The 225,168-nt window shown below is 70.7% G+C and carries 213 protein-coding genes, 2 tRNA genes and 9 pseudogenes (1 of these 224 cut by a window edge); 116 read left to right on the forward strand and 108 right to left on the reverse strand.

Annotation, left to right across the window (positions count from 1 at the left end; translation table 11 throughout):
- Positions 1-323: 323 nt before the first annotated feature.
- Positions 324-1,448 (reverse strand): alpha/beta hydrolase, encoded by a 1,125-nt coding sequence (locus tag ACIPFH_RS20240; protein ID WP_401828147.1) that lies wholly within the window; start codon positions 1,446-1,448, stop codon positions 324-326.
- A 236-nt stretch (positions 1,449-1,684) separates the two neighbouring features.
- On the opposite strand from ACIPFH_RS20240, the gene ACIPFH_RS20245 reads away from it, so the two are divergent.
- The 6 genes from ACIPFH_RS20245 to ACIPFH_RS20270 all read left to right on the forward strand — a co-directional run bounded on the left by ACIPFH_RS20245 (position 1,685) and on the right by ACIPFH_RS20270 (position 6,961).
- A complete protein-coding gene (locus ACIPFH_RS20245; RefSeq protein ID WP_401828149.1) occupies positions 1,685-3,496 on the forward strand; it encodes a phosphatidylglycerol lysyltransferase domain-containing protein in 1,812 nt (603 codons plus the stop codon).
- Positions 3,497-3,636: 140 nt separating this feature from the next.
- A complete protein-coding gene (gene folP, locus ACIPFH_RS20250) occupies positions 3,637-4,617 on the forward strand; it encodes a dihydropteroate synthase (protein ID WP_401828151.1) in 981 nt (326 codons plus the stop codon).
- A complete protein-coding gene (locus ACIPFH_RS20255) occupies positions 4,614-5,144 on the forward strand; it encodes a nuclear transport factor 2 family protein (protein ID WP_401828152.1) in 531 nt (176 codons plus the stop codon). The genes folP and ACIPFH_RS20255 overlap by 4 nt, the downstream gene beginning before the upstream one ends.
- A gap of 291 nt (positions 5,145-5,435) precedes the next feature.
- Positions 5,436-5,795 carry a dihydroneopterin aldolase gene (folB, locus tag ACIPFH_RS20260; RefSeq protein WP_327316963.1) on the forward strand — a complete coding sequence of 120 codons (360 nt, stop codon included), beginning with the start codon at positions 5,436-5,438 and terminating at the stop codon, positions 5,793-5,795.
- Positions 5,792-6,403, forward strand: a complete 612-nt coding sequence (gene folK, locus ACIPFH_RS20265; RefSeq protein WP_356255758.1) for a 2-amino-4-hydroxy-6-hydroxymethyldihydropteridine diphosphokinase — start codon at positions 5,792-5,794, stop codon at positions 6,401-6,403. The genes folB and folK overlap by 4 nt, the downstream gene beginning before the upstream one ends.
- Positions 6,404-6,475: 72 nt before the next feature.
- On the forward strand, positions 6,476-6,961 hold the full coding sequence (locus ACIPFH_RS20270; RefSeq protein WP_356255761.1) for a DUF3180 domain-containing protein: 486 nt from the start codon (positions 6,476-6,478) through the stop codon (positions 6,959-6,961).
- Between the two features lie 26 nt (positions 6,962-6,987).
- Here ACIPFH_RS20270 and folE read toward each other — a convergent pair whose 3' ends face one another.
- The 6 genes from folE to dacB all read right to left on the reverse strand — a co-directional run bounded on the left by folE (position 6,988) and on the right by dacB (position 14,749).
- Positions 6,988-7,593 (reverse strand): GTP cyclohydrolase I FolE, encoded by a 606-nt coding sequence (gene folE, locus ACIPFH_RS20275; RefSeq protein WP_401828154.1) that lies wholly within the window; start codon positions 7,591-7,593, stop codon positions 6,988-6,990.
- Positions 7,594-7,744: 151 nt separating this feature from the next.
- Positions 7,745-9,784 (reverse strand): ATP-dependent zinc metalloprotease FtsH, encoded by a 2,040-nt coding sequence (gene ftsH / locus ACIPFH_RS20280; RefSeq protein WP_356255767.1) that lies wholly within the window; start codon positions 9,782-9,784, stop codon positions 7,745-7,747.
- Between the two features lie 185 nt (positions 9,785-9,969).
- Positions 9,970-10,530: a hypoxanthine phosphoribosyltransferase gene (gene hpt / locus ACIPFH_RS20285; protein WP_328480497.1), complete on the reverse strand. Its 561-nt coding sequence runs from the start codon at positions 10,528-10,530 to the stop codon at positions 9,970-9,972.
- Positions 10,531-10,602: 72 nt separating this feature from the next.
- A complete protein-coding gene (tilS, locus tag ACIPFH_RS20290) occupies positions 10,603-11,634 on the reverse strand; it encodes a tRNA lysidine(34) synthetase TilS (RefSeq protein WP_401828156.1) in 1,032 nt (343 codons plus the stop codon).
- Between the two features lie 193 nt (positions 11,635-11,827).
- Positions 11,828-12,961 carry a zinc-dependent metalloprotease gene (locus tag ACIPFH_RS20295; protein WP_401828158.1) on the reverse strand — a complete coding sequence of 378 codons (1,134 nt, stop codon included), beginning with the start codon at positions 12,959-12,961 and terminating at the stop codon, positions 11,828-11,830.
- Between the two features lie 108 nt (positions 12,962-13,069).
- Positions 13,070-14,749, reverse strand: coding sequence for a D-alanyl-D-alanine carboxypeptidase/D-alanyl-D-alanine-endopeptidase (gene dacB / locus ACIPFH_RS20300; RefSeq protein ID WP_401828160.1), 1,680 nt, complete (start codon positions 14,747-14,749; stop codon positions 13,070-13,072).
- A gap of 79 nt (positions 14,750-14,828) precedes the next feature.
- Between dacB and ACIPFH_RS20305 the strand changes: the two genes are divergently transcribed.
- Positions 14,829-15,320 carry an inorganic diphosphatase gene (locus ACIPFH_RS20305; RefSeq protein WP_356248082.1) on the forward strand — a complete coding sequence of 164 codons (492 nt, stop codon included), beginning with the start codon at positions 14,829-14,831 and terminating at the stop codon, positions 15,318-15,320.
- A gap of 317 nt (positions 15,321-15,637) precedes the next feature.
- Entirely contained in the window at positions 15,638-17,299 is a 1,662-nt protein-coding gene (locus ACIPFH_RS20310; RefSeq protein WP_401828161.1) for a threonine/serine exporter ThrE family protein, read from the forward strand.
- Positions 17,300-17,332: 33 nt separating this feature from the next.
- On the opposite strand, the gene ACIPFH_RS20315 is transcribed toward ACIPFH_RS20310, so the two are convergent.
- A complete protein-coding gene (locus ACIPFH_RS20315) occupies positions 17,333-18,319 on the reverse strand; it encodes a DedA family protein (RefSeq protein WP_401828163.1) in 987 nt (328 codons plus the stop codon).
- Between the two features lie 141 nt (positions 18,320-18,460).
- Between ACIPFH_RS20315 and ACIPFH_RS20320 the strand changes: the two genes are divergently transcribed.
- The gene (locus ACIPFH_RS20320; RefSeq protein WP_401828165.1) at positions 18,461-18,826 is read left to right on the forward strand and encodes a YbjQ family protein; all 366 of its coding nucleotides are present in this window, start codon (positions 18,461-18,463) and stop codon (positions 18,824-18,826) included.
- A gap of 141 nt (positions 18,827-18,967) precedes the next feature.
- On the opposite strand, the gene ACIPFH_RS20325 is transcribed toward ACIPFH_RS20320, so the two are convergent.
- The gene (locus ACIPFH_RS20325) at positions 18,968-19,729 is read right to left on the reverse strand and encodes a MerR family transcriptional regulator (RefSeq protein ID WP_356248090.1); all 762 of its coding nucleotides are present in this window, start codon (positions 19,727-19,729) and stop codon (positions 18,968-18,970) included.
- Between the two features lie 127 nt (positions 19,730-19,856).
- On the opposite strand from ACIPFH_RS20325, the gene ACIPFH_RS20330 reads away from it, so the two are divergent.
- Together ACIPFH_RS20330 and ACIPFH_RS20335 are read left to right on the forward strand one after the other, a co-directional pair.
- On the forward strand, positions 19,857-21,140 hold the full coding sequence (locus tag ACIPFH_RS20330) for an ion channel protein (RefSeq protein WP_401828167.1): 1,284 nt from the start codon (positions 19,857-19,859) through the stop codon (positions 21,138-21,140).
- A gap of 30 nt (positions 21,141-21,170) precedes the next feature.
- On the forward strand, positions 21,171-22,577 hold the full coding sequence (locus ACIPFH_RS20335; protein ID WP_401828169.1) for a glutamate decarboxylase: 1,407 nt from the start codon (positions 21,171-21,173) through the stop codon (positions 22,575-22,577).
- Positions 22,578-22,676: 99 nt separating this feature from the next.
- Here the strand turns inward: ACIPFH_RS20335 and ACIPFH_RS20340 are convergent, their stop codons facing one another.
- From ACIPFH_RS20340 to ACIPFH_RS20360, 5 genes are all read right to left on the reverse strand, one after another.
- Positions 22,677-23,438 (reverse strand): ABC transporter permease, encoded by a 762-nt coding sequence (locus ACIPFH_RS20340; protein WP_401828170.1) that lies wholly within the window; start codon positions 23,436-23,438, stop codon positions 22,677-22,679.
- A complete protein-coding gene (locus ACIPFH_RS20345) occupies positions 23,435-24,406 on the reverse strand; it encodes an ATP-binding cassette domain-containing protein (RefSeq protein ID WP_401828172.1) in 972 nt (323 codons plus the stop codon). The genes ACIPFH_RS20340 and ACIPFH_RS20345 overlap by 4 nt, the downstream gene beginning before the upstream one ends.
- Before the next feature lie 80 nt (positions 24,407-24,486).
- Entirely contained in the window at positions 24,487-25,128 is a 642-nt protein-coding gene (locus ACIPFH_RS20350; protein WP_401828173.1) for a PadR family transcriptional regulator, read from the reverse strand.
- Between the two features lie 136 nt (positions 25,129-25,264).
- Entirely contained in the window at positions 25,265-26,725 is a 1,461-nt protein-coding gene (locus tag ACIPFH_RS20355) for an aldehyde dehydrogenase family protein (RefSeq protein WP_356248100.1), read from the reverse strand.
- A gap of 123 nt (positions 26,726-26,848) precedes the next feature.
- Complete coding sequence (locus ACIPFH_RS20360) at positions 26,849-27,673, reverse strand: helix-turn-helix domain-containing protein (protein WP_401829208.1); 825 nt, start codon at positions 27,671-27,673, stop codon at positions 26,849-26,851.
- 374 nt (positions 27,674-28,047) lie between these two features.
- Here ACIPFH_RS20360 and ACIPFH_RS20365 point away from each other — a divergent pair, with 374 nt between their 5' ends.
- Positions 28,048-28,533, forward strand: coding sequence for an ATP-binding protein (locus ACIPFH_RS20365; protein ID WP_356248102.1), 486 nt, complete (start codon positions 28,048-28,050; stop codon positions 28,531-28,533).
- Between the two features lie 129 nt (positions 28,534-28,662).
- Here the strand turns inward: ACIPFH_RS20365 and ACIPFH_RS20370 are convergent, their stop codons facing one another.
- The 5 genes from ACIPFH_RS20370 to rpmG form a co-directional block, all read right to left on the reverse strand.
- Positions 28,663-28,881 carry a DUF397 domain-containing protein gene (locus ACIPFH_RS20370; protein ID WP_052183895.1) on the reverse strand — a complete coding sequence of 73 codons (219 nt, stop codon included), beginning with the start codon at positions 28,879-28,881 and terminating at the stop codon, positions 28,663-28,665.
- A 1,312-nt stretch (positions 28,882-30,193) separates the two neighbouring features.
- The gene (gene rpsR / locus ACIPFH_RS20375; protein WP_401828175.1) at positions 30,194-30,430 is read right to left on the reverse strand and encodes a 30S ribosomal protein S18; all 237 of its coding nucleotides are present in this window, start codon (positions 30,428-30,430) and stop codon (positions 30,194-30,196) included.
- A gap of 2 nt (positions 30,431-30,432) precedes the next feature.
- Positions 30,433-31,581 carry a CobW family GTP-binding protein gene (locus tag ACIPFH_RS20380; RefSeq protein WP_401828177.1) on the reverse strand — a complete coding sequence of 383 codons (1,149 nt, stop codon included), beginning with the start codon at positions 31,579-31,581 and terminating at the stop codon, positions 30,433-30,435.
- The gene (locus tag ACIPFH_RS20385) at positions 31,578-31,841 is read right to left on the reverse strand and encodes a type B 50S ribosomal protein L31 (RefSeq protein WP_401828179.1); all 264 of its coding nucleotides are present in this window, start codon (positions 31,839-31,841) and stop codon (positions 31,578-31,580) included. The genes ACIPFH_RS20380 and ACIPFH_RS20385 overlap by 4 nt, the downstream gene beginning before the upstream one ends.
- An 8-nt stretch (positions 31,842-31,849) precedes the next feature.
- The gene (gene rpmG, locus ACIPFH_RS20390; protein WP_189926964.1) at positions 31,850-32,014 is read right to left on the reverse strand and encodes a 50S ribosomal protein L33; all 165 of its coding nucleotides are present in this window, start codon (positions 32,012-32,014) and stop codon (positions 31,850-31,852) included.
- Positions 32,015-32,088: 74 nt separating this feature from the next.
- Between rpmG and rpmB the strand changes: the two genes are divergently transcribed.
- From rpmB to ACIPFH_RS20410, 4 genes are all read left to right on the forward strand, one after another.
- Positions 32,089-32,325 carry a 50S ribosomal protein L28 gene (gene rpmB, locus ACIPFH_RS20395; RefSeq protein ID WP_401828181.1) on the forward strand — a complete coding sequence of 79 codons (237 nt, stop codon included), beginning with the start codon at positions 32,089-32,091 and terminating at the stop codon, positions 32,323-32,325.
- On the forward strand, positions 32,325-32,630 hold the full coding sequence (gene rpsN, locus ACIPFH_RS20400) for a 30S ribosomal protein S14 (protein WP_401828182.1): 306 nt from the start codon (positions 32,325-32,327) through the stop codon (positions 32,628-32,630). The genes rpmB and rpsN overlap by 1 nt, the downstream gene beginning before the upstream one ends.
- Before the next feature lie 225 nt (positions 32,631-32,855).
- Positions 32,856-33,395 (forward strand): hypothetical protein, encoded by a 540-nt coding sequence (locus ACIPFH_RS20405; RefSeq protein ID WP_401828183.1) that lies wholly within the window; start codon positions 32,856-32,858, stop codon positions 33,393-33,395.
- Positions 33,396-33,710: 315 nt separating this feature from the next.
- Positions 33,711-34,256: a DUF4232 domain-containing protein gene (locus ACIPFH_RS20410; protein WP_401828185.1), complete on the forward strand. Its 546-nt coding sequence runs from the start codon at positions 33,711-33,713 to the stop codon at positions 34,254-34,256.
- Between the two features lie 90 nt (positions 34,257-34,346).
- Here ACIPFH_RS20410 and ACIPFH_RS20415 read toward each other — a convergent pair whose 3' ends face one another.
- Positions 34,347-35,546, reverse strand: a complete 1,200-nt coding sequence (locus ACIPFH_RS20415) for a DUF2786 domain-containing protein (RefSeq protein ID WP_401828186.1) — start codon at positions 35,544-35,546, stop codon at positions 34,347-34,349.
- Between the two features lie 131 nt (positions 35,547-35,677).
- Here ACIPFH_RS20415 and ACIPFH_RS20420 point away from each other — a divergent pair, with 131 nt between their 5' ends.
- Complete coding sequence (locus ACIPFH_RS20420) at positions 35,678-36,484, forward strand: Clp protease N-terminal domain-containing protein (protein ID WP_401828188.1); 807 nt, start codon at positions 35,678-35,680, stop codon at positions 36,482-36,484.
- Positions 36,485-36,676: 192 nt separating this feature from the next.
- Positions 36,677-38,425, forward strand: coding sequence for a bifunctional 3'-5' exonuclease/DNA polymerase (locus ACIPFH_RS20425; RefSeq protein ID WP_401828190.1), 1,749 nt, complete (start codon positions 36,677-36,679; stop codon positions 38,423-38,425).
- 181 nt (positions 38,426-38,606) lie between these two features.
- Here the strand turns inward: ACIPFH_RS20425 and ACIPFH_RS20430 are convergent, their stop codons facing one another.
- Together ACIPFH_RS20430 and ACIPFH_RS20435 are read right to left on the reverse strand one after the other, a co-directional pair.
- Positions 38,607-39,500, reverse strand: coding sequence for a glycosyltransferase family 2 protein (locus ACIPFH_RS20430; protein ID WP_401829210.1), 894 nt, complete (start codon positions 39,498-39,500; stop codon positions 38,607-38,609).
- A gap of 124 nt (positions 39,501-39,624) precedes the next feature.
- On the reverse strand, positions 39,625-40,104 hold the full coding sequence (locus ACIPFH_RS20435; RefSeq protein ID WP_401828192.1) for a DUF3052 domain-containing protein: 480 nt from the start codon (positions 40,102-40,104) through the stop codon (positions 39,625-39,627).
- A 65-nt stretch (positions 40,105-40,169) separates the two neighbouring features.
- Between ACIPFH_RS20435 and ACIPFH_RS20440 the strand changes: the two genes are divergently transcribed.
- Positions 40,170-41,135 carry a D-2-hydroxyacid dehydrogenase family protein gene (locus ACIPFH_RS20440; RefSeq protein ID WP_401828193.1) on the forward strand — a complete coding sequence of 322 codons (966 nt, stop codon included), beginning with the start codon at positions 40,170-40,172 and terminating at the stop codon, positions 41,133-41,135.
- Between the two features lie 58 nt (positions 41,136-41,193).
- Here ACIPFH_RS20440 and ACIPFH_RS20445 read toward each other — a convergent pair whose 3' ends face one another.
- Entirely contained in the window at positions 41,194-41,622 is a 429-nt protein-coding gene (locus tag ACIPFH_RS20445; RefSeq protein ID WP_401828195.1) for an ATP-binding protein, read from the reverse strand.
- Positions 41,623-41,802: 180 nt separating this feature from the next.
- Here ACIPFH_RS20445 and ACIPFH_RS20450 point away from each other — a divergent pair, with 180 nt between their 5' ends.
- Positions 41,803-42,648 carry a helix-turn-helix domain-containing protein gene (locus ACIPFH_RS20450; protein ID WP_401828197.1) on the forward strand — a complete coding sequence of 282 codons (846 nt, stop codon included), beginning with the start codon at positions 41,803-41,805 and terminating at the stop codon, positions 42,646-42,648.
- An 8-nt stretch (positions 42,649-42,656) separates the two neighbouring features.
- Positions 42,657-42,818 (forward strand): annotated as a pseudogene (locus tag ACIPFH_RS20455) (DUF397 domain-containing protein); the annotation flags it as partial.
- A 33-nt stretch (positions 42,819-42,851) separates the two neighbouring features.
- Here the strand turns inward: ACIPFH_RS20455 and ACIPFH_RS20460 are convergent.
- The 19 genes from ACIPFH_RS20460 to bldG form a co-directional block, all read right to left on the reverse strand.
- On the reverse strand, positions 42,852-44,135 hold the full coding sequence (locus tag ACIPFH_RS20460; protein ID WP_401828199.1) for an FG-GAP-like repeat-containing protein: 1,284 nt from the start codon (positions 44,133-44,135) through the stop codon (positions 42,852-42,854).
- A gap of 137 nt (positions 44,136-44,272) precedes the next feature.
- Positions 44,273-45,424 carry an FG-GAP-like repeat-containing protein gene (locus ACIPFH_RS20465; protein WP_401828200.1) on the reverse strand — a complete coding sequence of 384 codons (1,152 nt, stop codon included), beginning with the start codon at positions 45,422-45,424 and terminating at the stop codon, positions 44,273-44,275.
- 656 nt (positions 45,425-46,080) lie between these two features.
- Positions 46,081-47,457, reverse strand: coding sequence for a UDP-glucose dehydrogenase family protein (locus ACIPFH_RS20470; protein WP_401828202.1), 1,377 nt, complete (start codon positions 47,455-47,457; stop codon positions 46,081-46,083).
- Between the two features lie 124 nt (positions 47,458-47,581).
- Positions 47,582-48,793, reverse strand: a complete 1,212-nt coding sequence (locus ACIPFH_RS20475) for a nitrous oxide reductase family maturation protein NosD (RefSeq protein ID WP_401828204.1) — start codon at positions 48,791-48,793, stop codon at positions 47,582-47,584.
- 131 nt (positions 48,794-48,924) lie between these two features.
- Entirely contained in the window at positions 48,925-50,853 is a 1,929-nt protein-coding gene (locus tag ACIPFH_RS20480; RefSeq protein ID WP_401828206.1) for a right-handed parallel beta-helix repeat-containing protein, read from the reverse strand.
- Positions 50,850-52,100: a glycosyltransferase family 2 protein gene (locus ACIPFH_RS20485; RefSeq protein WP_401828207.1), complete on the reverse strand. Its 1,251-nt coding sequence runs from the start codon at positions 52,098-52,100 to the stop codon at positions 50,850-50,852. The genes ACIPFH_RS20480 and ACIPFH_RS20485 overlap by 4 nt, the downstream gene beginning before the upstream one ends.
- 862 nt (positions 52,101-52,962) lie before the next feature.
- Positions 52,963-53,484: a hypothetical protein gene (locus tag ACIPFH_RS20490; RefSeq protein ID WP_401828209.1), complete on the reverse strand. Its 522-nt coding sequence runs from the start codon at positions 53,482-53,484 to the stop codon at positions 52,963-52,965.
- 274 nt (positions 53,485-53,758) lie between these two features.
- Complete coding sequence (locus tag ACIPFH_RS20495; RefSeq protein WP_401828211.1) at positions 53,759-54,877, reverse strand: acyltransferase family protein; 1,119 nt, start codon at positions 54,875-54,877, stop codon at positions 53,759-53,761.
- Between the two features lie 770 nt (positions 54,878-55,647).
- A tRNA-Thr gene (locus ACIPFH_RS20500) sits at positions 55,648-55,721 on the reverse strand.
- Positions 55,722-55,829: 108 nt separating this feature from the next.
- Positions 55,830-57,407, reverse strand: coding sequence for an alpha/beta hydrolase (locus ACIPFH_RS20505; RefSeq protein WP_401828212.1), 1,578 nt, complete (start codon positions 57,405-57,407; stop codon positions 55,830-55,832).
- A 165-nt stretch (positions 57,408-57,572) separates the two neighbouring features.
- Entirely contained in the window at positions 57,573-58,778 is a 1,206-nt protein-coding gene (locus ACIPFH_RS20510) for a DNA polymerase III subunit delta' (RefSeq protein ID WP_401828213.1), read from the reverse strand.
- A 137-nt stretch (positions 58,779-58,915) separates the two neighbouring features.
- Positions 58,916-62,149 (reverse strand): dTMP kinase, encoded by a 3,234-nt coding sequence (gene tmk, locus ACIPFH_RS20515; protein ID WP_401828215.1) that lies wholly within the window; start codon positions 62,147-62,149, stop codon positions 58,916-58,918.
- 133 nt (positions 62,150-62,282) lie between these two features.
- Entirely contained in the window at positions 62,283-65,108 is a 2,826-nt protein-coding gene (topA, locus tag ACIPFH_RS20520) for a type I DNA topoisomerase (protein ID WP_401828216.1), read from the reverse strand.
- 326 nt (positions 65,109-65,434) lie between these two features.
- Positions 65,435-65,632: a hypothetical protein gene (locus ACIPFH_RS20525; RefSeq protein WP_401828218.1), complete on the reverse strand. Its 198-nt coding sequence runs from the start codon at positions 65,630-65,632 to the stop codon at positions 65,435-65,437.
- 350 nt (positions 65,633-65,982) lie between these two features.
- Positions 65,983-67,524 (reverse strand): methyltransferase, encoded by a 1,542-nt coding sequence (locus ACIPFH_RS20530; RefSeq protein ID WP_401828220.1) that lies wholly within the window; start codon positions 67,522-67,524, stop codon positions 65,983-65,985.
- 57 nt (positions 67,525-67,581) lie between these two features.
- The gene (locus ACIPFH_RS20535) at positions 67,582-68,181 is read right to left on the reverse strand and encodes a small secreted protein (RefSeq protein WP_401828222.1); all 600 of its coding nucleotides are present in this window, start codon (positions 68,179-68,181) and stop codon (positions 67,582-67,584) included.
- Between the two features lie 194 nt (positions 68,182-68,375).
- Positions 68,376-70,781, reverse strand: coding sequence for a sodium-translocating pyrophosphatase (locus ACIPFH_RS20540; protein ID WP_401828224.1), 2,406 nt, complete (start codon positions 70,779-70,781; stop codon positions 68,376-68,378).
- Positions 70,782-71,170: 389 nt separating this feature from the next.
- Positions 71,171-71,605: an ATP-binding protein gene (locus ACIPFH_RS20545; RefSeq protein WP_401828226.1), complete on the reverse strand. Its 435-nt coding sequence runs from the start codon at positions 71,603-71,605 to the stop codon at positions 71,171-71,173.
- 110 nt (positions 71,606-71,715) lie between these two features.
- A complete protein-coding gene (gene bldG, locus ACIPFH_RS20550) occupies positions 71,716-72,057 on the reverse strand; it encodes an anti-sigma factor antagonist BldG (protein WP_009189842.1) in 342 nt (113 codons plus the stop codon).
- An 81-nt stretch (positions 72,058-72,138) separates the two neighbouring features.
- Here bldG and ACIPFH_RS20555 point away from each other — a divergent pair, with 81 nt between their 5' ends.
- Complete coding sequence (locus tag ACIPFH_RS20555; protein WP_401828228.1) at positions 72,139-74,820, forward strand: DEAD/DEAH box helicase; 2,682 nt, start codon at positions 72,139-72,141, stop codon at positions 74,818-74,820.
- Here ACIPFH_RS20555 and ACIPFH_RS20560 read toward each other — a convergent pair.
- The 6 genes and pseudogenes from ACIPFH_RS20560 to ACIPFH_RS20585 form a co-directional block, all read right to left on the reverse strand.
- Positions 74,768-75,121 (reverse strand): annotated as a pseudogene (locus tag ACIPFH_RS20560) (Rv3654c family TadE-like protein); the annotation flags it as partial. The gene ACIPFH_RS20555 and the pseudogene ACIPFH_RS20560 sit on opposite strands and share 53 nt — an antisense overlap.
- A 312-nt stretch (positions 75,122-75,433) precedes the next feature.
- Positions 75,434-75,832: pseudogene (locus ACIPFH_RS20565) on the reverse strand (TadE family type IV pilus minor pilin); the annotation flags it as partial.
- On the reverse strand, positions 75,819-76,028 hold the full coding sequence (locus tag ACIPFH_RS20570; protein ID WP_401829211.1) for a DUF4244 domain-containing protein: 210 nt from the start codon (positions 76,026-76,028) through the stop codon (positions 75,819-75,821). The gene ACIPFH_RS20570 and the pseudogene ACIPFH_RS20565, both read right to left, overlap by 14 nt.
- Before the next feature lie 282 nt (positions 76,029-76,310).
- Positions 76,311-77,096 (reverse strand): type II secretion system F family protein, encoded by a 786-nt coding sequence (locus ACIPFH_RS20575; protein WP_401828230.1) that lies wholly within the window; start codon positions 77,094-77,096, stop codon positions 76,311-76,313.
- A gap of 47 nt (positions 77,097-77,143) precedes the next feature.
- Positions 77,144-78,004, reverse strand: coding sequence for a type II secretion system F family protein (locus ACIPFH_RS20580; RefSeq protein ID WP_401828232.1), 861 nt, complete (start codon positions 78,002-78,004; stop codon positions 77,144-77,146).
- A pseudogene (locus tag ACIPFH_RS20585) lies at positions 77,997-78,629 on the reverse strand (CpaF family protein); the annotation flags it as partial. The pseudogene ACIPFH_RS20585 and the gene ACIPFH_RS20580, both read right to left, overlap by 8 nt.
- A gap of 36 nt (positions 78,630-78,665) precedes the next feature.
- On the opposite strand from ACIPFH_RS20585, the gene ACIPFH_RS20590 reads away from it, so the two are divergent.
- Positions 78,666-80,156: a recombinase family protein gene (locus ACIPFH_RS20590; RefSeq protein WP_401828234.1), complete on the forward strand. Its 1,491-nt coding sequence runs from the start codon at positions 78,666-78,668 to the stop codon at positions 80,154-80,156.
- 3 nt (positions 80,157-80,159) lie between these two features.
- Here ACIPFH_RS20590 and ACIPFH_RS20595 read toward each other — a convergent pair whose 3' ends face one another.
- Positions 80,160-81,041, reverse strand: coding sequence for a helix-turn-helix domain-containing protein (locus ACIPFH_RS20595; protein WP_401828236.1), 882 nt, complete (start codon positions 81,039-81,041; stop codon positions 80,160-80,162).
- A gap of 90 nt (positions 81,042-81,131) precedes the next feature.
- On the opposite strand from ACIPFH_RS20595, the gene ACIPFH_RS20600 reads away from it, so the two are divergent.
- The 49 genes from ACIPFH_RS20600 (at position 81,132) to ACIPFH_RS20840 (ending at position 112,267) form a co-directional block, all read left to right on the forward strand.
- Positions 81,132-81,368, forward strand: a complete 237-nt coding sequence (locus tag ACIPFH_RS20600; RefSeq protein ID WP_401828238.1) for a helix-turn-helix transcriptional regulator — start codon at positions 81,132-81,134, stop codon at positions 81,366-81,368.
- Positions 81,369-81,500: 132 nt separating this feature from the next.
- Positions 81,501-81,827 carry a hypothetical protein gene (locus ACIPFH_RS20605; RefSeq protein ID WP_401828240.1) on the forward strand — a complete coding sequence of 109 codons (327 nt, stop codon included), beginning with the start codon at positions 81,501-81,503 and terminating at the stop codon, positions 81,825-81,827.
- Positions 81,824-82,057: a hypothetical protein gene (locus ACIPFH_RS20610; RefSeq protein ID WP_401828242.1), complete on the forward strand. Its 234-nt coding sequence runs from the start codon at positions 81,824-81,826 to the stop codon at positions 82,055-82,057. Before ACIPFH_RS20605 ends, ACIPFH_RS20610 begins: the two co-directional genes overlap by 4 nt.
- The gene (locus ACIPFH_RS20615; protein WP_401828244.1) at positions 82,054-82,377 is read left to right on the forward strand and encodes a hypothetical protein; all 324 of its coding nucleotides are present in this window, start codon (positions 82,054-82,056) and stop codon (positions 82,375-82,377) included. The genes ACIPFH_RS20610 and ACIPFH_RS20615 overlap by 4 nt, the downstream gene beginning before the upstream one ends.
- Positions 82,374-82,658 carry a hypothetical protein gene (locus ACIPFH_RS20620; RefSeq protein WP_401828246.1) on the forward strand — a complete coding sequence of 95 codons (285 nt, stop codon included), beginning with the start codon at positions 82,374-82,376 and terminating at the stop codon, positions 82,656-82,658. The genes ACIPFH_RS20615 and ACIPFH_RS20620 overlap by 4 nt, the downstream gene beginning before the upstream one ends.
- A gap of 84 nt (positions 82,659-82,742) precedes the next feature.
- On the forward strand, positions 82,743-83,654 hold the full coding sequence (locus ACIPFH_RS20625; RefSeq protein WP_401828248.1) for a bifunctional DNA primase/polymerase: 912 nt from the start codon (positions 82,743-82,745) through the stop codon (positions 83,652-83,654).
- On the forward strand, positions 83,651-84,724 hold the full coding sequence (locus ACIPFH_RS20630) for a helicase RepA family protein (protein ID WP_401828250.1): 1,074 nt from the start codon (positions 83,651-83,653) through the stop codon (positions 84,722-84,724). The genes ACIPFH_RS20625 and ACIPFH_RS20630 overlap by 4 nt, the downstream gene beginning before the upstream one ends.
- 231 nt (positions 84,725-84,955) lie before the next feature.
- A complete protein-coding gene (locus ACIPFH_RS20635; protein WP_401828252.1) occupies positions 84,956-85,348 on the forward strand; it encodes a hypothetical protein in 393 nt (130 codons plus the stop codon).
- A complete protein-coding gene (locus tag ACIPFH_RS20640) occupies positions 85,345-85,548 on the forward strand; it encodes a hypothetical protein (protein WP_401828254.1) in 204 nt (67 codons plus the stop codon). The genes ACIPFH_RS20635 and ACIPFH_RS20640 overlap by 4 nt, the downstream gene beginning before the upstream one ends.
- Positions 85,541-86,008, forward strand: coding sequence for a hypothetical protein (locus ACIPFH_RS20645; protein WP_401828255.1), 468 nt, complete (start codon positions 85,541-85,543; stop codon positions 86,006-86,008). The genes ACIPFH_RS20640 and ACIPFH_RS20645 overlap by 8 nt, the downstream gene beginning before the upstream one ends.
- Before the next feature lie 30 nt (positions 86,009-86,038).
- Positions 86,039-86,533, forward strand: coding sequence for a single-stranded DNA-binding protein (locus ACIPFH_RS20650; RefSeq protein ID WP_401828257.1), 495 nt, complete (start codon positions 86,039-86,041; stop codon positions 86,531-86,533).
- Positions 86,534-86,541: 8 nt separating this feature from the next.
- A complete protein-coding gene (locus ACIPFH_RS20655) occupies positions 86,542-86,742 on the forward strand; it encodes a hypothetical protein (protein ID WP_401828258.1) in 201 nt (66 codons plus the stop codon).
- Positions 86,739-87,368 (forward strand): hypothetical protein, encoded by a 630-nt coding sequence (locus tag ACIPFH_RS20660; protein WP_401828260.1) that lies wholly within the window; start codon positions 86,739-86,741, stop codon positions 87,366-87,368. Before ACIPFH_RS20655 ends, ACIPFH_RS20660 begins: the two co-directional genes overlap by 4 nt.
- Positions 87,365-87,538: a hypothetical protein gene (locus tag ACIPFH_RS20665; RefSeq protein ID WP_401828262.1), complete on the forward strand. Its 174-nt coding sequence runs from the start codon at positions 87,365-87,367 to the stop codon at positions 87,536-87,538. The genes ACIPFH_RS20660 and ACIPFH_RS20665 overlap by 4 nt, the downstream gene beginning before the upstream one ends.
- A gap of 41 nt (positions 87,539-87,579) precedes the next feature.
- A complete protein-coding gene (locus ACIPFH_RS20670; RefSeq protein WP_401828263.1) occupies positions 87,580-87,825 on the forward strand; it encodes a hypothetical protein in 246 nt (81 codons plus the stop codon).
- A 100-nt stretch (positions 87,826-87,925) separates the two neighbouring features.
- On the forward strand, positions 87,926-88,294 hold the full coding sequence (locus ACIPFH_RS20675; protein WP_401828265.1) for a hypothetical protein: 369 nt from the start codon (positions 87,926-87,928) through the stop codon (positions 88,292-88,294).
- Positions 88,291-88,665 carry a DUF6907 domain-containing protein gene (locus tag ACIPFH_RS20680; protein WP_401828267.1) on the forward strand — a complete coding sequence of 125 codons (375 nt, stop codon included), beginning with the start codon at positions 88,291-88,293 and terminating at the stop codon, positions 88,663-88,665. Before ACIPFH_RS20675 ends, ACIPFH_RS20680 begins: the two co-directional genes overlap by 4 nt.
- Complete coding sequence (locus tag ACIPFH_RS20685) at positions 88,662-88,916, forward strand: hypothetical protein (protein WP_401828268.1); 255 nt, start codon at positions 88,662-88,664, stop codon at positions 88,914-88,916. The genes ACIPFH_RS20680 and ACIPFH_RS20685 overlap by 4 nt, the downstream gene beginning before the upstream one ends.
- Positions 88,913-89,758 carry a DUF2637 domain-containing protein gene (locus ACIPFH_RS20690; RefSeq protein ID WP_401828269.1) on the forward strand — a complete coding sequence of 282 codons (846 nt, stop codon included), beginning with the start codon at positions 88,913-88,915 and terminating at the stop codon, positions 89,756-89,758. The genes ACIPFH_RS20685 and ACIPFH_RS20690 overlap by 4 nt, the downstream gene beginning before the upstream one ends.
- A complete protein-coding gene (locus ACIPFH_RS20695) occupies positions 89,755-90,066 on the forward strand; it encodes a hypothetical protein (protein WP_401828271.1) in 312 nt (103 codons plus the stop codon). Before ACIPFH_RS20690 ends, ACIPFH_RS20695 begins: the two co-directional genes overlap by 4 nt.
- Positions 90,067-90,068: 2 nt before the next feature.
- Positions 90,069-90,254, forward strand: a complete 186-nt coding sequence (locus ACIPFH_RS20700) for a DUF6257 family protein (protein ID WP_401828272.1) — start codon at positions 90,069-90,071, stop codon at positions 90,252-90,254.
- Between the two features lie 86 nt (positions 90,255-90,340).
- Positions 90,341-92,473 (forward strand): FtsK/SpoIIIE domain-containing protein, encoded by a 2,133-nt coding sequence (locus ACIPFH_RS20705; RefSeq protein WP_401828273.1) that lies wholly within the window; start codon positions 90,341-90,343, stop codon positions 92,471-92,473.
- Between the two features lie 177 nt (positions 92,474-92,650).
- Positions 92,651-92,851 carry a hypothetical protein gene (locus tag ACIPFH_RS20710; RefSeq protein ID WP_401828275.1) on the forward strand — a complete coding sequence of 67 codons (201 nt, stop codon included), beginning with the start codon at positions 92,651-92,653 and terminating at the stop codon, positions 92,849-92,851.
- A 206-nt stretch (positions 92,852-93,057) separates the two neighbouring features.
- A complete protein-coding gene (locus ACIPFH_RS20715) occupies positions 93,058-93,558 on the forward strand; it encodes a hypothetical protein (protein WP_401828276.1) in 501 nt (166 codons plus the stop codon).
- A 15-nt stretch (positions 93,559-93,573) separates the two neighbouring features.
- Positions 93,574-93,858, forward strand: coding sequence for an HNH endonuclease (locus tag ACIPFH_RS20720; RefSeq protein ID WP_401828277.1), 285 nt, complete (start codon positions 93,574-93,576; stop codon positions 93,856-93,858).
- A 2-nt stretch (positions 93,859-93,860) separates the two neighbouring features.
- On the forward strand, positions 93,861-94,070 hold the full coding sequence (locus ACIPFH_RS20725; protein ID WP_401828278.1) for a hypothetical protein: 210 nt from the start codon (positions 93,861-93,863) through the stop codon (positions 94,068-94,070).
- 4 nt (positions 94,071-94,074) lie between these two features.
- On the forward strand, positions 94,075-94,512 hold the full coding sequence (locus ACIPFH_RS20730) for an AAA family ATPase (RefSeq protein ID WP_401828279.1): 438 nt from the start codon (positions 94,075-94,077) through the stop codon (positions 94,510-94,512).
- 295 nt (positions 94,513-94,807) lie between these two features.
- Positions 94,808-95,083: a hypothetical protein gene (locus ACIPFH_RS20735; protein WP_401828280.1), complete on the forward strand. Its 276-nt coding sequence runs from the start codon at positions 94,808-94,810 to the stop codon at positions 95,081-95,083.
- The gene (locus ACIPFH_RS20740) at positions 95,076-96,542 is read left to right on the forward strand and encodes a terminase (protein WP_401828281.1); all 1,467 of its coding nucleotides are present in this window, start codon (positions 95,076-95,078) and stop codon (positions 96,540-96,542) included. The genes ACIPFH_RS20735 and ACIPFH_RS20740 overlap by 8 nt, the downstream gene beginning before the upstream one ends.
- Positions 96,543-96,711: 169 nt before the next feature.
- Positions 96,712-98,046, forward strand: coding sequence for a phage portal protein (locus ACIPFH_RS20745; RefSeq protein ID WP_401828282.1), 1,335 nt, complete (start codon positions 96,712-96,714; stop codon positions 98,044-98,046).
- Positions 98,030-98,785 (forward strand): HK97 family phage prohead protease, encoded by a 756-nt coding sequence (locus tag ACIPFH_RS20750; RefSeq protein ID WP_401828283.1) that lies wholly within the window; start codon positions 98,030-98,032, stop codon positions 98,783-98,785. Before ACIPFH_RS20745 ends, ACIPFH_RS20750 begins: the two co-directional genes overlap by 17 nt.
- A 66-nt stretch (positions 98,786-98,851) precedes the next feature.
- The gene (locus tag ACIPFH_RS20755) at positions 98,852-100,102 is read left to right on the forward strand and encodes a phage major capsid protein (RefSeq protein WP_401828285.1); all 1,251 of its coding nucleotides are present in this window, start codon (positions 98,852-98,854) and stop codon (positions 100,100-100,102) included.
- A gap of 46 nt (positions 100,103-100,148) precedes the next feature.
- Positions 100,149-100,538, forward strand: a complete 390-nt coding sequence (locus ACIPFH_RS20760) for a hypothetical protein (RefSeq protein ID WP_401828286.1) — start codon at positions 100,149-100,151, stop codon at positions 100,536-100,538.
- A 15-nt stretch (positions 100,539-100,553) separates the two neighbouring features.
- Complete coding sequence (locus tag ACIPFH_RS20765) at positions 100,554-100,766, forward strand: hypothetical protein (RefSeq protein ID WP_401828287.1); 213 nt, start codon at positions 100,554-100,556, stop codon at positions 100,764-100,766.
- Between the two features lie 14 nt (positions 100,767-100,780).
- Positions 100,781-101,332, forward strand: coding sequence for a head-tail connector protein (locus tag ACIPFH_RS20770; RefSeq protein ID WP_401828289.1), 552 nt, complete (start codon positions 100,781-100,783; stop codon positions 101,330-101,332).
- Positions 101,333-101,797 (forward strand): hypothetical protein, encoded by a 465-nt coding sequence (locus ACIPFH_RS20775; RefSeq protein WP_401828290.1) that lies wholly within the window; start codon positions 101,333-101,335, stop codon positions 101,795-101,797.
- A 26-nt stretch (positions 101,798-101,823) separates the two neighbouring features.
- Positions 101,824-102,048: a hypothetical protein gene (locus tag ACIPFH_RS20780; RefSeq protein WP_401828292.1), complete on the forward strand. Its 225-nt coding sequence runs from the start codon at positions 101,824-101,826 to the stop codon at positions 102,046-102,048.
- 3 nt (positions 102,049-102,051) lie between these two features.
- Complete coding sequence (locus ACIPFH_RS20785; RefSeq protein ID WP_401828294.1) at positions 102,052-103,038, forward strand: phage tail tube protein; 987 nt, start codon at positions 102,052-102,054, stop codon at positions 103,036-103,038.
- Between the two features lie 7 nt (positions 103,039-103,045).
- Positions 103,046-103,552, forward strand: a complete 507-nt coding sequence (locus ACIPFH_RS20790; protein ID WP_401828295.1) for a hypothetical protein — start codon at positions 103,046-103,048, stop codon at positions 103,550-103,552.
- Between the two features lie 8 nt (positions 103,553-103,560).
- On the forward strand, positions 103,561-104,025 hold the full coding sequence (locus tag ACIPFH_RS20795; protein WP_401828297.1) for a hypothetical protein: 465 nt from the start codon (positions 103,561-103,563) through the stop codon (positions 104,023-104,025).
- Positions 104,026-104,158: 133 nt separating this feature from the next.
- Entirely contained in the window at positions 104,159-106,357 is a 2,199-nt protein-coding gene (locus ACIPFH_RS20800; RefSeq protein WP_401828299.1) for a hypothetical protein, read from the forward strand.
- Positions 106,358-106,372: 15 nt separating this feature from the next.
- Positions 106,373-108,838, forward strand: coding sequence for a LamG-like jellyroll fold domain-containing protein (locus tag ACIPFH_RS20805; protein ID WP_401828300.1), 2,466 nt, complete (start codon positions 106,373-106,375; stop codon positions 108,836-108,838).
- Between the two features lie 10 nt (positions 108,839-108,848).
- Positions 108,849-109,286 (forward strand): hypothetical protein, encoded by a 438-nt coding sequence (locus tag ACIPFH_RS20810; RefSeq protein ID WP_401828302.1) that lies wholly within the window; start codon positions 108,849-108,851, stop codon positions 109,284-109,286.
- The gene (locus ACIPFH_RS20815; protein WP_401828303.1) at positions 109,283-109,777 is read left to right on the forward strand and encodes a hypothetical protein; all 495 of its coding nucleotides are present in this window, start codon (positions 109,283-109,285) and stop codon (positions 109,775-109,777) included. Before ACIPFH_RS20810 ends, ACIPFH_RS20815 begins: the two co-directional genes overlap by 4 nt.
- A gap of 32 nt (positions 109,778-109,809) precedes the next feature.
- On the forward strand, positions 109,810-110,184 hold the full coding sequence (locus ACIPFH_RS20820; protein WP_401828305.1) for a hypothetical protein: 375 nt from the start codon (positions 109,810-109,812) through the stop codon (positions 110,182-110,184).
- Between the two features lie 65 nt (positions 110,185-110,249).
- Entirely contained in the window at positions 110,250-111,191 is a 942-nt protein-coding gene (locus ACIPFH_RS20825; protein WP_401828306.1) for a hypothetical protein, read from the forward strand.
- Positions 111,192-111,214: 23 nt separating this feature from the next.
- Positions 111,215-111,481: a hypothetical protein gene (locus ACIPFH_RS20830; RefSeq protein WP_401828308.1), complete on the forward strand. Its 267-nt coding sequence runs from the start codon at positions 111,215-111,217 to the stop codon at positions 111,479-111,481.
- The gene (locus ACIPFH_RS20835) at positions 111,481-111,909 is read left to right on the forward strand and encodes a hypothetical protein (RefSeq protein WP_401828309.1); all 429 of its coding nucleotides are present in this window, start codon (positions 111,481-111,483) and stop codon (positions 111,907-111,909) included. Before ACIPFH_RS20830 ends, ACIPFH_RS20835 begins: the two co-directional genes overlap by 1 nt.
- On the forward strand, positions 111,899-112,267 hold the full coding sequence (locus tag ACIPFH_RS20840; protein ID WP_401828310.1) for a hypothetical protein: 369 nt from the start codon (positions 111,899-111,901) through the stop codon (positions 112,265-112,267). Before ACIPFH_RS20835 ends, ACIPFH_RS20840 begins: the two co-directional genes overlap by 11 nt.
- 50 nt (positions 112,268-112,317) lie before the next feature.
- Here ACIPFH_RS20840 and ACIPFH_RS20845 read toward each other — a convergent pair whose 3' ends face one another.
- A complete protein-coding gene (locus ACIPFH_RS20845) occupies positions 112,318-112,551 on the reverse strand; it encodes a GntR family transcriptional regulator (RefSeq protein WP_401828311.1) in 234 nt (77 codons plus the stop codon).
- Between the two features lie 164 nt (positions 112,552-112,715).
- Here ACIPFH_RS20845 and ACIPFH_RS20850 point away from each other — a divergent pair, with 164 nt between their 5' ends.
- Positions 112,716-112,913 carry a hypothetical protein gene (locus ACIPFH_RS20850; protein WP_401828312.1) on the forward strand — a complete coding sequence of 66 codons (198 nt, stop codon included), beginning with the start codon at positions 112,716-112,718 and terminating at the stop codon, positions 112,911-112,913.
- Positions 112,910-113,227 carry a hypothetical protein gene (locus ACIPFH_RS20855; protein WP_401828314.1) on the forward strand — a complete coding sequence of 106 codons (318 nt, stop codon included), beginning with the start codon at positions 112,910-112,912 and terminating at the stop codon, positions 113,225-113,227. The genes ACIPFH_RS20850 and ACIPFH_RS20855 overlap by 4 nt, the downstream gene beginning before the upstream one ends.
- A gap of 220 nt (positions 113,228-113,447) precedes the next feature.
- Here the strand turns inward: ACIPFH_RS20855 and ACIPFH_RS20860 are convergent.
- Together ACIPFH_RS20860 and ssd are read right to left on the reverse strand one after the other, a co-directional pair.
- Positions 113,448-114,071, reverse strand: a pseudogene (locus ACIPFH_RS20860) (ATPase, T2SS/T4P/T4SS family); the annotation flags it as partial.
- On the reverse strand, positions 114,068-115,180 hold the full coding sequence (gene ssd / locus ACIPFH_RS20865; protein WP_401828315.1) for a septum site-determining protein Ssd: 1,113 nt from the start codon (positions 115,178-115,180) through the stop codon (positions 114,068-114,070). The gene ssd and the pseudogene ACIPFH_RS20860, both read right to left, overlap by 4 nt.
- A gap of 575 nt (positions 115,181-115,755) precedes the next feature.
- On the opposite strand from ssd, the gene ACIPFH_RS20870 reads away from it, so the two are divergent.
- On the forward strand, positions 115,756-116,589 hold the full coding sequence (locus ACIPFH_RS20870; RefSeq protein WP_401828317.1) for an HAD family hydrolase: 834 nt from the start codon (positions 115,756-115,758) through the stop codon (positions 116,587-116,589).
- A gap of 409 nt (positions 116,590-116,998) precedes the next feature.
- Here ACIPFH_RS20870 and ACIPFH_RS20875 read toward each other — a convergent pair whose 3' ends face one another.
- On the reverse strand, positions 116,999-117,823 hold the full coding sequence (locus tag ACIPFH_RS20875; RefSeq protein ID WP_401828318.1) for an oxidoreductase: 825 nt from the start codon (positions 117,821-117,823) through the stop codon (positions 116,999-117,001).
- 101 nt (positions 117,824-117,924) lie between these two features.
- Here ACIPFH_RS20875 and ACIPFH_RS20880 point away from each other — a divergent pair, with 101 nt between their 5' ends.
- The gene (locus tag ACIPFH_RS20880; RefSeq protein WP_401828319.1) at positions 117,925-118,905 is read left to right on the forward strand and encodes an ATP-binding protein; all 981 of its coding nucleotides are present in this window, start codon (positions 117,925-117,927) and stop codon (positions 118,903-118,905) included.
- A 65-nt stretch (positions 118,906-118,970) separates the two neighbouring features.
- Here ACIPFH_RS20880 and ACIPFH_RS20885 read toward each other — a convergent pair whose 3' ends face one another.
- Positions 118,971-120,254, reverse strand: a complete 1,284-nt coding sequence (locus ACIPFH_RS20885) for a hypothetical protein (RefSeq protein ID WP_401828321.1) — start codon at positions 120,252-120,254, stop codon at positions 118,971-118,973.
- A gap of 334 nt (positions 120,255-120,588) precedes the next feature.
- On the opposite strand from ACIPFH_RS20885, the gene ACIPFH_RS20890 reads away from it, so the two are divergent.
- The 6 genes from ACIPFH_RS20890 (at position 120,589) to ACIPFH_RS20915 (ending at position 129,356) form a co-directional block, all read left to right on the forward strand.
- Positions 120,589-123,312 carry a bifunctional SulP family inorganic anion transporter/carbonic anhydrase gene (locus tag ACIPFH_RS20890; protein ID WP_401828322.1) on the forward strand — a complete coding sequence of 908 codons (2,724 nt, stop codon included), beginning with the start codon at positions 120,589-120,591 and terminating at the stop codon, positions 123,310-123,312.
- 485 nt (positions 123,313-123,797) lie between these two features.
- Positions 123,798-125,756: an acetate--CoA ligase gene (gene acs, locus ACIPFH_RS20895; protein ID WP_401828323.1), complete on the forward strand. Its 1,959-nt coding sequence runs from the start codon at positions 123,798-123,800 to the stop codon at positions 125,754-125,756.
- A gap of 211 nt (positions 125,757-125,967) precedes the next feature.
- Positions 125,968-127,464 (forward strand): Na+/H+ antiporter NhaA, encoded by a 1,497-nt coding sequence (nhaA, locus tag ACIPFH_RS20900; RefSeq protein WP_401828324.1) that lies wholly within the window; start codon positions 125,968-125,970, stop codon positions 127,462-127,464.
- Between the two features lie 146 nt (positions 127,465-127,610).
- Entirely contained in the window at positions 127,611-128,099 is a 489-nt protein-coding gene (locus ACIPFH_RS20905) for a phage holin family protein (RefSeq protein WP_401828326.1), read from the forward strand.
- A complete protein-coding gene (locus tag ACIPFH_RS20910) occupies positions 128,096-129,046 on the forward strand; it encodes an alpha/beta fold hydrolase (RefSeq protein ID WP_401828328.1) in 951 nt (316 codons plus the stop codon). Before ACIPFH_RS20905 ends, ACIPFH_RS20910 begins: the two co-directional genes overlap by 4 nt.
- Positions 129,047-129,173: 127 nt before the next feature.
- On the forward strand, positions 129,174-129,356 hold the full coding sequence (locus ACIPFH_RS20915) for a hypothetical protein (RefSeq protein WP_356253398.1): 183 nt from the start codon (positions 129,174-129,176) through the stop codon (positions 129,354-129,356).
- Between the two features lie 93 nt (positions 129,357-129,449).
- Here ACIPFH_RS20915 and ACIPFH_RS20920 read toward each other — a convergent pair whose 3' ends face one another.
- The 3 genes from ACIPFH_RS20920 to nth form a co-directional block, all read right to left on the reverse strand.
- Positions 129,450-130,649 (reverse strand): MarP family serine protease, encoded by a 1,200-nt coding sequence (locus tag ACIPFH_RS20920; protein ID WP_401828330.1) that lies wholly within the window; start codon positions 130,647-130,649, stop codon positions 129,450-129,452.
- A gap of 120 nt (positions 130,650-130,769) precedes the next feature.
- Positions 130,770-131,465 carry an NUDIX hydrolase gene (locus ACIPFH_RS20925; protein WP_401828331.1) on the reverse strand — a complete coding sequence of 232 codons (696 nt, stop codon included), beginning with the start codon at positions 131,463-131,465 and terminating at the stop codon, positions 130,770-130,772.
- 388 nt (positions 131,466-131,853) lie between these two features.
- A complete protein-coding gene (gene nth, locus ACIPFH_RS20930; RefSeq protein WP_401828332.1) occupies positions 131,854-132,783 on the reverse strand; it encodes an endonuclease III in 930 nt (309 codons plus the stop codon).
- A gap of 329 nt (positions 132,784-133,112) precedes the next feature.
- Here nth and ACIPFH_RS20935 point away from each other — a divergent pair, with 329 nt between their 5' ends.
- Both ACIPFH_RS20935 and ACIPFH_RS20940 read left to right on the forward strand, forming a co-directional pair.
- Positions 133,113-133,787, forward strand: a complete 675-nt coding sequence (locus ACIPFH_RS20935; RefSeq protein ID WP_020129286.1) for a Crp/Fnr family transcriptional regulator — start codon at positions 133,113-133,115, stop codon at positions 133,785-133,787.
- Positions 133,788-133,919: 132 nt separating this feature from the next.
- Complete coding sequence (locus ACIPFH_RS20940; protein WP_401828334.1) at positions 133,920-134,747, forward strand: nucleotidyltransferase domain-containing protein; 828 nt, start codon at positions 133,920-133,922, stop codon at positions 134,745-134,747.
- A gap of 59 nt (positions 134,748-134,806) precedes the next feature.
- On the opposite strand, the pseudogene ACIPFH_RS20945 reads toward ACIPFH_RS20940, so the two are convergent.
- The 5 genes and pseudogenes from ACIPFH_RS20945 to ACIPFH_RS20965 all read right to left on the reverse strand — a co-directional run.
- Positions 134,807-134,926 (reverse strand): annotated as a pseudogene (locus ACIPFH_RS20945) (MBL fold metallo-hydrolase); the annotation flags it as partial.
- A 93-nt stretch (positions 134,927-135,019) separates the two neighbouring features.
- Positions 135,020-135,619, reverse strand: a pseudogene (locus ACIPFH_RS20950) (MBL fold metallo-hydrolase); the annotation flags it as partial.
- A gap of 274 nt (positions 135,620-135,893) precedes the next feature.
- Entirely contained in the window at positions 135,894-136,817 is a 924-nt protein-coding gene (locus ACIPFH_RS20955; protein ID WP_401828335.1) for an NUDIX hydrolase, read from the reverse strand.
- A gap of 150 nt (positions 136,818-136,967) precedes the next feature.
- Complete coding sequence (locus ACIPFH_RS20960) at positions 136,968-137,432, reverse strand: RidA family protein (RefSeq protein ID WP_401828337.1); 465 nt, start codon at positions 137,430-137,432, stop codon at positions 136,968-136,970.
- Positions 137,429-137,587, reverse strand: a complete 159-nt coding sequence (locus ACIPFH_RS20965; protein WP_353692860.1) for a DUF4177 domain-containing protein — start codon at positions 137,585-137,587, stop codon at positions 137,429-137,431. The genes ACIPFH_RS20960 and ACIPFH_RS20965 overlap by 4 nt, the downstream gene beginning before the upstream one ends.
- A 120-nt stretch (positions 137,588-137,707) precedes the next feature.
- Here ACIPFH_RS20965 and ACIPFH_RS20970 point away from each other — a divergent pair, with 120 nt between their 5' ends.
- On the forward strand, positions 137,708-138,685 hold the full coding sequence (locus ACIPFH_RS20970; protein WP_401828338.1) for an ArsA-related P-loop ATPase: 978 nt from the start codon (positions 137,708-137,710) through the stop codon (positions 138,683-138,685).
- The gene (locus ACIPFH_RS20975) at positions 138,682-140,100 is read left to right on the forward strand and encodes an ArsA family ATPase (protein ID WP_401828339.1); all 1,419 of its coding nucleotides are present in this window, start codon (positions 138,682-138,684) and stop codon (positions 140,098-140,100) included. The genes ACIPFH_RS20970 and ACIPFH_RS20975 overlap by 4 nt, the downstream gene beginning before the upstream one ends.
- 14 nt (positions 140,101-140,114) lie before the next feature.
- On the opposite strand, the gene wblA is transcribed toward ACIPFH_RS20975, so the two are convergent.
- Positions 140,115-140,453: a transcriptional regulator WblA gene (wblA, locus tag ACIPFH_RS20980; RefSeq protein ID WP_189927108.1), complete on the reverse strand. Its 339-nt coding sequence runs from the start codon at positions 140,451-140,453 to the stop codon at positions 140,115-140,117.
- A 406-nt stretch (positions 140,454-140,859) separates the two neighbouring features.
- On the opposite strand from wblA, the gene ACIPFH_RS20985 reads away from it, so the two are divergent.
- Positions 140,860-143,142: a transglycosylase domain-containing protein gene (locus tag ACIPFH_RS20985; RefSeq protein WP_401828340.1), complete on the forward strand. Its 2,283-nt coding sequence runs from the start codon at positions 140,860-140,862 to the stop codon at positions 143,140-143,142.
- 560 nt (positions 143,143-143,702) lie between these two features.
- Here ACIPFH_RS20985 and ACIPFH_RS20990 read toward each other — a convergent pair.
- Positions 143,703-144,167 (reverse strand): GatB/YqeY domain-containing protein, encoded by a 465-nt coding sequence (locus ACIPFH_RS20990; RefSeq protein WP_356253366.1) that lies wholly within the window; start codon positions 144,165-144,167, stop codon positions 143,703-143,705.
- A gap of 93 nt (positions 144,168-144,260) precedes the next feature.
- Between ACIPFH_RS20990 and ACIPFH_RS20995 the strand changes: the two genes are divergently transcribed.
- From ACIPFH_RS20995 to ACIPFH_RS21005, 3 genes are all read left to right on the forward strand, one after another.
- Positions 144,261-145,187 (forward strand): metallophosphoesterase, encoded by a 927-nt coding sequence (locus ACIPFH_RS20995; protein ID WP_356253363.1) that lies wholly within the window; start codon positions 144,261-144,263, stop codon positions 145,185-145,187.
- 100 nt (positions 145,188-145,287) lie between these two features.
- Positions 145,288-146,073, forward strand: a complete 786-nt coding sequence (locus ACIPFH_RS21000; protein WP_401828341.1) for a Pr6Pr family membrane protein — start codon at positions 145,288-145,290, stop codon at positions 146,071-146,073.
- 42 nt (positions 146,074-146,115) lie between these two features.
- Positions 146,116-146,189: transfer RNA gene (locus ACIPFH_RS21005), tRNA-Pro, on the forward strand.
- Positions 146,190-146,305: 116 nt separating this feature from the next.
- On the opposite strand, the pseudogene xerC reads toward ACIPFH_RS21005, so the two are convergent.
- From xerC to ACIPFH_RS21040, 7 genes and pseudogenes are all read right to left on the reverse strand, one after another.
- Positions 146,306-147,184, reverse strand: a pseudogene (gene xerC, locus ACIPFH_RS21010) (tyrosine recombinase XerC); the annotation flags it as partial.
- Positions 147,181-147,339 carry a helix-turn-helix domain-containing protein gene (locus ACIPFH_RS21015; protein ID WP_401828343.1) on the reverse strand — a complete coding sequence of 53 codons (159 nt, stop codon included), beginning with the start codon at positions 147,337-147,339 and terminating at the stop codon, positions 147,181-147,183. The pseudogene xerC and the gene ACIPFH_RS21015, both read right to left, overlap by 4 nt.
- Before the next feature lie 78 nt (positions 147,340-147,417).
- On the reverse strand, positions 147,418-147,921 hold the full coding sequence (locus ACIPFH_RS21020) for a hypothetical protein (RefSeq protein WP_401828344.1): 504 nt from the start codon (positions 147,919-147,921) through the stop codon (positions 147,418-147,420).
- Positions 147,922-148,353: 432 nt separating this feature from the next.
- A complete protein-coding gene (locus ACIPFH_RS21025) occupies positions 148,354-149,067 on the reverse strand; it encodes an AAA family ATPase (RefSeq protein WP_401828346.1) in 714 nt (237 codons plus the stop codon).
- Between the two features lie 531 nt (positions 149,068-149,598).
- Positions 149,599-149,967: a YbjQ family protein gene (locus ACIPFH_RS21030; protein ID WP_401828347.1), complete on the reverse strand. Its 369-nt coding sequence runs from the start codon at positions 149,965-149,967 to the stop codon at positions 149,599-149,601.
- Between the two features lie 309 nt (positions 149,968-150,276).
- Positions 150,277-151,128 (reverse strand): SGNH/GDSL hydrolase family protein, encoded by an 852-nt coding sequence (locus ACIPFH_RS21035; RefSeq protein WP_401828348.1) that lies wholly within the window; start codon positions 151,126-151,128, stop codon positions 150,277-150,279.
- Positions 151,129-151,684: 556 nt separating this feature from the next.
- Positions 151,685-152,833 (reverse strand): serine hydrolase domain-containing protein, encoded by a 1,149-nt coding sequence (locus ACIPFH_RS21040; RefSeq protein ID WP_401828350.1) that lies wholly within the window; start codon positions 152,831-152,833, stop codon positions 151,685-151,687.
- 842 nt (positions 152,834-153,675) lie between these two features.
- Between ACIPFH_RS21040 and ACIPFH_RS21045 the strand changes: the two genes are divergently transcribed.
- On the forward strand, positions 153,676-156,897 hold the full coding sequence (locus tag ACIPFH_RS21045) for an AfsR/SARP family transcriptional regulator (protein WP_401828351.1): 3,222 nt from the start codon (positions 153,676-153,678) through the stop codon (positions 156,895-156,897).
- 206 nt (positions 156,898-157,103) lie between these two features.
- On the opposite strand, the gene ACIPFH_RS21050 is transcribed toward ACIPFH_RS21045, so the two are convergent.
- The 4 genes from ACIPFH_RS21050 to ACIPFH_RS21065 form a co-directional block, all read right to left on the reverse strand.
- On the reverse strand, positions 157,104-157,937 hold the full coding sequence (locus ACIPFH_RS21050; RefSeq protein WP_401828353.1) for an alpha/beta fold hydrolase: 834 nt from the start codon (positions 157,935-157,937) through the stop codon (positions 157,104-157,106).
- 136 nt (positions 157,938-158,073) lie between these two features.
- Positions 158,074-158,913, reverse strand: a complete 840-nt coding sequence (locus ACIPFH_RS21055; RefSeq protein WP_401828354.1) for an alpha/beta fold hydrolase — start codon at positions 158,911-158,913, stop codon at positions 158,074-158,076.
- A 688-nt stretch (positions 158,914-159,601) separates the two neighbouring features.
- Positions 159,602-160,183, reverse strand: coding sequence for a sigma-70 family RNA polymerase sigma factor (locus ACIPFH_RS21060; RefSeq protein WP_401828355.1), 582 nt, complete (start codon positions 160,181-160,183; stop codon positions 159,602-159,604).
- Between the two features lie 284 nt (positions 160,184-160,467).
- Positions 160,468-161,355: a LacI family DNA-binding transcriptional regulator gene (locus ACIPFH_RS21065; RefSeq protein WP_401828356.1), complete on the reverse strand. Its 888-nt coding sequence runs from the start codon at positions 161,353-161,355 to the stop codon at positions 160,468-160,470.
- On the opposite strand from ACIPFH_RS21065, the gene ACIPFH_RS21070 reads away from it, so the two are divergent.
- Complete coding sequence (locus ACIPFH_RS21070; RefSeq protein WP_401828357.1) at positions 161,335-161,511, forward strand: hypothetical protein; 177 nt, start codon at positions 161,335-161,337, stop codon at positions 161,509-161,511. The two genes, ACIPFH_RS21065 and ACIPFH_RS21070, sit on opposite strands and share 21 nt — an antisense overlap.
- A gap of 163 nt (positions 161,512-161,674) precedes the next feature.
- Positions 161,675-162,118, forward strand: coding sequence for a hypothetical protein (locus tag ACIPFH_RS21075; RefSeq protein ID WP_401828359.1), 444 nt, complete (start codon positions 161,675-161,677; stop codon positions 162,116-162,118).
- Between the two features lie 266 nt (positions 162,119-162,384).
- Here ACIPFH_RS21075 and ACIPFH_RS21080 read toward each other — a convergent pair whose 3' ends face one another.
- The 5 genes from ACIPFH_RS21080 to ACIPFH_RS21100 all read right to left on the reverse strand — a co-directional run bounded on the left by ACIPFH_RS21080 (position 162,385) and on the right by ACIPFH_RS21100 (position 167,354).
- Positions 162,385-162,528, reverse strand: coding sequence for a hypothetical protein (locus ACIPFH_RS21080; protein ID WP_401829257.1), 144 nt, complete (start codon positions 162,526-162,528; stop codon positions 162,385-162,387).
- A gap of 206 nt (positions 162,529-162,734) precedes the next feature.
- Positions 162,735-164,783, reverse strand: a complete 2,049-nt coding sequence (locus ACIPFH_RS21085; protein ID WP_401828361.1) for a TerD family protein — start codon at positions 164,781-164,783, stop codon at positions 162,735-162,737.
- Between the two features lie 618 nt (positions 164,784-165,401).
- The gene (locus ACIPFH_RS21090) at positions 165,402-165,638 is read right to left on the reverse strand and encodes a hypothetical protein (protein WP_401828362.1); all 237 of its coding nucleotides are present in this window, start codon (positions 165,636-165,638) and stop codon (positions 165,402-165,404) included.
- A 392-nt stretch (positions 165,639-166,030) separates the two neighbouring features.
- The gene (locus ACIPFH_RS21095) at positions 166,031-166,828 is read right to left on the reverse strand and encodes a hypothetical protein (RefSeq protein WP_401828363.1); all 798 of its coding nucleotides are present in this window, start codon (positions 166,826-166,828) and stop codon (positions 166,031-166,033) included.
- Positions 166,818-167,354 carry a SigE family RNA polymerase sigma factor gene (locus ACIPFH_RS21100; RefSeq protein WP_401828364.1) on the reverse strand — a complete coding sequence of 179 codons (537 nt, stop codon included), beginning with the start codon at positions 167,352-167,354 and terminating at the stop codon, positions 166,818-166,820. The genes ACIPFH_RS21095 and ACIPFH_RS21100 overlap by 11 nt, the downstream gene beginning before the upstream one ends.
- A gap of 263 nt (positions 167,355-167,617) precedes the next feature.
- On the opposite strand from ACIPFH_RS21100, the gene ACIPFH_RS21105 reads away from it, so the two are divergent.
- The 4 genes from ACIPFH_RS21105 to ACIPFH_RS21120 all read left to right on the forward strand — a co-directional run bounded on the left by ACIPFH_RS21105 (position 167,618) and on the right by ACIPFH_RS21120 (position 171,625).
- Entirely contained in the window at positions 167,618-168,706 is a 1,089-nt protein-coding gene (locus ACIPFH_RS21105; RefSeq protein ID WP_401828366.1) for a sigma factor-like helix-turn-helix DNA-binding protein, read from the forward strand.
- Positions 168,703-170,547 carry a transglycosylase domain-containing protein gene (locus tag ACIPFH_RS21110; protein WP_401828367.1) on the forward strand — a complete coding sequence of 615 codons (1,845 nt, stop codon included), beginning with the start codon at positions 168,703-168,705 and terminating at the stop codon, positions 170,545-170,547. The genes ACIPFH_RS21105 and ACIPFH_RS21110 overlap by 4 nt, the downstream gene beginning before the upstream one ends.
- Positions 170,548-170,750: 203 nt before the next feature.
- Positions 170,751-171,344 (forward strand): DUF5994 family protein, encoded by a 594-nt coding sequence (locus ACIPFH_RS21115; RefSeq protein WP_401828368.1) that lies wholly within the window; start codon positions 170,751-170,753, stop codon positions 171,342-171,344.
- A gap of 5 nt (positions 171,345-171,349) precedes the next feature.
- Positions 171,350-171,625: a hypothetical protein gene (locus ACIPFH_RS21120; RefSeq protein ID WP_401828369.1), complete on the forward strand. Its 276-nt coding sequence runs from the start codon at positions 171,350-171,352 to the stop codon at positions 171,623-171,625.
- 68 nt (positions 171,626-171,693) lie between these two features.
- Here the strand turns inward: ACIPFH_RS21120 and ACIPFH_RS21125 are convergent, their stop codons facing one another.
- Together ACIPFH_RS21125 and ACIPFH_RS21130 are read right to left on the reverse strand one after the other, a co-directional pair.
- Entirely contained in the window at positions 171,694-173,133 is a 1,440-nt protein-coding gene (locus ACIPFH_RS21125; protein ID WP_401828371.1) for a sensor histidine kinase, read from the reverse strand.
- A complete protein-coding gene (locus ACIPFH_RS21130; protein WP_401828373.1) occupies positions 173,130-173,861 on the reverse strand; it encodes a response regulator transcription factor in 732 nt (243 codons plus the stop codon). Before ACIPFH_RS21130 ends, ACIPFH_RS21125 begins: the two co-directional genes overlap by 4 nt.
- A 124-nt stretch (positions 173,862-173,985) precedes the next feature.
- Between ACIPFH_RS21130 and ACIPFH_RS21135 the strand changes: the two genes are divergently transcribed.
- The gene (locus ACIPFH_RS21135) at positions 173,986-175,203 is read left to right on the forward strand and encodes a DUF3500 domain-containing protein (protein ID WP_401828374.1); all 1,218 of its coding nucleotides are present in this window, start codon (positions 173,986-173,988) and stop codon (positions 175,201-175,203) included.
- Between the two features lie 5 nt (positions 175,204-175,208).
- The gene (locus ACIPFH_RS21140) at positions 175,209-176,483 is read left to right on the forward strand and encodes a HupE/UreJ family protein (RefSeq protein WP_401828376.1); all 1,275 of its coding nucleotides are present in this window, start codon (positions 175,209-175,211) and stop codon (positions 176,481-176,483) included.
- A 42-nt stretch (positions 176,484-176,525) separates the two neighbouring features.
- Here the strand turns inward: ACIPFH_RS21140 and ACIPFH_RS21145 are convergent, their stop codons facing one another.
- A complete protein-coding gene (locus ACIPFH_RS21145) occupies positions 176,526-177,950 on the reverse strand; it encodes a DUF2252 domain-containing protein (RefSeq protein ID WP_401828377.1) in 1,425 nt (474 codons plus the stop codon).
- Positions 177,951-178,320: 370 nt separating this feature from the next.
- Between ACIPFH_RS21145 and ACIPFH_RS21150 the strand changes: the two genes are divergently transcribed.
- From ACIPFH_RS21150 to ACIPFH_RS21165, 4 genes and pseudogenes are all read left to right on the forward strand, one after another.
- The gene (locus ACIPFH_RS21150) at positions 178,321-178,731 is read left to right on the forward strand and encodes a hypothetical protein (protein ID WP_356248620.1); all 411 of its coding nucleotides are present in this window, start codon (positions 178,321-178,323) and stop codon (positions 178,729-178,731) included.
- Positions 178,732-178,931: 200 nt separating this feature from the next.
- On the forward strand, positions 178,932-180,548 hold the full coding sequence (locus ACIPFH_RS21155) for an MFS transporter (RefSeq protein ID WP_401828378.1): 1,617 nt from the start codon (positions 178,932-178,934) through the stop codon (positions 180,546-180,548).
- 409 nt (positions 180,549-180,957) lie between these two features.
- Positions 180,958-185,238 (forward strand): AAA family ATPase, encoded by a 4,281-nt coding sequence (locus ACIPFH_RS21160; protein ID WP_401828380.1) that lies wholly within the window; start codon positions 180,958-180,960, stop codon positions 185,236-185,238.
- 214 nt (positions 185,239-185,452) lie between these two features.
- A pseudogene (locus ACIPFH_RS21165) lies at positions 185,453-186,209 on the forward strand (glycosyltransferase family 2 protein).
- A gap of 82 nt (positions 186,210-186,291) precedes the next feature.
- Here the strand turns inward: ACIPFH_RS21165 and ACIPFH_RS21170 are convergent.
- The 5 genes from ACIPFH_RS21170 to ACIPFH_RS21190 all read right to left on the reverse strand — a co-directional run bounded on the left by ACIPFH_RS21170 (position 186,292) and on the right by ACIPFH_RS21190 (position 189,498).
- Entirely contained in the window at positions 186,292-186,477 is a 186-nt protein-coding gene (locus ACIPFH_RS21170) for a ferredoxin (protein WP_401828381.1), read from the reverse strand.
- Positions 186,478-186,502: 25 nt separating this feature from the next.
- Positions 186,503-187,066 carry a hypothetical protein gene (locus ACIPFH_RS21175; RefSeq protein WP_401828383.1) on the reverse strand — a complete coding sequence of 188 codons (564 nt, stop codon included), beginning with the start codon at positions 187,064-187,066 and terminating at the stop codon, positions 186,503-186,505.
- A gap of 166 nt (positions 187,067-187,232) precedes the next feature.
- On the reverse strand, positions 187,233-187,628 hold the full coding sequence (locus ACIPFH_RS21180) for a luciferase family protein (RefSeq protein WP_401828385.1): 396 nt from the start codon (positions 187,626-187,628) through the stop codon (positions 187,233-187,235).
- A gap of 125 nt (positions 187,629-187,753) precedes the next feature.
- The gene (locus ACIPFH_RS21185) at positions 187,754-188,470 is read right to left on the reverse strand and encodes a TIGR03943 family putative permease subunit (protein ID WP_401828386.1); all 717 of its coding nucleotides are present in this window, start codon (positions 188,468-188,470) and stop codon (positions 187,754-187,756) included.
- Positions 188,467-189,498: a permease gene (locus tag ACIPFH_RS21190; protein ID WP_401828388.1), complete on the reverse strand. Its 1,032-nt coding sequence runs from the start codon at positions 189,496-189,498 to the stop codon at positions 188,467-188,469. Before ACIPFH_RS21190 ends, ACIPFH_RS21185 begins: the two co-directional genes overlap by 4 nt.
- A gap of 188 nt (positions 189,499-189,686) precedes the next feature.
- On the opposite strand from ACIPFH_RS21190, the gene ACIPFH_RS21195 reads away from it, so the two are divergent.
- Positions 189,687-191,579, forward strand: coding sequence for an NAD-binding protein (locus ACIPFH_RS21195; RefSeq protein ID WP_401829214.1), 1,893 nt, complete (start codon positions 189,687-189,689; stop codon positions 191,577-191,579).
- A 297-nt stretch (positions 191,580-191,876) separates the two neighbouring features.
- Here ACIPFH_RS21195 and ACIPFH_RS21200 read toward each other — a convergent pair whose 3' ends face one another.
- Positions 191,877-193,691 carry a prolyl oligopeptidase family serine peptidase gene (locus ACIPFH_RS21200; RefSeq protein WP_401828390.1) on the reverse strand — a complete coding sequence of 605 codons (1,815 nt, stop codon included), beginning with the start codon at positions 193,689-193,691 and terminating at the stop codon, positions 191,877-191,879.
- 201 nt (positions 193,692-193,892) lie between these two features.
- Here ACIPFH_RS21200 and ACIPFH_RS21205 point away from each other — a divergent pair, with 201 nt between their 5' ends.
- Positions 193,893-194,864: an SURF1 family protein gene (locus ACIPFH_RS21205; protein ID WP_401828392.1), complete on the forward strand. Its 972-nt coding sequence runs from the start codon at positions 193,893-193,895 to the stop codon at positions 194,862-194,864.
- On the opposite strand, the gene ACIPFH_RS21210 is transcribed toward ACIPFH_RS21205, so the two are convergent.
- The 4 genes from ACIPFH_RS21210 to ACIPFH_RS21225 all read right to left on the reverse strand — a co-directional run bounded on the left by ACIPFH_RS21210 (position 194,834) and on the right by ACIPFH_RS21225 (position 199,462).
- Entirely contained in the window at positions 194,834-195,865 is a 1,032-nt protein-coding gene (locus tag ACIPFH_RS21210) for a hypothetical protein (protein WP_401828394.1), read from the reverse strand. The two genes, ACIPFH_RS21205 and ACIPFH_RS21210, sit on opposite strands and share 31 nt — an antisense overlap.
- Positions 195,866-195,999: 134 nt before the next feature.
- The gene (locus ACIPFH_RS21215; protein ID WP_401828396.1) at positions 196,000-196,701 is read right to left on the reverse strand and encodes a SigE family RNA polymerase sigma factor; all 702 of its coding nucleotides are present in this window, start codon (positions 196,699-196,701) and stop codon (positions 196,000-196,002) included.
- A 410-nt stretch (positions 196,702-197,111) separates the two neighbouring features.
- Complete coding sequence (locus ACIPFH_RS21220; RefSeq protein WP_356248594.1) at positions 197,112-198,170, reverse strand: aspartate-semialdehyde dehydrogenase; 1,059 nt, start codon at positions 198,168-198,170, stop codon at positions 197,112-197,114.
- On the reverse strand, positions 198,170-199,462 hold the full coding sequence (locus tag ACIPFH_RS21225) for an aspartate kinase (RefSeq protein WP_356248592.1): 1,293 nt from the start codon (positions 199,460-199,462) through the stop codon (positions 198,170-198,172). The genes ACIPFH_RS21220 and ACIPFH_RS21225 overlap by 1 nt, the downstream gene beginning before the upstream one ends.
- A gap of 228 nt (positions 199,463-199,690) precedes the next feature.
- Between ACIPFH_RS21225 and ACIPFH_RS21230 the strand changes: the two genes are divergently transcribed.
- Together ACIPFH_RS21230 and ACIPFH_RS21235 are read left to right on the forward strand one after the other, a co-directional pair.
- Positions 199,691-200,404 (forward strand): response regulator transcription factor, encoded by a 714-nt coding sequence (locus tag ACIPFH_RS21230; RefSeq protein WP_401828398.1) that lies wholly within the window; start codon positions 199,691-199,693, stop codon positions 200,402-200,404.
- Positions 200,401-201,771 carry an ATP-binding protein gene (locus tag ACIPFH_RS21235; RefSeq protein WP_401828400.1) on the forward strand — a complete coding sequence of 457 codons (1,371 nt, stop codon included), beginning with the start codon at positions 200,401-200,403 and terminating at the stop codon, positions 201,769-201,771. Before ACIPFH_RS21230 ends, ACIPFH_RS21235 begins: the two co-directional genes overlap by 4 nt.
- On the opposite strand, the gene ACIPFH_RS21240 is transcribed toward ACIPFH_RS21235, so the two are convergent.
- Both ACIPFH_RS21240 and ACIPFH_RS21245 read right to left on the reverse strand, forming a co-directional pair.
- Entirely contained in the window at positions 201,772-202,269 is a 498-nt protein-coding gene (locus ACIPFH_RS21240; RefSeq protein ID WP_401828402.1) for an SgcJ/EcaC family oxidoreductase, read from the reverse strand.
- A 124-nt stretch (positions 202,270-202,393) separates the two neighbouring features.
- Positions 202,394-202,582 carry a hypothetical protein gene (locus ACIPFH_RS21245; RefSeq protein WP_401828403.1) on the reverse strand — a complete coding sequence of 63 codons (189 nt, stop codon included), beginning with the start codon at positions 202,580-202,582 and terminating at the stop codon, positions 202,394-202,396.
- A 139-nt stretch (positions 202,583-202,721) separates the two neighbouring features.
- Between ACIPFH_RS21245 and ACIPFH_RS21250 the strand changes: the two genes are divergently transcribed.
- Positions 202,722-203,564 carry a PhzF family phenazine biosynthesis protein gene (locus tag ACIPFH_RS21250; protein WP_401828404.1) on the forward strand — a complete coding sequence of 281 codons (843 nt, stop codon included), beginning with the start codon at positions 202,722-202,724 and terminating at the stop codon, positions 203,562-203,564.
- Between the two features lie 90 nt (positions 203,565-203,654).
- Here the strand turns inward: ACIPFH_RS21250 and ACIPFH_RS21255 are convergent, their stop codons facing one another.
- The 3 genes from ACIPFH_RS21255 to ACIPFH_RS21265 form a co-directional block, all read right to left on the reverse strand.
- Positions 203,655-204,317, reverse strand: a complete 663-nt coding sequence (locus ACIPFH_RS21255) for a DUF5063 domain-containing protein (RefSeq protein ID WP_401828406.1) — start codon at positions 204,315-204,317, stop codon at positions 203,655-203,657.
- Positions 204,310-204,909 (reverse strand): recombination mediator RecR, encoded by a 600-nt coding sequence (gene recR / locus ACIPFH_RS21260; protein ID WP_356248583.1) that lies wholly within the window; start codon positions 204,907-204,909, stop codon positions 204,310-204,312. The genes ACIPFH_RS21255 and recR overlap by 8 nt, the downstream gene beginning before the upstream one ends.
- Before the next feature lie 80 nt (positions 204,910-204,989).
- A complete protein-coding gene (locus tag ACIPFH_RS21265) occupies positions 204,990-205,334 on the reverse strand; it encodes a YbaB/EbfC family nucleoid-associated protein (protein ID WP_356248582.1) in 345 nt (114 codons plus the stop codon).
- A 345-nt stretch (positions 205,335-205,679) separates the two neighbouring features.
- On the opposite strand from ACIPFH_RS21265, the gene ACIPFH_RS21270 reads away from it, so the two are divergent.
- A complete protein-coding gene (locus ACIPFH_RS21270) occupies positions 205,680-206,414 on the forward strand; it encodes an SLATT domain-containing protein (protein ID WP_401829216.1) in 735 nt (244 codons plus the stop codon).
- A 28-nt stretch (positions 206,415-206,442) separates the two neighbouring features.
- Here the strand turns inward: ACIPFH_RS21270 and ACIPFH_RS21275 are convergent, their stop codons facing one another.
- Entirely contained in the window at positions 206,443-208,335 is a 1,893-nt protein-coding gene (locus ACIPFH_RS21275; protein WP_401828408.1) for a protein kinase, read from the reverse strand.
- A 289-nt stretch (positions 208,336-208,624) separates the two neighbouring features.
- Between ACIPFH_RS21275 and ACIPFH_RS21280 the strand changes: the two genes are divergently transcribed.
- The 4 genes from ACIPFH_RS21280 to ACIPFH_RS21295 all read left to right on the forward strand — a co-directional run bounded on the left by ACIPFH_RS21280 (position 208,625) and on the right by ACIPFH_RS21295 (position 213,996).
- On the forward strand, positions 208,625-209,983 hold the full coding sequence (locus ACIPFH_RS21280) for an aspartate aminotransferase family protein (RefSeq protein ID WP_401828410.1): 1,359 nt from the start codon (positions 208,625-208,627) through the stop codon (positions 209,981-209,983).
- Positions 209,984-210,113: 130 nt separating this feature from the next.
- A complete protein-coding gene (locus ACIPFH_RS21285; RefSeq protein WP_401828411.1) occupies positions 210,114-210,815 on the forward strand; it encodes a GntR family transcriptional regulator in 702 nt (233 codons plus the stop codon).
- Positions 210,812-213,286: a glycosyltransferase gene (locus ACIPFH_RS21290; protein WP_401828413.1), complete on the forward strand. Its 2,475-nt coding sequence runs from the start codon at positions 210,812-210,814 to the stop codon at positions 213,284-213,286. Before ACIPFH_RS21285 ends, ACIPFH_RS21290 begins: the two co-directional genes overlap by 4 nt.
- 59 nt (positions 213,287-213,345) lie before the next feature.
- Positions 213,346-213,996 (forward strand): hypothetical protein, encoded by a 651-nt coding sequence (locus tag ACIPFH_RS21295; RefSeq protein ID WP_359120119.1) that lies wholly within the window; start codon positions 213,346-213,348, stop codon positions 213,994-213,996.
- Between the two features lie 62 nt (positions 213,997-214,058).
- On the opposite strand, the gene ACIPFH_RS21300 is transcribed toward ACIPFH_RS21295, so the two are convergent.
- The 6 genes from ACIPFH_RS21300 to ACIPFH_RS21325 all read right to left on the reverse strand — a co-directional run bounded on the left by ACIPFH_RS21300 (position 214,059) and on the right by ACIPFH_RS21325 (position 218,718).
- Entirely contained in the window at positions 214,059-214,352 is a 294-nt protein-coding gene (locus tag ACIPFH_RS21300) for a hypothetical protein (RefSeq protein WP_356248640.1), read from the reverse strand.
- Between the two features lie 138 nt (positions 214,353-214,490).
- Positions 214,491-214,904, reverse strand: a complete 414-nt coding sequence (locus tag ACIPFH_RS21305; protein WP_401828416.1) for a hypothetical protein — start codon at positions 214,902-214,904, stop codon at positions 214,491-214,493.
- Entirely contained in the window at positions 214,901-215,176 is a 276-nt protein-coding gene (locus ACIPFH_RS21310; RefSeq protein ID WP_401828418.1) for a hypothetical protein, read from the reverse strand. Before ACIPFH_RS21310 ends, ACIPFH_RS21305 begins: the two co-directional genes overlap by 4 nt.
- Positions 215,157-215,324 (reverse strand): hypothetical protein, encoded by a 168-nt coding sequence (locus ACIPFH_RS21315; protein ID WP_401828420.1) that lies wholly within the window; start codon positions 215,322-215,324, stop codon positions 215,157-215,159. The genes ACIPFH_RS21310 and ACIPFH_RS21315 overlap by 20 nt, the downstream gene beginning before the upstream one ends.
- 111 nt (positions 215,325-215,435) lie before the next feature.
- The gene (locus tag ACIPFH_RS21320) at positions 215,436-217,265 is read right to left on the reverse strand and encodes a bifunctional metallophosphatase/5'-nucleotidase (RefSeq protein WP_401828422.1); all 1,830 of its coding nucleotides are present in this window, start codon (positions 217,263-217,265) and stop codon (positions 215,436-215,438) included.
- A 169-nt stretch (positions 217,266-217,434) separates the two neighbouring features.
- Entirely contained in the window at positions 217,435-218,718 is a 1,284-nt protein-coding gene (locus ACIPFH_RS21325; protein ID WP_401828424.1) for an adenylosuccinate synthase, read from the reverse strand.
- A 206-nt stretch (positions 218,719-218,924) separates the two neighbouring features.
- Here ACIPFH_RS21325 and ACIPFH_RS21330 point away from each other — a divergent pair, with 206 nt between their 5' ends.
- Positions 218,925-219,797 carry a diacylglycerol kinase gene (locus ACIPFH_RS21330; RefSeq protein WP_401828426.1) on the forward strand — a complete coding sequence of 291 codons (873 nt, stop codon included), beginning with the start codon at positions 218,925-218,927 and terminating at the stop codon, positions 219,795-219,797.
- Positions 219,798-219,940: 143 nt separating this feature from the next.
- Here the strand turns inward: ACIPFH_RS21330 and eutC are convergent, their stop codons facing one another.
- Both eutC and ACIPFH_RS21340 read right to left on the reverse strand, forming a co-directional pair.
- Positions 219,941-220,708, reverse strand: a complete 768-nt coding sequence (gene eutC, locus ACIPFH_RS21335; protein WP_401828428.1) for an ethanolamine ammonia-lyase subunit EutC — start codon at positions 220,706-220,708, stop codon at positions 219,941-219,943.
- The gene (locus tag ACIPFH_RS21340) at positions 220,705-222,159 is read right to left on the reverse strand and encodes an ethanolamine ammonia-lyase subunit EutB (RefSeq protein WP_401828430.1); all 1,455 of its coding nucleotides are present in this window, start codon (positions 222,157-222,159) and stop codon (positions 220,705-220,707) included. Before ACIPFH_RS21340 ends, eutC begins: the two co-directional genes overlap by 4 nt.
- Before the next feature lie 150 nt (positions 222,160-222,309).
- On the opposite strand from ACIPFH_RS21340, the gene ACIPFH_RS21345 reads away from it, so the two are divergent.
- Positions 222,310-223,830, forward strand: a complete 1,521-nt coding sequence (locus ACIPFH_RS21345; RefSeq protein WP_401828432.1) for an APC family permease — start codon at positions 222,310-222,312, stop codon at positions 223,828-223,830.
- Positions 223,831-223,842: 12 nt separating this feature from the next.
- On the opposite strand, the gene ACIPFH_RS21350 is transcribed toward ACIPFH_RS21345, so the two are convergent.
- A complete protein-coding gene (locus tag ACIPFH_RS21350; RefSeq protein WP_401828434.1) occupies positions 223,843-224,346 on the reverse strand; it encodes a GbsR/MarR family transcriptional regulator in 504 nt (167 codons plus the stop codon).
- 73 nt (positions 224,347-224,419) lie between these two features.
- Here ACIPFH_RS21350 and ACIPFH_RS21355 point away from each other — a divergent pair, with 73 nt between their 5' ends.
- Positions 224,420-225,168 carry the 5' portion of an ATP-binding cassette domain-containing protein gene (locus ACIPFH_RS21355; RefSeq protein WP_401828436.1) on the forward strand. The gene runs 142 nt beyond the window's last position, so only the first 749 of its 891 coding nucleotides appear in the window; the start codon lies at positions 224,420-224,422; its stop codon lies off the right edge, out of view.

Here is a 225,168-nt window from a genome sequence, read left to right on the forward strand (position 1 = left end):
CGGTCACGGAATTCGACAAGAAGCAAGATCATTTCCCGTCGGGGCGCACCGCCGGACCCTCCCGGGCCCTACGAACCCGCCGTCGGCCCTCCACCGGTTTGGCCGCCGATGACCGCCCTCGACAGCCGCCGGACCCGCCCTCGACACCCACTTACCGCCCCCGCTGCCCCTCCCCCCACCACCGCCCATCAGCCTCCCGTCAGCCGCCGATCAGCCGCCAAAGCCCACCAGTACCCACCACCCTCGACGCCCACCGGCTCCGCCGCCCACACCCTCCGCTCCCGCCCCGCCCCGAAAACCCGACGCCCGCCGTCGGTCGCCGCTCACCGGTCGCTCAACCGCCCGCTGATCCACTGGAGCGCCGGCGGGATCTCCCGTCGCCAGGTGTTGAAGTTGTGCCCGCCGCTTTCCAGGATGATCGACGAGATCCTGGTCGTGTTCGTGGCCTTCGCAAGGTCTATGAACTTCCGCGTGGCCTTGTAGTTGGATTCGCCGGCCATGCTGCTGGTGACGAGCAGCGAGGTGTCGGGAGCGGAACGATTCTTCATGAACCAGAGCAGATCCGCCTCGTTGCGCAGGGTCGCGTTCCCGTGGAAGAGGTCGCCGGTGGTCGGATCCGTCGGCGCCTTGTAGTACGCCGACAGGCCCGCGCCCGCCGCGTAGACCTCCGGGTGGTGCATCGCGAGCTTCAGCGCGCAGTAGCCGCCCGTGGAGTCCCCGATGATGCCCCAGCTGCCGGGCTTCCTACCCACCCTGTAGTGGGCCGTCACGGCGTCCGGCAGGTCCTTGGCGAAGAACGACTCGCTCTGCGGACCCCCCGGGACGTCCACGCACTCGGTGTCCCGCGGCGGCGCCACCGTAGGCCGCATCATCACCAGGATCATCGGCTGCATGCTCCCGTCCTTGGCGAGCTGCCGCGCGGTGCGCGGGTAGTGCAGTTTGTCCACCAGCGCCTCCGCCGTACCGGGGTAGCCCGTGAGGACGACGGCCGCGGGGAACGTACGCGTGCGGTACTGCGGGTCGAAGTACTCCGGCGGCAGGTACACGTACGCCGGCGTGGCTATGTGAGTCGTACGTCCGTCGACGACGACCTTCTGGATCTGTCCGGCGAACTGCGGACGCCCGCCCCCGCCGTCCACGCGCCGGGTGTCGACCACCCGCAGCGGTCCGGCCGGGGCCCCGCCCGCCGCGTGGTCGACGACCACGCCCTGGTCGGTCTCCCGGCCGAACAGGTCCGCCCAGCTGGCGTAGAACCCGAACGCCTGGTTGGCGGTGAGCCCCACCGACACGAACAGTGCCAACTGGGTGGCCAGCAGCAGGCCGACCCGCCCGCTGACGGCCCGCCAGCCGCTCCGGGCCAGCCGTGGCCACAGCCACACCGTGCCGACGAACAGCAGTAACGCGAACAGCACTGACAACAGCAGCATTTTGTCGCTCGTGAGACCCATGCGGTGATTTCCTACCTGCTCTCTGTCCGGGATCCCGCCCGCTCCCCCCGACTCCTTCGCGAGGGCTTGTCCCGGACTTTCCCTGGCCTTTTCAGTGGCTTTGAGGAAACGAGTGAACCTCTCTCCCCAAGACACCGTCCTAGAGGGCGCAATGTCGCCGGATGCCCGAATCGGGCCCGGGTCCAAGGTCTCTCGCGGAACTACGGGATGCGATGTCTGTCACTCAAGATGGGGAAATGTCGGGCGGGGTTCCGCACCGATCAAGCCGGGTGCGGCAGATAGTGCGAGGTCCGCGCCCCGAGTCCGTTCCTGGCCTGGTCGCCCGCGCCTGTGCCCTGGTGGGCCTGCTGGATGTGGCCGGCGGCGTCTTCCCCCGGTTCAGGCACAGCCGTATGCACACCTTCGCCGAGGTGCTGCCCGGCTCGTTCGGGCCGTTCGCGGCGGCGTTGTCCCTCAGCGCCGGCGTCCTGTTGCTGCTGCTCGCCCACGGCCTCAGGCGCGGCAAGCGGCGCGCCTGGCGTGCGGCGGTGGTGCTGCTCCCGGCGGGCGCGGTGGCCCAGTTCGCGTACCGGCACTCGATCGTGGGCGCGCTCATCTCGGTCGCGCTCCTGGCTCCGCTGCTGCTGCACCGCGACCAGTTCGCGGCACTGCCCGACCCGCGCAGTCGCTGGCGCGCGCTCGCCAACTTCGTCCTCATGGGCGCCGGTTCCCTCGGTCTCGGTCTGATCATCGTCAGCGTCCACCCGCGGCGCATGATCGGCGACCCGAGCCTGGCCGATCGCATTACGCACGTCCTGTACGGCCTCTTCGGCTTCGAGGGCCCGGTCGACTACCAGGGCAACACGTCCTGGACCGTCGCCTTCTCCCTCGGCGCCCTCGGCTGGATCACCGCGGTCACCACGATCTACCTGGCCTTCCGGCCCGAGCACCCGGCCGCCCGCCTCACCGAGGACGACGAGGTGCGCCTGCGCGCCCTGCTGGACAAGCACGGCCGTCGCGACTCCCTGGGCCACTTCGCGCTGCGCCGCGACAAGGCCGTGGTCTTCTCCCCCAGCGGCAAGGCGGCCGTCACCTACCGCGTCGTGTCCGGGGTGATGCTCGCCAGCGGCGACCCCATCGGCGACGTCGAGGCCTGGCCCGGCGCCATCGAACGCTTCATGGACGAGGCCAAGGCCCACTCCTGGACACCCGCCGTCATGGGCTGCTCCGAGACCGGCGGCGAGGTCTGGACCCGGGAAACCGGCCTGGACGCCCTCGAACTGGGCGACGAGGCGGTGGTGGACGTAGCGGATTTCTCCCTGGCCGGCCGCGCGATGCGCAACGTGCGCCAGATGGTCAAGCGCATCGAACGCGCCGGTTACGAGACCCGGGTACGGCGCGTACGTGACCTCGGCGAGGCCGAGCTGGAGCGCATCCGGCGGGCCTCCGAGGACTGGCGCGGCACGGACACCGAGCGCGGCTTCTCCATGGCCCTGGGCCGCGTCGGAGACCCCTCCGACGGGGACTGCCTCATCGCCACCGCCCACAAGGCCGACGAGGTCCCGGGCGAGTACGGCGATCTGAAGGCGATCCTGCACTTCGTGCCCTGGGGCCCCGACGGCGCCTCCCTGGACCTGATGCGCCGCGACCGCTCCGCCGACCCGGGCATGAACGAACTCCTGATCGTCGCCGCTCTCCAGGCCGCCCCGAAGTTCGGCATCGCGCGCGTGTCGCTGAACTTCGCCATGTTCCGCTCGGCGCTGGCCCGCGGCGAGAAGATCGGCGCCGGCCCCGTGCTGCGCGCCTGGCGCGGACTGCTGGTCTTCCTCTCACGCTGGTTCCAGATCGAGTCGCTGTACAAGTTCAACGCCAAGTTCCAGCCCCGCTGGGAGCCCCGCTTCGTCGTCTACCGCGCCTCCGGCGACCTGCCCCGCATCGGCTTCGCCGCCATGCAGGCCGAGGGCTTCGTCAACCTCGCCCTCCCCCTGCCCCGCTTCCTGCGCCGCCGCTCGACAACGGCACGCGTGTGTGCGCACTCGGTGGCGGAGAGGGACGTACGGGCGGCGTAGCCGCCGCGATGCCGACCCGGCGGCACACCGGCCCGCCCCACCCGGACCGGCCCGGGTGGCGGCCCCGTTCCCTCCCGGCCCGGGGGCTCCCACCCGGGCCGCACCACGGCTCGGTTCCCTCCTGGGCCTACGCTGAACGCATGAGCAAGCAGAGCGGACGCGGGCGCGTCGTCGGCCTTCCGGAATGGGACCGCTGCGCGGTCATGGGAGTCGTCAACGTGACCCCCGACTCCTTCTCGGACGGCGGCCGCTGGTTCGACACCACGTCCGCCGTCAAGCACGGCCTCCAGCTCGTCGCCGAGGGCGCGGATCTCGTGGACGTCGGCGGCGAGTCCACCCGCCCGGGCGCCAGCCGGGTCGACGAGACCGAGGAGCTCCGCCGGGTCATCCCCGTGGTCCGCGGCCTCGCCTCCGAGGGCGTCGTCGTCTCCGTCGACACGATGCGCGCCTCCGTCGCCGCCCGGGCCCTCGCGGCCGGCGCGGCCCTCGTCAACGACGTCAGCGGCGGCCTCGCCGACCCGGCGATGATTCCGGCCGTCGCGGACGCGGGCGCCCCCTTCGTCGTCATGCACTGGCGCGGCTTCCTGGCGGGGGGCAACGTCAGAGGCGTCTACGCCGATGTCGTCGCCGAGGTCGTGGACGAACTGCACGCGCGTGTGGACGCCGTCCTGGCGGGCGGCGTCTCCCCCGACCGCGTCGTCGTCGACCCGGGGCTCGGCTTCTCCAAGGAGGCCGATCACGATCTCTCCCTGCTGGCTCACCTCGACCGGCTGCACGCCCTCGGTCACCCGTTGCTCGTCGCCGCCTCCCGCAAGCGGTTCCTCGGCCGTGTCCTGGCCGGCTCGCAGGGCGCGCCGCCGCCCGCGCGCGAGCGCGACGCCGCCACCGCCGCCGTCTCCGCCCTCGCGGCGGAAGCCGGAGCCTGGGCGGTCCGCGTGCACGAGGTGCGCGCGACAGCGGACGCGGTCCGGGTCGCCCGCGCCGTGGAGGGGGCGCGCGAGCGAAGCGACACGCCCGGCGCGGGCACACCGCACCAGGCGCACACCACCACGGACGAACCCGCTGTGCGAGACCCGCGCCCCGGCGGACGCGGCCCGAGCGGCGCAGAAGGAGCCCGGTGAGCGCCCCCCACACGGACGTCGAGCAGGTCGAGGCAGCCAACACCGCCTTCTACGAGGCACTGGAACAGGGCGACTTCGACGGGGTGTCCTCGTTCTGGCTCACCCCGGCTGACCTGGGGGTGGACGAGACGTACCACGATCCGGCGGACATGGGCGTGGTCTCCTGCGTGCACCCCGGCTGGCCGGTGCTCACCGGCCGGGGCGAGGTGCTGCGGTCGTACGCGCTGATCATGGCGAACACCGACTACATCCAGTTCTTCCTCACCGATGTGCATGTCTCCGTCACCGGCGACACCGCGCTGGTGAACTGCACCGAGAACATCCTCAGCGGCGGCCCCGCACCGGAGGACGGCGAGGAGCTCGGGCCGCTCGTCGGCCAGCTGGTGGTCGCCACGAACGTGTTCCGTCGCACGTCCGACGGCTGGAAGCTGTGGTCGCACCACGCCTCCCCGGTACTGACGCAGGACGACGAAGCGGACGGCCCCGAGGATTCCGGCGACTCCGAGAGCGACGACACCCCCTCCTGAGCGGGTTTGCGGCGGGTAGGCGGACCGCAGGACGGGAGCGGGAAGCCCCGAGATGACCCATAGGGACGAAGGAGTGGTTGGAATCACGAACCCGTGGGTAGGGGCGGCTACCAACCCGTGAGCCGCCGGGTTCCCCCAGGGAAACGCCCGGTGAAAAGTCCGGGTCCGGCCCGGGCCACCGCGTCCGGAGCCAGGGTCTGTCGGTGCTCGCGGGTAGATTCGTTCGAGGCCGGGGTGCCGCCCGCACTCGGTACGCACCGGCCGAAACCGACGATTGCAGGAGTGATTCGCGTGGATCGTGTCGCGCTGCGCGGCCTGAAGGCCCGCGGGTACCACGGCGTGTTCCCCAAGGAACGCGAGGAGGGCCAGACCTTCATCGTGGACCTCGTCCTGGGCCTGGACACCCGACCGGCCGCGGCCGACGACGACCTGGCGAAGACGGTGCACTACGGCATCGTGGCGGAGGAGGTCGTGGCCGTCGTCCAGGGTGACCCCGTCGACCTCATCGAGACCCTCGCCGAGCGCATCGCCCAGGCCTGTCTGAAGCACGAAGGGGTCCAGGAGGTCGAGGTCTGCGTCCACAAACCGGACGCGCCGATCACGGTCCCCTTCGACGACGTGACCGTCACCATCACCCGGAGCCGAGTATGACCGCGTTCTTCACCGGAGGTCAGAGCGACCCGACCGTACAGCCGGTACCCGCCTCCGTCGTCGAGCAGGTCGACGCCGCGGACACCACCCTGCACAACCCCAAACGGGCCGTGATCTCCCTCGGCTCCAACCTCGGCAACCGCCTGGAGACCCTCCAGGGCGCCATCGACGCCCTCGAGGACACCCCCGGCGTCCGCATCAAGGCCGTGTCCCCGGTGTACGAGACGGAGCCGTGGGGCGTCGAGCCCGGCAGCCAGCCTTCGTACTTCAACGCGGTGGTCCTGCTGAAGACGACCCTCCCGCCGTCCTCCCTCCTGGAGCGGGCGCACGCGGTCGAGGAGGCCTTCCACCGGGTACGGGACGAGCGCTGGGGCGCGCGCACACTCGACGTCGACATCGTCGCGTACGCCGACGTCGTCGACGACGACCCGCACCTCACGCTCCCCCACCCCCGCGCCCACGAACGCGCCTTCGTCCTCGCCCCCTGGCACGACGTGGAGCCCGAGGCCCAACTGCCCGGCCGCGGTACGGTCGCCGGCCTGCTCGACACCGTCACCCGCGAGGGCATCTCGGCACGCAAGGACCTGGAACTCCACCTGCCCGAGTAGTCGTTAAGGTCAACAGGACCACTGCCCGCGGGATGTCCATGCCCGCGGGCTCGGGGGAGTTGAAGGGACACCGTGAGAGAGCTGCGCATCAGGGTGCTGGCCGGCGTGTTCGGCGTGGCCGCGATCCTGTCCTGGGCCGGCGCCCGTCTGTGGAACGCGGTCGGGACCCTCCCCAGCGTCCCGCTGGCCGCGCCCATCGTCCTCGCTCTGATCGCCGTGGTCCTGACGGCCACCGCGCTGTCCCTGCGCGCCCGTCTCAAGGCCCAGCGGGAGCGCCGCCCAGAGGCCAAGGGCGTCGACCCGCTGATGGCGGCCCGCGCTGTCGTGTTCGGTCAGTCCAGCGCCCTGGTGGCCGCCCTCGTCTCCGGTATGTACGGAGGTGCGGGCGTCTTCCTCCTGGAGTCCCTCGACATCCCCGCCCGCCGCGACCAGGCCATCTACGCCGGTTTCTCGGTCCTGGCGGGCATCGCGGTGATAGCGGCGGCCATCTTCCTGGAACGCGTGTGCAAGCTGCCGGAGGACGACGATCACGACAAGGGAGCGGCGTCAGCCGCGTGACGTCTCCCGGGTGAGCGGGAGCCGCGTCAGCGCGCCATGATCAGGCTCATCGCCTCGTTGCGCGTCGCCGCGTCCCGCAGCTGCCCCCGCACCGCCGAGGTGATGGTCTTGGCGCCGGGCTTGCGGATGCCCCGCATGGACATGCACATGTGCTCGCACTCGATGACGACGATCACCCCGCGCGGCTCGAGGATCTCCATCAGCGAGTCGGCGATCTGCGTGGTAAGACGTTCCTGCACCTGCGGGCGGCGGGCGTAGACGTCCACGAGACGGGCCAGCTTGGACAGGCCGGTGATCTTCCCGGTGGTGGACGGGATGTAGCCGACGTGGGCGACGCCCCGGAACGGCACGAGATGGTGTTCACAGGTGCTGAACACCTCGATGTCCTTCACGAGCACCATCTCGTCGTGCCCCAGGTCGAAGGTGGTCGTCAGCACGTCCTCGGGCTGCTGCCACAGCCCCGCGAATATCTCCCGGTACGCCCGCGCCACCCGCGCCGGCGTCTCCCGGAGGCCCTCGCGGTCCGGGTCCTCGCCGACCGCGATCAGCAACTCGCGTACGGCGTTCTCGGCGCGCTTCTCGTCGAACTCGCCGATCGAGCCCTCGCTGTCCAGCGTCACGGGGTCGGTCATGTGGTGCCTCGTTCCTGTGCGGGTCGCGCGTGTGGGTCACGCGCCTCATCTGCGGGCATAGAAGAAAGTCAAATGAAAATGCCGCGCCCCCCAGGCTAGAACCTGGGGGGCGCGGCATCCATTCCGGGCCTGATGGGGCTCCGGGAGCGGGTCAGCTCTCGGGGCGGTCCTCCGGGGCCGGCTCGGTCACCGGGGTGGACTCCACCACGGTGGACTTCGCCGTGGAGATCGCCGGCGTCGCACCGTTGGCGCCGTTCGTCAGTGCGAGTTCCCTGGGGGAGAGCACCGGCGGACGGGTGGACGGCGTACGCCGCGAAGAGCCGGTCCAGGCGGGCCGGGGCGGACGCTTGACGATCGGAGCGAAGACCTCGGCGATCTGCTCCTTGTTCAGCGTCTCCTTCTCCAGCAGCTGAAGCACCAGCTGATCGAGGACGTCGCGGTTCTCGACCAGGATCTCCCAGGCCTCGTTGTGCGCCGTCTCGATGAGCTTCTTGACCTCTTCGTCGACCAGCGCGGCGACCTCTTCCGAGTAGTCACGCGGGTGCGACATCTCGCGGCCCAGGAACGGCTCGGTGTTGTCGCCGCCGAACTTGATGGCGCCGAGACGCTCGGTCATGCCGTACTGCGTGACCATCGCACGGGCCGTCGCGGTGGCCTTCTCGATGTCGTTCGCAGCGCCCGTCGTCGGGTCGTGGAAGACCAGTTCCTCGGCCGCGCGGCCACCCAGCATGTAAGCGAGCTGGTCGAGCATCTCGTTGCGCGTGGTCGAGTACTTGTCCTCGTCCGGCAGGACCATCGTGTAGCCGAGGGCCCGTCCGCGCGACAGGATCGTGATCTTGTGGACCGGATCGGAGTTCGGCGAGGCCGCCGCGACCAGGGCGTGGCCGCCCTCGTGGTACGCGGTGATCTTCTTTTCCTTGTCCGACATGATCCGGGTCCGCTTCTGCGGGCCCGCCACGACGCGGTCGATGGCCTCGTCCAGCGAGTGGTTGTCGATGAGCTTCTTGTCGCTGCGCGCCGTGAGGAGCGCCGCTTCGTTCAGCACGTTCGACAGGTCCGCGCCGGTGAAGCCCGGGGTACGGCGGGCGACGGCCGACAGGTCGACGTCCGGGGCGACCGGCTTGCCCTTCTGGTGAACCTTGAGGATCTCCAGACGGCCCTGCATGTCCGGGCGGTCGACCGCGATCTGGCGGTCGAAGCGGCCGGGACGCAGCAGCGCGGGGTCGAGGATGTCGGGGCGGTTCGTGGCGGCGATGAGGATCACGCCGCCCTTCACGTCGAAGCCGTCCATCTCGACGAGCAGCTGGTTCAGCGTCTGCTCGCGCTCGTCGTGACCACCGCCGAGGCCGGCGCCGCGGTGGCGGCCGACCGCGTCGATCTCGTCGACGAATACGATCGCCGGGGCGTTCGCCTTGGCCTGCTCGAAGAGGTCACGGACCCGGGAGGCACCGACACCGACGAACATCTCGACGAAGTCGGAACCGGAGATCGAGTAGAAGGGGACGCCCGCCTCGCCAGCGACGGCGCGCGCGAGGAGCGTCTTGCCGGTACCGGGCGGGCCGTACAGGAGTACGCCCTTGGGGATCTTGGCGCCGACGGCCTGGAACTTCGCCGGTTCCTGGAGGAACTCCTTGATCTCGTGGAGTTCCTCGACGGCCTCGTCGGAGCCCGCGACGTCGGCGAACGTCGTCTTCGGAGTGTCCTTGGTGATGAGCTTGGCCTTGGACTTCCCGAAGTTCATGACTCGGGAGCCGCCGCCCTGCATCTGGTTCATCAGGAACAGGAAGACGACCACGATGAGGACGAAGGGGAGCAGGGACAGCAGGATCCCGACGAAGGCGTTCTGCTTCGTCGGCGAAACTGTGTATCCGTCCGGGATCTGCTTGTCCTGGTACTTGGTCTGCAGCGTGTTGGCAATGGTCACGCCCTGGTCGCCGATATAGCTCGCCTGGATCTTCGAGCTGTCCTTGACCTTTTCGCCGTCCTTGAGCGTGACCTTGATGGTCTGCTCGTCACCGGTGGTGAGCTTGGCCGACTCGACCTTGTTGTCGTTGATCGCTGCAATGACCTGGCCGGTGTCCACCGTCTTGTAGCCGCCGGACGAGCCGACGACCTGCATCAACACGACCACGGCAAGGACGGCCAGCACGATCCACATGACCGGCCCACGGAAGTATCGCTTCACGTCCATCCATACGGAGCGGTGTCGCCCCGTCCCTCCTGCCATAGTGAGTTTGATAAGACAGTTCTTCTGACGGTACCCCAGCTTCGTCACGCAAAGCCGCACGGGACGGCTGGCGCACCCGTCTGCATGCCTTAACGGCGAGAGGCCCGCCGGGGTTCCCGATCTTCGTACGGGGCTTGGACCCTTCGGGTTCAGCCGCCGTAGACGTGGGGCGCGAGCGTACCCACGAACGGGAGGTTCCGGTACTTCTCGGCGTAGTCGAGGCCGTAGCCGACGACGAACTCGTTGGGAATGTCGAAGCCGACCCACTCCACGTCGATGGCGACCTTCGCGGCCTCGGGCTTGCGCAGCAGTGTGCACACCTTGAGGGTGGCGGGCTCGCGCGAGCCGAGGTTGGAGATCAGCCAGGACAGCGTCAGACCGGAGTCGATGATGTCCTCGACGATCAGGACGTGACGGCCCTTGATGTCGGTGTCCAGGTCCTTCAGGATCCGTACGACACCGGAGGACTGGGTGCCCGCGCCGTAGGACGACACGGCCATCCAGTCCATGGTGACGGGGGTGGACAGGGATCGGGCGAGGTCGGCCATGACCATCACCGCGCCCTTGAGGACACCGACGATGAGCAGGTCCTTGCCCGCGTACTCCGCGTCGATCTTCGCGGCCAGCTCTGCCAGCTTCGCGTCGATCTCTTCCTTGGTGATGAGCACCTCTTTGAGGTCGGTGCCCATGTCTTTCGCGTCCACCCGCATCACTTTCGGTCGTCCCAGCGGCCACCGGGACCGCCCACGACCACGTAAGCGGTCCTGCCGGAGGGCCCGGATTCAGCCTTGCCGAATCACCAGTCTGCCACCCTGGCGCTGGGCGACGACTTTGCCGGGGAGATTGATGACCCCCTGGCCGCGCCAGCCGGTGATCAGCCGGTCGACCTCCTCGATGTGCCGGGCGAAGAGAGAACCGGCCGGAGCGCCCGCCTCGATGGCGGCGCGGCGCAGGATCCGGCGGCGTACGGCGGGCGGCAGGGCGTAGAGCTTGGCGCACTCCAGGAGACCGGCTGCGTCCCGTACGGAGGCCTCGGCCTGGCCCGCCCAGGCGTCGAGGGCGTCCGCGTCGTCACGGGAGAGCTGGGCCGTCCGGGCGAGGGCCTCGACGACGCCCTTGCCGAGGGCCTTCTCCAGGGCGGGCAGGCCCTCGTGGCGCAGCCGGGAGCGGGTGTAGGCCGGGTCGGCGTTGTGCGGGTCGTCCCAGACGGGCAGGGACTGGACCATGCAGGCCTTGCGGACGGTCTGCCGGTCGAGTTGGAGGAAGGGGCGGCGGTAGCGGCGGGCGGCTCCCGGCCCCCCGGAGACGGCCGCCATGCCGGAGAGGGAGCGGATGCCGGAGCCGCGGGCGAGGCCGAGCAGGACGGTTTCGGCCTGGTCGTCGCGGGTGTGGCCGAGCAGGACCGCGGCGGCTCCGTGCCGGAGCGCGGCGGCGTCGAGGGCGGCGTAGCGTGCGTCGCGGGCGGCGGCCTCGGGTCCGCCTTCGCGGCCGACGGTCACGGCGGCGGCCTCCACGGGATCGAGGCCGAGTTCGCGCAGGCGCAGGACGACCTCCTCGGCGCGCAGGTCGGAGCCGGGTTGGAGGCCGTGGTCGACGGTGACGCCGCCGGCCCGGATGCCGAGCCGGGGCGCCTCGAAGGCGAGGGCGGAGGCGAGGGCCATGGAGTCGGCGCCGCCGGAGCACGCCACGAGCACGAGCGGCGAGGCCGTTCGCGCGGGCGAGCCCGCTTCGGGGGCGGGGTGGTCGTTGAGGATGTCGTGAAGTACGCGGCGGACCGCCAGGCGTATCGCCGCGACCGCAGGATGGGGACCCACTGTCCGGTTCCCTTCATGAAGTTTTCGGGGGTGAGCCCGAGGGTTCGGTCACTCAGAGTGTGTAGATGGTGACAGAACCGGGGCGTTCCCCGAGCATTGCACGCCTGCCCGGGGCCCACGGTCCCTCGGACGGGTGATTGAAGGGGCGTTCGCCTGCCGACGGCCGGTTTCGTTCACCGCCTTTCTGGCGGGTTCATGACTCGGCCTTGCGGTGTACCCGTGCGACCCAGTCCGCCGGCTTGGCGATCTCGGCCTTGGTCGGAAGTGTGTTCGGGGAGGTCCATACGCGGTTGAAGCCGTCCATGCCGACCTGGTCGACGACGCCCCGCACGAAGCGCTCGCCGTCCCGGTACTGCTTGAGCTTGGCGTCCAGGCCCAGCAACTTGCGCAGGGCGATGTCCAGTCGGGAGGCGCCCTTGGCGCGGCGCTGCTGGAACTTCTCGCGGATCTCGGCGACGGACGCCACGACTTCCGGGCCCACGCCGTCCATGACGAAGTCGGCGTGTCCCTCCAGGAGCGACATCACGGCGGTGAGACGGGCGAGGATCTCCCGCTGGGCGGGCGTCTGCACGAGTTCGACCAGGGAACGGCCGCCGTCGTCCTCCTCGCCCTCGGGCCGACCGCCGGAGAGGGACTGGGCGGCTTCCCTGACCCGCTCCAGGAACGTCATGGGGTCGACGTCGGTCTCGCCCAAGAACGACTGGATCTCGCCCTCCAGGTGGTCCCGCAGCCAGGGCACGGCCGAGAACTGGGTGCGGTGGGTCTCCTCGTGGAGGCACACCCACAGCCGGAAGTCGTGGGGATGCACGTCGAGTTCGCGTTCCACGTGGACGATGTTCGGCGCGACGAGCAGCAGGCGGCCGCCGCCGTTGGCCCCGGCGGGGAGCTCACGGGTGGCGGGGGCGAACGTCTCGTACTGGCCGAGGACCCGGGAGGACAGGAAGGACAGGAGCATGCCCAGTTCGACGCCGGTGACCTTGCCGCCGACGGCGCCGAGGACCGCGCCCCCCGGGGTGTTGCCGCGCCGTTCCTGCATCTTGTCGAGGAGGGGCTTGAGGATCTCCCGGAAGCCCGCCACGTTCGCCCGCACCCAGCCCGGGCGGTCGACTACGAGGATCGGGGTGTCGTGGATGTCCTCGGTGCCCATACGAGTGAAGCCCCGGACGTGTTCCTCCGAGGCCTTGGCGTGTCGGCGCAGTTCCGCGACGACGGCACGGGCCTCGTCACGGCTGACCTCGGGGCCCGGCCGCACGAGCCGGGTCGCGGTCGCCACCGCGAGATTCCAGTCGACCATCCCCGAAGAAGCAGCGCCACCGATGCTCGTCATGCGTCAACCGTACGTGAGCCCCGCCGTTGGGGGCAGGCCGCACGAGACCGGTCAGGGAGATGTCAGGGTCGGGGCCGGGGGTGGCTCGGGGGTGCCGGGCCGCGTCCCTCAGCGGCAGCCGCACCCCGCCAGCGCCGTGGCCGCCCGGTCCAGCGCCGCCTGGGCCGCCGCCGGATCGGTCGTGTCGGCGGCCAGGAGGGCGAACGCGAGGAGCCGGCCGTCCTGGTCGACGACCGTGCCCGCGAGGGTGTTCACGCCGGTCAGGGTGCCGGTCTTGGCGCGGACGACACCGGCCGCGCCCTCGGTGTAGCGGCTGGTGAGGGTGCCGGTGAAGCCGGCGACGGGGAGGCCGGTGAGGACGGGGCGCAGGTCGGGACGGGTGGAGTCACCGGCCTTGACCAGAAGGGCGGTCAGGAGGTTCGCGGTGAGCCGGTCCTGGCGGTCGAGCCCGCTGCCGTCCTTGATCCGGACACCGGTCAGGGGCAGTCCGAGCTTCTTCAGCTGCGCCTGAACGGCCTTGCCGCCGCCGGCGAAGTCTGCGCGGACTCCGGTCGCGACGGCCGTCTGGCGGGCGAGGGCCTCCGCGATGTCGTTGTCGCTGTTGGTGAGCATCCGTTCGACCAGGACGGACAGCGGGGGCGAGGAGACCGTGGCGAGGCTCTGCGCGCGCGTGGTGGCCTTGGAGGGTCCGGGAGCAGAGGTCCTGATGCCCGCGGCCTTCAGGAACTCCGCGAACTTGCGGGTCGCGTCGGCCGCCGGGTCGCTCACACGGGCGGTGGGGCCGCTGACCGAGTCGTCGGTGCGGCCTTCGTCGGCGGACAGGGCGGTGACGGGAGCCAGGTTGGGGTTGACCCCGATGGGGTGAACCTCGGTACCGGCGTACAGCGTCGTGTCGTACGAGAGCGTCACCCGGGTGAGGCCGCGCTTCTTCAGGGCCGTGGCGGTCTTACCGGCGAGGGTGCGCAGGTCGGCCCAACCCCCGGCGTCCGCGCGGGCCGTGAGGGTGGGGTCGCCGCCGCCGACGAGGACGAGTTCCCTGGTGTCGGGTTCCAGTGCGGCCCGGGTGGTGAGGCGGTGCTCGCTGCCCATCGCGGAGAGCGCGGCGACGGCGGTGGCAATCTTCGTGGTGGACGCCGGGGTCAGCGCCTCGTCGGATCCGGTGCCGTAGAGCCGCTTGCCGGTGGCCGCGTCGACAACCACGGCGGTCCGCCGGGCACCGAGGGCCGGATCGGCCAGAAGGGGGGCCAGGACGCCCGCGAGGCCCTTGCCCGTCGGGAGGGCCGCCGGGGCGGACTTCACGGTGCTGGTGGCGCCGCCGAGGCCCGTGAGGACGGAGACGGCGCTCGGCGCGGGCCGCGGCGCTCCGGCCGCCGTGCCGGATGTATCAGACGCATCGGACTTGTCGGGCGAATCATCCTTACGGCCGTGATCTGCGCCACCCGCCCGTGCCAGGGCGGCGGCCCGGTCCCGCTCCGCCGTACGCTGACCCGTGGCGTCCCAGGGGCCTGCGGCGGTCACCACACCGGCGGCCAGCGCCAGCCCGGCGGTCGCCGCACCCGCGGTGTACTGCCAGGACCTGGCGTTCGGACCGGCCTTCGTGATCCGCTCGAGCTGCGGCTTCGCCGCCTGTGTGAGCCGTGCGACCTGCGGCTTGGCGGCCGCCGTCGCGCGTGCGAGACGAGGACGTACGATCCCAGCGGCCCGTGCCAGACGCGGTCGTACGGCGTCCGTGACCCGCACCACGTGCGGTCTCGCGGCCCGCCAAGGCCTCAGCTCTGGCACGAACACCAGCCCCTTTCGCGATCACACACCAGCGTGAGGGACACTTAACCACCAGAACTATGTGTTGATCATGGAGGAGCCACCGGTGGAGTTCGACGTCACGATCGAGATCCCGAAGGGTTCGCGGAACAAGTACGAGGTGGACCACGAGACCGGTCGGATCCGCCTGGACCGTCGACTCTTCACCTCGACCGCCTACCCGACCGACTACGGCTTCGTCGAGAACACTCTCGGCGAGGACGGCGACCCGCTGGACGCGCTGGTCATCCTGGACGAGCCGACGTTCCCGGGCTGCCTCATCCGCTGCCGCGCGATCGGCATGTTCCGGATGACGGACGAGGCCGGCGGCGACGACAAGCTGCTGTGCGTCCCGTCGACCGACCCGCGCGTGGAGCACCTGAGGGACATCCACCACGTGTCGGAGTTCGACCGTCTGGAGATCCAGCACTTCTTCGAGGTCTACAAGGACCTGGAGCCCGGCAAGTCCGTCGAGGGCGCCGACTGGGTCGGCCGTACCGACGCCGAGGTCGAGATCGAGCGGTCCTACAAGCGCTTCAAGGACCAGGGCGGCCACTGAGGCCCCCGGCGCCTGACGCCGTCGGAAGGGGGGGCCGCCGGGGGGGGGGGGGCGGGCGCGCGGGGGGGGGGGCGGGGGGGGGCGGGGGGGGGGTGGGTGTGGGGGGGGGTGGGTGTGTGGGTGGCGGGGGGGCCGCCCCCCCCCCCGCGCGGGCCCCCCCCCCGCGCCCCCCCCCCCCCCCCCCCCCCCGGGCCGCCCCGGCCGCCCCCGGCCCCCCCCCGCGGGGGCCGGCCCCCCCCGGCCCCCGGCCCCCCCCTTCCGCGCGCGGGTGCGCATACTGAGGCCTACGGAAGGTGTCGTTCAGGGAGCGTTGCTGAGTGTCGGAGGCGGAGGACCGCAAGCCGCAGTCGGACGAGGCGAGGGGTGGGTTCGACCCCGAGATCACGTCCGAGTTCGCGATCCCGGCGGGGCTCGCCGTCCCCAGAACCGGCGGTGAGCCGGAGACCACGTCGGAGTTCGCCGTCCCGGACGGGCTGGACGTGGGCCCGCCGGCCGTCGGCGAGGGCGAGGGGTCGGCGTTCAGCCTGCCGAGCACGTACAGCGCCCGAGAGGCCCCGGTCGCCTTCACACCGGCCGGCGGCGTGCCGGTGGTGAGTCTGATCAAGGACCTCCCCTGGCAGGACCGGATGCGCACGATGCTGCGGATGCCGGTGGCCGAACGGCCCGCGCCGGAGCCGGGCCCGAAGGCGGAGGAGGGCGGTCCGGCCGTTCCGCGCGTGCTCGACCTGACGCTGCGCATCGGCGAGTTGCTGCTCGCGGGCGGGGAGGGCGCCGAGGACGTGGAGGCCGCGATGTTCGCGGTGTGCCGCTCCTACGGGCTCGACCGCTGCGAACCGAACGTCACCTTCACGCTGCTGTCGATCTCGTACCAGCCGTCCCTGGTGGAGGACCCGGTGACGGCGTCACGGACGGTGCGTCGCCGGGGCACCGACTACACGCGCCTGGCGGCCGTCTTCCGGCTCGTGGACGACCTGAGCGACCCGGAGAGCCATCTGTCCCTCGAAGAGGCCTACCGGCGGCTCGCGGAGATGCGCCGCAACCGGCATCCGTATCCGACCTGGGTGCTGACCTCGGCGAGCGGGCTGCTCGCCGGCGCGGCCTCGATCCTGGTCGGCGGTGACCTGGTCGTGTTCGTGGCGGCCGCGCTCGGCGCGATGCTCGGTGACCGGCTGGCGTGGCTCTGCGCGGGGCGCGGGCTGCCGGAGTTCTACCAGTTCCTGGTCGCCGCGATGCCGCCGGCCGCGATAGGCATCACGCTGACGTTGACGGACGTCGACGTGAAGGCGTCCGCGGTCATCACCGGTGGACTGTTCGCCCTGCTGCCCGGGCGGGCGCTGGTGGCGGGCGTGCAGGACGGTCTGACCGGTTTCTACATCACCGCGGCCGCGCGCCTGCTGGAGGTCATGTACTTCTTCGTGGGCATCGTGGCGGGGGTGCTGGTGATGCTCTACGTCGGAGTGCAGCTCGGCGCGCACCTCAATCCCGACGCGGCCCTGGGCATCACCAAGCGGCCGCTGTGGCAGATCGGCGCGTCGATGCTGCTGTCCCTGACGTTCGCCGTGCTGTTGCAGCAGGAACGATCCACCGTGTTGGCCGTGACTCTCAACGGCGGTGTCGCCTGGTCGGTGTACGGCGCGATGCACTACGCCGGTGAGATCTCGCCCGTCGCGTCCACCGCCGTCGCGGCCGGGGTGGTGGGGTTGTTCGGGCAGTTGCTGGCGCGGTACCGGTTCGCCTCCGCACTGCCCTACACCACCGCCGCGATCGGGCCCCTGCTGCCGGGGTCGGCGACCTACTTCGGACTGTTGGCCATCGCGCAGAACGAGGTGGACGAGGGGCTGGTGTCGATCACCAAGGCCGCGGCGCTGGCGATGGCCATCGCCATCGGGGTGAACCTGGGGTCGGAGGTGTCCCGGCTGTTCCTGCGGATCGGTTCCCTGGAGAAGCGGCGGGCCGCCAAGCGCACGCGTGGCTTCTGAGCGGCGCCTTCTGACGGCCCTTCGGGCGCGCTTCTAGTAGCCCTGGTTGTCGTAGGGGTACTGGCCGTTCTGCTGAGCGCCGTACGGCTGCTGGGGCTGCTGTTGCGGCTGGGCCTGCTGCTGCCAGTCCTGGGGGTACTGCTGCTGTTGCGGGTACTGCTGCTGGCCGTAGTAGTCGTTCTGGTGGCCCTGGTGGTCCTGGTGGCCCTGGTGGTCCTGGTGCCCGCCGTGGTTCTGGGCCCGGTGCGGGCCCTGGTGCTGCCCCTGGTCGCCGTACTGGAACTGCTGGTCGTGCTGGTCGATCCGGCGGAGCTGGGTCGTCGCGTCGTCCATGACCTGGGGCTGCTGATGGGGCTGCTGGTGGGACTGGTGCGGCGCGGGGGCCTGCGACGGGTTCTTCCTGGCCTTCGAGCGGGCCCGCAGGAACTCGATGGCGATCGGGACCACGGAGATGAGGACGATCAGGATGAGGATCGCTTCGATGTTCTTCTTGACGAAGTCGATGTTGCCCAGCCAGGAGCCGAGCAGCGTGACGCCCGCGCCCCACAGGACGCCGCCGATGACGTTGAAGACCAGGAAGGACCGGTAGCGCATGCCGCTGACGCCGGCGATGATCGGCGTGAAGGTGCGCACGATGGGCACGAAGCGGGCCAGGACCAGGGACTTCGGGCCGTACTTCTCGAAGAACTCGTGCGCCTTGGTGACGTTCTCCTGCTTGAAGAGCCGGGAGTCCGGTCGGTTGAAGAGCGACGGCCCCACCTTCTTGCCGAACATGTAGCCCGCCTGGTCGCCCAGGATCGCGGCCGCGCAGATCAGCGCGACCGCTCCCCACAGCGGAAAGTCCAGTTGGTTCGACGTGATCAGCAGACCGGCCGTGAACAGCAGGGAGTCACCGGGCAGGAAGAACCCGATCAGCAGGCCGGACTCCGCGAAGACGATGAGCAACAGGCCCCAGAGACCGAAGTTGTCGAGCAGGTAGTTGGGGTCCAGCCAGCTCGGTCCGAGGGCGATCGTCGTCACGGTTCCGGGCTCCTGATGGGTGGGGGAAGGTACGGCGTCCATGGTGCAGCCGCACAAAGCTATCAACGCAATGTGTCCGCCCCAGGTTCCACGGACGTCTCCGGGATGCACTGTGCGCACTCTGGGACGAAGCTGTGAGCCATGGGCATCGAAGACTACGGCGGCGGGCAGGGCCCCGAGCCGGACGTACTGGTCGTCACCACGAACGACGTACCCGGGTTCCGGGTGGAGCGGGTCATCGGCGAGGTCTTCGGACTGACCGTGCGCTCACGGCACCTGGGCAGCCAGATCGGCGCGGGCCTCAAGTCGATGATCGGCGGTGAGCTCAAGGGGCTGACGAAGACCCTCGTCGAGACCCGCAACCAGGCCATGGAACGGCTCGTCGAACAGGCACGCGTGCGTGGAGCCAACGGCGTGCTCATGTTCCGCTTCGACGTGACGGAGGCGGCGGACGTGGGCACCGAGGTGTGCGCGTACGGGACCGCGGTGGTGCTGGTCAGGGAGTAGCCCCGCCCCTCGAACCGTCGACCCCCGAACCGCCGACCCCCGACCTTCCGGCTCCCGGCCCCGAACTCGCGCCACCGAGCCCAGGGTCCTGGTCCAGGCGCGCGCCTGGACCAGGACCCGCCCGTCGGCACGCTCCGGCCCCTACGCCGTCCCCCGGGCCGCGTTCGCCGTGATCGCGTCCCTGAGGTGCTCGGCGAGACCCGGGCCCATCGCGTCGTAGAACGCCTTGAAGCGCTCGTCGGAGACGTACATCTCCCCCAGACAGCGGTGCGTCTCGTACGGGCAGTCGTAGAACCACCTGCTGATGTGCCGCCGGTGCTCCTCGGCCATGTCCATGGCCGCCTCGCCGGTCGGCGGCTCACCGGCGGCCATCAGGCCCTCGTAGCGCGCCGCCCAGTCGGAGACCTCGTCCTGGATGCGCTTCCAGTCGTCCTTCGTGTAGCGGGCGGCGCGGCGCTGCGACTCCGCGTAGGCCTCGGTACCGCCCCAACGCTGTTCCGCCTCCTCGGCGTACTGCTCCGGGTCCTTGTCGCCGAAGACCTCGAACCTCTCCTCGGGCGTGAGATTGATGCCCATCTCGCGTGCCTCCATCGCGTGTTCCACGGCCGCGGCCATCTTCTCCAGCTGCGCGATCCGGGCGGTCAGCAGTTCATGCTGCCGGCGCAGGTGCGCGCGCGGGTCGGCCGCCGGATCGTCGAGCAGGGCCGCGACGTCCTCGAGCGGGAAGCCGAGCTCGCGGTAGAACAGGATCTGCTGGAGCCGGTCGAGGTCGGCGTCGTCGTAACGCCGGTGGCCCGCGTGGCTGCGCCCGCCGGGGACGAGCAGGCCGATGTCGTCGTAGTGGTGCAGCGCGCGCACCGTGACACCGGCGAATCCGGCGACCTGTCCTACGGAGTAGCTCACTTCGTCCGCTCCCTTCTCGGTACGCGCTCCACCGTGCGTCCTCACGTCGCGTGAGGTGCAAGGCTGATGCGGCCGCTGGCGCCACCGTCCGAATGTCATGTCCGATTGGCCCGCTTATCGTGAGCCCGTGGCCCAGGACACCGCACAGCAGCCTCCCAGCGCTCCGGCGAGTCCGGCACGCGCCCTGCTGCCGTCGATCCTGCCCGCTGTCGTCATCGGCGTACTGGCGAGCCTCATGCTCCTGCTGGTGGAGGGGGCGGCCGAGCAACTCCAGCACGTGCTGTGGCAGAACCTTCCGGACACGCTGGGCGTGGGCCGGTACTCGGTGCTCTGGATGATGGTCATGCTCACCTCGACGGGCGTGCTGGTCGGGCTGGTGGTGTGGAAGGTGCCGGGGCACGCCGGTCCCGACCCGGCCACGATGGGGCTGGACGCGCGCGTGCTGCCGCCGGCGGTCCTCCCCGGGCTGCTGGCGGCGACCGCGCTGATGCTGGCGGGCGGGCCGAGCCTGGGCCCGGAGAATCCGATCATCGCCGTGAACGCGGCAGTCGTCTTCTGGCTGGGCCACCGGTTGCGGCCGCAGGTGCCGGGCGAGGGATGGGTGGTGCTCGCCGAGGCGGCGACCATCGGCGCGCTGTTCGGTACGCCGGTGGCGGCGGCGCTGCTGATCTCCGAGGCACTGGCGGGCCGGCAGAGCAAGGGCCCGCTGTGGGACAACGTCTTCGCGCCCCTGGTCGCCGCCGCAGCCGGCGCGATGACGACCGCCCTGGTGGCCCATCCGAGCTTCGACATGCATCTGCCACCGTTAGGACAGCCCGGTTGGGACGACCTCCTGGCGGCGATGGTGGTGGCGTCGGCGGGCGCCCTGCTCGGCATGGGCGGCGTCCACGCCTTCCCGTACCTTCACAGCGCGTTCGCGCGGCTGCGGCACCCGATGCTGATCCTCCCGGCCGGCGGGGTCGTGCTGGGGCTGCTGGCGGCCCTGGGCGGCCATCTGACGCTCTTCAAGGGGCTGGACGAGGTCGCGGAGCTCTCCGCCGATCCGGACGGCTGGACGGCCGGGCAGTTCGCCACGATGACGGTGGTGAAGATGGCCGCGCTGGTCGTGGCCGCGACCTCCGGTTTCCGGGGCGGGCGCATCTTCCCGGCCGTCTTCGTGGGCTCCGCCCTCGGTCTCACCGCCCACGCGCTCGTGCCGGGTGTCCATCCGGCGGTGGGCGTGGCCACGGGGGTGCTGGGCGTCCTCCTGGCCATCACCCGGCAGGGCTGGGTGAGCCTTTTCGTCGCGGCTGTCCTGGTTTCCTCGCCCTCGATCATCGCCCTGCTCTGCATCGCCTCGCTGCCGGCCTGGCTGCTGGTGACGGGCCGGCCGAAGATGCAGCTGCGCGAGGACGGAACCTCCGTCCGCTGACACCCGTTCGATCCTTCAGGAGGCCCTTCCATGCCACTGCACAGAGGTCGTCAGAAGCCCGACGAGCGTCCCCTGTCCGTCAACCCCTTCTACGGTGAGGCGGATCCGGTCGGCGGCATGGTCGAGGCGCCGCCCAAGCACCGGCTGCCGGACGGCCCGACGCCGCCGTCGACGGCGTACCAGCTGGTGCACGACGAGCTGATGCTGGACGGCAACGCGCGGCTCAACCTGGCCACCTTCGTCACCACGTGGATGGAGCCGCAGGCCGGGGTCCTGATGGCGGAGTGCCGGGACAAGAACATGATCGACAAGGACGAGTACCCGCGTACCGCCGAGCTGGAGCGGCGCTGCGTGGCGATGCTCGCCGACCTGTGGAACGCGCCCGATCCGTCGGCGGCCGTGGGCTGTTCGACGACCGGGTCGAGCGAGGCGTGCATGCTCGCCGGCATGGCGCTGAAACGGCGGTGGGCGCAGCGGAACGCCGATCGCTACCCCGGCGCCCGGCCGAACCTCGTCATGGGCGTCAACGTCCAGGTGTGCTGGGAGAAGTTCTGCAACTTCTGGGAGGTGGAGGCCCGTCTCATCCCCATGGAGGGCGACCGCTTCCATCTCGACGCGCAGGCCGCGGCCGAGCTGTGCGACGAGAACACCATCGGTGTCGTCGGCATCCTCGGCTCCACGTTCGACGGGTCCTACGAGCCGATCGCCGACCTGTGCGCGGCCCTCGACGCCCTTCAGGAGCGGACCGGCGTCGACGTCCCGGTGCACGTCGACGGTGCGTCCGGCGCGATGATCGCCCCCTTCCTCGACGAGGACCTGGTGTGGGACTTCCGCCTCGCGCGCGTGGCGTCGATCAACACCTCGGGGCACAAGTACGGGCTGGTGTACCCGGGCGTCGGATGGGCGCTGTGGCGCGACAAGGAGGCCCTGCCGGAGGAGCTGGTCTTCCGGGTGAACTACCTGGGCGGCGACATGCCGACCTTCGCGCTCAACTTCTCCCGCCCGGGCGCCCAGGTCGTCGCCCAGTACTACACGCTGCTGCGGCTGGGCCGCGCGGGCTTCCGGGCGGTGCAGCAGACCACGCGGGACGTGGCCCGCGGCATCGCCGACCGCGTGGAGGCGTTCGGCGACTTCCGGCTCCTCACCCGTGGGGACGAGCTGCCGGTGTTCGCCTTCACGACGGCGCCGGACGTGGACTCGTACGACGTCTTCGACGTGTCCCGGCGGCTGCGGGAGAGCGGCTGGCTCGTGCCCGCGTACACCTTCCCGCCGAACCGGGAGGACCTGTCCGTCCTGCGGGTCGTGTGCAGAAACGGGTTTTCGGAGGACCTCGCCGACCTGTTCGTGGAGGACCTGGGCCGGCTCCTGCCGGAACTGCGTCAGCAGTCGGGCCCGCGGACACGGGACAAGAGCGCGGCGACCGGGTTCCACCACTAGCCGCCACTGGCCGCCGCCGGCCGTCGCACCGGCTGCCCACGGCGGCAGCCGGCCTCGGAGTCGGTGGAGTTGGCGGAGGTACCGGAGGTGTCAGTGACTTCAGTGGCTCATGTGGGTGAACTTCCTGACCGCCAGGGGGAAGAAGACCGCGAGCAGGGCCAGGGGCCAGGCGACGGCCGGCCATAGGTGGGCCGGGTCCGCGCCCAGGCCGCCGAACAGGTCGCGCACCGCCGTCGCCGTCCGGGACATCGGGTTCCACTCGACGGCCGTACCCAGCCAGCCGGGCATCGAGGCGGGGGCGGCCAGCGCGTTGGAGAGGAAGCCGACCGGCCAGACCAGGATCTGCACGGCCTGCACCATCTCCGGTTTCCCGGCCACCAGCGCCAGCTGGATGCCGATCCACAGCATCGCGAAACGGAAGAGGAGGAGAAGACCCACCGCGCCCAGGAAGGCCCCCGGGCCGCCCTGCGGACGCCAGCCGAGTGCGAGGCCGACGACGATCAGCACGGCCAGCCCCACGGCCGACTGGAGCATGTCGGCCGCCGAACGGCCCACCAGGACCGCGCCGTCGGCCATCGGCAGGGCGCGGAACCGGTCGATGACGCCCTTGTCGAGGTCCTGGGTGACGGCGAGCATGGTGCCTTCCAGGCCGAAGGCCATGGTGAGCGCGAGCATGCCGGGCATCAGGTAGTCGAGGTAGTCGCCGCTCACCCCGCGGCCGCCGCCGACCAGGTAGCCGAACATCAGCAGCAGCATCACGGGGAAGACGAGCCCGACGACCAGCCGTCCGGGCTGCCGTGCCCAGTGGGCGAGTTCACGCCGGGTCATGGTCCAGGAATCGGTCAGCGCGTACGTGATCACACGGTCTCCTTCGTACGGTCGTCCTGGGCGGTGAGCTGTAGGAACACCTCGTCCAGCGTGGGGCGTCGCAGGGCCACGTCCGCCGCCTCCATGCCGGCCTCCTCCAGGGCGCGGACGACGCCGGAGAGGGCGGACATGCGGTCGGTGACCGGGGCGCTGAGCAGGCGGCGGTCGGCGTCGACGGTGATGTCCTCCTTGGGCAGGGGCAGCAGCGCGAGGGCCGCCCCGAGGTGGCCCGCGTCGCGCAGGACGACGTCGATGCGGTCGCCGCCCGTCTGCGCCTTGAGTTCGTCCGGTGTGCCGTCGGCGATCACGCGGCCCCGGCCGACGACGCAGACGCGGTCGGCGAGCTGGTCGGCCTCCTCCAGGTACTGGGTGGTGAGTACGACCGTCGTTCCGCCGCCGACCAGCGAGCGGACCGCGGACCACACCTCGGCGCGCCCGCGCGGGTCGAGGCCGGTGGTCGGCTCGTCCAGGAAGAGCACCTGAGGATCGGTGCCGTCGCTGTTGCCGATGAGGGAGGCGGCCAGGTCCAGGCGGCGGCGCATGCCTCCGCTGTAGGCGCGGACCGGCTTGCGGCCGGTGTCGGTGAGGTCGAAGCGCTCCAGGAGTTCGCCGGCGCGCACGCGCGCGTGCCGGGCGCCCAGATGATGCAGCCGGCCGAACATCTCCAGGTTCTGCCGACCGCCCAGCTCCTCGTCGAGGGCGGCGTGCTGGCCGAGCAGGCCGATACGCAGCCGGACCTCGCGGGCCTGGCGCACGACGTCGTGACCGGCCACCTCGACGCGTCCGGCGTCCGGCCGCAGCAGTGTGGACAGGATTCTGACCAGGGTGGTCTTGCCCGCGCCGTTCGGCCCGAGCACCCCCTGCACGGTGCCTCGGGCCACGGTGAGGTCGAGTCCGTCCAGCGCCTGTGTGTCGCCGTACCTCTTGCGTACGCCTTCGACGGTGATCGCGTTGTCGGCCATGGCAGCCCCCAGCTCCTCTAACTGATCAAACTTGACTACTTGCCCAAAGTATCGCCGCGACTTCAGCTCGTCAAACTTGATTAGTGCGAGTCCCCCGGGTGTCGCTCACCCGTCGCGTAGGGGTTCTCCTCGCCCTCCGCGAGGACGCCGACGAACGGATCGCCCTCGCCCGCGAAGGTGTACGCGCCGCGCTCGATCCGGGCGATCAGGCCCTGCGTCCACGCGGCCTCGGCGTCGGCCGTGTGGATCCAGAGATTCATGATCTCCCCGATGTGCCCCAGCTGCTCCGGCCCGTCCTCGGGGATGTAGTGCTCGGTGACGGCGGAGCGCCACTCCTCGATGCCTCGGATGCGCTCCTTCAGGAGCGACACGGCCTCCGCGCGCGGGAGGTCGACCACGAAGCCGATGGCCGCCGACTTCACGTCCGTCTTCTGGTCGTAGGAGGTCAGCGCTTCGCGCAGCAGCCTGAAGTACTCCTCGGCGCCGGCCTCGGTGATCTCGTACTCGGTGCGCGGTGGGCCGCCGGCGGTGGACGGGGCCGTCTCGTGTTCGCGCAGCAGCCCCTGCTTCGCCATCTGCTTCAGGGCGTGGTAGATCGAGCCCGGCTTGGCGTTGGACCACTCGTGGGCGCCCCAGTACTCCAGGTCGCCGCGCACCTGGTAGCCGTGGGCCCGCCCGTGCTGACGCACGGCGCCCAGCACGAGAAGACGGATCGCTGACATGCGCCCAGGTTATGACGCCGGTTCGTGGGGCCTTCCGGCGGAGCGGCGGCCGGGACAGGCCCCGGGCGCCGCTCAGGACCCTTGCGGTCGGCTTCCGTCCGTAAGGGTCCCGCGTACGACCAGGGGGCGACCGGGACTAGAACGGGAAACCGCTGCGGCCGTGCTGGACCGAGATCCACTTCGTGGTGGTGAAGGCCTCCAGGGTCGTCTCACCGTTGAGGCGGCCGACTCCGGAGTTCTTCTCGCCGCCGAAGGGGATGATCGGCTCGTCGTGGACGGTGGCGTCGTTGACGTGGAACATGCCGGTGACGATCTGCTTGGCGAAGGCGACGCCCCGCTCGATGTCGGCCGTGTGGACCGCGCCGCTCAGGCCGTACGGCGTGTCGTTGACCAGGCGTACGGCCTCCTCCTCGCCGTCGAAGGTGTTGATGAAGACGACCGGGCCGAAGACCTCCTGCTGGAGCAGGGCGGAGTCGGGGCGCAGGTCGGCCAGCACCGAGGGCTCGACGAGGTTGTCGGTGGTCGTGCCGTGCAGGAGCGCGTTCGCGCCCTCGGCGACGGCCTGCTCGACGACGCTCGAAACGGCCTCCGCCTGCGAGGAGTTGATCACCGGGCCGATGACCGTCTGCGGGTCGCGCGGGTCGCCGGCCTTGAGGGTCCTCACCTTGGCTACGAACTTCTCGGTGAACTCGTCCGCGAGCGAGCGGTCCACCAGGATCCGGTTGGCGGCCATGCAGACCTGGCCCTGGTGGACGAAGCGGCTGAAGACGGCCGCGTCGACCGCGTAGTCGACGTCGGCGTCGTCGAGGACGACGAACGCGCTGTTGCCGCCGAGTTCGATGATGGACCGCTTGAAGTGCGAGGCGGCGACCGTCGCGACATGGCGGCCGACCTTGTCGGAGCCCGTGAAGGAGATGACCCGCGGGACCGGGTGCTCCAGGAAGGCGTCACCGATCTCGGCGATGTCGGTCACGACGACGTTCAGCAGGCCCGGAGGCAGACCGGCGTCCTCGAAGAGCTTGGCGATCACGGTGCCGCCGGCGATCGGGGTGTTCTGGTGCGGCTTGAGCACCACGCCGTTGCCGAGGGCCAGCGCGGGGGCGACGGACTTCAACGACAGCAGGAAGGGCACGTTGAAGGGGCTGATCACGCCCACGACGCCGACCGGCTCCCGGTAGACGCGGTTCTCCTTGCCGTCGATCGGCGAGGGGAGGATGCGGCCCTCGGGGCGCAGCGCCAGGTGGATCGACTCGCGCAGGAACTCCTTGGCGAGGTGGAGCTCGAAGGCGGCCTTGCCGAAGGTGCCGCCGGCCTCGGCGACGAGGATCTCGCTGATCTCCGCCTCGCGCTCCTCGACCAGCCGCAGCACCTTCTCGAAGACCGAGCGGCGGGCGTAGGCGTTGGTGGCGGCCCACTGCTTCTGGACGCGGGCGGCGGCACGGTAGGCCTCGTCGACCTCTTCGACGGTGGCTATGGTGATCGAGGCCAGCTTCTCGCCGTCGTAGGGGTTGAAGTCGATGATGTCCCAGGACCCCGTCCCCGGACGCCACTTACCGTCGATGTACTGCTGAGCCAGGTCCGTGAAGTAGGACGACATGTGATCCCTCAATCCCCTGCTGCGATCGGCTGCGATCGATCGGCATCACGATCTGATCACACGTCATCGTACGGGGGTTTCAAGGGAGTTGGGGCGGTTACCGGAGGTGCCCCAGGGAAATCCCTAGGACAGCTGGATCAGTCCGCGCAGGAGGTCCCGGCTCTCGTCCGGTCCGGGGCTGTCCTGCTGGAGCTCCTTCAGCGCCTGCTCGTACTGGGTGACGTCCTCACGCTTGTCGAGGTAGAGGGCGCTGGTGAGCTGCTCCAGGTAGACGACGTCCTGGAGATCGGACTCCGGGAAGCTCAGGATGGTGAAGGCGCCGGACTCACCGGAGTGCCCGCCGAAACTGAACGGCATGACCTGGAGCCGCACGTTGGGGCGCTCGGAGATCTCGATCAGATGCTGGAGCTGCCCGCGCATCACCTCGCGGTCGCCGTACGGCCGGCGCAGGGCCGCCTCGTCGAGGATGATGTGGAAGTCGGGGGCGTTCTCCGCGACGAGGTACTTCTGCCGCTCCAGACGCAGCGCCACCCGCCGGTCGATGTCGGCCGCGTTCGCACCCTTCATGCCCCGGCTGACGACCGCGTGGGCGTACGCCTCGGTCTGGAGCAGGCCGTGCACGAACTGGACCTCGTACGCCCGGATCAGCGCGGCCGCGCCCTCCAGGCCCACGTACGTGGGGAACCAGTTGGGCAGGACGTCCGAGTAACTGTGCCACCAGCCCGCCACGTTGGCCTCGCGGGCGAGTCCGACGAGCGCCTGGCGCTCCGTGTCGTCCGAGATGCCGTACAGCGTCAGCAGGTCCTCCACGTCCCGGGTCTTGAAGCTCACCCGGCCCAGCTCCATCCGGCTGATCTTCGACTCCGACGCCCTGATCGAGTAGCCCGCCGCCTCGCGGGTGATGCCGCGTGACTCACGCAGTCGCCGTAGTTGCGAGCCGAGCAGCATCCGCCGCACCACCGATCCGGGCTCTCCCGCGCTCACGTTCGCCAGCCTCCCCAGCCGTCCTAGGGGCCGCAGTCTGCCACCAAAACACTTCGAGCAGTACTCGTCCGATTACAGAGATGGAAAGAAGTCAAAGGATACGTACAGCGCGATGCGAGGGACCAGTGAGGGGATTGCAAGAGAAGTGCCTTTGTTGGGCGGGAAGTTGGCGGAAAAAATGGCCAAGAAGCGGTACGGGCGGGTCCATTTCGGTCACGTGCACGTGCATCTGCCCTTGCATCCGCAGGGCGCATCGGAAACCATGGTCTCGCGCCACCGCTGCATCGCAACGACCGCGAATCCCGGGAGTGCCTCGCATGGGGACGAATGGATCGACCATGCTCGAGCCGTTACGGCAGGGCCTTCCGCCGCTTGATCCCGCGGCCGTGTCCAACGCCGCCTCGTGCGCTCTGCCCGCCCGCTTCGAAGCGGTGCGCGAGGCACGGCAGTTCACCAAGAGGACCCTCGGCCAGTGGGACGTCGGCGACCGTTTCGACGACGTCTGTCTGGTCGTCTCCGAGTTGGTGACCAACGCACTGAGACACGGGCTGTCCTCCGACGACGTCCCGCACGTTCCGGACCAGCAGCATCCTCCCGTTCGACTGCACCTGATGCGATGGACGGAACGGCTCGTGTGCGCGGTGCGCGACCCGAGTCGCGAGAGTCCGCTGCCGCGCGAGAGCGAGGACTTCTCGGCGGAATCGGGGCGCGGTCTGTTCCTGGTCGACTCCTTCGCCGACAGTTGGGGCTGGCACCCGCTGTCCGGCAGTCTGGGCGGCAAGGTGGTCTGGGCGCTCTTCCGGCTGCACACACCTGCCGAATGAAGAACCGCGGCGCGCCTTGACGCCTCGGTTCTACGCGCGTTGCGACCCGTTTTCCGGCGACAGTTCCGACATGACGGGCGGGCGAGGGCGTGAAGGAGTCGAGGGTGGCGATGTCGGGGGACGTCGGCGTCAGCTCGCGATCAGATGGTCGAACTCGCCGTCCTTGATGCCGAGCAGCATCGCCTCGATCTCCGCGCGGGTGTAGACGAGCGCCGGACCGTCCGGGAAGCGCGAGTTGCGCACGGCCACGTCACCGCCCGGCAGCCGCGCGAACTCCACGCACGAACCCTGCGAGTTGCTGTGCCGGCTCTTCTGCCAGGCAACCCCGTACAGCTGTGTGGCCGTCATGCCGTTGTACACGTCGTGCCCCCCGTCAACGTGGTGGTCCACAGGTCGCTCCCTGGTGGTGCACTGGCTCGTGTGGCCATTGGTGCCGTGGTCAACTGTCCCGGATCATAGCCCCGTTCATATGCAGTCGCATGAGCAGATGCACGTGCACGCGGGGTGCTTGCGCGGTTACAGCTTTGACGCCCGCTTTACCCGCCGTTCCGCCCCCGCGCGTCCGGCCGACCGGCCACCGTCACGCCCTCGTGAAAGTGGTCCGGATCGAACTACTCGCGCCTTAGGAGACGCGCGACACGGCCGTCGTGTTCCGTCGACGGCCGATGGGATCGCCGTCGAGAGGCAGGGCGTCCCCGATGGGGCAGTCCCGAAAGGGGTGGTTCCGGCGGACGCCCGTCATCCGCTCGGCGCGGCAGGGGGTGGCTTTGGAAAGGGCTCCGGATGTGGTTCCGGGCGCTGCGCGCCGGTGCGAAGGAAGGCGCGCGATGGGGTGGTCGTGCCTGCCCCCGGCCTCGCGCCCGCCGTCGAAAACCTCCGGCACCTGTCCGCCCGACCAAGACACGACCTGGCCGGCACCCCGCCCGCGACCGGCCCCCTCCTCGACGCCGACGATCGTCCGCGACAAGGCCCGCGACAAGCCGCCGCCTCCGCGCAGGACCGTGAGGTCGGCCGCGGGGGCGGGGTGGGGTGGCTCGGCGCATGAGGAACGGGCCGTGTTGTCGTCGGAGTTGTGGCGGGTTCTGGCGACCATGATGAGTAGACGGCAGAGGTGGATCTGCTCGTACGGATGAAGGGTGTGCCGTACGGAGTCGGCGCGGGCGGCGGTACGGCCGGCGCCGCTCCCGGGCGGGGCGCGGGTGGACGGGGAGGACGCGTACAGGACAGATGCGGGCGGGAACCCAGCCTTTGCGCGCGGGGCCGGCGGGCCCTGCCCGCACGGGACCGCCAGACCCTCGCCCGCCTGGGACCGACAGACCCTCGCCTACCGGGTACCGAAGGACTCCTGCCTGCCAGCCCCCGCCAGACCCTCGCCTGCCCGGGACTGGCAGGCCCTCGGCTGCCGGGGCTGCCAGACCCTCACCTGCCGGGTACCGAAGGACTCCTGCCTGCCAGCCCCCGCCAGACCCTCGCCTGCCCGGGACTGGCAGGCCCTCGGCTGCCGGGGCTGCCAGACCCTCACCTGCCGGATACCGACTCCTGCCTGCTCTCGCGACCGAGGGATTCCGGCCTGCCCGGAGCTGGGGGTCCGGCGGGCTCGGCCCGGAGGGGAGCGACCGCGTGAGGGCGCCGACGCCGGTGGGGCTGTGGGGCGGCTGGGTCAGCGGTTGGGGGTGGGCGGGAGGAGGGCCATTTCCCGGGCGTTCCTGATCGCCCGGGCCAACTGGCGTTGCTGTCGGGCGGAGACGCGGGTGACTCGGCGGCCGCGGATCTTGCCTCGGTCGGAGATGAACTTCCGCAGCAGGTCTGTGTCCTTGTAGTCGATGTACGTGATCCCGGCCTGGTCGAGGGGGTTGGGGCGGGGTTTGGCGGGACGGCGCTCGGTCTCGCGGGGCACGGTCAGACCTCCAGGAGGGTGTCGAAGGCCGGCGGCAACCGCTTCCAGGCGGCGCGACCGGCGGCGTACTCGGCATCGGTGAGCAGGCAGGACTCCAGGACTCGCGCCAGGCCGTCACGGTCGAGGCCGGGAGACGTGAAGACCAGGTGCTGGCAGCAGTCGCCGTGCTCGGGGTGCCAGTCGAGCGCGGCGGCGGCACGGCGCACCGGCGGCACCAGGTCCCAGGCCGCGTCGGGCAGGGATGCCAGCCAAGGGCCGGAAGACTCCACGCACAGGGCTCCGCCGGCCGCGTCCCAGTGGAGCAGGACGTCGGGCTTGTCGGCGAGCCAGAACCGGCCCCGGCTGCGGGCGGCGGCGCAGGTGAGGTCCTCCAGCGCCGCGTACAGCCGCTCCGGATGGAACGGGCGACGCCGGCGCCACACGAGGGTGCTCACCCCGTGCGCGTCGGCCTCGGCGGGCAGCCGGGCGCAGGCCGGATGCTGAGCGGCGGCGGCCGACTCGACGTCGAAACCGGCCAGCACCGCCCGGACGAGGGGGGATCGTGCATCCGCACCGTCGGCGGGGTCGATCCGGACCTGGCGGGCCGTCGGATGCAGTTGTGCCAGCAGCTCACGGTCCTCGTCGTCCGCGTCCTCGGAGTCGACGACGGCCAGCACGGGCGCGTACTCCAACTGTCGCGCGAAGGTGTCGGCGACGGTGCGCCGGTCGGTGGCGGCCGCGGCGAGACCGCACTCGGCGAGATCGTCGCCGTTGCCGAGGCAGGGCAGGAGCAGCGCCGGGTCGACGGCGGTGACGACACCGGTGACCGTGAGCCCGCCGGCCACGACCACCTCGGCCATCGCCTTGGGCTCGACGGAGTCCCACAGCTCGACGACCGCGAGGCGCGTGGTGCCGTCGTCGGCGAGGCGACGCAGCTCGGGTACCAGATCCTCGCGCAGGGCGCAGCAGGCGCAGTCGTCGACCAGGGGCGCTTCACCGGCGGAGAGGATGCCGGTGGCGTCGCTGACGGTCCGTACGACGGTGCCCGCCGCGGCCGTCGAGAGGTCGTGGTGGAGGACGACGCTGCCGGAGACGTCGGTGAGCAGGCGTGCGACCGTCGTCCGGCGGGCATCGACGTGCAGCCCGCCGACGATCACGACCGACAGGCTCACGCCCCACCCCGCTTCCCGTAGCGGCGCTCGAAGCGCTCGACCCGGCCGGCCGTGTCCAGGACGCGGGCGGTACCGGTGTAGAAGGGGTGGCTGACGTCGGAGATCTCGACGTCGACGACGGGGTGGGTGTTCCCGTCCTCCCACTCGACGGTCTTCCCGCCCGCCGTGGCGGACAGCGTCGAGCGGGTGAGGAAGGCGTAGCCGGCGGCGCGGTCACGGAAGACGACGGGACCGTAGGCCGGGTGGATTCCCTTGCGCATGGCGGCGGTCAGCGCTCCTCTCGGAAGTCGACGTGACGGCCGACGACGGGGTCGTACTTGCGGAGGGTCAGGCGATCCGGGTCGTTGCGGCGGTTCTTGCGGGTCACGTAGGTGTAGCCCGTTCCCACCGTGGACCGGAGCTTGATGACCGGGCGGAGTTCGTTGCGTGCCATGCTGCTACCTTACTGAAAATGAATTCCATTAGCATCATCGATCCTGGCATCGACCGAGGAGAGGTACGTCACCCGTGTCCGCGCACTGCATGCTGACCGGCGCCCAGCCGGGCTTCGGCAACCGCATCTCCCACTCCCACCGGCGCACTTCACGCCGCTTCGACCCCAACATCCAGTCCAGGCGCTACTGGCTGCCGAGCGAGAACCGCCATGTACGACTGCGACTGAGCACGAAGGGGATCAAGACCGTCGACACGATCGGCGTCGAGGCGGCCGTGGCCCGCGTCCGCGCGCGGGGGGTGCGGGTCTGATGGCGAAGAAGAGCAAGATCGCGAAGAACGAAACGCGGCGGGAGGTCGTCGCGCGGTACGCGGCACGGCGGGCCGAGCTCAAGGAGATCATCCGGCGGCCGATGTCGACGCAGGTCGAACGGGATTCGGCACAAAGGGAGTTGCGCGCCCAGCCGCGGGACGCGAGCGCCACCCGCGTGCGCAACCGGGACCAGGTGGACGGGCGCCCGCGCGGGTACTTGCGGACGTTCGGGCTGTCCCGGGTGAGTCTGCGGGAGCAGGCGCACGCGGGGCATCTCCCAGGAGTGCGCAAATCCTCCTGGTAGGCCTTCCGACGGGCCCGCCGGTGCGCCCTCCGGCATACCTCCCAGGTAGGACGTTCCGATCAGCACACGCGGTGGGATTCCGACGGATCCTTCCCGGTAGGTCACAGGCCGGCCCCAGGGTTCTGCCGGGACTTGCTGGTAGCTTGCTGCGGTCCTTACGGTGCTTGCGGTCCTTACGGTCCGTCCGGTCGACCGGGCCGGCCGGCTACAGCTTGGGAGCTTGCAGTGACTTCGGCGAACTTCTCACGGGGCGCGTCCCGTCGGCCGGCGCGGGCCACGGCCGCCGCCGTGGCCGCCACGCTGGCGGGTCTGCTCATGCTGACCGCGTGCAGTGACGACGGAGGGTCCGGCGACGGCTCCTCCGCGACACCGACACCGACGACGACGGCGACCGGGGACACCGGGGGCACGGGCGGTGCGACGGACTCCGCCTCGTCCTCCGTGTCCGCCTCCGGTGAGCTGGAGGGCAGTTGGCTCGCCACGACGGACGGCAAGGCCGTCGCCCTGATCATCACCGGGAAGCAGGCCGCCCTCTTCGTGACCGGCGGGTCCGTGTGCAGCGGGACCGCCGGCGAGGAGGCGGGCATGCAGATGATCCACCTCAAGTGCACCAGCGGGAAGAGCGACCGGACAACCGGCATGGTCGGCTCCGTCGACGCGAAGTCCCTCGAGGTCACCTGGTCGGGTGCGGTCGGCAAGGAGGCGTTCGCCAAGGCGGAGGGCGGCCAGTGGCCCTCGGGGCTGCCGACGCCCGGCCTCGGGTAGCGCGAAGGACTGCTTCGGATAGCCGGGGACGACATCGGGCAGCCCCGAGAACGGCATCGGGTGTCCCGGGGGCCGGATTCGGTCCGGAAGACCGGGCGAGCCGAGAACGGCTTCGGGCGGCGCGGAGGCCGGATTCGGTCCGGAAGACCGGGCGAGCCGAGAACGGCTTCGGGCGGCGCGGAGGCCGGATTCGGTCCGGACGACCGGGCGCGGCTCGGGTGGTGAAGCGGTCGCGAGGGCGGGGGCGCGCGACGATCGCGCGCACGCGTGCGTGATGATCCTTCGAGCACCGTCACAAGACCCGAGGGACCACTCATGCGCGCCGTTCCCATCACCGTCACCGCTCTCGCCGCGGCCCTGCTCCTCACCGCCTGCGGCGGCGGGGACGACAGCGGCTCCGACAACGACAAGAGCAAGGGCGCCGCTGCCACCGGCACGACCGGCACCACCTGCGCCGCAAGCGACCTCGGCCAGGAGGTCGGCCCCGTCAACGCCGCGCCCGGCGCCGGTGACAGCGGCAACGTCACCGTCACGCTCACCAACAAGGGTGCGGAATGCACCCTGGACGGCTTCCCCACCGTCGAGCTCACCGCCGACGGCGGTTCCGTGACCGTGGCGAAGGACGAGGCCGCCAAGGCGCAGGCGCTGCCCCTTCCGGCGCAGGGCACCGCCTCCTTCACGATCACCTATGTGCGCGGCGAGGAAGGCGGCGACAAGAGCCTCGCCGTCAAGACGGTGAAGTACGGCCTGCCGGGCGCCTCGGCCGACCAGAGCTTCCCCTGGTCGTACGGCGATGTCAGCCTCAAGAGCGACAAGGTGCCGGACGCGACGGTGAGCGCCTTCCAGCAGGCGGGCGACTGATCCACCGAGTCCTGACTCAGGTCGGGTCCGCCGGACACCGACTCACGTCGGGTCCGCCGGATCCGCCGAGCACCGATCACAGTCGGGGCATCACGGCAGCCGGGGCCGGGACCGCATACGGGCCCGGTCCGCCGCTTCGGCGCCCTCGGTCCAGCCCGCCTCGTCGGTGATCCCGCGCAGACGGGTCGAGACCGTCTCCGGGAACATCCGGTCCGTCGCGGCGGTGACCGCGACCTCGCGGGAGGCGAGGACCGGCAGCAGTTCGTCGGTCACCCGGGTCTCGGCGGCGGCCGTCACCTCACCGAGCCGGGTACCGATGCGATGGGCGTAGGCGGCGAGGAAGGACTGCCGGAACGTCTTGGTCCGCCGACGGCCGCCGGCCCGCTGGGCCGCCTCCGCCTTGGCCATCGCGGACTGCGCCTGCACCAGCAGCGAGGTGTAGAGCAACTCCACCACCTCCAGGTCGGCCTCGAAGCCGACGACCGTGGAGAAGGCGAAGGGTTCGTTCCACACCGCCCGGCAGTGGTTGGCTCCGGCGACCGCGTCCAGCAGCACGGCCTTGGCCTGCTCGTACGGCGGCTCGACGCCGATCCGGCAGGCGCCGGGCGCGTCCGGGTCGTGCGCCTGGGCGTCGAGCAGCGCCTCGTCGACGCTGTGCCGGGCCATCAGCTCCTGCGCCTTCGCGGTGAGCGCCTCCGCCTCCTGCGGAAACCCGGTCGCCTCGGCCTTGGCGAGCAGTGCGCGGATCCGGGTGAGCATCCGGGAGTCGGAGGCCGGGCGGGAGCGCCGGTGCGGCTCCTGTTCCCGGAGGGGTTCGAGGGCGGGCAGGCGCAGCAGCAGGCGGTAGAGCTCCAGGACCGTGGTGGCGTGCGAGAAGCGGTCGGCGGTGGGCGCGAAACGCTCGGCGGCGGACGGAGTCGGAGCGTCGGCGGACAGATCCGCAAGCTGGGCCGCCCAGCGCCGGCCGCGCGCCCGGTCGTCGCGCGCCCGAGCACGGATCAGCGCCGTCACGAGAGCGATGTGGACGTCGTCCAGCTCGCGCCTCACGAGCCGTACGAGGTCGGCGGGCTGCCAGCCACGCCGCCAGGCAGCCGCCACGAACTCCACTCCCCGCCGCGCCAGTTCGGCGTCCGCCGCGGGGTCGGCGGCGAGGAGTGACGCGCCGGTGTCGAGGGCGGTGTCGGCGGTGTCGTAGAGGGCAGCGCGAAAGGCGCGCTCCACGGTGCCGGAGGGGTCGTCGCCAGGGCTGCCGTGGTCGTCGCCGGGGCTGTTGTGGTCGGTGCTGCTCACCGGTCGATCGTGTCACGGGGCGCGGCAGCGAGACCCGGGGGAGTCCGACGGGACCTGACGGGAGCCGACGGGAGCCGAGAGACTGACAACCTTGGGTTGACACCCTGCTACTGTCAACCTAGGGTTGACACATGACGACCTCACGACCCGGCACCACCGCGTCCGTCCGTCTCGACGACCTCATCGACGCCATCAAGAAGGTCCACAACGAGCCGCTCGACCAACTCCAGGACGCCGTCATCGCCGCCGACCACCTGGGCGACGTGGCGGACCACCTCATCGGCCACTTCGTCGACCAGGCCCGCCGCTCCGGCGCCTCCTGGACCGACATCGGCCGCAGCATGGGCGTCACCCGGCAGGCCGCCCAGAAGCGGTTCGTGCCGAAGGAGTCCGCCGACCTCGACGCCAACCAGGGCTTCACCCGCTACACCTCCCGCGCGCGGAGTGTGGTCATGGCCGCCCACAGCGCGTCCAGGACCGCGGGCAACGCGGAGGGACTGCCCGCGCACCTCGTCCTCGGCCTGCTCGCCGAGCCGGAGGCCCTCGCGGCCAAGGCGATCGTCGAGCAGGGCGTCTCCCTGGACGCGGTCCGCGAGGCCGCGACCGGCGCGCTCCCGCCGGCCGTCGAGGACGCGCCCGAGCTGGTCCCGTACGGACCGGACGCCAAGAAGGTCCTGGAGCTCACCTTCCGCGAGGCGCTCCGCCTCGGCCACAACTACATCGGCACCGAGCACATCCTGCTTGCGCTACTGGAGTTCGAGAACGGCGAGGGCGTCCTCAGCGGTCTCGGCATCGACAAGACCGGCACCGAGCGGTACGTGGCGAAGGCCCTGGCCGCGATCTCGGTGCAGCCGCAGCAGGACGCGGGGCAGGGCCTGGGCCAGGAGGGAGACCAGGGGCAGGAGGAGGGGCAGGACGGGCCCCGGCAGCAGCAGTAGCAGACGCGGTGACGGTGGCAGGGGCAGGAGGAGCGGGGCCGCGGCCGCGGGTCGTGCCGGGGTGGTCCTTGCCAGGGTGTTGCCAGGGACACTGCCAGGACCGTTGTCAGGAGCTTCGCCAGGGGTGTTGCCAGGGACACTGTCAGGAGCTTCGCCAGGGCCGTTGTCAGACCGTCCTGCCACACTCGCAGCATGGCCGACCGGTGGGCACTCGCTCCGGCCGAGGACGGTGGCGTGGAACTCGCTCCCCTCGGTCCCGGCGGGCTGCCCGCGGGGCCGGTGCTGCGGGAGACGGACCTGGCGCGGGCCGTGCGCGAGCGGCCCGACGTCACCCGCTGGGTCTGGCGTTCCACGGCCGAGGTGTATCCGCGACTGCTCGCCACGGGGGTGCGAGTGGACCGGTGCTACGACGTCGAGGACGCCGAGACTCTCCTCCTGGGCCACGAGGGGCGGTCCGGAGAGCCCCGCTCGGCGGCCGCCGCGCTGGCCAGGCTGCGCGGCGGTCCCGTACCGCCCGACCCGCCGCAGCGCTCCGCCGCGCCCGGCGCGCAGTCCTCGCTGTTCGAGGCGCAGGACACCGCCGTCCGGCTGCCGCTCGACGATCTCCTGGCCGTCTACGCCGAGCAGCAGCGGCGGCACGAGCGGGCCGAACACCCGGCGCGGATGCGGCTGCTGACGGCGGCCGAGTCGGCGGGGATGCTGGTGGCCGCCGAGATGAACCGGGCCGGGCTGCCGTGGAGCGCGGACGTGCACCGCGCGGTCCTGCACGACCTGCTCGGCGAGCGGTACGCGGGCGGGGGCGAGCCCCGGCGGCTGGCAGAGCTGGCCGACGAGGTGTCGACCGCGTTCGGGCGCCGGGTCCGCCCCGACCTGCCCGCCGACGTGGTCAAGGCCTTCGCCCAGGCCGGCATCCGGATCAGATCCACCCGGCGCTGGGAGATCGAGTCCCTCGACCATCCGGCCGTGAAGCCGCTGATCGAGTACAAGAAGCTGTACCGCATCTGGGTGGCACACGGTTGGTCCTGGCTGCAGGACTGGGTGCGGGACGGGCGGTTCCGGCCGGAGTTCCTCGCGCACGGGACGGTCACCGGGCGCTGGGTGACCAACGGCGGGGGCGCCCTCCAGATCCCCAAGGTCATCCGGCGGGCCGTGGTCGCCGACCCGGGCTGGCGGCTCGTCGTCGCCGACGCCGACCAGATGGAGCCGCGCGTGCTGGCGGCGATCTCCCGCGACCCCGGTCTGATGGAGGTCGCCGGCCGGGAGACCGACCTCTACCAGTCCGTCTCCGACCGCGCCTTCTCCGGCGACCGCGCCCAGGCGAAGCTCGCCGTCCTCGGCGCGGTCTACGGCCAGACCTCCGGTGACGGCCTGAAGAACCTCGCCGCGCTCCGCCGCCGCTTCCCCCGCGCGGTGGCATACGTCGACGAGGCGGCCCGGGCCGGCGAGGAGGGCCGGCTGGTGCGGACCTGGCTCGGCCGGACCTGCCCACCGGCGAGCGGGACGGGCGACGAGGGGACGGAGGAGGCCGGCATCCCCATCGACTCCGGCGGTCCCGGCGGCCGTGGTGGTTCTGGCAGCCCAGGCGGCTCCGGCGGAGAGGACGAGAACTCGGACGACCGGCAGTGGGTGCCGGGGTACGCGTCCAGCAACGCACGCGCGCGTGGCCGGTTCGCCCGCAACTTCGTCGTCCAGGGCAGCGCCGCCGACTGGGCACTGCTGCTGCTCGCCGCGCTTCGGCGCACCTGTGCCGGGATGGCGGCCGAGCTGGTCTTCTTCCAGCACGACGAGGTGATCGTGCACTGCCCCGAGGAGGAGGCCGAGACGGTTGTCGCCGCGATCCAGGAGGCGTCCGACCTGGCCGGGCGGCTGACGTTCGGGGAGACGCCGGTGCGGTTTCCGTTCACGACGGCGGTGGTGGAGTGCTATGCCGACGCCAAGTGAGCGTCGGCGGGGCGGAAGAGGCGGGCGCGGGGCGGCGAACGAGCCCGGGGGGGGCGAGCGCGGCGGCGGGCCAGGTGAGGGGGCTGGGCAAGTGAGCTGGCGGGGCCAGTGAGGGGAGCGGGGCGAGAGGGCGGCGGGGCCAGTGAGGGCGGCGGGGCGAGTGAGGGGGCGGGGCGGGCGATCAGATGACCGGGGGCCTGCCCAGCCGGGTCAGCCGCCACACCGTCCGCCACTTCATGGGCCGCCGGTGTCCGGCCGGCTTTCGCACGCCCTCCGCGAACCCGCCGAACCAGGCCTTGAGACCGCCGAGCGAGCGGGTGCGCAGGAGGGTGACGGCGATCCAGACACCCAGGTGGACGGGGATGAGGGGCAGGGGAAGGTTGCGCCGGACCAGCCAGACCCGGTTACGGGCCGTGACGCGGTGGTAGATCGCGTGCCGGGCGGGCGAGGTCTTGGGGTGCTGGAGCAGCAGCTCGGGTGCGTAGAGGATCTTCCAGCCGGCGTCGGTGGCCCGCCACGCCAGGTCGGTCTCCTCGTGCGCGAAGAAGAACTCGGCGGGCCAGTCGCCGGTCTCGGCGAGCATGGGCATGCTCAGGGCGTGGCCGCCGCCGAGGAAGCCGGTGACGTATCCGCCCTGCATCGGGTCCGAGGCGCCGACCCGCGGCACATGGCGACGCTGTGTCTCGCCGTGCTCGTCGGCGATGCGGAAGCCGACGATGCCGAGGCGCGGATCGGCGGCGTACAGGTCGCCTACGCGGCGCAGCACGTCGGCGTCGACGAGCAGCCCGTCGTCGTCGAGTTCGACCACGACGTCCACATCGCCGTATTCACGGAGGCGGGCGAGGGCGACGTTGCGGCCGCCGGGGCAGCCGAGGTTCTCGGCGACGTCGATCGTGGTGACCTCGCCGGGCAGGGAGAGGCGGCGGGCGAACTCGGGGAGCTCGCAGCCGTTGCCGACGATCACGATGCGGGCGGGCGCCAGGTCCTGCTTGGCCACCGACTCCAGCAGCGCGTCGACCTCGACGGGCCGGTTCCCCATGGTCACCACGGCAACGGCGATCCTCGGCTCCGCCACAGGCCCCACGTCCACCACGTCCCTCACTCCGTCCGGCCCTCGACGCGGCCGCGTCCCGTCCAACGCGCGGGCCCGTCGTTCACCTAGATGTTGCCTCAGGTGCGGACGTTGCTCCGCCACCACCTCATTCTGCTTCCCTTTCATGCCGGTTCTGGCCAAGCCGCCGCTGGCGGGACAGGCCCACCGCGCGCCGGTTCTCCCTGCGACGGACGAACTTGAGGCCGGACCAGTCCTCCCCCAGCGCCGCGACCTTCACGTCCACGACGCCGAGCGGGAGGAAGAGGTCGCGCAGCGCGTTCTCGGTGACGTCGCTGACGTGGCCGGCGGCCTTGCGGGGCCAGGCGATCCAGAGCATGGCGTCGTCGGCGAGCTCGCGGACCAGGGTCGCGGTCTCGGCGGCGAGGTCGGCGTGGCTGCGGTAGAAGGCCACGGTGATGTCGGCGTCGCGGGGGCCGCCGGGGGCGAGGCGGACGTCGTCCGGGAGTCCGGGGACGTCCCAGCCGGGCGGGGCGTGCCGCAGCCGCACCCGGTGGCCGGGCCTGACGCCGAGCTTCTTGGCGAGGGGGGTGCCGGAGTAGCCGCCGGCCGCGGCCGAGTCGCTCACGGTCTCACCGTAGCCTCGGACCGGACCCGCCCCCGGTCGGAATCACCTCACCTGGAGGAAACGCCGTGCCCTTCCGCTGTGCCGTACTCGACGACTTCCAGAACGTCGCGACGACCTTCGCCGACTGGTCGGCACCGGTGTCGGGCGAGGAGGTGGAGGTCGTCTCCTTCACCGACCACTTCGGCGACGAGGACGAACTCGCCGTGGCGCTGGCCGACTTCGACTGTGTGGTCACCCTGCGGGAGCGCGTCCGCTTCCCGGCGACGCTGCTGGACCGTCTCCCCCGGCTGCGGCTGCTGATCGCCTCCGGCATGCGCAACTCGGTGATCGACCACCCGGCGGCGAAGGCGAACGGCGTGACGGTGTGCGGTACGGAAAGCTCCTCGACTCCTCCGGTAGAGCTGACATGGGCGTTGCTGCTGGGCCTCGCGCGCGGCCTGGTGCAGGAGAGCACCACTCTGCAGGACGGCGGCCCATGGCAGTCCACGGTGGGCACGGACCTGCACGGGCGGCGGCTCGGGCTCCTGGGTCTGGGGAAGATCGGGAGTCTGGTGGCGCGGGTGGGCCTCGCCTTCGGCATGGAGGTGAGCGCGTGGAGCCGGAACCTGACGGAGGAGCGGGCGGCGGAGGTGGGTGTGCGGCTCGCCTCGTCGAAGGAGGAGCTACTGCGCGAGAGCGACTTCGTCTCGGTCCACCTGGCCCTGGGTGAGCGCACCCGGGGGCTGCTCGGCCCCGCCGAACTGGCCCTCCTCAAGCCGACGGCGTACCTGGTGAACACCTCACGGGCGGCGATCGTCGACCAGGACGCGCTGCTGGCGGCGCTGCGGGGAAACCGTATCGCGGGGGCGGGCGTCGACGTCTTCGACGTGGAGCCCCTGCCGCCCGACCACCCGATGCGGAGCGCTCCGCGACTGCTGGCGACTCCACACCTGGGGTATGTGTCCCGGGCCAACTACGAGCGGTACTACGGGCAGGCCGTGGAGGGGATCCGGGCGTATCTGGCGGGGGCGCCGGTGCGGGTGCTGCGCTGACGACCGGCCCGTGACGAGCCGGCAATCGCTCTCCTCTCCGTCCGATGTGATCGACGAACTACGCCGCGTTCAGTTCGCACCACACGAGCTTGCCCCGGTGCCCCATCCGGGACGGCGGCTGCCAGTGCCAGACGTCGGCGCAGGCTCGCACCAGCGCCATGCCGCGGCCGCTCTCGGCGTCGGTCATCCCCTCCGGCCGACACGGCGGCTCGGGCGGTTCGGGGTCCGCGTCCCAGGCGCCGATCTGCAGGACGCCGTCCCGGAAGCGGAGACGTAGACAGGCGGGGCCCTTGGTGTGCAGTACGGCATTGGAGACCAGCTCCGAGGCGAGCAGCTCCGCTGTGTCGACGAGGTGGATGAGCCCGTGCAGGGTGAGGATCAGACGCAGGGTGCGACGGCAGACGGTGACCGCCCTCGGGTCGGTGGGGATGTAGAGGGAGTACTCCCAGGAATCGGGGGTGGGGGTGGGCTCGCCGGTTTCGGGCATGGGGCAGCTCCAGGTGGGGGTGGGGGACGTCGCGCGCGGTGGCATGCCTCTGCCGTCCTGGCAGGACGGAGCGGTGCGCTTCCGCGGCGTGTGCGTTGCGTCACCGACGGTAGGGTCCAAGCTTGGTCCCCCGCAAGCCGTTGCCCTAATCTGACCCCCGAACGAGTCAAGGAGGAAGTCGTGGCCCGCAGAACGCAGGTGACTGCACGTCAGGAACGGCTCGGCATTGAACTCCGCAAACTCCGCGAGGCGGCAGGACTCAAGGGACGTGAGGCTGCTGCACTGCTGGGCACCGACGCAGGGCGGTTGAGTCAGATCGAGTCCGGCGTGGCGGGCGTGAGCGAGGAGACCGTACGACGGCTCGTAGCCAACTACGCCTGCACAGACGCGGAGTTGACCACCGCACTGGCAACCATGGCGACGGAGCGGACATACGGCTGGTGGGAGGAGTACCGGGGCTCACTCCCCAACGCATTCCTGGACCTGTCAGAGCTGGAGCATCACGCCACCCACTACTGGGAGGTGAGCTTCCTGCACATCCCGGGGCTTCTCCAGACCGAGGCCTACGCCCGCCGAATCCTTGGTTACCGGGTACCGGAACTCCCTTCACCCGAATTGGACTTGCGTGTCCAGCACCGGCTGGCACGACGCGTCGTCCTGGAGCGACCGACTCCCTACACGGCCGTGATCCACGAGGCGGCGCTCCGCATCAGGGTGGGTGACCGAGCAGCGGCGCGCGTTCAGCTCGCCGGCATCCTGGAGCTCTCCGAAAGGGAACACGTCACCGTGCGCATCATCCCCTTCGACCTCGACGACTTTGCCGGCGCCGACAGCACCATGGTGTATGTAGGTGGAGTGGTCCCCGAACTGGACACGGTTGTACGCGACGGACCGCACGGAACAGCCTTCATCGACTCCGAAGCTCAACTCGGCCGCTTTCGAACGCTCTTTCATAGGATGGAAGCCGCATCGCTCACCTCTGAGCGTTCGCGTGACTTCATCCACAAGCTGGCGAGGGAAGTGTGAGGCACCCGATGAACACGCCCGGCGACTGGCAGAAGTCCTCCTTCTCCGGAAGCGGAGACGGAAATGCCTGCCTCGAACTCGCCTCCACTCCCACGACTCTCCACCTCCGCGAGAGCGACGACTCGACCACGGTCATCGCCACCACCCCCGCCGCCCTCGCCCACCTCCTGTCCGGCATACGTCGGCTCCGGGCCCCCGTCGCGTCAGAAGACGCGGACGTTGGTCGCGTTGTCCCAGAGCATGTCGGCGTTCGGGCCGCTGACGGAACCCCTGCCGTTCCCGTGGTAGACGAAGACCTGGAAGTCGATGGGCCGCATGAGGTCGGACAGTCCGTCGCCGTTCACGTCACCGGTCGCGATCACCGGCTCGTCGCTGGGCCAGGCGTAGGGCAGCTTCTTCCGCACGCCGAACCCGCCCTTGCCGTTGCCCGGGTACAGCCACAGCGCACGTGATCCGTCGCGGGCCAGCAGGTCGCCCTTGCCGTCGCCGGTCATGTCACCCGGTGAGGCCAGCTGGTTCACGGCGTTCCAGCCGCCGCTGCCGCTGATCCTGCGGGTGCCGAAGACGCCGTTGCCCTTGCCCGGGTACAGCCACAGCTTTCCGGCGGTGTCGCGGGCCAGCAGATCCCGGCGGCCGTCACCGGTCAGGTCTCCGGCCGCGTTGATCTCGCGCATGGTGTTCCATCCGCTGCCGACCCGCACCCTCGTGCCGAAGCCGCCGTTGCCGCGGCCCGGGTAGAACCACAGCACCCCGGTCTTGTCACGGGCGTACACGTCCTCCTTGGCGTCCCCGTTGTAGTCACCGTGCCGGATCAGCTGCGTCATGACGTTCCAGCCGCTCCCGACGAGCTTCCCCTTGGTGCTGCCGTCGGCACTGCCGATGCCCGAGAGGAACCACAGCCGGCCGTCAGCCGCACGCTCCAGGAGATCGGGATGTCCGTCGTTGTTCATGTCCCCGAAACGGGCCACGTCGGGCAGTCCCTCGGGCCGCTTTTCCTCCGGCTGGCGGTACCAGTCCATCCAGGGGACGCCCTGGACGACTTCGTACTCGGTGGTGGCGACCCGGATCGAGCTGATCTTGTTGTCGAACGCACCGCCGAACGCACCGCCGGTGAGATCGATGGCTCCGTTGTGCGGGCCGATGAGCAGCGTGTCACTGCCCGTGTACTTGGAGCCGGTGTACGCGACCGCCCACTTCCCGCTGTTGTTGACCAACGACGAGGTCTTGTTGTTGAAACCGCCCAGGGCGGCCTGGCTCGACGGGACGATCTTCATCTCGCCCTTGTACTGGCCGTACTGGAAGAGGCACAGCTTCCCCGAGGGGCAGCGGGCCGAGTTGTCCGTGGCCGCCGCCTGCGGGGCCGTGCCGACCAACGTGGCCATGGACGCGGCGAGGGCCACCGTGGCGCCGAGGGTTCGCCGGGCGGCGGTACGCCCGAGCGAAGGGAGTTCGCCCGGGGCACGTCGACTCAGGGAGGTGCGAAGCATGAATCGGTCTCCGTTCAGTCCGGGCGCTCGGGCCCGGACGTACCGGACCGGAACCACCGGACCGGAAGCAGTCGGGAATCAGTCACAGAGGTGGGTTGCGGCCTCTGGGCGGCAGTGGCAGCGGTACCGAGCGTCGGTCAGAAGACCCGGATGCCCGACGGGAGGGTGCCGAGGATCTTCGCGGCCTTGAGGCCGCCGTCCGCCGCACCGGTTCCCGGGTAGACGCGCAGCGAGGTCTCGCGCGGGGCGTGTGCGATCAGGTCGGGCCGCCCGTCACCGGTGACGTCGCCCAGGCCGACGAGCTCGGTGAACCGGTTCCAGCCACTGGTCCCGATGAGTTTGCGGGTGCGGAAGCCGCCCCTGCCGTTGCCGGGGTAGAACCACAGCTTCCCGGCGGTGTCGCGGGCCACGAGGTCGGCTCGCCTGTCTGAGTTCATGTCGCCCGCGCCGACAAGCTCGTTCATGACCTTCCACCCGGCGCCGACCTTCTTCCGCGCCCCGAAGGAACCCTTGCCGTCGCCTGGATACGTCCACAGGGCGCCCGCACCGTCGGCGGCGAGCAGATCCGCCCTGCCGTCGCCCGTCAGATCGCCTGCGGCCGCGATGTCGCGCATGGCGTTCCAACCGCTGCCGACCCCTACCCTCGTGCCGAAGGAGCCGTTGCCCCGGCCCGGGTAGAACCACAGCACCCCGGTCTTGTCACGGGCGTACACGTCCTCCTTGGCGTCCCCGTTGTAGTCACCGTGCCGGATCAGCTGCGTCATGACGTTCCAGCCGCTCCCGGCGAGCCGGGTCCTGCCCGCGCTGCCGGACGCGTGGGACGTCCACAGTTGCCCGAACTTGTTACGGGAGAAGAGGTCGGCGTACCCGTCGCCGTTGACATCGCCGAAGGTCCCGTGCTCGGGAAGCACGGCGGGCCTGGGCCTCGGCTCGTTGTCCCACTGGTAGACCGCGTACCGGCTCTCACTCGCGCAGAAATGGTCCGCTTCGGGCCCCCAGTCGAGCGAGCTGACCGCGTTGTCGAGCTCGGGCGTCGCACTCTCGTCGAACGAGCCCCGTCCCGGGTAGTAGTGGGAGGCGCCCTCCCACGGGTCGAGCCCCGCGGCGACGGTGAAGCACACCGGCCATTCGGTGTGGTTCGCGTAGGAGCTGATGCGGTTGTCCCACGCGCCGAGTTTCAGCATGCTGCCCTTGACAACCAGCATCTGCCCCTTGCCCAGCGGATCGCTGAAGACACAGAGACTGTCCCACGGGCAACGGTCGTACCCGCTCGCGGCCTGGGCGGGCACGGTGACGGCGGTCGCGATGACTCCGGCTGCGACACCTGCCGTCAGAACACCACGAAGGACACGCGAAGAAGTCGGACGCACTCAGTTTCCCCCGGGGTGCGCTGTGTCCGGGGCGCGCATGCCTCGAACCTGTGAATGTTGTGTGCATGATAGACACACCGCGACCCTCGCACACACACAACAGCCGTCAGTGGCACCGGAGTTCCGGAGTCCGACGGGGTGGCGCGGCGCCTCCGTCGCGCCGGTGCGGCCGGTGCGACGCCGAGGGGGCGGATCGCGGAGACCCTTGGGCCGACAGGTCAGGCATCAGGCCGCTGCGGGCCGAGCAGGCGAAGTGGATCGCTCGCGTTCTCGGCAGCCTTTCGCCAGGGATCCCCGTGTGAAGATCGCCACGGGGTGGGGGCGTACAAGGGCGTCTTCTGACGGCACCGCAGTACGACGAAGCTCCGCACGACGCCGGAGACTTGGCCGGTCACCGGCGTCGACCGGAGCTTCGATGCGCTCGTCACGTTGGGACACGGCGACTGACGGCACTGCCGGAGACCGGCAACGCATCGCGTTCGACCGTCCTCCGGGTACCTGGCCGGGTCCGCCCGGTCAGGCAAACCCTTGGCCACGAAGGGCTCGGCGGCGCACCACGCCTGTCCGGCAGGCGATCAGGGGCGGCCCAGCGCGCGGTACTCCCAGCCCGCGCTGCGCCACTGGACGGGGTCGAGTGCGTGCCGCCCGTCCACGATGCGGCGCTGGGCCACGACCGCGCCCATCGCATGCGGGTCGATCTCCCGGAACTCGGTCCACTCGGTGAGCAGCACCACGACATCCGCTCCGGCGGCCGCGCCGAGCACGTCCGTGCCGTAGGTCAGGTCCGGGTAGGCGCGCCGGGCGTTCTCGGTGGCCGCCGGGTCGATGACGGTCACCTGGGCGCCGGCCTGGTGCAGCGTTCTGGCCACATCCAGCGCCGGAGCGTCGCGGATGTCGTCGGAGTTGGGCTTGAACGCCGCCCCCAGCGCGGTCACCCGGGCGCCGGCCAGTTCTCCGCCGACGAGTTCACGGACCAGGTCCACCGTGCGGGCCCGGCGCCGCTGGTTGATGGCGTCGACCTCGCGCAGGAAGGAGACGGCCTGGCCGACGCCCAGTTCCTCGGCGCGGTGGGTGAAGGCCCTGATGTCCTTGGGCAGGCAGCCGCCGCCGAAGCCGAGGCCGGGCTTGAGGAAACGGCCGCCGATCCGGTCGTCGTAGGCCAGCGCGGTGGCCAGACCCGTGACGTCGGCGCCGGTGGCCTCGCAGACCTCCGCCATGGCGTTGATGTAGGAGATCTTGGTGGCGAGGAAGGAGTTGGCGGCGACCTTGACCAGTTCGGCGGTGGGCAGGTCGGTGACGACCACCGGGGTGCCCTGGGCGATGACCGGGGCAAAGGCGGCGCGCAGCTGCTCCTCGGCCCACTCCGACGCCGTACCGAAGACGAGCCGGTCGGGCCGCAGGGTGTCGTCCACGGCGTAGCCCTCACGCAGGAACTCCGGGTTCCAGGCGAGTTCGACGTCCGTCCCGGCCGGTGCCGTCCGCTGGACGAGGTCCGTCAGCCGGGCGGCGGTGCCCACCGGGACGGTGGACTTGCCGACCACGAGGGTGCGTCGGCGCAGGTGCTGGGCGAGTTCGCCGACCGCGCTGTCGACGTAGCGCATGTCCGCCGCGTACGAGCCCGGCTGCTGGGGGGTGCCCACGCAGATGAAGTGCACGTCACCGAACTCGCCGGCCTCGGCGAAGTTCGTGGTGAACCGCAGCCGGCCGGTGTCGAGGGCCTTCGCGAGCAGTTCCGGGAGGCCGGGCTCGAAGAAGGGCACCTCGCCCGAGTTGAGCCGCTGGATCTTGGCCGGGTCGACGTCCACGCCGAGGACGTCGAAGCCCAGGACGGCCATGCAGATGGCGTGGGTGGCGCCGAGGTAGCCGGTGCCTATGACGGTGAGACGGGGAGCGTTCGTCGTGGTGTCGTCGCTGCGGGTGTCGTGTCTGTATGCGTCGTCCGAAGAGGTCACGGTGGTCTCCAGGGGTGTGTCCGGGCGTGTTCGCCCGCCGCACGAGCCGGTGGCGGCCTGCGGGAGCGGGGAACACGGGGAAGCGGGGAAGCGGGGGAAGCGGAAGGCGGTGGAGCGGTGGTGGTCAGGAGGTGCAGGCGACGTTGGCGAGGCCGTCGGCCGCGTCGTTCGCCTTGTTGTCGCAGGTGACTTTGTTGCCGTCGGACGTGAGGTGGAAGCCGTAGCCGGGCCCGTCCACGTTCGCGGTGTTGCCCCGGAAGGTGTTGCCGGTGCCCCATCCGTTGACGATCTGGTGGGTCTGGAAGCCGTCCTGCGGAGTGTGGTTTCCGGTGTTGCCCTGCAACAGCCAGCCGTTGCCCTTCACATCGACCCAGGAGTCGTTGTTGTGGGAGCCGCTCAGTTTCGATCCGTCGAAGGTGTTGTCGATGACCTTGCCGCCGCTGGTGCCCTCCTTGATGTCGATGGACTCGGCGGTGGTGTCGCTGATGTGGTTGCCGAGCACGACGTTGCGGTCGCTGGTGTCGGTCTCGCAGTTGCTCACGGTGCACCAGTTGGACTTGGCGGTGCCGATGTAGATGCCTTCGCCGTACTTCTCACGGCGCAGCCCGGTGGTGCGGACGGTGTTGCCCCGGACCATGTTGTCCGAGCTGAAGTCGCGCAGGTGGATGGCCTCGTCACCGATCTGCTCGACGGTGAGGCCCTGGATGACGGTGCCCACCACGCCGTCCGCCATGACGCCCTTCTGCGCGTCGCGGACCGTGAAGCCGACCAACCGCCAGTAGCCGACGTGGTTCAGGTGGAAGGCGTACCCGTCGTCCGTGCCGCCGCCGTCGATGACCGCCCCGGAACCGCCGCACAGGAAGATCGGCTTCGCTTCCGTACCGGAGGCCTCGGCGGTGAAGTTGCCCGCGTAGGTTCCGTTGGCCAGGGAGATGCTGTCGCCGGGCCGTGCCTGGGCGAGGGCCTGTTCGAGGGTGGCGGTGTCCTTCACCTTGACGTTGGACGCCGGGCAGGTGACCGCGGAGTCGGGTACCGAGCCGCTGGTGGCCTTCGAGCTCGGGGCCTTGGCGCCGCCCGACCGGGTCGGCAGGGCGGACGGGCCGGATTCGGCCGGGGGCACCTCGGTCGCCGAGGCCCTGGGTCCCGCGGTGCTCGCCCCGGCCGTCACCTTCGGTTCCCCTCCGCCGCCACCCGAGACCGCCACGACGAGCGCGGCCAGGGCGACCAGGAACGCGCCTCCGGCCAGCCAGACGGCCGGCTGCCGGAAGCGACCGCCTTCAGGAGTGGGCGGCGGGTCGGCCGGCGGGGTCGAGGGCATGGGCGGCGTGGAAGACATGGGCGGCAACTCCGGTCCGTCCGGTCGGGCAGTCGGCAGAGGGTCTAGGGGCCAGAGGGGTCTGGCGGTCCAGGGGACAGAGGGGTCTGGGGCCAGAGGCGTAGGGGGGCGGAGGGGTCCCAGGCCGGCGGTCAGAGGGGCGGGCGGCCGGCCTGGGTGGACTGGGGAGTCAGGGCACGCAGGGTGGTGGTGGCCTCCGCGTCGTCCCTGGAGAACCAGTCGAGCTGGGACGTCTGACGGAGGGGGACCTCCTTGACGGCGCCGGCCAGCGGCCTCTTGTCCTCGTACGGGTGGACGCCCAGGATTCCGTGGCCGCCGCGACGGCGCCCACGTCGGCTCTGGCGTCGGCCCAGCACCGCCGAGACCAGGATGAGCAGCAGCATGCCCGCCCAGAGCAGCGTCATGGGACTGGCGTAGTGCCGGAACTTGATCCAGAAGGAACTGGTGTCGTGCCAGGCGAACGTCTGGTTCTGCTTGACGGTGATGCCGCCGTGGGCGCGGGTGGTGTCCACGGCGCTCGGACCGACCCCCGAGATGACGTTGTACGAGATGAGGGACTCGTCGACCGATCCGACGAGGCTGATCCCGTGGTTGGTGCCGTCCTGGATGGTGTTGCCGCGTATCTCGCCGACCGAGTCCCGTACGTAGATGCCGGTGTCGGTGCTTTCGACGATGTTGCCGGTGATCGTCGCGGCGGTCACGCCGTCGCGCACCGAGATGCCCTGCCTCGACTGGCCGCTGAGGTGGTTTCCGGTGATGGCCACCTTGGTGGCGTCCTTGCGGGCCACGATGCCCATGTCGCCGCCCTCGACACGGTTGTTCTGCACGCCCACGTCCGTGCCGCCGAAGATCTCGATGCCGTAGTGGCCGTTGTCCTTGGCGGTGCTGTCGGACACGGAGTTGGAGCCGTAGCTGCTGATGGACTCGCCCGAGGCCGAGGGGCCGCTGGCGAGCGGCCGGCCGCTGAGCGTGAAGCCGTTGCCGCCGTTGCCCGAGGCCGTGGAGCCACTGATCCGGACCTGCTCGGTGGCTCGGGCCAGGACGAACCCGTCACCGCCGTTGTCCTTGGAGACGGACCGCTCGACCACCGCGTTGGTGACGAACCGGTGCAGGACAACGCCGTGTTCCAGGCTCTTCTGCACCGTGCTGTCACTGATGCTCACCCCGTTGGCACCGGAGATGAACATGCCGTACGCGTTGCCCGTGAGGGTGGAGTGCCCGATCTCCGCCGAGACGTACGAGAGGCTGGGCACCGAGAACCGGGTGTCGGGCGTGGCCAGCGATCCGGAGGGCTGGGCCACCACGTCACCGCTGCTCGCGTCCGAGTCCGAGGACGCCTTCGAGTCCTTGATGTTGCCGGTGTCGGGGCGGTCGGTTCCGGTGAGGCTCAGACCGCCGGTGCGACCGCTCCAGAAGCCGAGGTCGCTGACCTTGGCGTATGTCATGGAGAACTGGCCGCCGATGGCACGGATGTAGGCCCGGCCGTCCCGTACGTCCGTGTCCGGCTTCTTCTTCTTGACGTCCCAGGCGGTGATCCGCATGGGTGCCTGCGGGGTGCCCTCCAGGGTGAGCCGGCCGCCGAAGGACACGATGCTGACGAAGCCCTTGTTGCTGCTGGCCATCCGCAGCGTCAGCCCGCCGGGGTTGGACAGCTTCAGCTTGGCCCCTGCGTTGAGATAGAGGTTCTCGGTCAGCAGATAGGAACCGTCCGGCTCGCGGACGAACGTCTGTGGGGCCAGCTCGAGCAGGTCCGAGACGGTGTAGGCGTTGCTGCGCTGGGTCAGGACCAGGGTGTAGCCGCTGCCGGTGTCCAGCCGGTACGGCGCCTTCCACTGCCCGCCCTTGAGGGGAGCGACGGCGGCGACCGCACGGACCTGGTCCAGGCGGTGGTCCTCCGCGGCCACGAGCGCGGTCTCGTTCTCCGCGTCCGTGGCGTTGACCTGCGGCTTGTCGTCCCCGTCGGCGGCCGGGGCGCCGGAGGCGGAAGCGAGGAGCGCACCGGCGGCGAGGGCCAGCACGACCCCTCCGCGCAAGCCGGCCAGGAGCTGATGACGTGTCATGACTGCTGCACCTCCGGCCACGAGGCCGTGGCGGTCCGTGTCGCGCCGCCGAGGGACGCCGAGTTCTGTCCCTCGCCACCGACGCTGTCGCTGGTGCGGGTGAGCCAGCCCTGCTTGTTCATGGTGACGAAGGCGAACAGCTTGATCGGCAACGAGATCATGATGACGACGAGTGCCAGCACCGGCAGCAGCAGGACCTCCTGCGGGTGTCTGCGCAGGTGGGAGTAGCCACGGATACCGCGCCCCACGAGCAGCCAGATCAGCACGAGGACGATGCCCCGGCCGGTCATCTCCAGGCGGCTGAAGAGCAGATACCCGAGGGCCATGCCCATCGTCACCGGCGTCAGCAGGATCTGCAGCACGGTGATCTTGGTGACCAGGGGGACCCGCCACAGCCAGCCCTTGTACACGGCGGTCAGGTAGCAGCGGTAGGAGTTCCGGCTCCAGCGCACCCGCTGCTTCACGAAGGCGCGGAACGAGGAGGGGAACATCGACATCGCCCGCGCGGAGGACTGGTGCACGGTCTTGTAACCGGACGCCAGCACCAGCCAGGTCAGCCGTCCGTCGTCACCGGCGACGCAGCGCCGGCCCAGGAAGAACTCGTTCTCCAGGTTCCCCAGGACGGGCTCGATCGCGGCCCGCCGATAGGCCGCCGTGCGACCGGACAGACAGGCCACGGCGCCCGCGCGGCCCATGGCCGGGACGTAGTCGTAGTAGCGGAGGTTGACCAGCCAGTCGGCGACCCGCCGCCAGACGCTGGTCGTGCGCTGGTAGACGTTCTGCTGGGTGCCGACTCCGCCGACCGCGGGGTCGACGAACGGCATCTGTACGGCGGCCAGCAGCCCCGGCTCCCAGCGGGTGTCCGAGTCCACCAGCACCACGAGCTCGCTCGTCGCGGCGCGGATGCCCACGCCCAGCGCCGACCGCTTGCCGGCGTGCTCGAAGGCCAGCACCCGGACCCGGGGATCCTGCACCTGCGCCAGCCTGCTCAGGACCTCGGTGTCGTCCACGTCGGGGACGATGATGATCTCGGTGGGATCCTGGGCGAGCCAGGTGTCCAGGCAGTCCACCAGGATGTCCGCGTCCTCGCGGTACGCCGGGACGACCACGGACACCGTGGTCCGGTAGTTGTTCACCACGGGCTTGGCGAACCGGGAGAGCACCGCCCGATAGAGCCACAGCCCCCAGACGAAGACGCCGGCGATGCCCAACGGCATCACCTCGCGCCATGACGTCTCGGCGGTCACCGTGACTATCCATGACCAGAAATCGTCGAAGAAGCTCGACACGAACTCAGACCCCCCAGCCAGAGCGGCGCCCAAACAGGTGGGCGAAATGTGCGACGTTCGCGGTCTACACGGGGAAATCTAGGGCCGAAACGATCGCTCCCGGCACACGGGCAACACGAAGTTCACCTGTCGCATCCACAAAACGTTCACAAGAGGAGCGCCCCGTCAGCGAACGACCACCCGCCGCGCCGCACCCGACACATCATCGCCCATTGATCTGATGAGCCATCATATGTGTTTATCAGCAGGGCGTTTACCCCCAGCCCGGGTAGAGGCCGGCCCCTTCCACCACCCCCACTCCCGAGGCACTCGCGATCTTCGCGAATGCAAAGTTCATGTGACGCACATCACATAGTCCGAATTCGGGTTGGCGAACACATGAAACGCACAGCTCACCAAACCGCCATCTCGCGCATAGCCCTCGACAAGGCCTGAACCGCCGGTCACCGCCTTGCCGTCGGCAAGTGCCACCACCCCACGCGGAAGCCCCGCCGCTTCCGTCGGGGCTTCGCGTATGCCATCACGTGTCCAACGGCCCGCGAGCAGGACCGAACTTGTTCAGTTCCGACCACTGTTCCCAGGGAGCCGGTCTCCGGGGAACCAGCTCGTCACGGCGCCTGAGCGCGGCGCGTCGGCTTCCGGCCCCATGCCTGGGCCGGCGCTTCGATGTGTCGATGGGGCAGCGCGCACAGCGGCAGTCGAAGCTTGACCGATCGCGACGGAGAGGGCTCAGACGCCATGTCCCGAACCCGTTCAGACGCCATGTCCCGAACCCGTTCAGACGCCGTCTCCCGAACCCGTTCAGACGCCGTCTCCGCCCTCAGCTGTCGACAACAGCGAGGTGGTACGTCGTGTCCACCCAGAAACCTCCGGTGGTGCGCGCCTTGATCTCGAGCACGTAGTGGCCGACGGGCAACGGATCGAACGCACACCAGAGCCCCCAGGCGATGCGCCGCCGCAACGCCGCACGGAAGGGCTTCGACGTGAACTCCCGCATCGGCAGGGGAGTTCCGTTCAGGAACGCCTTGGCCTCGGCGACCTCCATCACCATCGGCTCGCGAGAGGTCAGCGTCTGCGGCCTCTGCGTGTTGAACACCGGAAAGAAGACCGGCCGTCCCGAAGGCATCGAACAGCGCCGCACCACGCGACCGCCGTAGGTACCGGCCAGGAACCAGACATCGTCGGGCTGTCGCCAGCCCGCGAACTCCCCTGTCTGATCCCTGACAGGACTACGGTCGTCGGGCGCGGACAGCGCCCACTGCCACCAGCGGGCAGCCAGCTCGCCACCACGGCCGGGCCCCAGTTCCTTGAAGTCGCCTCCGACCGGCGCAGACTCGCTCACGGCTGCCCCCATCCCCCCACCCGCTCAGACATTCGATCACGTCGGCGAGACCCTACACGGCAGGACCGAAAGGTGTCCGCGCTCCCCGTGCGCTCACGGCCGACGCGGTCGTAGGTGCGGGCGATTTCGGCGGGGAGCGTCCGTCGGGGAAGTTGGTCGCCTTCGCCGACGGCGACCAACAGCAGTCCCGCGGTCCTGCCCGCGACCTTCGGCATCGAGGTCAGGTGTCTTCGACAGAGGTGTTTCTCCGGCGCGGCAGCGGTGGACTGGAGCATCAGAGCCGTTGAAGGTCTCTCGCACTCCTACCGGTCCAGTGGGAACGGCCCAGCACGATCATGGACTTCCAGGACCTGTTCCCCTTGAAAGGGATCTCGAAGATCCGGGAAAACAGCCATGCCCCAAGCACCGAAACCGGCAGGGCCACGATCAGCGTGAACCCGAATGTGGGCAGGCCGGGCGATACGAAATGCGGGGCCACTCGGCGGATCACGGCCATGACGATCGGCAGATGGATCAGGTAGAGGCTGTAGGAGAAGTTACCGAGACTCTGAATGGGCCGTGCGGTCAGGAGCCGTACGAGGAGGGCGGGTCTGCCGGTGGCAACCGCGGCAATGAGCATCGTCATGGCGGGAGCGATGGCGAGATCCACCCAGAAGTAGTGGTTCACCGTCCACACAGACCCCCACGCGACGCCGAGAACCAGGACCGGCATGGCGGCAAGGACGGCGAACCATCCCCAGGGCAGGCGCCGGACCCTGTCCGGCGCAACCACGATTCCCGCGCCCACCACGCCCGCGGCGAACACCGGAGCGAGATGCGGAGCGAGCCAGTTGGCTCCTTCCACGGGAGACGCGTCGACCGCCATCAGGCCACGAGCGATCACCGGAAGAGTCACGCACGCGACCAGGACCGCCGCGCTCCACCGCCGCCGGACGAACAGGAGAAGGGGAAACAAGAGATAGAGCTCGGCCTCGACCCCGATCGACCAGAACGCGCCGTTCGGTGTCGGTGCGGTGAACACGTCCTGACCGAGAAGGCCGTACACGAGAATCGACGAGCCCGTAGGCGGTCCGAAATGCGAAGCGGGCACCACGAACCAGGAAATGATCAGGCTCATGATCAGTGCTGCCCAGTACGGAGGCAGGATGCGCCAGGCACGTCGGCGCAGGAACTGGGCGACGCCCCCCGACCGCCACCCGTGACGCGCCGGGGAGATCGCCAAAGAGAAGCCGGACAGCACCAGAAAGAAGACGACGGCAAGACGCCCGAACATCAGCCCGTCCAGCCATGGAGGCGCCGAACTGTTGGGATACCCCGGGAACGTGTACAACCAGCAGTGGAACAGGACCACATACAGTGCCGCCAGGCCGCGCAGACCATCCAGACCCAGCACCTGCCGACGGACGTCTGCCCCGCTCGCCCTCTCTCCCTGCCCCGCCGGGGCGGCCAAGTCGGGAGCGCTACTGACCGGACGGCTCGCATCCACTGAAATCGTTCAGCCCTTTTTCCGAGCACCGCGTTCACAGCACGCCGCCGACCCCTCGACGGTCGCTGTCGCCACACGATGCAACCTACGACAGGCGCGCGCCCGTCGACCCGTTCCCTGGTAGTACGCCGGGCGCCGCGGTGCCACCCCACAGTGACTGATTACGCGGCGTCCGACCGAGCAGTTCAACTGACAGGTCAGAACCTCATCCCGCCGGGGCGAACCTGCGCTCGCGAGGGATGTTCCCGCCGGCCCGGATCCCGCTCGACGGCATGCACGCCACCGCACGACATGCGGCGCACACGCGCTCGGGGCTGTCGTGAACAGGAGCGCCGCCCGCGCCAGCAGGGCCCACAGGTTCCGACCATCGGGCTCGCGTCCCCCGCAACCAAGCCCTGCCTGGACCCGGATTGAGGATGGCAAGGGCCGGACGGTCCCGCGACCGCCGATCAACCCATAAGGATCAGAGCCCGGGCGCCGGGGCGGGGAACCAGTCCCGGCGTGGTGCCCTCACCAACTCAAGGAGGGACCAAGACGGATGAACCCGACTCGCGCCGGCCCCGGATCGGGCCCCATCCGACCCTCGTACGCGCCTCATGGCAGTGGTTTAGACCACATGCCGATCAAGGGAAAAGAAAAACCCCAGGTCACGGCGAGTGAGTCCCAGGGTTTTCCAGAGCCGCCTTCGGGATTCGAACCCGAGACCTACGCATTACGAGTGCGTTGCTCTGGCCATCTGAGCTAAGGCGGCGCGCTGTCCACACCATGGTGCGATCAGCAACGTCGGTAAGTCTACACAGTTTCCAGGGGTGCTCCGAACAGGCCCCGGACGCGGTGATTCCGGGGCCCGCACCGGCGGCTACTCGCAGCGCTTGCCCTCCGCCGGAGGGGTCCCGTGGAGCAGGTAGGTGTCGATCGCGGAGTCGATACAGGCGCTGCCGCGGCCGTAGGCGGTGTGGCCGTCGCCCTCGTAGGTGAGCAGGCGCGCCGAGGTGAGCTGCTGGGCGAGGGACCGGGCCCAGCGGTAGGGCGTCGCCGGATCGCGGGTGGTGCCGACGACGACGATCGGGGCGGCGCCCTTCGCCTCGATGCGGTGCGGCTCACCCGTGGGCCTCACCGGCCAGTACGCGCAGTTCAAGGAAGCCCAGGCGAGGCCTTCGCCGAAGACCGGGGACGCCTTCTCGAAGGACGGGATCTCTTTCTTCACCTGGTCGGGGGTGGAGAAGGCCGCGGGGAGGTCGAGGCAGTTCACCGCCGCGTTGGCGGCCATCAGGTTGGCATAGCGGCCGTCGGCGTCCCGCTCGTAGTAACCGTCGGAGAGGGCGAGCAGGCCCGCGCCGTCCTTGTCCTTAGTCGCCGAGGTCAGCGCCTCGCGCAACTGCTCCCATGTGCTCTCGTCGTACATCGCCGCGATCACGCCGGTCGCGGCGAGGGCCTCGCCGAGTTTCCGGCCGTCCGGGTCGCCGGTGGGGATCGGGCGCGCGTCGAGCCTGCGGAAGAAGGCCTTGAGGTTCTCGCCGAGCTTGGCGGGAGCCGTGCCCTTCCCGCCGAGCGGGCAGTCGGACCGCCGGACGCAGTCCTTCGCGAACGACTGGAACGCCGTCTCGAATCCGGCCGTCTGGTCCAGGTTCAGCCGACGGGCGGGCAGCGCCGGGTCCATCGCGCCGTCCAGCACCAGCCGGCCCACCCGGCCGGGGAAGAGCCCCGCGTACGTCGCCCCGAGGAACGTCCCGTACGACGCCCCCACGTACGTCAGTTTCCGATCACCCAGGACCGCGCGCAGGATGTCCATGTCACGAGCCGCCTCCACGGTGGAGACGTGCCGCAGCAGCTTCGGCGAGTGCGCGCCGCAGCCCTCCGCGAACTCCTTGTAGGCGTCGACGAGTTGCGTGGCCTCCCGCTGGTCGTCGGGGGTGGTGTCGGTCTGGGTGTACGTGTCCATCTCGCGCCCGTCGAGGCACTCCACCGGTTCGCTGCGGGCCACGCCTCGCGGGTCGACGGCGACCATGTCGTAGCGGGCGCGCACCTCGGCGGGGTAGCCGATACCGGCGTACTGCTGGACGTAGCCGACCGCCGAGCCGCCCGGTCCGCCCGGGTTGACCAGAAGCGAGCCGAGCCGCTTGCCCGGACCCGTCGCCTTCTTGCGGGCGATCGCGAGCCGGACGTCGCCCGCGCCCGGCTCCGCGTAGTCGAGCGGCGCCTTCAGGGTGGCGCACTCGAAGCCGGGCATACCGCAGCCGCGCCAGCTCAGCTTCTGCCCGTAGTACGGCGCGAGCGCCGACGGCGTGGCCCGCGGCAGCGCGACGAGTGCCGTCACCGCCGTGGAACCGGCGGAGCTCGTCGGCCCTGCGGCGGAACAGCCGGAGACGAGCAGCGCGGCGAGCGAGAGGAGGGTGACGCCGGTACGGGACCCGCGGAGAGAGCGCCTGATGTACATCCAGCGAGCGTAACTCTGCGCAACGAAGTGAACGCCGTACGTACGCGAAGGGACACGGACGAGTGACGCGGTCAACCCGAGATCGACATCTGCACAGCCCGCGCGTCGTCCCCGGACGCGGATGACGTGCCGGCCGACTCGTCGAGGCCGGGTGGCGGTGGCGTGTCAGCCCGCTCTCAGCGCCATCGTCATCGCCTCCACCGCCAGCAGTGGAGCCACGTTGCGGTCGATGGCCTGTCTGCACCCAGCGATGGCATCGATACGGCGAAGCGTGGACTCGGGGCTGCTGCTGCGGGCGAGCCGCTCCAGGGAGTCCTCGGCGTCCGCGTTGGCGATCGCGACGCGGGAGCCGAGCTGGAGGGCGAGGACGTCGCGGTAGAAGGCGGTCAGATCGGTGAGCGCGAGGTCGAGGCTGTCACGCTGCGTACGCGTCCTGCGGCGCTTCTGCTTGTCCTCCAGATCCTTCATCACGCCCGCCGTGCCACGCGGCATCCGGCCCCCCTGGACCGCGCCCAGCGCCGCCTTCAGCTCGTCGGTCTCCTTGCCGTCCATCTCCTCCGCGAGCTGCTTGGCGTCCTCGGTGGCCGCGTCGACCAGTTCCTGGGCGGCGCGGAGACAGCCACCGACGTCGTCGACGCGCAGGGGCAGCTTCAGTACGGACGCGCGGCGTTCGCGGGCGGCGGGGTCGGTGGCCAGTCGACGGGCCCGCTCGACGTGCCCCTGTGTGGCCCGGGCCGCGGCCGCGGCGACGGCCGGCTCGATGCCCTCGCGCCGGACGAGCATGTCGGCGACGGCGTCGACGGAGGGCGTACGCAGATTCAGGTGCCGGCAGCGGGAGCGGATGGTGGGCAGCACATCCTCCAGGGAGGGCGCGCAGAGCATCCAGACCGTCCGCGGGGCGGGCTCCTCGACGGCCTTCAGGACGGCGTTGGCGGACTTCTCGTTCAGCCGCTCGGCGTCCTCCACGAGGATGACCTGCCAACGGCCCGTGGCGGGCGAGGTGTACGACTTGCGGACCGTGTCGCGCATGTCCTCCGCGAGGATCTGCGAACCGACGGCGGCGACCGTGGTGACATCGGCGTGGGTGCCGATGAGCGCCGTGTGACAGCCGTCGCAGAACCCGCAGCCCGGAACGCCGCCGAGCGCCCGGTCCGGGCTCACGCACTGGAGCGCGGCGGCGAAGGCGCGCGCCACCTGGCTGCGGCCGGCGCCGGGCGGGCCGGTGAACAGCCAGGCGTGCGTCATCTTCGACGCCTCGGGCGGCGGTGCGGCGGAGCCGGCCGCGGTGACGAGCGCGTCGGCGTCCCGAGCGGCAGCGGTCAGCTGCTCGCTCACCTTCTCCTGCCCGACGAGGTCGTCCCACACGGTCATGCGTCACGCCGCCCTTTCGTCACGTTTCGCGTTGCGGGTTCCATTGTGCGGGGAACCACTGACAATCGGGCCACGGTGAGGGCCCCGCCGACTACCGGGCGGCGGGGCGCCCTGCGGCGGGGCCGATGCCGGCACGCTCAGCGGCGGCGGCCCCGCCCCCGGCCCTCGTCGTCCCCGTCATCGTCCCGGCGCGATCCCAGCAGTTCGTCCGCCAGCGTCGGCAGATCGTCCAGCGGGGTCTCCTCGGCCCAGTCCGGCCGGGGCCGCTGCCGGGGCGCGCCCTCCTCGTCGACCTGCGGCAGCTCGCGCGTGCGGTCGTCGGCCCCGTCCGGCCCGGACCCGTCCCGCTCGTCGCGGAAGTACCCCGGGGGCACCCGGTCCGAGGGGCTCTGATCCCGCACCGGAGGCAGCACGGCCGTCTCGTCCTCGGAGCTCTCCCCGCGCACCGGAGGCAGCACCGCCGTCTCGTCCGCGGCCCCGGGCGGAATCGAGGGCTGCGGCAGCTCGGCCGTCACCTCGGCGTCGGCTCCTCCCGCGGCGCTCGCGGGCTTCCCGGGCCCGGACGCCCGCCCGGACGCCCGCCCGGACGGCCGTGCGGGCTGCTCCGGCTCCTTGTCCGTCCGGATCGGCGGCAGCACCGCCGTCTCGTCGACCGGTCCGCCCGACGCGTTCGTCGGAGTCACCACCGGAGTCGGCACGGTCACGGCTTCCGGCGGGGCGGCCGCAGCCGCCGTGGGGCGCGTCGGCTTCGGTCCGACCTGCGCCGCGGCGGCGGCCTGCTCCGCCGCGCGCCGGGCCTCCTCGGCCCGCAGCAGCGCCTCCTCGGCCTTCCGCTGCTTCTCCAGGCGCCGACTGTCGGCCTCGGCACGCAGCCGCGCCTCCTCCTCGGCCTGCTTGCGGCGGCGCTCCTCCTCCGCCTTGCGGCGGGCCTCCTCCTCGGCGCGGGCCTTCTCCTCCGCCAGGAGGCGGACCCGCTCCTCCTCGGCACGCCTGCGTGCTTCCTCGGCGCGCAGCCGCGCCTCCTCGGCCTGCCGTTCGGCCTCGCGCCGCTGCGCCTCCTCCAGCTCGCGCCGCTTGCGCTCCTCCTCCTCGGCGCGCAGCTTGGCGAGCTGCTCCTGGCGCTCGCGCTCCAGGCGCTCCTCCTCGGCCTTGCGGGCGGCCTCCTCCTCGGCCTTGCGGCGGGCCTCCTCCTCGGCCTTCCTGCGCGCCTCCTCCTGGGCCTTGATCTCGGCCTCGGACAGGGGCAGCAGCTGGTCGAGCCGGTGCCGGACGACGGTCGTGACGGCCTCGGGCTCCTGGGCCGCGTCGACCACCAGGTAACGGCCCGGGTCGGCCGCGGCCAGCGTGAGGAAACCTGAGCGCACACGCGCGTGGAACTCGGCCGGCTCCGACTCCAGCCGGTCGGGCGCCTCGGTGAAGCGCTCGCGGGCGGCCTCCGGAGAAACGTCCAGCAGGACCGTCAGATGCGGGACCAGTCCGTTCGTCGCCCAGCGCGAGATCCGTGCGATCTCGGTCGGCGACAGGTCACGGCCCGCGCCCTGGTAGGCCACGGACGAGTCGATGTACCGGTCGGTGATCACCACCGCGCCGCGCTCCAGGGCGGGCCGGACGACCGTGTCGACGTGCTCCGCGCGGTCCGCGGCGTACAGCAGCGCCTCCGCGCGGTGCGAGAGCCCGGCGCTGGAGACGTCCAGCAGGATCGACCGCAGCCGCTTGCCCACGGGCGTGGCCCCCGGCTCGCGCGTGAGGACGACCTCGTGGCCCTTGGCCCTGATCCACTCGGCGAGCGCCTCGGCCTGCGTGGACTTGCCGGCGCCGTCGCCGCCCTCCAGGGCGATGAAGAAGCCGTTCCCTGCCTGCGTCGGCACCGGGTCGTCGCCACCGAGCAGCGCGTCCCGCAGGTCCTGCCGCAGGGGTACGCCGGAGCGGTCGTCGACCTTGGCGAGCACCAGTGCGGCCACCGGCAGCAGCAGCGCACCGACCAGCATCAGCGTGAACGCGGCCCCGCCGTGCGCGAAGACGAACTTGCCGTTCTCCAGCCGGTGCGGCCCGATGAGCGCCGCCACCAGCGGGGCGATCACCGCGCCCAGCGCCACCACGACCCGTACGACGGCGTGCAGATGCTCCGTGGTCCGCGCCCGGCGGTTCTCCTCGGTCTCCTGGTCGAGCAGGGCGTGTCCGGTGTTGGCGGCGACGCCCGCGCCGACGCCCGCCAGTGCCACGATCAGCAGCGCGCTGGTGACGTCCGGGACCAGTCCCGCGGCCAGCAGCGCCACGCCGGTGAAGGCGATGGCCAGCGCGAGCAGTCGGCGCCGCGACAGCGACACCAGCACCTTCGGTGCCGTACGGATACCGACGACGACACCGCCGGTCAGCCCGAGCACGAGCAGCCCGTACAGAACCGGACCGCCGCCCAGGTCCTTGGCGTGCAGCACGGACACGGCGACGGCGGCGGAGACCGCCCCCGCGACGGCGGCGCAGGCCAGGACCAGCAGCGGGATCACGCCGGTGCGTCCCGCGTCGACGCCCGTGGCGGTCCTGGGCCGACGCAGGCCCTCGAGCGGCGACCGCGCGCGCGGGGTGCGCGCTCCGGGCAGCTCCAGGAAGGTCACGATGGACAGGGATCCCGCGAAGAGCCCTCCGGCCACATAGGAGGCGAGGGCCGCCTGGTGCTGCCCGAACCAGTCGATCCCGGCACCCAGGAGATTGTTGAACAATGCCGCGACGACCAGTGTGGCCGCGCCCAGCGGGATCGTCGCGAAGCCGGTGCGCAGAGACAGGCGGCGCAGGGCTTCCATGTGGTCCGGCAACGGCCGTACGGTCGCGCCCTCCAGGGGCGGGGCGGGCAGCAGGGCCGGGGAGGCGCTCTCGCGGGCGACCGTCCAGAACCGCTCCGCCACTCCGGTCACGAACACCGTGACGAGCAGCAGGGCCGGCGCGTCGTCCGGCGTCCAGTCGATCCACAGCGGCGCGACGATCAGCAGCGCGGCGCGCACACCGTCCGCGCCGGCCATGGTCCAGCGGCGGTCGAGTGGGCCGTCCGGCGAGGTCAGTGAGGTCAGCGGGCCCAGGAGGACCGCGCCGAAGAGCAGGGTGGCCAGAATGCGCACCGCGAAGACGGTCGCCACTGCGAACGCCACGCCCCGGTAGCCGCCTCCGAACGAGCCCTCCACGATGGCCGCTTGGAGGACGAGGAGGACGCACACCAGGAGTGCGAGGGTGTCTCCCACACCGCTCACCAACTGTGCGCTCCACAGCCGTTTGAGCTGCGGCTCGCGCAACAGGGCGCGCACGGCGCGCTCGCGGGAGTCCGCCACCAGGGCGTCGTCCGGTGCCGGGTGGTGGGCCGTTGGCTGCTCGGCTCGCGTCATGCTTTCAGCCTATCGGCCGCGACTGACACGCTGGTGACCCCGTCCGCACGGACGACCGCCCCGACACCAAAGTGATGCCGGGGCGTTGGTTTCGCGAACCCGCCGTAGGGAACGTCGGCTCGACCGCGTGTGATCAGTCCTCCGACGCGGACGGGGAAGCGGACGCCCGCTTCGCGACCGTCTTCTTCGCCGTGGTCGTCTTCTTCGCGGTCGCGGCGGTCTTCTTGGCAGCCGTCTTCTTCGCCGGAGCCGCCTTCTTCGCCGTCGCCTTCTTCGCGGGCGCCTTCTTGGCCGTCTTCTTGGCCGGCGTCTTGGCGCGCTTCTCGGCGAGCAGTTCGAAGCCACGCTCCGGGGTAATCTCCTCGACGCTGTCATCGGAGCGCAGCGTCGCGTTGGTCTCCCCGTCGGTGACGTACGGCCCGAAGCGACCGTCCTTGACGACGACCGGCTTTCCGCTGACCGGGTCCTCGCCCAGCTCCTTCAGCGGCGGCTTGGCGGCGGCGCGGCCACGCTGCTTGGGCTGGGAGTAGATCTCCAGCGCCTCTTCGAGGGTGATCGTGAAGAGCTGGTCCTCGGTCTGGAGCGACCGCGAGTCCGTGCCCTTCTTCAGGTACGGGCCGTAGCGGCCGTTCTGCGCGGTGATCTCCACGCCCTCGGCGTCGGCGCCGACGACCCGCGGCAGGGACATCAGCTTGAGGGCGTCCGCCAGCGTCACCGTGTCCAGCGACATCGACTTGAACAGCGAGGCCGTACGCGGCTTCACGGCGTTCTTGCCGGTCTTCGGGGTGCCCTCGGGGAGCACCTCGGTCACATACGGGCCGTAGCGGCCGTCCCGGGCGATGATCTGATGCCCCGTACCCGGGTCGGCACCGAGCTCGAAGTCGCCGCTCGGCTTGGCGAGCAGTTCTTCCGCGAGCTCGATGCTCAGCTCGTCCGGGGCGAGGTCCTCGGGCACGTCCGCGCGCTGGTGGCCCTCGGAGTCCTTCTCGCCACGCTCGATGTAGGGGCCGTAGCGCCCGACCCGCAGCACGATGTCGTTGCCGACCGGGAACGAGGACACCTCGCGCGCGTCGATCGCGCCCAGGTCGGTCACCAGCTCCTTGAGACCGCCGAGGTGGTCCCCGTCGCCGTTGCCGGCGTCCGCGGCGACACCCGCGGCGGTGCCCTCGCCGAAGTAGAACCGCCTGAGCCACGGCACGGCCTGCGCCTCACCGCGGGCGATGCGGTCGAGGTCGTCCTCCATCCTGGCGGTGAAGTCGTAGTCGACCAGCCGGCCGAAGTGCTTCTCCAGGAGATTGACCACGGCGAAGGACAGGAAGGACGGCACGAGTGCCGTGCCCTTCTTGAAGACGTAGCCGCGGTCGAGGATCGTGCCGATGATCGACGCGTAGGTCGACGGGCGGCCGATCTCGCGCTCTTCGAGCTCCTTGACCAGGCTGGCCTCGGTGTAGCGGGCCGGGGGCTTGGTGGCGTGCCCGTCGACCGTGATCTCCTCCGCGCTGAGGGCGTCGCCCTCGCCGACCTGGGGCAGCCGGCGCTCGCGGTCGTCCAGCTCGGCGTTCGGGTCGTCGGCGCCCTCGACGTACGCCTTCAGGAAGCCGTGGAAGGTGATCGTCTTGCCGGAGGCGCTGAACTCGACGTCCCGGCCGTCGACCGCCGTGCCGCCGATCTTCACCGTGACGCTGTTTCCGGTCGCGTCCTTCATCTGGGAGGCGACCGTCCGCTTCCAGATCAGCTCGTAGAGCCTGAACTGGTCACCGGTCAGACCCGTCTCGGCAGGTGTGCGGAAACGATCACCCGAAGGACGAATCGCCTCGTGCGCCTCCTGCGCGTTCTTGACCTTGCCGACGTAGGTGCGTGGCTGGGCGGGCAGGTAGTCGGCGCCGTACAGCTGCGTGACCTGGGCGCGGGCGGCGGTGATCGCCGTTTCGCTCAGCGTCGTGGAGTCCGTACGCATGTACGTGATGTAGCCGTTCTCGTACAGCTTCTGCGCCACCTGCATGGTGGCCTTGGCGCCGAAGCCGAGCTTGCGGCTGGCCTCCTGCTGAAGCGTCGTCGTACGGAACGGGGCGTACGGCGAGCGACGGTAGGGCTTCGACTCGACGGACCGGACGGCGAACCGCGTGTCGTCCAGGGCGGCGGCCAGGGCGCGGGCGTTCGCCTCGTCGAGGTGGAGGATGTTCGCGCTCTTGAGTTGTCCCAGGGAGTCGAAGTCACGACCCTGCGCGACCCTCTTGCCGTCGACGGCCTGGAGGCGTGCGACCAGCGACGAGGGGTCCGACGAATCACCGGCGCGGCCGGTCGCGAAGGTGCCCGTCAGGTCCCAGTACTCGGCAGAACGAAACGCGATGCGCTCGCGTTCCCGCTCCACGACGAGGCGCGTGGCGACGGACTGGACACGGCCGGCCGACAGGCGCGGCATGACCTTCTTCCACAGGACCGGCGAGACCTCGTAGCCGTAGAGACGGTCGAGGATGCGGCGGGTCTCCTGGGCGTCGACGAGCTTCTGGTTGAGCTGGCGCGGGTTGGCGACGGCGGCCCGGATCGCGTCCTTGGTGATCTCGTGGAAGACCATCCGCTTGACGGGGATCTTGGGCTTGAGGACCTCCTGGAGGTGCCAGGCGATCGCCTCGCCCTCCCGGTCCTCATCGGTGGCGAGGAAGAGCTCGTCGGACTCCTTGAGCAGGTCCTTGAGCTTCTTGACCTGTGCCCGCTTGTCGGCGTTGACCACATAGATCGGCTGGAAGTCGTGTTCGACGTCCACACCGAGGCGGCGGACCTCGCCCGTGTACTGGTCGGGCACCTCGGCGGCGCCGTTGGGAAGGTCACGGATGTGCCCGACGCTGGCCTCGACGATGTAGCCGGGGCCGAGGTAACCCTTGATCGTCTTCGCCTTGGCAGGCGACTCGACGATCACGAGTCGGCGGCCGCCCTTCGCGGTCTCGCTGGTCGGGGACAACTTCGCTCTTCTCTCCGGTCGACGCTGGGGCCTCCCCAGGCCTTGCTCCCGGGGTCGGGTCAGGGGGACGCTGCGGAGTGTGACGGTACATCCCGCCCCCGTGTCAAACGGGAAAAGCCCGCAACGGCCACTCGAACGGTAACCCGACTACCGCCATTCCTGCCGCCCGGAGTACCGACCGGCGCTTTTCCGTACGACCGGAACCCGCCTTCCCCTATACCGGCACGGCCAGGTTCACGCGGCTCGAACGCGGGTCCGGTCGGATCCGCGAAGGGGGCCTCGACGGCGGCTTCGTGGGTGGTCCGGGGGTAACGCCGGAGGCGGCTTCAGAGGCGGATGAAGCTCCACACGCCGACGGCCAGCGCGGCGACCGAGGCCAGGGTCGTCAGAGTCGCCGATGCGACGGGGCTCACACCTTGGGCCACGGGCTCACGGTGTCGCACCCGGACCGCGGTCCACACCAGCAGTGCGCTCCCGAACAGGGCGAACACCGTCCCTGTGAAGATCGCCGGTCCACTCTCCATGATCGGTCCGCCCCCCCTGCTCCCGCTCACGCCTGCCCCGGCTACGGAGGCTGCCACGCGCGGGCGGCGCCCCGGCGAACCCGAGGTGAACGCCGGGGCTACGGGTGGGGGCCGCAGAACCGGCCGCGGCCGCCGAGCGGGACGCGGCGGCCGCCCACCGTAGCGGGCCCCCGGGGACGCGTCCCGGGGCGGCCCCGAGCGCGCCGGGACCGACCGAAACCGTTGCGAGAGATTCCGGCCGACTTCCCCGTCGCCGACGCTGTCGATCGGCTCACACCGCACACGGTCCTGGCGGATCCGACGCGGAAAGCGGAGAGGAGAAGCCGCGGTGAAGACGTGAGAGGAGGAGGTCACTCGGCCGGTTCGAGGAAACCCTGCTCCACCAGCAGGCGAATCTGGGCCGGAGTGCGGTCCCGCAGCGACACCGGGTCCTCGCCGACCAGCTGGGCGATGGCGTCGAGAATGCGGCCGGCACTCAGCGAGCCGTCGCACACGCCCGCGAAGCCCGCGCCGACCGTGTCCACCTTGGTGGCCCGGCGCATGCCGCGGTGCTGGCGCAGGACGACGTGCTCCGGGTCCTCGGCGCCGGGCAGCCCGACCTGCTCCTGGACGACCTCCGTGACCAGCCGGAAGCGCCCGGCGAGCAGGGCCGCGTCGTCGTGGGCACGCAGATAGTCCAGCCGTCCGAAGTGCGCCAGGATCGCGTCGCCCAGCGGCTGTTCGACCGGGTGCGGCCACTCCTCCACCGTGATCAGGGGCTCCGCGGCCGCCGTCCTCCGCAGCGTGATCCAGCCGAAACCGACGGCCTTCACCTTGCGTGCCTCGAACTCGTCCAGCCACGCGTCGTAGTGCGTCCGGTACTCGGCCTGGTCGCCCCGGTGGTCACCGGCGTCCCTCAGCCAGAGCTCGGCGTACTGCGTGACGTCCTGCACCTCGCGCTGCACGATCCACGCATCACACCCACGCGGCACCCAAGACCTGAGCCTGTCCTGCCAGTTCTCCCCTTCCACGTGCTGCCAGTTGGCGAGGAACTGCGCGAACCCGCCCTCGTTCAGGCGTTCCCCCGCTCCTTGAACGAGCGAGCGGCACAGATCGTCCCCGCTCATCCCGCCGTCCCGGTAGGTCAGCCGGGTGCCGGGAGAGATCACGAACGGCGGGTTCGACACGATCAGGTCGTACGTCTCGTCGTCCCGGACCGGCTCGAACAGCGAGCCTTCGCGCAGGTCCGCCGCCGGAGCCCCGGACAGCGCGAGCGTGAGCGCGGTGAAGTGCAGCGCGCGCGGGTTGAGGTCGGTCGCCGTCACGCGCGTGGCGTGCTGGGCGGCGTGCAGCGCCTGGAGGCCGGAACCGGTGCCGAGGTCGAGGGCGGCGGAGACGGGCATACGGACGGTGATGCCGGCCAGGGTCGTCGACGCGCCCCCCACGCCGAGGACGACGGCTGTGTCGGCCTGACGGCCTTCGTTCCCGCTGCCGCCGGCGCCGCCGACCGCGCACCCGAGGTCGGACACGATGAACCAGTCCTCGCCGCCCGGCCCGCCGTACGGCCGTACATCCACGGTAGCGGCCACCTCGTCCACCCCCGCGGGGACCAGCCAGCCGCTCTCCACGCACGCGTGGACGGGCAGGAACTCGTCCACGCGCGTGTGCGGCACGGGCTGCTGAAGGAGGAAGAGGCGGACGAGCGTCTCCAGCGGCGTGTCCCCGCGGGTCGCGCGCAGCGCGGGCACGGTCTCGCTGCGCGCGAGGGCCGCGTAGGCGGGGGCACCGAGAAGCTCGAGGAGACCGTCCGCGGTGAAGGAGGCCGCGAGCAGCCCCTCGCGCAGCCGGGCGGCGACGTCGGGGCGGTCGGCGGAGGGCAGGGGGGAGAGGGTGGCGTTACTCACGCCCCCCATTGTCTCCCGTCACCCCTTGGGGCGCGTTCCCCCCGGGCGGTCCCGGGCCGCGCGGCCTCAGCCGGTCGTCGCGCGGACGGAGGCGGAGGCGGCCACCTTCTTGCAGCTGGCCTGGTTGGCCATGGCGTCCTTGACGTCGCCCTGCTCGAGGTTCTTCAGCGCGGTGTTGCCGCTCTTGCTGAGCTTGCCGAGGTCGGTGGCGATGCCCTGGAGGCCGTCGGCGAACTTCGCCTGGTCCTTCGTGTCCAGGCCGTCGACCTGCTTCTTCAGGTTCCCGTAGGACTTCGAGAGGGCGGTGAGCGCCGCGACGGCGTCCTTCTGCTTCTTCTCGCCCTCGTCGACACCGGGCGGCGGCCCGGCCTTCTGGACGGCCTGGGCGAGCGCGCCGTAGGCGTCGGACATGTCCTGGAAGGCCTGCGAGTCGGTCTTCTGGACGTTCGCCGGAGCGTTGTTGTCCGTGGCGGCCTGCTTGATCGCGTTGTTGGCCGCGTCGACCTTCGCGTCCTGGGCGGGCAGCGCGTCGCAGACCTGCTTGGCCCAGGCGTCGAGCTCCTTGTTCCCGTCGTCACTGCTGCATCCGGACAGCGCCAGTACCAGTACCGCACCGCCGGACACCACGGCCGCGAGCTTCTTGTTCACCGGATCGGTCCCTTCCATGGCTCTCGGCCCCGGAACATACACGGCAACCCGGCGAGAACCCCAGAACGAATGTCTGCTATGCAGCTAATTGGAGCCATTCGTACCAGGAGAGAGAAGGCTCACGGCACAATCACATACGCGACACAGCGGGCGGGCGACGCGACAACACGCGTCGACCGCCCGCCCCTTGAGCTGGGCACCGGTGGACAGCCCTACGAAATCACCGCCGGATCGGCGGACTTGGACGAAGTGCCGGCGTTGTCTTCGTCACCCACGGCGATCCCGCGCCGCTTGGAGACGTACACCGCGACCACGATCACCCCGAGCGACAGGACCGCGATCAGGACCCGTACGCCGATGCTCTTGTCCTCGCCGTAACTGAACTTGATCACGGCGGGCGCGATGAGCAGCGCCACGAGGTTCATGACCTTCAGCAACGGGTTGATCGCCGGACCTGCGGTGTCCTTGAACGGATCGCCGACCGTGTCACCGATCACCGTGGCGGCATGGGCCTCGCTGCCCTTGCCGCCGTGGTGACCGTCCTCGACGAGTTTCTTGGCGTTGTCCCACGCGCCGCCGGAGTTGGCGAGGAAGACGGCCATCAGCGTGCCGGAGCCGATCGCGCCCGCCAGGAACGCGCCGAGTGCCCCGACTCCGAGGGTGAACCCGACGAAGATGGGCGCCAGCACCGCGAGCAGTCCGGGTGTGGCCAGCTCGCGCAGGGCGTCCCGGGTGCAGATGTCGACGACCTTGCCGTACTCCGGCTCCTCGCTGTAGTCCATGATCCCGGGGTGCTCGCGGAACTGCCGCCGCACCTCGAACACCACGGAACCCGCCGACCGCGACACCGCGTTGATCGCCAGCCCCGAGAAGAGGAAGACGACCGCCGCGCCCGCGATGAGCCCGACGAGGTTGTTGGGCTGCGAGATGTCCATCATCAGGCTCATCGGCGCGCCCGCCCCGGAGAGCTTCTCCCCGACGTCCTGCGCCCCGGTCGTGATCGCGTCCCGGTACGATCCGAAGAGCGCCGACGCCGCCAGGACGGCGGTGGCGATGGCGATGCCCTTGGTGATGGCCTTGGTGGTGTTGCCGACGGCGTCGAGGTTGGTGAGCACCTGCGCGCCCGCGCCCTGGACGTCACCGGACATCTCGGCGATGCCCTGCGCGTTGTCGGAAACCGGCCCGAAGGTGTCCATGGCGACGATCACGCCGACCGTGGTGAGCAGACCGGTGCCGGCCAGCGCCACCGCGAACAGCGCCAGCATGATCGACGTACCGCCGAGCAGGAACGCTCCGTACACGCCAAGGCCGATCAACAAGGCGGTGTAGACGGCCGATTCGAGACCGACGGAGATTCCGGCGAGGACCACGGTGGCGGGGCCCGTCAGCGACGACTTGCCGATGTCGCGCACCGGTCGGCGACTGGTCTCGGTGAAGTAGCCCGTCAACTGCTGGATGACCGCGGCCAGAAGGATGCCGATCGCCACCGCGACGAGGGCGAGGACACGCGGGTCGCCGCTCTTGCCCTGGATCGCCGCGTCGGTGACGCCGTCGAGGTCGGCGTACTTGCCGGGGAGATAGAGGAAGACGGCCACGGCGACCAGCACGAGCGAGATCGTGGCCGAGATGAAGAATCCCCGGTTGATCGCGGACATGCCACTGCGGTCGGCGCGACGCGGGGCGACCGCGAAGATCCCGACCATGGCCGTGAGCACGCCGATCGCGGGAACGAGGAGCGGGAAGGCGAGCCCGGCGTCGCCGAAGGCCGCCTTGCCGAGGATCAGCGCGGCGACCAGGGTCACGGCGTACGACTCGAAGAGGTCGGCCGCCATGCCCGCGCAGTCGCCGACGTTGTCGCCCACGTTGTCGGCGATGGTCGCGGCATTGCGCGGATCGTCCTCCGGAATGCCCTGCTCGACCTTGCCGACCAGGTCTGCGCCGACGTCGGCGGCCTTGGTGAAGATGCCGCCGCCGACCCTCATGAACATGGCGATCAGGGCAGCGCCGAGTCCGAAGCCCTCCAGCACCTTCGGCGCGTCGGCCGCGTACACCAGCACCACGCAGGCGGCCCCGAGCAGACCGAGCCCCACCGTGAACATGCCGACGACGCCGCCCGTACGGAATGCGATCTTCATTGCTTTGTGCGAGACGGCGGTGAGATCCCTTTCCGGTTCGCCTGCTGCCGGCGTCGCTTCCCGGGCGGCAGCGGCGACGCGCACATTGCTGCGCACGGCGAGCCACATGCCGATATAGCCGGTGACCGCGGAGAACGTCGCGCCGATCAAGAAGAACACCGATCGTCCGGCGCGCTGATTCCAGTCGTCCGCGGGCAGCAGAAAGAGCAGGAAGAACACGACGACGGCGAAGACGCCGAGCGTGCGCAGCTGCCGGGCGAGATACGCGTTGGCACCTTCCTGGACCGCCGCCGCGATCTTCTTCATGCTGTCGGTGCCCTCGCCGGCCGCGAGCACCTGGCGTACCAGTACGCCCGCGACCACGAGTGCGGCCAGCGCGACGACCGCGATGACCACCACGAGCAGGCGGTTGCCGTCGGTCAGCACTGCGGCTGCGAAGGTTGAGGAGTGGTCCAACCGATGAGGGGTAGAAAGCCCCGCCATTCGTCCTCCTTGACGCTTGGGCTGAGCTCAAGATGTGGACGGATTCTAGGTACCGGAACCTGATCAAAACAGTGGGCGGTAAACGGAATTCGCCGTCGCACGCAAAACCAGCTCGATCTCGCACGGTAATGCCTTCAAGGCATTGGCGTTCGTGAATTGATTCACGATATTCCCGGGCAAGATTCACTTCGCCAGGATTCACCTCACCGAGATTCCAAGATTCACTTCACGAGACCACTGTAAGCGCGGTCAACGAGGTCCGCACATGCCGAAGGGCCCTACGAGGTAGGGCCCTTCGGTCAGCTCGACCAGGTCGGTCGATCAGATGGGTTCGATCGGGTGAGGTGATCGGTTGGGGCGAACGGGCTGGGTCGATCGCGAAGCTCGGGTCAGGAGAGCGTCGCGGTCGCCGGCGTGGTCGGCCAGGTCATGCGGATCAGCCCGCCGTGCTCCCCGGCGGTGACCTCCACATCGTCGACGAGGCCGCTGATGACCGCGAGGCCCATCTCGTCCTCCTCGGCCTCCGCGTCGGCCTCTGCGCCCGAGCCGGGCACCCGGTCACCGGGCGCCGAGTGCGGCGCCTCGTCGCCGACCTCGATGGAGAACTGTTTCTCCTCCTCGATCAGCGCCACCTTCACCGGCGCGGTGATTCCGCCGGTCTGATGCAGCCCGACGGCACGGGTGCAGGCCTCGCCGACGGCGAGCCTCACCTCGTCGAGGACGGCCTCGTCCACTCCGGCCCTGCGCGCCACCGCTGCCGCCACCAGTCGGGCGGTCCTGACATGCTCGGGCAGCGCGCTGAAGCGGAGTTCAACGGTGGCCATACGTCCCCCTCGGAACTACGGGCGTGCTGTCGGGGGGCCGGGCGGCGAAGCCCGGACCCCTTCGTTGTTCGACCAGCCGTACCGGGCCACGCGGGCCCGGGACGGGATGGTCAGTCGGTGGCAGCGACCGCTTCGTCGACCGAGGTGTGGATCGGGAACACCTTGGTCAGACCGGTAATGCGGAAGATCTTCAAAATACGCTCCTGGTTGCAGACCAGGCGGAGCGAGCCCTCATGGGCACGCACCCGCTTCAGTCCGCCGACCAGCACGCCGAGCCCGGTGGAGTCGAGGAAGTCCACGCCCTCCATGTCGACGACGAGGTGGAAATTCCCGTCGTTCACCAGCTCGACCAGCTGCTCGCGCAACTTGGGCGCGGTATATACGTCGATTTCGCCACCGACCTCGACGACCGTACGATCGCCGACGGTACGGGTCGACAGAGACAGGTCCACGGATCCTCCAGCACCTTGCTATCGAGCGGTCGTCCCTCGGAACACCTGGGCAGGAGCCCCCGGGACGGTACGCCAGCCGCAATGGCATTCAATCACTTACCGGCAGGCGTGCACGACGCCTTGGCCCCATTGTCCGTCACGCCAGTGACACACTCGGTGCCGATGGCCAAGAATCACCGATCCGATCGACCCTTGCCCGAGGCCGCGCCCCGCCTGTCCCCGGCCGCGGTCCTGGACCGACTCGCCCCGGGACCGAGCCGGGCATCGCGCATCACTCATACGGAGCACTTGCCCCCGCGCGAGGGCCGCCATGCCGTCTGGCCGGACCGTATTCGCTCCGAGGTCATCGCGGCCGTGCAGGCCTGCGGCATCGAACACCCCTGGGCGCACCAGGCCCGGGTCGCCGAGCACGCCCTGGACGGCGACTCCGTGGTCGTCGCCACGGGCACCGCGTCCGGCAAGTCCCTGGCATACCTCGTGCCGGTCCTCACGGCCCTGCTGGACGGCTCCGAGGCCCCGAACGGTCGCGGGGCGACCACTCTCTACCTGGCGCCCACCAAGGCCCTGGCGGCGGACCAGTGCCGCTCCGTGAAGGAACTTTCACAACCTCTCGGCAACGCCGTTCGGCCGGCCGTGTACGACGGCGACACCCCGTTCGAGGAACGGGAGTGGATCAGGCAGTACGCCAACTACGTCCTCACCAACCCGGACATGCTGCACCGCGGCATCCTCCCGTCCCACCCGCGCTGGTCCTCCTTCCTGAAGTCCCTGAAGTACGTCGTCATCGACGAGTGCCACACCTACCGCGGCGTGTTCGGCTCCCATGTCGCCCAGGTCCTGCGCCGACTACGCCGTCTGTGCGCCCGGTACGGCGCCTCGCCGGTCTTCCTGCTGGCCTCCGCGACGGCCGCCGAACCCGCGGTGGCGGCCGGGCGGCTCACCGGCCTCCCGGTGGTCGAGGTCGCCGACGACGCCTCGCCCCGCGGTGAACTGGTGTTCGCCCTGTGGGAGCCCCCGCTCACCGAGATGGTGGGCGAGAAGGGCGCACCCGTCCGGCGTACCGCCACCGCCGAGACCGCCGACCTGCTGACGGACCTCGCCGTCCAGGGCGTGCGCACCGTCGCCTTCGTCCGTTCCCGGCGGGGCGCCGAGCTGATCGCGGTGATCGCCCAGGAGCGTCTCGCCGAGATCGACCGCTCACTCGCCCGGCGTGTCGCGGCCTACCGCGGCGGTTATCTCCCCGAGGAACGACGCGCCCTGGAGCAGGCCCTGCACTCGGGTGAGCTCCTCGGCCTCGCCGCGACCACCGCCCTGGAGCTCGGTATCGACGTCTCCGGACTCGACGCCGTCCTGATCGCCGGTTACCCGGGCACGCGCGCGTCCCTGTGGCAGCAGGCCGGCCGGGCGGGCCGGTCCGGGCAGGGCGCGCTGGCGGTGCTCGTCGCCCGGGACGACCCGCTGGACACCTTCCTGGTGCACCACCCGGAGGCGCTGTTCGACCGTCCCGTGGAGTCGACCGTCCTCGACCCCGACAACCCCTACGTCCTGGCCCCGCACCTGTGCGCGGCGGCCGCGGAACTCCCGCTGACCGACGAGGACCTGCCCCTTTTCGGCCCGGAGACCGAGAACCTGCTGCCGCAGCTGGAGGCCGCGAAGCTGCTGCGCCGCCGTACCAAAGCCTGGCACTGGACCCGCCGGGAGCGGGCCGCCGACCTCGCGGACATCCGCGGCGAGGGCGGCCGGCCGGTCCAGGTCGTCGAGGCCGGCACCGGCCGACTGCTCGGCACGGTCGACGCGGGCTCCTCCCACACCACCGTCCACGAGGGGGCGGTCCACCTCCACCAGGGCCGCACGTATCTCGTGCGTTCCCTGGACCTGGAGGACGCCGTCGCCCTGGTCGAGGAGGCCAACCCGCCGTACTCGACGGTCGCCCGGGACACGACGTCGATCTCCGTCCTGGAGACGGACGTCGAAATCCCCTGGGGCCAGGGCCGGTTGTGCTACGGCTCGGTCGAAGTCACCAACCAGGTCGTCTCCTTCCTGCGTCGACGTGTCATCACCGGTGAAGTCCTGGGCGAGTCGAAGCTCGACCTCCCTCCTCGTACGCTGCGCACGCGTGCCGTGTGGTGGACGGTGACCGAGGACCAACTCGACGCCGCCCGGATCAACCCCGAGATCCTCGGCGGGGCCCTGCACGCCGCCGAACACGCCTCGATCGGCATGCTGCCCCTCTTCGCGACCTGCGACCGCTGGGACATCGGCGGCGTCTCGGTCCCCCTCCACCCCGACACGCTGTTGCCGACGGTCTTCGTCTACGACGGCCATCCCGGCGGCGCCGGCTTCGCGGAGCGGGCCTTCCACACGGCCCGCGCCTGGCTGACGGCCACCCGGCAGGCCATCGCCTCCTGCGAGTGCGACGCCGGCTGCCCGTCCTGCATCCAGTCCCCCAAGTGCGGCAACGGCAACGACCCGCTGCACAAGAGAGGGGCCGTACGGCTGCTCACGGAACTCCTGCGGGAGGCTCCCGAGGAGAAGCCCGAAGGACGCGTGGAGGGGGAGCCGGAGGAGCGGACGGAGAGGACTGAGTGGACTGAGCGGACGACCGAGGAGCGGGCTGAGGGGACGACGGACGAAAGCGCGGTAGGAAAGCCGGAGGTGAGGAAGCCGGAGGTGGAGTCGGCAGCCGAGCCGGGGAAGGGCTCAGGGACGACGGGGGCGGCTGCGGGAGCGACACCTCATCCGCAGGGCCCGCCCGCGCCCTGACCTCGGCCGCGAACAGTCCCCGTCCCGACGCCGCCGTCACATCCGAGATCGCGCCGACGACCGCGCACCGCACCAGTCGCGCGCCCTGTGCCCGGGCCACCCGGTCCGCGCGGGCACATGCCTGCTCGGCGCCGTCCGGCCAGTGGTCGGCGGCCGCGAGCGCCGCGAGATCGGCGCCGCCCGCGGCACGGTGCCGGGACGCCACGGCCTGTCCAAGAGCGAGCACCACCCCGAACACCACACACAGCACGGCGATCGCACCCACGCTCCAGACGGTGGCGGAGCCACGGTCCGCGTCCGCGCTCCCGTGGCGCCCTTGGGGAAGCCGGGTCCAGACCCTCTTGCCCCAGCCACCCGACCCCTGGCCGCTCACGGGAGGTCTCCCGACGACCGCTGGGCGTCTCCTGCGGCGCCCGCTGCGCCTTCTGCCACACGGACGCCTCCCACAGCGCCCCGGGCCTCCTCCGCCGCTCCCACTGCTCCTTCCGCCGTCCCCACGGCCTTCTCGGTCGTCCCCCCGGGCCCTCTCCCCCGTCGCCGCAGCCCTCTCTGCCCTCTCTGCCGTCGCCACGGCCTCTTCCGGCGTCCCCGCGGCCCTCCTCCCCGTCGCCGCCTCCGCCGGACCCACGGCCTCCTCCGCTGCCGCGACGGCCTCCTCCCGCACTTCGAAGGGCAGCCCGCGAAGCGCCGGTGGCTTGGCCACGACCACGACACGGACCTGGTCGCCCTCCCTGCTGACCGTCACCTCCGCCCCGCGCGGCGCCGTGGCGCGGGTCACCTCGAGGACCGCGTCGGCCGGATCCTGCCGGGCCGCCGCCCGGGCGCCGGTCCTGGCCGCGTCCACGCACCGGATCTGAGCGGCCATGACCAGCAGCCCCCACACCAGCGCCGTCGCGAACACCACCAGCACCGGCAGCACCACGGCCGACTCCGCCGTCACGAACCCCCGGTCCCCGTCGCACACCGGGCCACTCGCGCGACGAGGCTCCCGTCCGCGCTCACGCCCCCGCACTGAGCGCCCGTTTCACGACGGCCTGCAGCTGAGCCGCGACCACCTCGCTCGTCACCACCTGGTAGAGGAGCACCGCGAAGCCCACGGCCGCCACGATCCCCATCGCGTACTCGGACGTCACCATCCCCGCGTCCCCTCGAGCCGCACGCGCCCTGCACACCAGGGCACACAGCCAGGTCCGTACCGCCTTGCACATCTCAACCCCCATGAGTTTCCGTCGTGTTGATCTCTGCTGGTTCGACTGCTCCGCGTTCGGCCACTCCGCGTTCGGCCACTCGCCGCTCGGCCGCCCGCTGTCGAGCGACTCCTTGCTCGGCCGCCCGCGTTGGACGACCTGTTCAGCCACCCACTGTCGAGCGACTCGTTGCTCAGCCGCCCCACTGTTCGGCGGCCGACGGTTCGACCACCCGCGCCACCGTTCCTCGGCGACCGCGACCGCGTGGTTCACGGAATTCACTTGTTCACCTTGTTCGCGCCGTCATGGGCCACCGCCTCCCAGCACCCCGCTCGCGAGCCCGATGACGATGGGCAGCACACCGACCGCGATGAAGGCGGGCAGGAAGCACAACCCCACGGGCACGGTGACCATGACGGCCGCCCGTCGCGCCCGGGCCGTCGCGGCACGCGCCCAGTCGGCGCGGGTGTCGGCGGCGAGCCGGGCCACCGGTCCGGCAGCCGGCAGCCCCGACACGTCGGCCCGCTCCAGCAAACGGGCCAGGGCCGCGGCACCCGGTGTCGAGGCCAACCTCCGCCATGCGATTGCCGGTTCGCCGCCCAGCCGCACCTCGGCGGCACCGCGCGCCAGCCCTTCCCCCACGGGACCGCCCAGGGCCTCCCCCACGGCCTGCGCCGCGATCACCGGGCCGGCGCCGGCCGCGATGCACGCGGCCAGTAGGTCGGCAGCGAGCGGGAGTTGGCGTTCGGCGAGCAGAGCGTCGGCCTCGCTCACCGCACCCGCCGCCTGTTGACGACGCCGCCACCGCCCCAGCCCCACCGCGCCGATCGCCCCCACGACGAGCCCGGCGACGCCGCCGACCACCACCCATCCGGCGCCCACCACCACCGCCTCGGGAAGCCACCGTCGTACCGCCTCCCGCAGTCCGGCCCCTCGGGCGTCCGTCGCCGACCCCGAGGTCAGCACTTCGGTCAGGCGCCGCCGTGCCCTGCGTTCGCGCCGGACGGTCTCCAACCACCGCACAAGCCACCAGAGGGCCGCCACGATCCCCACGGCCGCCCCCAGCCTGTGGACAACTTCCACGCTCACGCCTCCTCCGTCCACGTCACCGGCTTCTTGTCACTCACTTCTGTCACTCACTTCGCTTCAGCGCTGCGGACGATCCGCAGCGCCCACCACATCCCCGCGCCCTCCAGCACACCGCCGACGAGCAGGCAGCCCAGCCCCGCTCCGGTGTGCAGCAGGACGTGCAGCGGGTCCGCTCCGAGCGCGGCCCCCAGCAGAAGGCCCAGGACCGGCAGGCCCGCGAGCATCACCACCGTGGCGCGCGGGCCCGCCAACTGGGCGCGCAGGTCGGCTCGCTGCTCGCGCTCGGCCCGCAACGCCTGTTCCAGACGGTCGAGTCCGGCAGCGAGACCGGCTCCCTGGTCCACGGCCACCCGCCAGCACGCGGCGAGTCCCAGGAGTCCGTCGGCACCCGGTTGTCGTGCCGCGACCGCGAGAGCCTTGGGCACGTCCCCACCGAACCGTGCCGCCGCCAGCACCGTCGGCTGCCCTTCCCCGAGTCCTCCGGAGTCCCGCGCGGCGCGCTGCAACGCCTCCCCGGGCTGGCGGCCGGCCAGCACCTCGCCGGCCAGTGCCGCGCACAGCGCGATCACCGCGTCCCCTCGGCGCTCCGCCGCCCGCCGGATCTGGGCGGCCCACCGCACCCGGCGCAGCAAGGGCACCCCGGCCGCCCCCGCGACGACCGGCAGTACCGAACCGCCCAGCACCGCCAGGACCAGTCCGGCGACCGGCGCCCACCATTCGGGCCGCCACCGTCCCCGGAGCCTGCGCAGTTCGCCGGTGAGCCGGTGCCACGGCGGGGGCCCGCTGCCGACCACACCACCTCCAGCCAGTAGCAACTGCGCCCGTCCGGCCCCTGAGTACGGTCCGCCCATCAGCCAGGCCGCCGCCCCGGCACAGGCCACGGCCGCGGCCATCGGCACCTCACTCATCACGCCCACCCTTTCCTTCGTTGCCTTCGTTGCCTTCGTTGCCTTCGTTCTCCTCGCTCCGCAGCAGTTCTCGTAGCCGCTCCCACCCCGGCTCGTAGGCGAAGGCGTCCGCCCGCCACCGCAGCGCCGGCACGGTCCGTACCAGCCCGGACCGGTCCCGCTCCAGGACGTGCACCTCGGCGATCCGCCGCCGCCCGGCCGGGTCGCGTACGAGGTGCAGGACCACGGACAGGGCGGCCGCCAACTGACTGTGCAGCGCTGTCCGGTCGAGCCCCGCCGCCGTGCCGAGCGCCTCCAGCCGGGCGGGAACGTCCGCGGCGGCGTTGGCGTGGACGGTCCCGCAGCCGCCCTCATGACCCGTGTTGAGCGCGGCCAGCAGATGGACCACCTCGGGGCCGCGCACCTCGCCCACGACCAGCCGGTCGGGCCGCATCCGCAGGGCCTGCCGCACCAGGTCCTCGAGGGTGACGAGCCCCGCCCCCTCCTGGTTGGCGGGTCTGGTCTCCAGGCGGACGACGTGCGGGTGATCCGGTCGCAGCTCCGCCGAGTCCTCCGCGAGCACGATCCGCTCGCCCGGCCCGACCAGGCCCAGCAGCGCGCTCAACAGAGTCGTCTTCCCGAACCCCGGACAAAGACACCATTGGTGAGCCACACTCAGGGCATGAAGACCACCCAGTCGGCGGGCGGCCGGACGCGCGCCGTCATCTACCTGCGCATCAGCCAGGACCGCACCGGCGCGCACCTCGGCGTCGACCGCCAGCGCGAGGACTGCGAGGCGCTCGCGGAACGGAACGGCTGGGACGTCGTCGAGACGTACATCGACAACGACCTCTCCGCCTACAGCGGCAAGAAGCGGCCCGGCTACCGCAAGATGCTCGCCGACCTCGACCAGGGCGCGGCCACGGTCGTCGTCTCCTGGCACACCGACCGCCTCCACCGCTCGCCCACCGAGCTGGAGGAGTACATCGACCTGTCCGAACGCCGCGGCGTGAACACGCACACCTGCCAGGCCGGGCCCATCGACCTGTCCACGCCGTCCGGCCGGATGACCGCACGCATCCTCGGCGCCGTCGCCCGGCACGAGTCAGAGCACAAGGGCGAGCGCGTCGCCCGGGCCCGCCAGCAGAAGGCCCTCGCGGGCGAGTGGATGGGCGGCATCCGCCCGTTCGGCTGGGGCCTGCCCACCGGCGAGACGCGGAAGAAGGTCGACCGGAAGACCGGCGACGAGGTCGAGGTGCCCGCGCTCGACATGCTGAAGTCGGTGCCCGAGGAGGCCGAGGCACTGCGCTACTGGACGGACGAGATCCTGGCGGGCGGGTCGATCCGGTCTCTCGTGAAGTGGTGCGCCGACAAGGGCGTGACCACCACCCGCGGGAACGCGGTCACGCACACCGACATGCGCGACATGCTGCTGCGCCCCAGGAACGCCGGCATCGCCGTCTATCGGGGCGAGGAGGTCGGCCGGGGCAAGTGGGACGCGATCGTCGACGAGACGAAGTACCGGGCGGTCGTGGCGATCCTCAAGGACCCGTCACGGACGACAGTGCCCGGGAACACGCCGAAGTGGCTGGGGTCGATCCTGTACCGGTGCGGGCGCGGGGACTGCCCGCACTTCGTGTACGTCACACAGTCCGGCGGCCGCAGCTACCCGAGCTACCGGTGCCAGTCTCCGCACGGCGGCGGCCGCCGCGCTGAGGTGGTGGACCAGTACGTCGAGGACACGATCGTCGACCGGCTCTCGCGCGACGACGCCGAGGATCTCCTGGAGCCCGCGCCGGACGGCGTGGATGTGCCCGGGTTGCAGGCGGAGGCCGAGCAGATCCGGCAGCGGATGAAGGATCTCGGCGGCCTGTTCGGTGCCGGCCAGCTCGAGCTGGAACCGTTCACCCAGGGCATGGACACGGCGCGCGCACAGCTGGACGGGGTCACGCAGCAGCTGGCGCGGGCGGCGACGCGGGATCCGCTCGTCGGCCTGGTGGGGGCGCCGGATGTGCGGAAGGCGTGGAAGGCGCTGGGCCTGGACCGGCAGCGGTCGGTGCTGCGGGCACTGGTCGAGGTGACGCTGAAGACGCCGCGCCCGGGCCGCACGCCGGACGGCGGGTACTTCGACTACGAGGCGGTCACGTTCAATTGGTTGCGCAAGGGGAACTGACTCTCACTTCTCGCGCGCGCTCTGGTCATATTGCTGCACAAGGCTGACGGCATCAAGGTTGAGCTCACGAGCCAAGGTGCGAATGTGGCCGCGCGCGTACACGTTACGCCCTCTCTTCGGCATGGAGGAGAAGTCATCTTCTTCGATCGCCCTAATGGCTCCGGCGCGAATCCTGGAGCGCTTCTCAAGTTCTTCGTGCGTGAGGCCCGCGTCAAGCCGACCCTGCCGCAATTGTTGACCGACTGACAATTTGGTTTCCCCTGAGTCGCCCCGCGACTCTTCACCTTCCTCGGCGGCGACCGACAGGGGCGAAGCCGCAACAGCCATGGTGGCAGCGGTCATCATCGGATCACGCGGCAGTTCCTCGCCGTTCTGTTCCATCTCGTCGAGAAGTGCCTCAGCCTTAACACGCCTGGCCTCATCCGTGTCATACATCGCCGCCATCGCCTTGATGATCTGCGCTCGATAGGCCGCCAGCTCTGGGGAAACTTGACCCTCAGGAACGTCCATAAGAACGCCGATCGACTGCAATCGGCTAAACAGGTCGTCACTGTACCTTCGAAGCTCTTCGGCTCGAGACCCTAGTTGCGAGAATTCGCGAGCCAGCTCTTCCAGCTGCCGGTTGCCAGTCGACATCATCTCGTCAACCGTGAGACCGAACATATCGGCGACTGCTCGCGCCTCACTCAGCCTGATTGCTCGCGGCTTTTCCGCGTCTCGCTGTTCCATCTTGGCGATCGCTGTCGGATGCAACCTGAGGGCGTACTCATCCCATAGCACTCGAGCCACGTCGGCCTGCGTCATGCCGCGCTTCTCGCGCTCGAACCTAAGGCGCCGGCCGAACCGGTCTTCCGCGAACATCCACGATTGTTGTTGGCTACCCATGGCAGCAACGTACTACCTCAAGGAGGTTGCGGCCAGAGGGGGCACGGGCGTATACCTTGTTGAGCAAGCCCGAACCTCCTGGAGGTAACCATGGGGCGAGAACTCACGTCCTCGCAGGTAGGGGGGCCCTCCGAGTGCTTCCTGACCACTGAAGAGGTAGCCGCGCGCTACCGGACCTCGCCCGCCACCGTGCGCTGGTGGCGGCAGGTCGGCAACTACGGCCCGCAGGGCATCAAGGTCGGTCGCCGCGTTCTGTACTCCCTCGCCAACTGCGAGGAGTTCGAGCGGCAGCAGGCTGCCGCGCAGGCTGCGAAGGCTTCGGCCTGACCGTCAAGGACGGCGCCGCTCACGGCTGGTACCCGAGAGCGTCCACCGAAACGACGAAGAGGGGCGGCTGGTACCCACCCCTCTCCTGTCGAGCAAACCCGTACCCACGCAATGAGAAACAGGGACAGCTCTATGCCCAAGGTACAGCTCCAGACAGCAGCCGCACCCGCGACCCTCACCCCGGATCAGGTCTGCGACCTGCCCATGGACGAACTCCTTGCCAGAGTTAACGGCAGACTCGACACCACCGAGATCAACGAGCCGAAGTTCATCGGCTACGTCACCGTCACGGCCTCCGGCCGCGTCACCATCCACACGCCGACGAAGGCCCACCCCGACACCCGCGACGGCGCGATCCGGTTCCTCATCACCACGCACCTCGAGCTGCCAACTCACCTGTTCCCCGACGTCTTCCAGGTCACCCGCTTCAGCATCGCCGGCGACAAGGTCGAGGCGTGACCGCCCAGCCGGTCGCCGCGCAGGCCGGGGGTGTGCAGCTCGTGGACTCCCCCGGCCCCCCGGCCCGATACGACCGGCCCGTCCGCTTCGCCGACCCTGCCCGCAACGCCGCCTACTGGGCGCGCATCGAGCGCATCGTCGACGCCGCGCCGCCGCTGAGCAACGAGCAGCGCGCGACCATCCGCGCCGCGTTCCACCAGCCCGCAGCAGCAGCCAAGGAGGCGGCGTGAAGGATCTGACGTACATCGAACGTGCCCAGTTCCTGGTCGCCGTCCGCGACATGGGCGAGGGCGACGAGATCCCGGAAGCCTGCTTCCAGCTCGTCAGCGAAACCGAGTCCGAGGTCGAAGCCCCCTGGGCACAGTCCAATCCGTTCGCCGCCGAGAGATACCTGGCGGCCCGCGGCGCCACCCCGAAGGCAGCCGCCGCCAACGCCGCCGAGTTCGAGCTCAGCATGCGGGCGCTGTACGCCCTCGCCACCGGCCAGCGCGCCCAGTCCTTCCAGGACCTGGCCGACTGGATCGAGAAGAACGTGGACGGCGCACAGTGACCGGCCCCACGAAGCGCCCGGGCCAGTGGCCGGTCGGCGAACCCGTCGACCTCGACGCCATCGCAGGGCCGTCCGCTGCCGTGGACACCCCCAACGAGGACGACCTGTACGTACAGCGCGCCGCCGAACTGGCCCTGCACGAGATGGTCCTCGGCTCCATCCAGCACGACCTGCGCCAGCAGCCCACGCCCCTGTCCGTCCTCACCGCCGCCCGCAACTGGTGCACGCGCATCACCGCGGCCGCCGAGGACATCGCCCAGGAGAAGCGCAAGGCCGCCTGACCGCGGGCGGGCGCCGACTCCCCCCGCGGCGCCCGCCCGCACCCCCGCGAACCAGATCCAGCAGCTCGTAGAAGAGAGCAGTTCGTGACCGCCGGCATTCCCATCCCCGCCGAACTCCCGGCCGCCGCCGAGGCCTACGCCATGGCGGGAATCAAGATCTTCCGCGTGCGCCGCAACAAGGCGCCGTTCGCCAACTGCACGCGCTGCGACAGCGACAGCAGCCTGTACGTCAAGCACCGTCCCGAGGACTGCCAGTGCGGCGTCCCCACCTGCCACGGCTTCCACGCCGCCACCAGCAACATCGACCTGATCCGCCGGTGGTGGAGGGAGGAGCCCGACGCCAACATCGGCGCGCCCTGCAAGCTCAACGGCTGGGCCGTCATCGACATGGACCCGCGCAATGGGGGCCGCGGCTCGCTGTGCGGCATCGAGGAACGCGTAGGCGTCCTGCCCGGCACCACCATGCAGATCACCGGAGGTGACGGCCTCCACATGCTCTACCTCTCCCCCGGCTTCGACCTCCCCAAGGAACCGTTCCCCGGCGTCGAGTTCAAGCACAACAACTACGTCGTGCTCGCGCCCTCCCTGCACAAGTCGGGGGCCCGCTACCGGTGGCCTGGGAGCCGCAACCTCTTCTTCCCGCCCGAGATCCCGTGGCCCGCCGCACTCCTGCCGCGCAAGGAGAAGCCGCGCCCCATCACCAGGCCCCACGGGTACACGCCGTCTCTGTCCGGGATCCGCCGGCCCGGCAAGCACTGGACCACCGACGCCCTCGTGCAGCACGTCATGGACGCCAGCCAGGGCAACCGCAACGACCACCTCTACTTCGCCGCCTGCCGTGCCCACGAAGCCGCCAACCAAGGGCACATCGACCTGTACGACGCCTTGCAGGGGCTGCACACGGCGGCCTCCGCGATGGGCCTGACCGAAAGCGAGGCTCGCGCCACCATCGAAAGCGCCGGTAACCGGCCGTCGGACAGGACGTGGGCCGCGTGACCACGACCGACTTCGACGAGGCGGCCGCCCGGTTCTGGGGTGACGACGGCGGCGCCCACGACGAGCCCGACCCTGGCGGCGAGAACCCCACCCAGGCCCGCCTCGCCGCACTCCGTTCCGCACTCGTCGACACCGACGGACTCGACGGGCTGCCCGACCCGGTGCCCCTCGTCGAGGGAATCCTGTTCCGGGACTCCCTCGCCTGGATCTATGGCAAGCCCGGCTCGGGCAAGTCGTTCGTCGGTATCGACTGGGCGGGCTGCGTGGCAAACGGTCTGCCCTGGGCCGGCGTCCACGAGGTCAGCAAGGGCTCTGTCCTGTACCTCGTCGCCGAGGGCACCTCCGGCATCCGCCGCCGGGTGCGCGCCTGGGAGCGGCACACCGGCATCCGCATGCACGACGTGACGTTCCTGCCGATCGCCGTCCAGCTGCTCCACGGAACGGACCTGCGGGCCCTCGAGCTGCTCGTCCAGGAGACGCGGCCCGCCCTCATCGTCATCGACACTCAGGCCCGGTGCACCGTCGGCGCCAACGAGAACGACAACGGCGAGATGGGCAACGTGGTCAACGCCGCGGACGAGCTGCGCAAGGCGTCCGGCTCCTGCGTCCTGCTCATCCACCACTCCGGCCGCAACGGCGAGAACATGCGAGGTGCTTCCGCCTTCGACGGCGCGGCCACCTCGATCATCAAGGTCACGAAGAACGACGAGTACGTCGAGGTCCACTGCGACAAGCAGAAGGACGTCGAGGACTTCGACACGGTCTTCCTCAAGATGCAGCCCGTGCTCGAGTCCTGCGTGCTCATCAACCGCACCTCGAGCCCGGCCGAGGAGAACCAGCTCTCGAGGACCGAGCAGCGCGTCCTCGACGTGATGCACGAGGTGTTCCCGAACGAGTCCGTATCCCGGGCCCGCCTGGTCGAGGTCTCCGAGATGGCGTCGAGCACCGTCTACCGGTCGGTCGCCAAGCTCGAGCGGCTCGGCTTCCTCGTGAAGACGGGCAGTGAGTCGCGGCCTTGCTGGCGGCTGTCGTCCGCTACCGCCAGTGCGCAGGACGGTGACGCTGCGTGAGAAAACTTCCCATTTTCGCCGTGGGAATTTCCCTCGCCTGGCGGCCCCAACTTCCCACCCTTCCCACCCCGTTCCCAGCCGCAGCCCGTCCCTGACCTGCACACTTCCCAACTTCCCAACTTCTTCCCAACGGCCCGCCCAAATTCCCACCCACCCCCCCTCTCTTAGGGGGGTGGGAAGTGGGAAAAGCGGGAGCGGCGAGGCCGGTGGGAGCTGAGAGAAAGAGACCCCATGCACGCCTCTGCCCGTACCCACGAGGCCCGCTATAGCCACGAGAAGGACGGCCACCAGTACTTCACCACCAAGCCTGTCGTCGGCTGGGGTGACGACGGGTGCGCCCTCGTGGCCGACGAGAGGACCGGCCACCTCCGGGATGCCGACACCTGGGCCAACTTCGCTGGGCTTGTCCCGATCGACCCGGTCCCGCTCAGCGCAATCCCAGGACAGGGCTGGCTTGTCGAGTGCGAAACCGACGCCGGCGACATCGAGACCCTGCCGGTACTGGCGTGGGCGTTCGACTCCGCAGGCAACTGCACCCCGCTCGTTGCCGACTCGGACGGATACACCGAGGACGCCACCGTCCGAAGCGGATTCACCCGCATCTACCACCCCGACCAGTCGTGAACGTCGACGACGTCGTGGCCGAGAAGATCGCCGCCGCCCAGGCCCGCGCCGAAGCGGCCAAGCGCCGGCGGGCCGTCCTCGCAGCCGCTCGGCAGCGCGGCCTCGCCCACCGGCACGCCACCAAGCTCCGCAACCAGGCCGCCGCCCGCACGACGGACGCAACCGCCCCCACAGGCAGCGAGGAGAACGACCGTGCTTGACCCCAAGAGCATCTGCGACGTCGATGAGGCGACCGCGCTCGGCATCGCAACCCTCTGGAACGACGCCATCCCGCACGTCCGCCACATGCTCGACCACCAGGTCGACGACATCGACGACGGCATCCGCCAGGCCCTCGAATGTGACAGCGACGACTGCCAGACCCACGACGTCCGGCACCGCGACGGAGACGAGACCTGCATGTGCTGGGCATGCAACAACACCGGCCTGCTCTACATCGCGAGGGACCTCCGGGACTGGCTCGACGACCTCGACGCCGGCGCCCCCATCTACGGACACCCGTCGAACCCCGAGCGCCTGCTGAGCCTCACCACCGACTGGCTGCACGTGAACAACCACGCGCCTCGCTCTCGGGTCCCCCACTACCACCTCGGATCCGTCTACCGGCTCCTCGCCGAACTCGCCGACCAGGCCAAGGCGATCTACGCCGCCCTCATCTGATCCAGCCGCACACCACAGAAGGAGCCCGCCATGGCAGGCGAGACCGTCATCACCGTCGTCGGCAACCTGGTCGACGACCCCGAACTCCGCTTCACCCCGGCCGGCGTCGCCGTCGCCAAGTTCCGCATCGCCTCCACCCCGCGCGTCTACGACAAGCAGACCAGCGAGTGGAAGGACGGCGACTCGCTGTTCCTCACCTGCTCCGTGTGGCGGCAGGCCGCCGAGAACGTCGCGGAGTCCCTCGCCCGCGGCACGCGCGTCATCGTCCAGGGCCGGCTGAAGCAGCGGTCCTACGAGGACCGCGAGGGCGTCAAGCGCACGGTCTGCGAACTCGACGTCGACGAGGTCGGCCCGTCCCTCGCGCGTGCGACGGCCAAGGTCGAGCGGCAGAACAAGCAGGGCAACCCCCAGAACGTCCAGGCTGCCCCGCGCGGCGACGACCCCTGGGCCGGGGCCAAGCCCGCCAACGGCCAGCAGCAGCCCGCCGCACAGGGCGCTGGCCACTCGGAAGAACCCCCCTTCTAGGAGTCAAAGTGACCGCAATCGAGATCGAGCTGCTGATCATCGGTATCGGCATCGGAGCCCAGTGCATGGCCCTCTGGCACATGGTCATCGACATGCGCAGCGCTCGCCGCAGCCAGACCGACGCCGAGACCGCACTGAAGCAGGCGACCGGCGACCAGTACCTCAACGGCTTCCGCCTGTACCGGCTTCAGCACCGGAGCCGCGTGTGAGCGCGGCCTGCGGTCTGTGCGAGCGCGCCCTCGAGGGCGGCTACCTCTGCCCCGGGGACACGCTCGCCCTGGCGGAGCGCCTCGAGCGCATGCCGAAGTTGTACGCGGCGCTGGCCGGGTTCCTCACCCCGGCCGCCCGCGGCAGCGGCGAGCGCGTCTCGACCAGCCGCACGGACCCCGGGCTGCCCGTCGACGAGGCCGTCCTCGACCTCCGCTACGGGGGCATCGCCCTCGTCCTGGAGGGCTGGCGGTCGGACGTGCAGCGGGTGCGCGGCTGGGGCGAGCCCGCCGTCACCGGCGGCGTCGAGCGGCGCGTGCTGGCCGCGGCGCGCTGGCTCGGGATGAACCTGGACTGGATCGCCGCGGCGTATCCGGCGGCCGGCGATCTGGCCGGGGAGGTGCGGGAGATGGAGGGCGCCGCGCTGTCGATCGTTGGCGCGCTCCCGGAGCGGGGCCGGCGCATCGGGCAGTGCGTGTCGATCGACACGTCCGGCGTCATCTGCGGGGCCGTCATCCGCCACCAGCCCGGTCAGACCAGGCTGGTGTGCGACTGGTGCCACTGCGTCTACGCCACCGAGCAGGACTGGCTCCTGCTCCTGCACCACCAGCCGAAGGAGCCGGCATGACGGACCGCATCGTGACCTGCCGCGTGCTGTCTGGGCGCGGTGCCCAGTGCACGGGCGAGGCGGTGGACCCGGGCGCCGAACTGAAGATCTGCGCACGGCACTTGGCCGAGGCGCAGCGGCTGATCCATGAGGCGTTCCGGCGGGCGCAGAAGACTGAGCAGTCGGGATGAGGACCTTGCATCCCACCCCGGGGTTGGATACGCTTATCCCGATGGACGCCAAGCCCTGGAGGGAACGGGTCCGCGAGGAAGAACAGCTGTTGGAGCAGCTGCGCATCCTCGCCTCCGAGTCCGCCACACGACGAGCCGAAGCCCTACGCGAAGGCGTGACGGACCTCGGCTCCGTCGCCGAGGTCGCCCGCGATCTCGGACGGAGCTGGAACGCCGTCGACAAGGCGCTCAAGAAGCAGGACCGCAAGACAGCGACCGGCACGCCGGACGCCAGCACAACCGAATAGACGAGGGCCGGACAGCAGCTCCCCCCGGTGTTGGAGCACCGAGGAGGCGCGCGCGCCGTCCGACCCTCTACCGAACATCCTGACTAGACCAGGAGTCGGCATGACCGATCATGTCGCGGGCCCGAACGCGCCCGCAAGTTCCCCATCCCACCTCGCCGAGCTGCACAGCGAGGCCTGGCGCGACTACCACAGCCCGGCCGGCCATCTGGCCCGCGCCACCTTCGCCACCCGCTACCCGGCCCGCGTCGACTCGCAGCCCGAGCCCAGCGAGCTGGACGTGGCCATCAGCGTCGGTCAGCAGCTGCTCGGCAGCGACCAGGTCGTCTCCGTCCGCGAGGCCCTGCGCCTCCTGCTGCGCGCCCTCGGAGCCGAGCCCGTCGACGAGGAGGAGGCCGCCCGCCGCTTCGTCGACCGGCACTTCCCCGAGGTGACCGCGTTCCTCGCCAGCGAGCGGGGTGCAGACCAGTGAGCACCGAGCCCCGCACCGTCACCCTGCCCACCATCGACGCCGGTGACGTGACGATCCCGGAGCCGTCCTGGTGCGTCGGCCACGCCGACCACCGGCCCGACAGCTACCGCGCGGACCTCGACCACAAGGGCCCCGAACACCGCCTCACCCACAGAGGCGAACGGCTGTGGACTGCGTTCGTCGGCCAAGCCCCCTACGCCAGCATCCCCGCGGCCCGCTCCCTCGGCGTGTTCGTCGAGCAGGGCAACTACGCCCGCACCCTCGACCCCGTCGGCCTGTACGACTTGGCCGCGACGTTCGAGGCGCACGCCGACCGGCTTCGTGAACTCGCCGACCAGCTCCCCGGACTCCGCGACGGGGGCGCCCAGTGAGGATCCGTGACCGTGCCCGCGACGCCCTGTACAGCGCCATGAACACCGCCGACGGATCGCCCGCCTCGGCCCGCCGCGCCACCCAGCTCGCCTCTACGGCCGCCAACGCAGCGGCCGACCAGGGCCACACCGCTGCCGCCGCCGCGATCGCCGTCCTCGGTGCCGCCGCTGTGGCTGCCGAGGGCGCCCTGTCCAACTACGTCTACCCGCCTGGCGAGTACGCCACGTTCCGAGAGGACCGGAAACGATGAGCCCGACCCGTGCCCTGGCCATCGCCGCCGGCCTGGTCATCATCGCCCTGACGGCCGCCGCTTTCTGGCTGTCCTACGCGCACCTCGCCGAGGTCGCCCTCGCCCACGGCATGCGCGCCAAGGAAGTCCGGGCGTGGGCCTGGCCCGCGACCCTGGACCTGTTCATCGTTGCGGGCGAGCTGCTCATGCTGCGGGCCGCCCTCGCCGGCGAAGTCGACGGGTGGGCCATCGGCCTCACCGTGGTCGGCTCCGGCTCCTCGATCGCCCTGAACGTGGCAGGGGTCGGCTCCGCCGCCGAGCTCCTCGACTACGTGGTGGCCGCGGTGCCGCCCACGGCCGCCCTCCTCGCGTTCGGCGCGCTGATGCGGCAGGTCCACCAGGCCCTCACAGGTCACGCCGAGGCCGAGCAGCCGGACACCGACGCCCCAGTGGTCGTGGTCGAGGTCGACCGCCCCGAGGTGCCCACGGTCACCCCTGTCGAGGTGACCGCCACCGAGCCGGTAGCGATTGCACCGCCCGAGCCTGCCCCGGCGGTTGAGCCGCTGGTCATCTGTGGTGACCGCCGGGTGTGGCACCCCGAGTTCCCGGCCCGCGACGAGGACGACGAGGTGACCGGCGCCACGGTCGACCGGTTGCCGACCGAAGCGGCGGCGAACGTGATCCGTGCGGCCTGGTTGACGGGCACCCCGGTTGCGGAAACCGCGCGGCAGGCTACCCGCAGCACCTCCTACGTGAAGAAGGTGTTCGCGCGGCTCGACGAGGAGCGCCAGGCGGCCGACATGGAGTTCCTTGCCGAAGGGCAAGCCCCGTCCATCGCGCTGGTGCCGGCGGTGAGGGCGTGAGCGACATCGAGAAGGCCGCCCGCGACGCCGTCGAGGCCGCCGACAACACCGAGATGCTCAAGCAGATCGTCGCCGTCCTCGCCGCGCAGCAGGTCGCCCAGCCGCAACGGCAGGCGGTCACCCCGGCGCCGGTGCGGCGCCCGGTCGGCCTGTACGTCGCGGCCGGTATCGGCGGGGCGGTCGCCCTGTCCTTCCTCGCCATGGCCGCCGCGGTCCTCGCGGTCGCCGTAGCGGTCGGCGCCGTCTGCGCCACGGTCTGCCTGCTCGTCCTCAAGAGCCTGCTGTCCGACTACCAGAAGGGATGTTGACCATGGCCAAGGACGTCGGCTTCAGCGATTTCACCACCGGCGAGAAGGCCCGGATCGGTCTCCTGCTGGCCCGGATGGGCAAGCGGGGGCTGGCCGACAACGGCAGCGGCAACGTCTACGTCGCCGACCTCATGGCGCGCATCGAACGCATCGAGGACACGGCCCGCAAGCGCAAGAACGGCAAGTAGCTCACCCCGGGGCGGCCGTCACCCGGCCAAGGAAGCCGGCCGCCCCGGGGCTCTCCGTACCCCAGCAAGAGGCAGGAAGCCCCAGCATGACAGTCACCCTGATCAAGCCGCCGGACACCACCCCGGACGCCCAGGACGCACCCCCGTCCGGTGCGTCCTCGACCCGTCCCGAACGCCGCCGGGCCCGCTACCTGCGCATCACCCGGGCCGCCCTCGCCGACGAGCGCGTCCAGGCCGCAGGGCGCATCGCCGTCCGCCACGCGTCCTACACCGTCGGCGGCACCAAGGTCGCCGCCCGCCGCATCTGGGACTCCCGCAGCGGCAGCCGCTACGAGCGCATGATCCGCGCCGCCGAAGCCGCCGGCCTCATGGACGAGGTCAAGGAATGGGAGCAGCGGGCCGCCGCCTACCGGGCCGCCCGGCACCGGCGCCGCCTCGACATGCTCCAGCTGATGATCCAGGCACCCAAGGCCATCGGCCTCGCCACCCTCGGCGCCTCCGGCGTCCTGCTCATGCTCGGCATCCTGCTGGCCTGGGGAAGCGGCGACGTCCGCGACGTCCTCACCCCCATCGAGACCGTCATCGACCTCGTCCGCCTGGTCGCCTTCATCGGCGGCGTCGTCTGGGACCCGTTCCTGTTCGCCGCCCCCTGGATCGGCCTCGCCGCCGTGTGGGCCCTCGGCCGGCACCAGCACACCGCCCCGCAGTGGGCACTGCCCGCCAGCGCCCGCACCTTCGGCGACACCATCACCCCCTCCGTCGTCGTCGTCGCCTTCCGTGACCTGGGCATTTCCCCGCTGCGCAAGGCCATCGACGGCATGGGTGACATCGGTGCCGCCATGCTCTCCCCCATCAAGATCGCCGGATGTGGGGTGGAGGTCGACGTCACCCTGCCCTCCGGCGTCTCCACCGAAGAGATCCAGGGGCGGCGCCGCAAGCTCGCCGAGAACCTCAACCGGCACGAGCACGAGGTGTTCATCAGCATCCCGCCGCAGCCGCGCACCGTCCGCCTGTGGATCGCCGACAGCGGCGCCCTCGACGAGCCCATCGGCCCGTCCCCGCTCATCGCCGAGGAAGACGCCAGCGCCGACTACTACACCGGCTCCGCCCCGTGGGGACAGAACCTGCGCGGCGACGCCGTCGGCGTCAGCGTCTTCCAGCGGCACATCCTGCTCACCGGCCTGTCCAACCAGGGCAAGACCGCCAGCCTGCGCGCCCTCGCCCTGTGGCTCGCCCTCGACCCCACCGTCGACTTCTACATCGCCGACCTCAAGGGCGTCGGCGACTGGCGGGCGTTCCTCGGCCTCGCCCAAGTCCTCATCCAGGGCCCCACCGACGACCACGTCGCCCAGGCCACCGACATGGTCGAGTGGGCCGTCGGCGAGATGCAGGAGCGCATCGCCCTGCTGGAAGAGTCCGGCGCCACCGACGGCGTCACCCGCGAGATGGCCCGCACCGACCCCCGCTTCCGCCCCGTCGTCCTCGTCGTCGACGAAGCCCAGGTCGCCTACGGCTGCGGCGCCAAGAGCCCCGACGGCCGCCCCTACGGCGGCAGCAAGGCCACCAGCCGCTACTTCCAGGCCGTCAAGAAGGTCCACGACCAGGGCCGCGCCGTGAACGTCACCATCTGGGAAGGCACCCAGGACCCCACCGACGAGAACCTGCCCAAGCGCTCCCGCGAGGGCAACCACATCCGCGGCTCCCTCGTCCTCGGCACCGAATCCCAGGCCAAGATGGCCCTTGGCGAAGCCCCCGTCGACGCCGGCGCCGCCCCGCACAAGCTCCGCCGGGGCAAGGACCGCGGCACCCTCGTCGTCGCCGGTGAAGGCATCCCGCTGGAGTCCGGCGAGTCGTCCGTCACCGTGCGGACGCACTTCATCAGCGGCGAGGACGCCCTGATCCTCACCGAGCGGGCCAAGGCGCGCCGTGAGGACGTCGCCACCGTCCACAAGCTGGAGGTCGTGGCCCCCGTCGACCACCTCGCCGACCTGGCCGCCGCCGTCGGCCGCGAGAAGCGGGTACGGACCACCGAGGTCATCCACCGGCTCAAGACCCGCAACCACGCCGTCTACGAGCACTGGAACGGCGCCCGGCTCAAGGCCCTGCTCGCCGAGTACGGACAGGAGCCGGGAGTGGTCGACGGCTACCCGGTGGTCAAGCTGGAGAGCGTCGAGAGCGCCCTCGAGCAGCGCGCGACGGAGCTCGCCGAGGCACAGTGACCCGGCAGTGGGCAGTGACTTTCCACTTCCAAGGTCACTGCCCCGCCACACTGGACCTGACCAGCGCATACGGCCGCCAAGTGAGGCAGCGGCCCGGGGCCCAGTGGGCGGTCGCAGCCCTCAGAATCGACCGCCAGGAGCCCGCCACAAGGTCACTCACTGCCGCATCATGGGGACATGGACGACCGCTTCGCCCCGCCCGGCCAGCTCACCGCCGCACAGACCCGCCAGGTCCTCGGCATCACCGCCGGAGCCCTCCGCAACCTGGTCTACCGCGGCCAGCTCACCCGCTCCGGCGGCACCGACCGGCACCCCTGGTACACCGCCCGGGACGTCGCCGCCATCGCCGACGAACGCGCCGCGCGCTCAGCCGCTTGACCGCAGGTCAGCCAGCGTGTGACGATCCGGGTGTACAACTGTGCCCTCAACCGGCACCACAGACGCACACGAAGCCCCAGCCGACTGCTCACCGGCTGGGGCTTCGTCGTGCCACCCACACGGGTCACAACACGGACACACCGCCTCCAGGCCCCCGCCCCGCGGCAGATGATGCCCCCTCAGCACCACACGTCCTTGGGGGGACCATGAACACCCGTGCCGCGGCCTGCGCCGCCCTGCTCGCCCTCGCCGCCCTCACCGGCTGCTCCGACACGGACAGCGGCTCCGGCAACGTCGCAGCCTGCAAGACCGCCATGGCCAAGCAGCTCGAACAAGGCGTAGCCGCCAGGTCCAACGGCAGCCCAATGCCGACCGGCAGCCGGCCACCCGCGTGCAACGGCGTCGACGACGCCACCCTTCAACGCCTCACCGGCGAGGTCACCACCGAGTGGATGGACAGCGACCAGGCCGACAAGGTCGCCGAGGACGCACTCAAGAGCGCCACCCCCGTCCCCGTCCCCACCGGGCCCGACATCTCCGCCGACTGCCGGGCCTGGATCGAGAGCGAACTCCTCGACTCCACCGACACCATCGACGCCACCTCAGGCTCCACCGCCTGCGACGGCATGACCGACGCCGAGCTCGACGCCGCCATCGAGGCCGTCACCAACGACCTGGCCACGCAGGGCGCCACGCCAGCATCCTGACCGGAGGAGGCGCCCGTGGCCGGCAACCCCCGCAACGGGCGCCCCTACCGCAGACTCTGCGCCTGGCTCCGCGCCCAACGACTCCCCTGCTGGCTGTGCGGCCACAACATCGGCTACGAGCTCGACGCCCGCCACCCGCTCAGCTTCACCCTCGACCACGAGGTCCCCCTCAGCCGCGGCGGCGACCTCCTCGACCGGGCCAACGCCCGCCCCGCACACCGGAGCTGCAACAGCAGCAAGGGCAACCGCGCCCCGGTGCTGGCGAAGGTCCCGCAGCAGCGAGCCTCACGGAGATGGTGACCATGGCAGTCCCGGCACCCGCCGTCCCCTTCTTCCTGCGCCTGGCCGACGGCCGCACCTGGAGTGGCGTCGAGTTCCCAAGCGGCTTCGTCTGCGTCCACCACCCTGGTGAGCCCGTCCTGTGCACGGTGGCCGTCAGCCTTGAGGCGCTGCTGAGTGACCTGCCGCCCGGCCACCAGGCCCACGGCGCCACCGTCGAGCACTACCGGTGACCTGGTGCTGTACGTCATCACCGGCCCGCCGGCCTCCGGCAAGTCCTCGTGGATCCAGTCGCACGCCACCGCGCGTGACATCGTCATCGACCTCGACCTCATCACTCGCGCTTTGACGGGGCCCGGCGCGCCGCAATGGAACCAGGACCCCACCATCCTGCGCGTCGCCCACCGTGCCCGGTACGCCGCCCTCGACGAGGCCATCCAGGTACGAGATAAGGCCGACGTCTACCTGATCCACACCATGCCCAGCGCCAAGGCCATGGCCAAGTACAAGCGCCTCGACGCCCGCATCGTGACCGTTGACCCGGGCGAAGCGATCGTCATGCAGCGCATCGAAGCCATGCGCGACACGGACATGCGGCGCGTGGCAACCCGCTGGTACAGAGGCAGGCGCAACCTCCCCCGTGACCCCATGCCCCAGGCCTCCCGCACCTGGTGACCAAACATCAAACGGCGAAGCTTCGCGCGGCCGGCCCGTTGGCCTCGCAAGACGATCAAGGCCCGCCGGGAGGAGTAGATCAAAACTTCAGGCGAGGACCGGGCGACCCAAACGCCCTTGTCGCCCGATTTTTTGCGCGGCCAAATCGAGTCCCTAATCCGGCGAAGTGAACGCCAGCGATTTAGCGGCTGTCACCCTGGGTGACCATCACCCTGCGTGACTGCCCTCGCTATTCCCGCGAACTCGGTTCGAGTGAATTAGTGGCGGCCGTGTCCGCGTCAAGCCGGAGGTGATCATGTCCGTCGCCGACGAGATTGCCCACGAGCTGGAAGATCTTCACGCCGACGAGACGTCGCCCGGAATGGCGTCCGTCGCCCGCCGTCTCGCGCGGCTGCTCGACGACACCGATGCGCTCGCCTCGGCAGCGGTCGGCGCCGACAAGCTCCGCTCGATCATGGCCGACCTCCGGAAGCTGGCCCCGGTCCAATCGAAGGGAGACACGGTCGATGACATTGCTGAGCAGCGAAAGAAGCGCCGTGCCGCCGCCCTCGAGCAGGCAGCCAGTGAGTGATGGCGGCCGGGTGTTCGGCTGGCAGACGCCGCCGATCCAGACCGCGCCGCCAGCCGTGTCGACTGCGGGCCAGGAGGCCATCGACCTGGCGGCCCGGGCGGGTCTGCACCTGGATCCGTGGCAGCAGCACGTGCTGCGCGTCGGCATGGGAGAGAAGCCGGACGGAAGCTGGGCCTCGTTCGAGGTCGCGGTGAACGTTCCTCGCCAGAACGGCAAGGGCGGGATCATCGAAGCCCGCGAGTTGTGGGGCCTGTTCATCGGCGGCGAGGAGCTGATCCTCCACTCGGCACACGAGTTCAAGACGGCGAAGAACGCGTTCAAGCGGATCGAGCGCCTGATCCGGCAGAACCCTGACCTGCACAAACGCGTGAAGACCTACCGACAGACAGTCGGCGAGGAAGGGATCGAGCTGCACACCGGGCAGCTGCTGCGGTTCATCGCCCGCAGCAAAGGATCCGGGCGCGGCTTCACCGGCCACTGCAACGTGATGGACGAGGACATGATCCTCGGCGACAACGAGATGGACGCGCTACTGCCCACGATGGCGGCCGTCGCGGACCCGCAGATCTGGTACCTGGGCAGCGCCGGGATCGGCGCCCCGTCCGTACAGCTCGGGCGCCTACGACGTCGCGCGGTGGCCGCGATCGAAGTGGGAGTGCCGGACCCGTCGCTGGCCTACTTCGAGTGGTCGGTGGACCCGCACGTCGACGAGTGCCCGCAGGACTGTGCGGAGCACGACGACGCGGCCTCCGACGACGCGGTCCTCAAGTCGAATCCGGCCATCGGCTACAGGCTGACGTTGGAGAAGGTCGCCCGTGAGCGGGCCACGCTCAGCAAAGACGGGTACGCCCGTGAGCGGCTCGGTGTGGGCGACTACCCGTCGGATGTCGCGGACACGTGGCAGGTCATCGGGGAGGAGGCCTGGCGGGCGCTGGCGGCGTCGGACTCAACCCCCAGTGACCCGGTGGCGTTCGCCATCGACATGACGCCGGAGCGGTCGCATGCGGCGATCGGTGTGGCGGGCGAGTGGCGGGGCGGTACGCACGCCGAGGTGGTCGACCATCGGCCGGGCACGGGATGGATCCTCGATCGGGCCGCAGCGCTGCACGAGAAATGGAAGCCGCGCTGCTGGGTCGTCGACGGCGCCGGCCCCGCCGGTTCGCTCATCGCCGACCTGGAGGAGCGCCTGGGCGTCACGGTCGTGCAGCCGAAGGGGCGTGACGTCGCCGCGGCGTGCGGCCAGTTCTTCGACGCGGTCGCCGAGCAAACCCTGTCTCACCTTGACCAGGCGCCGCTCGCCGCGGCTCTGGCGGGCGCGCAGAAGCGTCCGCTGGGTGACGCGTGGGCGTGGGCCCGGCGCATCGTCTCGGTCGACATCAGTCCGCTGGTGGCGGTCACGCTCGCCCGGTGGGGGCTCGGCGTCGAGGTGGAGCAGGAAGGGGCGCCGAACCTGTGGTGAGAACCGCTGTCCTGTACGGCCTGGAGGCCGTGTGTGTACTTGCCCTGCTGTGGGGCGTGGCCCTGGTCTATGTGCCCGCAGCGTTCATCCTGGGCGGCCTGCTAGGTGTGGTCATCGCAGAGCGGGCCCATGCCAGGCCGGCGGCCGCTGTCGGTAGGGAGGCGAGCTCATGAGCCTGTTCGGCCTGTTCGAGCGGCGTTCGTCCCTGGAGAATCCCGCCCTTCCTCTCACCGCTCCCAGCCTGCTGAGCCTGCTGGGCGGGACGCCCCTGAAGTCCGGCGTGTCCGTGACGGAGACCAGTGCCCTGCACATGCCGGCCGTCTGGCGGTCGGTGGCGGTCATCGCCAACGTGTCGGCAGCCCTGCCCCTGCACACGTACACCAAGGGCACGAAGGACCGCACGACGGTGCCGCTGCTGGAGGACCCGCACCCCGAGCTGACGCCGTTCGAGCTGTGGCGGCTGGTGTACGTACACCGCCTGCTCTGGGGCAACGCCTACCTTCAGAAGATCGTCAACGGTGCCGGGCAGGTTGTTCAGCTGTGGCCGGTCCGCCCGGACAGGGTCAAGGTCGACCGGGAGAAGCCGACCGAGGAGAACCCCGGCGGCAAGGTGTTCTGGATCCTGGACGACGACGGCGTCCGGCAGCGGCGCACGACCAAGCAGATCCTGCACCTGCCCGCGCTGGGCTACGACGGCATCACCGGCTGCTCTCCGATCCGGGCCGCGGCCGAGGGCATCGGGTTGGGCATGGCCGCTGAGAAGGCGGCAGCAAACCTGTACGGCTCGGGCAACATGATCTCCGGGGTGCTCCAGACCGAGCAGCGGCTGAATAAGGAGCAGGCCGAGCAGCTGAAAGCGGGATGGAAGGCCAAGCTGTCCGGCTACGAGTCGGCCGGCGACATCGCCGTGCTGGACTCCGGGGCAGCCTTTCACCCCGTCACGATGCCGTATAAGGACAGCCAGTTCCTCGAGAGCAGGCAGTTCCAGGTGGTCGAGGTGGCCCGCATGTTCGGCGTGCCGCTGTTCCTGCTGATGGAGACCAGCAAATCGACCAGCTGGGGGACGGGCCTGGAGCAGCAGGCTCAGGGCTTCGTGACCTGGGACCTGGCTCCGACGTGGCTGACACCGACCGAGCAGCGCGTCCGCAAGGAGCTGCTGCCGGCGGACCAATACGCCAAGTACCAGCTCGGCGGCCTGCTGCGCGGCGACTCCGCGGCGCGCGCGACGTTCTATCGGGCGATGCGCGACACGGGCGCTTTCTCCGCGGACGACATCCGCGACCTCGAGGACCTCACCCCGATCGGCGGACCCGAGGGTGACATGCGGCTCCAGCCGCTGTACATGGCGCCGCTGGGCACCGACCCCACCACCACGACCGCGGCCGCAACGGGCGCCGAGCCCGACGACCGGGCCGCCCGCGCTGCACGCCACCTGGCCGCCGCGCACCGACTGCTCAGCCCCGAGCCACCCCAGGAGGAAGACGGCGATGAACACCAGGAATGAGGAACGCCGCGATCTAGCCCTGGCCACCGCCGGGGTGCAGCTGCGCGCGGCTGGCGACGACCAGGGCGTGCGCGGCTTCGACGGGCACGCCGCCGTCTTCAACCAGCGAACCGCCATCGGCAACCCCCTGACCTGGGGGTTCTATGAGGAGGTCGCGCCGGGCGCGTTCACCAAGACCCTCGCCGAGGGCGACGCCCGCTACCTCGTCGACCACGACACCCGCCTGGTCGTATCCCGGGTGTCGGCCGGCTCCCTACGCCTGGCTCAGGACGAGACCGGCCTGGCCGTCGACTCCGACCTGGACACCCGCCTGTCCTACGTCGGCGACCTGGTGGTGAATCTGGAGAACAAGAACATCACCGGGATGAGCTTCGGGTTCCGAACCGTCAAGGACGACTGGACCACTGTCACCGTCCAGACGTCCGAGGGCGACCTGGAGGCTGAGCTGCGGACCATCCGTGAGGTGCAGCTCTTCGAGGTGTCGGCCGTGACGTTCCCCGCCTACGAAGGCACCGACGTCGCAGTGCGTTCCGTCGGGATGGCCCTTGCCGCCCGCGGTGACGACGACGCGTTCGCCCGCCGGGCTGCCCACCGGCCCGAGCTACTGACTTACCGCCACGAGCCGGCCGCTACGGCGGCCACTCGGGGCAGCGACGCAACCCAGCCGGGAGAGACCACTGGGGGCCGTCAGGCGAGGCAGATGGAGCTGCTCGCCGCCCGCTACCGCCTGGCGCGGTAGACGCACCCACACCCATCCCCAGCCCCGCCGCATACGGCGCCGGGGCTCTTCGTGCTGGAGGCACGCATGGCCACCCTTCAGACCCTGCTGGACCAGAGGGCCACCGCCTGGGCCAAGGCCCAGGAGTTCCAGAACCGCGCCGCCACCGACGCGGAGCTGCCCGCCGAGGACCGCTCCGCCTGGGACGCCGCGCTCGCCGATGTCGAGCGGCTGTCCGCCGACATCGAGCGCGACGAGCGCCATCAGCGCCTGGCCAACGTCGACTACACCCAGGTCGTCCAGGCGACCCAGGAAGCCGACAACGAGCGCCACGGCGGCGAGGACCGCTCCGCCGCCTACGCCAACGCCTGGCGCACATGGATGCGCGACGGTGCGACCGAGCTGTCGGCCGAGGAGCGCACCGCGCTGCGGTCCGGCTTCGTCGACGGCAGGGAGCTGCGCGCCGCCGGCGTGGCCACCGGCGCAGCCGGCGGCTACCTGGTGCCCGCCCCGTTCCGGGCCCAGATGGTCGAGACGATGAAGTTCTACGGCGCGATGCGCGACGTCGCCGAGGTCATCACCACGGAGACCGGCGCGACGCTGCCCTGGCCGACGAACGACGACACCGCGAACGTCGGCGCGATCCTCGCCGAGAACACCCAGGTCACCGAGCAGGACGTGACCATCGGACAGGCGGACGTCGGCGCGTTCATGTACACGTCGAAGCTGGTGCGCGTCAGCCTCCAGCTCCTCAACGACTCCGCGTTCGACATGGAGTCGTGGCTGGCCCGCAAGCTCGGCGAGCGCATCGGCCGCGCCCAGAACGCCCACTTCACCACCGGCACGGGCACCGCCCAGCCGGAGGGCGTGCAGACCAACGCCGTCATCGGCAAGACCGGCACGACAGGGCAGACCACGTCGGTCACCTACGACGACCTGATCGACCTGATTCACTCGGTTGACCCGGCCTACCGCAGCAGCGGCCGGGCCCGGTTCATGCTCAACGACGCCACCCTGGCCGCTGCGCGCAAGCTCAAGGACGGCCAGAGCCGCCCCCTGTGGGAGCCGTCCGTGCAGGTCGGCGTCCCCGACGGGCTGCTGGGCTACACCTACACCGTCAACCAGGACATGCCCGTTATGGCCGCGAACGCGCGGTCGATCCTGTTCGGCGACTTCTTCGCCGGCTACCTCATCCGTGACGTGCAGGACGTGCAGCTGCTGCGCCTGGCCGAGCGCTACGCGGACTACCTGCAGGTCGGCTTCCTCGCCTTCGCGCGCACCGACGGCACGCCGCAGGACACCGGCGCGTACAAGGCGTACCGCAACTCCGCGACCTGATCCCGCCCGTCACCCGCCCGCCATCAGGCAGAAGGAGAGTCCCGTCATGGCGACCACACCGAGGAAGGACGCCGCGGACAGCGGCGTCGTGCAGAACAAGCCCACCGCGCAGGCCGCGGCCGCGGGCGACCACGACCGGATCGTCATGGCCTCGCGCCGCGCCGACGGTTCAATGGACCAGACGGCGCCGGAGTTCATCGGCGACAAGGACGTGGCGATCGCCGCGGCCAAGAAGCAGCTCGCCGAGCAGGCCGCATCCGCGGTCGACGTCGCCGCCCGCGGCGTGTCCTCCGCTCAGGCGGAGGACGGCACCGGGCCGGCCGAGCCGGACCCGGACGTCAAGGCGCTCAAGGACGCCCAGGACGAGGCCGCCAAGGCCGCCGAGGAGCGGGCCGTCCGCGAGGTCGAGGAACTCCACAAGGGCCTGGGGGACTGAGTGGCCCGGATCCGCATGCTGACCAGCGTTGCGGGTGAGGGCTTCATCTGGGAGATCGGGCAGGTCGTCGACCTGCCCGGCTCCGAGGCAGCTGTGTGGGCGGATGGGGTGCGCGCCGAGCTCGTGCGCACCCCAACCGTCGAGACGCCCGAACGGGCTGCCGTCACAGAGACGTCCGCCCGAAAGCCGCCTGCCCGCCGCCGCAAGCCCGCCCCGTCGGGGCCGTAGCCAGGAGGTGAGCCGTGGCGCTGGTGACGCTCGCTGAGGCCAAACGGCAACTCGACATCGACACCGACACCCACGACCTCGAGCTGCAGCTGTACGTCGATTCTCTGGACGCGGTCATCGAGGGCTACGTGGGCGTCGTCGAGCAGCGGGAGGTCACCGACGTCCTCACCGGCGGTGGCCCCGCACTGTCCGTCCTGCACCCGCCGCTGCTGTCCGTGACGACGCTGGCAGGCGGCGCCCCGGGCGGAAGCACCAGCTACGCGGCGGATTCCCTCACGGTTACCCCGGCCGGGATCATCGGCCTCCTCGACGGCAGTTGCTTCCCCATCGGGTCGTACACCGTCACCTACACCGCTGGCCGCGCGACCACCCCGCCGACGGTGAAGCTGGCGGCGCTGATCCTGCTGCAGCACCTGTGGCGTACCCAGTACGGGGCGACCCGGGTTCCGGTCGGCGGGGCCGACGACTGGTCGGTGACGGACCCGATCCCCGGCTTCGGCTACGCGGTGCCCAACCGGGTGTTGCAGCTGCTCGAGCCGTTCAAGCTACCGCCGGGGGTGGCGTAGATGCCGACAACATCCCGGGTGCCCGACGCGGTCGACGCCCTGGTGGCCGTCGTCGTCGCCCTCGACCTGGACGACGTGCGGGTCGTGGACGGTCCCGACGCGGTGAACGCCACCGACCGGCACCGCATCCACATCGGCTGGTCGCCGTCCACCGAGTCGGCCGTGACCCTGCAACAGCAGTGGAGCGGCGCGGGCGCCCGTACCCGTGACGAGGAGTTCGTCATCGCCTGCTACGCCGAATCGCGGGGCGGCGACAAGGACATGGCCTTCCGGCGGCGCAAGGTCTTCGAGATGGTCGCCGCCATCGAGCAGGCACTCCGCGCCACGAACGACGCGCCCGAGGCGCCCAACCTGAACGGCACGGTGCTCTGGTCCGAGCTGACCACCGGCGACCTGGTCCAGTCCCACGCGGAGGGCGCGATCGCAGGCCTGGCCTTCACGATCGCCTGCCGCGCCCGCATCTGACCCACCCCTACCCGAGGAGTTCCGCCATGGCGCGTGTGCGCTACCTGGGGCCCGATCAGGTCACCGTGCCCGAGCTGGGCAACCGGACTGTCGAGCCCGACGAGATCGTCGAGGTACCCGACGCAAGGTTCGAGGGCTACGCCTGCCAGCCCTCGAACTGGGAGGTCATCGAGGAGCCGAAGGGTGCAGAGCCCGAGCCGCTCCCGCCGCTGAAGAAGACCGCGGCCAAGCCGCAGAAGACGGAGGGCTGATCCATGGCGATCGGATCGGGCCTCGGCGCCCAGCTCGGCATCAGCGCCGAGAGCAGCTACGGAACGTTCGTCGCGCCGACGAAGTTCATCGAGTTCACCAAGGAATCGCTGGCGCTGAAGAAGACCACGGCCCAGAGCGCCGGCATCGCTGCAGGCCGGCTGCTGCCGCTGTCCGCCCGCCGCGTGCTGACCCGCCGCGAGGGCACGGGCTCCATCGAGCTGGAGGTCACCAACAAGTCCATGGGCTTGCTGCTCCAGGCGCTCATGGGCACGACGGTGACGCCGGTGCAGCAGGCGGCGACGACCGCGTATCTCCAGACCCACACCCTCGCCTCGGTCGCTGGTAAGAGCCTGACGATCCAGAAGGGTGTGCCGCTCACCACGGGCGTCGTCACCGACAAGACGTTCCTGGGCTGCAAGATCACGTCGGGCGAGTTCTCCTGCAGCGTTGGCGAGATGCTCACCGCGTCGTTCGAGGTGGACGCCAAGGACGTCGACGAGGCCCAGACCCTCGCCGCCGCCACGTACAGCAACATGAGCCCGTTCCACTTCGGGCAGTTGGCCGTCAAGACCGGCACGTTCGGCGCGGAGACCGCCCAGGACGGGATTCGCAAGGTCAGCTGCAAGATCGAGCGGCCCCAGGACGTCGAACGGTTCTACGCCGGGCAGGCCGGGCTGAAGAAGGAACCCGTAGAGAACGACCAGGTGAAGATCACCGGCACCCTGGACAGCGACTACGTCGGCACCACCTTGGACGACCTGCACACCTCGGACGGCGCGACGTCCCTGGTCCTGGAGTGGGTCGGACCGCTCATCGCGTCGACGTTTTTCGAGACGCTCCGGATCACGCTGCCCGCGGTTCGCCTGGACGAGGGGCCGCCGACCGTCGACGGATTCGGCGTCGTGAAGCCGTCCTTCAACTACGTCGGGCTGTACGACGGAACCAACCAGCCGAAGATCGAGTACATCTCGACCGATACGACTCTGTGAGCCTGAGGTGCGCGATGTACGCATCACGAACACCGGCAGCCTGCTGGAGCTGTCGCGGCGCCTGCGCGCTGCCGGTGGCGAGAACATCCGCAGCTCGCTGCACCGCCGCATCCGGCGCGCGGCCGAGCCGCTGCGCGACGATCTCCAGTCCTCGATCCGCGGGCTGGAGATCCGCTCGCGCGGCAGAGGCCGGGGCAAGCGGGGCGGCCCCTCGCCGACCACCCGCCCGCTGCGTGCGACTATCGCCGACGCGATCCGGATCAGCATCCGGGCCGGGTCCAGCCCGGGCGCACGCGTCTGGGTCGACAAGGGCCGACTGCCGCCCGACCTGCGGAACATGCCCAAGGTCTTGAACGACGGCCGGGTCCGGCACCCCGTGTTCGGCAACCGGCGCCGGTGGACCGAGCAGACCGCCACCCCGCTGTGGTGGGACAACACCGTGCGCCGCCACACCCCCCGTATGGAGCGAGAGGTCGCGCGCGTCCTGGACGACGTCCGGCGCCGCCTCGAATAGGAGCATCCGTGATCATCGTCTACGCACCCGCCGATGGCGAAGAGCAGCACTTCGACGCCGGGCCCGGAAAGCTGCGGGCCTCCGAGATTCAGATCATCGAGCGCACTGCGGACGGACGCTGGCCTGACATCAAGGAGGGGATGAGGGAGGGCGACATCAACGCCCTGCGCACCGTGGCCTACGTCCTCAAGCGCCGGGCCGAGCCGACCTTGCGGTTCGCCCAGTTCGACCCGTTCGAGGGCGAGCTGCGGGCTCGCCTCGACAGGCAGGAAACCCAGGCGTTCGCCGAGTATCTCTTCGACAAGTACGAGGGGACGGACGACCTCGGTGACGCGTTCGAGGAGCTGCGCGACGCGAGCTTCGACCGCGAATGGGCAGAGGCCGCCATCGCCGACGTGACGGCCCCAAAAGGCCAGGCCCCCGCCGACCCGGAGACGGAGAAGGAGACGGACGCTTCACTGACCGGGTCCTGAACTACCTGCCGCTGTTCGGCCTCTACCTCCACTACAGCCCGGCCGACGTCGACGCGCTCACCGAGGAGCGCTTCGACTACCTCGCCGCCTGGATCGACCGCCACGAAGCAGCACTACGGCAGGGGGGTGAGTGATGGCGCAGCACCTGCGGTTCGTCCTCGACGGGGACGACCACCTGTCGCCCGTCCTCAATGGGGCCGGTGACGCGTCGACCCGGCTGCACCGCCGCCTCAACGACGACATGAACAACAACGGCCAAGCGGTCCGCCGGTTCACGCAGGACGCCAACGGCAGGCTGCGTGACCTGCAAGGCCGGTTCGTGTCGACGGCAGACGCACAGCGGATGATGGGCGACGGCACGCCCATGCTGATCCGCCGCCTGGGCGACCTCGGCGACGCGGGCGGGGACGCCGCCGGTGCGCTCGGCAAGTCGGGCGGTGGCCTGGGCGGCGCCATGATGGGCGTCGCCGCGATCGTCGGCCTGTCCCTGCTGCCCGCGCTCGGCGCGCTGGTGCCGATGGCGGCCGGGGCCGGACTGGCGATGGGCACCCTGAAGCTCGGCTTCGCCGGCGTCACCGAGGCCCTGGAAGCCCAGACCAAGGGGCACAAGGAATACGCCGAAGCCCTCAAGAAGCTGCCGAAGCCGGCCCGCGACTTCGTCAAGGAACTCGTCTCCGTGAAGAAGGAGTTCAGCGGAGTCGGCAAGGAGATCCAGAAGGCGATGCTGCCCGGCTTCACCAAGGCGCTGAAGGATGCGGCACCCCTGGTGAAGATCGTCGGGCAGGGGATGACCGATCTCGGTGGCGCGTTCGGCAAGGCTGCCGAGGGCGCGGGCAAGATGTTCAAGAACGGCCAGTTCCAGAAAGACCTCAAGGCCAACCTGGACATGGGCAAGCTGTTCGTCGGTGACCTGCTGTCCGGGCTGGGCAGGCTGGGGCGCTCGTTCCTCGACTTCGGTGCCGCGTCGAAGCCGACTCTCACCGCACTGTCGGGAGGACTGCGGGACCTCCTCGGCGTCGGACTGCCCGGCATGTTCGACGGACTGAAGACCGGCATCGACGGATCGTCGAAGTTTCTTACCGGCTTCTTCAACATGATCAACGACGTCCTGCCCGCCATCGGCCGGTTCTCCGGCGAGGTCGCCCGCACCTTCGGCCCGCTGCTCGGCGAGCTGTTCACCGGGCTGGGCGAGCGCAGCGCCGGCGCCCTCGACATCCTCGGCAAAGTCGTCAAGGGCCTCCTGCCGGTGTTCAAGGACCTGGGCTACGGCCTCAAATCGGTGACCGACTTCCTGCGCATCATCGGCCCCACGATCGCCGACACCGCGGGTGCCATCGTCGGCACACTGCTGCCGTCCTTCTCCCAGATCGACCAGGCCAAGGGGCCGCTGCAACGCCTGAACGCGGCGATCCAGGAGAACAAGGGAGCGATCCTCGAGGGCGCCCGCATTTTCGGCAGCGCGATCCTCGACATGACAGGCGCCGCCATCCGGTCGGCGCCCACCATCATCCGCGCGTTCGCGTTTATCTCCACTGGCATCCTCGACGTCGCCAACGTGGCAGTCAGCGCGGCCGCCAGGGCGTTCGGCTGGGTGCCCGGCATCGGCCCGAAGCTGAAGGCCGCGAACAAGGAGTTCGACTCCTTCCGCCATAGCTACGCCAACACCCTCGACGCTGCCGCCCGGAAGGCTGACAACTTCGCGGCCTCGTCCGCGCCGAAGCTGGCCGCAGGAAAGCTCAAGCTGAACATCAACAACTGGACCGAGCAGATCTCCACGGCCAAGGCGAAACTCAAGACGGTGCCTCCGTCGAAGCAGGCCGCGCTCAAAGCCAACATCTCTGACCTCCAGGCGAAGGTCGCGGCGGCGAAGTCCCAGCTCAGCAGCCTCAACGGCATGACCGCCACCACGTACATCATCACTAACTCGAAGACGTACCGGTCCGTCCACGACATCGTCGGCAAAGCCACCGGCGGCCCGATCGGGTTTCCGGGCGGCGGGCCGATCCGAGGGGCTGGAACGGGCACCTCGGACAGCATCCCGATCATGGCCTCGAACGGCGAGTACATGATCAATGCGCGGTCGACGGCCAAGTACCGGCCGATCGTCGAGGCCATCAACGACGACACCCTCAGCACGGTGACTGGCCGCGTGGCCAGCGCACGGCCGGTGCTGGGGCGGGCGGCCGCCGTTGGCGGGGGCGGAGGCGGGACGACCGTCGTGCACATCACGGTCACCGGTGTCTCCGACCCTCAAGCGGTAGCGCGCGAGGTGGAGAACCGGCTGCTCAAGGCAAAGCGCGGCAGGGGCGGCGCGGGATACGGATTCGGATGATGGAGGGGGCACAGCGTGCCGGTGCTTGTGGAGATGGGTTGGGGCGGGCTGGTGCAGTACCCGTGGACCATCACGTGGACGGACATCAGCACGCGCCTCGACGACGGCCAGGGCGTGGTGATCACCCGGGGCGCTGCCGACGAGCTGGGGGACGCGCAGCGGGGGGAGGCCAGCCTCACCCTCGACAACGCGGACGGCTACCTCACCCCAGACAATGCGGCCAGCCCGTACTACCCGTTCGTGCGGCGCAACGCGCCGATCCGGATCTCGCGGGCGGTCATGCCCACGGTGTCCGGGTCGGCGCCCTACCCGCTGGAGATGCTGGGCGACGACTTCGACGACGGCCGCATCGACAGCGCACTGTGGCCGACTTCGACGGGCAGCCCGACAGAGACCGCGACCGGCCGGCTCCGGATCCCGATGGCCCCGGGCGTCGACACCAACTTCACCAGCGCCCGTAGCTGGAAGCTGCTGGCCAGCAAGCTCACCGCGAAGCTCGCGACCGTGCCCGCCGCGAACGGATCGTCCAATGCGGCGGCCTCAATGTGGGTCACCTCGACCACGTCCGGCACCCGGATCGGGTGGAGGTACGACGCCCTCACCGGCGTCCTCGCCGCCATGAGCCAGGTCGGCTTCGCGGACGGCACCCCCACCAACCTGACCTACTCGGCCATCGATCACGCGTGGCTGCGTGTGCGTGAGGCCGGCGGCACCGTGTACTGGGAGACCTCCGGCGACGGCTACGACTGGACGACCCGGCGCACCCTGGCCACCCCGGCCTGGGTCACCAGCCAGACCCACGCCGTGGATCTGCCGACGACCCGCACCGGCGGCACGGCCGGCTACATCGAGTGGGACCTGATCGGGGCGGAGGTGCGGCCGCGCTTCTACGGGCAGGTCAACGAATGGCCAGTGGAGTTCGAGGGCCTGGGCAGCAAGGTGGCCATCACGGCGTCCGACCTGTTCAAGCGGCTCAACCGGCAGCCGGTGCTGAAGAGCATGCTGGCCGAGGAGATCCTGCACCAGTCGGTGCCCAGCGTGACGACGACGCTGTCCGCGTACTACCCGCTGACCGAGGCCTCCGACGCGGCGGCCGCGGGCGACATCAGCGGCAGCGGCGCCGGGGCCCTCGCCATCACCCAGGTCAGCGCAGGCGGGACGCTGGAGTTCGGCGGCGAGGGACTACCGGAGACAGGCGACACCTCGGCCACCTTCACTCCGGCCAGCACCAGCGCCGGGAAGTACCTGGTCGGAGACCTGGGCCAGACGTTCCAGGACACGTCGAGCAGCACGCCGATGAACGTCGAGTTCTGGGTCAAGACGACGACCACGTCCAGGGCGATCCTCGGGATGTTCCACCCCCAGCTCGACAGCCAGTACGTCATGGCCATCAGCGCCTCCGGCGAGCTCACCATCGAGCACACCAACAGCGGCGGCACCCCCACCGTGTACAACAGCCTGCGCGTCATCAACGACGGTGCGTGGCACCACATCTTCCACGACGGCTACTCCAGCAAGCAGCTGTGGATCGACGGCGTCGCCGGTCCGATCACCGCGTCCGTCGTGGACACTCCCGGCCTGCGCACCCTCCACATCGGTGGCTACCGCGGACTGCGGATGTTCTCCGGGCAGCTCGCGCACGTGGCCGTCACCCACGCCCAGGGCGACATCGTCTCCACCCTGTCGCCCATCCGATACGAGGCGGGCAGCACAGGGTTCTCCGGCGAGAGTGCCGACGAGCGGATCGAACGCCTGGCCACCTACTCCGACCTGACCAGCGTGACGATCTGGGGCAGCACGTTCGACCCGGTCGCCTCGCAGGGCCCGGGCGGATCGTCCGTCGTGGCCCGGATGAAGGAGGTCGAGACGACCGAGTCCGGCCGGCTGTTCGCCGAGCGCGACTACTACGGCCTGGCGTTCCAGTCCCGGGACGTGCGCTACAACCCGACCCCGGTGTCCGAGGTTTTCACGATCGACTACGCCGACCTGGAAACCAGGGACGTCCGGCTGGCCAACGACGACCAGAAGATGGTCAACACGCTCGAGGCGTCCCGGCCGGGCGGCGCCACGCAGCGGGTGACCGCGCCCGCTTCCGTCCTCGCCTACGGCACCTACGACCCGGGCGCCCTGGTCCTGCTCAAGACGTCCGACAACTCCGTGCTGGACGCCGCGTACTGGAAGGTCTCGCGCTACGCCGATCCCGGCTCTGAGCTGCGCGAAGTGCCCATCGAGGCGTACACGATGGCCACCTTCCTGGACATCCTCGACGCCGAGATCTCCTCGTACTTCTCCGTGCTGACCATGCCGTCGCAGTCCCACGCGTCGACGATCCGCGTGACCGTCGAGGGCTACACGGAGACGCTCAAGGACCGCTCGCACTACATCCGGTTCTTCACGTCGCAGTCCTTCAACGACAGCGTCTGGGTCCTCGACGACGCGACCTACTCCGTCCTCGGGTCCACGACCCGCCTCGCCTACTAGGAGCAGCCGCATGCCCATTGCTGTCGTGCGCGCAGAGACGTTCTACCTGCCACCGCCCGCCCGTCGACCGGAGGACTGGTCACAGATCCCGCCGGCCGAGCGGGTGTTCCGGTGGGCGGAACTGCGCCAGCAGCGGCGCCTGGTCCCGCCCGTCGGATTCATCATCGGGCAGCAGGGCTACGCCCGGATCAACCACAACCGCTGGGTGGCGGACTGCCCGTGCGGGTCGGCGCAGGTCGTCTCGCCGAAGGACCCGCGGATGGCGTGCACCGAGTGCGGTCTCGGCTGGGTGTTCCTCATCTTTCCCGAAGACGCGGATGCGGTCGAGGCGTCCATCGCCGACGACCTGCCGAACTTGCGGAACTGGTGGCACCCCGACGACCCGACCAACCCGTACCGCGTGGTCGAAGACCTCGAGGAAGAAGAGCAGGAGAGTGAGGCGGCGTGACGTTCGCACCGAGGACGTGGGTGGTGGGCGAGGTCGTCACCGCCGCCCTGCTCAACCAAGAGGTAAGAGACCAGTTCTCCTCGATCTTCGACGCGTGGACCACCTACACCCCGACGTGGACCGCAGCCACCACCAACCCGGTCGTCGGCAACGCGACCATCGCCGGCCGGTACCTGAAAATCGGCCGCAAATGCATCGTCGACATCCGCATCCAGATGGGATCGACCACCACCTACGGCAGCGGCGTCTACAGCTTCAGCGTCCCGTTCACTTCGGCCAGCAGCGTCGACTACCTCGGCAACGCCCGCCTCGCCAGCACTGACACCTGGATCGGGCAGACCGTCTTGTCCGGTGGCAACGCGGCATTCCAGTGCGTGTTCTCGACCAGCTCCGGCGACAGCCGTGCCGCGACGATGTCCCCGACCGTCCCCAACACCCTGGCCAACACGCACATCCTGCGGGCCCAGCTCGAGTACCAGACCTCCACCTGACCGAGCGTCTGATGCTCCCGAAGGGGACCGCTGTGCAGCACGTACTGAAGACTGAGACAGGGGCCCGGCTACAGCTCGTCGCCTGCGCTCTACGTAACACCGGGACCGGCTGGGCCCTGATCAGCAACTCGGCGCACCAGCCGTCCGGGGTGACGGGGGTCGCTCAGCATGCCGACCGCCTCGAGCTCCAGCACCCCGTGGGCGCGACGCACGTCGTGTCGATGCTCGTCACCGTCGACGAGACCTACGCCGCATCGGGCCTGCGCGCCGGCGCATCTGCCGGGCTGGCCCTGTCGAACCTGTACCTCTACAGCGGGGCCAGCACGACGCCGGTAGACCCGGCCACGATCGCCGCCGCGAACGGCAACCTCTGGGTCACAGGGTTCCTGCTGCTGCCCGCCGTCTGACCCTCTCCAGCACCTCACGCCCCGAGCCGATGGCCGGGGTTTTCGTCATGCCCCGAGGAGGGCTCATGGCCAAGACGGGCCCCCAGAAAATCACCGGCGCCTCACAGGCCCACTTCTACGGCACCGGCCAGTACTCCGGCTCCGACATGGAAGTGAACTGCGGAGTCGTCCACACCACGGAAGGGCGGACGCTGCCCGACTACAACGGCGGCGCCATCGCTCCGACCGTGACCGGCGTCCCGGACATCGCCGCCCGCAAGATCCGCTGGTACCAGCACTACGACGTCGACGAGTCCGCGCGCGCCCTCGCCAACAAGCTCGGCGGCGTCGAGACGAACACCGCGAACGCCTTCCAGATCGAGCTCGTCGGCACCTGCGACGACTCGAAGAAGACCAGCTGGGACGGCAAGAAAGCCGGAGTCGACTACCTGCACTGGCCGACCGCCCCCGACTGGGCCCTCGCCGAAGTCGCCTGGCTGGTCCGCTGGCTGAACGACTACCACAGCGTTCCCCTCACCTGCGTCAGCGAGTGGCTCGCCTACGGCAAGGACGCCCGCCGGCCTGGCATCACCCCCGCCTCCTACGGGGCGAGCCCCGCCCGCATGACGGGCGCCCAGTGGCAAGCCTTCCGGGGCTGGTGCGGACACCAGCACGTCCCCGAGAACGACCACGGAGACCCGGGCTCCCTCAATTTCGCCCGCGTCATCGCCCTGGCCAAGGGCCAGACAGACCCAGAGGAGGAAGCAGTGGCTCTCACCACTGACGAGATCAAGGCCATCGGCCGCCAGGTCGTGACCGGCGCGAACGGCGCCAAGTCTCCGGACGACCCGACCGTGGAGTGGGCGGTGTCCAGCTTCCTCGGCCTCACCCTCAAGGCGACCCGCGCAGTGGCCGCGGACGTCGCGGACGTCAAGGCCAAGGTCGACAGCCTCGCCGTCGGCGGCGTCGACCTGGACGCCCTCGCCGAGAAGGTCGCCGACCTCCTCGCCAACCGACTCGCTGACTGACCCCACCACGCAAGGAGACCGCCATGTCTGAGATCCACCTGCCCGACGCCGAGACCGTCATCAAGACCGGCAAGACCTACGCGAGAGACCTCGCCGAGCGCACCCTCGCCACGGCGGTCGTCGCGGCCGGCGGCGTCGCGATCGCGGCCGGGCCGGCCGACATGTTCCACGCCTCGTTCTGGGAGACGATGGCCGCGGCCGGAATCGCGGCGGGCGGCACCCTGCTGAAGGGGATGCTCGCCCGCGCGTTCGGCACGAAGAACTCGGCGTCGCTCGCCAGGGGAGTGTGATGTGCGCGGCGGTCCGGCGGCTCACCCGACGTCTGGGCCGCCGCGGCGCACTGCTCACCCTCAAGGGCGTGATCGCCACCCTGTACGGATACGGGCAGCTGGTCGAGCCGCTCGGTGACCGGCGCGGCCTGTGCCTGCTGAAGCTCATGCCATTGCAGGCCTGGGCCACCGCGTGGATCGTCGCTGGGCTGACCGCCCTGGTGTGCGCGTGGCTGCCGCAGGGCCGGGACTGGCCCGGGTTCCTCGCCGTGTGGGCGATCACCGCCCCGTGGTCCATGGCGTTTCTGGTGGCGTGGTGGCCGCTCGGCGAGTACCCGCGCGGCTGGGTGGGGTCGTTGATTTTCGGCGCGTTCGGTGCGGTCTGCCTGGTGGCGATCGGCTGGGACGAACCGCCGCGCTCGAGACAGGAGGCGCCGCGTGGGCGCTGAGATGCTGACCGCACTGTCCGCGCTTGCCGTCGCCTCGGTGACCGCCGGGGGCATGGTCCTCACGGCCATCGTCGGCCGTCGCCCGCCACGCGGGCAGCAGAGGCGTGACGACTTCACCACCATCGTCGGCGAACTCCGCACCAGCCTGGGCGAGGTGAAGACCGAGCTGGCTCAGCAGAAGGCGCAGTCCGAGCGGGACCGGGGGAGGATCACCGAACAGGACTTCGCGCTCCGGTACCTCGCCGGGTGGGCACGCTCCCTCGTCGGGTACATGCGGCAGCAGCGGCTGGAACCGCCCCCGCCCCCGCAGCCGGTACCGGAGGAAGTCCGGCCGTACCTGCACGACCTCAACACCTGACTGCGTGATGCGGCCCCGCTCTCCCCCCGTGGGAGGGCGGGGCCGCTTCGTCATGTCTGAGGGTCGGCGACGAAGCTGCCCATGCCGGGTGTGGTGGTGAGTAGGCCCTCCTCGCGGAGCGCGGCCGTGACCTTGCGGACGGTGCCGCGGGCGACGTCGAACTCGGCCTCGAGCTGCACCTCGGAGACGAGGGCGCGGGGCGGGAGCTCGCCGCTGGCGATGCGCTCGCGCAGCACGTCAGCGATCTGCTCCCACTTGGGCCGCGTCGGGTCGTAGTCGATCACCCATCCGACTCTAGATATGCGGACGTATCAGGGCATAGAGATACCTAGGTATAGCTATGCGTGGACAGGGGTGTACAGGCTGCCTACCGTGGCTCACACAACTGACCCCCGCGGCCGCGACGAACGGCCCGGGGGCATGGACGACGCTTTCGAGGAGCATCGACATGGCAGAGCCTATGCAGGACACCCCCGCCCCGACCATCCCCAGCTCATTCGCCTGGTGCTCATGGCACGGCGAGTTCGCCAGCACCTGCCGCCTGGTGCAGATCATCGAGCAGGGCTCCGGCTCCGGCGGCGGCCGGTTCGCCTGTGCCCCCTGCCGAGAGAAGCACGGCCTGGTGCCCGTTGCGGACCAGCCGTGAACCCCGGCTTCGTGAACGCGGCCGAGATGCTGCGGGTGCCCAAGGCGGCCGACCTGCCCGCCGAGCGGGTCGAGGGGAAGCGGTGCGTGTGGTGCGGCGGCCCGGCCTCGATCGAGCTGGGCCCGCGGCTCAGCGTCATCGGCGGGGCGCTGAAGCGGTGGGAGCCGCGCGGCTGCCGCTCCTGCGCAAGGCGTGAGGCCGGGCGGGTCTACGACATCCACGTCACGACGTGCGCCCGCTGCATCCACCGGGACTACTGCCCGGACAGCGCGGCCCTGTACACGCTCGCGCTCCGCAGCCAGAAGAGCGGCTGATCTCCCGCCCGCCCTGCACCCCACGCCGATGGGGGCGGGCGGGATCTGCGGCCCCGGCCTGGCGTCCCCGTCGCCGGCCGGGGCCCATTTCTGCCCAACCTTGGATTCCAAGGTTTGCCCAGGCGGCGCCGAATTGGTCCACATAACCGCAGGTCAGAGCCGCAATACTGGGGCACCAGGAGAACTCTCCGGCGTGATCCATTGAGTGGCGTCATAGTCATAGATTGGGGTTGCCACTGCCGGTGCCCCCGCTGACCAGGAAGGACAGCCGTGCCCGGACCAGGGCCCGCAGCACCCTGTCCCCGCCCGGCGGAACCGTGCCCGCCGCCACCAGTTCGCCGAGCGTGAACGCCCGGGGTCGCACGACGCGCAGCGACAGGCAGGTGCAGCCGACGGCGACCGGGGGCAGCACCGCGTGCAGTCGCGTCCCGTCGGGCAGCCGGGCGTCGGCCCAGGGCCGGGCGTCGTCCAGGCGCCGTCCGGCCACGGCGGCCAGACGCTGTGCGAGGCGCCGTACGGCCGCCGCGTCCGGGAAGGAGACGCCGGTCAGCTCCAGGCCGCCGCCCCGGTCGACCCAGACCCGGTCCGGGGCGGACACCAGGACGTCGGTCACCCTGGGGTCGGTGAGCAAAGGCTCCAGCGGCCCGCTGCCGATCAGCTCGGACCGTAGTTGCTCGGCCGCGCCGAGGACCTCCGCGTCCCCGAGGACCCGCCCCTGTTCGCGGAGCGCCTGAGCCACGCGCGCGGGTGTCGGTTCGGCACCGCTGTCGGCCAGCCACTGCCGGACGCCGTCGAGCAGCGTTCCGGTCCCTCTCACCCGTTCGAGGCCGGGCCGGTCGTTCATGAGCCACCCGCCTCGGTCAGCGCGCGCTCCCAGAACTCCTTGCAGAAGCGGGCGAGGGACCCGCGCGCGGCCGCACCCGGCGGTGCCTTGCCGCCGTCCGGGCGCAGCAGCCCCGACTCGACGGGCACCTCGCCGGCCAGCGGCAGCCCGAGCAGTCGGGCCACCTCGCTGTCGTCGAGTCCGGGCGCGTAGGGGCCGCGCACCGCTACTCGCAGGTCACGCAGCACCATGCCGACCGCGGAGGCCACGCGCTTGCCCGCCGCGACGGCGCGCAGTTCGGCGGGGACCACGAGGAGCCCGAGGTCGAGCTGGGCGAGGACTTCGGCGACTCCGTCATCGATGCGGCGGGGGAGGTCGACGACGACCGTGCCGCCCCGGCGACGGGCAGCCGCCAGCACCGCGCGCACGGCCTGGGGCGCGATGGCGACGCAGTCGCCCCGGTCCCAGCTGAGCACCCGCAGAGAGTGCAGCCTGGGCAGCGACTCCTCCAGGGCGCCGCCTCCGACCCGGCCGCGCGAGGCGGCGAACGCGGGCCAGCGCAGGCCTTCCGCGCTCTCGCCGCCGAGGAGTACGTCGAGTCCGCCGCCCAGCGGATCGGCGTCGACGAGGAGGGTGCGCAGCCCTTCTCGCGCGGAGGTGACGGCCAGGGCGCACGCGAGCGTGGATGCTCCGGCGCCGCCGCGTCCGCCGATGACGCCGATGGTGAGGGCGGGCCTGCCGACGCCCTCGGCTACGTCGGCGATGCGGTCGACCAGCCACTGTTCGCCGTCGGGCAGCATCAGGACGTGGTCGGCGCCGATCTCCACGGCGCGCTGCCACACCCCCGAGTCGTCCTGATCCCGGCCGACGAGGACGACTCCGCGTCTGCGGGCGGCCCCACGGACACGAGGTGCCGCGTCGTCGCCGACCAGGACGAGCGGTGCGGACTCCCAAGTGCCCCGGCGTTCCGGCACCGAGTGGTGCACCTCGGGTGTGGCGCCGGCCGCGGCGCACAGCCGCAGCAGATCGTCGAGGAGTTCCGCGTCCTCCGTGACGATCAGTGGCTTGCCCGGTCCGCCTCCGGCAGTGGGTGGCGGGTCGTGTGTGACGGCTCCGGTCACGATTTCCATCCCCCTTCGCTGCGGGTCGCCCAGTCCCTGCGGCCCCGCGATTCCCATACGTGTGAAGAACCGGCAGCCGGTCTCCATATGAACGGCCGACGGAATCCGGCCGAACGCCTCCGGCAAACGGAACCGGCCCTGTGAAGTCGGCACGAGCGGACGCGTTGGAATCACGGTGCAGCGAACCCGGAAATCGTGTGGATCTTGGTGGAAAACTGTGGACGGGTGGGCAGTTGTGAATATCGCCGTCACCCTTACCGGTGACCCCTGCACCATCTGCTGTGCGACTTCCGCAGCGGAGTCCGACAACTACGCACAGTGACAGCAGGTGGGCATGCGAAAGAGGCGACCGCAGTCGCCTCGGTGCGGCACTGTGGGCCGCGCGCAGAAGGGGAAAACGCATCCGGACATGCGACGACCCCCGCCGGGGGGGAGAGCGGGGGTCGCCTTCACGGCCGACTCGGGGGGGGGGAGGAGCCGGACCGCGTTAGCACGGTCGCGAACGATCCGTGACTTCCATGGTGTACCCGAGAGCCTTCTCAGGCAAACCCACGCGCCCACCTTACGCCGAATGAGCTGCCCCTATGCTCATGGTTGTGGAAAACCACTCCTTGCCCCGCACAGCGGCCTTCTTTGACCTGGACAAGACGGTCATTGCGAAGTCGAGCACGCTCACCTTCAGCAAGTCCTTCTACCAAGGCGGTCTGATCAACCGTAGGGCGGCCCTGCGGACCGCATATGCCCAGTTCGTCTTCCTCGTGGGCGGTATGGACCACGACCAGATGGAACGGACCCGCGAGTACCTGTCCGCCCTCGTGCGCGGCTGGAACGTCCAACAGGTGAAGGAGATCGTGGCCGAGACCCTTCACGACCTGATCGACCCGCTGATCTACGACGAGGCGGCCTCCCTGATCGAGGAGCACCACACGGCCGGCCGTGACGTCGTGATCGTGTCCACGTCGGGCGCCGAGGTGGTCGAACCGATCGGTGAGCTGCTCGGCGCGGACCGCGTGGTCGCCACCCGCATGGTCGTGGGCGAGGACGGCTGCTTCACCGGCGAGGTGGAGTACTACGCCTACGGTCCGACGAAGGCGGAGGCGATCAAGGAGCTGGCGGAGTCCGAGGGGTACGACCTCTCACGCTGTTACGCCTACAGCGACTCGGCGACCGACCTGCCGATGCTGGAGGCGGTGGGGCACCCGCACGCCGTGAACCCGGACCGGGCCCTGCGACGAGAGGCCGTCGCGCGCGCGTGGCCGATTCTCGACTTCCACCGTCCGGTGCGCCTCAAGCAGCGGATTCCCACGTTCTCCGTACCGCCCCGCCCCGCGCTCGTCGCGGCCGCGGCCATAGGAGCGGCGGCAGCCACCGCGGGCCTCGTCTGGTACGCGAACCGGCGCCGTGCGGCGACTGTCTGACCGGGCACCCGCGCGTGGGACGGCCCGTCACCACTGGGTACCGCCCGTTTGAAACCTGTTTGGGAGTAAAGCAAAGAACTGGTGCCAGCACTTCCGCTTATCCCGGCCCAGGAGTACAAAGGACTTAACGGCCCGCGAGACCAAGGACATCCGAGAGGATCACCTTCATAACGCAGTTGGCCCCACGGACCGCGCATGACCACTTGGCACCCACGCGACGTCGACCCGTCGATTACGGGCCAGCCGCACCAGGGACGGGCAAAGTTCCCGACCTGATGGGCAATATATCGAGGACGCTTGGTAACCGGGCGAGCATGCCAGCGGCGGTACGAGAACTCGTACCGCCGCAACCCTTTTCAAAGGCCCCCGCGCGGGGGCCTTTTCCGTGCCCACACCCCTCCTACGAGGCTTACGCCGCCCCGCGCTGCAGCGCCTCGCAGACCGCCGTCGACTCGCGGGCACCCAGCTCGACCGCCCTGCCACAGTGTGCGATCCAGGCCGCCATGCCGTCCGGAGTGCCGGCGACGTAGCCGTCGAGGGCCGCCCCATAGGCCGCCCGCCCCAGCTCGGCGTGCCCCACCTCGGCCGGGCAGACCGACTTGGGGTCGAGGCCGCCGCCGATCAGGACGATGCGCTCGGCGGCCCGCGCGACGAGGCCGTTGTAGGAGACGAAGGGGCGCAGGGCCAGCAGCTCGCCGTGCACCACGGAAGCCGTCACGAGGGCGGGCGCGGAGCCTCCCGCGATGATCAACTCGGACAACCCCTCGAGGCGGCCTGCCACCTCGGCGGCGTCCGGCAGCGGCAGATCGATCAGCGGCTCGTCGACCGTCTCGCCGGCCTGTCGCGGACGTCCGACGTCGTCGCCATTGCTCGCCGCGGCCACCAGATGCAGCCGTGCCAGCACCCGCAGCGGCGACTGCCGCCAGATGGAGAGCAACTGGCCCGCCTCGGCGGACAGCCGCAGAGCCGCGCCCATGACGCGCGCCTCGTCGTCGACACCGAAGTCGGTACGCCGACGCACCTCCTCCAACGCCCAGTCCGCCCCGGACAGGGCTGCCGAGCCGCGGGCACCGCGCAGCGCGGCCTCCGAGGTGATCTCGGTGCTGCGGCGGCGCATGACGCGGTGCCCGTAGACCCGGTCCACGGCCTTGCGCATGGACTCCACGGACTCGGCCACACCGGGCAAGGAGCCCAGGGCCGCGAGCGGATCGGCGGACGCGCCTGTCGTACTCATGAGTACGACACTACGCAACCCACGCCCCCACCCCACGAAGGAGTGGTCTTCTTCACGCATGCCCGCCACGCATCGCTGTCGCCGCACTACTCTTCGTGAACATGAAAATTGCTTTCGTCGGAAAGGGCGGCAGCGGCAAGACCACCCTGTCCTCCCTGTTCGTCCGCCACCTCGTCGCCGACGGCCGGCCCGTGATCGCGGTCGACGCGGACATCAACCAGCACCTGGGCCCCGCCCTCGGTCTCGATGAGGCGGAAGCCGCCGAACTTCCCGCGATGGGCGACCGGCTGCCGCTGATCAAGGACTATCTGCGCGGCTCCAACGCCCGTGTCACCTCCGCCGAGACGATGATCAAGACGACACCGCCCGGCGAGGGCTCCCGGTTGCTGCGGGTGCGCGAGGACAACCCGGTGTACGACGCGTGTGCGCGGCCCGTGGAACTCGACGGCGGCGCCGTCCGTTTGATGGTCACGGGCCCCTTCACGGACGCCGACCTGGGGGTCTCCTGCTACCACTCCAAGACCGGAGCGGTGGAGCTGTGCCTGAACCATCTGGTGGACGGCCGTGACGAGTACGTCGTGGTCGACATGACCGCGGGCTCGGACTCCTTCGCCTCCGGCTTGTTCACCCGCTTCGACATCACGTTCCTCGTCGCCGAGCCGACCCGGAAGGGGGTCTCCGTCTATCGCCAGTACAAGGAGTACGCCCGCGACTTCGGTGTCGGGCTGAAGGTCGTCGGCAACAAGGTGCAGGGCCCGGAAGACGTCGACTTCCTTCGCGCCGAAGTGGGGGACGACCTGCTCGTGACGGTCGGGCACTCGGACTGGGTGCGCGCCATGGAGAAGGGCCGGCCGCCCCGTTTCGAGCTCCTGGAGGACATCAACCGTCAGGCCCTGCGCCTCCTTCGGACGACGGTCGACTCGGCGTACGACAGGCGTGACTGGGAGCGGTACACACGGCAGATGGTGCACTTCCATCTGAAGAACGCCGAGTCCTGGGGCAACGAACGCACCGGGGCCGACCTGACGGAACAGATCGACCCCGGGTTCGTCCTCGGCGAAAGCCTCACGGCCTCCGTCTGACGGCCTTGGCGGGCGGAGCCTTGGCGGTGAAGGGAGTTGGCGGTGACGTCCGCCGATCCGGGTGTCTACCGCTTGACCGCCGGAGCCCCGGGCACACCCTTCGGCGCCGGGGCCGGCCTACCGTGCAGGAAGGACGCCCAGCCGGGCTTCGGGGCCTCGCCCACCTCCAGGGTGCGCAGCTTGGCCAGGGTCTTCGGGTCCTGGGCGTCCAGCCAGTCGGCGAGCTGCCGGAAGGACACGCAGCGCACGTCCGGCTTGTTGCAGACGCTCTCGACGACCTCCTCGACGGCGCGCATGTACGTGCCGCCGTTCCAGGACTCGAAGTGGTTGCCGATGATCAGCGGTGCGCGGTTGCCGTCATAGGCCCGGTCGAAGCCGCTGAGCAGGCCGTCACGCATCTGGTCGCCCCAGAACTTCCGCTTGGCGGGGTTGCCCTGGGTTTTGGTGCCGGACTGGTTGACCATGAAGTTGTAGTCCATGGTGAGCTGCTCGAAGGTGTGGCCGGGGAAGGGCACGAGCTGCATCGACAGATCCCACAAGCCCTCCTTCTTGCCGGGCCACACCTGGTTGTTGACGCCGCTGGTGTCGTAGCGGAAGCCCAGTTCGCGGGCGGCCTTCATGAAGTTCTCCTGGCCCTCGAGGCACGGAGTGCGGGCGCCGATGAGCTCCTTGTCGTAGTCGAAGGGCAGCGGCGCCGCGTTCTTCATGCCGGTGTTGGTCTTCCAGGTCCTCACGAACTGCTTGGCCTGGGCGATCTCCTCCTTCCACTCCTCGACCGACCACTGGCCGACGCCGCCGTTCGCCCCGCAGAAGTGGCCGTTGAAGTGGGTTCCGATCTCGTTGCCCTCCAGCCACGCCAGGCGCAGCTGCTTCACGGTGTCGGCGATGCCCCGCTCGTCGTTGAAGCCGATGTCGGAGCGGCCCGGCGAGTGCTGCGGCGGCTTGTACAGGTCGGCCTTCTCCTTCGGCAGCATGTACACGCCGCTGAGGAAATACGTCATCGTCGCGTTGTTGGCCTTGGACACCTTGCGGAAGTGCGAGAACAGTTGCTGACTGTCCTCGCCGGCACCGTCCCAGGAGAAGACCACGAACTGCGGCGGTTTCTGGCCCGGCTTCAGTCGCTCGGGGCGGAGCAGGTGGGGCTGCGCTCCGGTGTACGCGGTGGAGCCGTCGCCGATCAGCCGGACCACGCTCTTGGGAACGGCCGGCGCCGGTTTGACCTTCTGCGGACCCGGCACTCCCTCCTCGGAACCGTCGGAGCCCCCGGTTCCCGTTGCACATCCGGCGAGCGATGCGGCGACAGCCGCGGCGACCACTGCGCCCGCTGCGATCCTCTGGGTGGCGGCCATCTTCCGCCCACCTTCTTCCTTCTCTCGGCCAACGCCGACGAGGGCGTTCTCTGGTGACGCGCCGGGACGACCGGCGGCGCCGTCAAGGTCGCACGGAGCCGAGAAGGAATTAGTACGACAAGCCGACAAAAAGGCCACTTCACTCTCGCGGGTGATTAACTGCCCCATTTGCCCTAAAAATCCAGGCTTGACCTTTACTCTGCATTACGATCTGTTTACCGAGCGTTGAATTCATCCCGCCGCTGCACGCCGTGACCCACGGCCGCGACCGCCCCCGACCTGGCCGGGGGACCACATGTTCCGCGACCGCGCTGCCCCGGAGGAGACGGGAACCATGTCCGCCTGCGCCCCCACCCGCACTGCCCACTCGACGCCCACCGAGCGCGTCCACCAGCCCCACAACCCCCCACCTGCCCCCCACCGACGCTTCCGCATCGCGGGCGCCGACGTGTCCGCATCGATCGCGGTCTTCCTGATCGCCCTGCCCCTGTCCCTCGGCATCGCTCTCGCCACCGGCGCACCCCTCCAGGCCGGCCTCGTCGCCGCGGCCGCGGGCGGGATCGTCGCCGGCTGGATCGGCGGCGCACCGCTCCAGGTCAGCGGCCCCGCGGCCGGCCTGACCGTGGTCACCGCCGATCTCATCCAGCGCTACGGCTGGCGGACCACCTGCGCCATCACCGTCCTCGCCGGGCTCGCCCAACTGGCTCTCGGCTGCCTGCGCGTGGCGCGCACCGCCCTCGCCGTCAGCCCCGCCATCGTGCACGGCATGCTCGCCGGCATCGGCGTCACCATCGCCGTCGCCCAACTGCACGTGGTCCTCGGCGGCAACCCCCAGAGTTCGGTGCTCGACAACCTCCGTGCCCTGCCCGCCCAATTGGCCGGTCTGCAGCCCGCAGCCGTGGCCGTGAGCGCGCTGACCCTGACCCTCCTGCTGCTCTGGCCGCGCATCCCCGGCCGGGTGGGCCGCCTGCTGCACAAGGTTCCTGCCGCACTGGTCGCGGTCACGGGCGCCACCGCCACCGCCGCGCTCACGGGCCTCACCCTGCCCAAGGTGGACCTGCCGTCCTGGAGCAGTCATGCGCTGGCCGGGCTGCCGGAGGGACCGGTGCTCGGGCTCGTCGCCGCCGTCCTCACCACCACGCTGGTGTGCAGCGTGCAGTCGCTGCTCGGCGCGGTCGCCGTGGACAAGCTGATCGCCTCGCGCCCCGGTCTGCTCAACTCCCGCTCCGCCCGTGTCGGCCGCGCCGACCTGAACCGCGAACTCCTGGGCCAGGGCACGGCCAACATCGTCTCCGGAGCACTCGGCGGACTGCCCGTGGCGGGCGTCGCCGTGCGCAGTTCGGCGAATGTCCAAGCAGGTGCCGTGAGCCGGAACTCCACGATGCTGCACGGCGTTCTCGTAGTAGTCGCCGCGCTGCTGATGGTCCCGATCCTGGATCTGATCCCGCTCGCCTCACTCGCCGCCCTGGTGATGGCCGTCGGCATCCAGATGGTGTCCCTGCACCACATCCGCACGGTGACCCGCCACCGAGAGGTGCTGGTGTACGTCGTCACCACCCTCGGCGTGGTGTTCCTCGGCGTCCTGGAGGGCGTGACACTCGGCATCGCCGTGGCCGTGGCCGTCGCTCTGCACCGCCTCACCCGCACCCGTATCACGCACCACGAGAAGGAGGGAGTCCACCACGTACATGTGAGAGGTCAGTTGACCTTCCTCGCCGTGCCGCGGCTCAGCCGCATCCTGCATCTCGTGCCTCACGGCACCCATGTCGTCGTCGAGTTGGACGGCTCCTTCATGGACCACGCGGCGTACGAGTCCCTGCAGGACTGGCAGAAGACACACACCGCCCAAGGCGGCGCCGTGGAGCTGACCGGCCGCCGCTCCGGCACGGGGCTCGGCACGGGAGCCGGCATGGAGCCGGACACCCAGACGGACGCCGGCTCCGGCAGCCCAACCGGCGCCGGCACGAGCACCCACGCCCACGCCGGTACCGGCATCAACACCGGCCCTGGTGTCAACGTCACGGAACGGGACTGGGCCGCTCCCCGACTTCTCGACCCCGCTCGCGCCGGAGAGGTCCCGATCGCCGACTGCCGCTGCCGTCCCTGGACGCCGTGGCGCAACCACCAGTGCGAAGTCCCGCAAGGAGCGACGCACACACCTTGGACAGCACCGACACCACACCCGGTGGACGCGTCGGAAGCAGCCCGCCCAGCCGAACCGGCCGAAGCGACACATGCAGCGGCAGGGCCGTTCGGGACGGCTCACAGAAAGGAGACCGCGGAGTCCACCGAGCCCGAGTCGGCGGCGCCGAGCAGGCCGGGCCGGCCCGAGCAGACGAGGCACGAAACGCGGAAGGGGCAGGCGGGGCAGCGGGCCGTCGAGCCGAGTGGGCATCAACTGATGCGTGGCATCAGCGCGTTCCAGCGCAACACCGCTCCACTGGTACGGGGTGAACTGGCGCGGCTGGCCCGGGAGGGTCAACGGCCCACCCAGCTCTTCCTCACCTGCGCCGACTCACGGCTGGTCACCTCGATGATCACCTCCAGTGGTCCGGGCGACCTGTTCGTGGTGCGCAACGTGGGCAATCTCGTGCCGCCCCCCGGCGTGGAGAGCGGGGACGACTCGGTGGCGGCCGCGATCGAGTACGCGGTGGACGTACTGAAGGTGCGGTCCATCACGGTGTGCGGGCACTCCGGATGCGGGGCGATGCAGGCGCTGCTCGACACCGAACCCGGCGGTGCTCGGACCCCCCTGAAGCGGTGGCTGCGACACGGTGTGCCGAGCCTGGAGCGGATGGCCGACGACCGCCCCAACGTCCGACTCATCGGGCGGGCGCCGGCGGACGCGGTCGAGCAGCTCTGCCTGACCAACGTGGTCCAGCAGCTGGAGCACCTGCGGGCCCACGAGTCGGTGGCACGAGCGCTGCGGAGCGGGGCGCTGGAGCTGCACGGGCTGTACTTCCACGTGGGCGAGGCGCAGGCGTACCTGCTCACCGAGGCGACCGCGGGCGGCGGCGAGCTGTTCGGACACGTGGGGGAGGCGCACCTGTCGGCCTGAACCGGCGCGACGTCTTCCCGCCGACCGGGCACCTCCTGGCCGACCGGACGCCCCCCAGCCGTCCAAGCATTCACCCCCGACCGACCAGGCACCTCCAAGTCGACCAGGCACCTCCAGACCGACCGGCACCTCCAGACCGACCAGCACCTCCAGGCAGATCAGGCGTCTTCCTGTCGACCATGCGCCTCCCGGTGGAGAGTCGCTACCGCGTCGCTCCCGCCCCGCACTCGCCGGGGCGGGATGTGAAAGGCGTTACATCCGCTGAACTCCGTCCGCCGCGTATCCGTGGGTACGGATGACCCCGGGGACGCCGCCCAGGGGATGGCCCATGGGGACGGCCCCCGGCCACCGGCAGCCGGGTCGAGAGGCGCGACCTCAACAGGTCTAAACCAATTTTTCGTCGGCCCTTGTCACCGGCCCCCTGGGTCTGATGAGCTGTGGCCTGGGACACAACGGACACGGACACCCTTCGAAAGGGAGATGTCGTGAGCAACGAATCCTTGGCCAACCTGCTCAAGGAAGAGCGCAGGTTCGCGCCGCCCGCCGATCTGGCGGCCGACGCCAACGTCACGGCGGAGGCGTACGAACAGGCCAAGGCTGACAGGCTCGGCTTCTGGGCCGAGCAGGCCCGTCGGCTGACCTGGGCCAAGGAGCCGACCGAGACGCTGGACTGGTCGAACCCGCCGTTCGCCAAGTGGTTCAAGGACGGCGAACTCAACGTCGCCTACAACTGCGTCGACCGGCATGTGGAGGCCGGGCACGGGGACCGGGTCGCCATCCACTTCGAGGGCGAGCCCGGCGACAGCCGTGCCATCACCTACGCCGAGCTCAAGGACGAGGTGTCCAAGGCCGCCAACGCCTTGTCCGAACTGGGAGTTCAGAAGGGCGACCGGGTCGCCGTATACATGCCGATGATTCCGGAGACAGCGGTCGCGATGCTGGCGTGCGCCCGGATCGGCGCCGCGCACTCCGTCGTCTTCGGCGGCTTCTCGGCCGACGCGCTGGCCACCCGCATCCAGGACGCGGACGCCAAGGTCGTCATCACGTCCGACGGCGGTTACCGGCGCGGCAAGCCGTCCGCGCTGAAGCCGGCCGTCGACGACGCGGCCGACCGCGCCGGCAACGTCGAGCACGTGCTCGTCGTCCGGCGCACAGGTCAGGACGTCGCCTGGAACGACGAGCGCGACGTGTGGTGGCACGAGATCGTCGAGCGGCAGTCGGCCGAGCACACGCCCGAGGCGTTCGAGGCCGAGCACCCGCTGTTCATCCTCTACACCTCCGGCACCACGGGTAAGCCGAAGGGCATCCTGCACACCTCCGGCGGCTACCTCACCCAGACCGCGTACACGCACAACGCGGTCTTCGACCTCAAGCCGGAGACCGACGTCTACTGGTGCACGGCCGACGTCGGCTGGGTCACCGGGCACTCGTACATCGTCTACGGGCCGCTGGCGAACGGCGCGACCCAGGTCATGTACGAGGGCACGCCCGACACCCCGCACCAGGGCCGCTTCTGGGAGATCGTGCAGAAGTACGGGGTGACGATCCTGTACACGGCGCCGACCGCCATCCGCACGTTCATGAAGTGGGGCGACGACATCCCCGCCAAGTTCGATCTCGGCAGCCTGCGCGTGCTCGGCTCGGTCGGTGAGCCGATCAACCCCGAGGCCTGGATCTGGTACCGCAAGCACATCGGCGGTGACCGGACGCCCATCGTCGACACCTGGTGGCAGACCGAGACCGGCGCGATGATGATCTCGCCGCTGCCGGGCGTCACCGCGACCAAGCCCGGTTCCGCGCAGACCCCGCTGCCCGGCATCTCGGCGACAGTCGTCGACGACGAGGCCAACGAGGTACCGAACGGCGGCGGTGGCTATCTGGTCCTGACCGAGCCGTGGCCGTCGATGCTGCGCACCATCTGGGGCGACGACCAGCGGTTCCTCGACACGTACTGGTCGCGCTTCGAGGGCAAATACTTCGCCGGCGACGGGGCGAAGAGGGACGACGACGGCGACATCTGGCTCCTCGGCCGCGTCGACGACGTGATGCTCGTGTCCGGCCACAACATCTCCACCACGGAGGTCGAGTCGGCGCTCGTGTCCCACCCGTCCGTCGCCGAGGCGGCGGTCGTCGGCGCGGCGGACGAGACCACCGGGCAGGCCATCGTCGCCTTCGTCATCCTCCGTGGCACGGCGAACGCCGAGGACGAGCAGCTCGTCGCCGACCTGCGCAACCATGTCGGCACCGCGCTCGGCCCGATCGCCAAGCCGAAGCGGATCATGCCGGTCGCGGAGCTGCCGAAGACGCGCTCCGGCAAGATCATGCGCCGGCTGCTGCGGGACGTGGCGGAGAACCGCCAGCTCGGGGACGTCACCACGCTGACCGACTCCACGGTCATGGACCTCATCCAGGCGAAGCTCCCGGCGGCGCCCAGCGAGGACTAGGAACACGGGGACTGGAAGCCCGTCGATGAGGGCACCCGGCGACGAGCGCGCCGGGTGCCCTCACCGCATCTATCGTGGGCTTTACCGTGGAATCAGCGAATCCCGTAACGCCGCACCTTAGGTAAACTAAACAAAAAAGCTCAACCTCAGGTGCGCCGGGAAGTCTGGTCGGCATGTGCTCCGTCCTGCCCACCGACCGGAGGTCTCCCCTGTGACCGTGCCGCGCAACACCACCCCCCGCAAGGTCTTCGGACGCCTGTCCCTCCCCGAGCGCAACTTCGTCGCGGAGGCGCTGCGCACCGAGACCGTCGGCGGTGTGCTGCTGCTCGTCGCGGCCGTCTCCGCGTTGATCTGGGCGAACGTGCCCGGGCTGCACGACAGCTACGAGAGTGTCAGCCACCTCCATCTCGGCCCGGAGGCCCTCGGCCTGCATCTCTCCGTCGCTCACTGGGCGGCCGACGGCCTGCTCGCGATCTTCTTCTTCGTCGCCGGCATCGAACTCAAACGAGAACTCGTCGCCGGTGATCTCAAGGATCCCAGGGCCGCGGCGCTTCCCGTCGTGGCCGCGCTGTGCGGGATGGCCGTGCCCGCGCTCGTCTACACGCTCACCAGCCTCACCGGCGGCGGCTCTCTCGGCGGTTGGGCCGTACCCACGGCCACCGACATCGCGTTCGCACTCGCCGTGCTCGCCGTCATCGGCACGTCCCTGCCGAGCGCGCTGCGCGCCTTCCTGCTCACCCTCGCGGTCGTCGACGACCTGTTCGCGATTCTGATCATCGCGGTCTTCTTCACGAGCACCATCGATTTCGTGGCGCTGGGCGGCGCGGCGGTCGGCCTCCTCGCGTTCTGGCTGCTGCTGCGCGGGGGCGTCCACGGCTGGTACATCTACGTCCCCCTCGCGCTCGTCATCTGGGCGTTGATGTACAACAGCGGCGTCCACGCCACCATCGCCGGCGTGGCGATGGGCCTGATGCTGCGCTGCACCACGCGCGAGGGCGAGGAACACTCCCCCGGCGAGCGGATCGAGCACCTCGTCCGACCTTTCTCCGCCGGTCTCGCGGTGCCGCTGTTCGCCCTGTTCAGCGCGGGTGTGGCGCTCTCGGGCGACGCGCTCGGGGACGTGTTCGGCAAACCGGAGACCCTGGGGGTCGTCCTGGGTCTCGTCGTCGGCAAGACGGTCGGCATCTTCGGCGGAACCTGGCTGACCGCCCGCTTCACCCGCGCCTCGCTGAGCGAGGACCTCGCCTGGGCGGACGTCTTCGCCGTCGCGGCCCTGGCCGGCATCGGCTTCACCGTCTCGCTGCTGATCGGGGAGCTCGCCTTCGAGGGCGACGCTGTGCTGACCGACGAGGTCAAGGCCTCCGTCCTGGTGGGCTCGCTGATCGCGGCGACCCTCGCGACGGTCCTGCTGAAGCTGCGCAACGCCGAGTACCGCCGGATGTGGGAGGCCGAGGAGCGCGACGACGACCTCGACGGCATCCCGGACGTCTACGAGGAGGACGACCCGGCCTACCACCTGCGTATGGCGGACATCTACGACGGGAAGGCCGCCGAGCACCGCCGCCGAGCCGAGGAGATCGCCCGCGGGAGCGACCGGGAAGAGGCTCGGGGGAATCCTCGGGGGCAGGCTGGGGAGGAGTCCGACACGCGCCACGGTCTTGCCGAAGTGATGGGCGGGACAGGCGAGGAGGACGACCGTCCGGCATGATCTGACGGGACAGTACAAAAGAATCCAGAAGCAGCACGGCAGCCCGAAACTCAGAACACCAGAAGCAGCAGCAGAAGCAGCAGCACGAACAGCAGCAGCAGTAGAAGCAGAAGCAACAGCAGCAGCAACAGGAGAGGGAGAACGCGATGAGCGCACCCGACGGCAGCCCGGTCGGCGCCGAACGCAGCATCGGCCAGCTGTTCGCCTCGGCGACGGCCGAATTGTCGGCGCTGGTGCACGACGAGATCGCGCTGGCGAAGGCGCAGCTGAAGCAGGACGTCAAACGGGGAGCGACGAGCGGTGGGGCGTTCTCGGTGGCCGGCGCGGTCCTGCTGTTCTCCCTTCCGATGCTCAACTTCGCCCTGGCGTACGGCATTCGGACCTGGAGCGACTGGAACCTCGCGATCTGCTTCCTGCTCTCCTTCGCGGCGAACGTGCTCGTCGCGCTCGTCCTCGTCCTGATCGGCGTGGTCTTCGCGAAGAAGGCGCAGAAGAGCAAGGGCCCGCAGAAGGTCGCCGCGTCGATGAAGGCCTCGGCGGGCGTCCTCCAGAACGCCAAGCCGCACCCGCGGCCCGAGCTGCCGCAGGACCGGGTCCCGGAGGCCATCGAGGCTGTGGCACGCTCGTCGTCATGACGGACCCCGCCATTCCTCCGGCCCATCCCGCTTCGGTCGTACGGCCGGACGCCGTCTGCGGCGTGCAGGTCACCCATCGCGAGGTCGCCGCGAACGGTGCCCGCTTCCACATCGCCGAGGTCGGCGACGGTCCGCTGGTCATGCTCGTCCACGGTTTCCCGCAGTTCTGGTGGACGTGGCGGCACCAGCTGGTCGCGCTGGCCGACGCGGGCTTCCGGGCCGTCGCGATGGACCTGCGGGGCGTGGGCGGCAGCGACCGTACGCCGCGCGGCTACGACCCGGCCAACCTCGCCCTCGACATCACCGGCGTGATCCGCTCCCTCGGCGAGCCTGACGCCGCGCTGGTCGGCCACGACCTGGGCGGCTACCTGGCGTGGACGGCGGCCGTGATGCGCCCCAAGCTCGTCCGCAGGCTCGCCGTCGCCTCGATGCCGCATCCGCGGCGCTGGCGCTCGGCGATGCTCGCCGACGTCCGGCAGACGACCGCGAGCTCCCACATCTGGGGGTTCCAGCGGCCGTGGATCCCCGAGCGGCAGCTCACCGCCGACGACGGCGAACTGGTGGGCCGGCTGATCCGGGACTGGTCCGGGCCACGACCGCCGGAGGACGAGGCGGTCGAGACGTACCGGCGCGCCATGTGCATCCCGTCCACCGCGCACTGCTCCGTCGAGCCGTACCGGTGGCTGGTGCGCTCGCTGGGCCGTCCGGACGGCGTCCAGTTCTACCGGCGCATGAAGCGACCCGTGCGCGTACCCACCCTGCATCTGCACGGTTCCCTCGATCCGGTGATGCGCACCCGCAGCGCGGCCGGCTCCGGGGAGTACGTCGAAGCGCCTTACCGCTGGCGGCTGTTCGACGGGCTCGGCCACTTCCCGCACGAGGAGGACCCGGTCGCCTTCTCCACGGAACTCGTCAACTGGCTGAAGGATCCCGAACCCGATCGGTGACCGATCCGTCGCGCCCGGTATCCGGTCCTGAACGTCTGTACGACGAACAGCCAAATGCCCGGCGCATAGGCCAATTGGCCGCTCCGCGGGCGGTTATGGACCTTGGGGCAGGGGCAGACGTCGGGGTATGGGCTGGACGCACGACTACAGTGACGCACCACGCAACCGCCGCTCGGCCAGTGGCCTGAGCCCCCACCAACGAGGTGCCGACCCGCAACTGCCGGGCTCGGACCTCCGGGTGGGCATTCCGCGCATCCTGCGCCGCCGGGCCCGATGGGTCTCGGTCCGCTTGCGTCACCCGCGAGGCTGACCCACCGGCAAAGGACCTCCACAGGACCGCGGGAGGGACTGCCGGGCCCTCTACAGGTGCTTCAGGAGGGGCTTCAGGACCTTCGCAGGGCTCCTAGAGGGCGCAGCTGTCGCTGTCCACCTGCTGGCCCGCTGTACGCCCCTCGTTGATGTCCTGCTGGATCTCGTCCGCGGTGAGGGCGTACCCGGTGTCCGCGTCGTCCAGGGACTTCGCGAAGACCACGCCGTACACCTTGCCGTCGGTGGTGAGCAGCGGACCTCCGGAGTTGCCCTGACGGACCGTCGTGAACAGCGAGTACACGTCACGGCGCACGGTGCCGCGGTGGTAGATGTCCGGGCCGTTGGCCGTGATGCGCCCCCGTACACGCGCGGCACGGACGTCGTACGACCCGTTCTCCGGGAATCCGGCGACGATCGCGTCGTCACCGCTCACCGCGTCCTTGGTGGTGAACTCCAGCGCGGGCGCGTCGAGATCCGGTACGTCCAGGACGGCGATGTCGCGCTTCCAGTCGTACAGGACGACCGTGGCGTCGTACTTGCGGCCGACGCCCCCTATCTGGACGGTGGGTTCGTCGACGCCGCCCACGACGTGCGCGTTGGTCATGACGCGGCGCTCGCCGAAGACGAAACCGGTGCCTTCCAGAACCTTGCCGCAACTCTCCGCGGTGCCCATCACCTTGACGATGGAACGCTGCGCACGCTTGGCCACCGGGCTGTTCGCCAGGGCCGGGTCGGGCGGCCGGACGTCGGTGATCGGCTCGTTGGAGAACGGGCTGAAGACCTGCGGGAAGCCGTTCTGGGCGAGGACGGAGGAGAAGTCGGCGAACCAGGTGTCGGCTTGGGTGGGCAGCGCGTCGGACACCCCGTGCAGCACCTTGGAACTACGGACCTCCTTGCCCAGCGTGGGCAGGGTGGTGCCGGCGAGCGCGGACCCGATCAGCCACGCCACGAGCAGCATCGCCACGACGTTGACCAGCGCGCCGCCCGTCGCGTCCAGCGCGCGGGCCGGGGACCAGGTGATGAACCGGCGCAGCTTGTTGCCGAGGTGGGTGGTGAGGGCCTGGCCGATCGAGGCGCAGACGATCACGACGATGACCGCGACGACGGCGGCCGTGGTGCTCACCTCGGAGTTGTCGGTCAGCGCGTCCCAGATCACGGGGAGCAGGTAGACGGCGACGAGGCCACCCCCCAGAAAACCGATCACCGACAGGATGCCGACGACGAAGCCCTGGCGGTAGCCGACGACCGCGAACCAGACGGCCGCGACCAACAACAGGATGTCCAGCACGTTCACCGCTTCGCGCCTCGCCTCGTCATCTCACACTCACCACAGGTCGGCCGGGGGTCTGGCCGACCGCGAAGCGGCGATGGGACACGATGTCCCCCAGGCAGACACAGCACGGTGGACACCCTGTCATGACCGCCAGTCGAGCGGGACCTGCTTCTCCCGGTCCCAAGGGCGCTCCCAGCCCGCGAAGTGCAGCAGACGGTCGATCACACCGGCCGTGAAACCCCACACAAGGGCGGATTCGACCAGAAATGCCGGGCCGCGATGGCCGCTGGGGTGCACGGTCATGGCCCGGTTGTCCGGGTCCGTGAGATCCGCCACGGGAACCGTGAAGACGCGGGCCGTCTCGCCGGGGTCGACGACGCCCACGGGGCTCGGCTCGCGCCACCAGCCCAGGACCGGGGTGACGACGAAGCCGCTGACCGGGATGTACAGCTTGGGCAGCACACCGAAGAGCTGGACGCCGCCCGGATCGAGCCCGGTCTCCTCCTCGGCCTCGCGCAGGGCGGCCCGAAGTGGCCCGTCACCGTGCGGGTCGCCGTCCTCCGGGTCGAGGGCACCGCCCGGGAAGGACGGCTGGCCGGCGTGCGAGCGCAGGGAGCTCGCGCGCTCCATGAGCAGCAGCTCGGGCCCGCGCTCGCCCTCGCCGAACAGGATCAGGACGGCCGACTGGCGCCCCGCGCCGTTCTCCGGGGGCAGGAAGCGGCTGAGCTGGAGAGGTTGGACCGTCTCCACGGCGTGCACCACCGGGTCCAGCCAGGCGGGCAGGCCCTCCTTGCTGAGCGCCACCGCACCGCCCTGCGTATTGCTCGCGCGTGTCATCGCCACACCACCCCCCGTTCTGCCTCGTCCAACGCCCGGGAACCGACAGATCGTTCCGCGGACCATCCCCCGATCGAGTGTGTCCTGCGGGCCAGGCGTGCCGGGCGGGCCATGCTTCCCGTGCGCGCCACAGGTATGCGCATGGCCGGCTGCCCGGCGCCGAACGACCGCCCTGCGTCGACCGCACGCCCGGCGCCGATCCGTGCACCGTTTTCCGGCTGTGTGCCGTGTTCTGCCTGTGCACAGTGTTCCGGCTGTGCACAGTGTTCCGGCTGTGTGCCGTGTTCTGCCTGTGCACCGTGTTCCGGCTGTGCACCCTCTTCTGCCGCCCGTGCACGTCGTTCAGCCCGTGCTTCCCGTCCGGCCCGGGCCGCCGTCGGCCCTTCCGTCATCCGGCCCCCAGCGGCGGGGCCGGCCTGCCGCCCGCGTCCAGATAGGACTGGGGCGGGTTCAGACGCTGGCCGGGGAAGCCGCCCTTCTCGTACTTCAGGAGCTTCTTCGCCTTCTCCGGATCCGTCTCGCCCTCGCCGTACGCCGGGCAGACCGGGGCGATGGGGCAGGCGCCGCAGGCGGGCTTGCGGGCGTGGCAGATGCGGCGCCCATGGAAGATCACGTGGTGCGAGAGCATCGTCCAGTCGCTCTTGGGGAAGAGCGCGCCGACGGCCGCCTCGATCTTGTCGGGCTCGGTCGCCTCGGTCCACCGCCAGCGCCGTACGAGCCGCTGGAAGTGCGTGTCCACGGTGATCCCGGGCCGCCCGAACGCGTTCCCCAGCACCACGAAGGCGGTCTTGCGGCCGACGCCGGGCAGTTTGACCAGGTCCTCGAGCCGGCCCGGGACCTCCCCGCCGAACTCCTCCACCAGGGCCTTGGAGAGGCCCATCACCGACTTGGTCTTGGCGCGGAAGAAGCCGGTGGGGCGGAGGATCTCCTCGACCTCCTCCGGGTCCGCGGCGGCCAGATCCTCGGGGGTGGGGTACCTGGCGAAGAGGGCGGGGGTCGTCTGGTTCACCCGGAGGTCGGTGGTCTGGGCGGACAGGACCGTGGCGACCACCAGCTGGAAGGGGTTCTCGAAGTCCAGCTCGGGGTGGGCGTAGGGGTAGATCTCGGCGAGCTCGCGGTTGATGCGGCGGGCGCGGCGGACGAGAGCGGTACGGGACTCGGGCTTCCTGCCGGCGCCGACACCCTCGACTGCGGCACGCCTGCCCGCGGCGCCCCCGCTCGTGATGTCCTCGGTTCTGGCGTTCTTCGTCGCGACCCTTTTGGCTGCGACCTTCTCGACGGCCGCTTTCCCACCGTCGGCCGCTTTCTTCGCAGGCATCTCGTTTGTCACCTTTGCCGTTTTCTTACCACCGCCGGGGTCCTGTTCGCCCACAGCGGAAACGCGACGTGCAACCACCCGCCCAGCTCCCTCGGCCTGTGCTCCCACCGGCGATTTGGACACTCGGCCAGCCTAAAGCCCGGCGCTGACATCCGCCCCGGACCCTGAAGAGCAGCCCCCAATTGGACCCCTGCCGCTTACCCCGGGACACGTGTGCGGCATCCTTGTGACAGATCACACTGTTTGGACCGTCCAGCAAAATGGGGAACACGGTCCCCTGGTAAGCGGGGGAGCAAGATCCCCTGAGCAGGTCGACAAGGAGATAACTCGTGGACGACGTTCTGCGGCGCAACCCGCTCTTCGCGGCACTCGACGACGAGCAGGCCGCGGAACTGCGCGCCTCCATGAGCGAGGTGACCCTGGCTCGCGGCGACTCCCTCTTCCACGAGGGCGATCCGGGCGACCGGCTCTACGTCGTCACCGAGGGCAAGGTCAAACTCCACCGCACGTCCCCGGACGGCCGGGAGAACATGCTCGCCGTGGTGGGCCCCAGCGAGCTCATCGGAGAGCTGTCGCTCTTCGACCCGGGCCCGCGCACGGCGACGGCCACCGCCCTCACCGAGGTCAAGCTCCTCGGCCTCGGCCACGGCGACCTCCAGCCCTGGCTGAACGCCCGCCCCGAGGTGGCCACCGCACTGCTGCGCGCCGTCGCCCGGCGCCTGCGCAAGACCAACGACGCGATGTCCGACCTGGTCTTCTCGGACGTCCCCGGTCGGGTGGCCCGTGCCCTGCTGGACCTCTCCCGCCGCTTCGGTGTGCAGTCCGAAGAAGGCATCCACGTCGTCCATGACCTGACGCAGGAGGAGCTGGCCCAGCTCGTCGGCGCGTCGCGCGAGACCGTGAACAAGGCGCTGGCGGACTTCGCCCAGCGCGGGTGGCTGCGCCTGGAGGCGCGAGCGGTCATCCTGCTCGACGTGGAGCGACTGGCCAAGCGGTCACGCTAGGCGCCGGCCGCTGTCCGAGAGGTCAGGTCGGTCGGTGTGACCGTCCCTGGGGGCTACCGCCCCCAGGCCCCGCTTCGGCCCCTCGATGGGCCTCGACCTCGATCCGGACCAGCTGGTCGGCACAGTGGTCGCATGACTGAAGCGATTCCCTTCCGCGGCCTCGACTCCCAGGGACACATCGCTCGCGAGGGCTCCCTCGCGCGCGTGGCGCACGCGTTCCGGCCGGTCGTCGCAGCGGCAAGCGACCGGATCCCGGACCTCTTCGGAACGCGGCTGCACAGCGCGTACCTCTATGGGTCGATCCCGCGCGGCACCGCGCGCGTGGGCCGCAGCGATCTGGACCTCCTGGTCGTCCTGCGCGAGGAACCGACCGACGCGGACCGGGCCGGCTGCCGCGCGCTCGACCAGGCCCTCGACGAGGAGTTCCCGCAGATCGACGGCGGCGGGACGCTGCTCGTCGGCCACGCGCGCGTGCTGAGCGACCTGGAGAGGCACGACCTGGGATGGTTCCTGGCCTGCCTGTGCACACCGCTGCTCGGGGAGGACCTCGCCGAGCGGCTCCCCCGCTACCGCCCGGACTCCCTGCTCGCGCGCGAGACCAACGGGGACCTCGCCCTGCTCCTGCCGCGCTGGCGGGACCGCGTCTCCTCGGCGGACGACTCCGAGGATGCCCTGCGGCCTCTCGTCCGCTTCATGTCCCGGCGCCTGGTGCGCACCGCGTTCACGCTCGTCATGCCCCGCTGGAACGGCTGGACGAGCGACCTGCACGAGATGGCGGAGGCCTTCGGCGCCTACTACCCGCAGCGCGCGGAGCAGCTGCGGGCGGCGGCCGTCCACGGGTACGAGCCGCGGGGCGACCGCGCCGTCCTCTCGTCCTACGTCGACGACCTCGGCCCCTGGCTCGCCGACGAGTACGCGCGCGTGCACGGCGTGAAGGCCCACAGGCCCGAGGAGGCCTGACCTGAGAGGTCCGAAGGATCCGGGAGGCCGCGGACAAGGCCCTAGATGAGCCCGTGCTCCCTCAGGTACTCCAGCTGCGCCCGCACGGACAGCTCCGCCGCCGGCCACAGGGAGCGGTCGACGTCGGCATACACACGGGCGACGACCTCGGCAGGAGTGCGGTAGCCGTCCTCGACGGCCGTCTCGACCTGGGCGAGGCGGTGGGCGCGGTGGGCGAGGTAGAACTCCACGGCGCCCTGGGCGTCGTCCAGAACCGGTCCATGGCCCGGCAGGACGGTGTGGACGCCGTCGTCGACCGTGAGGGACCTGAGCCGCCGCAGGGTGTCCAGGTAGTCGCCCAGGCGGCCGTCGGGATGCGCGACGACGGTCGTGCCGCGGCCCAGGATCGTGTCGCCCGTCAGCACGGCCCGATCGGCCGGGAGATGGAAGCAGAGGGAGTCGGCGGTGTGGCCGGGCGTCGGGACGACCCGCAGCTCCAAGCCGCCCACCGTGATCACGTTCCCGGCGGCCAGGCCCTCCTCGCCCAGTCGCAGCGCCGGATCCAGGGCCCGCACCTTCGTGCCGGTCAGCCCGGCGAAGCGGACCGCGCCCTCGGCGTGGTCGGGGTGGCCGTGCGTCAACAGCGTCAGGGCGACGCGCTTGCCGGCCTGCTCGGCGGTGTCGACGACCGCGCGCAGATGGCCGTCGTCCAGCGGGCCCGGATCGATCACGACCGCCAGGTCGGAGTCGGGCTCGGAGACGATCCAGGTGTTCGTGCCGTCCAGCGTCATCGCGGACGCGTTCGGCGCGAGGACGTTGACCGCGCGCGGGGTCGCCGGGCCGGAGAGGACTCCGCCTCTCGGCTGGCCGGGAAGAGCGGCTGCGTCGGTCATGCGAAGAGGCCTTCCATATGGCTGGACGGGACGTCACCTCGGCGGTCGACGGCCGGGTCGGTGCTTCGAAGCGATCCCCGCGCTCGCGTCGCTCGAAGCGCTTTTGGCGGCGCGAGGGCTCCGGGGAGCCCGGGGGCCCCGGGGAGCCCGGACAGTCCAGGCAGTCCAGGCAGTCCAGGCAGTCCAGGCAGTCCAGGCAGTCCGGGAAGAATCCGTCCTCCGCCACGCGGCCGGCCACGAAGACCGCACGCGTCCTCCCGCCCTGGGATGTCCGTCATACGGAGCCCCCGGCTGTCGCGTCGGCCCCATCGGTCGCCCCGGTCGCCCCGGTCGCTCCGGTGGCCCCGATCGGAATGTGTTTGGTGAACTCGTCGTACCCCGGCCACGACAGCACGACCGCGCTCGCCTCCAGGCGTGCCTCTGCCAGGACGGGGGTCAGGTCGCGGCCGGGAGCCGCGGCGAGCGCCTCGGCGGCCGTGCCGTACGGGACGAGCCGGCGCAGCGTCGCGATGGTGGGCGGCATCATCAGCAGCTCGCCCTCGTCGTACGAGGCCGCCGCGTCCACCGGGCGGATCCACACCGTGCGGTCGGCCTCCGTGGAGGCGTTGCGGGTGCGCTGGCCCTCGGGGAGCGCGGCCACGAAGAACCAGGTGTCGTAGCGGCGGGACTCGAACTCAGGGGTGATCCAGCGCGTCCAGGCGCCGAGGAGGTCGGAGCGCAGGACCAGGCCGCGCCGGTCGAGGAACTCGGCGAAGGACACCTCTCGGGCGGCCACCGCGGCCCGGTCGGCCTCCCAGTCGGCGCCCGTGGTGTCACCGACGACGGAGTCGGACGTCGGCCCCGCGAGCAGGACGCCCGCCTCCTCGTACGTCTCGCGTACGGCCGCGCAGACGATCGCCTGGGCCGCCGTCTCGTCGACGCCGAGCCGCTCGGCCCACCACGCGCGCGTGGGGCCCGCCCAGCGGACGTGACGGTCGTCGTCGCGCGGGTCGACACCACCGCCGGGGTACGCGTACGCGCCTCCGGCGAAAGCCATGGAGGCGCGTCTGCGCAACATGTGCACGACAGGGCCGCCGTCGGTGTCCTTCAGGAGCATGACGGTGGCCGCGCGCTTCGGGACGACCGGGACGAGGGTGCCGTCCGCGAGAGCGCGGATGCGTTCCGGCCAGTCCTGGGGAAACCACTGCCCATTCGCCATGGGCGCGAGGCTATCCCGTGGTGCGCGAATGTTCGAGAGGTCCCCGAGGTCAGAGCGCATCCACGGGATGTCTGCGGAGACGCCTCGGGATCCCCCGGGGTGCCTGCGAGGCCTGCCCCCGTGGCTTCCCGAGGGGCTTCCGAAAGCCGCCTACGGGACGAGCTCCACCTGGATCTCGACCTCCACGGGCGCGTCCAGCGGCAGCACCGCGACGCCCACCGCGCTGCGCGCGTGGACGCCCTTGTCCCCGAGGACCTCGCCCAGCAGTTCGCTCGCGCCGTTGAGGACGGCGGGCTGGCCGGTGAAGTCCGTGGCCGACGCCACGAAGCCGACGACCTTCACCACGCGCGCGATGCGGTCCAGGTCGCCCGCGACCGACTTGACGGCGGCCAGGGCGTTCAGCGCGCAGGTGCGGGCCAGCTCCTTGGCCTCCTCGGGGGTGACCTCACCGCCGACCTTGCCGGTGATCGGCAGCTTGCCGTCCACCATGGGTAGCTGGCCGGCCGTGTACACGTACGGGCCGGACTGCACGGCCGGCTGGTAGGCCGCGAGGGGCGGCACGACCGCCGGCAGGGTCAGCCCCAGCTCCGCGAGCCTCGCCTCGACCGCGCTCACGCCTTCGGCCGCTTCAGGTAGGCGACGAGCTGCTCCGGGTTGTTCGGCCCGGGCACGACCTGGACGAGCTCCCAGCCGTCCTCGCCCCAGGTGTCCAGAATCTGCTTCGTGGCATGGACGAGCAGCGGCACGGTTGCGTATTCCCACTTGGTCATGGGGCCGACTGTATCCGCTGTTGCGGGAGGGCCTCTTCCACAGGCCATGTGGCCGATACCGCCCCCTGTTGTCCACAGTCTCCCGATTGTCTCGGGCGCCGAATGGTTACGCTCGAAGACGTGAGCAGGCTCCAGGTCGTCAGCGGCAAGGGCGGGACCGGTAAGACGACGGTCGCCGCGGCACTCGCCCTGGCTCTCGCCACGGCAGGGAAGCGGACGCTTCTCGTCGAGGTCGAGGGCCGGCAGGGCATCGCGCAGCTCTTCGAGACGGAGGCGTTGCCCTATGAGGAACGCAAGATCGCCGTCGCCTCGGGGGGCGGTGAGGTGTACGCACTGGCCATCGATCCCGAACTGGCCCTTCTGGACTACCTCCAGATGTTCTACAAACTGGGGGGCGCCGGACGGGCCCTGAAGAAGCTCGGCGCCATCGACTTCGCCACCACCATCGCGCCCGGCCTGAGGGACGTGCTCCTCACCGGCAAGGCGTGCGAGGCGGTCCGGCGCAAGGACAAGAACGGGCGGTTCGTGTACGACTACGTCGTCATGGACGCCCCGCCCACCGGACGCGTCACCCGCTTCCTGAACGTCAACGACGAGGTGGCCGGGCTGGCCAGGATCGGCCCGATACACAATCAGGCGCAGGCCGTGATGCGGGTGCTGAAATCGCCGGAGACAGCCGTGCACCTGGTGACGCTGCTCGAGGAGATGCCCGTCCAGGAGACCGCCGACGGTATCGCCGAGTTGCGGGCGGCGAAGCTCCCGGTGGGGCGGGTCATCGTCAACATGGTGCGCCCCGAGATACTGGACGAGGACGGCCTGGAACTCGTACGGAGCGTGACCCGTTCTTCCGTTGCCCGTTCGTTGTCCGCCGCCGGGCTCGGCGGGGCGCGACGCGGTGGGCACGCCGAGCGGCTGGTGGGCCCGCTCCTCCAGCAGGCCGAGGAGTACGCCGAGCGGTACGCGCTGGAGCGCGAACAGCGCGCGGTCCTCGGCGAGCTCGACCTGCCGCTGCACGAACTGCCGTTGCTCGCCGAGGGCATGGACCTCGCGGGCCTGTACCAGCTCGCCACCGAACTGCGGAAACAGGGGATCGCATGAGTCCGGACCAGGCTCACGACCAGGGAAGCACCCGACGCCGTCTCTCCCCCGCGCCCGTGCTGGACCTCGATCCGCTGCTCGACGACCCGGCGACCCGCATCGTGGTGTGCTGCGGCTCGGGCGGCGTCGGCAAGACGACCACGGCGGCGGCGCTGGGGCTCAGGGCGGCCGAGCGGGGCCGCAAGGTGGTGGTCCTCACCATCGACCCGGCGCGCCGGCTCGCCCAGTCCATGGGCATCGACTCGCTGGACAACACCCCGCGCCGCGTCAAGGGCGTCGAGGGGGACGGCGAACTGCACGCGATGATGCTCGACATGAAGCGCACCTTCGACGAGATCGTCGAGGCGCACGCGGACGCCGACCGGGCGACCGCGATCCTGGGCAACCCGTTCTACCAGTCGCTCTCGGCGGGCTTCGCGGGCACGCAGGAGTACATGGCGATGGAGAAGCTGGGGCAGCTGCGCGCGCGGGACGAGTGGGATCTGATCGTCGTCGACACACCACCGTCCCGCTCGGCTCTCGACTTCCTGGACGCGCCGAAGCGGCTCGGGTCGTTCCTGGACGGCAAGCTGATCCGCGTCCTGCTCGCGCCCGCCAAGGTCGGCGGACGCGCGGGGATGAAGTTCCTGAACGTCGGGATGTCGATGATGACCGGCGCGCTCGGCAAGCTGCTGGGCGGACAGCTGCTGAAGGACGTGCAGACGTTCGTCGCGGCGATGGACTCGATGTTCGGCGGCTTCCGCACGCGCGCGGACGCCACGTACAAGCTGCTCCAGGCGCCCGGCACGGCGTTCCTGGTGGTGGCGGCTCCCGAGCGGGACGCGCTGCGGGAGGCCGCGTACTTCGTGGAGCGGCTGGCCGCCGAGGACATGCCGCTGGCCGGGCTGGTGCTCAACCGCGTGCACGGCAGCGGCGCCGCCCAGCTGTCCGCCGAGCGGGCGCTCGCCGCTGCGGAGGACCTCGACCTCGCTCATGCCCGCGCGGCAGAAAATCTTGAAGAGCCCCGCATTGTGGATCAGGACGGCGGGAAAGCTGGACTTCGTAACTCTCCCGACACGTACGGCAGTTCAGAATCTCCCGCAACCGATCCGGAGCGCGACGCCCCCACCGGCGCGGACCGGACCACGGCCACCGACACGGACCGGACAGCGAACGCCGACACGCACACCGGCGCGGAAGCGGACCGGACCGTGGACGACCTCACCGCGGACCTCTTGAGGCTGCACGCGGAACGCATGTACCTGCTCTCCCGCGAGCAGCGCACGCGTGATCGCTTCACCGCGCTGCACCCCGAGGTGGCGGTGTCCGAAGTGGCCGCGCTGCCCGGCGATGTGCATGACCTCACTGGACTGCGGGACATCGGGAACCGGCTCGCGACCAACCGGCCGGAGCTGCCCGAGGCTGCCGACGCCTGAGCCGAGGGTCCTCCTCAGCTCACCGCCGCGTAGTTCTCGTACATCTGGTCGTCGTCGAGCGGCAGGATGCCCGCCCCACGCTCGTACTCCGAACGCGCCGTCTCCAGGAGCCGACGCCAGGAGGTCACGGTCGGCCGCCTGCGCAGCAGTGCGCGGCGCTCGCGTTCGGTCATGCCTCCCCACACGCCGAACTCGACGCGGTTGTCGAGCGCGTCAGCCAGGCATTCGGTGCGTACCGGGCATCCGGTGCACACCGCCTTGGCCCTGTTCTGCGCTGCTCCCTGAACGAACAGTTCATCCGGATCGGTAGTGCGGCAGGCAGCCTGCGCACTCCAGTCGGTAACCCAGCCCATACCGGCGCCGTCCTCTCCCGAATCGAGGCTCCCCCACGGCGGCAGCGGCATATTCACCGCCGCCAGTTGAGGACGTTACGGAAGGTGGGCACAGCGCAACACCCCCTTCGGGCCCAATCTTGAATGGCCCGAACGGACTATGCGTAAGCGGCAGATCACCCGGGGGAGTGAGCCCGCGACATATGCGACTTTCCCGTCGAACGGGATAGTTCAGTTGAGTCACAACGGACGCCGGGTGACACACAAGGCGGATTCGGACACGCCCCTACCAGAAAGTTGGGAAACCTCCGGAACGATTCGGGGTCGCCGGACGTATTGATACGTAGCCCTGCTGCTGTGACAGTTGAGAGCAGCTTAGGCCAAGGCATTGACGCGTGTCCGGCGAATGAGAACGTAGGCTGCCCTCATGCCAAAGAAGCGCTCGGGCGGTGGTCTGTCGCCAACGCAGCAGGCCGCCAAGTTCCTCGGTGTCAGTGTGCTCGCGGGAGCCGTGCTGGCCGGTATCGCCCTGCCCGCGGTCGGTGCACTGGGTCTCGCCGCCAAGGGGTCGGTGGAGTCGTTCGACGAACTCCCGGCCAACCTCAAGACACCGCCGCTGAGCCAGCGCACCACGATCCTCGACGCCGAAGGCGGCCAGATCGCCACGGTCTACTCGCGTGACCGCACCGTGGTCGACCTCAAGAACGTCTCGCCGTACATGCAGAAGGCGATCGTCGCGATCGAGGACTCGCGCTTCTACGAGCACGGAGCGGTCGACCTGAAGGGCGTCCTGCGCGCGCTCAACAAGAACGTGCAGAGCAGCGGGGTCTCCCAGGGCGCCTCGACGCTCACCCAGCAGTACGTGAAGAACGTCTTCGTGGAGGAGGCCGGTGACGACCCGACGAAGGTCGCGCAGGCCACCCAGCAGACCATCGGCCGCAAGATCAAGGAGCTGAAGTACGCGATCCAGGTGGAGGAGGAACTCGGCAAGAAGAAGATCCTCGAGAACTACCTGAACATCACGTTCTTCGGCGAGCAGGCCTACGGCGTCGAGGCGGCCGCCCAGCGCTACTTCTCCACGCACGCCAAGGACCTCACCCTCCCGCAGGCGGCGCTGCTGGCCGGCATCGTCCAGTCACCCAGCCGCTACGACCCGGTGAACGACGAGGCCGAGGCCACCAAGCGGCGCAACACCGTGCTTCAGCGCATGGCCGAGGTCGGTGACATCTCCGAGGCCGACGCCGCCAAGGCGCAGCGGGCCCCGCTGGGCCTGAAGGTCAAGCAGCCGAAGAACGGCTGCATCACCGCCGTCAAGGGCGCCAGCTTCTTCTGCAAGTACGTGGAGCGCGTCTTCCTCAGCGACCCGGTCTTCGGCAAGACCAAGGAGCAGCGGGCGAAGGTCTGGAACCAGGGCGGCCTGACGATCCGGACGACGCTCGAACCGCAGGCCCAGAAGTCCGTCCAGGACTCGCTCAAGGACCACGTCTACAAGTCGGACAAGGTCGCCGCGGCCGCCACGCTCGTCGAGCCCGGCACCGGCAAGATCCTCGGCATGGGCCAGTCGAAGCCGTACGGCTACGGCAAGAACGAGACCGAGTACAACTACTCGGTCAACTCCTCCATGGGCGGCTCGAACTACGGCTTCCCGACCGGCTCGACCTTCAAGCCGTTCGTGGCCGCGGCCGCGCTGGAGGAGGGCCGCCCGGCGAACCAGAGCTACCCGGCGCCGTACGAGATGCCGTACCCGGAGACGGTTCAGACGTGCAGCAGCAAGCCCTGGACCAACCAGGGCAACGACAAGCTGGAGAACGAGAGCGAGTCCGAGAAGGGGCCGTACCAGCTGAGGAAGGCCATGGAGCTGTCGGTCAACACCTACTTCGTGCAGATGCTCGCCGACATCGGCATGTGCCCCGTGGTGAAGATGACCGACAAGCTCGGCGTGGTCCAGGGCAACGGCGACAAGGTCCCCGAGGTGCCCTCGTCGATGACCCTCGGCTCCACCGGCCTCTCGCCCCTGACCATGGCGAGCGCGTACGCGGCCTTCGCCAGCCGGGGCATGTACTGCACCCCGGTCGCGATCGAGTCGATCACCCAGACCGTCGGCGGCACGAAGAAGTCACTCGAGGTACCGAAGTCGACGTGCTCCCGGGCCATGTCCGAGAAGACCGCGGACACCGTCAACACGCTGCTGAGCGGTGTCGTCGACTCCGGTACCGGCCGGCAGGCCGGCCTGTCCGGCGGCCGCGCCAACGCCGGTAAGACGGGTACGACGGACTCCCGCAAGAACGCCTGGTTCGTCGGCTACACCCCGAACCTCGCGGGCGCCGTCTGGGTCGGCAGCGCCACCCAGAAGGTCGAGATGACCGACATCACCATCGGTGGCGTCTACCACGCCCAGGTCTACGGCGGCGACACCCCCGGCCCGATCTGGCGCGACGCGATGACCGGCGCGCTCGAGGGCAAGGAATCCCCGTCCTTCAACCTCGTCAACATCCCGAACCCGCCGCCCGCCAAGGACCCCGGCGACGGGGACAACGACGACGACAACGGAGACGGCAACGGGGACAACGGCGGCAACAACGACGGCTTCCTCAGCGGCCTGCTGACCAACGGCGGGACGAACGGCGGCAACTCGACCAACGGCTCCGACGGAGGCACCTTCTTCCAGGGCCAGACCAACGGGAACGGCAACGGCGGGGGTCGCGGCTGAGTCCGGTCGGGGTGGGCCGGACTCAGCCGGCCCGGTGGCCCGGCGGGTGGGCCGGTGGCCCGGCGGGGCGGACGGTGGCCCGGCGGGGCGGACGGTGGCCCGGCGGGGCGGACGGTGGCCCGGCGGGGCGGACGGTGGCCCGGCGGGGCGGCCCTTGGCTACGGCCGGCTCGCCGACTGAACGTCCGGCCCTGAGGCTGAGCTGAGAACGAGGACATGGAAAACGGCCCTCGCTTCTCGTACGGGACTTCTTCTCGTACGGAGAGGCGGGGGCCGTTCGTCGTGCGGGGGCTGCGCGTCGTGTGAGGCCCCGCGTCGTGCGAGGCCTCGCGTCGTGCGCGGCCTGTGGCTCGCCGGAGGCGGGAAGCCCGGCGGCGGGAGGCCCGGCGGCCGGCGGCGCCGAAGCGGCGGGGCCCCCCGCCGTTCGGGATCCCCGTAAGCCCGAGGGGCGCCGCAGCGGCGCGATCCCCAGGAACCCGGGATCCCCAGGAGCGCGGGATCGCCGGGAACTCGGATCCCCGAGCCCGGGGGCGTCGGAACGGCGGGAGGGCCGGGGCGGCGTCAGCCCGCGAGCAGCTTCTTGACGACTGCGGCGACGCGGCCGCCCTCGGCCAGACCGGCCACCTTCGGGTTCACGATCTTCATGACGGCACCCATCGCCCGCGGCCCCTCGGCACCGGCCGCCTTCGCCTCCTGGACGGCCTGGGCGACGATCTCGTTCAGCTCGTCTTCACCGAGCTGCTTGGGCAGGTACGTGGCGAGCAGCTCGCCCTCCGCCTTCTCCCGCTCGGCCGACTCGGCCCGACCACCCTGCGCGAAGGCGTCCGCGGCCTCGCGGCGCTTCTTCGCCTCCTTGGTGATCACCTTGAGGACCTCTTCGTCGGAGAGCTCGCGCTTCTGCTTGCCCGCGACCTCCTCCTTGGTGATCGCGGTGAGCGTGAGCCGGAGCGTCGAGGAGCGGAGCTCGTCGCGCTCCTTGATCGCGGCGTTGAGGTCTGCCTGAAGCTTCGACTTGAGCGTGGTCATGACTTGATTGTCGCAGGTGTGGGTGGCCGATCGCCCGCCGATTTAAGGGGCGGCGGCGCAAAGGGTGTTGGCGGCGTCTGACACGATGGACTTATGCGCGCGCGATACGGAGTACCTCTTTCCATTGCGGCGGCCGGCGCCACCGGTCTGGTGTACGCGGCGGGTTTCGAAGCCCGCTCCTTCCGACTGCGGCGGGTGACGGTCCCCGTCCTCCCCGCCGGGATGCGTCCTTTGCGCGTGTTGCAGGTCTCCGACATCCACATGGTCGGCGGCCAGCGCAAGAAGCAGCGCTGGCTGCGCTCCCTGGCCGGTCTGCGTCCCGACTTCGTGATCAACACGGGCGACAACCTGTCCGACCCGGAGGGCGTGCCCGAGGTACTGGACGCCCTCGGCCCCCTGATGGAGTTCCCCGGCGCATACGTCTTCGGCTCGAACGACTACTACGGCCCGAAACCGCGCAACCCCGCTCGCTATCTCCTCGAGAAGGTCCAGGGACGCCACGGCCTCAACGGCAACGCGCCCGTGGTCGGCGTGATCCACAACCCGTGGGAGGACCTGCGCGACGGCTTCGACGCGGCGGGCTGGCTGAACCTGACGAACACCAGGGGCGTGCTGAAGGTCGAGGGCGCGTCGATCGAGCTGACGGGCCTGGACGACCCGCACATCAAGCGCGACCGCTACGCAGAGGTGGCGGGCGGCCCATCGGCGTCGTCCGACTTCTCGATGGGCGTGGTGCACGCCCCGTACCTGCGGGTCCTGGACTCCTACACGGCGGACGGTTACCCCCTCCTCCTGGCCGGCCACACCCACGGCGGTCAGGTCTGCATCCCCTTCTACGGCGCCCTGGTCACCAACTGCGACCTGGACACGGACCGCGTGAAGGGCCTGTCGACGCACACGGCGCAGGGGCACACGTCCTACCTGCACGTGTCGGCCGGATGCGGCGCGAACCGCTACACCCCGGTGAGGTTCGCGTGCCCGCCGGAGGTGACGTTGTTGACGCTGGTCGAGAAGGAGTAGAGGAGCCAAGAGGACGGAGGGGACGGGGGGGACGGACGGAGATTCCCCCGAACGGCCCTCCCGTATCGCCCGTTCTGTGACCCTTGCCTAGCGTGAGGGCATGACCGCGCCGATACCCAGGGACATCCCGGATCTGCCCGCGATACCGCGGACCCACGCGCTCCTGCTCTCCTCCGTCCCCGCCTCGGCGGTGGTGGCCCCCGCACGCCGTCCGCTGGCCGCCGTCCTACGCCTGCTGCTGGCCGGCACCGCGGCCGCGGGCGTGACGCTCGCCCTATCGCTCGGCAGCCCCTTGCGGGTCTTGAGCCACTTCGCCATCCAGAGCAACATCCTGCTGGCCCTGGTCACGCTGCTCTCCGCCCGCCGCGCGTGGACGGCCCGCCGCCCCCTCCCAGCAGCCCTGACGGGCGCCGCGCTGCTGTACGTCATGATCACCGGGCTGGTCTACCACCTGCTCCTGGCGGACGCGGCCGTCCCCTTCTCGGTGACCGGCACGGCGACCGCCCCCACGGGCTGGCACCTGGTCGCCGGGCACCTCATCCACACCGTGACACCGCTGGCCGCCGCCCTGGACTGGCTGCTGCTGACACCCCCGGGCCGTCTGCGCCTGCGTCGGGCCGCCACCTGGATGCTCTACCCCGTGACCTACCTGGCGTTCTCCCTCGCCCGCGCCCAGCTGATCGCTGCCGACACGCCGGGCCGCTACCTCTACCCCTTCTTCGACGTCGAGGCCCACGGCTACAAGCACGCCTTGGCCAACGCCCTCCTCCTCGGCCTCTCCTTCTACGCCCTCGCTGTTCTCCTCGTAGCCCTCGACCACGTCCGCCCCAACCCGATCAGTCACCGCGCCAAAACCGGATTTCGTCTCGGGCCACCGGTGGGCTAAAGTAAACGACGTCGCCGCGACAAGCAGGACAAGCAGCGACATCGGGGTGTAGCGCAGCTTGGCAGCGCGCTTCGTTCGGGACGAAGAGGTCGTGGGTTCAAATCCCGCCACCCCGACAGCTAAATAGCAGATCAGAGGGCCTTTACCGAATCGGTAAGGGCCCTCTGGCGTTGCTGCGTGTCTAACTGCGTGACTATCGATTCCTGAGTGCCCGGCTGCGTGACTACGACAGCTACGGACGCTGCGGATCGGTGCCGAAGATACCGTCCATGGCGACGGCCCCGGTCTGGATGACGGGCCGGATCTGCTTCCGGTAGACCTCTTCCGTCACAGCCGTCCCAGAGTGCCCGACGAGCCGCGAAATCACCTCAAGCGGAACGCCACGGTCTGACAGCAGCGACACGAAGCTGTGCCGGAGCTCCCGCGGAGTCCACTCGTCGGCGTCGATCCCGTCGACGTCCTTGAGTGCCTGGCGGAAGGCGCGGCGCACGTTGGCGGCGTCGAGCGGCTTGCCCACGGCCGAGGAGAAGACGAGCCCGTGTTCCTCCCACTTCTCGTCAGCGGCGAGCCGATCCCAGCCCTGATCTTCGAATTGCTGCCACAGAGCATCGACACAGCGCGCCGGCAGAGCGAGCGTGCGCCGGGACTTCCGGGTCTTGGTGTCCCCGCTCTTTCGGACCGAGCGCCACACGGCGATATGCGGAGGCTGCGGCGGGTCGGCATCCGGCTTGCCCTTGAGAAAGACGTGCTCCCAGGTAAGCGCCCGAAGTTCCTCGGTCCGGGCCCCGGTCAGCAGCGCAAGGACGATGTACGCGTGCATCGAGGTGCCCTCAGCGCCCCTGAGTACGGCATCGGCCTGAGCAAAGGTGAGCGCCTTGGACGGCCGCCCTGCTCGACCCTGCGGCACCGAGCACAGCTCGACGACGTTTCGCTTCACCTTGTCCCGCGCCATGGCTCGTTTGACCGCGCGGTTCAGGTACGAGTGGATCGACTGGAGGGTGCGCGTGCTGAGTGTCTTCGCCTTGGTGGCCAACCAGCGGTCAACATCCTCCGCGCTGAGGTCTGGGAGCTTGCGAGCGCCGAGCGACGGAATGACGTGTTTCTCACTCAGCTGGGAACCATGCGCCCGTTCTCCACCTTGGACACGGTTGGTTGCCCCACACCGGCCCGCTGAGCCAAGACGGCACCCGTCAGACCAGCCTCTGCACGAAGCCCTCGAAGACGCATCCCGAGCGCCTTCATCAGCTCCCGCCGTTCACTCCCCATACCCAGGGTTCTACACCACAGAGCAGCAAGCGCCGGATGCTAAACGGCGATGATCGCCGCTCTCAGGCACCCCACGAGCTACCACCCGAACTCAGGGGGGCCAACAACTCGGGCGCCGACCTGCGCGGCCAGCCATGCGGCACGCTCGTCATGCCCGGGCCGCGCATGGATGAAGACGGTGTGCTCGGGCGCCCACTCCTCGCAGTGAATCGTGTGACTGTTGCACGCAACCTGCAACTCGGCGTACTTGTACTCCTCGCCCAGCCCAAGCTCCGGCACGGCCGGCCACTTCATGTTGTGCCACAGGATGTAGCACCTGGTGATGTCCGCCCAGGTTCCCAAGGCCTCGCGTGCCTGCATAAGGGTCGTGACCCCCATGCTCACACTCGCGCGCGGACTGGCCTCGCCCACCCCGTACCACTCGACTCTCGCCTCTGGAGAGGCCCCAGTCAGACGCCGCAGTTGATCGTCGTCATGCGCCCATGCGTCCAGGTAGCAACCATCGGGGTCATACCAGGACGCGACCAACAGCAACCTCTCCGCGAGCGTCAGCGCCTCATTCAGGTTCGTGGTCCGCAACACGGGCCAAGCATGCGTGTTCCCCATGTCGGCATCCTGGCAGAGTGATCGCTCTGCCTGCCGCGCATTTGAAGCCGGGCCAAGGCCCACCGCGTCAACCATCAGCTGGGATCGAAGTGTCAAGCATCTACCGGGACCGGACAGAGTACTGACGGTCGTTGAGTTACAACCTTCTTTACGGGTTCAAGGCGGCTCGCTCCGCTCCCCGCGCGCGGCACGGCCCCCGGCCGGGCCTGCGCTCCTGCCTCCGTCCGCTCCAGCCCGGCCGAGGTCCGTGCCGCGCACAACGATCAGCCGCCAAACTTAGCTGAGATCTGAGGTCAAGCCCCGAGCCGGACCTCCCCAAAGGTCCGCACACTTGGCGGCCGACCGGTGGACCTGGCTTGTCCTCGCCGTCTGCACGCAGATGAGGCTGGCCCGCCCGCTGGCGCTCGCCTACGGTTCGACGATGTGCCGCAGATAGGCATGCGGGTCGGCAAGATAGCGGCGCCAGTGATCCACGACGCCGAGCTCCCGCCAGGCGGCCCTCCGCATACCGTGCTCACCGACCTCGATGATGTCCGCGCCCGGCAGTGCGGTCAGCAACGGGGAGTGCGTGGCACAGACGACTTGGCCGCCCTCCTTGGCCAACCGGTCGATGTGCCCGACCAGTTCGAGGCACGAAGAGAAGGAGAGCGCCGCCTCCGGCTCGTCGAGAACATAGAGCCCGGCGTGGAGGAACTTTCCGCGGAACGCCGCGAGAAAGCCCTCACCATGGCTGAGATGGTCCGGCGAGAACCCCTCCCTGCCCAGGGCGTCCAGGGCGGTCTCGGCACGCAGGAAGAAGCCCTTGCGGGCTGACCAGCTGGTGACCATACGGCGCCCGCGCCCCGAGGCGGCGTCGAATTTCATCCGCTCGCCGAGGATCGACTTGCCGCGCGGGGAGGCGTAGCGCCAGTCGTGAGAGCCGCCGTAGGAGTCCAGACCGAACCCCTCCGCCAGCGCCTCGGCCAGAGTCGACTTGCCCGAGCCGTTCTCACCGACCAAGAAGGTCACCGGCGCGGTGAACCGCAGCCCTTCGTCGAGCAGCTGCCGAACGCAGGGCACCGACCAAGGCCAGGTCTCCTCGTCGTAGGAGGAAAGATGGACATACGCGCGTTCGATAATCACGTAACCAGTGTCCGTGCCGAGGCGTAACCCGTACGTGCCCCGCGCAGCGGGCGTCAGTAGGCGTCACAGCCCTCTGACCAGACCTGATGACCGCATACGGTTACCGAGGCGAGATGACCGTCCGCTTCGCCATCTGGGAGCAGACCAGCGGAGTCATCGGCCTGCCCGCCATGCCGTGAGCACACAGCCGGAACCCGACTCCACCATGCCCCGGCACACCGTCAGACACCCCACACCCAACAAGGTGACAACGCCGTCCCGCACGCCCCCGGCAGTGAACCGGCGCCGCCAGCGGCAGGCTGAACGTGTCGGTGTACAGGTTTGCGCTCATGATCTCGCGCAGACCGTGCCTCGCCGGGCGCCTGATGTCCAGGGCGCGGTGGCGCCGCTCGGCCCACCGGGCGCCCGGCACCGGCGCCGCCTCGGCGGCGACCCTGTGGAGCACATGCGCCCCTCGCATCGGTGCTGACCGCTTGCCGCACCCGATGCTCGGGTGCGGCGCATCGTCGGCGCCCGAGGCCGAACGACGGGCTAGGCTGCCGGAGCGATGATGACAGCCGTTCCGTAGGCGCAGACCTCGGTGCCGGAGTCCTGAGCCGTCGTGACGTCGAAGCGCATGGCGAGTACCGCGTTCGCGCCGCGGGCACCGGCCGCCTCGACGAGGCGCTCCATCGCCTCGTTCCGGGTCTGTACCAGTGTCTTGGTCAGGCCCTTCAACTCGCCGCCGATCACCGACTTCAGTCCGGCGCCCAGCTGGGAGCCCAGATTGCGGGAACGCACCGTGAGGCCGAACACCTCTCCGATCACCTGCTTCACCTCGCGCCCCGGCACTTCATTGGTGGTCACGACCAGAACGTCCGAGCCCTGTGCCGGGCCTCCGGTGTAGTCGTCGATGGACATGGGATCCGCCTTAGAAGTAGGAAGAACAAAAAGAACCAAGCACCTGCCACAACGGTGCCGGCGTGGTGCGGGTTCATCTGACGCCAACGATTCTTTTCGGGATGCGTGGCCGGACAGTTCGCGGGACGCCGCCGTCTCGTCCTGGCCGACGACCGAAGTCAAATGGCCTTCGGTCAGCGGATGTTGCGGACATGTCTCGGTGCCGTATGAACACGACAGGTCTGCGGAACTGCCGGATCGACCTTGGCGGTGCCTCGCTCCGCCGGGGCGCCGTATTCGTGCGACCCGGCAGAACGGGGAGAACGGTGACTACTTGCCGAGCCTGTCGTACACCTCAAAGGCGAGCATCAGGTGTCCGATGGCGTTGGGGTGGGCGGAGCCGGGCGTCTGCGGCAGCAGCGGATTGATCCACTGCTTGGACGAGGGTCGGCACATGTCCTTGCCGCGGAACACGGAGGAAGTGTCGACGAACTCGGCCTGCTTGGTGTAGGCCGCCATCTCCAGTAGGAGGTTCAGCCGGTTCGTGGCCTGGTTGAGCCAGGTGACGTCGCCCTTGGCCAGGGGGACGGAGGAACCGCAGGCGCTTCCGTCGGTGGGGAACAGATTCGGGTACCCGACCACGACGACACGGGCCTGGGGGCTGCGCTGCTTGATGTCGGTGAGCATGTCGGGCACGCGTGTGCTCAGCTTCGCGAAGTCCGCGTCCAGGTTCTTGCCGCTGCGGAGCAGCTCGTCACGGCAGGGAGTGCCCTCCCTGGTCGACAATCCGGCCAGTACGCACGTGGTGAGCACGTCGGAGAAGCCGAGGTCGTTGCCGCCGAGCGTGACGGTCACCAGGTCGGTGTCTTTGGTGAGGGCATTGACCTGAGGCGCGGACGATCCCTGCTTGTTCCACAGCGACCGCGTGGTGGCGCCGCTGCAGGTGACGTCCTTGAACACGGCCGGCTTGTACGTCTCGGCGATCCACGACGGGTAACTGCCCGAGGAACGCTTGCACTCCGCGTCCGTCTGCGGGGACAGGCCCGTGCCTGCGGCGTAGGAGTCACCGAGGGCGACGTAATGCTTGACGGATCCCTGCCCGGAGGCGGTGGCCGCCTCGACCGGGCCGGAACCGGAGAACAACAGCGAGGCCGTGGCGGCGGTGAGGGCGGCGGTCGTCACCGTCCTTCTGTGGAGCGTGGAGATTTGACGGGAATGAGGCATTGGGTCTCCTTGGGATGGAAAGGAAGCGTGCAGGTCGTCGCCCTGCCGTTCGGTGCGCGGGCGTGCCTCTCGTCTCAACCGAATCGGCACAGACCCGGTTCACCGCCCGTAGTGCCTGGCCGTCCCGTAGGACGCTGGCGGGCGTTGTCACGTCGTTGGGCGTGGGGGTGTCTGACGGTGTGCCGGGGTGTGGTGGAGTCGGGTTCCGCCTGTGTGCTCACGGCATGGCGGGCAGGGCGGTGACTCCGCTGGTCTGCTCCCAGATGGCGAAGCGGACGATCATCTCGCCTCGGTGGCCGTATGCGGTCATCGGGTGGCGGCCTGGGTGCCGCGGAAGCCTGGTGCGAGAAGGAGGAGGAAGCGCTGGTCGCGCGCCGGGGCAGGCCCGCGGAGCCCTCCCGGTCCGGCCCAGGGCCCCTCGTGGGCGAATGCCGGCCCGCCCCCGGGGGCTGAGCTCCGCACGCGCTCTCCGCGCCCGTCGTCCCGGCGTGGACGGATCTCCGGCGGGTGGGTTTCAGTTCGCGGCGTCGAGAGCTTCGTAGACGTGCCTGAGGTAGCTGTGCGTGCGCTCCGAGCCCAGGATCCCGTCGCCCAGCCGGTTCATCGTGTACGCGAACGTGATGCGCCGATCGAGGTCCATCATGACCACCGAACCGCCTCGGCCGACCCAGAAGCAGATCGTTCCGGTGGGCATGTGCGGCATTGTCCTGGGGTCGGCGAGCGCATAGCCGATGCCCCAGCGCACGGGAACACCCAGGAACAGGTCGACTCCGTCGGCCTGTACGTCGAAGATCTTGTCCACCGTGTCCGGGGAGAGCAGCCGGAGGCCGTTCACCTCGCCGCGTCGTGAGATCACGGAGAGGGCACGGGCCATGCCCCGTGCGTTGCCGTGTCCGTTCACGGCTCCGAGTTCGGCGCGGCGCCATCGCGGGGTGTCGACGTTCTCGTCCCGGGCGGGGCTTCCGAACAGCGTCTTGGTGAAGATGGCCTCGGGATCGAGACCGGCCGGCACTTCGAAGGTCTGCGACGGCGGCACCAACGGGGCGATACGCGGCCAGTCGGCTTCCCGCGCGCCGATCTGGACGTCGGCTTCCAGCGGCCCCGCGATCTCGGTGTCGACGAACTCGGTCAGGGTACGGCCGCTGACCCGCCGGACGAGCTCGCCCACAAGCTGTCCCTGGGTCTGCACGTGGTAGCCCGAGGCGCTCCCCGGCTTCCACCAGGGCGTCTGTTCGGCCAGTCGGGCGCTCGCCGTCGGCCAGTCGTACAGGTCGTCCATGGTGAAGGGCTGCTGCCAGCCGGAGAGCCCCGAGGTGTGTGCCAGGACGTGCCGCACCTCGATGTCCTGCTTGCCCCGGGCGGCGAATTCGGGCCAGTAGTGCGCGACCGGGCGGTCGAGGTCCAGCGCTCCCCGGTCGACGAGAACGAGGGCCGCCAGACTGCTGAGGGTCTTGGTGGTCGACCACAGTCCGACCAACGTGTCCTGGTGCCACGGAACGGTCCGTGCCGTGTCGGCGTGCCCACCCCACATGTCGACTTCCATGACGCCGTCGACGTCGATGGCGATCGACGCCCCCAGCTCCTCCCCGGATTCGAGGTGCGCTGCCAGTGCTGCTCGGACCGGTTCGAACCGGGCCGTACTCGTTCCTTCGACGGTGACCATGACTTTCCCCACTGTGGACGACATTCGCTCGATCACTCAACGGGATGACAGGCACCCCGGTTCACGTCCGCGGCAGGTCAAAGGGCTGTTCCAGAGAAGATCCATCCGGCCGCCCGAGGACGGCGCCCTGCCCCGGGCCACAGGCTCGAACGCATCGGGAAAGCGACCGGCCAACGGTTCGACCAGCGGTTCTTCCGCTCCTTGCGGTGCTTCGCCCTCCCGGTGCAGTCCGTATGGTGGCGCCCTCAGCGGTCGACCAGGGTGGGCTCGTCCCCGGCCACCCGACGCAGGCCGTGCTCACGGACCGGGACGGGGTCCGCACCGGGCGGCAGCGGGATACGGGGGCAGACGATCCGTCGCGGCTGCCAGGGAGGGTACGGACGCTCCCGGGGCCGAGCCGCCGAACCGGACGAGGAAGCCGTCCCGCACCTGGCCGCCGGCCAGCGCACTCCCTCCCGGGCGGGTGGGGCCCGGTGGTCCGGTAGGCGCTGCGGCCGGCCGAGGAGGCGAGCCTTCCGCAGCGGCGGATCGCGCCGCCCGCAGAACCCTTACGCTGAGTGACGACCTGCTAGTGTCCCTCCTGGTGTGCGGGAAGCGGACGACGGGGTCCTCACCGCTCCAGAGCCACCTGAGCCGCCCCTCATCCCTGGACGAACAGGTCGTCGCGGCGGGGGGCGCGCGGACGTCCGGACGGGGCGGCGCCCTGCGTCCGTCATCGCGCTCATGGCGCAACCGTCAGGGCCCGGGCAGGTCTGCGGCCGGAGCGGGTCGCGCACTGCCGATGGGCCGTGCGTGTGCGGGTGGCAACGCAGTGGGGGTGTTGGGTGGGAACGGTGACGACCATGGGGCATGAGTTCGACTTCGAGTTGCTGGGTCCGCTGGTGGTACGGCGGGCGGGCACGGTGCTGGATCCGGGGCGGCGCAAGCAGCGGTTGCTGCTGATCCGGCTGCTGCTCGCCGACGGTCGGGCGGTCGCCCCCGAGACGCTGTGCGAGGAGCTGTGGTCGGAGCAGCCGGGGCGAGCACCGGGCGGGGCGATGGCCTCCCTGCACGCCCACGTCAGCAAGGTCCGCGCCGTCCTGGAACCCCGGCACCTGCGCACGCGGGGGACGTTCGGGGTGCTGGTCACCGAACCCGCCGGCTACGGGCTGCGCGTCCCGTCCGAGAGTCGGGACACCGTGCGCTTCGAGCGGGCCGTCGCCCAGGCGCACCGACTGCTGGACCAGGAGCGGCCCGAACGCGTTCTGCAGGAGGCCGAACGGGCCCTGGCGATGTGGCGCGGTGCCGCGCTCGCCGACGCCGCGCACCACCTGTTCGCCGCCCATGAAGCCGCCCGCCTGGAGGAACTGCGGCAGACCACCCGGGAGATCCGCACCACTGCCCTGCTCCTGGGCGGACGGATACCGCAAGCCGTGGCGTCGGCGCAGGAACTGACGGCGCAGCATCCGCTGCGGGAGACCGGCTGGGCCCTGCTGCTGCACGCCCTGTACCTGGCCGGCCGGCACCCCGAGGCACTGCAGCGCTACGCGGACCTGCGCCGGCACCTCGCCGACGAACTCGGTCTGGAACCCGGTCCCGGACTGCGGGCCCTGCACGAGGGCATCCTGCGCCACGACCTGCCGCCGCTGTCCCTGCCGGGCACGGCCAGGACGGCGGGCTCGGCGGCCGGCACCGCGCACAGCCGTGGCGCGAGCCGGGCGGCGGAGTCCGAGGCACTGGGGGATCGATCCGAGGCACTGGAGGAGGACACCGAAACCGCACCGGCCGGCACGCGTCCTGCCGCCGCGGCCCACGGTGCCACGTCCTGCGGGCCGGCCGTCGACGCGACGCCCGTCGGCACGACCGCCGGGGCATCCGCGGGCTCGGCTGATCCCTCCGGCGCGAGCGACGACCCTGCAGCGGGCGGCGCCGGTAGCGGATGGCCACGGGTGGCGCGCCCGGCGCAACTGCCGGGTGATCTGCCGGTGTTCGCGGGGCGGGCGGCCGAGGGCGCGTGGCTGTCCGCCGCGAGCGGTGCGCCCGGCCGGCCGGGACCGGCGGGTGCACCGGTCGTCGTCATCGGCGGCGCCCCTGGTGTCGGCAAGACCACCTTCGCCGTCCACCACGCCCACCGCATCGCGTCCTCCTTCCCCGACGGACAGCTCGTCGTCAATCTGTGCGGATACCACCCGCACGCACCCGCCGTGGAACCCGGCGACGCCCTGCACGGCTTCCTCACCGCTCTCGGCGTCCCCGCCCCGCGCATCCCCGAGGACACCACCGCCCGCAGCACGTTGTTCCGCAGCCTCCTGGCCGACCGACGCGTCCTGCTCGTCCTGGACAACGCCCGCGACGAGCAACAGGTCCGCCCCCTGCTGCCCGCGGGGACCGGCTGCTTCACCCTGGTCACCAGCCGCAACCAGCTTCCGGGCCTGATCACGACGGACGGGGCCAAGCCGCTGTCCCTCCCGCTGCCCTCACCGGCCGAGGCCCACGAGACACTGGCGCGGCGGCTGGGACCGGAGCGCCTGGCCGCCGAACCCGCCGCCACGGCCGACATCATCCGGTTGTGCGGACGGCTGCCCCTGGCACTCGCCGTGGTCGCCGCACGCGCCGAACTCGAACCCGCCTTCCCCCTGCACGCCATCGCCGACGACCTGCGCGATGCCCACGGCGGCCTGGACGCGTTCACCGGCTTCGACACCAGCACCGATGTCCGGGCCGTGTTCTCCTGGTCCTACCGGTCCCTGGACGAGTCCGCCGCCCGCCTCTTCCGCCTCCTGGCCGTGCACCCCGGACCCGACATCAGCGCCCCGGCCGCAGCCGGCCTCGCCGGACTGCCCCTGCCTCAGACACGCCGCCTGCTCGCCGGCCTGACCCGCTCCTGTCTCGTCGAACAGCCCCGGCCCGGCCGGTTCGCCCTGCACGACCTGCTGCGCGTCTACGCCGGTGAACTCACCCACACCCACGACGAGGCCGACGAACGCCACCGCGCCACCCTCCGGGTTCTGGACCACTGCATGTTCACGGCCTACGAAGCCAACCGGCTGTTCAAGCAGGACTCGCTGCCCGAACTCGACCTCGGCTCCCCGAGTCCGGGCGTCACCCCGGAGGATCTCACCACCGTGGAACAGGCGAACCGGTGGTTCACCGCCGAACACCGGGTACTGGTCGGCCTGCTGCACACCGCCGTCAGCCGGAAGCTGGACCACCACATCACCGGACTGGCCTGGTCGCTGAAGGAATACCTGAACCGCCAGGAGTACTGGCCGGAGGCCATCACCGCGCTGACCCCCGTCCTGGAAGTGGCCCGGCGCCGGGGCGACCGCCTGGAGGAAGGCCGCTGTCTGCGGCACATCGGCAGCATCCACGGCTACCTCGGCCACCAGGAACAGGCCCTGCACCACCTGCAGCGCGCCACCACGCTCTTCGAAGAACTCGACGTGGTCGCCGAACAGGCCCGCGCCCACTACGCCACGGCGTGTGCGCTCTACCTGTTCGGCCGCATCCCCGAGGCCGTGGCGTTCTCCGAGCGAGGACTCGCGCTGTCCCGGGCGACAGGGGACGAGCTGTGGACGGCCGAGTGCCTCGTCGAGCTCGGCTGGTTCCATTCCAACCTGGGGCATTTTGAGAAGGGCCTCGTGCACGGCGAGGAGGCCCTCGCCCTGTTCCAGCGCCTGGACGCCCCGTGGCAGCAGGCGCAGGGCTGGGACGTCCTGGGCTTCATCCTGCGGATGCTCGGCCGGTACGAGGAGTCGGTTGCCACCTACCGGCGGGCGATGGAGGCGTTCGGGGAACTGGGGGACCACAGGAACGCCGTCGGCGCGCTGATGCGGCTGGGCGACACCCGCCTGGCCATGGGCGACCGGGAGGCCGCCCGGGCCGACTGGGTCCGCGCGCTCGCCGACGCCGAACAGCGGGCGCTGTCCCGCAGCGCCCAGGAGGTCCGGGACCGGCTCGCCGCCCTCGACACCGAAGCGGACCCCGTTCCCATCGCGGCGGAGAGGGCCGTCGGCGGCCACAAGATGCCGACTCCGGCGAGTGGTGATCCTGCGCGCGAGGTCCCTTCCCCGGGGCGGGGTTAGCGGTTCCTCGGGCTGCGCCGAGTCGCCGGCCGGGCATTCCCGCCGGCGACCGACTCCGCCTTCTTCTCGTCTCCGGCGCGCACACCGGGCGGCATCGGCGGGCCCTTCCGGCGGCCCGGCCTCACTCTCACCGGAGAGGTGCGGGCTACGGCCACCGCCGGATCTGCCGCATCCGTCACCGGCGGGAAGCGACCGGCCGCCGCCCGTCACTTGGCCAGGAAGGCGAGCAGGGCGTCGGTGACCTCCTGGGCATGGGTCCACAGCAGGCCGTGCGGAGCGCCCTCGACGACGACGTACTCGGCCTGCGGGAGCGCCCGGTGGAACGGCTCGGCGGTGGCCTCGATCGGCAGGATGCGGTCGGCGGTGCCGTGCAGGATCAGCGTGGGTACGTCGATCTTGGGGAGGTCGGCGCGGAAGTCGGTGGTCCAGGTCGACACGCAGGCCAGGGACGCGTACCAGGAGGCGCCGGCGGCGACGTTCCAGCTGTTGCGGACGGCCTCCTCGCTGATCCGGGTGCCGAGGTTCTCGTCAAGGTTGTAGAAGTCCTGGTAGAACGCGGTGAAGTAGGCGTATCGGTCGGCGGTGACGGCCTGCTTGATGCCCTCGAAGATGCCGCCGTCCACGCCCTCGGGGTTGTCGTCGGTCTTGAGCAGGAACGGCTCCAGGGAGGCGAGGAAGGCGGCCTTGGCGATACGGGCGGAGCCGTAGGTGCCCAGGTAGCGGCCGACCTCGCCGGTGCCCATGGAGAAGCCGACCAGGACCGCGTCGTGCAGGTCCAGGGTCTCCAGGACGGTGTTCAGGTCGGCGGCGAAGGTGTCGTAGTCGTAGCCGGTGGTGGGCTGGCCGGAGCGGCCGAAGCCGCGCCGGTCGTAGGTGATGACGCGGTAGCCGGCCTCGAGCAGGGCGGCCGCCTGCTTCTCCCAGGAGTGGCCGTCCAGCGGGTAGCCGTGGATGAGCACGACCGGCTGCCCGGTGCCGTGGTCCTCGTAGTAGAGGTCGATGGAGGCGGAGTTCTCCTGGCCGACGGTGATAAACGGCATGGTGGTTGCTGCCTTTCGGTAAGTACGCACTGGTGGTGACAGAGGTGAGTGACGGTGACGGTGACGTCACGGGTCACGGGTCACGGGTGACGGGAGACGGCGGGACGGGGGCTGGGCGGGCTGCTGGTCACGCCGGTCAGCGAACCGTCCGGGCCGCCTTCTCCACGACGCTGGTCACGGCGTCGGGGCGCGAGACGGACACCGCGTGTGAGGCGTCGATCTCGGTCGTGTGCGCGTGCGCCCGGGCCGACATGAAGCGCTGGGCGGCCACGGGGATGTTCCGGTCCTCGGTGGTGACCAGCGACCAGGAGGGAATCGTCTTCCAGGCGGCCCGCGTGGACTTCTCCTCCAGCGCGGCGGCGGCGACCGGACGCTGCCCGGTGGCCATGAGCCGCGCCTTGTCCGCGGAGACGTCCGCGGCGAACTGCTGGTGGAACTTGTCCGGCTTGATGTAGACGTCGGCACCCTGGCTGCCGTCCGGCAGCGTGTAGTTCACCGGTTCGACGGCCTGGCCGAGGGTGCTGCCGGGGAACTTGTTCGTCAGCCCGAGCGAGCTCTCGCCGGAGTCGGGCAGGAACGCCGCGATGTAGACAAGCGCCTTGACCTTGTCCTCCAGTCCGGCGGCGGCCTGGCTGATGACGGTGCCGCCGTAGGAGTGACCGACCAGGACCACGGGACCGTCGATGTGCTCGACGACGCTGCGCAGGTAGGCGGCGTCGTTCGCCGGGCCGCGCAGCGGGTTGGCGGCGGCCACCACCGGGTAGCCGGCGCGCTGCAGTCGCTTGACGACGCCGTCCCAGCTCGCGGCGTCGGCGAACGCACCGTGCTCCAGCACGATCGTCGGCCGCTCCTGGTGGCGGGCCGCGGCTCCGGCCACACCGGGAAGGGTGACGGCCGTGACGGCCAGGCCGACGGCCGCGGTGACACCGATCAGGGTGAACCGACGGCCCGGAAGCGTCGGGCGGGTGATGTGCATCGTGAACGTCCTTTTTCTTGGGATGTCGGTCCTGGTGGGGGACTGACGAGGCGGGTGAGGTACACCGAGAACAAAATTCAGCAATTTAATTGCACGCAACTAAATGGCTTCGACCGTCAGGTCGCTTCGCGAGGGGAGGAGGGAGGTCGGGCCGCGTGTCGCGGTTGACGCCGGCCGACAGGACATCGCCCCGGCCCGGCGGCCGCGGTGACGGTGCCTTCTTCATGCCCTACGTTCGCAAGTCGGGTCCGGTTCATCCGTGTTCTCGGATCACGTTCCCTGACCAGCGATGCGCCGGGGCCGGTGGGACCTGGGTCCGGCGAGGGTGCCGCGGGCCGGGCGAGCGGGGCGTCCACGGCACCGCGGACGACGTCGGCGCAGGCGTCGACGGCGAGCGCCTGCGGGCGTGGTGGAGGCGGAAGGCGCCGCGGCCACTCCTGCCGGCGTACCTGGGCGGACGGATGCAGACGGATGACCGGAGTCGCCGGCTCCCGCCCGGTGCAGGTGCCGCGGGCGGGAGCGGGGAGCCGCCCGTGCACCGGGGGTGGGCGGCCCCGGTGCACGGCGTCGTTCCGGACGCGACGGGTCAGCGGATGTGCAGGATGTACAGCGATGTCACGAGCCGGTGGTGGTGTGGCGTTGGGGGTTCGGGCCGGTCTTCGACGGTCCGAGTTCTGGCCGCGTTGAGTTACTCGCGGAGTACGCCCCGTTCCGCCAGCGCTTTGCGCAGGGCTCGCATGGCATAGAAGGCGCGGCTTTTGACGGTGCCGGGTGGGATGCCGAGGTGTTCGGCGGCCTGGGCCACGCTGCATTCCAGGTAGTACATGAGCTGGATGACCGTCCGTTGCTGCTCGTTCAGTTCCCGGAGCGCTTCGAGTACGACGTGGGAGGTGAGGGTGGAGTCCATGCCGTCCCAGACGGCGTCCAGTTCCTCGGCGGGCATCAGTTCCAGGGGGCGGATCTGGCGGGCCCGGTGGTGGTCGACGGCGAGATTTTTGACCACGGTGAACAGCCATGGCCGGATGTGTTCCCCGCGGGGGCCCAGGAACCGGGCGTGTTTCCAGGCGCGGGCCGCCGTCTCCTGGAAGATGTCCTCCGCCTTGTGCCAGTCGCCGTCCAGCAGTCGTGCGGCGTACCGCAGGAGCAGGGGTCCGTACTGGTCGTAGAGGTTTTCGATGAAGGCGTCGCAGTGGGTGTCCGACGCGATGTGCCGGGCATGCACCCGGGCTGGAGCGAGGACGGCGATCCCCGCGTCCAAGGTCCCGTTCATAGGTGGCGCTCAATCCTGTTCAAGTGTTCTGTGGCGTGTCTCCCGCACGGGCGGGGGCATGGGCCGACACTGCTCGGATCGCCTTGACCAAACCTCGTCGTCTTCTTGTCGTGCCGGGCAGACCCTTCTTGTCGCCGTCCTTGTCGCATCGTCGAGGTACCCTCGCGCCCGGTGTATCGAGCCACTTCCCGGGCGGCTCCGGGAAGGGATCGGCGCGGATCCGGGAAGGGATCGGCCGGTCATGTCACACCGGCGTGCGGTCGGCCTCCCGCCGGTCGGAGGTGTCAGGGCTCCGCTGACCGGCGGGGAGGGAGCGAGGGCTCCCGGTGGTGGAGAGGCCCGCTACCCGACCGGTCGAGGCGAACCTCCGCTCCGGAGGCCGACTGTGGGCTGTAACGCGTCGGGGGTGTGCAGGGTTCACCGAGGACCCGTGCCCGGAGAAGCCGGAGAACTTTTCTACGGGCGTCCGACCTGACGGTGCCTCCTGCTTCGCTGGTCCACTCAGCGAGCGAGACCGGCCGATCACGGCCCCCGCTGGTCACAGGTGGGGGCCGCTTCGCGCTCTCATGACGCTTCGAATCGGCACCGGCCGCCCGGCCCGACGGCGCACCGACTACGTCATCCTGGACGGGCCACGGCTCAGCAACGACAGGCACTGGCCGCTCTTCCTGACTGCCTCGCCCGGGATAGCGCCCTGTCGCGGCCGGTCGAAAGAGCCACGTGGCGAAACCGGAGCGCCGCCAGTGAGCAGCCAACTTCCCCGATGCGGCGTTGCGGATGTACCCGAGATCACTGACGGCTTCCAGCACCTTCAGGCTGGTCGGCTCCGCCACAGCATCAGGGCGGTTGAGGACGTTGGAGACGGTGCCGGTCGATACGCCAGAGCGGCGCGCCACGTCGACTAGCTTCGCTCCAGGGCGGCTTACGGACCCGTTGGCGGTTCCATGGCCGCGGAAGACGTAGGCCAGTCCGTGGCACTCACAAGGCTTCGGTCTCGTCCGGGCGATGTGGCTGGCAAGCAGCGAGGCGAGGAAAATCGGATGCTGGGAGGTCTCCAGTCCTGTTGAAGGTGCTGGTTGGCAAGGGCGACACGCGTTGTATGAGGCGAAGGGGCAGACGACGTGGGCCAAGGTGCGGTGGCGATCGGGCACTTGGCCGATTACCGTCGGCACATCCCCGGCCGCAAGGAACTGCGCGTTGCTGTGCTGCTGCCCAGCGGGCCCACCGAGGACGTGAAGGATCTCCTGGGTGAGGAGTACGTGGAGTTGGTCTGGCAGACCGAAGACGGCGGTTTCGCCGGCTGGCCACTCGCCTACGACCAGCCGTAGCCGACTGGGGTGGGGCACGCGTGCCGCACGGCGAGTAGGTGGCAAGTGGTCCGGAGAATCGTGCGACTGGCGGGGACGGGGGCGCCACCTGGCGCGGAAGGCGCTGGGCAGCTCTTACACTCACAGCGACCTAGCTGAATCACCGTCAAAGGACGTAACTACCTTGCGTAAAGCACGAATAGCCACTGTCCTCAGTGGTATCGCCGCCGCGACCTTGCTCACGATCGGCAACGCCTCGGCCGTCATCTTCGATATCGACGAGGCCGGCACCACGCCGTTTGACGGGAGTGTTCCGTCCGCCATGGCGTGCGCCCATAACTCCGTGGGTAAGGCCTGCTTCCGCGAGGTCGGGGACTGGTTCGAGATCGTCGACGAGAAGAAGGACGGGCACGCGACCCTCGCTGCCTGGCGCCTCGTCTACCCCGAGAGCCAGGCGACCGTTCGGCAAGGAACCATCTGGAACACCGCTGGCTTCCAGACGTATCGATACAAGAACAAAGACTTCCACGAGGGATACATCCTCGAGCTGCGGCTCTGCGCCGGCGAGTGGCACAACAAGCATGTCATTGACAGCTCCTGCAGCGCATGGACGACAACCAAGGCCTGAAACCACCGGTCACCGCTTGCAGAACACCTCAGTTTCCCAAGCTGACCGTCTTCAACGCCGACGAACAACGGCGGACAAAAGCGAACGCCTACGGACCATCAGCGCAGGCGAGAGACACTCCAGCCCAAGCCAGCGCCCCACCGAAGTTGCTTCGGGACGAGGAGGTCGTGGGTTCAGATCCCGCCACCCCGACACAGGTCAGAGGCCCATTCGCTCGGTCGCGAATGGGCCTCTGTCGTGCGTACAGCAGCGGAGTACAGCAACCGCTATGACTCTTGCCGGCCGTCCTCGGCCGCCTGCTCTTCCTTCCGCTCGCGGTTGCCCTCCGGTGTCGTGACCCAGGCGTAGGCCGCGTAGCCGTTCCGGTAGGGGTAGGTCGATCCTTCCCCGTTGCCTCGCTTGCCGCTCACGCGGACCACCTCTCGGATTCGTCGGCGCAGTGGTTCACGTAGCCGTCCACCCAGGCCGAGAAATTGCGGCGATGGCGGCCGATCTTGACGGAACGTGTCACTCGTGCGCGCGCAACAGCTCTTCGATGTTGCGCGTGGCGATCTCCGTCGGCCGTCGATCACCGCGGCCACATGCTGCTTGAGGCAGCCGAACCGATCGCCGAGTCTCAGCCCGTCGTCGCCTCTTCCTTGGAAGGTGCCCGGCGAGGTGTCGCGCCGTCCAAATGGACCACGACACTGGTGTAGAAGCGGTGCACCGCGTCGTCGACGCTGCGGATGAAGCCTGACTCGGCGTTCCCGCGACTGCTTCCCATGCCCTTCAGGAGAGACAGGCGGAAGCCGACGATCTGGGTGCCGGGCTCCTTGGGCAACATGTCGGCCGGCTCGGGGCGGAGGCGTTCGAGCGTTCCCCGTGGGCCGCCGGCATCCCCTTCGATGAGGGTTTCGATGTGGAGATCTGCCGGCGCCTCGGCCAAGCGCCGGACGAGCCGCTTCGCCCACGACAGCGGGTAGCCCTGCTCGGGCGCCGGGATCTCGATGGCGGTGCGGAGCTTGCCTGTACGCAGGTCTGCGCTGATCGCCAGGACGCCGGGCGTTCCCTCGATGCGCAGCTCCGATTGGAGTTTCCCGTCGAGACAGAGCTGATCCGCGAGGCGGCTGCGGAGTGCTTTCGGATCGGTTCCGCGCTTGGTGCGGTGGACGGGCAGTACTTTCTGTCCCAGTTCGCCGCCCAGCCGTAGGCAGACCTGACGGATGAGGCGCTCCCAGCTCTCGACGACCTCCAGCGCGCGCAAGTCTCCCTGGCACAGGGTTTCGTCGTCGATTCCGTTGCGTACCGGCACCCAGGCCGGGCCCATGTTCTGGAAGCCGTGGCAGCCGGAGTTCTCGTGCTGCAAGTAATGCAGGAGTTCATGGAGGAGCCAGGCGTGCGCGGCATTGCTGACGCCCTCGTGCCTGATCAACATCTGTGCTTGATGGGCGACTTCCGCCCATGACAGGTGCCAGAGCGCTACTTTGTGTTTGCGTCTTCCGTCGATCTTGACCTCGACGAGCGGGCTGCCCTCCAGCGCAACATCATTCGACAGCGTGATCACGGCCTCGTAGCCACGGCGCGCGGCGATGTCCATGTACGCCTGTACCTGATCGGCCTTGAGGGCGCTGCCATTGGTCTTCGTCTCGACGAGTGCCGTCCACAGCTTGCCGGCCCGTTCGACCCGGATCACTCCATCGGGGCGTCGCGGAGTGTCGCCGTGCGGCAGGGTGACCTCGGTGAAGGTCTCCATGCGACCGGCCGGCGCTCCGAACGCGGCGGTGAGTCTCCTGCCGAATTCGGGTACCTGGGCCATCACGGACAGCAGGACCGAGGTCGCGCGCGTTTCACGCTCCCGGTCGCTCTTGAGCGCCGAGGCCGGGAAGAGTCTTGCGTCTTTCCACGACTCATTCTCCGCCAGCGTCTTCCTGGCCGCCTTGGGCAGGGTGACCTTCTTCTTCGCCGTACGAGGCCGTGCGGCCGACTTCCTCGGCTGGGCCTCGCCTCCAGGTTGCCGAGGGGAGGGGACCGCCCCCAGCGTCCCTTGCCGCTTCGGTTCGTTGGCGTTGGCTGACGCCATTGCCGTCGTGTCCGCCTGATCGTCGATGGCGGCCCCATCCGGCACCTCCTCGGCCGCCGCATCGTCGTCCATGTCGACCCCGAAGTCCGTGGCCAGACCGGCGAGGCCCGCGTCGTAGCCCTGGCCGACGGCGCGGAACTTCCACTCCTCCTCGCGCCTGTACAGCTCGCCGAAGATGATCGCGCTCACCGAGTCGGCGTCGTCGATGGCGAAGCGGAGGATTTCCTCACCTCCCCCGTCCGCCAACGCCAGCTTGACGCCCTCCAGTTCTCCGAAGCGAGCGCCTTCGTAACGGCTGGCGGCCAGGACGATGCGGTCGACTTCGGAGGGCACCGCGGTCAAGTCGAAGCTGATCCGGTCCTCGTTGCCGTCCGCCGTCGGCGTCTTGCCCAGGAGCTGCACGCTCCCGTCCGTGGCAACCGGGTTGTTGTAGAAGTAGAAGTCGGCGTCACTGCGGACTTTGCCGTTCGCGTCCAACAAGAGGACGGACACATCGGCATCCCCTTCGCCGGTCGAGCTCCTCCAGCCCAGACTGACGATCACCGAACCGACGTTCTCGCTCAAGGCTGCGAGAGAGACATTCGACCCCTTGACCATTTCACGCATAAAACCCCCCAGAACAATGCAAGTTGGGCATGAGAACACCCCCGCCCCAGCCGCCTGATGCTCAGCACTATGTGACGAGCTGCACACAGATGACTGTAGTGCCCATGAAGCTCATCTGTAGGAGTCGCGCAGAATCTGTGTAGCGTTCGTGGAAAGGTCCTTGAAGTAGCCACCCTGCTCAGCCCTGGCAACGGCGAAGACCCCCGGACGAGTCCAGGGGTCTGAAGCGAAACGCCGCTCGCGATCAGTCGTACTCGCGCGACAACTCTTCGATCTTGCAGCAACCTCAACGACTGCAGCTGCCCCTCAGCGCGACGATCGAATCGCGAGTGCTTCCCACTTCTCGTCAGCGGCGAGCCGGTCCCGGTCCCGGTCCTTCGCATTGCTGCGGGAGCGATCGCCGGACGGGGATATGCGGAGGCCGGGGCGGGTCGGCATCCGGTTCGTCCCTGGACGGCTGGCCGGCCTGGCCCTGAGGTGAGGTACCGGGCACGGTTCGACGGCGTTGCGCTTCGTCTTGTCCCGCGCCATGGCTCACTCGACCGCCCGCGGTTCGGGTGCGACGCGGCGAAGCGCGTCATCCGTGCGCCGGGGCCGCCGTAGGTCGGTCGGGGCTGGTCAGACGGGGATCCAGTCAGGCCATTGTGGTGGGACGTTACTCGCGGGGCAGAGGCCGGAGTCGCCGGGGTAGCCGTCCAGCGTCCCGCGGGTCGCGAAGAGCCACCAGGCCAGCCCCACCGTCGCGACGACCATCAGCAACGTCGGCAGTGAGACGCGGACCGCCGTCGGCGCGCGAAGCACCAGGCGGCGGCCGATGGCCCGCGCCATGAGACCGACGAGTGTTTCGGTTCCCACGACCAGGGGGAGCAGGACGTTCAGTTCGAAGCGTCCGCCGGCGTCGTAACGCGTCGCAGTACGCGCGCGACCAGACCGTCAGCGACCAGGCGGCGCAGCCCAGAGCGGCTCCGAACAATGCGGAACCCGCCCAGGGGAGACAGGAGTTGGATCTCGGCTTGGCTGTGTGCACGACATGACACGACATCGCACACACCGTTCGTGGTTCCGCACTGGGCGGGCGGGTGCGTGTCCGACTGCGTGACCACGGCGACAGGCAGCGGCAGACCGCCACGCACCTCTCCCTGACGGGGCGCCGGATTCGTGCCAAAGCGGTGATCGCCGGCCCGGCGGGGATCGCCGGCCCGGCGGGGATCGCCGGCCCGACCCGCCGTGCGGCCGCCGGCCCAGCCCTAACCCACCGCGTCCCCGACGGGCACCGAGGCGCGGTCGGGGGGCAGGACGTGTGTCTCGCCGGACGGGGACGCTGTGGCGCTGGGTGCCAGGGCGCCGGGTGCCGAGGTGGTGGCCGAGGTGGTCGGCGAGGTGGTGGGCGTCGGCGCCGGGCCGGTCGTCACCGAGATGCCGGCGCCGAGGCGGACGCGGGCGTAGAACCACTGGGCGTCCTCGGCGCCGAGGGCGATCACGCCGCCTCTGACGTCGTAGTCCCCCCGGGCCTCGATGTCCTGGGGGAAGGTGCCGACGTAGAGCGGGCCGCCCTCCCCGTCGCGCAGCTCGACCACGTACGCGACGTTCACCACGGTGCGGCCTTTGGAGGGCACCTGGACGGCCAGCGCTATCCGGACCGGCTTCGCGACCACCGTCATCGGGGTCGTGCTCGTGGGCCCGGGCCGGAGGTCGAGAGTCGAGAGGACCGGCATCACCCGGCCGCCGAACGTGAGGTCACTTCCGGGCAGGTCGAGCGTGCCGGAGACGGGTAGCGGGGTGGCCGCCGACGGCGGGGCGGAACCCGAAGGCGCCGCGGCGGAGGTTCCGCGCCCGGCCGGGTGGTCCGGGTCCTCGCCGAGATGCAGGGTCAGGGCGAAGCCCAGCAGCGCGAGGGCCGCGGTCCCCGCACCCAGGGTCGCGGCGGCACGGCGGCGGCGCCTGCGGTACATGGCCCGGGCACGGGTCGCGGGTCCGCCGACGATCGGAGCGGTCGCCCGGGCGGCGGCCAACTCACGTAGCGCGGCGGAAAGTTCATCGGACACGGCGGCTCTCCTTCCGGACCGGCCCGTCGGTCTCGTCGACGCGCCCGTCGGCCTCGTCCCCCGCGAGACGCTTCGCCAGTTCCGCCCGCCCCCGGGACAGCCTCGCCTTGACCGTCCCCACGGGCGCGCCGGTCTCGGAGGCTACCTGCTCCACACTCAGGTCGCACAAATGGTGCAGTACGATCGCCATCCGCTGAGCCTGGGGCAGTTCACGCAGGGCGGCCACGAGCGCGGTGCGCTCAGGGCCCGGTCCCGGGGTGGATTCGGGCGGCGGAGTGCGCCGTACGAGTTCCAGCCAGCGCCTCGCACGCCGCCAGCGGCTCACCGCCAGCCGCATGGCCACCGTGCGGATCCACGCCTCGGGAGCGCTGTCCGACAGGAAACGCTGTCGCCGGTCCCAGGCCCGTACGAACGCTTCCTGAACGACGTCCTGGGCTTCGCCGTGGTCTCCGGTGAAGGCGTAGAGCTGTCCGGTGAGCCGGGGGAACGCGGTCGCGTAGAAAGCGTCGAACTCGTCCTCGGTCATGCCCCCACCGGAATCTCTGCCCTTTCCTTGCAACCTGACCACCTCCGCCGTGCGTACAGGTCGCGTAGGTCGCGTAGGTCGCACCCAGCGAAACGCAACCCCACCGGGAAGACGGCGCACACGGCTTTCAGGCTCCCTCTCTCCCAACGGCGTCGGCTCGCTGCCCGCTCAACCTACTTGCACGACCGAACGGTTGCCCGACCAGGACGGACGGCCCCATGCGTCCGGCCACGACCGAGTTCCCGAGCCGAAGGACCGCCCACGTGCCACCGACCCCCGACGTACTCCCCGTGATCCCCGTCCTCCCCGTCCTCCCCGCCGGACACGACTTCGCCACGTACGCCCGGACGCACTGGTCCCGGCTGGTCGTGACCGCTCGGCTGCTCACCGACGACCCCGGGGCCGCGGAGGAACTGGCGCGGAGAACGCTGGTGCGGATGTGCGCGCGGTGGCGACGCGTTCCGCGCAACGACGTGGATTTCCATGTGCGGCGCTGTCTGGTACGCAACCACCTGCGCCGGCTGCGGGGACGGCGGGCCGCGCGCCGACGGGCCGTTGTGGTGCTGCGGGTCTGGGAGGGGCTGGCGGACGCGGAGATCGCCCAGTTGCTGGGTTGCTCGGTGGGGGCGGTGCGGGCCCGTGCCAGACGCGGTCTGAAGGAGGCCGGCACCGACCCCGGGCAGCTGCGCGAGGTGTTCGCCCGTGCCGCCCGGGACATCGTCCGGTCCGAGGTGCCGCTGGCCGACCTCCAGGCCGGGGGCCGCATCCGGCGACGTCGCCGCCTTGCCGTGGCCTCGGCCGCCTGTGCGGCGCTGCTCACACCCGCCGGCCTCCTCGCCGCCGACCGTCTCGGGGGTGGCGGTGCGCAGGACGGGACGTCCGGAGCCCTGCCGGGGGACGACAGTCGTGGGGCCACGAGCCCGATCCGGGTCGTGGCGCCGGGCGAGCGGGTGACCGCCGGGGCGGGGGTACGGATGTGGCTGACCGCCGATGGTGGGCACTGGTCGGTGCCCCTCCCCGGGGACGACAGCGACCGCCCGCTCGACGAACCGGGCGTCTCCCTCCGGGTGGACAGCGTGACCGGCGGGTTCTTCCTGTCGGGCCTCTTCCACGGCCTGAGCGGCGAGCCGGGCCGCGTCGAGGTGCGAACCGGTGACGGCGGCAGGACCACCGCGAAGGTCCTCGTCCTGGCGGGCAGTCCGGGGTGGGGCATCTGGTACGCGAGCACGCCACTGCCCAGCAAGAACGTGCAGGCGCTCCTCTCCGTGGGCGGGGACGATCGGGTCGTCACGGTGTACGACGCCTCGGGCAGGGTCGCCGCGCGGTCGGACCGCGAGTGGTGGCGGATATGAACGTGATCGAGAACGAGAACGAGAACGGGGACGAGAACGGGGACGGGGACGGGAGCAGGAAAGGGAACGGGGGCCGGGGCGGGGACAGGAACGGCGACGGGCCGGAATGGCTGCCGCGACCGGCGCGCACGGCACGCCGTCCCAGGAAGGGGATGCTGTCGGAGCGCCGGCACCGCGAGCGCGCGCCGCTGCGGATCCGTTTGCGGCGCAACCGGGGCCGGCGGCTTCGCCGGCTGTTGTACGCCTTCCTCGCGCTGCTCGCGACGCTGTGTGCGGCGGCCGTCGTGGCGTACCACCTGACGTCCATTCCGAAGCCGCACCCCGAGACCGTCACCCAGAGCACCGTGTTCCTCGACTCGGGCGGCGCCTATCTGGGCCGGCGCGGACCGGTCGACCGGCAGGACGTCCCGTTGTCCGCGGTCCCCCGGCATGTGCAGGACGCGGTGATCGCCGCGGAGAACCGCTCCTTCCGTACGGACAGCGGGGTCTCGCCGCGGGCCATCGCGCGGGCCATGCTGGCGACGCTGACGGGCGGCGACCCGCAGGGCGGCTCCACCATCACCCAGCAGTACGTGAAGAACGCGCTGCTGAGCCCGGAACACTCGTTGGCCCGCAAGGCGCGTGAGGCGCTCATCGCGATCAAGCTGGACCGCACCCGCACCAAGGACGAGATCCTCGAGGGCTATCTCGACACCGTGTACTTCGGTCGGGGTGCCGCCGGGATCCAGTCCGCCGCGCGCAACTACTTCGGCGTGGACGCGAAGAGCCTGACGGTCGCGCAGGGCGCCGCGCTGGCGTCCATCCTCAACATCCCCTCGTACTACGAGAAGGCGGGCTCCGATCCGAAGGTGACGGCGAAGCTGGAGAACCGCTGGGAGTGGGTGCTCGACGCGATGGCCGCGAGCGGGAGCATCACGGCGAAGCAGCGGGCCGCGGCGCGTTTCCCGGCGTTCCGGTTCTATCCGCCGGGCGAGACCGAGGGGCAGCGGCAGTACCTGATCGACGTCGCCTCGAAGGAGGCAGCCGACCGGCTCGGCATCACCGAGGACCGACTCGCGAGCGGCGGCTACAGCGTCACGACCACCTTCGACCTGGCGCTGCAGGACAACGCCACACAACGGGTACAGGAGCATCCTGGGGCCAAGGGCGTGCGGGTGCACACCGCCGTCGTCGGCATGGTGCCCGGCGACGGAGCGGTGCGGCTGCTGTACGGGGGCTCGGACTATGCGCGGCAGTCGTTCAACGACGCGGTGAGCGGGGCGGTGGAGGCGGGGACGGCCCTGGAACCGTTCAGCGAGGTGGGGGACGCGGGCGCACCGTTGAGCAAGCTGCTGAAGACGGCGGCGCCGACACCGCTGGACCTGGCATCGGCGTACGCGACGGTGGCGGCGGACGGCAGGTACGCCACCCCGTACACCGTCGCCCGCATCACACGGGAGGGCCGCACCGTCTACCGGGCGCGGCCCGCCGTGCGGCAGGTCCTGAACGAGAAGGAGGCGCTGATGGCGGGCATGCGATCGGGGGCCGGACCGACACCCGTCGCCGTCGACGTCGCAGCGGGCTCGGCGGAGGCGAAGGCTTTCGCCGTCGCCGGGGCGGGTGGCGGGATCACCCGGCGGACCGTGTGGGCCACCGGGTACGACGGCCGACTCGCCCTGACGGTCGCGCTGTTCGCCGACCGGGCAGGCGGCAGAAAGGGCACGACGGTGCCCGCGCAGCTGCCGAACGAGCCGTCGCCGACGGAGTTCGCACGCAGGGTGGCGGCGGGGATCTGGGACGCTGCCACGAAGGACGGGTCGAAGGGCGACGCGGAGAGCCAAAGGGAGAACGCGGCGAACTGACCTGGAGAGCGGTGGCGCGCGGCGCATGGGCGGTGAAGCCGCCGTCGGCGGGACCGGGCATCTGTGCGCCGTCCGTTCGGCCGGCACGCGGAGTAGGCTGGGACGACCGAGGATTTTCCGCGCACCGGCTTTCACGCTCGTGTCGTTTTCGGCGATTCACTATGCCGGGCCGGTCATCACCGGTCCGGGGCTGGGTTCGCGTCATGACTGCGACCGTTTCCCCCTCGCCGGCACTCGAAGGAGACCGGTCCTCCTCGTCCGCTCTCCGTCTGTCGCTCGCTCCCGCCGGTCCCGCCCCGGCTCTGCTGGACGGCGCCTGGTGGCCCCGTTCCCGCGATCTGGTGGCGGAACTCCCCCTCCTCACAGCCGTACTGGAGCCGTTGTGGGGACGGATCACCCGGATCGCGGTGAATTCCACCCACTGGCCGGCCGTCCCGCGACGGGTGCCCGTCGCCGGGCATGTGGTGAACGTGGGCTGGTTCCCGTCCGAGCAGGACCCGCACGAACTGCTGCTGCTCTCGTACCGCCTGGGCCGCTGGAACCTGCTGGTGGTCCCGCCGCGGACGGATCCCGCCTCGGCCGCCTGGCTGATGTCCGCCGCGAGCGACCCACTGGGCACATCGACCGCGAGCCGGTTGATGGAGGAGGCGGCGCGCCTGCGGACGACGTCGTGGACCGGCCGGGCCGTGGAAGCGGTCCGGAATGCCGAACGGGGCCATGAGGCCCCCGATCGGGCCGTACGTCCACGCGTTCCGGCCTTCACCGCCGCGATGCCGCCTCAGCCGATGGCGAGGTGAGGACCGTGGAGACAATCGTGACCGTGATCGCGATCCTCGCGACGATCGCCTTCGGGGTGCTCCTCATCCACCTGCTCAACTCGCAGCACAGCGACCGCATCGCCGCCTTCCACTACGCCCGTTCCGGGATGCCCGTCGCGGGACCGGGACCGGGACCGTCTCCGTCGACGCCGAAGACCCGCGGCCTGCCGGAGCCGGGCGTCACCGGCGGCCGCACGCGACCATGGCGACGGCGGACGCGGAGGGCGCGGACGGCTTCGCCCCCGGCGCCGCGCCCATGAGGCGTCGTCCCCGGCTGCGGGGCTGCGAGCAGGACGGGCCGCCCGGGGTCGCCGCCGACGCGGTGCGGTCAGTCCGCGGCCGAAGGCCCGGTCCCCGGGCGGGAGGCCGGCAGGAGACGTGATCGGCTCACGGTGAAGCCCACCACGGCTCCACCGCCGGGCCGCCCACCCGCCGACACGGATCCGCCGTGGGCCTGCGCGACGTCGTGGACGATGGCGAGGCCGAGTCCGGAGCCGGGCAGACCGCGGGCCTCGGCGGCCCGGTAGAAGCGGTCGAACACCCGTCCGGTGTCGTCGGCGGCGATGCCGGGCCCCCGGTCGCGGACGGTGATCGCGCCCTGGCGGACGCGTATCTCGATGGGCTCGCTGCCGTCGGCGTCGAACTTGGCGGCGTTCTCCAGCAGGTTGCCCACCGCGCGTTCGAGGCCCTGGGAGCTGCCACGCACCACGGAGTCATCGGCGTCCATGTGGACCAGGCGCCCGGTGCGCCGGTACACGCGCCGCGCCGTTCGGCGCACCACTGCGGCCAGGTCCACGGGTTCCTCGGTCTCCCCGCGGCGGCCCGCCAGTGCCAGTTCGACGAGTTCGTCGACGAGGTGACCGAGTTCGCGTGTCTCGTCCTGGACGTCGTCGAGGAGCCGGGCGCGGGAGTCGGGGGACAGCTCGGCGACGCGGTGCAGCACGGTGGCGTTGGCCAGCAGGCTGGTCAGCGGGGTCCGCAGCTCGTGCGCGGCGTCGTGCACCAGCCGTTCCTGGGCCTCGCGGGCGGCGACCATGCGGCCGAGCATCCTGCTGAAGGACGCGGACAGCCGCCCGACCTCGTCGCGTCCGCCCACCAGTTCCATGGCGTCGTGGGCGACCCGGCCGTCCGTGCTCACCTCCTCGGCGACTTCGGCCAGCCGGGCAAGGCGTCGGGTGACGCGTCCGGCGAGCAGTCGGCCCGCTGCCGCCGCGACGAGCATGACCGCCAGGCTGACCGCCGCGATCTGTCGCGCCATGCCGGCCAGCACGTGGCGGGTCTGGTCGACCTGGACGGCCACCTGCAGGGCGCCGCGGCTCTCGCCGAGTGCGGTCGTCAGCAGGCGGTAGCTGTGGCCGCCCGCGTCGATCTCGGTGGTGTCCGACTGCCCTGCCCGGCCGGAGGCGGCGAGGGCGCGCGCGGCGTCGGACACCGGCAGTCTCTCCAGCGGGCCGCTCAGGCGGACGGGCGTACCGTCGCGGGCCACGGCCTGGAGGACCGGCTGCGGTGCCGTTTCACCCCCCGGGTCGGGCAGGTCCAGTCCGGGAAAGGGGGCGGGGCTCTGGCCGACGGGGCTCTGGCCGGCCGGGTCCTGCTCCTGGCGTTTCTCCATGCCCCGGGTCAGGGCCACGGTGGTCGACCGCAGCGTCCGGTCGACCTCCGCGAACACCCGGTCGGAGGCGGCGAGATAGCTCAGCGCACCCACCGCCACCGCCACCGCGGCACCGACGGCGGCGAAGGCGAGCGCGAACCGCGAGCGCAGGCTCATGGCCGACGCGCCGCGTAACCCACGCCGCGTACCGTGCGGATCAGGTCGGGCGCTCCGGCGTCGGTGAGCTTGCGCCGCAGATAGCCGATGTAACCGGCGAGGTTCTTCGCGTCCACCCCGGCGTCGGCGCCCCAGACGCGCCGGTAGATCGCCGCATGGTCCAGGACGAGGCCCTCGTCGCGCACCAGAAGCTCCAGCAGGTCGAACTCGGTTCTGGTCAGCCGGAGTTCCGCCGCCCCCCACCAGGCGCGCCGCGTGCCGGGAGACACGCGCAGCGACGCCAGCCGCAGCACGTCACCGGGGCGCTCGCCCTCCTCGCCCATCTCTCCGTTCTCGGCCGGTGAGGCGGGCGACGCCGTCAGTACGGCCCGCCGCAGGAGCGCCCTCAGACGCGCGAGCAGTTCGGGCACTTCGAACGGTTTGGGCAGGTAGTCGTCGGCGCCGGCGTCCAGACCGTTCGCCCGGTCGGGGACCCCGGCCCGCGCGGTGAGCATGAGCACGGGGGTGCGGTCGCCTTCGGCGCGCAGCACACGGCACACGGCCACCCCGTCGATGTGCGGCATCATCACATCGAGGACGAGCGCGCCGAAGGACTTTTTGCGGGCCAGGACCAGGGCCTCCACACCGTCACCGGCGGTGGCGACCTCGTACCCCTCCAGCTCCAGGGCCCGCTCGACGGCTTCGCGGACGGCACGATCGTCGTCGGCGACGAGGACACGCTCCAGCATGCGCGCATGGTCGCACAGCGTTCTGTGAGCCGCTTCTCATCCAATTCCGGACTGGCTCCGGCCGTGCTCTGAGACCGCTCTCCCACGATGGAGGGCCCCACCACCCTCACGACACAGGAGCCCCATGTCCTCCCACACCCGCCCCGTTCTGCGCCGGCCCGTGGTGCTCGCCGCGTGCCTCAGCGTGGCCCTCGGCACCGTCGGTTATCTCGCGTTCGACCCGGGATCCGCCTCGGCGGCGGTCGCCGAACAGGCGGTCCCGGCCTCCGCGGCACGCACCGGAGCCGGTGGCGCCAACACCGCCCAGGTCGTGAAGGCCGTCAACGCCTTCCTCGCGACGCTGTCCGAGGAACAGAAGGACACCGTCCTCTACGACTTCGACGACGCGGCGAAGAAGACCGGCTGGTCGAACTTCCCGACGCCCGTCGTCGAGCGCAACGGCCTGAAGCTGGGCGACCTCACCGACGCGCAGGACGCGGCGGCCATGAAGGTCATGGAGGCCGCGCTCAGCGCGAAGGGCTACGAGGAGCTCGTCGAGATCCGCAAGGCGGACGACTACCTCGCTTCGCTGTCGGACAGCGAGGACACCGGGGGCAGCGCGTCGGCCTCCCCCACCGCCACGCGCACGCCTCCCTCCGGAGCCCCGACCGACGGCGCCACCGGCGGGCCCGGCGGCCCCGGCGGCGGCGGAGGAGGCGGAGGCGCCAACTTCGGTTCGGAGTGGTACTACATCTCCTTCTTCGGACAGCCCAGCAGGACCGGCGAGTTCACGGTCCAGTACGGCGGCCACCACGCGGCGTACAACATCACCTACGCCGGGAACAACGTGACCATGTCGCCCACGCTGACCGCGGTCGAGCCGGAGGAGTTCGTCTGGGACGACAAGGCCTACGCCCCGCTCGCGGACAAGCGGGCCACCACCATCGGCGCCATCCAGTCGCTCACCGCCGACGAACTGGCCGCCGCCGAGATCGATGGCAGCTTCGACGACCTCTACCTCGGCCCGGGCAACGACGGCCCCTTCCCGACCGAACCCGAGGGCGTCCTCGTCAGCAGCCTCACCAAGAAGCAGCAGGCGAAGGTCACCGCGATGCTGCGCACCTGGGTCGACGACCTGGACGAGAAGGCCGCGGCACGGCTCCTGGCCAAGTACGTCTCCGAGTACGACGAGACGTACATCGGCTGGAGCGGCGGAACCACCATCGACAACGACCAGACCTATGTCCGTCTCGACGGGCCGTCCGCCTGGATCGAGTTCTCCAACCAGCCCGGCGCCTCGACCGACGAGATCCACCAGCACACGATCTTCCGGGACGAGACCTCCGACTACGGCTGGGAGTGACGTCCGTGCGCCGTCTCGTCTCCGCCCTGCTGCTCGCGGCGTTCCTGCTGGTCGGCGGCCTCGCGTCGCCGGCCGGCGCCCACCCGATGAGCACCTCGGCCGTCCTGCTCGACATCCGTGACGACCGGGTCGAGGGCGAGGTACAGCTGCCCGTCGACCGCCTGGCGATCGCCGTCGCCCGCGACCTCACCCGCGCGAGCGTGCTCGGCGAGGACCGGTCCTTCCTGAAGCGCTATACGGCGCAGCACATCAGCGCCGTCGGCGAGGACGGCAACGCCTGGGCCGTGGCGCTCGGCACGGGGTCGGTGCGGACGATCGACGGGACGGCGCACCTCGTCTATCCGCTCACCATCCGTCCGCCGGACGGACAGGTCACAGACTTCCGTCTGCGCTACGACGTCATCGTCGAGGAACTGCTCACCCACAAGGTCATCGCCACCGTCCGGTACGACTTCGACCGCGGCATCCTCAAGACGGACGACGCCGAGACACTCGGCGTCCTCGACTGGGACACCAAGAGCCTGCGGGTCCCGGCCGACGAGGGTTCCTGGCTGAAGGGCTTCGCCACCACGGCCGGGCTCGGCATCGAGCATGTCGGTGAGGGCGCCGACCACCTGCTGTTCCTGCTGATGCTGCTCATCCCCGCCCCGCTGGTGGCCGCCGGCGGCCGATGGCGCGCCAAGGACACATCGCCGCGCCGCGGTCTCGTACGCGTCGTGCACGTCGTGTCGGCGTTCGCCGTGGGCCACTCGCTCACCCTCGCCCTGGCGGCCTCGGGAGTGATCCACGTACCGTCACGGCCGGTCGAGACGCTCATCGCCTTCTCGATCGCCGTCTCCGCGGTCCATGCGATACGGCCGCTGGTCGCGCGCGGCGAGGTGCTCATCGCCGCGGGTTTCGGGCTCGTCCACGGTCTCGCGTTCGCCTCGCTCATCGGCGACCTCGGTCTCGACCGCGGGTCGCTCGTCACCACGCTGCTGGGCTTCAACCTGGGCATCGAAGCGACCCAGTTGCTCGTCGTCGCCCTGATGATGCCGTCGCTGCTCGTGCTGGCCCGTACGACCGTCTACCCCTCGTTCCGCATCGGTGTGGGGGTCATCGGGCTCGTGTTCTCGGTCTCCTGGATGCTCGAACGCGCGAGGCTGACCGCCGACGACCCGTTCGAGGGCGTTCAGACATGGCTGGTCGGGCACCCCCTGATCGTCGCCGGGTCGGTCGCGGCACTCGCCGTCGCCGCCCGCCTCCGCCGCGGGGCGCCTTGGACGGCGGCCGGAAAGTGACCCCTCTTCCCGGGATACTTCTCGGGATACTTCTCGGGATCTTCAGGCTGCTTCCGCCGGTAGCCTGCCGGTCTGGATGGCGGTGACCAGTGCCTGGTGGTCCCGCTCGTTCTGGTCGGCGTAGTGCTCGGCGAAGGTCGACAGGGCCCGGTCGAAGCTGTCGCCGCCGCCCAGGTAGGCGGCGATGGCGATGCGGTCGCCGGATCTCGCGTGGGCCCGGGCCAGCGTCGCGCCGCACAGCGCACCGAAGGTACGCATGCCGCGGGGCACCATCTCCTCGGCCTCGGCGACCCACTTCCAGTCCCGCAACTGCCGCACGTAGAAGTCCCGGCGTCGGCCGTCGATGCCCTCGACGCGCTCCCAGCCCAGGAAGATGTCGCTGGTGGCCTGCATCAGGCGCTGCCCGGCGACGACCCGCTCGCCCTGCGTCCGGTAGGTGCTCGCCCCGACGTGGGGGGCCAGCACCGACTCGTCGGCCTCCTTGGCCTGCAGGAACAGGGGATCCTCGTCGTCCTTGCCGAGCAGCAGCACGATCCAGCAGCGGGTGCCCACACTGCCGACCCCGACGACCTTGCGCGCCATGTCGGCCACCCGGTACTGCTCCAGCAGGAACCGCCGGTCCGTCGGCAGGGTCTGGCCGTAGCGCTCGATCAGCCGGCGGATCTCCTGTTCCACGTCGCCGCGCCGGCCGTCCGGCAGCAGGTCCTCGAGACGCGTGATGAGCGGTGGATCGGGGGCGATGCGGCGGCTGCCGTCGACGACGTGGGTGAGTTTGTCGAAGACCTGGAGGGTGTCGTGCGAACGCGCCTTGGTCACGGCCTGCGCCCACCGTTCACGGCCCCGCGCGGACAGGTCCGGCCCGAAGCGGTCCCGTACCCGGCCGACGTCGTACTGGGCGTACCAGACGGCCAGGTTGCCGAGTGCGGCGAACGACCGCATGCTCTCGCGATAGGAACGCACGGTGGCCAGCACGATCGCGGCCCGCTGCTTGGTGCTGAAGCCGTTGGCCCGGCCCGCGATGACGAGGCTGGCGGCCAGGCGCTTGACGTCCCACTCCCAGGGCCCCGGCAACGTCTCGTCGAAGTCGTTGATGTCGAACATCAGGCGGCGTTCGGGGGAGGCCAGCAGCCGGAAGTTCAACATGTGCGCGTCACCGCACAGCTGGGCCCGCAGTCCCGACGTCGGAGTGTCGGCCAGATCCGAGGCCATGATGGCGGCGGCGCCCCGGTAGAACCGGAACGGCGACTCGGACATCCTGCTGTAGCGGATCGGTACGAGGTCGCTCAGCCGTGACGCCGACTGTTTCTCGATGATCTTCAACGGGTCCGGCCGCCCCGGCCCGGGCGAGAACTCCGCGTGGCTGGAGCGGGGCGCGGCGGCCCGCGCGGCCTTCCCGAGCGCGGCCCGCTCCTGCGGGTCGCGGTGCCGGACGTCGTGTCCGTCCAGGCTGTTGTGGGTCGTCGTCATGGCAGCGGCTCCGTGAGATCGTTTCGCCTGCGTCCGGGGCGGTGGGATCGTCAGTGGCGGTGGTAGCGGCGGCGGAATCGTCAGTGGCGGTGGTAGCGGTGGCGGTGGCTCGGCTACGACTACGGCTCCGGTGAGTGCGGTGGCTGTCTGTGGGGGGCGGGCGGCCCTGACCATCGCGTTTCGGATCCCTTTCGGTCGGTCATGGGCCGCCCCGCTCCTCCGCGCCCCACCGGTGTGTCCGCTTCCAGGGCAGCAGCGATCCGCCCCGCAAACTTCACCCGCCGCGGGTGATCTCCCCCGCCCGGTCAGCCCACAGGCTCGGAGACGAGTGCTGCACGTCGCGTATCACCGACGAAGTGAGGAATCTGCCATGACCACGAGCTCGATGCACCACCGGTCGGCCGCGTCCGAGGCAACCGCCGGCGGACTGGTGACGTTCGCCGGCGTCATGCTGTTCATCGCCGGTGTCCTCGACCTGTTCCGGGGCATCATGGCCATCGCCGACGACGACATCTACGTGAACACCCCCAACTACGTCTTCAAGTTCGACCTGACCAGCTGGGGCTGGATCCAGTTGGTCCTGGGAGTCATCGCCATCGGTGTGAGCGCCGGTCTCTTCTCGCGCGCCACGTGGGCACGGGTCGTCGCGGTCGGCATCGCGGGGCTGCTGATCATCGCCAACTTCCTGTCGATCCCGTACTACCCCGTCTGGTCGCTCACCCTGATCGCGCTGTACGCCTTCGTGATCTGGGCGCTGTGCGTCGTCCCGCGGGAGCGCTGACGACAGGCTGACGGCGGGCCTCTCCGCGGGGTGGCCGACCCGGTGCGCGGCGCACAGGGCCGGCCACCCCGCTGCCCCGCCACCGGGCCACCCCGGCACCCCGGCACCGGCCACCCCGCCACCCGGCCACCCGGCTGATCTTCCTGGCGGGTCGCGGGTCCGTTCCCCACGGCCGGCATGGCCGTGGACACAATTCGACGATGACCCCCACAGCGGATACGAACGGGAGTTCGACGTCGGCGCGGATCGTTCTGCTGACGCTCGCGGCGGGCCAGTTCCTGATGGCGCTCGACAGCTCCGTCATGAACGTGTCGATCGCCACGGTGGCCGAGGACGTGGACTCGACCGTGACCGGGATCCAGGGTGCGATCACGGCGTACACGCTCGTGATGGCGATGCTCATGATCCCGGGCGGCAAGGTCGGCGCGCTGATCGGCCGCAAGCGGGCCTTCATGATCGGCAGCGTCGTCTACGGATGCGGGTCACTGACCACGGCGCTCGCCCCGAACCTGCCGGTGCTGTTGGTCGGTTGGTCGCTCCTGGAGGGGATCGGGGCGGCGCTGATCCTGCCCGCGATCGTGGCGCTCGTCGCCGGCAACTTCGCCGTGGAACGCCGCCCCGCCGCCTACGGGCTCGTCGCGGCCGCGGGGGCCGTGGCCATCGCCCTGGGGCCGCTCATCGGTGGCGTCGCCACGACGTACTTCTCCTGGCGCTGGGTGTTCGCCGGCGAGGTGGTCATCGTGCTCGGCATCCTGGTCCTGGCCCGGCGGGTCACGGACGCGGTGCCGGACGCCCCTCCGCGCATCGACCTCGTCGGGGCCGTCCTCTCCGCCCTGGGGCTCGGGACCTTCGTGTTCGGCGTCCTGCGCTCGTCCGAGTGGGGCTGGTTCCGGCCGAAGCCCGACGCCCCCTCCTGGCTGGGAGTCTCGCCGGTCGTGTGGCTGGTGCTCGCCGGGCTGTTCCTGGTCTGGATCTTCCTCCGCTGGGAGGCCCGGCTCGTCCGGCAGGGCGCGGAGCCGCTCGTGGATCCGGCACTGCTGGCGAACAAGCAGCTCACCGGCGGCCTGACGATGTTCTTCTTCCAGTACCTCGTGCAGATGGGCGTGTTCTTCCTCGTCCCGCTCTATCTGTCGGTCGCGCTCGGTCTTTCGGCGCTGCAGACCGGTGCGCGCATCCTGCCGCTCTCGCTGACCCTGCTGGCCGCCGCGATCCTGATCCCGCGCCTCCTCCCCGACGTCTCACCACGGCGGGTCGTGCGGCTCGGGATCCTCGCGATGTTCGCGGGGGCGGTGGTCCTGATGGCCGCGCTCGACGCGGACGCGGGCCCGGAGATCGTGACCATCCCGCTGCTGCTGATCGGACTGGGCATGGGCGCGCTGGCCTCCCAGCTCGGATCGGTCACCGTGTCCGCGGTACCGGACGAGCAGAGTGCGGAGGTCGGCGGCATCCAGAACTCCGTCACCAACCTCGGGGCCTCGATCGGTACGGCACTCGCCGGGTCGATTCTGATCGCCACCATGACCACGTCGTTCCTGACCGGCGTCGAACAGAACCCGGCGGTCCCGGATCAGGTCAAGAGCCAGGCGAACGCCCAGCTCCAGAGCGGTGTGCCCTTCCTGTCGGACGCCCAGCTCAAGACCGCCCTCGCCGACGCCGACGCCGACGCGGAGGTGGCCGACGCCGCGCTCGACGCGAACACCGAGGCACGGATCGACGGACTGCGCGCCGCCCTCGCCATTCTGGCGCTCAGCGCCCTGCTCGCACTGTTCTTCACCCACCGGATCCCGACGGTCCAGCCCGGCTCGGCCAAGCGGTAGCGGACCCGCCCAGGGCCCCGCCCACAGACCTGCCCACCGCGCCGGGTGCCACGAAAGAGTTCGACGCCCGTGCCACGTCAGCGCCGACAGTCCTCGCCCGCTTTCACGTCCGCGCCCGCGTCCGCGTCCGCCGCTCGTCACACGCCGCACCGTTCGGCACCGGTCCCTCCCCTCGTGCGGACCGGTGACGAACGGTGCGGGCGGAGTCGACCGCGCCTGTGACGGCGCGGTTCGCGCGCCGGGCCCGCGGTCGCCCGCGTTACGCCCGGTTGGTGCGCTTCTGCATCCGGATCGTGCCAGCTGAGGCCCGAAACTAGGAGGATCCGATGTCCCGTCAGCCACTTAACCGCAGGTCAGCCATATAAAGTGGTTTTTCCGGTCCGGATTGCAGGTGCGGGTGAAGTTAGGGGTGGAGGCCTTGAGTTCCGACTCAGGCGCACGCACAGCTTTCGCGGAACGACTCGCACTGCTGTACAAGGAGGCCGGCAACCCTCCCCTCAAGCGCGTCTCCGAGACGGTCGCCCGGCTCCAGCGGGTCGACGAACGGGGGCGTCCCGTCCGGGTCTCCACGCAGCGGATCAGCGACTGGCGACGGGCCAGGAACGTGCCCGCCCAGTTCGCCGCCCTCGCCGCGGTGCTGCACGTCCTGATACCCGAGGCGCGGCGCACGCGGCCCGCCCCGGTGTCCACCGGTCTGTACGACCTCGGCCAGTGGCAGCGGCTGTGGGAGCGGGCCGTGGCCGATCCGGTCGTCGGCGATGTCCCCGTCGCGTCCGTGCAGGAGGAGGAAGGCCAGCGGCCGGCGGCCGAGGCGCAGGGCGTTCCCGGTGGTGTGTGCCCCTACCGCGGGCTCGCTTCGTACCGTGAGCAGGACGCGCGCTGGTTCTTCGGCCGGGAGCGGAGTACGGACGCCCTCGTCGCCCAGCTTCGCGCGGCGGAACGTACGGGGGGCCTGGTCATGCTGGTCGGCGCCTCCGGGGCGGGCAAGTCCTCCCTGCTCAGCGCCGGTCTCGTGCCCGCCCTCCAGAAGCGTGCGCCGGCCGACCGGAACAACGGCAGCCGGGCGACGAAGGCCGATACCGACATTCCCGCGAACGCCACCCCGGTCCTTCAGTTCGTGCCGGGCGCCGATCCGCTCGCCGAGCTGACCAGCCGCATCCCCGAGCTCGCCCCGTTCGCCACGCCGGCTTCAGCCGCCCCTACCGCCACCTCCTCGACCAGCCCTACAGCCGCCTCCTCAGCCACGGCCGGGAAGCCCGGCACCCCTCGCTTCGCGCGTGCCGTACGGGAGGCCGTCACGGCGTGGGCGCAACGGGACGCGGACGCCTCCCCCGCGCTCTCCACCCCGCCCGCCGACCGCGCCGCTCCCACCCGTCCCGCCTCCCGTCCCGTCATCATCGTCGACCAGTTCGAGGAAACGTTCACCCTCTGTCCCGACGAGGCGGACCGGCGCCTCTTCATCCAACTCCTGCACGCCGCCTGCACGCCCGCCGCCCCCACCACCGGAACCACCGACGGCCGTGCCGGACCCGGCGCAGCGCCGTCGGCCTCTCCCTCGCCCCCCGTCCTCGTCGTCCTCGGTATCCGTGCCGACTTCTACGAGGAGTGCCTCGGTCACCCCGAGCTCTCCGACGCCCTCCAGCACCGGCACATGGTGCTGGGGCCGCTGAGCACCCCCGAACTGCGCGAGGCGGTGACCGGACCGGCCAGGGCGGTGGGACTGGAGCTCGAACCCGGGCTGGCGGAGCTGATCATCCGTGAGGTGACCGACGACGGTCCGCGCGGAGCGCACGCGGGCGCGCTGCCCCTTCTCTCGCACGCCCTGCTCGCCACCTGGCAGCGCAGGAAGGCGGGGCGGCTGACGCTGGCCGGCTACCGCGCGGCGGGCGGCATCCAGGGCGCGGTGGCGGCGACCGCCGAGCGGGCCTGGTCCGGACTCGACCCCGCGGCGCGTACGGCGGCCCGGCAGCTCCTGCTGCGGCTGGTCAGGCTGGGCGAGGACACCCAGGCCACCCGTCGGCGGGGTACGCGTCGAAGGCTGGCGGAGGAGTCGGCCGACCCCGGCAAGACGGAGGAGTCGCTCGAGGCTCTCGTGCGTGCCCGGCTCGTGACCCTCGACGCGGAGACCGTCGAGATCACCCACGAGGCGCTGCTGCACGCCTGGCCCCGGCTGCGCGACTGGATCGACGAGGACCGCGGCGACCATCTGCTGCGTCAACGGCTGGAGGAGGACGGCCGGGCCTGGGAGGGCTCGAACCGCGACTCGGCGCTGCTCTACCGGGGCTCCCGCCTGGAGCAGGCCCACAGCTGGGCCAAGTCCGCCGGCGACACCTTCCTGACCCGCAGCGCGGTGGAGTTCCTGGCCGCCTCCGTCAGGCTGCGCAGGCGCATCGTCTGGATCAGCCGGGGCGCCGTGTCGGCGCTGGTGGTGCTGTCGATCCTCGCCGTCGGCGCGGCCGTGGTCGCCTGGCAGCAGCGCAACGACGCCGTGTTCGAGCAGGTGGTCGCGGAGGCCGACCGCGTCCAGTACACCGATCCGTCGCTGTCCGCGCAGCTCGACCTGGTGGCGCACGACCTGCGGCCGGACGACGCGGGCACGAACAACCGCCTGATCTCGATCGTGAACGCGCCGCTGGCCACGCCCCTGCTCGGCCACACCGGCGCCGTCTACCTCACTTCGTTCAGCCCCAACGGCAAGGTCCTGGCCACCGCCAGCTACGACCGGACCGTCCGGCTGTGGGACGTCAGCGACCGGTCGCACCCCAAGCCTCTGGGCAAGCCCCTCACCGGCCACACGAGCTGGGTGAGCAGCGCGGTGTTCAGCCCGGACGGCCGCACCCTCGCCAGCGCGGGCGACGACGGCACCGTCCGGCTGTGGGACGTCCGGGACCCCGCTCACCCGCGCCCGCTCGGAACGCCCCTGACCGGCCACGTCGGCACGATCTACCTGCTCGCCTTCAGCCCGGACGGGCGGACGCTGGCGTCCGCGGGCGAGGATCACACCGTACGTCTGTGGAACATGGGGGCCCCTTCCACGAGGGCGGAGCCGAGCGTGGGGGCGGAGCCGAGCGTGGGCGCGGAGCCGAGCGTGGGCGCGGAGCCGGCCCGGCCGACGGCGCTCGCCGTGCTGTCCGGCCACACCGCCGCGGTGCGCTCCATGGCGATCAGCCCCGACGGGCGGACACTGGCGGCGGGAGGCGACGACAACACGATCCGGCTGTGGGACACGGCCGACCCGCGCCACCCGAAGCGGCTCGACACGGTCCTGACGGGTCACACAGACACCGTGCACTCACTGGACTTCAGCCCCGACGGCGACACCCTCGCCAGCGGCAGCGCGGACGACACGATCCGGCTGTGGAACGTGGCCGACCCCGGCCGGGCGGCCCAGGTCGGCGCACCGCTCAACGGGCACACCGGTCCCGTGTGGTCGGTGGCGTTCAACCCCGCCGGGACCATGCTCGCCGCCGGCAGCGCGGACAGTACGGCCACCCTGTGGAACGTCAGCGACCCGGCGTACCCCTCGCAGGTCGGCGAGCCGCTCGCGGGGGGCAGCGGCGAGATGTACGCCATCGGCTTCAGCCCCGACGGCCGTACCCTCGCCACCGGCAACGGCGACAGCAAGGTCCGGCTGTGGTCGGTCCCGACGTCGGACATGATCGGCCGCAGCGGCTCCTTCCGGCCGGACGGGCGGGTGCTCGCCACGGCCGCCCGCGACGGCAGGATCCGGCTGTGGGACGTGGCGGACCCCGGGCGGCCGGTGACGCTGGGCGCGCCCTTCATGCCCGGCGACGGCGGCGAGCGCACACTCGCGTTCGCGCCCGACGGCCATACGCTCGCGGTGCTGACGGCGAACCGGGCGGTGTACCTGTGGGACGTCACCGACCCGGCCCGGCCGGTCTCCGCGGGGCCACCCCTCCAGCTGCGCTCCCGGTTCCTGGGCCCCGACGCGCTGGCCTTCGCCCCGGACGGGCGCACGCTGGCGACGGCCTACGACGACCGCACCATCCAGTTGTGGGACGTCGGCGACCCCGCCCACGCCACCGCGCTCGGCAGTCCGCTCACCGGCCACAAGGGGTTCGTCAACGCCCTCGTTTTCAGCCCGGACGGCCGCACCCTCGCCAGCGGCAGCGCGGACCACACCGTCCGGCTCTGGGACGTGACCGATCCCCTGCGCACCACCGCGCTCGGCAGTCCGCTCACCGGGCACGCAGGACCGGTCAACGCGCTCGCCTACAGCCCGGACGGCCATACGCTGGCCGGCGGCAGCGACGACGACACGGTGCGGCTCTGGAACGTGACCGACCCGGCGAAGGCGTTTCCGCGGGGCTCGCCCCTCACCGGCCACACCGAGGCGGTCGTGTCGCTGACCTTCAGCCAGGACGGCGACACCCTCGCCAGCGGCGGCAACGACAACACGATCCGGCTGTGGAACGTGACCGACCCGGCCGGGGCCTCCCCCATCGGACAGTCGATGAGCCCCAACGCCAAGACCGGCAACTTCCTCTCCTTCAGCCCCAACAGCCACATGCTCGGCGTCTCCAGCGGCGCCGACACCGTACGGCTGTGGAACCTGGACGTCGACGAGGCGATCACCCGTATCTGCGCGACCACGCGGGGTGTGCTGACGGCGGACCAATGGCACGAGTACCTGCCCCGGCTCTCGTACGAGCCCCCGTGCGAGGGATGAGCGCACCGAGGGCGGGAGAGTGATCCCGATCACAACCGCGAGGCAGCTGAGAAGTCGACGCCCGCCGACCCGGCGGCCTTGTTAGCCTTGGCCATAGCCCGGTCGCTGGTGCATCCCCCGTCGCCAGCGACCGGGCCTTTGCCTGCCCGGTCGCGTCCTGGGCCGGGCCCGAGTACGGAGCCGCTCTCCACCACCCGTCGTCCTGAAAGGTGGTGTGTGCCGGCGCATCGTCATCGTCACAGCCGTCCACGCCCCCTCGGCCCGGTACCTGCCGGAGGCCTACGAGTCACTGCGCGCCCAGGAGTTACCCGCCGGCTGGGAGTGGCACTGGGTGATCCAGGAGGACGGCACGACGAACGAGGTCGCGCCGTACGTTCCCGACGCGGACCGCGTGACGTTCCGTCAGGGGCGTCCGGGCGGTCCCGGAGTCGCCCGCACGATCGCGCTCGCGCACGCCGAGGGTGAGTACGTGAAGGTCCTGGACGCCGACGACCGGCTCGCGCCCGGCGCGCTCGCCCGCGATCTGGCCGCTCTCGAACGCGATCCGGGCCTCGGCTGGGCCACCTCCAGCGTCCTGGACCTCATGCCGGACGGCTCCACGGTCGGCTTCTCCTGCGATCCGGCCGAGGGGCCGATAGAGCGCGGAGCCGTACTCGACCACTGGAAGACGAACGACTTCCGTGCGCAGGTCCACCCCGCGAGCCTCTTCGTACGGCGGGACCTGCTGACCGCGCTCGGCGGCTGGATGGCCCTGCCGGCGTCCGAGGACACCGGTGTCCTGCTCGCGGCTCAACTCGGTGAGCCGCGGCTGGTTCTCGGCGCGGGCCGGGCTGCTCCACCGGAAGTGGGACGGTCAGGTGACGGGCCAGGCCGCGCATGTCGACCCCGTCGAACGGGAGGCGCGCATGGCGGTCGTGGAGGCGAGGGCCAGGGCGCTGGAGTCGTTCCGCTGGAGCTACCCGACCCGGTGACCCCCACGGGAGACCGACCGCCCGCCGACAGCCGCCGGACAGTCGCCCGTGGCCACCCTCGGGCCGCCCGCGGCTTGCCGGACTACCCGAGATCGATGGCCTGCGACGGGCAGCGCTCGGCCGTCTCCCGCACCTCCGGGTCGTCGCCCGTGTCCTCACGTCCCGGTATGACGGCTCCGAAACCGTCCGCCGTGGTGAAGACGGAGGGCACGCGGAAGGCGCACTCGCCGGAGCCGTAACACAGTTCGCGGTTCACGGAGACCGTCATACGACGTGTCTGCCCTCGGGTCAGGTCACTCAACCGGCCCGCCGGCCAAGGCCATCCAGTGGGCGACCCTGCGCAGCGTGGCCTCGTCCACCTGGTCGACCAGGGTCCGGACGGCCGTCACGTCGTCCGGCGCGAGGTCGTAGAGGCCGGCCTTGCTCAGGCCCGCCATGAGGACCTGGTGCCGACGGTCCCCCATGCGTTCCGCGAGCTTGGCGTGACCGGGCGGCGCGCTGCCGTCGGCCGGCGCCCGGTCCGCGGCCTCCGGCGCGGACGGGGCCGGAGCCCCGGACGGGGAGGCGGCCGAAGACCCGGGCAGGGACGCGATCGGGGACGCGGCCTGATACGGGTCGAAGCGCTGCCATTCGCCGTTCCGCGGCCCCCACAGGGCGACCGGGGACTCGTCCCCGCGGGCCCGCTTGACCTGCGTCATCTCGGCGATCGCGTACAGCACGGGCGTGCGGTCGGGGGATTCGGCGCCAGGTCGCCAGGACGCCGAGGCCGGGTCGTAGAACATCGCCACCCAGCGGGGATCACCCGGCGGCCGCGGGCTCCGGGAAGGACGGGTCGGACGGTCCGGGTCGGTCTCCATGGCGCTCGCCCCTTCCGTATCGGCACGGTAGGGCGACGATAGCTGACGGGCCGTCAGCTAACCAGACGGCGGGGGCCGGTCGCCCCACGGCGCCCCGCGGCCCTCACGTGCTCGCCGGGCCGGACTCCACCCGCCGGACGTCACCGACGCCTGGAGTGGGAGGACTTCAGATACCGCCCACGCTCTCGCGGGTGAGCGCCGCTTCCCGGTGGTCGTTGCAGCGCGGGAGGGCGGTGGCGTCCGCGTCCGGGTGTCTCTGGTGGGCCTGGAGGGCGGCGCTGACCAGCGTCAACAGCAGGTCGATGTCCGTCTCGCACTCCAGGTGGACGGTCAACCAGGGCGAGCCGGGCAGCAACCGTATGGCGGTGGAGTGCCTCAGGTCTCTCTCGAACCGGCGGATCGCCTTGGCGGTGAGATGCAGGTCGACACTCCGGTCGGAGTGGAAGTGCGCGATCTCGACCCCACCCGAGCGCAACGCCCGACCGGTGCCGCAGGTGGGCCGGACCTCCGTGAGATCCGGCCAGGTCGCCAGTCGTGTCAAGGCACGCGAGGCCGCCGTCATGGTCCCCATCATGAGGCGCTCACCGCCCGGCCACCAGGGGTTGAGGGAGCCGTAACCGCGGCGTGGCAGGGGAAGTTCGGGTGCGGGGACGCTTTCGGGGACCGACCGTCAGTGGCCGGGAACCCTCAGTTGTTCCACGACTCGTCGTACGGGTCCCGTGGTGTCGGGGCCGGCTTGGCGGTGGTGACCCTGAGGAAGGGGATGGGGCCGTCGTTGACGGGGTCGTGGATGGTGCGCGGGGTGTAGGTGCCGGTGACGGTCAGCCAGGCGTCCGGCTGGAGGACCGGAGGGATGTCTCCGGTCAGGCCGACCTTGACCGGCTGGGCGTCGGCGGCGCAGCAGTTGAGTGCCATGCGGACCAGGTAGGGGGTGCCGTCGTGGTCCAGGGCCACGAAACCGGTCAGGCGGACCTCGCGGCCGGTGAGGGTGCGCCCGTGGTCGTAGACGGCTCGGCCCGCGTAGTCGACGACGCTCAGCGGCAGCGGATCCGTGGCGGGGAGGGGCGGATAGGCGAGGGGCTCCTGGAGGGCCGTGCCCGTACGGGTCGCGCTGTACGAGCCCAGGGCCGGCGGGGCGACCAGGATCAGCGCCAGGAGGGGGAGGATCAGCAGCCAGGAGACCCGGGGTTCCGGGTGGACGTGGCCCTCCTGACGTTGCCGCCGGCCCCTGCGGCGCTCGTACCACGCCGTCGCCAGGGCAGTGACGATCAGGATCGCGCCGGACGCCAGCAGGAGCGGGCGCAGGCCCGCCTTGACGTAGCGGAGGTAGAGGTCGGTGGTGCCGGCGTGCAGGAGGGCCGCGCCGAGCAGGAAGAGGACGGCCGCCTGGGACTGTCGGTTCACAGCAGGACCCATCCCGTCAGGACCGCCGACACGATGGCCAGCGCGAACGTCGCCGGGGCGAAGCGCAGGGCGAAGCCCCGGCCGAAGGTGCCCGCCTGCATCGCGAACAGCTTGAGGTCGATCATCGGGCCGACCACCAGGAAGGCGAGCCGGGCCGTGAGGGAGAACTGGGTCAGGGACGCGGCGACGAACGCGTCCGCCTCCGAGCAGATGGAGAGGATCACCGCGAGGACGGCCAGCGTCAGGACGGCGACCGCCGGGTTCTCGGCCGCCGTGCGCAGCCAGCTCTCCGGGGCGACGGCCTTCAGGGTCGCCGCCGCCATCGCGCCCAGGACCAGGAAGCCGCCCGCGTGCATCACGTCGTGCCGGACCGAGTCCCAGAACGCCGCTCCCTTCGTCTCCCCCTCGTGTGGCGCGTGGGCCGGCAGGCGCAGCCAGTCCGTGCGGCCCAGCCGCTGCCACAGCCAGCCCATCGCGCAGGCCACGAGCAGACTGGCGGCGAAACGGGCCAGCACCATCTCGGGGTTGCGGGGGAAGGCCACGGCGGTCGCCGTCAGCACGATCGGATTGATCGCCGGGGCGGAGAGCAGGAAGGCGAGGGCCGCGGCCGGGGTCACGCCCCGGCGGACCAGGGCGCCGGCCACGGGGACCGACGCGCACTCGCAGCCGGGCAGCAGCGCGCCCGCGACCCCGGCGACCGGGACGGCGAGCCCCGGGCGGGACGGCAGGGCTCGGGCGAAGAAGGAGGGCGGTACGTAGACCGCGATCGCCGCCGACAGCAGCACCCCCAGCACCAGGAAGGGCAGGGCCTGCACCACCACCGCGACGAACACCGTCGTCCAGCTCTGCATCACGGGGGCGGACAGCGCGCGGCGGACCGGGCTCTGCAGCAGCACCATCAGGAGCAGCAGCATCGTCAGGACGAGTGGGGAGGTGAGGCGCCGGGCCTCGGCGGGAGGCGCGGGCGGTGGCTCCGGGCGGTCCCGGGGCGCGCCCTGCTCCTGCGGGGCCGCTCTGGTGATGGCCACGGGTCGCGCACCTCCGGCTTCCGTGTTCTGCCTGATGTCTGTTTCTCGCATTCCCTCCCCTTTCATACGGGGGTTCCGTGCGCGGTGTTCACCTCATCCGTGGAACCTCCCGTCCCGGTGAGGCAGTCTTCTCCCTCGTGGTAAGCGTTCCGAATCAGGGTCAGCCGCCGGGCAGCGCCGGCGCGCACATGGTGGTGTGCGGCGACGACGGTCTGGCGCACCGGCTCGCCGCCGAGCTGCGGGGTGTGTACGAGGAGCAGGTGACGCTCGTCGTGCCGCCCGCCGAGCGAACGGTCCGGCCACCGGTGGTGGGGCGGGCCCGCGCCGTATCGGCGGCGCTGCTCGACCGGGTGGTGAGCGCCGCCGTCAACCGGGCGGCGGGCAACGGCGTGCCCACCGCGCCGAGCGAACCCGTGGGCGGCCAGCGGACCTTGGAGGCCCTGGAGGCCACCGAGGCCGTGCTCGCCGAGGCCGGTGTGGAGCGGGCCGCCGCGCTGGCGCTCGTGTACGACGACGACGAGACCAACATCCGTGCCGCCCTCACCGCCCGCCGGCTCAACCCCCGGCTGCGGCTCGTCCTGCGGCTCTACAACCGGCGGTTGGGCCAGCACATCGAGGAACTCCTCGACCAGGCGTCCGCGTTGGCCGCCGAGAGCGCGAGGGCGTCGGGGGACGCCTACGACGCCTCCTCCGGTGACGCCTCGACCACCGTCCTGTCCGACGCCGACACCGCCGCCCCCGCGCTCGCCGCGACGGCCGTCGTCGGCACCAGCAAGGTCGTCCAGACGGACGGGCTGCTGCTGCGCGCCGTCGAACGGCCGCCGTACGCGCCCGGGGAGGCCGGCGAGCCGAACCACGCCACGCTCGCGCTGCTGTCGGCGAACGGCAGCGACCCGGCGTTCGCCGACGGTTCCGAGACCAGCGGTGAGCAGGGGCCCCTGCTGCTCCCCGACGCGGCGGCCGTGCGGGAGGCGGCCGCGTCCGGGAGGCGGGGGTCCGTCGTCCTGGAGCAGGTCGCGTACTCCGCGGGCCCCGCGTTGCCGGCCGGGCGGGGAGTCGGGGTCGTGGCGCCGTTCGCCTCGCTGTTCTCGCGGCGGCTGCGGTGGTCGCTGGCCGGGCTGGTCGGGTGCGTGTTCGCGCTGGCGGTGGCGTTGTGGCTGGCCACCGGTACCCATCCGCTGGGGGCGCTGTACCTGACGCTGCTGGACCTGTTCGCCATCAACGACCCGGCCGTCGGGGCGAGTACGGAGCGCCAGGTGCTCCAACTCCTCTCCGGGCTGGTCGGGTTGCTGCTGCTGCCGGTGCTGCTGGCGGCGGTGCTGGAGGCACTCGGGACGTTCCGCGGGGCGGGTGCGCTGCGCCGGCCGCCCCGGGGTCTCGGCGGGCACGTCGTGCTGCTCGGGCTGGGGAAGATCGGCACGCGGGTCCTGACGCGGCTGCGTGAGCTGAACATTCCCGTGGTGTGCGTCGAGGCCGGGCCCGAGGCGCGCGGGCTCGCGGTGGCGCGGCGGTTACGGGTGCCGGTGGTGCTGGGGGACGTCACGCAGGAAGGGGTGCTGGAGGCCGCGAAGATCCACCGCGCGCACGCGCTGCTCGCGGTGACCAGTTCCGACACGACGAATCTGGAGGCCGCGTTGTACGCGCGGTCGCTGCGGCCCGATCTACGGGTGGTGCTGCGGCTGTACGACGACGACTTCGCGACCGCCGTCTACCGCACCCTGCGGGCCGCGCATCCGCAGGCCCTGACCCGCAGCCGGAGCGTGACGCATCTCGCGGCGCCGTCGTTCGCCGGGGCGATGATGGGACGGCAGATCCTGGGGGCCATCCCGGTGGAGCGGCGGGTGTTGCTGTTCGCCGCGCTGCAGGTCGGGGGCCATCCGCAGTTGGAGGGCAAGACCGTCGGGGAGGCGTTCCGGGCGGGGCACTGGCGGGTGCTGGCGCTGGACCGGGGGCGGGAGCGGCAGGGTGGGTCGGGGCTCGTGTGGGACCTCTCGGACACGCATGTCCTGAAGAGCGAGGACCGGGTGGTACTGGCCGCCACTCGGCGGGGCTTGGCGGAACTGCTGCGCCGCCGGCGGTAGTGCGGGCGGGGCGTAGCCCGGCGCCCCTCGTCCTCACGGGCCCCAGGCCTCACGGGCTCCCGTCCTCACTGGCCCCAGCTCACCGGGGGCGCCGGGTGGGTGGGAACTGCCGGGGGGACCCGTTCGCCCCTGCGGGCGAGGCGTAGCCCAGGGGGCCTCCGCCTCCCGGGCCCGCCTGTGCACCCGGTGGGTGGGGACTGCGGGAGGACCCGTTCGCCCCCCGCAGTCCCCACCCTTCCCGGCCTCCGGGGTACGGCCCCCGGGCCCTCGCTCAGCGAACGCCGGAGGGGGCGATTCCTACGTCAGGTACCGTTCCGCGAACTCCAGTTCCAGCCTCACCTGCTTGATGCGTTCGTCCACCACCAGTGAGCCGTGTCCCGCGTCGTAGCGGTACACCTCGTGGACCGCTCCCCTCGCCTCCAGGCGCTTGACGTAGTTGTCGATCTGACGGATGGGGCAGCGGGGGTCGTTCACACCGGCCGAGATGTAGACGGGGGCCCGCACCTTGTCGACGTACGTCACCGGGGATGAGGCCTCGAAGCGCTCGGGGACCTCCTCCGGGGTGCCGCCGAGCAGTGTGCGGTCCATCGCCTTCAGGGCCTCCATCTCGTCGTGGTAGGCCGTGACGTAGTCGGCGACGGGGACGGCCGCGATGCCCAGAGCCCACGCGTCGGGCTGGACGCCGAGGCCGAGGAGGGTGAGGTAGCCGCCCCAGGAACCGCCGGTGAGGATCAGCCGGGCGGGGTCGGCGAGACCCGAGCTCACCGCCCATTCCCGCACCGCCTCGATGTCCTCCAGCTCGATCAGGCCCACCCGGTGCTTCAGGGCGTCCGTCCAGGCGCGGCCGTAGCCCGTGGAGCCGCGGTAGTTGACGCGCACGACCGCGTAGCCGTGGTCCACCCAGGCGGCGGGGGCAGCCGCGAAGGAGTCGCTGTCGTGCCAGGTCGGGCCGCCGTGGATGTCGAAGACGGTGGGCAGCGGGCCGGTGGCGTCCGCGGGCTTCTGGACGAGCGCGTGGATACGGCCGCCGGGGCCCTCCACCCACACGTCCTGCACCGGGACGGAGCCGGGGGACTTCAGGCCGGGCGGGTCCAGCACCACTTCGCCGGTCGTCGAGCGGACCGCCGGCGACCGGGCCGCGGACGACCACAGGTACTCCACGCTGCCGTCCGGACGGGCCGTGGCCCCGGAGACCGTGCCCGGCGGGGTCGGGATCCGCTCCAGTCCGGGGCCCGCCAGGTCGTAACGGAACAGTTCGCTGCGGGCCTCGAAGCTGTGCACGATGAGCAGGCCCGAGCCGTCCGGATACCACTCGGCGCTGACGTCGCCCGGCAGGTCGAGGTCCAGGTCCGTCTCCAGGCCCGTCCCCACGTCCCAGACCAGGGGCTCCCAGCGGCCGCGGCGCTGGTGGCCGATCAGCAGCCGGGTGTCGCCGTCGACCGGGGCGAAGCCGAGCACCTCGAGGCCCAGTTCCTCGGCGCCGCCCTTGGTGTCGTCGAGTTCGGCGACCTTCGAGCCGTCGGGGCGGAGCACGCGCAGCGCGGAGTGCATCGCGTCGCCGTGCTCGGTGTGCTCGATGGCGATGAGGGAGCCGTCGTGGGAGAGGTCGCCCACGCCCGCCGACTCGCGGTGGCGGTACAGCTCGAAGGGGGGTTCGCCGGTCCGCGCCACGTGGATCGTCGTGCCCTCCTCGTCCGTGGAACGGCCGACCACCGCCGTACGGCCGTCGCGGCCGAGGGCCAGGCCGGCCGGATAGGAGGCGTCCAGGCCTGGAGCGGCCGGCTCATCCGCCCCGCCGCCGAAGGGCTGGCGGCGCCAGACGCCGAACTCGTCGCCGTCCTTGTCGTCGAACCACCAGATCCACGCGCCGTCCGGGGAGAGCACGCCGTCCGTCGTGCCGTTGGCCCGGTCGGTCACCTGGCGCTGATGACCCGTGGCCCGGTCCCAGGCGTACAGCTCGTACGTCCCCGTCGCATTGGAAACGAACAGGGAGCGGTCCGGCGCGTCCTCGGCCCAGTCGGGCAGCGACACCCGGGGCGCCCGGAAGCGCTTCTCCCAGTCCGGCATCTCCTCGTACTGCTCGGGTGCGTCGGACCCGTTGCTCTCAGTCATGGCCCCATACTGCCCGCCCGCGACGGCGTTGGGACGCCAAGGCCCCCAGGCTGTGGATAACTTCCCACCGACTTCGCACCTCCCTCCCACCAATGAGCCTCACCCGAGCCTGACCCGAGCCTGACCCGAGCCTCGGCCAAGCCTCAGCCGAGCCTCACCCCGCGGGTCGGCACGCCACGTGCGCCCCGTACCGTGGAGGGCGTGTACCGGTTCCTGCTGACGCCCCGCTGGTGGGGGATCAACGTCTTCGTGCTGCTGGCCATCCCCTTCTGCGTGTTCATGGGGTCCTGGCAGCTGAGCCGGTTCGAGGCGCGGGTGGACGACCACCGCAGCGCCGAGGCGCAGGCCGAGTCGGCCCGCACGGAGGCCGTGCGACCGCTGGCCGAGCTGCTCCCGGTGGACAAGGCGACCTCCGGCAGACAGGCCACCGCCACCGGGCGGTACGGCAAGCAGTTGCTGGTGCCCGACCGGGAGCTGGACGGCAGGGACGGGTACTACGTGCTGACCCTGCTGCGCACGGACGGCGGCAGGGCGCTGCCCGTGGTGCGCGGCTGGCTGCCCGGCGACGCCGACTCCGCCGAGGCCCCGGCGCCGCCGGCCGGCCGGGTCACCGTCACCGGCGCGCTCCAGGCCTCCGAGACGCCCGGCGACAACGGGGTGAGCGCGCAGGGCGGCCTGCCGGCCGGGCAGACGGCGGCCGTCAGCGCCGCCTCGCTGGTCAACGTGGTGCCGTACGACCTCTACGACGCCTGGGTCACGCTCGACACCGCCGACTCGGGGATGACGGCGGTGCCCGCGACCGCGGCGGCCGACACGGGGCTCGACCTGAAGGCGTTCCAGAACCTGGGCTACACCGGCGAGTGGTTCGTCTTCGCCGGCTTCGTGGTGTTCATGTGGTTCCGGCTGCTGCGCCGCGAGGTGGAGTTCGCGCGGGACGCGGAGCTCGGCCTCCTCCCGGAGGAGCCCGCCGCCGTCTCGGCCGGATCGAACGGGACCGGTCGGGCCGAGCCCGACGGGGATGTCCGGGCCGAGCCCGACGGGGACGTCCGGGCCGAGCCCGACGGGGACGTCCGGGCCGAGCCCGACGGGGACGTCCGGGCCGAGCCCGACGGGGACGTCCGGGCCGTGCCCGACGGGGACGTTCAGGAAGACGCCAGCACGCCTGTCCGGTAGATGGTCCCGGCGCACGCGTTCGACACCGTGGCCACGCTCGTCGGGGCGCCGCCCTCGGCCGTGTAGGACACGTTCACGCTGCCGTCGACCGTGCCGTCCTCGGTGAACATCTGCGTCGCGGTGCCGGCGGTGGTCTCGCCGGTCGTGCTCGACTGCTCGGACGGGGTCGGGGAGGGGGACGCCGAGCCTCCGCTGTCGCCGCCGCCGCTGCTGCCCGTGGTGGGGCAGGTCTCGGAGGGCACCCAGGCGAACTTCACCTCGTAGGCGGAGCCGGGGGCGAGGGCGAGCTGGGAGACGTAGAGCGAGGGGTCGGGCAGGCGGGCCGCCACGTCCCCGGAGCCGTGTTCCACCACGGTGATCTTCGTGGCGTCGGCCGCGCCCTGGGCGCCGAACGTCACGGTGACGGCACCGCTGACGTCGCAGGTGGCGGTGGAGGCGTTCTGGACGCGGAAGGTGCCGTAGACGGTACCGGCCGAGTCGGGGACCTCGACGGTGGGCGTGCCCGCGGCGAGCTGGTCCACCGCGCAGGCGGGCGCGCTCGCCTGGGACTCGGGGGCGGGGCCGGTGCCGCTGGAGGCGGTGCCGCCCGCGGACTCCTTGCCCTGGCCGGAGTCGGTCGCGCCGCCCTTGCCCTGCTCACCGGTCTTGCCGGCGGAGTCGCCGACCTTGCCCGAGGAGCCGCCGTCGGGGTTCTTGCCCTGGTCCGTGCCGCCTTGCGCCTGTGAGGCCTGGCCGGCCAGCGAAGGGTTGGCGTCCGAGCCGCCCGCGTTCGACACGTGCAGCACGGCCGGGACGGCGGTGCCGAGGAAGAGGGCCGCGGCCGCCATGCCGACGGCCGCCTGCCGCTTGCGGGCCCGCCGGACGGGCACGGCCCGCCGCAGGTGGTCCAGTGTGCCGTCGCGCGGTTCCATCTCCTGGACGGCGTCGTGCAGCATCCGGCGCAGTGCCAGCTCGTCCGAGTCGAGCCCGTCGGGGCCCTGGTCGTCGAGGTGGTGGTTCACGGTTGAGTTCCCAGCGTGCGATTGCTTCGGCTCTTGTCCATCCGACGGCGAGGTCGGCTCGTGCCACGCGAAGGGCTCGTGGCGCTCATGACTGTCATGGCTCCCGTGGGAGCCCTGCCCTTCGGCTTCCCCGCTCACGCCGTCGCCTCCATGGCTATGCGCAGGGCGGCGATGCCGCGCGAGCCGTAGGCCTTGACCGAGCCGAGGGAGACGCCGAGGGCCTCGGCGACCTGGGCCTCGGTCATGTCCGCGAAGTAGCGCAGCACGAGGACCTCGCGCTGACGGCGCTGGAGACCCTTCATCGCCTTGATCAGCGAGTCGCGCTCCAGCTGGTCGTAGGCGCCTTCCTCCGCGCTGGCCATGTCCGGCATCGGCTTGGAGAGCAGCTTCAGGCCGAGGATGCGGCGGCGCAGGGCGGAGCGGGAGAGGTTGACGACCGTCTGACGCAGGTAGGCGAGGGTCTTCTCCGGGTCGCGGACGCGCTTGCGCGCGGAGTGGACGCGGATGAAGGCCTCCTGGACGACGTCCTCGCAGGAGGCGGTGTCGTCGAGAAGGAGGGCGGCGAGACCGAGCAGCGAGCGGTAGTGGGCCCGGTAGGTCTCGGTGAGGTGGTCGACGGTGGTACCGGCCGCCGCGGTGTCCTCGGCGGGGACGGTCGATTCGGCGGTTTCGGCGCCGTCACGCTGACTGGGTATGCGGGCGGGCCGCGCTGCGGGCATGGGCGCGATCACCGGCATGCCGCCGGTCGCACCGGGCACACGGGGTCGTAGGACGGCTCGCGGCGGCCGCAGGGCCGCGCCGCGAGGCGCCACTGGGAGTTCGAGTACCTCTGCCACGCCAGTTGGACACACTTCCCCCCGTGGGGGTTGTACGCGTCCGGCGTCACTTTTGCGTCGACCAAGGCCCCGCGCACCCGTCTCATGTGTCCCGCTCTTCCCCTATATCCCATATGAACGGGCGTCCCCACGCCCGGATCACCGCGTCCCCGAACGCTGTGATCGTTCACACGCCTGCGCCACCCCGAGGGGTGACCGCAAAGACGCTCCCCGCCCTGCGCACGGTTGCGGAGGACGGGGAGAAAATCTTCGGATGCCAAAGGTGTCCGATACAAGTGGTTCGGACCATCGACCGGCTCACATTGCTCTGCAGATCCTACAAAGCCGTCAAGCCCTGGCCAGCGCTTTTCATTCCCGGAAGCGCTTCCCCGCACGCCGGCGGGCGGCCGTGCCAGGACGGCACCGCCGCCTCACGACAGCTCGGCCGCCACCAGTTCCGCGATCTGCGCGGTGTTCAGCGCGGCCCCCTTGCGCAGATTGTCCCCGCACACGAACAGTTCGAGCGCCGTCGGGTCGTCGAGGGCCCGCCGGACCCGGCCCACCCAGGTGGGGTCGGTGCCGACCACGTCGGCGGGCGTGGGGAACTCCCCCGCCGCCGGGTTGTCGAAGAGGACGACACCGGGCGCCGTCGCGATGATCTCGCGGGCGCCGTCCACGGTGACCTCGTCCTGGAAGCGGGCGTGCACGGTGAGGGAGTGCGTGGTGACCACGGGGACGCGCACACAGGTCACGGCCACCGGCAGCTTCGGCAGCCCGAGGATCTTGCGGGACTCGTCCCGCACCTTCATCTCCTCCGACGACCAGCCGTCCGCGCGCAGCGACCCGGCCCACGGGACGACGTTCAGCGCCACCGGCTCCGGGAACGGCCCGGTGTCGTCGCCGACGGCCCGCCGCAGGTCACCCGGACCGGTCCCCAGCTCGGTGCCGGCGACCAGCGAGATCTGCCGCCGCAGCGTCTCCACCCCGGCCCGCCCCGCCCCGCTCACCGCCTGGTACGACGACACCACCAGCTCGCGCAGCCCGTACTCGGCGTGCAGCGCGCCCAGGGCGACGATCATCGACAGCGTCGTGCAGTTGGGGTTGGCGAGGATGCCGCGCGGCCGGTTGCGCACCGTGTGCCCGTTGACCTCCGGGACGACCAGGGGCACCTCCGGGTCCATCCGGAAGGCGCCGGAGTTGTCCACGACGACCACGCCCTTGGCGGCGGCGACCGGCGCCCACCGCGCCGCGACCTCGTCGGGCACGTCGAACATCGCGACGTCGACCCCGTCGAAGGCCTCCTCCGACAGGGCCACCACCTCGACCTCCTCGCCGCGCACGGCCAGCTTGCGGCCGGCCGAGCGCGGGGAGGCGACGAGCCGGATCTCGCCCCAGATGTCGGCCCGCTGGGACAGGATCCCGAGCATCACCGTGCCGACGGCGCCGGTCGCTCCCACGACCGCGAGGGTCGGCCGCACCTTGTCGGCCATCAGCGGCCGGAGCCCCCGTAGACGACGGCCTCGTCGCTGTCGGAGTCGAGCCCGAAGGCGGTGTGCACGGCGCGCACGGCCTCGTTGACGTCGTCGGCGCGGGTCACGACCGAGATGCGGATCTCGGAGGTCGAGATGAGCTCGATGTTGACGCCCGCGTCGGCCAGGGCCTTGAAGAAGTCGGCCGTGACACCCGGGTTGGTCTTCATCCCGGCGCCGACCAGGGAGATCTTGCCGATCTGGTCGTCGTAGCGCAGCGAGTCGAAGCCGATACCGGCCCGGTTCTTCTCCAGGGCGTCGATGGCCTTGCGGCCCTCGGCCTTGGGGAGCGTGAAGGAGATGTCCGTCAGACCGGTGGAGGCCGCGGACACGTTCTGCACGATCATGTCGATGTTGATCTCGGCGTCGGAGATCGTCCGGAAGATCGCGGCGGCCTCGCCCGGCTTGTCCGGCACACCGACGACCGTGACCTTGGCCTCGGAGGTGTCGTGCGCGACACCGGAGATGATGGCCTGCTCCACCGGCTTGTCCCCTTGCTGCTCTGTCCTGCGAACGAGTGGCTCACTGCTGACCCACGTGCCCTCGTGTCCGCTGAAGGACGAGCGGACGTGGATCGGGATGTTGTAGCGGCGGGCGTACTCCACACAGCGGTGGAGCAGCACCTTGGAACCGGAGGCCGCGAGCTCCAGCATGTCCTCGAAGGCGATCCAGTCGATCTTCCGCGCCTTCTTCACCACGCGCGGGTCGGCGGTGAACACGCCGTCCACGTCGGTGTAGATCTCGCAGACCTCGGCGTCGAGCGCGGCGGCGAGGGCGACGGCCGTGGTGTCGGACCCGCCACGCCCCAGCGTGGTGATGTCCTTCTTGTCCTGGCTGACACCCTGGAACCCGGCGACGATGGCGATGTTGCCCTCGTCCAGCGCGGTCCGGATGCGGCCCGGCGTGACGTCGATGATCCGGGCCTTGTTGTGGACCGAGTCGGTGATGACGCCGGCCTGGCTGCCCGTGAACGACTGGGCGCTGTGGCCCAGGTTCTTGATCGCCATCGCCAGCAGGGCCATGGAGATCCGCTCTCCGGCGGTCAGCAGCATGTCGAATTCCCGGCCGCTGGGCATCGGGGACACCTGCTCGGCGAGATCGATCAGCTCGTCCGTCGTGTCGCCCATCGCGGAAACGACGACGACGACCTGGTGGCCGTTCTTCTTCGCTTCCACGATCCGCTTGGCGACGCGCTTGATGCCCTCGGCATCGGCTACGGAGGAACCTCCGTACTTCTGCACGACAAGGCCCACGTGCGCTCCTCGCTCAGTTCGTCTGTTTCCGCACATACGCCCTTGTACTGCGGGTCGGCTCAGTCTAACGAGCGCCCGAATTCCGCCTCCCGAGTACCGCATCGTGAGACTCGGTGAGGCTCGTGAAAGAGGCCGGAAAGAGGCACGGACGCCCGTCGTCGGGTCTTCCCTTCCCACTGGAGCCGAACTGATAGCTGTGAATTAAGTTTCAAGCACTATCGTGCGGCTGTGCACGTACTCCTGGTGGAAGACGACGAACCGGTGGCCGAGTCGCTGCGACGCGGACTGAGGCGCTACGGCTTCGAGGTCGACTGGGTCACCACGGGTGCCGCGGCACTCGCCCACTCCGACCCCTACGACGTCGTCCTGCTGGACCTGGGCCTGCCGGACACCGACGGTCTCGACGTCTGCAAGGCCCTGCGCGAGCGCGGCGACGTCCCCATCATCGTGATCAGCGCCCGCAGCGACGAGACGGACCGGGTGGTCGGGCTGGAGCTGGGCGCCGACGACTACGTGTCCAAGCCGTTCGGGGTCCGGGAGGTCATCGCCCGGATACGCGCGGTGATGCGGCGCGTGCAGCGGCGTACGGGGGCGGAGAGCGGAACCGGCGGGGCGGACCGTTACGGGGCCCGGCTGACCGTCGACCGCAAGGCGGCCCGCGTCCACGTGGACGGCGAGGAGATCGCCCTCGCGCCGAAGGAGTACGACCTGCTGTCCTTCCTCACGGAGGAGCCGGGCGCGCTGATGTCGCGCGAGCAGATCATGGAAGCGGTCTGGGACGCGAACTGGTTCGGACCGACGAAGACGCTGGACGTGCACGTGGCGGCGCTGCGGCGGAAGTTCGCCGGGGTCATCGCCGTCGAGGCGGTGCGGGGCGTCGGCTTCCGGCTGGAGATCGTCGGCGGGACCGCTCCCGGCCCGGGTGGCGGCCCGGCGTCATGATCAAGCAGCTCATCCGCAGTTATGTGCTGCTGGTCGCCGTCGCCATCCTCCTGTTCACCGTGCCGGTGGCCTTCACCCTCACCGCCCAGTTGCGCGGCGACACCGAGGTGTCCATCGAGCGCGAGGCGACCACCATGGCGCTGCTCCTGGGCAACGGCGACACCGCCTCCTGCCAGGCGCTGGAGGAGATGGCCGGGGCGTACGGCGTGGAGACGAAGGGCGAGGACGAGGTCCAGGTCACGACCACCGACACGTGCGCGGCGGACGTGCCCCGCCCGCGCCGGGACGCGGCGCTGGCCAGGGCCCTGGAGCAGGGCCGGCCGACCACCGACTGGGGGTCCGACCTCATCTGGGGGCGCGACCTGGTGATCACCGTCCCCGCGAAGGACGGCGGCAGGGTCGTCGGCGCCGTCCGGATCGTCTACTCGACCTCGGGACTCACCCACAGGCTGTGGACGATCTGGGGCTTCCGGGCGGGCCTGGCCGTGGCGGTGCTCGGTGTGGCCGCGCTGATCGGCACGGTCGTCGCCCGCCGCATCACCCTCCCGCTGCGCCAGCTGAACGACATGGCGAGCAAGTTCAGCGACGGCGACCTGACGGCGCGCTCCCCCGTGACCGGCCCCCAGGAGACCCGGACCCTGGCGCGCACGCTCAACCAGGCCGGCGAGCGCCTCGACACGCTGATCGCCTCGCAGCGCATCTTCGTGGCGGACGCCTCGCACCAGCTGAGGACCCCGCTGACGGCGCTGCGCCTCTCCCTGGACAACATCGCGGACGGTGTCGACGACGAGTTCGTCCGGGAGGACGTGGAGCAGGCCACCGCCGAGGTGGTGCGGATGAGCCGGCTGGTCAACGGTCTGCTGGTGCTGGCCAGGGCCGAGGCCAAGGTGACGGCGGCGGAACCGCTGTCCCTGACCGACATCGTGGCGGAACGCCTGTCGGTGTGGAGGCCGGCCGCCGACGAGCGCGGAGTCACCATCGCGCTCAGGGGGAGTGGTGTCGACGACCGGCCGTCTGTGCTGGCCAGCCCCGGTCATCTGGACCAGGTGCTGGACAACGTGTTCTCGAACGCCCTGGAGGTGTCACCCGACGGGGGGCGGATCACCGTCCGGGCGGAGTCGAAGGGCGACAAGGTGGTGCTGTCGGTCCTCGACGAGGGTCCGGGCATGTCGGACGCGGAGAAGTCCCGCGCCTTCGACCGCTTCTGGCGCGGTCAGGGCCTCACCGGGCGCTCCGGTTCCGGTCTCGGCCTCGCCGTCGTCAGACAGCTGGTGACGGACGACGGGGGGACGGTGACCCTGACGGACGCTCCCGGGGGCGGCCTGTGCGTACGCGTCACGCTCCGGGCGGCCCAGCGGACGGGCTGATCAGCCCTCGGGCATCGCGGACGAGTGGTGGTTGACGATCTTCCACACGCCGCCGCGCTTCTCGTACTCGTAGGTGTAGCGGGCCTCGACGACGCGCTTCTCGCCGGTGTCGTGGTCGGTGAGGGTGAACTCGTAGACGCCGGTGTCGATGGCGGAGTCGCTGTCGAGGACGTTGATGATCGTTTGGACCTTCTTGCCGACCGGTTTGTTCCGGAGGAAGTGCTCGAAGTAGTCGACGATGCCGGCGCGGTCGGTGCGGACCTTGTTGGAGACGGTGGGCAGCAGGACCGCGTCCTTGGCGTAGCGGTCGGCCACCGTGTCCGCGTCGCCGGTCCGCAGCGCGGCGTTCCAGCCGTCGAAGAGGGCGGCGATCTGCCTCTTGGTGGGCTTCGAGGGCTTCTCGGAGCCGGCCGCACTGACTCCGACCGACACCGTGGCGGCGGTGACGACGGCGGTGGCGGTGACGAGGGCGGCGCGTATGCGGGTCTTGCGGGTCATCGCAACTCCAGTGCGGCTTGGTGCTGTTGGAATGACTCAAGACTCGCGTCCGGCCGGTTAACGCCCGTGCAGCCCGCGTACAGGGGACGTACAGGGAACCGCCAATTCCCGGAACCGGCCCTTCTCAGGAGGTGGCCCGCCCGCTCCGGTCCCGGACCAGGCCGACGCCGGCCCCGAGCGCCACGACGCCCATCCCGACGGCCGTCATCACACCCTGCGATCCGTCGACCACGAAGGGTGCGACGGCGGCGACCGCGAGGTTGAAGAGGAAGAGGAACCACAGAACGGGGCGGGAGGAGAGCAGGGCCTTCATGACGGGACTTCCTTCGGGGAGTGGGGACCGTCCGCTTGCGATCTCGCACGCGGCTTCGCTTGCGAGATCAACGATCCCGTCCCGGACCTGCGAAAACGAGGGAGCGCACTCCCGAAGGCATGGTGTAGACAGGTACACCATGACGACAGACGTTCTGCGCTACGTGGCCTTCGGCACCGACCCGTCCGGCGGCAACCCCGCGGGTGTGGTGCTCGACGCCACCGGTCTCGACGACGCGGCCATGCTGGCGGCGGCGGCCGAAGTGGGCTATTCGGAAACGGCGTTCGTGACGCCGTCCGACGACGGCACGCTGTCCGTCCGGTACTTCAGCCCGCTCGCCGAGGTGCCGTTCTGCGGTCACGCGACGATAGCCACGGCCGTGGCCCACGCCGACCGGCACGGCACCGGACCGCTGATCCTGCACACCAAGGTGGGCGTCGTCCCCGTCACCACCGCCGTGGCCGACGACGGGACGATCGTGGCGACCCTGGTGAGCGTCGCGCCGCACACGGCGCCCCTCGCGGAGCCCGACCTGGCCGAGCTGCTGGCCGCGCTGCGCTGGTCCGCCGACGACCTCGACCCGGCGCTACCGCCCCGCGTGGCCTACGGAGGCGCCTGGCATCCGGTCATCGCCGCCGCCGACCGGAAACGGCTGGCCGACCTCGACTACGACATGCCCGCGCTCACCGCGCTGATGGCCCGCCGGGAGTGGACCACGATCGACCTGGTCTGGCGGGAGTCGCCCACCGTCTTCCACGCCCGCAACCCCTTCCCGCCCGGCGGGGTGGTCGAGGACCCGGCCACCGGCGCGGCGGCCGCCGCCTTCGGCGGCTATCTGCGTGAACTCGAACTCGTCCCCACCCCGGCGACCCTGACGATCCACCAGGGCGTGGACATGGGCCGTCCGAGCACCATCACGGTCTCCGTCCCCGAGGGACGGGACACCGGCATCGCCGTCACGGGCGCGGCCGTACCGATCTGACGCCGGGACGGACACCGGTCTTCCGCGGGTACGGACACCGATCCGGCCCGGGGGCCGACGCCCGGCCTGGTGCGACCGCCGGGACAGGACCTACTTCGCCGGGTGAACGCCGAGGCGCTCGCCGATCTCCTCCGCCATGACCCGGCCCGCCTCGAACTCCAGCGTCTCGTCGCCGAGGGGGCTCTGGTCGGTGTCGAGGCCGTCCAGTTCCTCCAGCGGCTGGTCCAGCCGGATGTGGGCGAGCACCGAGTGCAGGGCGCGCAGGGTCGCCGAGGCCGTGGAGCCCCAGTTGGAGAAGTAGGAGAACTGCCACCACCACAGGGCCTCGGAGACGCGGCCCGCGCGGTAGTGGACCATCCCGTGGCGCAGGTCGGCGATGACGTCGGCGAGGTCGTCGGAGATGCGGGCCGGCACGGGCGCCTTGCGGGGCTCGTACGGGTCGAAGACCTCCGAGTAGACGTCGACCGGCTCCAGCAGCCGGGCCAGGTTCTCGCGGAGCTCGTCGGCGTCGGGCTCGAAGCCCGGGTCGGGCTCGTAGCGCTCGTCGGGGACGATGTCCTCGTGGGCGCCGAGGCGGCCGCCGGCCAGGAGCAGCTGGGAGACCTCCAGGAGGAGGAAGGGGACCGCCAGGCCCGGCTCGTCGCCCTTCGCCACTTCCGTGACGGCTACCAGGAAGCTTTCGACCTGGTCCGCGATCTGGACCGCGAAGTCGTCCGGGTTCCGTTCGGTCGCGTGCAGCGTGGCGTCAGACATCTAGGAGTCGTCTCCCCTCGAAGGCGCGGCCGAGGGTGACCTCGTCCGCGTATTCCAGGTCGCCACCCACCGGGAGGCCGCTGGCCAGGCGGGTGACCTTCAGGCCCATGGGTTTGATCATGCGGGCGAGGTACGTGGCCGTCGCCTCGCCCTCCAGGTTCGGGTCCGTCGCCAGGATCAGTTCCGTGACCGTGCCGTCGGCCAGTCGCGCGAGCAGTTCCCGGATCCGCAGGTCGTCGGGGCCGACGCCCTCGATGGGGCTGATCGCACCGCCCAGGACGTGGTATTTGCCCCGGAACTCACGCGTGCGCTCGACCGCGACGACGTCCTTCGGCTCCTCGACCACACAGATGACCGTCGGGTCGCGGCGCGGGTCGCGGCAGATGCCGCACAGCTCCTCCTGCGCCACGTTGCCGCAGGTCGCACAGAAGCGGACCTTCGCCTTGACCTCCATGAGGGCCTGCGCGAGCCGCCGCACGTCCGTCGGTTCCGCCTGGAGGATGTGGAAGGCGATCCGCTGCGCGCTCTTGGGACCGACGCCGGGCAGTCGCCCGAGCTCGTCGATGAGGTCCTGGACCACGCCTTCGTACAACGGACTGCCGTCCTTCCTGGGGGTTCCTTGCAGTACGTACGGTAGTTGGCCGAGGCCGGTCTGCGTAAGGCGGACCGGTCCTAGAAAGGCAGTCCCGGGATGCCGCTGCCGCCGCCAAGACCCTGGGCCAGCGGGCCGAGCTTCTGCTGCTGGAGCGTCTGCGCGTTCTCGTTGGCCGCGTGGACGGCCGCGACGATCAGGTCGGCGAGGGTCTCGGTGTCGTCCGGGTCCACCGCCTTCGGGTCGATCCGCAGGGCGCGCAGTTCGCCGGAACCGGTCACGGTGGCCTTCACCAGGCCGCCGCCGGCCTGCCCGTCGACCTCCGTGTTCGCCAGCTCCTCCTGGGCCAGGGCCAGGTCCTGCTGCATCTTCTGGGCCTGCTGGAGCAGCTGCTGCATGTTGGGCTGGCCACCACCGGGAATCACGATCAGCTCCTGTGTCCTACGACTGTCGGGCGTGCCTTCGGGCGGGTTTTTCCCGCTCGGCACGAGCCTACGTGGTCTGTGCGGGTGTCGCCCCAGCACTCTTTCGAGTGAGTTATGTGTGAGGCCTATACCTGATCAAGGCCCACTTCCAGGCGTAAAAGCGGTGAAACCTGCCTCTTCGCCACCCATTGGGAGGTAGGAAAGGTCCGGCGCGTCAGCATCATGCGTCACGGGTGTCACGCAACGTGAGCGGTCGGGATCGTTCAGGATTCAACGGTCGGGTTCAACGGCCGGAATCGATCGGTCTGGATCAGTAGGGAGTGCCGGGTGGGTCAGCAGCCGGAGATGCAGCCCGAGGGTCCGCCTCAGGACGGGCGGGGTGAGGGCGCGGCCGGGCTGCGGCCGGGCGATCTGACCGGGCGGAGGTTTCCGCTCGGGGACTGGGGCGAGCCCGCCGAGCGACTGGACGAGTTGTACCGGTGGGTGGAGGGCGGGGCGCTGGAGACCGCCGCCTGGTACCTCGCGGACCGGGTGTGGAAGCGCCGGGCGGCTCGCGGCCTGCGCACCGGGGCGGCGGTGGGGGCCGTGTGCGCGGCGGCTCTGCCGTTGCTGGACCTCACCCGGGTGATCGGCGGCGGCGCCCCCTGGGGGTATCTGGCGCTGCTCCTCGCGGTGGCGTGCGTGGCGGTGGACCGGTTCTTCGGTGTGACGTCCGGCTGGATAAGGGACGTGGCCACCGCGCAGGCCGTGCAGCGCCGGCTCCAGGTGCTCCAGTTCGACTGGGCCTCGGAGAGCGTCCGGGAGGTGCTCGGCCCGGCGGAGGGCACGGCGAGCGAGGCCGCCGAGCGGTGCCTGGCGGTGCTGCGCCGGTTCTCGGAGGACGTCACGGAGCTGGTGCGCACGGAGACGGCCGACTGGATGGTCGAGTTCCGCAACGGGCCGGCGCCGATGGCGATGCAGGCGGCGGGCGCCCCGGGCGGGCGGACGGACGTGGGCGGAGGGTATGGACGGTTGCCGCTGCCGCCGGGGGCGAACGCCCGGCCGAACATGCCCCGGCAGCGGCCGCCGGAGCCGCGCTGAGGGGGGCGGCGGCTTTCTCGTCCCCCGTTCACCGACGGGTATAGGTCAGTTTCTCCCCGGTGCCCGTGCTCACCCGGCGCAGTCTGCCGTCGGCGAGGAGGGTCACCTCGGAGGCGGTGCCGGGGCTGCACGCGGAGAGAGGCTCGCCGGTGGTGACCTTGGACGGGCCGATCTGCAACGGGCCCTTTCCGCCCGGACGCCGGGACAGCGCCGCGCTGAACTCGCAGTGGTAGCCGTCCCCGTCGGCGACCAGAGCGAGCACCTTGTCGCCCACCTGGCCCTGGGCGAGGGTCAGTCGGCGCGTGTCGGTGCCGCTCGCGCTCTCGATCGTGGTGGTCCAGGTGCCGAGGTAGGCCGCCGGGACCACACCGTCCGTCGAGGACGCGGAAGCGGACGCGGAAGGTGACCCGGTCGGCTCCGGAGACGGCAGCTCCGAGGCCTTCCCCGCGGAGGACGTGGTGGGCGCCGGGCTCGCGGTGGCATCGTCGTCACCGTTCATGAACGCGTACACCGAGCCGCCCGCGGCGACCGCGACCACCAGGCCGACCGCGACGAGCAGGGCGGTCGTCCGGCTGCTGCGGCGCGGCGGTTCCTGCGGGTCGGCGGGATCGGCGGGCCCGTACGGGCCGTACCCGGAGGTGGTGCCGGGGCCCGCCGTGCCGTCCGCGTACGGGTTGTACGGCGCTCCCGTGCCCGGGGCCGCGGACCAGCCGGCCGGCGGCTGGTGCGGGTGGCCGTAGGCGGGGGCCGGGGGCGCGGCCGGTTGCGGATGGGGCTGGGGGTGGCCGTACGCCGGGTGGACCGGGGCGGGCCGCGCGCCGGGCGGGCGGGTCTGCGACGGGATGCCGTCGGCGCCCGCGACCAGCGTGGGCCGGTGGTCCGGCGAGGGCGCGTCGCCGCGCGGGCCGGAGTGTTCCGGGAAGGCCTCGGAACCGGCCGCCGGATACCTGCCCGGGGCGGGGCGCGAGGGGAATTCGGGGTGGGACGGGCCGGCGCCCTCCGGGTCCTCCACCTCCAGCAGCCGCACGGCGTGGCGGCCGAGCTGGGCCACGAGGGCGCCGGGCAGCCAGGGGTCGCGGGAACGGCCGTCGGAGACGGTGTCGTCGACGCCCGTGAGTTCCAGGACGCGGTCGAGGGAGGGACGGGCGCCCGGGTCCTTGCGCAGACACCCGCGGACCAGGTCGGCGATGCCCTCGGGGACGCCCGAGAGGTCGGGGTCGTTCTCGGCGATGCGGAACATGAGGGCGTGCGCCCCGCTGTCGGCGGAGCCGAACGGGAGGCTGCCGGTGGCGGCGTAGGTGATGACCGAGCCGAGGCAGAAGACGTCGCTGGCGGGCGTGACCGGGTCGCCGCGCAGCTGCTCGGGGGCCATGAAGCCGGGCGAGCCGACCACCGCGCCGGTCTGGGTCAGCCGGCTGTCGCCGCTCACGCTCTCCAGCGCCCGTGCGACGCCGAAGTCGATGACGCGCGGCCCCTCGATGGTGACCATCACGTTGGACGGCTTGAGGTCACGGTGGACGATGCCGGCGGCGTGGATGTTGGTCAGCGCGTGCGCGAGCCCGGCGGCCAGGATGCGCACCGACCGCTCGGGCAGCGGACCGTGGTCGTGGCTCACCACCTGCTGGAGGCTCGGCCCGGCGACATAGCCGGTGGCCACCCAGGGCACGGCGGCCTCGGTGTCGGCGTCCAGGACGGGCGCGGTCCAGAACCCACCGACCCGCTGGGCGTTGCGCACCTCCTGGCGGAACCGCGCCCGGAACTCCTCGCGCGCCGCCAGCTCGCGCCGGACCAGCTTCACGGCGACCGTGCGCCCCCGGTCCGAGCGGGCGAGGTACACCTGCCCCATTCCGCCCGCGCCCAGCCGCGCGAGCAGCCGGTAGCCGCCGATGCGCTGCGGGTCCCCCGGGCCCAGCTTCTCCATCGCAGCGCCGCCTTTCCCGCACATGTGTGATCGAGACATGTGCATTCCAGCCGAGAATAATCCGGCCGTTCCGGGAGTAGTGCGGTGCGCTGTCTACGGTTGCGTAACAGCGGGCCCACCCGTCCAGCAGCTTGGACATCCGTTCCCGTACGTGTACGGCCCGGCCGGACCGTGACCGCCGAGGTGCGCGGACCCGTCCCCACGCCCGACAACCTGTCGCGGAATCGCCCCGTCCACGGAACAGGACGCCGATACCGCTTCCGCATCGCGGACATTTACGCTCACTGGCATGACCCCTCAGTCCAACCCCCAGGCCGGCGCCGCCGTGAAGGCCGCGGACCGCGCGCATGTCTTCCACTCCTGGTCCGCCCAGGAGCTCATCGACCCGCTCGCCGTGGCCGGCGCGGAGGGGTCGTACTTCTGGGACTACGACGGCAAGCGGTACCTCGACCTCAGCAGCGGGCTCGTCTACGCGAACATCGGCTACCAGCACCCGAAGGTCGTCGCCGCGATCCAGGAGCAGGCCGCGCACCTGACCACCTTCGCGCCCGCCTTCGCCGTCGAGGCCCGCTCGGAGGCGGCCCGGCTGATCGCCGAGCGGACCCCCGGCGATCTTGACAAGATCTTCTTCACCAACGGCGGCGCGGACGCGGTCGAGCACGCCATACGCATGGCCAGGCTGCACACCGGGCGCGCCAAGGTGCTGTCCGCCTACCGCTCGTACCACGGCGGCACCCAGCAGGCCGTGAACCTCACCGGCGACCCGCGCCGCTGGGCCTCCGACACCGCGACGGCCGGGGTCGTGCACTTCTGGGCGCCCTACCTCTACCGCTCCCGCTTCTACGCCGAGACGGAGGAGCAGGAGACCGCGCGGGCGCTCGAGCACCTGGAGACGACGATCGCCTTCGAGGGGCCGGGGACGATCGCCGCGATCATCCTGGAGACCATCCCGGGCACCGCCGGGATCATGGTTCCGCCGCCGGGCTACCTCGCCGGGGTACGGGAGCTCTGCGACACGTACGGGATCGTCTTCGTGCTGGACGAGGTCATGGCCGGGTTCGGCCGCACCGGCGAGTGGTTCGCGGCCGACCTGTTCGAGGTGACGCCCGACCTGATGACCTTCGCCAAGGGCGTGAACAGCGGATATGTGCCGCTCGGCGGGGTCGCCGTCTCCGGCGCGATCGCGGAGACCTTCGCCAGGCGGCCCTACCCGGGCGGTCTGACCTACTCCGGGCACCCGCTGGCCTGCGCGGCCGCCGTCGCGACGATCAACGTCATGGCGGAGGAAGGCATCGTCGAGAACGCGAAGACCCTGGGCGCCTCGGTCGTCGAGCCGGGGCTGCGGGCACTCGCCGAGCGGCACCGGTGCGTCGGCGAGGTGCGCGGGGTCGGCATGTTCTGGGCCCTGGAGCTGGTGAAGAACCGGGAGACCCGCGAGCCGCTCGTGCCGTACAACGCGGCGGGCGAGGCCAACGCGCCCATGGCCGCCTTCGGCGCGGCCGCCAAGAAGGCCGGGGCGTGGCCGTTCATCAACATGAACCGCACCCACTTCGTGCCACCGCTCAACGTCTCCGAGTCCGAGGTCAAGGAGGGCCTCGCGGCCCTGGACGCGGCACTCTCGGTGGCCGACGAGTACACCGCCCAGTAGCGGGACGGGGGCGGATCCGGGCCGCTACGCGCATAGGGCCGGATTTCGTCGAACGCGTAAGGTGGCGTGCTCGTACATAACGACGAGCACGCCGCTTTTCACCGCCCCCGACGATGGAGACGCCCCGACCATGCCCGGCAGCACCGGCAACGGAGCCGTGACGCGCAGCACCCTGCGACAGCAGATCGCCGACGCGCTTCGCGACGAGGTGCTGGGAGGACGGCTCAAACCGGGCCAGGAGTTCACGGTCAAGGAGATCGCCGACCAGTACGGCGTCTCCGCGACCCCCGTCCGCGAGGCCCTCGTCGACCTCTCCGCGCAGGGGCTCCTGGAGGCCGACCAGCACCGGGGCTTCCGGGTCCACGAGTACTCCGTCAAGGACTTCCGGGGCATGATCGAGGCGCGCAGCCTGATCATCGAGGGGATGTTCCTCGCCCTCGACGAGGGCCGTCAGCGCCATCTGAACTACGACGACCCGCGGACCGCGGCCGCCATCGCCGGGGTGCGCCGCCGCGGCGAGGAGGCACAGCGGGCCGCGTCCGCCGGTGACCTCACCGTCCTCATCGGCTACGACCTGCGCTTCTGGCGCGAGCTGAGCGCCCTGTTCGGCAACCCCTATCTCACCGACTTCCTGCACCGGCTGCGGTTGCAGTCCTGGGTGTGCACGGTGCAGCACGTGCGCGTGCTGACCGATCTGCGCGGCCATCTGTGGTCCGGCCACACCGAACTGGTCGATGCCCTGTACGACCGCGACACCGCCACCGCCCGGGCGATGCTCGCCGCGTACAACGACGACTCCATCGCCCTGGTCGAGCGACTGGCGGCGGGATGAGCAGGGCGGACGCCCCCAGCCCACCCGGCACCGCGCAGCGCACCCCGCCCGTCGAGCTCTCCGTCGTCATCCCCGCCTACAACGAGGAGCGGCGGCTCGGCCCCACCCTGGACGCCGTCGCCCGCCACCTCGACGCGGGCGGGAGCCACTGGCGCACCTGGGAGATCCTGGTCGCCGACGACGGTTCCACCGACGCCACCCGCGAACTCGTCACCGTCCGCCGTGACCCCCGGGTGAGGCTCGTCATCGGTTCCGGCACCGGCAACCGGGGCAAGGGCCATGCCCTGCGCCACGGCGTGGCCGCCAGCCGGGGCCGCCAGGTGCTGGTCATGGACGCCGATCTCGCCACTCCCGTCGAGGAGCTGGAGCGCCTGGAGAAGGCGCTCGCCGACGGACACGCGGCGGCGATCGGCTCGCGGGCCGTCCCCGGCGCGACCCTCGGGGCCCGCCAGCACCGCATACGCGAGCTCCTCGGCACGGCGGGCAACCTCCTCATACGCCGGACCACTCTGCGGGGAACGCGCGACACCCAGTGCGGGTTCAAGCTGTTCGACGGCGAGAGGGCCCGCACCGCCTTCGCCGCCTCCCGCCTCAACGGCTGGGCCATCGACGTGGAGGTGCTGCGGCACTTCCAGCGCGTCGGCTGGCCGGTCGCCGAGGTGCCCGTGCACTGGTCGCACCAGCCCGGCTCGAAGGTCCGCCCCGCGGACTACCTCCGGTTCCTGCGCGACCTGGTCCGCCTCCGGACGCCGACGCCGAGACCGGCGGACGTCGTCGCCGTCCTCCTGTTCCTCGCGATGGCGGCGGCCCTCTACTCCGGCCGCCTCCTCGACCCGGCCCACCGCTATCTCACCGACTCCCTCCAGGACCAGAACCAGTGGGAGTGGTTCTTCGCGGTGACCGCCGACAACGTCGCTCACCTGCGCAATCCCCTGTTCACCGACCTCCAGGGCTTCCCGGACGGCGTGAACCTGATGGCCAACACCACGATGCTGGGCCTGTCCGTCCCGCTGACGCCCGTCACCCTGCTGCTCGGCCCGGCCGTCACACTCAGCCTGGTGATGACCCTGGGCCTGGCCGCCACCGCCGCCGCCTGGTACCGGCTGATCGTGAAACGGCTGGTCGGGCAGCGTGCGGCCGCCTTCGCCGGAGCCGCGCTCGCCGCGTTCGCACCGCCCATGATCAGCCACGCCAACGCCCACCCGAACTTCGTCGTGCTGTTCATGATCCCGGCGATCATCGACCGGGCGCTGCGGCTCGCGACCGGTGAGCGGGTCACCCGGGACGCGGTCGTCCTCGGCCTGATGGCCGCCTACCAGTTCTTCCTCGGCGAGGAGCCCCTGCTGCTCGCCGCGATGGGCATGGCGCTGTTCGCCGTCGCCTACGGCGCCGTACGCCCCGACGTGGCGCGCCAGGCCGTACGCCCTCTGCTGAACGGTCTGGCGGTCGCCGCCGCCGTCTGCCTGCCGCTCGTCCTCTACCCGCTGGCCTGGCAGTTCTCCGGCCCGCAGAGCTACACCGGCATCGACCACGGCACCGCGCCCGGCGTCGCCAACTCCGTCCGGGCGCTGCTCTCCTTCGCCGAGCGCTCCCTGATCGCGGGCGACGCCCACCGCGCCGACGCCCTCTCCCTCAACCCGACCGAACAGAACGCCTTCTACGGCTGGCCGCTGGTCCTGCTCGCGTTCGCGATCACGGTGGGGCTGTGGCAGCGGCCCGCGGTCAAGGCGCTGGCCTGCACGGCGGCGACCGCGGCGGTGCTGTCCCTCGGCCCGCGTATCCCGCTGCCGCTCACCGGCACCACCGTCCCCGGCCCCTGGGCGGTGCTGGCCGGCCTCCCGCTCTTCGAGTCGGTCGTCGAGAGCCGGGTCGCGCTGGTCTGCGCCCCGCCGCTGGGCATGCTGCTCGCCCTGGCGATCGACCGCCTGGCACAGGCCCGTCGGCTGGGCACCCAGTACGCCGGGCTGCTGGCGGTCTGCCTCGCCCTGCTCCCCCTCGTCCCCGCCCCGCTGAGGTCCGAGCCGCGCGCCGAGGTGCCCGCCTTCTTCACCGACGGCACCTGGAGGACGTACGCCCGGGGCGACGAGACCCTGGTCCCGGTGCCGCTCGCCGAACCCGAGGACGCCGAGGCGCTGCACTGGCAGACGGCGGCCGGCCTCGGCTTCCGGATGCCCGGCGGCTACTTCAACGGCCCCTACGGCGACGGCGACCGCACCGGCGTCTACGGCGTCCCGCTGCGCTTCACGGCGAGCCTGCTGCGGGACGTGCGGTACACGGGCGTGGTCCCGGTGATCGACGCCCGCGCCCGGGCCGAGACCCGCGAGGACCTCGCGCACTGGCGGGCGGGCGCGCTGGTGCTGGCCCCACAGCCGCACGCGGACCGGCTGCGTGAGACGGTGGACAAGCTGGTGGGCCGACCGGGTAGGCGGGTGGCCGGAGTGTGGGTATGGGACCTGCACGAGGGGAGCTGACGCGTGCCGCACCGACTAGTCTTCCCTGACCGGTCAACGTACTGAGTGAGGAGCTCTCTTTGGCCTGTGACCTGTGGCTGGTGCCGCTCGTCGACGTGTTGTGCCACACCCCCGACAATCCCTTCGCCGACGAACTCGCCCAGTACAACAAGGTGCTGGCCGAGGCGGGACTCCCGCCGGTGCCGGTGTACCAGTACATGCCGGGGCTGTCCGGCGAGGTCGCCCCGGTGGCCGGCTTCGACTACGACGCCCTGCACTTCCTGCGCCGCGCCTACCTCCTCCAGGTGTGCGGGCTGCCGGTGACACCGGTGGACGAACTGGGCGGCGACTACGAGCAGCTCCTGGAGATGTTCGAGGCGACGGCCAAGCAGTCGCACCTGGTCTGGCACTACGACCACGCGGGCGCGTACGTCCCCGTCGACTTCCCGCAGCCGCTCTCCAACGACGAACTCCTCGCGGGCGGCGGCCCGTTGGGTTCCGCACAGTCCCTGCTGCGGGAACTGGAGTTCGTGGCCCCGTCCATCGGCATCGATCCGGCCAATCCGCCGTCGGCTCCGCAACCGCCCGCCGGTCCCACGGAGTTGGAGGAGCCCGCCGTTCCGGCGCCGTACGATCCCAGCCCCTTCGCGCGCGAGCGGCACGTCTGGCTGGGGCTGCACGCGGCGGCGACGCGGAGCCTGGCGCAGGGGTCGATGATCGTGTTCAGCTGAGCCGATCGCCGAGCTGGTCCTCTCTGGCACCGGGCTGTGCCGGTGCTCAGCTCGGCGGGCGGTCACCGGCCGAGCTGCGAGAGGCCCTTCTGCACGTCCTCCCTGTTCATCACCGGGGTGTAGGTGATCTCGGCTCCGAGGTTGAGGAAGAACGGCTCGCTGAGCACGGGCATCTGCGAGCTGTCCTGCATGTCGAAGACCAGGTAGGCGGTGCGCTTGCCATGGTCGGAGGTGAAGTAGGCCGCTTCGGGCTTCATCTGCTCCATGGACTCCTCGATCAACTTCCCGAGCGTCCCGGCACGGATGGCTTCGTTCGCCTTCTCGGTGTCCATGGACGCCTTCAGCATCATGCGCATCGCAGTCACCTTCTTCTGGTCGACACACACGGATGTCCCTTCCAGGATATGCCGGTATACGGCATTTCTCCCTGGTTGCATCCGCGAGGCCGAGGGGGAAGGCGTCCGCCCGAGGTTCCGGGCGGACGCCTTCCTGACTCACCGCCGGTGCGGGAGCCTGATCGTGCGCACGAGGGGCATCTCCGCGTAAAGATCAGGATCGGCGGTCAGGACATGCCGTCCGTACGGCCAGTCGACCGTAGGCCGGGACAGGTGAACGGCATGCCCGAGCCGCCACTCCACGCCGTCGCGCAGCAACGCGCCCACGGTGGACGCGCCCGCGAAGTCCAGCTCGACGATCTCGACGGCTGGCAGGGCGCCGACGTGCTCCGCGAGCCCCTTGCGCATCCCGTCGGCAGCGGCCAGACAGAGTGCCGGTACGTACACGTGGCGGGTCGGCCGGTGCTCGGTGTTCGCCACGAACTGCGAGGCGAGCGAGTTCCCCGAGCCCAGCGCCAGCAGCGCCGACTCGTCGAAGACGACGCCGGTCGAACCTGCCCTCGCGCCGCTCACAGGCTGTCCACCGGCCGGCCGGCCTCCAGGTCCCGCCAGAGCTTCTCCGCCCTGTCGTGATCCTCGTCCGTGAGCGTCACCCCGAAGTGCGTCTCGCAGTACGCCTTGGTCTCCTCGTACCGCTTGCGCAGCTCCTCCCGCGTCGGCGTGGCTCCGGCCAGTTCGGCGATCAGGTCACGCATGGTCATGCCGCGCTCGCGGGCGAGCACCATGAGGCGGTCACGGACAGCGGGGTCGACCTTGACGGTGGTGTCAGCCGCGCTGCTCGGCAAGGGTCCGGATCGTCGCGCGGGCGCCGTTCGGAAGGCTGAGGAGGTACGTCAGTACGCCCACCGCGCACCAGGAGAGACCCCGGTCGCGGAGAAGGGCGTTGGAGAAGACGGAGAACGCGCGCGTGGGCGTCGTACGATGAATGCGCATCCCGAGTGTGTTCCTCGGGGTGTCGAGCCCCCGGGTGTTGGCGCACCGCGGGGGCGTTCAATGCCGTGACTCTAGAGGCACGTTTAACTCCGGGGAGTGAACCGCCACCCGTCAGAAGACCGACGTCCCGGACTGCGTCAGCTTCCAGTTGGTGACCGCGAAGTCGGCCGGGTCCAAAGCCCCCTTGGACGTGACGTAGTCGATCATCAGCTGGCGGATCTCGTTGGTGGAGCTGTAGGCGATGTCGGCCGCGGCGATGTGCGGGTAGCCGCTGCCGCCGTTGGCACGGTAGTTGTTGACGGCGACGACGAAGACCTGATCGTCGGCGACCGGGGCCCCGCCGTGGCTGAGGTTCTTGATCCGCGACCCCTCCGCCTGCGCGATGTCGATGTCGTACGAGACGCCCGCCGCCGTGTCGTACATGTAGTCCCAGAAGCTGTTGGCGTTGGTGAGGGTCGCGGTGTCGGCCGCCGTGCCCGCCGGCACCTGGTGGTAGTACTTCGCCGCGTACTCCAGGTAGTCCCTGAGCTGGGCGCCGGTGAGCTTCTTGCCGTAGAGGGTGTTGTCGTAGATGTAGAGCCCGGCGATGTCGCGGATGGTGACGTCGCCGGCCGGGATGTCGGCCGTGCGGCTGAAGGGCGCGGCGACGGAGATGAGGGGCAGCGCGGCGTCGGCGGCCGACAGTCCCGCGGCCACCGTCCTCATCTGGACCTCGTGGATGAAGTCCATGATGGGGACGTCCTTCCAGCAGGACTCCGCCGCCGAGAGGTCCTGCGTACAGGTGCCCACGGCCGTGTTGACGTACTTCACGACGAGGTCGTGGTCGGCCTTGAGGAGCTCGGTGATCTCCGGGTCCTCGTCGACGGTGTTGGGGTTGAGGGTCTGGGCCTTCTTGCCGGTGACCTTCCAGCGCCCGTGGTGGAGTTCGAGCTCGAAGTCGAAGACGGTCAGGCGATAGCCCCAGCAGTACGGCTCGGAGAGCAGGACGTCCTCGCCGGTCTCCGCGTTCTCCACGGTGTACGACGGCACCTCGACGTGGGTGTGGCCGACGAGGATCGCGTCGATGCCGGGGACCTGCTCGGCGACGAGGTTGGAGGCGTTCTCGACGTACGGGAGCGCGTCGCCGTAGGACGTGGACCCGTCGAGTCCGGAGTGGTCGGTGAGGAAGACGACGTCACAGCCCAGCGCGCGCAGCCTCGGCACGTACTTCTTCGCCTGCTCCACCAGCCCCGGGAACACCATCCGGCCGCTGACGTTGTCCTTGTCCCACAAGGCGATGCCGGGGTTGGTGAGGCCCAGGATGCCGACCTTGATGTCGGGGGCGCCGGGGACGCGGACCTTCTTCACGGTGTACGGGGGAAAGGCGGGCCTGAGGGTCTTCGCGTCCAGCGCGTTCGCGCCGAGCAGCGGGAAGTGACACTGCTGCTCGAACTTCCGCAGCACCTCGATGCCGTAGTTGAACTCGTGGTTGCCGAGGGCGGCGGCGTCGTAGCGCATGTGGTTCATGGCGACGGCCATGGGGTGCTTGGGCCCCTTCCCGCCCTGGGTCCCGGTGATCGGGTCGACGCGCGCGAAGTAGTAGGCGAGCGAGGTGCCCTGGATGATGTCGCCGGCGTCGACCAGCAGCACCCGGTGTTCGCCCTTCGCCGCCCGCTGCTGCTTGACGAGCGTGGCGACCCGGGCGACGCCGACCGAGTTGCCCTTGCCGTCCTTGTAGGCGGCGTCGGTGTAGTAGTCCCAGTCGAAGACGTGACTGTGCAGGTCGGTGGTGCCCAGGATGGAGAACGACCAGGTGCGGGGCGTCTTCTCGGGTGCGTGACCGGGGTGTCCGGCGGCGGCCTCGGCGGTACCGGAACCGGCCGCCCCCGCGACGGCCACGGCCGCTCCGGTCACGGCCGACTTCTGCACGAACTCACGGCGGTTCATGGGGTTGACGGGCATTCGGGGCTCCTGGAACTGGTGAGGAAGGAGGGGCAACTACCCGCGTAGATGCTTGCTTCCGCCAGTTACGGGCGTAACCGCGAACAGGCCATGGGCCGGTCAAGGATGTCCAAGACCGGCCCAAGCCGACGTGCCGCCGGACGACGTCGTCAGGTCGCCTGCGGCTGTCCTACAGGAACGAGTTGATCTCGATCGTCTCGTCCCGGCCCGGACCCACGCCGATCGCGGAGATCGGGGCGCCGGACATGTCCTCCAGCGCCTTGACGTACGCCTGGGCGTTCTTCGGCAGGTCGGAGAAGGACTTCGCCTTGGTGATGTCCTCGGACCAGCCGGGGAGCGTCTCGTAGATCGGCTTCGCGTGGTGGAAGTCGCTCTGCGAGTACGGGAGTTCCTCGACGCGCTTGCCGTCGATCTCGTACGCCACGCAGACCGGGATCTGCTCCCAGCCGGTCAGGACGTCGAGCTTGGTCAGGAAGAAGTCCGTCAGGCCGTTCACGCGGGTCGCGTAGCGGGCGATGACCGCGTCGAACCAGCCGCAGCGGCGGTCACGGCCCGTCGTCACGCCCCGCTCGCCGCCGATGCGGCGCAGCGCCTCGCCGTCCTCGTCGAAGAGTTCGGTCGGGAAGGGGCCCGAGCCGACGCGGGTCGTGTAGGCCTTCAGGATGCCGATGACCCGGCTGATCTTCGTCGGGCCCACGCCCGCACCCGTGCAGGCGCCGCCCGCGGTCGGGTTCGACGAGGTGACGAAGGGGTACGTGCCGTGGTCGATGTCGAGGAGCGTGCCCTGACCGCCCTCGAAGAGGACGACCTTGTTCGCCTCGAGGGCCTGGTTGAGGAGCAGGACCGTGTCGGTGACGTACGGAGCGAGCTTCTCCGCGTAGCCCAGCAGTTCCTCGACGACCTGGTCGACGGCGATCGCGCGGCGGTTGTACAGCTTGGTCAGCAGCTGGTTCTTGCCGTCGAGCGCCGCCTCGACCTTCTGGGTGAGGATCGACTCGTCGTACAGGTCCTGGACCCGGATGCCGACCCGGTTGATCTTGTCGGCGTATGTCGGGCCGATGCCCCGGCCGGTCGTGCCGATCTTGCGCTTTCCGAGGAAGCGTTCCGTCACCTTGTCGACAGTGACGTTGTAGGGGGTGATGATGTGCGCGTTGCCGCTGATCAGCAGCTTCGACGTGTCGACGCCGCGCTCGTTCAGACCGCTCAGCTCGGAGAGCAGGACCGACGGGTCGACAACGACACCGTTACCGATGACCGGCGTACAGCCGGGTGACAGAATTCCCGAAGGGAGCAGGTGGAGTGCGTACTTCTGGTCGCCCACGACGACCGTGTGGCCGGCGTTGTTGCCGCCCTGGTAGCGCACTACGTAATCCACCGAGCCACCGAGAAGGTCGGTGGCCTTTCCCTTGCCTTCGTCACCCCACTGAGCACCGAGCAGCACAAGTGCGGGCACGCGCGTACACCCCTTCCGGGTGGGGCATGTCCAAGGCCAGGGGCGTACGCGGTGGCTCTTTCCACCGCGTGCACCGCGTGCACGACGACCACCGTCGGTCGCCGCTTGCCGGACCCGGATGCCCCGGAATAGACCAAGCCCCTGGCGCAATAGCGCAAGGGGCTCTTGCACAAAGATGCTACCCGAGGAAGCGAGGCAGGACCGAGGTGGCGACTTTCGCGACGTCCGATCAGCTGCTGGTGATCATCGATCCGGTCGCCCTGCGCACGGACGGGGAGTCCGTACGAATCGCGAAAGACGTGCTCAGCGCGGGTGCGGCGAGTACGAAGGTGTGTCTCCCCGAGGACCCGGAGGAGTTCGCCCGGGCCCTCGCCAGGCGGGGCTCGCGGCGGCCGGTGATCATCGGCGACGACCGCGCGCTGATGCGGGCGGTGGGTCTGCTGCACCGGCAGCGGGCCCTGGCCGAAACCGTGCTGTCGGTGGTGCCGGTGGGTGCGGCCCTGGGCGTCTCGCACGCCTTGGGGGTGCCCACGGGGGCCGTGGCGGCGGCCCGGGCCGTCCTGGACGGCGTGGAGCGGCGTCTGGACGTGCTGGTGGACGACAGCGACGGGGTGGTGCTGGGCGCGCTGCGGATCCCGCCGGTGCCGCTCGCTTCGCAGTCGGAGCCGAGCGTGGCGGAGGCCGGGCTCTCACAGGGCGGTGGCCACCCCTGGCTGCGGACGTACCAGTCCCTCTTCCGGACGCTGGTGCCGTCGCGGCCGTCCCGGCTCTCCCCCGACCTCGTCCCGCCCGGCCCTGCCCGGCTGCGGATCGAGGTGGACGGCGTGATGCTGGTCGACCTCGACCAGCCGGTGGAGGCGGTGTCGGTGACCCCGGGTCCCTCCGGCACGGCGGTCGTGGAGGTCCGGCCGCTGTCCCTGGGCGCGGTGGCGGTGCCCCTGGAGGCACAGGGGCGGACGGTGACCGTCTCGGGCGCGGACTTCCGCTACCGGGCGGACGCGATGGTCGCGGGGCCGGTACGGCGACGCACGTGGACGGTGCGGGAGGGGGCGCTGGGACTGATGCTGCCGGGGCGGTGAGTCAGGCCTGCCCGTCCTCCTTCGGGGCCCCGAAGGAGGTGGTGTCGAGAATGCGGTCGAACGGGGCGGGAATCGCGAGCCTCTCGCCGAACGGCATGGTGCAGCATGATGCGCCCTCCCTCCGCCACGAGACCAGCCGCCACTCAGAGTGGCTGCTCGACTACAGACCCGTCGCCCGATTCGTCCTTCAGGGCCACTCCCGACCGCCCCAGCTCCCGCGCCCCGGCCAGCAGCGCGACCAGCTTCGTCGCCGCCGTCTCGTAGGCGAGGCCCAGCGGGGGGCGGATGTTGGACAGGCAGTTGCGGTCGGCGTCCGTGGTGACTCCCGGCACGGGCCGGTGGGTCAGGTACGCGCCCAGGGAGTCCGCCGCCGACATGCCGGGGCGTTCGCCGACGAGGAGGACCACGGCCGTGGCGCCCATGGCGTGCGCGACGTCGTCGCCGAGGGCCACCCGGGCCTGTTCGGCGAGGACGACGGGCGCCACCCGGGTGCCGGACGGCAGCCGCGCGGTCGTCGCCCGGATCATCGCCGCCGCGTGCTCGTGCACCGCCCGGCTGGAGAGCCCGTCGGCGACCACGAAGACGACGTCCCACCCGCCCGTGGGCAGATGGGCCCGGTCGACGGGGTTCAGCCGGCGGCCCAGGTCGGGGCGCTGGAGGTAGGTGAGACGGTCGGGGGCGGCGCTGCGGACCCGGATCACCGGCGTGCCGGTCAGCCGCGTCGCCACCGCGTCCGGGTCGAACGGCGAGTGCACCGCGTCCCGGGCGGCGGCGTGCGCCGCCTGGAGCTCCAGGCGGTGCCGGGTGGGCAGGGCGGAACCGGCCCGGCCCAGGCCGATACGGGCCTGGGTGCGCAGACGCAGGGACGCCCACAGCTCGCCCTGGCCGTCGGTGATCTGGTTGAGGGTCATGCCGCGAGCTCCCGTCCGGTGGCGCGTCCGGTGGTCCTGCTGATGGCGGTCCCGGTGGTGGCGGTCCCGGTGGTGGCGATCTCCGTCAGCGGGTGGGCCGTTCCGGACAGCTCCCGGATGCCGCCGCGTGGGTCCAGCAGCCCGATCGAATCCAGCCATGCCTCGAACTCCGGCGCCGGGCGCAGCCCCAGCACCTCCCGCAGGTACAACGCGTCGTGGTACGAGGCCGACTGGTAGTTGAGCATGATGTCGTCGCCGCCCGGGGTGCAGATGACGAAGGAGGCCCCGGCGACGCCGAGCATCGTCAGCATCGTGGCGATGTCGTCGTCATCGGCGTCGGCGTGGTTGGTGTAGCAGATGTCCAGGCCCATGGGCAGACCGAGCAGCTTGCCGCAGAAGTGGTCCTCCAGGGCGGCGCGCAGGATCTGCCGGCCGTCGTAGAGGTACTCCGGGCCGATGAAGCCGACGACCGTGTTCACCAGCAGCGGGTCGTAGCGGCGGGCGACCGCGTACGCCCGCGCCTCGACCGTCTGCTGGTCGACCCCGTGGTGCGCGCCGGCGGAGAGGGCGCTGCCCTGCCCGGTCTCGAAGTACATGACGTTGCGGCCGACCGTCCCCCGGTCCAGCGCCAGCGCCGCCTCGTGCGCCTCGCCGAGCAGGCCGAGGGTGACCCCGAAGGAGGCGTTCGCGGCCTGGGTCCCCGCGACGGACTGGAAGACGAGGTCGACGGGGGCGCCCTGCTCCATCAGGTCCACGCTGGTGGTGACATGGCACAGCACGCAGGACTGGGTGGGGATCGCGTACCGGCCGATCACCCCGTCCAGCAGTTCCAGCAGGTCCCGTACGGCCTTCGGGCTGTCGGTGGCCGGGTTGACGCCGATCACCGCGTCGCCGGAGCCCAGCAGCAGGCCGTCGAGGAGAGCCGCCGCGACGCCCGCCGGGTCGTCGGTCGGATGGTTGGGCTGGAGCCGGGTGGCCAGTCGGCCCGGCAGCCCGATCGTCGAGCGGAACGCGGTCACCACCCGTACCTTCCGGGCCACCGCCACCAGATCCGCGTTCCCCATGAGCTTGGAGACGGCGGCCGCCATCTCCGGGGTGAGCCCAGGGGCCAGCGCGGCCAGCGTCACCGCGTCCGCCGCCTCCGACAGCAGCCACTCCCGCAGCTCCCCGACCGTCATCGACGCCACCGGCGCGAAGGCGGCCGGGTCGTGGGTGTCGAGGATGAGCCGGGTGACGTCGTCGTCCTCGTAGGGGATGAGGGGCCGGGTCAGGAAGTCGGTCAGCGGCACCTCCGCCAGCGCCCAGCGGGCCGCGACCCGCTGCCGGGCGTCCTGCGCCGCGAGGCCGGCCAGGCGGTCGCCGGAACGTTCGGGGCTCGCTGCGGCGAGCAGCCGGGCGAGCGAGTCGAAGCGGTACCGCTCGCCGCCGAGGGTGGAGGTGTAGGCGCTCATGGCGGCGACCGTACGAGCCGCGTGTTGCCGCCAGATTTCTAAAGGTCTGGTTGACAAGCATTTAACGTACCGACACCCTTGACCGACTCATTCGGGCTACAGAGTTCCGGTCCAGCACACCAGCGGACGACCAGGAGAGGGGCCACCCCGATGGCAGTGGACGAGGGCGTCGCCTCAGCGGCGGACGCAGCGGCGAAAACAGACGGAGAAGGCACCGTTCACCGGCTCAAGCCCAACGCCATCGGCCTGCTCGGGGTGGTCTTCATGGCCGTCGCGACGGCCGCGCCGATCACCGCGATGACCGGCAACGTGCCCTTCATGGTGTCGGCCGGCAACGGCACCGGAGCCCCGGCGAGCTACCTCGTCGCAATGGTCGTCCTGGGAATCTTTTCCGTCGGCTTCACGTCGATGGCGAAGCACATCACCTCGACGGGCGCCTTCTACGGCTTCATCTCCTACGGCCTCGGCCGTACGGTCGGACTCGCCTCGGGACTGCTCGCGACCTTCGCCTACGTCGTGTTCGAGCCGGCTCTGATCGGCATCTTCTCCACCTTCGCCACCACGACACTCAAGGACCAGACGGGCCTCGACATCCCCTGGTGGGCGTTCGCGGTGCTGATGCTCGCCGTCAACGCGACGGGCACCTGGTTCGGCGTCTCGGTCGCCGAGAAACTGCTCGTCGTCCTGCTCGCCACCGAGGTCACGATCCTCGCGGCGATGGCGATCTCGGTCGCCTTCCACGGCGGCGGCCCGGACGGCTTCAGCATCGACCCGGTCAACCCGGTCAACGCCTTCAAGGGGACCAGCGCGGGCCTCGGGCTCTTCTTCGCCTTCTGGTCCTGGGTCGGCTTCGAGTCGACGGCGATGTACGGCGAGGAGTCCCGCAACCCCAAGAAGATCATCCCCAAGGCCACGATGATCTCCGTGCTGGGCGTCGGCGTCTTCTACGTGTTCGTCTCCTGGATGGCCATCACGGGTACCGGAGAGTCGTCGGCCGTGAAGGTCGCCACCGACAACCCGCTCGGCCTGTTCTTCGGTCCCACCGAGCGGTACGTCGGGCACTGGGCCGTCGACGTCATGCAGTGGCTGATGATCACCGGTTCACTGGCCTGCGGCATGGCCTTCCACAACTGCGCCGCCCGCTACATGTACGCCCTGGGCCGCGAGGGCGTCCTGCCCTCGCTCAAGAACACCGTCGGCCGCACCCACGCCAGGCACGGTTCCCCGCACATCGCGGGCCTCGTCCAGACCGTCGTCTCGGCCGTCCTCATCGGCGCGTTCTGGGCGGCGGGCAAGGACCCCTACACCGGTACGTACGTGCTGCTCGCGATCCTCGGCACGATGGCGATCCTGGTGGTGCAGGCGGTGTGCTCGTTCGCCGTGCTGGTCTACTTCCGCTCCCACCACCCCGAGAGCCGGCACTGGTTCCGGACGTTCACCGCCCCGCTCGTCGGCGGGGTCGCGATGCTCGCCGTGGTCGCGCTGCTGGTGTCCAACATGGGGGTCGCGGCAGGGCCGGAGTCCGGTTCGCTGGTGCTGAAGGCGACACCCTGGCTGGTCGTGCTGATCGCGGCGGGCGGCGTGGGCTACGCGCAGTACCTGAAGAGGCGCTCGCCCGACCGGTACCTGCTGCTGGGCCGCACGGTGCTGGAGGAGACCAAGGAGCGCTGAGACGCGGGGAGTTCAGGCCCCGAAGAGCCTCTCGCGCTCGACCCGCCACCGCTCCATCATGGCCGAGACCTCGCCGTCGACGAACTCGAAGAAGGCGAGCGTCTCGGCCATACGGCGTCCCGCCGGGGTGTGATCGCCGAGGCTGCCGACCCCCTCGCGCAGCGCGCCCTCCCACCGCTTGAGCACGGCCTCGCGGTTCGTGAGGGCCTCGTACCACTGGTTGCTGTGCACCCGGTAGCGCTCGCGCCGCGAACCGGGCTCGCGCTCCCGCGAGACCATGTGCTGCTGGGCCAGGTAGCGCACCGCTCCGGACACGGCCGCGGGGCTGATCCGCAGCTGGTCGCCCAGCTCGGCGGAGGTCATGGCGCCCTCGTCCGAGGAGAGGAGCGCGGCGAAGACCCGGGCCGGCATCCGCTGCATCCCGGCCTCGACGAGCTGGGCCGCGAAGGACTCGACGAACCTCGACACGGCCTCGGCGTCCCGGCCGCCACCGGCTGCTTCCCGCTCGACCTCCATGGCCTCATCCTAACGTTGGTTCACCGACTTCCTTAACTTCACAAATTTCTGAAAGAAGCGTACGTTCTGAAGCATGACGAAGGCCATCACGGTGTCCGGACTGCACAAGTCCTTCGGCCGCGCCCACGCCCTCGACGGCCTCGACCTGGAGGTAGAGACCGGTGAGGTGCACGGTTTCCTCGGCCCCAACGGCGCCGGCAAGTCCACCACCCTCCGCGTCCTGCTCGGCCTGCTGCGCGCCGACTCGGGCGCCGCGCGGATCCTCGGCCGCGACCCGTGGAGGGACGCGGTCGAGGCACACCGCCGCATCGCGTACGTCCCGGGCGACGTGACCCTGTGGCGCGACCTCTCCGGCGGCGAGGTCATCGACCTGTACGGCAGGCTGCGCGGCGGTCTGGACGCGGCCCGCCGGGCCGACCTGATCGACCGCTTCGAACTCGACCCCACCAACAAGGGCCGTACGTACTCCAAGGGCAACCGCCAGAAGGTCGCCCTGGTGGCCGCGTTCGCCTCGGACGTCGACCTGCTCATCCTGGACGAGCCGACCTCGGGCCTGGACCCCCTGATGGAGGAGGTCTTCCGGCGCTGCGTGCGGGAGGAACGGGACCGCGGCCGGACGGTCCTGCTGTCCTCCCACATCCTCAGCGAGGTCGAGGAGTTGTGCGACCGCGTCAGCATCATCCGCAAGGGCCGCACGGTGGAGACGGGCTCGCTGGCCGACCTGCGCCACCTGACGAGGACGAGCGTGACGGCCGAACTCGCCCACTCCCCCAACGGGTTGGCCCACCTGCCGGGCGTGCACGACCTCGACGTCCAGGGACG

Origin of the sequence: Streptomyces sp. NPDC088157 (genome assembly GCF_044741545.1) — a bacterium.
In the GTDB taxonomy this organism is placed as follows: Bacteria; Actinomycetota; Actinomycetes; order Streptomycetales; family Streptomycetaceae; genus Streptomyces.

What these genes read in the sequence shown, in the direction of transcription:
- ACIPFH_RS21340 (WP_401828430.1), bottom strand. Translation starts at nt 222,159, where the DNA reads ATGAGCGCCTACACCTCCACCCTCGGCGGCGAGCGGTACCGCTTCGAC.
- ACIPFH_RS20425 (WP_401828190.1), top strand. Translation starts at nt 36,677, where the DNA reads ATGGCCGACCGGTGGGCACTCGCTCCGGCCGAGGACGGTGGCGTGGAA.
- ACIPFH_RS20345 (WP_401828172.1), bottom strand. Translation starts at nt 24,406, where the DNA reads ATGGCCGACAACGCGATCACCGTCGAAGGCGTACGCAAGAGGTACGGC.
- ACIPFH_RS21015 (WP_401828343.1), bottom strand. Translation starts at nt 147,339, where the DNA reads ATGGGGAGTGAACGGCGGGAGCTGATGAAGGCGCTCGGGATGCGTCTT.
- ACIPFH_RS20540 (WP_401828224.1), bottom strand. Translation starts at nt 70,781, where the DNA reads ATGGCGGGGCTTTCTACCCCTCATCGGTTGGACCACTCCTCAACCTTC.
- ACIPFH_RS21245 (WP_401828403.1), bottom strand. Translation starts at nt 202,582, where the DNA reads ATGAAGGCCCTGCTCTCCTCCCGCCCCGTTCTGTGGTTCCTCTTCCTC.
- ACIPFH_RS20650 (WP_401828257.1), top strand. Translation starts at nt 86,039, where the DNA reads ATGGCAGGCGAGACCGTCATCACCGTCGTCGGCAACCTGGTCGACGAC.
- ACIPFH_RS20690 (WP_401828269.1), top strand. Translation starts at nt 88,913, where the DNA reads ATGAGCCCGACCCGTGCCCTGGCCATCGCCGCCGGCCTGGTCATCATC.
- ACIPFH_RS20555 (WP_401828228.1), top strand. Translation starts at nt 72,139, where the DNA reads ATGGCATTCAATCACTTACCGGCAGGCGTGCACGACGCCTTGGCCCCA.
- ACIPFH_RS20725 (WP_401828278.1), top strand. Translation starts at nt 93,861, where the DNA reads ATGGCAGTCCCGGCACCCGCCGTCCCCTTCTTCCTGCGCCTGGCCGAC.
- ACIPFH_RS20705 (WP_401828273.1), top strand. Translation starts at nt 90,341, where the DNA reads ATGACAGTCACCCTGATCAAGCCGCCGGACACCACCCCGGACGCCCAG.
- ACIPFH_RS20880 (WP_401828319.1), top strand. Translation starts at nt 117,925, where the DNA reads ATGAAAATTGCTTTCGTCGGAAAGGGCGGCAGCGGCAAGACCACCCTG.
- ACIPFH_RS20780 (WP_401828292.1), top strand. Translation starts at nt 101,824, where the DNA reads ATGGCGCGTGTGCGCTACCTGGGGCCCGATCAGGTCACCGTGCCCGAG.
- ACIPFH_RS20850 (WP_401828312.1), top strand. Translation starts at nt 112,716, where the DNA reads ATGGCAGAGCCTATGCAGGACACCCCCGCCCCGACCATCCCCAGCTCA.
- ACIPFH_RS21110 (WP_401828367.1), top strand. Translation starts at nt 168,703, where the DNA reads ATGAACGTGATCGAGAACGAGAACGAGAACGGGGACGAGAACGGGGAC.
- ACIPFH_RS21285 (WP_401828411.1), top strand. Translation starts at nt 210,114, where the DNA reads ATGCCCGGCAGCACCGGCAACGGAGCCGTGACGCGCAGCACCCTGCGA.
- ACIPFH_RS20460 (WP_401828199.1), bottom strand. Translation starts at nt 44,135, where the DNA reads ATGCTTCGCACCTCCCTGAGTCGACGTGCCCCGGGCGAACTCCCTTCG.
- ACIPFH_RS20590 (WP_401828234.1), top strand. Translation starts at nt 78,666, where the DNA reads ATGAAGACCACCCAGTCGGCGGGCGGCCGGACGCGCGCCGTCATCTAC.
- ACIPFH_RS20605 (WP_401828240.1), top strand. Translation starts at nt 81,501, where the DNA reads ATGCCCAAGGTACAGCTCCAGACAGCAGCCGCACCCGCGACCCTCACC.
- ACIPFH_RS20545 (WP_401828226.1), bottom strand. Translation starts at nt 71,605, where the DNA reads ATGGCCACCGTTGAACTCCGCTTCAGCGCGCTGCCCGAGCATGTCAGG.
- folK (WP_356255758.1), top strand. Translation starts at nt 5,792, where the DNA reads ATGACCGCGTTCTTCACCGGAGGTCAGAGCGACCCGACCGTACAGCCG.
- ACIPFH_RS21155 (WP_401828378.1), top strand. Translation starts at nt 178,932, where the DNA reads ATGACCCCCACAGCGGATACGAACGGGAGTTCGACGTCGGCGCGGATC.
- ACIPFH_RS20905 (WP_401828326.1), top strand. Translation starts at nt 127,611, where the DNA reads ATGAGCGCACCCGACGGCAGCCCGGTCGGCGCCGAACGCAGCATCGGC.
- ACIPFH_RS20240 (WP_401828147.1), bottom strand. Translation starts at nt 1,448, where the DNA reads ATGGGTCTCACGAGCGACAAAATGCTGCTGTTGTCAGTGCTGTTCGCG.
- ACIPFH_RS20715 (WP_401828276.1), top strand. Translation starts at nt 93,058, where the DNA reads ATGAACACCCGTGCCGCGGCCTGCGCCGCCCTGCTCGCCCTCGCCGCC.
- ACIPFH_RS20355 (WP_356248100.1), bottom strand. Translation starts at nt 26,725, where the DNA reads ATGTCGTCCTACTTCACGGACCTGGCTCAGCAGTACATCGACGGTAAG.
- ACIPFH_RS20600 (WP_401828238.1), top strand. Translation starts at nt 81,132, where the DNA reads ATGGGGCGAGAACTCACGTCCTCGCAGGTAGGGGGGCCCTCCGAGTGC.
- ACIPFH_RS20480 (WP_401828206.1), bottom strand. Translation starts at nt 50,853, where the DNA reads ATGACACGTCATCAGCTCCTGGCCGGCTTGCGCGGAGGGGTCGTGCTG.
- ACIPFH_RS20965 (WP_353692860.1), bottom strand. Translation starts at nt 137,587, where the DNA reads ATGACCAAGTGGGAATACGCAACCGTGCCGCTGCTCGTCCATGCCACG.
- ACIPFH_RS20870 (WP_401828317.1), top strand. Translation starts at nt 115,756, where the DNA reads ATGCTCATGGTTGTGGAAAACCACTCCTTGCCCCGCACAGCGGCCTTC.
- ACIPFH_RS20445 (WP_401828195.1), bottom strand. Translation starts at nt 41,622, where the DNA reads ATGCCCGAAACCGGCGAGCCCACCCCCACCCCCGATTCCTGGGAGTAC.
- ACIPFH_RS21125 (WP_401828371.1), bottom strand. Translation starts at nt 173,133, where the DNA reads ATGAGCCTGCGCTCGCGGTTCGCGCTCGCCTTCGCCGCCGTCGGTGCC.
- ACIPFH_RS21220 (WP_356248594.1), bottom strand. Translation starts at nt 198,170, where the DNA reads ATGGCCGACAAGGTGCGGCCGACCCTCGCGGTCGTGGGAGCGACCGGC.
- ACIPFH_RS21050 (WP_401828353.1), bottom strand. Translation starts at nt 157,937, where the DNA reads ATGCCGTTTATCACCGTCGGCCAGGAGAACTCCGCCTCCATCGACCTC.
- eutC (WP_401828428.1), bottom strand. Translation starts at nt 220,708, where the DNA reads ATGACCCTCAACCAGATCACCGACGGCCAGGGCGAGCTGTGGGCGTCC.
- ACIPFH_RS20885 (WP_401828321.1), bottom strand. Translation starts at nt 120,254, where the DNA reads ATGGCCGCCACCCAGAGGATCGCAGCGGGCGCAGTGGTCGCCGCGGCT.
- ACIPFH_RS20955 (WP_401828335.1), bottom strand. Translation starts at nt 136,817, where the DNA reads ATGGCGAATGGGCAGTGGTTTCCCCAGGACTGGCCGGAACGCATCCGC.
- ACIPFH_RS20360 (WP_401829208.1), bottom strand. Translation starts at nt 27,673, where the DNA reads ATGCTGCTCGGCTCGCAACTACGGCGACTGCGTGAGTCACGCGGCATC.
- ACIPFH_RS21045 (WP_401828351.1), top strand. Translation starts at nt 153,676, where the DNA reads ATGGGGCATGAGTTCGACTTCGAGTTGCTGGGTCCGCTGGTGGTACGG.
- ACIPFH_RS21100 (WP_401828364.1), bottom strand. Translation starts at nt 167,354, where the DNA reads ATGACCGAGGACGAGTTCGACGCTTTCTACGCGACCGCGTTCCCCCGG.
- ACIPFH_RS20985 (WP_401828340.1), top strand. Translation starts at nt 140,860, where the DNA reads ATGCCAAAGAAGCGCTCGGGCGGTGGTCTGTCGCCAACGCAGCAGGCC.
- ACIPFH_RS20505 (WP_401828212.1), bottom strand. Translation starts at nt 57,407, where the DNA reads ATGTACATCAGGCGCTCTCTCCGCGGGTCCCGTACCGGCGTCACCCTC.
- ACIPFH_RS20760 (WP_401828286.1), top strand. Translation starts at nt 100,149, where the DNA reads ATGGCGACCACACCGAGGAAGGACGCCGCGGACAGCGGCGTCGTGCAG.
- ssd (WP_401828315.1), bottom strand. Translation starts at nt 115,180, where the DNA reads ATGGAAATCGTGACCGGAGCCGTCACACACGACCCGCCACCCACTGCC.
- ACIPFH_RS20765 (WP_401828287.1), top strand. Translation starts at nt 100,554, where the DNA reads ATGCTGACCAGCGTTGCGGGTGAGGGCTTCATCTGGGAGATCGGGCAG.
- ACIPFH_RS20570 (WP_401829211.1), bottom strand. Translation starts at nt 76,028, where the DNA reads ATGTGCAAGGCGGTACGGACCTGGCTGTGTGCCCTGGTGTGCAGGGCG.
- ACIPFH_RS20910 (WP_401828328.1), top strand. Translation starts at nt 128,096, where the DNA reads ATGACGGACCCCGCCATTCCTCCGGCCCATCCCGCTTCGGTCGTACGG.
- ACIPFH_RS20830 (WP_401828308.1), top strand. Translation starts at nt 111,215, where the DNA reads ATGTCTGAGATCCACCTGCCCGACGCCGAGACCGTCATCAAGACCGGC.
- ACIPFH_RS21170 (WP_401828381.1), bottom strand. Translation starts at nt 186,477, where the DNA reads ATGACGGTCTCCGTGAACCGCGAACTGTGTTACGGCTCCGGCGAGTGC.
- ACIPFH_RS20915 (WP_356253398.1), top strand. Translation starts at nt 129,174, where the DNA reads ATGGGCTGGACGCACGACTACAGTGACGCACCACGCAACCGCCGCTCG.
- hpt (WP_328480497.1), bottom strand. Translation starts at nt 10,530, where the DNA reads ATGCGGGTGGACGCGAAAGACATGGGCACCGACCTCAAAGAGGTGCTC.
- ACIPFH_RS21280 (WP_401828410.1), top strand. Translation starts at nt 208,625, where the DNA reads ATGACCCCTCAGTCCAACCCCCAGGCCGGCGCCGCCGTGAAGGCCGCG.
- ACIPFH_RS20350 (WP_401828173.1), bottom strand. Translation starts at nt 25,128, where the DNA reads ATGTCAGCGATCCGTCTTCTCGTGCTGGGCGCCGTGCGTCAGCACGGG.
- ACIPFH_RS21030 (WP_401828347.1), bottom strand. Translation starts at nt 149,967, where the DNA reads ATGTCCATCGACGACTACACCGGAGGCCCGGCACAGGGCTCGGACGTT.
- ACIPFH_RS21345 (WP_401828432.1), top strand. Translation starts at nt 222,310, where the DNA reads ATGGCAGTGGACGAGGGCGTCGCCTCAGCGGCGGACGCAGCGGCGAAA.
- ACIPFH_RS21145 (WP_401828377.1), bottom strand. Translation starts at nt 177,950, where the DNA reads ATGACGACGACCCACAACAGCCTGGACGGACACGACGTCCGGCACCGC.
- ACIPFH_RS21000 (WP_401828341.1), top strand. Translation starts at nt 145,288, where the DNA reads ATGACCGCGCCGATACCCAGGGACATCCCGGATCTGCCCGCGATACCG.
- ACIPFH_RS20535 (WP_401828222.1), bottom strand. Translation starts at nt 68,181, where the DNA reads ATGGAAGGGACCGATCCGGTGAACAAGAAGCTCGCGGCCGTGGTGTCC.
- ACIPFH_RS21315 (WP_401828420.1), bottom strand. Translation starts at nt 215,324, where the DNA reads ATGCGCATTCATCGTACGACGCCCACGCGCGCGTTCTCCGTCTTCTCC.
- ACIPFH_RS20365 (WP_356248102.1), top strand. Translation starts at nt 28,048, where the DNA reads ATGCTCGAGCCGTTACGGCAGGGCCTTCCGCCGCTTGATCCCGCGGCC.
- ACIPFH_RS21180 (WP_401828385.1), bottom strand. Translation starts at nt 187,628, where the DNA reads ATGACGGCGGCCTCGCGTGCCTTGACACGACTGGCGACCTGGCCGGAT.
- ACIPFH_RS20385 (WP_401828179.1), bottom strand. Translation starts at nt 31,841, where the DNA reads ATGCGCAAGGGAATCCACCCGGCCTACGGTCCCGTCGTCTTCCGTGAC.
- rpsN (WP_401828182.1), top strand. Translation starts at nt 32,325, where the DNA reads ATGGCGAAGAAGAGCAAGATCGCGAAGAACGAAACGCGGCGGGAGGTC.
- ACIPFH_RS20580 (WP_401828232.1), bottom strand. Translation starts at nt 78,004, where the DNA reads ATGAGTGAGGTGCCGATGGCCGCGGCCGTGGCCTGTGCCGGGGCGGCG.
- ACIPFH_RS20675 (WP_401828265.1), top strand. Translation starts at nt 87,926, where the DNA reads ATGACCGATCATGTCGCGGGCCCGAACGCGCCCGCAAGTTCCCCATCC.
- ACIPFH_RS20595 (WP_401828236.1), bottom strand. Translation starts at nt 81,041, where the DNA reads ATGGGTAGCCAACAACAATCGTGGATGTTCGCGGAAGACCGGTTCGGC.
- ACIPFH_RS20835 (WP_401828309.1), top strand. Translation starts at nt 111,481, where the DNA reads ATGTGCGCGGCGGTCCGGCGGCTCACCCGACGTCTGGGCCGCCGCGGC.
- ACIPFH_RS21055 (WP_401828354.1), bottom strand. Translation starts at nt 158,913, where the DNA reads ATGCACATCACCCGCCCGACGCTTCCGGGCCGTCGGTTCACCCTGATC.
- ACIPFH_RS20335 (WP_401828169.1), top strand. Translation starts at nt 21,171, where the DNA reads ATGCCACTGCACAGAGGTCGTCAGAAGCCCGACGAGCGTCCCCTGTCC.
- ACIPFH_RS20530 (WP_401828220.1), bottom strand. Translation starts at nt 67,524, where the DNA reads ATGGGGGGCGTGAGTAACGCCACCCTCTCCCCCCTGCCCTCCGCCGAC.
- ACIPFH_RS21175 (WP_401828383.1), bottom strand. Translation starts at nt 187,066, where the DNA reads ATGGAGACCGACCCGGACCGTCCGACCCGTCCTTCCCGGAGCCCGCGG.
- tmk (WP_401828215.1), bottom strand. Translation starts at nt 62,149, where the DNA reads ATGACGCGAGCCGAGCAGCCAACGGCCCACCACCCGGCACCGGACGAC.
- ACIPFH_RS21085 (WP_401828361.1), bottom strand. Translation starts at nt 164,783, where the DNA reads ATGCGTGAAATGGTCAAGGGGTCGAATGTCTCTCTCGCAGCCTTGAGC.
- ACIPFH_RS21350 (WP_401828434.1), bottom strand. Translation starts at nt 224,346, where the DNA reads ATGGAGGTCGAGCGGGAAGCAGCCGGTGGCGGCCGGGACGCCGAGGCC.
- ACIPFH_RS21275 (WP_401828408.1), bottom strand. Translation starts at nt 208,335, where the DNA reads ATGGAGAAGCTGGGCCCGGGGGACCCGCAGCGCATCGGCGGCTACCGG.
- ACIPFH_RS21270 (WP_401829216.1), top strand. Translation starts at nt 205,680, where the DNA reads ATGCAGCCCGAGGGTCCGCCTCAGGACGGGCGGGGTGAGGGCGCGGCC.
- folP (WP_401828151.1), top strand. Translation starts at nt 3,637, where the DNA reads ATGAGCAAGCAGAGCGGACGCGGGCGCGTCGTCGGCCTTCCGGAATGG.
- ACIPFH_RS21135 (WP_401828374.1), top strand. Translation starts at nt 173,986, where the DNA reads ATGTCCTCCCACACCCGCCCCGTTCTGCGCCGGCCCGTGGTGCTCGCC.
- ACIPFH_RS20875 (WP_401828318.1), bottom strand. Translation starts at nt 117,823, where the DNA reads ATGAGTACGACAGGCGCGTCCGCCGATCCGCTCGCGGCCCTGGGCTCC.
- ACIPFH_RS20320 (WP_401828165.1), top strand. Translation starts at nt 18,461, where the DNA reads ATGGGCATCGAAGACTACGGCGGCGGGCAGGGCCCCGAGCCGGACGTA.
- ACIPFH_RS20410 (WP_401828185.1), top strand. Translation starts at nt 33,711, where the DNA reads ATGCGCGCCGTTCCCATCACCGTCACCGCTCTCGCCGCGGCCCTGCTC.
- ACIPFH_RS20750 (WP_401828283.1), top strand. Translation starts at nt 98,030, where the DNA reads ATGAACACCAGGAATGAGGAACGCCGCGATCTAGCCCTGGCCACCGCC.
- ACIPFH_RS20670 (WP_401828263.1), top strand. Translation starts at nt 87,580, where the DNA reads ATGGACGCCAAGCCCTGGAGGGAACGGGTCCGCGAGGAAGAACAGCTG.
- ACIPFH_RS20295 (WP_401828158.1), bottom strand. Translation starts at nt 12,961, where the DNA reads ATGACGAGCATCGGTGGCGCTGCTTCTTCGGGGATGGTCGACTGGAAT.
- ACIPFH_RS20785 (WP_401828294.1), top strand. Translation starts at nt 102,052, where the DNA reads ATGGCGATCGGATCGGGCCTCGGCGCCCAGCTCGGCATCAGCGCCGAG.
- ACIPFH_RS20710 (WP_401828275.1), top strand. Translation starts at nt 92,651, where the DNA reads ATGGACGACCGCTTCGCCCCGCCCGGCCAGCTCACCGCCGCACAGACC.
- ACIPFH_RS21250 (WP_401828404.1), top strand. Translation starts at nt 202,722, where the DNA reads ATGACGACAGACGTTCTGCGCTACGTGGCCTTCGGCACCGACCCGTCC.
- ACIPFH_RS20810 (WP_401828302.1), top strand. Translation starts at nt 108,849, where the DNA reads ATGCCCATTGCTGTCGTGCGCGCAGAGACGTTCTACCTGCCACCGCCC.
- ACIPFH_RS21150 (WP_356248620.1), top strand. Translation starts at nt 178,321, where the DNA reads ATGACCACGAGCTCGATGCACCACCGGTCGGCCGCGTCCGAGGCAACC.
- ACIPFH_RS20975 (WP_401828339.1), top strand. Translation starts at nt 138,682, where the DNA reads ATGAGTCCGGACCAGGCTCACGACCAGGGAAGCACCCGACGCCGTCTC.
- nth (WP_401828332.1), bottom strand. Translation starts at nt 132,783, where the DNA reads ATGCCTGCGAAGAAAGCGGCCGACGGTGGGAAAGCGGCCGTCGAGAAG.
- ACIPFH_RS20745 (WP_401828282.1), top strand. Translation starts at nt 96,712, where the DNA reads ATGAGCCTGTTCGGCCTGTTCGAGCGGCGTTCGTCCCTGGAGAATCCC.
- ACIPFH_RS21115 (WP_401828368.1), top strand. Translation starts at nt 170,751, where the DNA reads ATGACTGCGACCGTTTCCCCCTCGCCGGCACTCGAAGGAGACCGGTCC.
- ftsH (WP_356255767.1), bottom strand. Translation starts at nt 9,784, where the DNA reads ATGGACGTGAAGCGATACTTCCGTGGGCCGGTCATGTGGATCGTGCTG.
- ACIPFH_RS21240 (WP_401828402.1), bottom strand. Translation starts at nt 202,269, where the DNA reads ATGACCCGCAAGACCCGCATACGCGCCGCCCTCGTCACCGCCACCGCC.
- ACIPFH_RS20990 (WP_356253366.1), bottom strand. Translation starts at nt 144,167, where the DNA reads ATGACCACGCTCAAGTCGAAGCTTCAGGCAGACCTCAACGCCGCGATC.
- ACIPFH_RS21320 (WP_401828422.1), bottom strand. Translation starts at nt 217,265, where the DNA reads ATGCCCGTCAACCCCATGAACCGCCGTGAGTTCGTGCAGAAGTCGGCC.
- ACIPFH_RS20825 (WP_401828306.1), top strand. Translation starts at nt 110,250, where the DNA reads ATGGCCAAGACGGGCCCCCAGAAAATCACCGGCGCCTCACAGGCCCAC.
- ACIPFH_RS20940 (WP_401828334.1), top strand. Translation starts at nt 133,920, where the DNA reads ATGACTGAAGCGATTCCCTTCCGCGGCCTCGACTCCCAGGGACACATC.
- ACIPFH_RS20635 (WP_401828252.1), top strand. Translation starts at nt 84,956, where the DNA reads ATGCACGCCTCTGCCCGTACCCACGAGGCCCGCTATAGCCACGAGAAG.
- ACIPFH_RS21200 (WP_401828390.1), bottom strand. Translation starts at nt 193,691, where the DNA reads ATGACTGAGAGCAACGGGTCCGACGCACCCGAGCAGTACGAGGAGATG.
- ACIPFH_RS20925 (WP_401828331.1), bottom strand. Translation starts at nt 131,465, where the DNA reads ATGACACGCGCGAGCAATACGCAGGGCGGTGCGGTGGCGCTCAGCAAG.
- ACIPFH_RS21235 (WP_401828400.1), top strand. Translation starts at nt 200,401, where the DNA reads ATGATCAAGCAGCTCATCCGCAGTTATGTGCTGCTGGTCGCCGTCGCC.
- ACIPFH_RS20525 (WP_401828218.1), bottom strand. Translation starts at nt 65,632, where the DNA reads ATGGAGAGTGGACCGGCGATCTTCACAGGGACGGTGTTCGCCCTGTTC.
- ACIPFH_RS20890 (WP_401828322.1), top strand. Translation starts at nt 120,589, where the DNA reads ATGTCCGCCTGCGCCCCCACCCGCACTGCCCACTCGACGCCCACCGAG.
- wblA (WP_189927108.1), bottom strand. Translation starts at nt 140,453, where the DNA reads ATGGGCTGGGTTACCGACTGGAGTGCGCAGGCTGCCTGCCGCACTACC.
- ACIPFH_RS21060 (WP_401828355.1), bottom strand. Translation starts at nt 160,183, where the DNA reads ATGAACGGGACCTTGGACGCGGGGATCGCCGTCCTCGCTCCAGCCCGG.
- ACIPFH_RS21040 (WP_401828350.1), bottom strand. Translation starts at nt 152,833, where the DNA reads ATGGTCACCGTCGAAGGAACGAGTACGGCCCGGTTCGAACCGGTCCGA.
- ACIPFH_RS20420 (WP_401828188.1), top strand. Translation starts at nt 35,678, where the DNA reads ATGACGACCTCACGACCCGGCACCACCGCGTCCGTCCGTCTCGACGAC.
- ACIPFH_RS21130 (WP_401828373.1), bottom strand. Translation starts at nt 173,861, where the DNA reads ATGCTGGAGCGTGTCCTCGTCGCCGACGACGATCGTGCCGTCCGCGAA.
- ACIPFH_RS20800 (WP_401828299.1), top strand. Translation starts at nt 104,159, where the DNA reads ATGGCGCAGCACCTGCGGTTCGTCCTCGACGGGGACGACCACCTGTCG.
- ACIPFH_RS21195 (WP_401829214.1), top strand. Translation starts at nt 189,687, where the DNA reads ATGGTGGTGTGCGGCGACGACGGTCTGGCGCACCGGCTCGCCGCCGAG.
- rpmG (WP_189926964.1), bottom strand. Translation starts at nt 32,014, where the DNA reads ATGGCACGCAACGAACTCCGCCCGGTCATCAAGCTCCGGTCCACGGTG.
- ACIPFH_RS20510 (WP_401828213.1), bottom strand. Translation starts at nt 58,778, where the DNA reads ATGACCGTGTGGGACGACCTCGTCGGGCAGGAGAAGGTGAGCGAGCAG.
- ACIPFH_RS20475 (WP_401828204.1), bottom strand. Translation starts at nt 48,793, where the DNA reads ATGTCTTCCACGCCGCCCATGCCCTCGACCCCGCCGGCCGACCCGCCG.
- ACIPFH_RS20995 (WP_356253363.1), top strand. Translation starts at nt 144,261, where the DNA reads ATGCGCGCGCGATACGGAGTACCTCTTTCCATTGCGGCGGCCGGCGCC.
- ACIPFH_RS20755 (WP_401828285.1), top strand. Translation starts at nt 98,852, where the DNA reads ATGGCCACCCTTCAGACCCTGCTGGACCAGAGGGCCACCGCCTGGGCC.
- ACIPFH_RS21255 (WP_401828406.1), bottom strand. Translation starts at nt 204,317, where the DNA reads ATGTCTGACGCCACGCTGCACGCGACCGAACGGAACCCGGACGACTTC.
- ACIPFH_RS20735 (WP_401828280.1), top strand. Translation starts at nt 94,808, where the DNA reads ATGTCCGTCGCCGACGAGATTGCCCACGAGCTGGAAGATCTTCACGCC.
- ACIPFH_RS20700 (WP_401828272.1), top strand. Translation starts at nt 90,069, where the DNA reads ATGGCCAAGGACGTCGGCTTCAGCGATTTCACCACCGGCGAGAAGGCC.
- ACIPFH_RS20665 (WP_401828262.1), top strand. Translation starts at nt 87,365, where the DNA reads ATGACGGACCGCATCGTGACCTGCCGCGTGCTGTCTGGGCGCGGTGCC.
- ACIPFH_RS21300 (WP_356248640.1), bottom strand. Translation starts at nt 214,352, where the DNA reads ATGCGCATGATGCTGAAGGCGTCCATGGACACCGAGAAGGCGAACGAA.
- folE (WP_401828154.1), bottom strand. Translation starts at nt 7,593, where the DNA reads ATGACCGACCCCGTGACGCTGGACAGCGAGGGCTCGATCGGCGAGTTC.
- ACIPFH_RS21290 (WP_401828413.1), top strand. Translation starts at nt 210,812, where the DNA reads ATGAGCAGGGCGGACGCCCCCAGCCCACCCGGCACCGCGCAGCGCACC.
- ACIPFH_RS20370 (WP_052183895.1), bottom strand. Translation starts at nt 28,881, where the DNA reads ATGACGGCCACACAGCTGTACGGGGTTGCCTGGCAGAAGAGCCGGCAC.
- ACIPFH_RS20245 (WP_401828149.1), top strand. Translation starts at nt 1,685, where the DNA reads ATGTCGGGCGGGGTTCCGCACCGATCAAGCCGGGTGCGGCAGATAGTG.
- ACIPFH_RS20775 (WP_401828290.1), top strand. Translation starts at nt 101,333, where the DNA reads ATGCCGACAACATCCCGGGTGCCCGACGCGGTCGACGCCCTGGTGGCC.